Below are 230,686 nucleotides of genomic sequence, written 5' to 3'. Positions count from 1 at the left end.
TTGCTGTTATAAACATCCGCTATTTTTACAGCTAAATCATTAAGCTCCATCCTAGTGTCCCCCTTGCCTCCGTTCCAGCTCCATCACATACTTATACCGGTCCCCGCGATAAATGGTTTTAGTATATTCCACAGGCTGATGGTCTGCCGTAAAGCTTGTCCGCTGGATTTTCAAAACAGGTGCCCCTTCTGCAAGCTTCAAAGCCTCTGCCGCTTTTTTGCCTGCTTCCGCTGCCTCGAGCTCCTGCTTCCCGTATTGGATCGGCATGCAGCAGTCACTTTCAATGTAGTGATAAATGGAGCCCTCGGCATGCTTTTTCGTCATATCAGGAAAGAGATGAACCGGCATGTAGAGAGTTTCGTAAGCCATCGCTTCCCCATCTGCCAGCCGGATCCTTTTCACTTTGTACATCTCCTCATTCTGTGTGAGACCAAGTTCTTTTGCGGCCTGTTTTGAGGCTGCTGTTCGTTCAAAGCTAATAATCATCGTTTCCGGTTTTTTTCCCTGCTCTGCCATTTGCTCTGTAAAACTCGTAATTCCTGTGAGCTCCTGATTGAGCTTTGGAGCGGAAACAAAGGTTCCCCGCCCTCTTTTGCGCTCCAAAATGCCTTCATTAACCAGATTGCTGATGGCCTGCCGGACCGTCATCCGGCTAATCGAATACTGCTCGCAAAATTGTCTCTCAGAAGGGATCGCTTCCCCGCTTTTCCATTCACCCGAACTGATTTTATCTTTAATGTTTTCTTCCACCTGAAAATAGATGGGAACCGGAGAATCTTTTTTTATCATTGGCTAAGCTCCCCTTTCCCCTCCATCCGAACACCAGAAAGTGCCTCCTCATCTGCAATGATCGTTGCGTCAGGATGAAGTTTCAGTACGGATGCCGGGAAATCCTCTGTCACTTTTCCGTACCATAGCTGCTCAATCGCAGCTGCCTTCTTCCCTCCTGAAGCAAGGAGGACGATTTTGCGGCTTTTCATAATGGTGCCGATTCCCATTGTGATGGCTTCTTTTGGTACCTGTTCCATCACTTCAAAGTACCTTGCATTCGCCTGTCTCGTTGATTCCGTCAGCCCTACGAGATGGGTGCCAATCTCAAAAGACGTGCCAGGTTCGTTAAACCCAATATGACCATTTTCTCCAATGCCAAGCAGCTGCAGATCGACTCCGCCTGATTGTTCAATCAATCGATCATAACGGCTGCACTCATCTATAGGATCAGCAGCTGTTCCATCGGGAATGTAATTGCTTTCTCCAGCAAAATCCGTATGACTGAAAAATTGCTCCTGCATGTAGCTGAAGTAGCTGTTCGGATCCTCTTTTTTCATTCCAAAATATTCATCCAGATTAAAGGAAGCCGCCTCTGCAAAAGAGATTTTCCCTTCGAGGAATAATTCAACCAGTTCAGAATAAACCCCTTTAACCGTCCCGCCTGTTGCCAGACCCAGAACCGACTGCCTTTTTTGTTCCATCTGCTTTAAAAAAATACCGGCTGCTTTTTTACTCATATCCCGATAATCCGCTGCTGCAATTAATTTCATGCCCATCCCCCTTTTTGGTAAGCGATTTTCCCGCGGCAAATCGTCAGCACCACATCTCCATCCTTTGATAAAGCCGTCAAATCTGCATCCTTTCCAGGCTTAATGCTGCCTTTCCGGTCAAATATATTCAGCTGCTTTGCAGGATTCACAGATGCCATTTGCACGATATCCTCCATAGAGCAGCCTGTGAATCTCTTCATGTTCTGCACCGCTTCATTCATTTTCAATACACTTCCGGCAAGTGATCCGTTTTCAAGCTCTGCTTTTCCATCTTTCACATACACGTCCTGGCCGCCAAGATCGTACACTCCATTTTCCAGCCCCTTGGCTCTCATGGAATCCGTAATCATTATCATCCCTTCCGGACCTTTGAGACGGTATGCAAGAAGGATCATTTCAGGTGCAACGTGAACCCCGTCAGCGATAATCTCGCACTTGATTCGCGGATCCAGCAGCGCAAAACCGGCTGTTCCTGCCTCCCTGTGATGCAGCCCCCTCATTCCATTGAATAAATGGGTTGCCTGGCGCACCCCATGATTTGCCGCCCTTTCCCCTTCAGAAAATAGCGCATCGGAATGCCCGATGGATGGAATAACTCCTGTATTCGTGAGATGATCCGCAAGTTCCATACCGCCTTCAAGCTCTGGAGCCATTGTAACTAATTTAATCGCACCGGCTGCTTTTTCCTGCCAATGTTTAAAAAGAGCGACATCCGGTTTTAAGAAATGAGTCGGCAGCTGTGCTCCTGCCCGCTTTGGTGACAAAAATGGCCCTTCTACATGGACTCCGAGAATTTCCGCACCTTCAGAAGGTCTAGACATGCAGACAGCTATATTAGTTAGGGCTTTTTCAATGGATTGAGTTTCGGAAGTCATCGTTGTTGGCAAAAAGGCTGTAGTTCCTTCTTGAACAAGCTGGTTTGCCATCGCTGTAAGTGCTTCCTCTTCTGAATCCATCGCATCAGCCCCGCCGGCTCCGTGAATGTGCATATCGATCATCCCGGGAATCAGCTCGATTGTTTGGCTAAGTTTCAGCTCGACAAAGCCTGAATGCATTTGAAACTTTTCCATCGGTCCGACTTCTGCCACTTTCCCCTCTTTAACAAGTACATATCCAGGCCGGAATGTTTCAAACTCTGCATAAACCGTTGCGTGAGTGATTGCAAGCATTGATCAGGCACCTCTTCTTTCTGAATTTACAAAAATTTTATCATCACGAAAGCTAGTTGTCTATACCAGTTATAAAAATTCTCCTTATGTTTTTCCTTTACGCTCTTCTCATAGCAATCATTTGTATATACTAACCGAACGTTTTTCTTATGTAGCAATATCGCTCTGCACCATTCTACAATTTCTGCAAAAGCTGTGCATAAGTTATTCACACCCCTGTTGATATTGTGGAAAAATGTGTGGATCACTCTAAGGACAACAACCCTTTATCCACAATATGATCGATATCACGTCGTTTCAGGTGTGGATAACGTTGATAACTCTTGAATTATTCTATATTGTGCGAATTTTGTGTGGATAACCATTTTGTCGAATCCTCGGAACGTTGTTTTCCCAGAAACATAAACTAGCTATATATAGACATGGAGAGTGAGAGAGTGAAATATCCTATACAGCGTTCCTACATTCGTACCGGGAATTCTCGTTCCGGCCGGAAAATAGGGACAGTCCTGTTCATTGTCAGCCACGACACTGGAAACCCTGGGACAAGTGCGGCTCAGAACCGTGAATATTTTAACAATCAGCAGCCATCAGCTTCTGCCCACACCTTCATTGATGATAAAACGATTTTGGAAATCATCCCTTTGGATGAGGTGGCTTTTCACGTTCAATATGGGTTAAAGGAAGACAACCGCAGGTTTGGCGAAGATGCAAATGATGCAGCCATAGGTGTAGAATTTTGCTTTGGGGGAAGCATTAATTTTCAGCAGGCATACAATCGATATGTCTGGTATCACGCCTACCTTTGTGACCGCTTCGGACTGAATCCCGACAAACATATTATTGGCCACTATACTCTGGATCCTTCAAGGCGAACGGATCCTCTCAATGCCTTTCAGCGATATGGTGTATCATGGACTCAGTTTATCAGCAGCGTAAAACGCTCCCTCGCAAATGACTTTGGCAAGGCACCCGCTGCACCTCCAGCTTCCGAAAATCTGCCGGTAAAAAGAGGCGACACGGGAGATCTGGTTAAAGATGTCCAGAGGAAATTGATTGCCGCTGGATACAGCTTGACAGCGGACGGGATTTTTGGAGCAGGTACCGAAGCAGCGGTCATTGCTTTTCAAAAGAAAAACAAACTTACCGCTGACGGCATCGTCGGCAGTCAGACATATGCCGCACTCAGCAAAGTCAAGCCGCCCTCTGCCAGTTATCCGTTGCCTTCAGGAGTATACAGAGACGGATCATCAGGCGAACCTGTTAAACAAATTCAGCGCGCCCTGCAAAAACTCGGGCTCTACAGCGGTTCCATCGACGGACAATACGGTCCCCAGACAACCGCTGCCGTACGCCGCTTCCAAAACCGCTATGCTTCCCTGGCAGATGACGGTGTGTACGGACCGGGTACTCGAACTTACATGCTTAATGCATTGAAATAGGAAAAAGGATGCCTCATTTTTTTGGGGGCATCCTTTTTGGGTTGGGTTGGAGGGGTTTGGGCTTCTTAAATAATTGGCGGTCATAACGGCCGGCGGAATTTGTCATTCCATGTCGAAAAGTCGATATATCAAAAAAATAGCCGATATAATTTTATTTTAGTCGATATATTTAAATTTTGGTCGATATAATTTTATTTCAGTCGATATATTTAAATTTCGGTCGATATCCAAGGAATCAGCGGTCAAAAGACTTTAAAAAATGGTCCATTTGCTAATACAATCGTTTCTTATAGCTTTCTTCCAGAGCTGCAGCTACACTATTAGCATCAAATTCATCAAATTTTGCATGAGCGGCCAGCATTTCATTTGCTTTAGGCAATTCGTCCACTGCCGGCCATTTCTCGCTATCCCATAGCTGGGATCGCTTCAAAGCCTTTCCGCAATGTATAAAACACTCTTCTGCCTCTATTGCAATTCCTGCAATCGGCGTTTTTCCCCTTGCCTGCATTTGCTCCAGAATATCCTGGTCTCTGATAACAGAAGCTTTCCCCGTTATTCTTAGCGATTCATCCAAACCGGGAATCAGGCATAACAGACTTGCATGAGGGTTTTCTAATAGGTTGCGAATGGAGTCTAAGCGTTTGTTTCCTGGCCTTTCCGGAATGACAAGCTGCTTTTCATTCAGTATCAGGATAAAACCAGGATGATCTCCCCGTGGAGATACATCACATTCTCCATTAGAATTGGAAGTACCGATCAATGCAATTGGGGAGAGAGACAGAAAGTTTATACAGTGTTGATCCAAGTGGTCAATGACCTTGTTTGAAGCGAGTTTACCCGGTTTTCCCCATATCTCATTCAGCTGTTCCGCTGATTCTATCACATTTTGAAATTGTATCATCGGCTTTTTATCCTCCTGCAGGTTATGAAAAAGCACTCCCTCCAAAGGAAGAGCCACATCTATCATTTCAAGCTGAAGCTAACTACTGATCTGCCATCAGCTACTTTACCTTTTCCCCAAATAAACTCCAAAGCATACGACTGCTTTTGCGAAGTAAGGGGGATGCTGAAGCCTGTAATTTTTGGATCTATTACTTCTGTTCTTTCCACTGAAGCCGGGTATTCTGGATCCTTAGCTTGAAGCAGTGAGTGAAGGGAAACCTCACTAGGCTGAGGATTCATTTTTCCCCAGTCTAAAAAAACCGATTTCACTTCAGGCGGCATGTATCCCGGATTCATGATAGAAAAATTGTGTTGAACCCCTTCACACTTAATCCAGCATACTTCTTCGTATAAATGATCAATGGTTCCCGTTAGTTTCATTCTATCTCCATTTAATAGTGAGAACTCCGGGATGGACATAGTGGAGAATGGGGGTAGGGGGCTTTTCAAAGATGATTCCTTTTTAACTTCCCGCTGGACAGGTACAGAATCTGATACGATCATATCTTGCTGGGCGCACCCTCCCAATAAAAAGCATGAAATCAAAAACATAAAGACTTCCTTCATTCAAATACCTCTTTTTTCCAAAATTATAACATAAAAACAAATGGGTAAATATGTATTATAATAACTTAGAAGGACTAAATTCAGGAGGCAGCATGAAAAAAACAAGTATGATTTTGATGAGCTCTATGTGCGGAGCCGCTGGAGGGTTTGGCACCTATTTTTTGTTTGATTACTTTCATTTGGAGATGTCCTGGAGTACGCTGCTCTGGATGGTTTTCTATGTACTGGCAGGCCATTACCTGACTGTTCTTTTTCATGAGGCTGGTCATTTAGCAGGTGGAGCGGCGGCAGGTATGAATTTTCACAGTATGCTGGTGGGACCGGTTCTATTAATTAAAGAACGGGATAAGACGGCTCTTAAATGGGAAAAACATGGTCTAAGCATTGGCGGCAAAGCTACTATGTATGCTGACATTCAGGAAAAGAAAGTTTCAATTGAAAAACAGCTTTATTGGCACATATTGAGCGGTCCCCTTGCCAGTCTTCTAGCAGGAACAGCGGCATTGGCTCTCTCTTTCGCGACAACTCAAGTGTGGCTCTTCATTTTCTCTATGCTCAGTCTTTTAGCGGGGATAACCAATCTAGTGATAGGTGAAACCCAAGACGCAATTCCTGATGGAGCTGCTCTTAAAAACTTAAAGAACCCTCAACTAAAAGAGATATTTATTGCAGCTTATGTAATCTTCGGGAACGTTAAGAATAATTGGAATGAGCTTCCTTCCGCCATTGCTGAAAAGGCAAGACGAGCTGTTCTGGAAAAGCCCGATAACCTTATGTCAGTGTCTGTTGCATCTTCAATCGGCCAGTATGATATGAGCCGGGGTGCTCAGGAAGAAGCTGTCACGCTGCTAGGTTTCTTTACGGAACGTTCCCCTGCTGTGAAGCGGGGCTATAGCTGGGATCAGCTGGACGCGAACTATTTGCTCGCATGCTACATGGCAGGAGCCATAACAGATAAGGAAGATATTCACAGAATAGCAGACAGAGTAAAAAAACGTGACATGCTTTCATATGAGAAGGCCCAATTTGTTTTGGCAGCAGCAAAGGGAGATGAAAAACAAGCGGATGAAGCATTGAGAAGAGCTATAGATTGCACTTCCAAATTTTCTTTAATTTATGGAGATGGAGAATTGGAACGGACACTATTGCAGATGGTGGATCGTTTAAAGGTATCGTCGATTGCATAAACCATTACAAAAACGCTTGGGTAAAGCCTCCAAGCGTTTTCATTTCTTACTTATTTTAGAATACGTTCTAAAATCTTTCCAATCCACCCGTCCCTTTGATGGAAACCCGTATCCGTATTCGTCATGATGACTGCCCCAGTGCCAAGGCGGGGATAAATGACCGCCATACTTTGAAACCCTTTGCCCCAGCCAAGCGAGGAAATTTCCTCTCCGTTTACAAAAACCCCTAATCCTGTCCACGGTGAACATCCCTGTGCACGAATCATCTCTTCAGCAATATTTTGGGATATACTCAATTTGCTTTTTGCATTCACGGCATCAAGCAATTCAGTAAATAGCTTTCCAAGATTATCCGCGCTCGCCCATAAACCGGCAGCTGCAGGGTATGGGTATACTGGATACTTTTCCTCCAGTACACTGCCTTCCCGATTATGGCCCGCTGCCGCATGAGCATCTAAAACATTTAACGTACTGCAATCCATACCGAGTGGTTTCAGCACCTTGCTTTTTAGCAATTCCTCATACGCTACCCCTGTCACATCTTGGATCAACTGCTCCAGCACACAGTATCCGGCATCTGAATAATGAAACTCAGTACCAGGTTCATACTGGAGGTGTACAGGCTCCGGGCAATAACGTGTTGTCCCTTTAAGAATCTCTATAATAGATGGAGCTGACCTGAAAAAATCCAATTCCATAAAACTTCCGCCTGGATCCTTTATGCCTGATTGGTGGCTTAAAAGCAGACGGAGCGTTACAGGCTGTGTGAAACCATTTGCCGGAACTCTCCATGATTTCAGCCTTCTGTTGACATCCTCATCCAAAGCAAGAACATCTTCACTTACGAGTCTCATGGCAAGCATCGCTGCCGCAAATTTGCTAATGGAACAAGCATTAAACACGGTATCAGCCGTAACTCTCTCCTCCTGCCCTCTTTCAAGCACTCCAAACCCTGCTTTCCGGCTGATTCGGCCGTCCTGAATTAAGGCAATACCTGCACCCGCGATAAAGGACTTCTTCATACTTTCAGCAATATCAAAGTTTTCCATCTCAGTTCCTCCCTATCGAAGGGAATTTCACCTTTAGCGTAAAAACATGCTCCTTGTATGTAAAATCAAGAAAACCGCCATATTGTTTGACTGTATCTGCAATCACTTTTGTCCCAAGGCCCTCCTGCCCTTTGGTTGAGCGGCCTGATTTTTCAAATAGAGAATCCAGTACGTCGTTTGGAGGCTGAACACTTGAGTTGCGGCAAACAAGGAGATAAACCCCGCTTCTTTTTTCAAAGCGTACGGTCAGCATCGGATCTTTCAGCCCCACACGAATCGATTCCTCGCAAGCCTCGATTGCGTTGGAGAGCATGTTTCCAAGCAATCCGACCAGATCAATCGGGTGCATAGGCAAGGAGGAGATCGGCAAATCGAATTCATAGGCGATCTGAATTCCGAGACTGTCTGCTCGCTGGTAGACATCATGAAGAATTCCCGCCGCTACCCCGTCCTCGCCTTTTATAGAGATATTCGTCTCTTCATAGGTGCGTACAAGGCTGTTCATATACTCCTTCGCTTCACTATATTTCCCCTTTTCCAATAGATAGTGAACGGCTGAAATATGCTTCAAATAATCATGCCGCTGGCTTCGGACCACCCGGAACGTTTCGTTGACCGCGTTCTGCGCATCGAGAAGCTGAGTCATTTTCCGGTCTGCAGCCTTTGCCTGTTTTCCTAGTGAAAAGCGGAAATATTCCAAACCCGAAAATGTAAGGAAAAGCAGGCAGCGAACCGGAATAGGAGCGGGCCAAGCGCTGACCGCAAGCAGCAGCTGAATGCCAGTCAGCGTTCCATTCATAGAATGCTGGACATACCCGATATTCCTAAACCAATGCTTCACCCCTGCGTAAATAAAAACAACCCCAGCTATGGCAGCCGCCCATAAAGGCAGGACATCCAGCATTAAAATAAAGAAATAAACTCCGATTCCCGCAGACGCCGCGTAAATCATTCCTTTCATTCATCATCTCCGCCTTAAAAGTAATGAGATTGAATAAAATCAATCTGTTCTTTTGTAATCATCGCTTTTTCTTCAATGCCCTCAAAGGAAACCATGTACGTCGTTTTCGTATAAATCGAAAAGTTTTTCACAAAATGAATGTTGATAATAAATGAACGGTGAGAGCGGATAAAATCCCGTTCCCTCAGCTCCCCTTCCAGTTCATTCAGCGTCTGATACGTTTTGACCTGGCCGGACTTTGTATATATGGTTGTCGATCGGCCCGTCCGTTCAATAAAGAGAATCTCTTTCTTTTGAACAATATGAATCTCTGATTTTTGCTTTAAAAACAGTCTTCCCGCAATTTCAGAAGAGTGGCTTTTTTCTATGTAGCGCTGAATCGATTTTTCCAGCCTGTCTTTCGAATATGGCTTCATAATGTAATCATGCACATTCAGTTCAAACGCATGCACGGCGTAGCCGCTAGTCGCTGTAACAAAAATAACCGCAATACTGAGGGCATGGGTATGGATGATATCGGCAAGCTCATAACCTGACAGCTCTGGCATTTCAATGTCGGCGATCAGCAGATCCACTTCTTCCCTTTTTACATACTCATACGCTTCTTCTGCAGATTGGGTCGCAAAAACGATCTTGATTTCATCCATTTTGGACACAATGCCCTTCAGTTTATCCAGATCAATCATCCGGTCATCTACTAATCCTACTTTGATCATCGCTCTGCTCCTAGTAAACAAATTCCACCATTATTGTAACATTTAAAATTCCCTTTTTGACCCATTCGCGACAGGAAAAGGCGTTTTCGCGACAACTTCGCAGATTCGCTGGATTCCACCATGTATGATAACGATAGAAACCAGCAGAAAGGGAGACGAGAGCATGATTCAGATAAAAGAAGTAACAAAGCAGTTTAAAGATCGAAAAGCATACGTAACGGCACTCAAGCACATTTCATTCGATGTGAAAAAGGGAGAAGTGGTCGGGCTGCTCGGTGAAAACGGGGCCGGCAAAACAACCCTTCTCCGCTCAATCGCCACACTTATTACCCCAACAGACGGATCGATCAGTGTAGCGGGATTCGATACCGTCAAAAAATCCTTTGATGTCAAAAAACGAATTGGCGTACTTTTCGGAGGAGAAACCGGTTTGTATGACAGGCTGACTGCTAAAGAAAACCTTGAGTATTTTGCTGCTCTTTACGGGTTGAGCAAGCATGAAACAAAGGTACGGATTGATGAGCTCGCCGTGATGTTCGGGATGAAGGATTACCTTGACCGCAAAGTCGGCGGCTTTTCAAAGGGGATGCGCCAAAAGGTTGCGATTGCAAGAACACTAATCCATGATCCGGACATCATCCTGTTTGATGAACCGACAACCGGACTTGATATTACGTCGTCGAACATCTTCCGCCAGCTGATTCACCAGCTGAAGTCAAAGGGGAAAACGATTGTCTTTTCAAGCCACATCATGGAAGAGGTTCAGATGCTTTGCGATTCCGTTGTCATGATTCATAAAGGGGAAGTCGTTTACAAGGGGAACCTTGAGCACCTTTATCAAGAGGAAGCGAGCAAGGATTTGAACTATATATTCATGTCAAAATTAGTAAGGGGGAAAAGCCATGTTTCTTAACATTTATCTAAAGGAAATGAAGGATTCGCTCCGGGACCGGAGAACGCTGCTGATGGGAGTGTTTATTCCGATACTGGTTCTTACGGGACTCACTCTGTTTTACGAAAACATCATGGCGGATTCGAAGCAAACTTTTACCCTAGCCGTATCCTCCAGCATTGCAAACGATGAAGAACAGCTGGTGAGCGGATTGAAAAATGTGAACACAAAAAGCTTTACGGATCCTGAAAAAGCCGTAAGAGATGGAGATGCTCAGGCGGCCGTTACATTCGACAGCGGATTTGTGCAGAAAATTAACAGCGGACAGCAGGCAAATGCCACTCTATATGGTGATTCCTTCAGCAAAAATTCGTCTGTATTAATGGAGATGATGGATGCACAGCTAACCGCATTTGAGGATGGGGTAGTCAAAAACCGCCTTCAGGCAGCGAATATTGATCCAATGGTCATTCAGCCCCTTGAAGTCAAGACGAAAGAAATGAACAGTGAGGATGACAGTGCTGCCGCCTTAAGTATTTTTTCAAATTTTCTGCCTATGATTATCGCAATGGCTATCGTCTCAGGCGCTTACCCTTCTGCAACCGATTTATTTGCAGGCGAAAAAGATCGTAAAACAATGGAAGCCCTCCTGATTACACCGGTAAGCCGTACGAAAATGCTTTTGGCTAAATGGCTGACTGTCTCGACCATTGCTGTTTTTTCTGGCTTTGCAGCAGTTGCCGTTGTCAGCTTAGAAATTATCTTTTTGACGGAAAAGTTGAAAGAAGCGCTCCAATTTGGAGACCATGTTTGGATTTTCATAGGAATTACACTGATGACATCCGTCATGTTCGCCCTCTTTATGTCATCCGTGCAAATGCTCGCGAGTCTTATCTCAAAATCAGTAAAAGAGGCCCAAAGCTATCAAACTCCGATCATGATGCTGCCTATTCTGCCGATCTTTACCCTAACAAGCACGGGTGTAAATGAAACGAGCTTTCACCATTTCATCATTCCCGCAATCAATATGTTTGCTCTGATAAAAGAAATGCTCTACGGCATTATTAATGTCCAGAACATTCTTTTGACTGTCGGAAGTACCGCTTTGTTCATGGTCATCGTACTTGCCATTACGGTTTCTCTGTTTAAGAAGGACCAGTGGGTAATGGGGAAATAACGAAAAAAGCAGGCACATCCCCAAAATGGATGGCCTGCTTTTTTCATTGCGTTTGAGACTCTTCTTCCCACTCCCTCAGCTTCTGATCCGATGGCAAGAACACCGTCAAAATCCCAATCACCGGGAGCACACTGCACAAAGTCATCGTGGCATACAAGCCCCATACATCCGCAAGCATTCCGAGAAACGCAGACCCGATTGCCCCCATACCGAAGGCCAGGCCCACGATAAGTCCGGAAACTGTTCCAATCTTTCCTGGAATGAGCTCCTGCGCATAAACCACCGTGACGGAAAAGCTTGATAGAATAATCACTCCAATAATAAAGAATAACGGGTAAACCCATATCAGACTGACATGTGGAAGAATGAGCGCAAATGGAGCCGATCCGACCATCGAAAACAAAATGACATTCCGTTTGCCGAACCGGTCGGCAAGCGGTCCGCCGAGGAATGTTCCAATCACACCGGAAGCCAGGAATAGAAAAATAAAGTATTGTGCTTCCCTAATGGAGATTCCATAATCCTCAATTAAGTAAAACTGAAAATAGTTTGAGATTCCGGCAGAATACCAGGAACGGGCAAACACGAGGAAAACGAGCAGCGTAATCGCAAAGCCTACCTGCTTCGTCCTTTTTCTGGTCGTCGTTTTTACCGTCGCTTTTACTGTTTTCGGAAACCGGATCAGCTGGTTCGAGTACCATTTGGATACAAACAGGAGGACGAATACCGCTAAGGCCGCCACAAGCGTAAACCAGATTGAACCGAATTGCCCTAACGGAATAAAAATCAGGATTGTCATAAGCGGTGCAAGCGACTGTCCAAAATTCCCGCCAACCTGATAGATGGACTGGGCAAGCCCGCGCTTTCCTCCCGCTGCCATGTATGCAACCCGTGACCCTTCCGGATGGAACGCCGCCGAACCAAGCCCGATGAAAATAACCGAAAGCAGCACGAAGCCGAAGCTTGGTGCAAATGCCAGCCCAAGCATTCCGATCATCGACAGCCCCATTCCGAACGGAAGCACATACGGCGCACTCTTTTTATCTGTCAGCCATCCCACAACCGGCTGCATAATGGAAGACGTCATACTAAGCGCAAATCCAATCCACCCCAATTGGCCATAAGATAGGTTCATGCTTCTCTCCAAAATCGGAAACACAGCCGGAACGACAGATTGCATCGTATCATTTAGTAAATGTACAAATCCGATCGCAAAAAGAATCGGATACACCGTCGGATTGACCGATGGCCTTCTTTCAGCAGCTTGCATGTTGGTTTCTCCCCTTTATGTAGGTAAGCTCTGCTTTTAAGTTTACCACTAATTGGGTTGTTTAGGGGCTGGTGGCGGAGCGGGGGCCTGTCCCCACAAATTTTACCGTACTAAAGCTCCGGCACCTTGTTTGCCAGCCCTTGTGTGAGTAGATTTCAACGATCTTTGTCTCTGTCCCCCGATGCGGTGAAGCATAGCACTGGCACCTGCAATTTGCCTGCGCCTATGCCAAGAAATGAAAAATACCCTAAGTCACTTCAGGGTAATGGTTTCTTCGTATTCTTTTTCATTCTGCAGCCAATGGACCTGTACCTGATAGCTATGATTATCTTCAGGTGCATCTGCCAGTATATTTGTCGTTACGTAATATTTACCGTTGCTATCTTTCATCCATTCCTCACGGCTGAAGCCTGAGAATTCAGAGGTTTCTCCATTATCAATGCAGATTACCTTAGTTATTTCAATATCAGCTTCACTTAGCTTAGTAATTTTTGTTTCCCAGTACACATCATTCTCGTAATATTCAGCCGCCCAGTTTCCGCTTTGAGATTGTCCCTGCAGAGGTGGTGAACGGAAAAAAGTTTGATAGAATAGGTAAGAGATGAATGCTATGAATATCGTGAGCATTCCAATTTTCATCTGTTTTATTGACACGCGATCATTCTCCTGTTTCCAATATAAAAAACAAATCGATTATACTATTTTTCAATAAATTAGGAAAGTTGGAGTTTAATGTACTTACAAAACGGGATTACCGGTTTTACGAATTCAGCACAACGAATGGATAAATCCCAGTTTCCATGCTGCCAGGGCGTGTCAGGCAAGTCTCGAGCAATTCAAAGAACCAGGGTATCCCTTCAACTTTTATCATGCAAAAATAAAAACCAGAACAAATCAGTTCCATCTTCTTCTGAATGAGCATTATCCATATCTCGCTTTTGCTTCCGCAGCTGAGTATGGGAACATACGGTTTATTGATCCACCGGAACTTGCTGACGCATTTCTCCCTTTCTATAGGATTCTAAGCAAAGAGAAATTAAATGAGCGAGTGATTTGGAGAAAGAATCTGCTCGAAAATGAAAATGAGCTGAACGAGGCGGAGTTGCGAGAATTATCCTTTTGGAAGCCTGAAAGAGTTGGTGACATCATTTTTAATCATTGGGACTGATGGGGTGCCAGTCCCCACAATCTTTACAGCATTAAAGCTCTGGCACTCTGTCCCGCCAGCCCTTGTGCCCGTTGGGTTCAGCGTTCCTTGCCTCTGTCCCCCGATGCGGTGAAGCAAAGCGGGACTGGCACCGTGCCAGTCCCCACAAATTTTACTGTGTGAAAGCTCTGGCACCCTGTTCCGCCAGCCCTTGTGCCCGTTGGGTTCAGCGTTCCTTGCCTCTGTCCCCCGATGCGGTGAAGCAACGCGGGTCAGGCACCAACATCCACGGTGAAGAAAAGCCTCCACCGCCACCCCCAAAAAACAAAGTCCCTGCATAAGACGCAGGGACTTTGTCCTTATTTCCTTGTGTATTCTCCTCTTACCGGCTCTTTCCCGTTTTCAAACTGAATCCTAATCGATTTCCCTGTCATGATATCCGGACTGCTGCTCACCTGAAAGTGGATGTGTGCCTCCGTCGAATTGCCTGAGTTTCCGCACTTGCCAAGGATTTGTCCCGTTTTTACTTTTTCTCCTTCACGTACTTTAATGGAGTTTTTCATGAAGTGAGCGAGGATGCTGTATTCTCCGTTCTTATGCTTGATTACCACGTAATTTCCTTCCGGATGATCCGGATTCAATTCACCGGGGACGTTATCTTTCAATCCATCGACTGTTTTTATGACGGTCCCTTCTAATGGAGCAGCTACCGGCTGGCCAAAAGCATAATAGCTTTCATTTTTTAAAGGATTCCCTTTGTATGTTTGTCCTTTTTTCATTTGAAGGAGGTCATATGCGTACCTCTGGCTTTCATATGCGTAATGGTAATCAAGTAGGACATTCGTCCCACCCTAGTAAACAAGCCATCGATTTTTGACCGGCATGGTGTATTTGTTTCTAGTATAGTTTTTATCGGTTTGAGAATGTAGCTCAAGTGGTAATAAGTTTAAGCCTGCTATTGTCCTGTCTGCCTGTGCAATGACTGAGATCCCTTTGGTTTTTGACTGATCCGTCCATATATACTGCTTGTTTCCGCTCAAGAGTATGGTGGATTCCAAGCGGTATTTGCTTACACCCTTGTTAAATTCTCCGCTTACATGCATGAAGTCGTCCAGCGGAACTTGTGCTTTAAATTCATCGTTTGTCTGATTGTATATTTTTTCGTATTCACCTTTTAGAAATAGATTGCCGAATTCAGTGGGCCGGAAACGAGTCTCATTCGGGGTCTGTTCAAAACCGGCGGCTATAATGAGAAGACTTCCAGCGAGCAATATTGCCATTATTTTTTTCATTTTTTTGGCTCCTTTTCATACCCTTTCGACATGTATGATTATTCCCCTTCAAATTTTTGGGTTTTCCGACTAAATCACCTTAAATTTGCAGAAGATAGAATAGGCAAACCATTGAATAACAGGAAAATATTATACAAAAATAAAAATCCCTCTCAAAACTTTTTACGTTTTTTTTTTGAAAGGGATGTCATTGCCTGCATGGCAACGATGACGAAAGGTTCAATCCAAACGGTTTTGGGTCAATATCAAGGGGCTGCACTGGACATAGCCAAAAGTTACCGTTAGACTACACGGTGGCATAGTTCGGGCGGAATACCAATAAAATGGAAGGAGAGAAGAACTAGAAATTATGAAGAATTTTAGCTTTTCAAAGCATAGTGTATTTTTTATATCCGTTCTTTTAACACTGATTTTCATTATCTGGGGAGGCTTCTTCACAGCCAGCTTCAACAAAATAACGACCACAGCTTATGACTTTGTTATAGAGTATTTAGGCTGGGTTTATATCGGTACTGCATTTTTTCTCGTGGTGTATGCGATTTACCTGCTATTCTCTAAATTTGGGCACATTAAACTCGGGAAAGAGACGGACAAACCTGAATTTAAAACAGGCTCCTGGCTTGCGATGCTATTTGGTGCAGGAATGGGAGTGGGGATTGTTTACTGGGGGGTTGCTGAACCTGTTACCCATTACACGAATCCGCCATACGGAGAAGGCTACACCGCCCAAGCAGCGAATACAGCCATGAAGTATTCCTTTTTTCACTGGGGATTGCAGCCCTGGGGAATTTATACGGTCATAAGCCTGGCACTTGCTTATTTCCAATTTAAAAAAGGGCTTCCTGCAGCCGTAAGCTCTGCTTTTTACCCTCTTTTAAAAGAAAAAATCTACGGTCCAATTGGAAAGACGATTGATATTCTTTCCGTATTCGCCACTGTTTTCGGTATTGCTACCTCTCTCGGACTGGGAGCCATGCAAATTTCCGCAGGTATGCACGCTCTTATGGGGGTACCGGATAATGTATCGGTCCAATTAATCGTAATCGGAGTGGCTACCCTGCTCTTTATTGTCTCCATCAGCACCGGATTGGAGAAAGGAATTCAGTACCTGTCCAACGCAGCGATTATCCTGTCATTCCTGATCATGCTGCTTGTGCTGATCCTTGGGCCTACACTGACTATTTTTGAAGTGTTCTTCAGCTCACTCGGAAGCTACGCAAGTGACTTTGTCAACATGAGTCTGCGGATCAGACCATTTGGGGACAACACTTGGATTGGAGATTGGACGCTATTCTATTGGGCATGGTGGATTGCCTGGTGTCCGTTTGTCGGTATGTTCATCGCCCGTATTTCAAAAGGGCGGACGGTTCGTGAATTCGTCATCGGCGTTCTGTTTGTACCAGCGCTTGGGACATGTGTATGGTTCGCCATCTTCGGAGGAGCCGCTCTTGATATCATCCAGAACATGGGTCACCCAGAGCTTGCTAAACAAATTGCGGACAACGTTTCACTTTCCATATTCAACTTCTTTGATTACCTGCCGGCTAGCTCCTTGCTGAGTGTAATCGGATTTGCAGTAGTAGCCATCTATTATATTACGGTTGCTGACACATCTTCTTACGTTCTTGGTATGCTTAGCGAAAGAGGAAACTTGAACCCGAGCATCAAGATCAAAGTAACATGGGGAGTCATTCAATCTGCTTCTGCAGCTGTGCTTCTACTGGCAGGCGGACTTGAAGTTCTGCAAACCGCTTCGCTTGTAGCCGCCTTCCCATTTGCCATCGTCCTTCTTCTTATGTGCTGGTCATTACAAAAAGCAATGAAGAGTGAAGTGGAAGAAGAGAGAAAGTTAAAGGCTAAAATGGGTAAAGATCCTATAGAAACACGATAACCTGAAAAGGGATGCTGAAAATGAGCATCCCTTTTTCCTTTCTTAAAAACCTAAAAATCCTCACAGCACTTTAATAACCTTGGTACAATCTCAGGTACTTTATAGGGCATAAAAATATCCTCAATAGGCAGCACCGCGTACCAGGAAAGTTCAGCGGATCCTGCCAGCAGCGGTTTATCATATGTCAAATCAATTCGTAAGCGTTTGTTAACCTTTAATGAAGCAGCCAGCTCTTTATAAACTTCATTCATTGTATATTCGTCAAACACTTTCTCGATGGCAATCCTTCCATAAATCCCATTCCACCAGGCTAAAAACGATTTGACGCTCTCAGCATAGCCGAAAGCCCCTATTTCGCCGTTCTCAAATAGTTTTTGATATAAGGCTTTATCTCTGTCAAATACACCATAGTGGTCATATAAACGATCCCGTGAGTTCTTATTAACCGCCTCTTCCCAAACCTCTGTGTAAAATTGTCCAAAATCCTCTCTCACGATCCCCCACGCCGAACTATCGACGTATGGAAACAAAGGATTTTCTTTATCTGGATTCTTCCTATTAAGGTGTATGTTTTGGATAAATATTAAATAATTCAAAGAGTAAGGCGCATTTGTTTCCATTTCAAATCCCGTTTCCATTCCTGCACAATCACCCCTCTCTGTATTTATAAAAATTTTACAACATAATCGGCATTCTTCACCAAACGTCCTTGTACTATATGGAAATATGATACAATAAATTTGTTTGAAAATTCTACATATAAGGGGAGCGAAAAATGAACCACGCATAGCTTTGGAAAGATGTAGACCATTATTTCAGTACGAAACTTCACCCGGCTGATCCAATTATGGACGCGGTCTTAAAAGCAAACACCGATGCCAATTTGCCCTCAATTGATGTCTCTCCAAACCAGGGCAAGCTTCTTTACCTTCTCGCAAAAATTAAAGGGGCTAAAAACATCTTGGAAGTTGGAACACTTGGTGGATACAGCAGCATTTGGCTTGCACGCGCCTTGCCTGATGACGGGCATCTCACGACTCTGGAATATGATCCAAGACACGCAGAGGTCGCGGAGGAGAATATCCGGAATGCTGGCTTAGAGAAGAAAATTGATGTTGTGGTAGGAGCGGCACTTGATACATTGCCGTCTTTAAAAGGAAAAGAATTCGACTTCATCTTTATCGATGCAGATAAACCGAATAACCCTCATTACCTGAAATGGGCGCTGGAGCTTTCCAAACCTGGAGCGGTCATCATTGGAGATAACGTCGTCCGCGAAGGGCATGTGACGGATGAAAATCATGATGACCCAAGTGTACAGGGCGTACGCCAATTTATTGATCTTTTGTCAGAGGATCCAAGAATTGACTCAACCGCCATTCAAACGGTCGGAGCAAAGGGATATGACGGATTTGCACTTGGAATTGTAAAGGAGTAAAAAAAAGAATCGGATTTTCTTCTTCTTTTTCATTGGACATATATACAAGCCACTTTTCACCGGATTGAATAAGATACTGTACATCCTAATGGTGGTGAACCCGTTATGCCTGATGTTGGCATTGTTATGCCCGTTTATTATCAAAATCCTTCTTTTTTAACAGCAGCCATTCAGTCCATTCTTTCGCAAACGTACCGGGAATTTAAGTTTGTCATTGTCATAGATGGAGCACCCGAAATGAAGACGATTGCCGAATCGCTGACCTCCTATGACCCGAGGGTGACCATCCTTGATAATGGGATTAACCAGGGAGTTACCTATTCTCTGAATCACGGCTTTGATCAATTTTTTGCAGATCCCGAAATCCGTTATTTAACTTGGGTATCAAGCGATAACGTTTACTATCCTCATTTCATTGAGACGCTTCGAAACTTAATGGAATTCTCTCCAGAGCAAATCGGACTTGTGCACAGCTCCTTCCGGATGTTCAATGATGACGGCCAATTTCTTCAGACCGAAGAGGACCTGGTCCACTTTCGCAATTATTTAAACCAGCCGAAGGAAAATCTTCTGAACGCATGCACCATTGGCATCTGCTTTCTATATAAAAGAGAAATCGCAGCGAAAATTGACGGTTACGGTTCTGAACCTGTAGAGGACTATGAATATTGGCTGAGGCTGACTGAACACTGTGACATCATGTATGTTCCGGTTGAACTCGCCAGTTACCGCGTCAACTCCAAACAAAGTATTTCAGCCAAGCTGCAAAGTCCAGAGCAGCACCGGCGCTGGAGATATACATTTCATTTAGTGCGCCATCAGGCAAGGCAAAGACGAAATATCCCGCTTGAACTAACCTTGCTTTTCCCCTTGTATTACGCAGATGAAAGCACGATTGTAAGACTTGAGAATGTGTATGAACAAACTTACAGCAACTACCTAGTTGTCATTCTTGACCTCTCATCCGACCAGCACGTCACCCAAAAACTGCTGTCTGTATCCCATCCGCTTACCACTGCGGTATCGTATGCTAATCAAACGGCTGAAGAAGCGGTAAAATCCTATATGCCTGAAGTCAAAACCCAATATGTGATGGTTCTTGATCAGCGGCCTTTCTCCCAGCACAGTATCCTTCAGACGCTAGTCACCAATTTTAACAATTACTCTAATCATTCCATCGTTTCATTTGGCTATAATCTAAATGAATCGGCAGTCATTCCTAACTATGACATTCCTGTCCAATTGCATACCAATGAACTATACAAGATAAACATGCTCAGGAAATAAGCAAGACCCCTTTGCTTTTAGGTTTATAGAGGTAATTAGACTCAGGACTAAACTATTATTCCCGTCACCCGATATAGTTATTGTAAGAAACAAATATCGGAGGAGAGAACACAGCATGCATTTCGAATCAATTAGCACTATTTTATCCGCCAACTCCTGGACTCTTGTGATGATCATAGCCATTGGACTATATGTATTTGGGAAAAATAAAAAAACGAAGGAATCACCTAATATTCTTATCGAAAGTATAATTAGCAATAATGTAACAAGTCTCGCTGCTGCCTTGGAAGCGAACTGCACTCCCCACACCAAATCCCAGTCCGGCCACTCCGCACTTGAACTCGCCATTGCCAAAAATAATAAATATATGGTCGCCTACCTTATGAAGTATGGAGCAGCTCCAAATTCAAAGGAAGTAAATGCTGCCATCAAAAATAATAATGAAGAAATCATCAGCCTGGTTACGACAGGTGAACACGCAGCCATTCTGAATGAATACAGCTTAGCCGGCTGCAGATAAACAAATAAGAGGCAGTTTTAAAGTCCCGCTTGCTATAACAGCCTGACTCAGACTGCAAACGAAAACAGGGAACCGCTTAGAATGCGTCTCCCTATTTTTGTTTAGCAGCATTGCAGACAGTCCCTTTTTATTGAAGAAAAGGGAAAGTTCAAACCAAAACATCCGTAACCTTCAATCTCCAAATCATATGATCCAATCCCTCTCCCCAGTAATCCCGCAGCCAATACTCCGGCTCACCAAATCTTTTACTCCAGATTTGCTGTGCCTGACCGTAGCCGCTGTCCAGGCAAAACTCCTCAAATCCCTGATTCCTCAATTCGGAAACAATAGCCTGCAGCATCCGGCTGCCAATTCCATTCTTCTGATAATCCGGATCTACAAACACCGTGCCGACCTCCATCAGACCTTTGTAAGTGCCGTTTGTACATTTACAAATGAGTTCACTTGCAGGACCGAATTCAATTGTGCCGATAACCTTGCCATCCTCTAAAGCAGCTAAGAAAAACCGCTTTTCTCCATTCGTTTCAAAATCACTTTGAAGGTAATGTACTTTTTCAGCTATCTCGTCTCTTAAGTCCTCCTGCCGGTCGCCAATTCCTTCTTTAATGAAGGTATCCGTGATGACGCGGCTGAAGAATTGGTGCAGCTCGTTTGTTTGGACTGGTACGGGTCTTTGGATGATGATATTTTTCATGGTTTGCCTCCTTAATCTATTTATTCACTTCTTGATCTGCCAAAGTAACCGTCGCGATCTAATAAAGCAGATACCAACTCTTCGTTAAAATATTTTGTCAAAGAACCAAACTCCAAGGATCGTAAGCTGAACAGGAACCATGATCAGAATCATACAGCCGTCGGACCCGCCGCATCCGCATCCTGATGGCACACAGCCCTCCATGCAGCCTTCTCCTAAATCACTTAAACATCCATCTTTTTCTTCCTTCTTCACATTTTTCGGATTTTCACGCTTATTGTAATCTTTACGATAATTTTTTAAATCAGGGAATTGTCCGTTCATTTCTGCTCCATTTCCCCCATGGCAGAAAGGCTTCTGCAGCTATTTGTGTTAGGGATGATATAGTTGGAAAAAATCGGTTTATGTATATCTTTTGATCGTGTCTCAGAACAATTTTATTTACCCGGTCTTCTGTATGAAAAGAAAACCCTTAAATTCCATTTTAATACAAAAATCAAAAGAAGAGGCAAGTAAATTAATAGAAAATAGACTATTTCAATAATAATGCCGTTTTTGTCTTTATACTAAAAGGATTACTGGTTGGGTTATTTGTTCTTATAGCTTGAATGATTTCATGAGGATAATCTCCTGACCAATTTAGCGCTGAGAGTACAAATCCATCTACAGAAAGCATGAAAAATCACCTATCCATTCCAATACGGATAGGTGATGATCGTTTTTATTTATACATTAGCCTCTTCTATGTCTGCCTTCAATTCTTCAAACCATTTTAAGTTCACTAAATGGTGAGAACGGGAATTTTCGTTCATGCGGCGAAAATAATCCATTTTACCAGGCAATTCCTTCGCATTAGCTAAGTATTCATCGAGAAGAGCAATTCTGGCTTCCGTTTGATCCATTTGGGATTGGATTAATTCTGCTAATTTATTTTTATCAAATACATCTGCAAAGAGTAATGCCCCATAAAATGATAGGTTTACATACTCGGATTTTGTTCCATATTTGGACATTAATTGATCAAATTCTTCTAATCCTAAAGAGGTGATTTTGAAGGGGTGAATTTCACGATTGTTGTTTGGACGTATTTGCTGTGTTTCTTCAATCAAACCTTTATCTTTAAGTTGCTGCAAATTGTAATAAAATGAACCTTTAGTAAAGTTAACGATATATTTATAATGCCGTTTTTCCATTAAACTTAAGAGTTCGTATCCATGTGCGCCGGGGTTTTGAATAAGCAAGCCAAGAATGAGTAAGGGAATCATGGCTGCATCACCTTTGCCATTTGTGCTTCAAATTCAGCATATGTGATTTTACCCAGAGCCAAATTCAGACTGTGAAGATAGATTTGTTCAGTCTTCGAATAGGTACGGTTTGTGTTTAGTGATTGATTTTCATCCGAAAGAGGCTCTAGGATATTCCGTTTTTCGGAAAATGCCTTGAAGTAGCGATAACCGAATTTCCGTTGGGAAACGGCGTTCAAATGAATACCATCCGGATTGGAAGTTAGACCTTCTGCCGATACAAAATAACAATTTTGCTGCTCATGGGCGAATCGACGTAATTGTTCATTGATTTCTTGAAACTCTGATGAGTACTTTCCGAAACCTGTTTTTCCTAAGAAATCACCCAGCTCACCAATGATTAATGGGACATTTTGAAGGTTTAATTCTTTACGTAAAGTTTCAATGATAAGAGATAACTTTTGGTAATACGTTTCATGCAGAGAATTATGGCTGTCACTTTCACCCTGATGCCAAAGGATGCCGCAAATTTGACTCGTTTCAAGAGCAAATCGAGCTTCAGACAAAGCATGTCGGAAAAGAGTACCTTGCGGATGCCAATCGTTCAAGGAACTGCCGCCTTCCGCACAGGGAATCAAACCAATTTCTTCATCCGGGTTCGCTTTCGAACACGCCTCTGCAAAAGATGCTGCCAGACTTATCCCGGCAACAGGGCGGTCATAATTAATTGGTTCTATCATCATTTGCCACTGTCCGTTGCGAAGCATTTTTATTTTTTCATTATAGATCGGTTCTACCTCATGCAAGAATCCCCGGCCTGCCATATTTGATTGGCCTAACATTAAAAAAGATTTTATCATTTAATTTTCATTCCTTTACATAATAGTCTGGTTAGACTAAACTAGTATAGAGTCTAATTAGACTATCGTCAACTCACTATGGAATTGTAAGCGTTCTACTGACTGCTTAATGCTGTAAAGGAACTGTTGGGGTCATTCTAGATCTATAGAACTTAATCAAAATTACGAATGATAGATACGGAAAAGTATGAACACTGCACCGTTCATCCGTGTTTATTATGTGATTAAGTGGATTGACTCAGAATGGGATTGAACCAACAATATCAACTCATGGGAGGACGGATCATTGTGAAAAGTGTGAGCATGTTAAAAATATGGATGAGTGTTGGGTTATTAAGTTTAAGTCTTGTAAGTTTAAGCCTTTTTGGAGAAGGATTAAAGCAGACCGAGGCAAAAGAAGTAGGAGAACAAACAAAAAGTACAAGTCATGCAACTGGGCAAAAGTTCGGGCAGCTTGAGAAACAGTTTAATGCCCGGCTCGGCGTCTATGCGATCGACACCGGTACAAATCGCACGGTGGTCTATCAGCCTGATGAACGATTCGCCTATGCATCTACCTTTAAAGCTTTGGCCGCAGGGGTATTGCTAAGGCAAAACCCGATTGACAAACTTGATGAAGTCATCACCTACACCAAAGATGACCTCGTCACGTATTCTCCAATCACAGAGCAGCACGTGGATACCGGGATGACTCTTAGAGAAATTTGCGATGCTGCGATCCGATACAGCGATAATACCGCTGCGAACCTTTTATTGCAGAAACTTGGTGGACCTAACGGCTTCGAAAAAGGACTGAGAGAAATTGGCGACCATGTCACCGAACCTGACCGCTTCGAGACTGATTTAAACACCGCCATCCCAGGAGACATCCGTGATACAAGTACAGCAAGAGCACTTGCCACCAGCCTGAAGGCTTTCACGGTCGATGGCGTTTTACCGAATGACAAGCAAGCAATCCTAACAGATTGGATGAAGAGGAATACGACTGGAGACGAGCTGATCCGCGCGGCTGTTCCTAAAGGATGGGAAGTCGGCGATAAAACCGGAGCAGGCGACTACGGAACGCGAAATGATATTGCAGTCATCTGGCCGCCGAACAGAGCTCCCATCATCATCGCGATTCTATCCACCCGTGATACTAAGGATGCCACCTATGATAATGAACTTATAGCAAAAGCGGCCAAGGTCTCACTGAATGCATTTAAGTGATTTTTCTTTAAGAAAAAGACGCTATTACTTAAGGGCAAAGGTTAAAAACAATCAAACTTTTTTTATTAAAACGAAATTCAAAAATTAAATTAAGTGATAATATCATCGTTTCTAAAGGTGTATTAGAAGTTTTAGCTCTGTTTAACTTGGCTGTTGATTTCCGCTGCAGGCGTTCGCTTTCCGCGGGGCGGGCGGTGAGCCTCCTCCTCGCTTCGCGACTGCGGGGTCTCACCTGTCCCGCTGCTCCCGCAGGAGTCTCACGCCTTCCACTCCAATCAACAGATGTTTAAAATCAACACCAGGCATTAACAGAGCAAAATTCCCAAAAAAGTGCCAATCACTTCCCGAATTCAATATATGTTCAGGTGGTCACGGGTGGTGACAGGCACTTTTTTCTTTTTTATGAAAATATGGGACCTGACGAATAAAAGAGAAACGTAAATACAAATTATCTCCTCATTATAAAGGGTTCTTTGAGATATCTTATCTCTTCACCAGTAAATATACACCCGATTGATCAATCCAATATTTGAATTCAGGCAGTATTTCTCCAGTAAAATCAAAATACTGTGAACTCCATCCATCTGGCACATAGTCTTCGAAGGAGGCAGGTTCAGGAAATAAGGAGTAAAATTCTCTACAATCAAAATTAACTAAGAGGGCGGGAGAAAAGTCCAATAAATCCTCAGAGTCCTTGTAATCTATTAATAATTGAGTAAGCGCTGCGGAATCTAATTCTTTAATTCTATTCAGGAAAAACAATGCGTTTGTTTTATCTAATACCGGAATATTATTTCTTTCATTGTTAAAATCTCCATAAGAGAAACCAGTATCTTTATCGGCTGCATTAAATTTTTGGTAATCTAGAAACCATAGTTCCCTATATGTCACATACCAATTAAAATGCTGATTGAAGATAAACCCAACAATAATATTTTGACCGTATACCGGTTCAAGCAATATGATCACTCCAAGTACAGTCTTATTTAGTATCCTACTTTATCTCAGGTCAGCTTTTGATAGAACCACTATTAATGAGCCTCTAACCTTGCTGATTAGAGAATAAATAAGAATTAGTCTTTACCTTTAATAACATTTAAAACATAGCTTGCAGTCATCTTAAATTTCCGCGGGTTTTTATGTTTGATTTCATTCAGCTGTTTTTCTATAATTTCTATTGTATTTTGGTTTCCGATATCTTTAATGACATTTGCATACACACGCTTAGGCTCTTCATGATTTAATATTCTTTTATGTAAAATCTCCAGCCATACATATGCATGCGGAATCATGGCCGGGATAGCATAAGCCAATCTTTTCAGGACAGCTTCTAGAGGATATTCCTGGTCATACGATTCTATTGCATGGATTACTCCGAACATTACTTCATCCTTCTCGGTCTCATCGTAAAATCCCCGACATAAAACTTCAATATGACTGATGTCTTTTTTATTTATTATTTCAGTCAGTACTGCTTCGAATTTTTCAGCTTCTTCATTAGTTTTTAGAAGTCTATTGTCTGTTAGCTCTTTAGTAAGTTCATCTAGATTAATAGAATCGCTCAAATCCTATTCCCCCTGGGAAAATCCGTTCAGTATATACAACGCTTTTGGAATTATTATAATCGTTCTTCCGTAATGGATTTTCGAGAATGATTTAACTGTAAAAGACTATCGTTCATTAAAAACCATCTATCATCTTCTTTGTTCAATGCACGTGGATCGATCTCAAGAAAATGATTATAATTAACTGTCCATCCTTCTGGTATTCTTAAAGGATGAATATTCAGTTCTGGAGCATTTAATTTCAAATACGCTTTCATTGATTCATAGCCTCACTTATTATCATTTCTATAAAGATCAGCTTTGTTAAACTTGGCCGCTGATTCGTTTTGCAGGCGTTCGCAGGGCGGGCACACCTTCCGCTTCATTCAATAGATTCCCCAGCTGCTTTCCTTCAACTTATTGTTTTCCGAATCATACCTTCATCGTACTAAAAACTGCAAAATGATGCGCCGAAATACATTCAATACCGCAAATATTTATAGCGTTTCACAACACAACCTTAAACGTTTTCTCCATAATAAAAACCCTATACCAATAGAGATAGGGAGTTAAGAAATATTATGAATTATATGGATTTTTTATTTTATGTTCAGATAGGAGGATGAGTTTCCCATTTTGTATTTTAAACTTCCTTGCATATTGTTTTGACTCTATTTCAGTTCTATAAAGATGCTTTAAATATGGCAGAGAACTACTATATAACTTTTCAAAAATGGCTGAACTGCTTCTGTTTATTTCTATTAGAAGAGGACAATCCATATGGTCTTCCTCCTGCCAATCGCCATCTGCAAAATTTTGCAATATTTTAATATTCATCGAATCTGGCAATCTTGCAAGGTAATACATGCCTAAATAGTCACTCTCATGCAATTCGAACTCCACGTTTAACAACTGCCCTATATGGATCTTAACTTGATCTATATGGTCGTTTGTAACACCAAAGGTTTCATAAGTTTTTATGTTTGAAATGTTGTTAGTGCCAGTATTTCCAACACACATTGAGATCCCTCGCTTTTTTTATCTTATCAGGCCTTCTCAAATTTTTTAGATTAAAACTGTTATTAACACCTTTAAATTCTATGTAAAGGTATTTCATTCCTCCATACAACCATTTATAAAAGTCTTTATTAAATTTCTATCCACGTGCTTACTAGTACCCTTCGGATAGTTTTCCTCAAGGAAGTGCAGTAATTTAACTGGTAAACTTTTATTCTCAAATACTTCATTAAAATTTGTTACAAAGCTCTCAACTGTTTCAAAATCAACACTTTCAATAGTCTGAGGAAGGTATTTCTCTTCTTCATATTGATAAGCTTCCCAAATTATATACGCTAGTGCATTCCCATAACATATCCATACTTTCTCGCGTTGATTATCATTTTCAAATTGCATATATGTCATAATACTAGCATCATCCATGTTTTCTAAGTATAAATAAAGGCTGGATGCCTCAATATTTCTATACTTCACCCATTGCCAGCCCCGTTCTAATGACTCAACAACCAATCCATAACCTTTAGATTGTGAAATCTTCCCGATTATTAATTCAGAAAGGGATAATAGATACACCACTTTAGCATCCACCGACAAATTTTCAAATTGATTCAATTTGTGAATGTCCCCTTTCTAATTATTCATTTATTTGTCATTCATTTATGAGGGCATAAATTAAAGCTTCTGTCTCCAGTCTTTTGCCGAGTCTTTCCAATTTATTTATAATTGTTAATTCCTATTTAACGGGTTGTTTATTTTTTGTTCTGAAATAAATACAAGATTACACCATTAGCTTCCGCACTATACACACGGACCGCTTTTGGAACCTTAATATCTAATACTTTCTGTTTAATATGGTTGACGGTCTCTTTGGCTCTTGTGCCCAGTTTGTTTGCGGCGCTTAGGGTATTTCTGAAGGCATCCTCCGTTCTGGATCCTACCCGGCTTCCGATCTGCCTTAGCGTATTGTTTGCGTTGGCAAGCTTGTCCTTCACATAGTTCGTGCTGTATGGGAATTTGCTGCCGAGCTTTTGGAGTCCGCCCTTATAAATAATATGAGCTCCACCCCCAACAAGCCCCATCGTCAGCCCATTCCAAAGCGCGTTCTGCCTTTGCTCCTCCGTCAGCTTCTTCCCGAACAGGTCCATTCCGCTGCCGAATTCCCAGGCGCTATTGGCGGTGTAGAGGCCGTAGATTCCTTTTTCGGTCTTGTTTAGAATGTCAATGGCTTTTGTGCTTTTGTAGGCATCGAGCATGTGGTTGGCGGCGTTCATGCCTTTGGCGGTTTTGATAACGTCAGGATCATTTGGTTCGGTGACTCTGCCTTAGACGATTTTAATACTCCAAATTGGTCTGTACCTGGGTTGTTCCTAAAAAAAACTCCCTTTAGCCATAGCTGAAGGGGAGTTCTTTTTTTAAAAATATGGTTATCTCGCTTAGTTACAGCCACTAAAGTTAAAAATATTACTCTGCTGAAGGATTATAATCAACTTCTGCTTTTCTTAATCCTGCTAGTACATTATTAATTCTTCTCGATAAATCCTTTATTTCTTCTGATGTTAATTCTCCTTCTGCTTCTTTTGGGTTAAACATATTTAAGTTTGTTGTAATACCTTCAACGTAACCAACGAAAACTTTATCATTAGTAATTAGAATTTCACCTATAGCTACATCTACAATAATATCCTCTACCTTACCTAAGTTACTGAAATCATCTACTATTCTTGCTATTGCATGTCTGTATCCTCTACCTTGAGCTAAGAATTCTTGATATATTTCTTGAATTGTTTCAAATAACTCATTATATGTCCAGTCTTCCATAGAAATCTCTCCATACCTATTAATTTGGTTTTAATCTTTCTCCGTTATTATGAATAACCTCTATTTCAATATTTTTATATTTGTTTGAAAACTCCGCTATTACTTGGCTGCAACTATTACATGTATCTAGTTCTGTAAATAACTTAATTCTTCCTCTCGCCTCAGTATTATTTCCGAGCTGAGAAGCAACATCATTTAATATCTTATACTCTGTGTCTGAATCCCTTAAATACTACTGCCTTTTTTGTCAGGCGCTTCCGTAGCTTTAAACATAGGATTTCTGGGTTGCAAAGAAATATTGGGCACTCTTTCTTTTAGACTCTCTGTTAATTCATCTATGCTACTTTGAGCATAAAACTCTGATTTATCAATGCCATTAACATGCACTTCTGCCATAGCAAAGTTTCCAGATTTTTTATAACCGCTAGTTAAATTCCCTCTAAGTTCTTTCACTCTCTCAATTATATGAGCCTCATCCACCGGATCTATGGGTCTAGTAGGGTATACTTTACCCGGACTCTTACCAGCCCCTTTTACTCCCTCACCATCCATCCTCTGAATCATATCCCCAAGCCGCTGCTTCTCCCACTCAACCATCGGCATATTCGGGCCGCCTGCTGTGCTGTATACACGAGGTGTTGGAACTTCTATATCCAGCACTCTCTTTTTAACCTGATTCACAGCGTCCTTAGCTCTGTTCCCGATGTTGTTAGCGCCGTTTCTCATACTACGGAAGGCATCCTCTGTTCTGGATCCTACCCGGCTGCCGATCTGCCTTAAGGCGTTGTTTGCCTTGACGATTTTGTCCTTCACATAGTTCGTGCTGTATGGGAATTTGCTGCCGAGCTTTTGGAGTCCGCCCTTATCAATAATATGAGCTCCACCCCCAACAAGCCCCATCGTCAACCCATTCCAAAGCGCATTCTGCCTCTGCTCCTCCGTCAACTCGTTCCCAAACATATCCCGGCCGCTTCCTAATTCCCAGGCACTGTTGGCGGTGTAGAGGCCGTAGATTCCTTTTTCGGTCTTGTTTAGAATGTCCATGGCTTTTGTGCTTTTGTAGGCGTCGAGCATATGGTTGGCGGCGTTCATGCCTTTGGCGGTTTTGACGATGGCACTTCCGCCTTTGATGGCGCGGCCTGCCCAGCCGACGACGGGGATAAAGCCTGCGGCTGCCATGGCGCCTGCGGCTACGCGTTCGGCGCTCGATAGGTTGCGGCCGGTGACGGGGTCGACGCCTGTGCTTGCGCGGACGGAGTCGTAATAGCCGCTGAATTCGCCTGTGAAGGTTTTGATGCTATCACATGGTTTGTTTGTACCATGGATTGTTTGTTTCTTCCACATGAAGATAAAGCCCCCTTTGGCAGTAGCAAAGGGGGCTCCATAATATATTTAATTCGGAAAAGTACGTTTTACTTAGGGTGAAAAAAGTCATTACTGTTGTTAATTTTTCATTTTCACTAAAAAGTCTTCAAGTATTTTCTGTACTACTGGTCCTGAAGTTGGGATAAGCTCATTTACTCGTTTTATTACTAATGGATTCTCAACAATTAAAGTTTTACTATCATGTGTTGTAAAACTCCTTAAAGTGTCAACACATATTACAGACAATTCTTTATCTGGAACTGTCAGCAGAATTAGTAAAATATTTAGTTCATGCATATTACATTCATTATCTAAGCAATATGCTAATTTCTTTTGCCAATCTAGTGGTTTAGCATATACGTTTTTTGTAAGTTCATCCCAATCATTTAAATTAAATTCTGCTAGAATTTCCCCTGCAATGACTGAACCATCATCGTACCAGGAATCAATTGTTGTTTCAGAAGATAATAGCATATCTAATTGTTTATACATACTTATCACCCTTTATACAATATAAAATTTAAAATCCTGACGGACGAGGGGCATTTATTTTCCCTGTAGGATAACCACTTGTCACATTTTCCCCTACTTTAATCACATCAATTTCCACACCCTCAACCTTCGTCCTATGCCAAGTTGCCATGTCCCTTAATCTAGACGCTATAGCAGGTGTATCCCCAACATCAGCTATACTGCTAATTATTTGCTGCTCACTCCAAGAATCTGGGAACAACGTACTTCTTTTTAACTTAGATATGTTACCATCAGGAAATTGCTTCGTAAATACAATATTCTTTGTTCCATCGCTATTGGTAGAAAGCACTTCTACTGCATACTTAATATTGTCATTATTTATTATAGGAGAGTGGCCACCAATTACATCATTTTTCGGGACTTTTCTTTTACCCTCCAATATTTTCTCTTCCATTTCTCGAGTAATAACTGTTTTAGATGTCTTTAAAGGAGAGCTACCTTGAGTGACCTCTCTAACCCCGCCATCCATCCTCTGAATCATATCCCCAAGGCGCTGCTTCTCCCAATCAACGATTGGCATACCTGGACCGCCTGCTGTGCTATATACACGAGGTGTTGGAACTTCTATATCCAGCACTCTCTTTTTAACCTGATCCACAGCGTCCTTAACTCTGGTCCCGATGTTGCCAGCGCCGTTTCGCATACTGCGGAAGGCATCCTCTGTTCTAGATCCTACCCGGCTGCCGATCTGCCTTAGGGTGTTGTTGGCGTTGGCGAGTTTGTCCTTCACATAGTTCGTGCTGTATGGGAATTTGCTGCCGAGCTTTTGGAGTCCGCCCTTATCAATAATATGAGCTCCACCCCCAACAAGCCCCATCGTCAACCCATTCCAAAGCGCATTCTGCCTCTGCTCCTCCGTCAGCTTGTTCCCAAACATATCCCGGCCGCTTCCGAATTCCCAGGCGCTGTTTGCGGTGTAGAGGCCGTAGATTCCTTTTTCGGTTTTGTTTAGTATGTCCATGGCTTTTGTGCTTTTGTAGGCGTCGAGCATATGGTTGGCGGCGTTCATGCCTTTGGCGGTTTTGACGATGGCACTTCCGCCTTTGATGGCGCGGCCTGCCCAGCCGACGACGGGGATAAAGCCTGCGGCTGCCATGGCGCCTGCGGCTACGCGTTCGGCGTTGGATAGCTTGCGTCCGGTGACGGGATCGACGCCTGTGGTTGCCCGGACGGAGTCATAGTATCCGCTGAATTCCCCGGCAAATGTTTTGACGCCGTCCCATGTTTTTTCGTACCACGGTTTGTTCTTTTCGGCTTCGATGCGGGCCTTTTCTGCTTCAATTCTCGCTTTTTCCGCGGCAATTTGGTCGCGGATTTTCTGGGCTTCCTCTTGCTGCTTTTGGTAGGCTTCGATGGATTCCTGTACGTTTTTCCGGACCACGTGGATGGGGTCGGCCTGATAGGTTTTGACGTTGAAATTCATGGGCTGGACTGAACCGCTTTTGGCGGTTGCGTTCATGATGGCCATATAGCCTTGCTGGACGACTCCGATCGTACTGGACTGAGCCGTGTAGGTTTCCTCATAGGAGGTATCAAGATTCTCTACAGCCGTAACCGTTTCACTTCTTTTCGTGTCCGCTTTTTTCATGTTGGTGTCGAAGGATTCTGTGGAGAAAGCGGTGAGGGAAATCAGATCATGAATGGTTTTTAAAATCCCCTCGAGATCGCTGTGCTGCGTTTCGACCATCGTTTTACTGTTTTTCGAACCTGTTTCGAGTCCTTCCTTAAGAAAGGGAACGGCAACTTTAGTGGATTCGGCAAGGTTGTAATCCTCTGCCCATTTCGGAACGTCGCTGTAAAAATCAGTAACGGCCTGGATAAATTTTTTCCAGTCCGTGACCAGGTCGATTTGGGCCTGGTAAAAACTTTTAATGTTGTCGGCGCCTTTGCCCTTAAATTCGGTATTATCGACAAGTGCTTGAAACGTTTTTTCCAGGGCAATCAGCTTATCCTCGAGGTCTCTATACTCCTTTGTCCGTGCTTCAATGGCCGTGGCTAACGAGTCTGATTCATAAATTTTGGTCATCCGTCACGCTGCCTCTCTTTACTTATTTCATTGTGATCGCTTCATCCTGCTCTCTCAAATAATTCACGTTGTCTTCGGTGTCTTCAATATTTTTCAGGACCGCTTTTACGTATTCACCGGCGAACTTATGGATTTGCTCCTCTTTTTCAAGCCACAGCTTCGTAAACTTAAGTTCATTTTCTCCAAGGGACTCAGCGGAAGGAGGATCGATTTTGATTTCGCACAGCGCTTTTTTCATATCAGCCAGCTGGTTCATAACCTCAGCATGGTCAAGCTTAATGTCCGTCATGAGAACACCTTCTTCGTCAGGCTTTCAATATCATTTCCGATTGAAGCCAATTTCTTTTGGGCACTTTCAAGCGTGTCATCAACGGCTTTTAGACCATCTTCAATCGAAGACGCAAAGGCCATCGCCATCTTTAAATCATTCAGCTGACTTTGCAATCTCTGTATTTCACTGCTGATTTTTTCTTGATATTCATCGTAATCCTTGCTGAAGACACTCTCCATGTCCTTATAGGCCGCTTCACGTGACTGATCAAAATCGTTCGCACGCGGACCCTTCCACTCATTGGCAAGATCCGGCTGCTGGATGATCTTAATCTCCCTTTGCCCCTGATCCTGCTCTTTGGAAAGGTCACTGTTTGCTTTTTGAAGCTTTCTGATTTTCTCCTCTAAGCCTTCAATTCCGCCGCTGATGTACGATTGGGCGCTATTGAGCGCTCCCCATAAATCCATCTCATTCACCTCAAAAACTAGTTATTTTCGCCAAAATACCACATTCATCTACTCTTAATTTTATCATTTTTTACCATATACCCCAATTGGAAGAAAGTCCTCATCTTATTTCCAGTTAATTTTACAAATGAGTGATATGAACTAGTTCCAACAGGCTCATTACTGCAACCTGCATGAATAATAACCTATAAAAAAACAGCCCCGGAACGAAATCCGACGCTGCTTCCATTTATCCTTTATAATCACAAAGTTCGATAATCTGTCCGTGTGTGTGGGCGGGATTCATATATATGAGTCTTCTTCCGAACGGATTGGTTCGGTATGTATCCTTTAAAAAAGTCATTCCGCGTGCTTCATATTCTTCGATGGCTTTATCCAAATCGTCTACTTCGTACGCCAAATGATGGACACCCTTTCCCTTCTGTCTGATAAACCGGTCGATGGGCGAGGTTTTGCTGGTCGGTTCGAGAAGTTCGATGACCTGGTTATCGAGGTGGATGACCGCAATGTGGGTTTCCACCCCAGGTTTTTCGCTTGTATATCGTTCGACGAGTTTGCCCCCGAGGAATTCAGTGTAAAAATCAATCGCTTCATCTATTCTTCTAACGGCAATCCCGGTATGATCAAGTTTCAAAATTTATGACCTCCTTACGCTGCTATATCTGCTGTTCCATGTAAAGATATTTTCTTTTCCTTCATTTAAAATGGCCTGCCGCTGGCCGCTGAGCTTCGATAAATTTCATTACCTTCTCCCTGCCAGGTGCCGCTTCAATGGCTCCTTTGACAGATGCGGCAAGTGCTCCGCTTGCATTGGAAAAAGTAAGCAGCTGTTCATGATGGGTTTGCAGCGTTTGAATGAGACTGTCCGGTTTTGCCTCAAGGCTCAGCAACTCGCTTAACAATCCGCCGATAAACGCATCTCCCGCACCGGTCGTGTCTTCGACGGTTACTTTAAAGCCTGGATCTTTGAAAACCTGGCCCTCTTTTAAATAGATTGCCGCTCCATCGCCTCCTTTTGTATAGACGACGGCTTTGACGTGGCCGCAGAGCAGGGATTGAATGGCTTTGTTTTCATCCGGAATCGCCGTGACAAATTCTAGCTCTTCACTCGATACTTTAATAAGATCTGCGAGAGGAACAAAATCCAGAATCGTTTCCCGGCAGCTTGCTTCGTCAGGCCAGAGCGGGATTCGGACATTCAAGTCAAAGCAGACGGTGCCGTTTGCCTTTCGAATAGCTTCGATCACGTTCAAATGGGTCTGCTTAATTGGACTTTCCACCAAATCAACGGAACAGAAGTGCAGAAAGTCGCCCTCCTGAAACTGAACGCCGGCAACCTCTTCAGGCTCCAGCAGCAAATCCGCCGCATTTTTCCGGTAAAAAGTAAAGCTTCGTTCCCCGTCCTTGTCGACGGATACGAAGGCAAGACCGGTCTCCCCTTCGTCGGTCCTAACAATATGGGAGACGTCGACTCCGTTGGCACACATCACATCCATCAGGAAATCGCCGAAATGGTCATTCGCCATTTTGGTCAGCATTACGGATTGCCCGCCGTATTTCGCAACCGCTATGGCAGCATTCATCGGCGCACCGCCGGCTGCTTTTTCAAAGCCTCCGACTTCTTTTAACGCTTTGTTTTTTTGAAGAGGGATAAAATCAATCAGTGTTTCGCCGATACAGTACACTTTTTTCATCGTGTCACCCGTTCTTTTGCTTTTACCCCATCATATCCTAATTCCATTTCGGTGAACACGAAAAACCCCTCATGCCAAGCAAAAGGGGCTTTTTTCATTAAAGATTACCGCTGTTCAAATACAGAAGAAGAGCTGAAAGCAGCAGGAGCACAACCGGCACTGTATACTTCGATCCCGCATCCTTTACTTTCAAGTGGGTCACAACCGCTCCGAGCATCGTTAATGTCGCAAGCAGCGAGCCCCATGCCGTCAGCTGATCGTTCCAGTAACCCGCGAGCAGAAAAGCCCCGCTCACAAGCTCGACAATCCCAGTTACAATTTTGAACCATTGCGGATAGCCGTAGCGGGTAAACTCCTCGTTCATCTTTGAACCAAATTTGTTAAAGCCGAAGAAAAGGAACGCTAAACCTAATAAAATTTGAAGAATAAAGGCAACTGTACCCATCTTTACTTCCTCCTCGCTTTGTGATGAACCTCATGTATGTCAGGAAGACTGAGTTACAGTATTATATATTCCTGGTATTTTGCTTTTAGTCTTGTTTCAAAAGATAAATATTCCAAGTTTACTTTTATATTACAAATTGTAAATTTTGTAATTTATTAAATACTCCGGATTATATTTTGGTATTATTATCCTATCATTATTCTAGGAGGAAAGGTTTATGAGCATTTATGGAATCATTGTTCTTATTCATGTAATTGCCGCCGTGTGCGGACTCGGGGCTACCTTCGCCCTTCCAATTCTGATGAACAGGCCTAAGACAGCTGCACAAGCACATTTTGCCATTCATGTGAATGCAGGAATTGAAAAACTCGCCAAAATCGGAAGCATCACCCTTCTTGTCACTGGATTAGTACTCGGCATCCTCAATCCCGATCTATTCACTAAAATATGGTTCATTGCCTCTCTCATTATTTATGTAGCCGTGCAGCCAATTGCTGCCGGTATTCTTCCAAAGCGGATTGCCGAGCAAAAAGCCATTCTTGATGGCCATACGGGTGAAGATCTGCCGGAATCCTATCATCAAATCGGGAAAAGCATGGCCCCTTATAATGGATTTCTTCACTCCGCTGCCATCATCTTAATCGCACTGATGGTGCTGAAGCCGTTTTAACTTCTCTCATCAAAAAACTTAGTTTATTTTCCCCCTCAAGTGGCGTATAGTCAATTTTAACAAGCAAAAAAGGGGAAGACAGATGCGGTACAGTTTCAGATTGATGATTTTTCTCATTGGATTAACAATTTTCAGCTATGGAATCGCAATGGCTATTCAGGTTCAATATTTAGGTGTGAGTCCTTGGGATATGCTGAATATTGCATTGAAGGACCGATTTGGTTTAACCATCGGAACATGGACGATCCTCGTCGGACTTTTTCTCATTGGCTGTTCCCTGTTCATCGGCAGGAAGTACATAAACATCGGTACCCTGTTGAATGCTGTCCTGGTGGGAGTGATGGTGGATGCCTTTTTATTTCTCGGCTTCCTCCCCCGCCCGTCCAGCCTTCCTGCAGATATAGGAATTCTGCTTCTGGCCATTATCACGATGGGAATCGGCGGCGGCATGTATTCCGCTGCCGGTATTGGTGCCGGTCCAAGAGATGGATTCATGCTTTCCCTGTCTGATAAAACGGGTATTTCCATTAGCCGGGTCAGAATTCTGATTGAATGTCTTGTGGTGGTGATCGGATTAGTCATCGGAGGACCGGTTTTTATCTTCACGTTCATCTATCCGTTTATCCAAAGTCCGATCTATCAGCGATCCTACGTTCTCTGTTCTAAATGGATTACGCAGAGGGCGGGAACCATGAAGGAAACGAAAGAAATGACGGGATAAGAAGAGACTCCTTTTAGGGGTCTTTATTTCTTCATAAGAAAAAGTGCGGGTTTCAATGAAAAATAAAAAGGTGTATACGTGTTATATGACGATAGATACCATCTTCACTTAGGTTATTACAAAAATGGTTTTGATTTAGAAGCAATTGCTTATAAAAGGCAGTCACAAGAAATCTGGGACATCTTCTTTGATTTTGAACAATACGATTTAAAAAACCCCGTTCAAGATAGCGAATTATCGTTCGAACACTTCGGCACTAGAATTTTTTCAGTTGAAATGAAGGAACTTGATTATGATTACGGTGCAAAGCAATTTGAACAGTGGTTATACAGCCAAAAAATAGTTCCAAATTAAAGGAGTCATATCAACTTCAATCGTTAAATTTTTAGTAAGATAGCCTATTTCTTAAGGAAAAGGGTATAAGGGTACGATAACCCCCAGTCTGAAAGGATTGAGTACTCTTGTTTCCACGTATCCATATGCACAAAACCTGGACAGGGTTTCTCCTGTTTGCGGTTATCTACTTAGTTTCCATTATCCTTTTTGCGGCAATATACTTAGGCTTGGAATTAAGCGGGGCTGGTCATCTGAAGGAACACTACTTGGACGAAAAAGGTTTGACTCTTTACGCTCTTATTTTAAAATGCCTGTATTTCAGCCTCGTCACCAATTTATCAGTCGGATTCGGAGATATTACACCGTTTGAATTATCCAGATTGTTTGCATCGATCCAGGCTTTTATCGGTTATTTATTGCCTGTTGCCCTGGTAATCAATTTATTTCCGAATGAAGTGAAGGAGAAGCTTAAGGAAGAAGAGAAAAAGCATGGGGAAGGAAATTGATTTCTTCGTGCTTTTTTCAGTTCTTTTGTTTGCGGGTTGCCAGTCTAACCAAGTAATTTAAATCTGAATAAAGCGCACAGTCCCGGCATATCCATGCCAGAGGATTTGCAGAATCATAACAGTCCGCGATAGACAAGAAAAACGACGAAAGAGGGATCGATATGGCCACCATCACAGTAATAGGAAGTTCTTCTATGGACCTTGTTGTCACAGCAGCAAAGCGTCCGGAAGCAGGAGAAACGATTCTGGGGGAGGATTTTAAAAGCGTCCCTGGAGGAAAAGGGGCGAACCAGGCGGTAGCGGCGGCGCGATTGGGAGCAGATGTATACATGGTAGGATGTGTGGGAGATGATCCGTATGGGGAAGCGATTGTAAGCAACTTACATAAGAACGGGGTTCGTACCGATTATGTGAAATCCGTTAGTGATACGTCCAGCGGTACGGCCCATATCATTCTGGCGGAAGGTGACAACAGCATCATTGTTGTCCAAGGTGCCAATAAACTTGTGACACCTGCCCTTGTTGATGATGCGCTTCCAGTCATCCGCGAATCTTCGATGGTTCTGATTCAGCAGGAAATTCCGGAAGACACAGTGGAGCATGTAAGCGAGCTTTGCCGGCAGTATCGCATTCCTCTTCTTTTGAACCCGGCACCAGCGAGAAATGCGGCAGAAAGCATATTGGCTAATGCATCTTACCTGACACCAAACGAAACAGAAGCAAGGCTGATCTTTGGCGAAACCTCCATTAAGCAAGCACTTGAAGATAATCCGAATAAGCTGCTTGTGACGGAAGGAAAAAACGGTGTCCGCTATCATGACGGGAAAAAAGAAACCGTCATTCCCTCATTTAAGGTTGAAGCATTGGATACGACAGGTGCAGGCGATACCTTTAATGCAGCATTCGCGGTAGCTCTATCAGAAGGAAAAAGCCTCCCAGAAAGTATCCGTTTCGCCAACAAAGCAGCCTCGATTTCAGTGACGAAATTCGGTGCGCAGGGCGGGATGCCATCAAGAGATGAGGTCGAACGAGAGCTTCTGGATGAGGAAACACGAAATTCTTAACAACTTTTGATAGTGCTGGCAGATCTTGAGCCACACCGATACCAACAAAAAAGACGTACGGAACTCCGTGCGTCTTTTTTTGTATGGTTGGAGGCAGGGATTGTCGTTTTGCCCGTAATCGACATGGTTTTGCCCGTTATCGACACGGTTTTGCCCGTTATCGACACGGAACTGCCCGTAATCAATTATTTCGTCCGCTTCATCGGTGGCGAATAGACTCTCAATGGGGCCAGTCCCCTCAAATTTTACCGTACTAAAGCTTGGGCACCATCCCCCGCAAACCCTTGACCCATAAGGACTCCAGGATATTAGCCTCTGTCCCCTTATGCGGTGAAGGAGGACGGGACTGGCACCGTGCCAGTCCCGCAAAATGTTACCGCACTAAAGCTCTGGCACCTCGCTCGCAAACCCTTGTCCCATAAGGCCTTCCTGATAAAGGTCTCTGTCCCCCTTTGCGGTGAAGCATCGCGGGACTGACCCCGCTTCAGCATCCGCCGATTCAGCATCCACACCTTCAACACCAGCCGCACGCCCCACAAAAAGAGAGCCGGCCTTTTGGCCAGCTCTTCTCATCTATCTCCCTGCTTCCACTTCACCTTTTGGCTTGGATAAAAACCAGCCTACGACAGCAATCAAAATCAAAACAGACCAGAAAATCACTTTCCACGTGACACTTTTCCCAAATCCTTCAGAAATAATGGCCAGCTGCGGATGAGAAAGGGCGTATACAGCAAGCTTTACCCCTACCCAGGCAACGATTGCAAACGCAGCCGTTTCAAGACCCGGTCTCTTCTCAAGCAAGACGACAAAGTAGCTGGCCGCGAATCTCATGATGACCAGCCCGATAATTCCGCCAGTGAGGATGACCGCGAAGTGGCCCCCGTCAAGTCCTCCGATATTAGGAAGGCTCGTTTCCGGTAAGGTTACTGCGAGCGCAACCGCTGCAAGAATGGCGTCTACCGCAAATGCGATATCCGCTACCTCAACCTTGATGACCGTCATCCAGAAGCCGGATCCCTCTTTTTCCGGCTTGGCATTTTCCTTCACCTTAGGCTTCAGGACATGCTTCTTCAGGATATGGTAAAACGCAATTCCCAATAAATACAGGGCTCCGATTGCCTGCACCTGCCAAATATCTACCAGATAGGAAATAATAAATAGCGATCCAAAGCGGAAAATAAAAGCCCCGGCCAAACCGTAAAATAATGCTTTTTTCCGCTTTTCTTCAGGAAGATGTTTAACCATCGTCGCAATAACAAGAGCATTATCCGCAGCAAGGATTCCTTCCAACCCGATCAGGATGAGCAGAACCCATCCATATTCCAGCAATAATCCAGCGTCCAAATTATGTCCCCCTTCTCATTCTTATTCTTATTTAGTAATGCCCCGAACTTTATGACTTTGCTCATTCTGAAGTTTCCCTAAAACTTTGTCGTCCATTCATTTAAATGCGAACATTTAGTGAACGTATTTTCATTTATGGTTAAGCAAAAGCCGCGGCTGATCCGTTTGGCTCTGCTGGGATTGCAGGGAGAGACTTCTCGGCGGGTTGTAAATTTCAAGTGTCATAATTGCTACAGCGTACAGCTTAAACGTGACAAGCATCGTCACAAACAAAAGAAGATTCTTTTGCGGTTTCAACAGGTATCCATTTCTCCTTCATCCATTTAGATTTCTGAAGGGTTTTTGTGTAAACAAAAAACCTCCACCATTGGCCGGTGAAGGTTAGAATTATCCGTAATTATCCCTTCACCATAATGGCAAAGGTCTCGCAAACAACATTGCTGTTGCCAGTCAGGCCGGCGATGCATGCATCACGTATTGTCGACATAACTGTAAGCTACTCCCCTTTGGAGTATATGAGCTCTGTAATCGAGCGCAGCCTTTACTCTTCAGCTGTTAAAAAAAGCATAATGGATACCCGGGCTGTCTGTCAAGAATTTTTACATCTTCGGTTCTTCCATACCTGCCAGTGCCTATTCTTCCTTTGAAGGTAAATAGATGCCCGGAACCTTAAGCCCTGCCTGGCGCATTAAGATCGTCATCTGGCCCCGGTGGTGAATCTGATGCTGGATTAGGAAGAAAAGGAGGGATTCTTTCGATATGTTCCTTCCTGCTACAGGATGCTCTTCGGAAAGATTTGCATCGGTCCATTGCTCTTAAAATGCCTCAACCAGCATGTTGCTCGCTTTTTCATATTCTTTTTTAATGAACTCCGCTGATTCCGGAACCGGAAAATCCTCTGCCGGACCATCGTATTCCAATTGGCTCTGGGAAGCAATGTTTCCAATCGCTGCAACGATGTGCCAGGAAATCCTTCCCTACGTCCAATTCTGAGGGCCGGATTCCTGGGCAAGTGATTCGTCTGTAAGCTGATTCAGAACTCGTTGAGTGGCATCTGCTTCAAACGCCCATAGCTGACAAAATCCATCCAAGGTTAAGAACAATGTCATTCGCCTCCTATCGTTTTATCGACTATACCTTCTGACTGCGACTCTTATCTCCTGCCTATTTTATAAAAGAAGTTTGTTTGGAATGCCAGGGAACGCCTCCCCATATCTATATAAGAGACTATAGGAGCGAGGCGGTGCTAGCTGCATGTTTGGACTGGATTTGAATGGGTTAACCGGAGAAGTCGTTACAAGGAAAAATGCGGAATATGAAGAGGCACGGCAGGAATGGAACCGGGCCATTCAAAAATTCCCGCTTGTCATCGTGTACGCATCATCCGTTCAGGATGTCTCCAATGCCGTCAGATGGGCCGTTAAGCACCGGATTGATCTGCGAATCCGGTCAGGAAGCCACCATTATGAGGGATATTCCACAGGCAATCATGTGCTCGTTCTGGATGTCAGCCGGTTGAGTTCCATTAAATTGGATGCAACAGCCAACACCCTTACTGCTGGCGGAGGCGTGAAAAATGAACAAATTTACGAGTTTGCCGGTAAAAGGGGCTATCCTTTTCCAGGGGGCACCTGTCCGACCGTCGGAGTGAGCGGATATGTCCTTGGCGGCGGCTGGGGATACTCGAGCCGCTATTTCGGACTTGGCTGCGACAGTTTGATTGGGCTTGAGCTGATTAACGCTGAAGGAGATCTCATAAAAGCAAGTAAAAGAGAAAACAAAGACCTTTTCTGGGCTTGCAAAGGAGCCGGCGGCGGCAACTTCGGAGTCGTCGTTTCCATGACGTTCCGATTGCCTCCCAAAATCCGTACAGTCACGCTTGTCCAGCTTTACCGCCCTGATGCCTCCCCCGCAATCATGGAACAGTTTCTACTCACATGGCAAAAATGGCTGCCGCGGGCTGACCGGAAAATCACGATCAGCACCACATTGTATGACTCTGCCGCAGAAGGAATGGCCATTTTCGGCCGGGGATTTTACTATGGTGCGGCCGATGAAGCGAAAAGAATCCTTAGCCCATTTGCAAAGATCAGCGGGATGGAACTTTCCGCTGAAGAGAAGCCCTTTTTAGAGGCGGTCAGAGAGGTGGAGAAATCCTATCCGTCCTCTGAAAAATTCAAATCAACCGGCCGGTTCGTTTTTAAAACCTATACGTCTGATGAAATCAGAACTCTTGTGGAATTGATCCAAAACAAGCCTCCCGGTTCAATTTTTGCGGGACTGACGGTTTATGCCCTTGGCGGAAAGGTGCAGGAGGTAAAACCAAATGAAACGGCCTTTTATTACCGAAATGCCCGCTATATCGCAGGCATTCAGTCCGTTTGGGAGGAAGACAGATATGCTTCCGTCAACCAGCGGTGGGTCGTCCAGCGCTTCCGGATTCTTGAGTCGCTCACAGAAGGTTCGTTTGTCAATTTTCCGATAAGTGAACTGCCAAACTATGAAACGGCCTATTATGGTGCCAATGCAGAGAGGCTCAGGGAAGTAAATGACCGTTATGATCCGTCTCGAGTATTTCAATTCCCGCAGGCAATCAGGTAAGCTCCGGAGCACCATTCCCCATGTCCATTCCTTCCTTTGGTACAATAAGGGAAAGACTGGAATGGGGGGATTTTTATGGGGAAACGAAAAATGATTATAGGGCAAAATCTGGCTGATTCGTACATACAGCAGCTGCAGGATGCCATTCCGGACTGGAAACTGATTGTCGGAAGGGACTCATCGATTTGGGAGCAGGACATCGGCGAAGCAGAAATCATCGCCGGCTGGAGAAAGGGAATGGAAGAACACCTTCCACATGCAGCCGGACTTAAATGGATTCAATCATGGAGTGCAGGCGTTAACGATATGCCGCTTGAAACACTTAAGGAAAAATCGATTGCATTGACAAGTGCAAACGGGGTGCACGCCTACCCGATTGCCGAAACCATTTTCGCGATGATGCTCGGTCTCACCCGGAATATCCATGCTTACGTCCGCAATCAGCAAGCCAAAACGTGGCACCATGCAAACCTCAAACTTGAGATCCATAATAAAACAGTTGGAATATTAGGGATTGGTGCGATTGGAAAAGAAACAGCAAAAATCGCGAAAGCCTTTAATATGAAGGTTCTGGGATTGAGGCATTCCGGCAAGGATGCGGATTATGTGGACGAAATGTACACACCGGATCAGCTGAATGACATGCTGCCGGAATGCGATTATGTTGTCGTCACCCTCCCGCTCACAAAAGATACACACAAGATGATTGGAAAAGAACAATTCTCCCTAATGAAGAATTCCGCATTCTTCATCAACATCGGCCGCGGTGATATTGTGGAAGAAAAAGACATGATCGCAGCTCTTCAATCCGGCGAAATTGCCGGTGCGGGTCTCGATGTATTTGAAAATGAGCCGCTTGAAAACAGCAGTCCTCTGTGGGACATGGAAAATGTGATTGTGACTCCTCATACAGCCGGCTCCACGGAATATTATGATGAACGGGTCATCGGAGAGATTCTGATTCCGAATCTGAAAAGATATTTGGATGGAGAACAGCCGGATGTGAACCGGGTGGATTTTGATAAAGGTTATTAAGAAGGAGGCCTGGTCCAGGGCCTCTTTGTTTTTCGTTTGACATGAAACCTTTTGGTGTTATATTATTTTTTTATAACCAAAAGGTGTTATTTCACAATAAAGGAGAATTTATATGAGCCTACCGGATATTATCCAAACTGTAACCCTTAAAGCACCCATTAATAAGGTTTGGGAAACGGTGTCCACTTCAGAAGGGATTGCAAAATGGTTTATGCCCAACAGCTTCGAGCCAGAGGAAGGATTCGAATTTCATATACAGTCTCCATTCGGTCCCTCTCCTTGCAGAGTTCTGGAAATTGATCCACCTGTAAAACTTTCTTTTTCCTGGGATACGGACGGCTGGATTGTTTCATTCCTGCTGAAGGATTTAGGAGATTCAACAGAGTTTACGCTCATTCACAGCGGATGGAAAAAGCCGGATGACCTCCTGACAAAAGCTAACGAAAAAAGCTCCATTGTTCGGGACCGTATGAGCCGCGGCTGGAATGGAATTGTTCAGGAGCGCCTGAAAAAGGCTGTTGAAGGTGAATGACTTCAAGTGCTGAGAAACATGATGTATTCCAGGCAATTGCAGACCCTACAAGACGAAAGGTTCTTCAATTACTGAGTGAAAAAGAGCTTCCGATCTCCGAAATTACATCCCATTTTCCCATCAGCCGGACCGCAATCGTCAAGCATCTTCACATTCTCTCTGAAGCGAAGCTTGTTAAAGGAAGAAAAGCAGGCCGGGAAAAGCTTTACAGCCTGCAGCCAGAACCGCTTGCCGAGGTAAAAGACTGGCTCTCCTACTACGAGCGTTTCTGGAAAAACAAATTGTCGATGCTGAAATACTTAGTTGAAGAGGAATAAGAAAAACCGCCTGAATAAAGGCGGTTCTTTACAAGATTGATCAATCGGCTTCATATCGCGTACAGCTATTTTGGGTTTTCATTCCAGCAAACTGTGGAAGTTCAATAAAACGCTTATCTATTCAGCCCCCCTGTAAGCCATGACCGTTTCCGGTAAGGGCCGACTGGGATCTGGATCAGGCACGTTTCTCCCCTCCCATCCATCCCGTAAAGGGCGTCACATTTATTTACATCGTAGCCAAGCAGCGGATGACCGCCCCAGCCGATAGCCGCTGCGGTGAGCAGGAGACGCTGTGTGAGCATGCCTGCTTCCATTTGCTGAATTCGGTACCCTCTGTACCCGAGCTCAGACAGCAGGTGGTCCCGGGTTCCGGCTATATGAATGACCAACGGGACTTGATACAGATTGACGTTGTCAAGCGACATGGCCTCCTGCAGGAAAAAACGGTGATCCCCGGGTCTGATTTCCTCTAGCTCCTGCTCGGCTTCGTGATACTGATACGCCCCGTCCGGAATGCCGTCCACCCTGTAGAAGCACCCATACACGGAAACGCGCGGTCTGTTTTTTCCTAACCCGTCGAGATCGTTCCGGCTGGCATATGAACGGAACGACTCTTTCAGCAGATCCCCCACTTGGGCCATGCTGATTTTTCCCTGCGTAAAATCCATTTCCGGGGAAAACCGGTTTCGGCACGCCTCGGCCAGGTCATAGGAAAATCCTTTTCCAGGCAGCTTTAGCCTTCGTCCTTGTTCAGCTGATTTTTCGACTGGTCTCATTCGTTTGAATGATTCAGAGAAATCAAGATAGGATGCCTCATTGGCATATAATAAAGCAGGAAACTCCATAATCCTCTTCGAGCCGGTCTCGTAGCTTGTTTTTATGGCGGGAATGGTTCTGCTCAGTTCCTCCGCGGACAACTCTGTCCGGTTCCCGCCTGCACACCACCTCGTTGCACCGGTGGAAAGCGGAATGACGGCATACACACTTTCCTCGTCGTCTCTCAAACCAAGCAGATGATTGACAGCCCTGTCGAGGAACTGAAAATACACACCTGCTGCAAAACCAAACCGCTTCGCTGTCTCCTCCAGCTGCCCGATCAAGACTCCTGCATCAAGCCCCTGCAAACGGTAGGAAAACTGATTGTATTTGAAGAAATTTTTCCAAAATCTCGCTGAAATCAGCACCGTTCCAAAACAGGAGGCAACGTCGCAGCGGTCCCCAAGTGCTTTCCCCAGATAATCATCGGCATTTCCTTCCCGTAATAGGACCAGCCCATGACGGGCAACATCGTAATGATAGACACCGGCAGGAATATCCTCAAGCTTCAAATAGACATACAATTCGTTTGGATACAAACCGCCGCCTGAAGGGGCAAATCTTCTTAAGGATTGCGAAAGTTCTTCGGATTCCTCCTCGGGGTAGACCGTTTGGGAAATTTGCGCCAATCCATATGTGTACCAGAGAAAATGCCCCAGCCTTCTCAAGTCAGGCTGACAAGGGGACTCAGGCGCAGCCAGCGAAAGAGGGATATCTGCATCAAGCGGGATGCGCGGAAGATTCCGGTACAGCTTATAAGGGAACGGTGCATCCTCCCAATCCGGCTGCCAATCCGGAGGACTCGCCTGATCCATATCAAAATGAATCGTATATAGAAATTTCTCGAGATTCAAGCGAACACTCCTCCCTATGGAAACGGATGAGGATATGGATTAAGCTCCTCCGGTGCCAGCGGTCCATTTCTGTAACCAAGCTCAGCCGGCACCTTCAGCACCCGCTCAAGACCCGTTACGCGGGTTAAATGATGGCCAAACGTCATCGGGAGCATTCCCGGAATCAGCACCTTTACACAGTGCAGTCCATTTTGTTTCAGCTCCGGAGCCGTCTGATCCACGACAATGACATCCATATTCCGTTTCTTGAACCGTAAAATTACGTCTTCGAGATCATCCTTTATATCCGTTCTGATCGGAGCGCGCTCGAAGGCCTCCTCGAAACTCAAAAGCGGTCGGTCATCCTGAAGCAGAAAGTTCAATCGTTCCTCAGCTTCCGGCAAGCCATACAGCATCCCATGATCCTCCATCTGCCTTACCAATGAACCATCCTCGAGCATCCTCGCATATTTCTCCCGATTATCATCCAGCCGCTCACCAAGGGCTCCCATCATTCCCGCAAGTTCAAAAACGGCACTTTTCACAGCCCTGACCGGATCGAGGTGGGCGCCTGCTGCACACATCAAATTCATGCCGCTGTCCCTGCGGTTCTTTACCACAGCCCAAATACTCGGAATCCCATGCTCCATCGTAGACTGGAACAAATAAAGATCATACCCGTTCAGCGTCTCCATCCGGTCAAGCATCAAATTCAATTCGGTATCTCCGGATGACCGCGGATCGATTCGTCTCAAGCCAAGCCTTGCATACCATGTAATCAGGAAGGAATCGCGTTCCGCCACCTCCATAATTCCATGGAAAATGGCCTCCTCCAAGCTTCCTCCGACCGCACAGCCGTTGGATGTTTCATATACAAATCCGCCTTTATGCCCGCACCCCATGCTGTAATAAGCAAGCAATTCTGGAACGAGAACCGGCCGCTCCTGCAGAAATGAGTATCCCCACACCCAGTTGAGCTTCCGGTCCGGATGGAACGGCTGAAAAGGAAAATCCGGATCTGCATATTTTTCAGGTGCATGAACCCCTACTGTAAGCGGATTTATTGCCTGCCCCGTTAAGTTGCGGTATCTCTCGCGTATGACTGTATTTTTCCCGCGCGCCGTGTAGCCGCAGTACCGTTCCAGGCCTTCAAGGATGGCAGTCATTTCACTTGCCTCATAGGAAAGTGTCCGGCCGGCCGTTCCTTCATTCCCTCCGAATAGAGGCAGGTTCACCATCGTATCTGCAAAAGGCGTACTAAGATCTACTACTTTTTCATTGAAAAGTCCGGTGCTTGAGTCCAGGTAATCCTTTGACAGGAATTTAGACAGCTCCCCCATTGATCGGCATCTGTAGCTGTTCTTATCTGTTTTTAGACTTGATTTCAATTCAATCCGCGCCAATTCCGCACAATCATCAGGTACGGACCCGCATACGTCACAGAATGGATCGGGAAGAAACGAATGTCGGGAGCCTTCTAGGGTCCTCATATTCAGTAAAAAAATGCTTCCATCTGAGCGCACTGGCCTATCATCCAGCAATAATCGGACTTCACTCTCCAGGATGTGAACAATTTGCGCAAGCCCCGTCCTGGTGGCCCATACATCGCTTGTTCCTGAGGACTCTGCCATTCTCTCTGTCAGGTCCCACATCTCTTTCCGGTCCCGTCCGGCCATCAGCTTCCTGACCGAAGCACAATGTACACAGCCGATTGATCCTTTTATTTCAAGCGGTCCAATAATCCCCTCTCCAAAAGTGACATACCCATACAGTCTTGGAATCCTCCCAATCCTTTCCCTCGTTTCATGAAAAAAAGATGGGTTCCAGCGATCCTGCAAAATCAATGCGGCTTCCGCAATCTTTTCATCAGCATGAACCGTATGGATGACATCATACCTTTCGGAAAGCTTTTGGCGCGCCAGCTCAGCTAGAGCCCCTTCGCCAATCACAGCGATTGTTTTCAATCGGATTCCCCCTCTCGGAGAGCTACCCCAAAGACCCCGGCAATCCCTTCTTTTATTAGCGGATCCACCTCAAGCTCTTTGATTTCAATAAAAAACCCTTCCCTCTCTAAAACATCTTCTGCATAGCTGTACAGAGCTTTTTCCTCCAGTTCATAGGCTGGAATCATCAGCCTTATGGCATTCTCCAATAGCACCGGAGAATTCGCTGTTTGGTTTACGTTCGAGGACTGCACCTGCTGAATCGCCTGCTTCAGGGCACTTCTCACCGCAAGGGTCAAATTCAGCCCCGTACGATTCGTCCAGCCTTTGGCTGTACCGACCCACACGGACGGGAAGCCCGCTACTTCCTTTCCAATTCCAATGACGGGAGGTCCCTGCAGCGTATTAAGTACCTGCCAGTAGTACCGGCACTCTTCATCCTCTGCATGCAGCTGAACAGGATAGATCGGAGCGTTTTCCTTTCCTCTTTTGCCAAGCTCCCTTTCAAGTGCCTTATGAAGCGCCCGGCAAATCGCCTCCGCTACCGTTTCTCCCGCGCCGATTCCGTCTGTCTCCATCAGGCAGGAGGCATACGCTTCAATCCCCGCAAGTCCCGCTTCTCTTCTGGCCTCTTCGTGATGAATACCTGCGCAGACAATCTCCGGAAGAATTTCACCTGTTTCCGGATGAACAGCCTGCACCCTGCACTGCGAAAGCGGAAGCTGTGTCAGTTCTCCTTCCTCCCACGCATGAAAAATGCCTGTTTGTGGTGAGGTCAGTTCACTGAAGCTTATGAGCCAATATCCAAGCTTCCGATCCGGTTCCCCATCAATTCGCTCTCTAATATGGACTGCCGGCGTGACCGATGCTTTTTTTTTCAAATGCGGGGTAACGGAATGCCAGCTTCCCTCGAGCGTTTCCAGGTTCAGCAGATAGAATTGCCGATCCTCTGCAGCCTTTAGCCCCGTCGCTTCCTTCAGCCATTCGAAGGCAATCAAGTTCGCAAGCATCGCAGCAGCTGTTGAAGATGGAGATGTGCTTTTTTCCCCCGGAGCTGTATGAACACTCCTGATCACCGACTCCACATCGTTCTTCATCTCCGGATGCAGAACCGGTCCTGCAATCCCCTCATGCCCAAGAAAAATCGCTGGAATCAGAATTTTCCCTTCACTTTCGCAAATTTGCTGAAGAGCCGTCAGTTCTCTGCGATCCTCAGAGATATACAAAATCGTTTGAAAGGGCTGAACAGCGTCCTGCCAGCTTTGAGACGAAATTTCCTCAACTGCCGTCTCATGGCCATACTTGCGTGCTTCCTCCACAAGCTCTCTGATCCGTTCCCTATCGATTGGGGTCATGTCCGTCATTCGCAAATGAAACTTCGTCAAACCTGAATCAAGCAGTGCAGATACAAGCGAAACAAAACAAGGACCTGAGCCCGCTGCTAACACCTTCGTTTTCCGGAAATCTTCAAATTTTGCCGCACCCGATCCCCCGAATGTATCAAGAAACTCAATTTGAGAGCCGAAATACTTAAGCACCTGTTTAGGCAATTGATGAGGCCGTTCCTCGCTGACATCACGTAAGTATCCGTTGTTGTAAAGAACACCGGCAATTTCATATACCCGGTCGCGGTAAGCAGGCGTCAAGCCTGCAGTCAATTCATCAAGCGTGCGATCACCCGTAAACATCGGCAGCAGCTTTTCAATCCACTGGGAAATCGTGCTTCCCTCCATTTGGAATGAGCTCCTATTATTCCGGAAATAGACTTGGCCTGATGGATCCGGGATGAACACCGTATCACGATTCACTTTCAGCCGCATAGAAGGATCCAAATTATGCATTCTGCCCCTCCTTATTCATCTTTATCATTTAAAGATATGTAACAGAAATTGTCCGTTATGCGTAAGAAAAAAACCTCTGCATAAACTTGCGCAGAGGTTTTACTATCACTATCCCCGGAAGCATCCTCCACAGCGTGCACAGCCTCCGCAGCGTGCGCAGCCTCCGCAACGTGCACAGCCTCCGCATCCTCCACACCCGCCGCATCCGCCGCAACCCGCACAGCCAGCACAGCCCACACAGCCCACACAGCCGAAACATCGGAAAATGCCAAATCCTACGCAACCGAAAATCCGGCTTGAATCGCCATATTGCGCATCACGAGTGTCCCAAGGAATCGCCTGCCCTGCATGATAGTCGCCAAGCTGCAAAGCCTGTAAATCGTTTTGAATTGGGTACATCAACATAACCTCCACATTTTTATATTCGCAAAAACCTTAACATCTCAAACGGCGATAGGTGAATTCACCAATCTTCTGGCCCATTCTCTCTTCACTTTATGAATGATGGCGGATTTGGGTTCTAATTGGGCGAGCCCATCTTTGCAAATTAAAAAGGTTTTTTCTCCACAATCAAGAATAAAGAGATTGGAAAGGAAGGTGTCTGATGGCAAACACTGGCTCTGAACAAGTTGAAGAATTCATGATTAATCTGGAACATCCATTAAAAAATGAAATAACAGAGGTCAGATCCATCATTCTTGCTTCTTGCGGGAAGCTGACCGAACACGTTAAATGGAATGCACCGAGCTTTTGCATAAACGGAGAAGATCGAATTACGTTTAACCTGAGGGGCCAAAAATCGTTCCGCCTGATTTTCCATCGCGGAGCGAAAGGTAAATCAGGTACCGGCAAGGAGCCGCTCTTTAATGATGAAACAGGATTGCTTAATTGGGCGGCTCCTGACAGAGCCATTGCAGTCTTTACTGATATGGAAGATATCAACAAAAAAAGAGGACATTTAGAGAAAATCGTGGAAACTTGGATAGAATTGACGGAATAATTCCGAGGTCTATGAATCTCCCATCCTTCTAAACTATAATGGAGTCATACTATAGAAAGCAGGTACATCACGTGATACATATTTTATGGGTCATCTACTTAGGAATTTTAGGAACGGCAGCCATAGGTTTTTTGATAAAAGGCGGGTATAAAACAAACCTGATGCGCGTGGATTTCGTCATCTCCATCATCACCTGGATCGGGTTAATGGGCTATGTGACAAACTCAAGCTTCTTTAGTCCGCTAGTCTGGAAATTCGTATTTTTCGGGGGACTGCTATGGGATATAATTTTCAGCATCAAATTGAAGGATGTAAACGGAGAACCCCTCTACGAAGAGATTCCAAAATCGGCACGGCCGATCGTCATTGCCGGGAGTTTTATTGTTTTTCTCGGGCCGCTATACTACGGATTATTTAGGTATGCCTTTACTTAATAGGAGGTTTCTATGACCATTCAATTAAAACCTGTTACGAGAGATAACTGGGAGGACGCGTTGGAACTCAGCGTTCAATCGGCTCAACTCCATTTAGTCCCTTCACCGGCCATATCTCTTGCAAAAATCGGCATAAAGCCGGATGGAGACAGCATTGAATATCTCCCATTCGGAATCTATCACAATCATATAATGGTAGGCTTTATCATGCATGCACGTGATGAATCGACGTCCAATATGTACTGGATCAACGGCTTTTTGATTGATAGCAAGCATCAGGGAAACGGGTATGGCCGCGACGCCCTCGCTGAAATGATCCGCTGGATAAAGGAGCACAATCCGAACTGCCAGGAAATCCGCCTAACCGTTCGCATCGATAACGAAGGAGCAAGGAAGCTCTATGAAAGTATGGGGTTTCAAGGCACAGGGGTTATGTATGGGGATGAGGAGGTATGGATTTTGGGGGTTGTTTGAGTGAAGGGGATAGAGTTGGAGGGTGGATTGTTTTGGTCTTTTATTGCGCGGTTTGCACTGACCCCCGCTCCGCTAAAGGATTAAACCTCCGTCCCCATTACTCACAAACCGTTAGGTAACAGGGGTTCAGAGCGTAGGTGCTTGTTCCCCTGTTCGTTTAAAGTGGTGGGGGTCAGTGCTATGCTCTGACCCCCGCTCCGCTAAAGGACTAAACCTCCGTCCCCATCACTCCAAAACCGTTAGGTGACAAGGGTTCAGAGCGTAGGTGCTTGTTCCCCTGTTCGTTTAAAGTGGTGGGGGTCAGTGCACCACCAAATAATCATCCTTCCACCGGCTCCACACCGAGTGCCTGACCCGCACTCTGCTACCGAACTAAAGCTCCGGCACCATCTTTCCGAACCATTGATGCATAAGGGCTCACAGACTGAGGTCTCTGTCCCCCGTTGCGGTGAAGGATAGCGGAACTGGCACCCCAGCTAGACTGGATTCCCCCACCTCTCTGCTACCCCCGCTGTACTTCCTTCCTCAGGATCTCACCAAGAGCCGACTTCATATCCGGATACTTAAACGTAAACCCTTCCCTCTCCAGCCGCTCCGGAATCACCCATCTGCTTTTCAGAACGAGCTCGGTTTCCGTCCGGATAAACACCGCCCCCATCTCCAGCATCCATTTTGGAGACGGCAGTCCGAACTTGATGTTCATCGCTTTTCGTACCTCGCTCATAAATTCCTGATTGGAAATAGGCTTGGGCGCAGCGGTGTTGAATACGCCGCGTAAGTGTTCGTTCTCACGGATAAATTGAATGATCCGGTACACATCCTCGACGTGGATCCAGCTGAACATTTGCCTCCCGGATCCCTGTACGCCGCCGAGTCCGAATTTGGCGAGATTTCTATACGGAGTCATGACGCCTCCGTCTCCAAGGACAATAGCAATCCTTAATGCTGCCTGGCGGGTATTCGGCAAATCAAAACTGAAGAACGATTTTTCCCAGGCCTTGGCGACGTCTACCGAAAAACCAGATCCAATCTCCCCGTTCTCCTCTGTCATCGCCCGGTCCTCCGCATGGCGGTAAATCGTCGCTGTACTCGAATTGATCCAAAGAGAAGGCGGATTTGCACATTGCAGAATCGCTTTACCCAGCATTTCGGTCGTATCTGTCCTAGAGCTGAAAATCTCCGCTTTATTCTTCTCATTATAGCGGCAATTTACGGATTTCCCTGCCAAATTGATCAGCATATCTGAGCCCTCAATTGCTTCAACAATTGAATCAAACCGGTCCCATGAATGAATCTTGGAACCTCTTGAGATAACCTTCACATCATAACCAGCTTCAGCAAACCGATCATTCAAATATTGTCCGATAAACCCTGTACCGCCGGCTAGCACAACCTTCTTTTTCATTCCATCAGCTCTCTTCATTTCTTTTATCCTCATTCTACCATTCCTGCACCAGGCATATCTTTCACCCATTTCAGATAGTTCGTCATATTCGTATCCTCATCCATGTTATAGGTAAATGAAAAATTCCCCGCGACGTCTTTCGCTAAAGTCCGGAACAGTTCACATGCTGCAAATACGGATTGCCACATGTTTTCCGGATACCCGTCCGAGTAGGTTTCCTTATACAGATTCCAGTGGGATTCAGGCAAGTACTTCTTAAAATACTTTCCCATTTTCCCTGATGAAACTTCGAAGCCATGCTTTGTTCCAATCCACCATGAAACCATTTCATTAAGAACCGTTCGAACGGGTGCCTCAAAGAATTGCTTTGCATAGGGAAGCTCGTCTCTCCAAATCCCCTTCACCACGCTCTGAAGACACCACCAAAATTCATTGCAGGCGTTCAGGAACAGCGGTTCAGAAGGTTTTTTTATATGATAATCAGCATCAGATGGCTCTGGGAGTTCCCGCAGAATCCCGTCTTTATCCAATAACGGAACCGTCAGCTTCTCTGAGATATATCCGTTTTCCATCATCGCTTCCTGTGTTTCAATATGCAGATCGATGCGATTTCCATCCGTGAAAAGCATTAAATACCCGTAGGATTGATCAAAATCGGTCTTCTTTCCAGCCAGCAGATCCATTTTGTCCGGCTCCTGAAGGATAATCAGATCCCCAAACACGCCAATCCAGCCCTCATCTGCAATAAAGGAAGCGGTCTCTGTCACTACATAGACAATATCATAATCCTGAAAAATATCCTTCGGGGCATTCGGGTTTGTCCTGGATCCATTCATATAGGCCGCCCGAATTCGCTCATCCTGTTCTGCAATGCCTATAATTAAATCAAACATTTCCTTTTCCGTTCTCAAGCGCAGTTCACCCATTCCTTAAGGTTTTCTCTTTAGGTACTTCTTGAAAAATAGCGGAATTCCTCCAATGTTATTCTCCTAAAGTTTCCAATTCTTACTCGCAGGGTAAAGTAGGCTGGTACAGAATATACATCTAGAGAAAAACAAAAGAATAATTTGGAAAAAAATGCGTTTCTTTTCGTTTTCTTATATAATTGAGTGTCTAAACTTTTATTAATTAGGCAATTGCGACATGAAGCGCGATTGCTTTCGAAAAAGGAGTGTTCCAGTTTGCCGGATTCCAAATATTTCAGACTTGGTTATACCATCATCATTCTTTTGGTCATCATTATGCTTGCTGTGAAGGTTCAGTTCATTTTCACACCGCTCGTCATCATTTTTCAAACGTTATTCTTTCCGTTTTTGATTTCAGGGGTCATTTTCTATTTATTTCGGCCGATCGTACTTTACCTGGATCACAAAAAAGTTCCAAAAACGTTATCAATAGTTGTACTTTACATCCTATTTATCGGGATTGGAACGCTGCTATTTTTCCTTATTGGGCCTGAAATTCAGAAGCAGTTCAAAACACTGATTGATAATGCGCCCGGCATTATTGAAACGCTGCAGTCGAAAGCAAATGAAATCAGACAGAGTTCATGGATGTCCCGTTTCGAGGAAAACAGCAATATGACGGTGGAACAGGCAACCGCCAAAATCTCAGATTATTTTAAAAGCAACGTAAGCAACATCGGAAATGGCATAACCGGTTTAATTGGAATCCTCTCAAGCCTAGCCACCATCATTGTCACGGTTCCGTTTATTGTGTTCTATCTATTGAAAGACAGCGAAGGCCTGTCAACAAAGATTGCCCGCTTCTTCCCGTTAAAAGCAAACGAATCAAAAAAAATTCTAAAGGACATGGACTCCGCTCTGAGTTCCTACATTCAGGGACAGGCAATCATCTGTCTTATAGTCGGCATCATGATGTACATAGGCTACCTGATTATCGGCGTCAACTATTCTTTGATCCTGGCGATTGTGGCCATGTTTACAAATGTGATCCCGTTTATCGGACCGTTCTTAGCCATCATTCCGGCGCTAATCATCGGTTTCATTGACTCTCCATTTATGGCAGTCAAAGTCCTGATCGTTGCGATTATTGTCCAGCAAATTGATGGAAATGTAAGCTCCCCGCTAATTATGGGAAGAAAACTTGATATCCATCCATTAACCATCATCCTGCTATTACTCGTCGCAGGAAGCATGGGCGGCTTGCTCTTCATGATTCTCGCTGTGCCGGTATATGCCGTGCTGAAAGTGATCGTGAGCCATATTTACCGTTTGTATCAGCTTCATAAGATTGAGAAGAAACAGGTTTTGAAGATTGAGGAAGATTGAGAAAAAATTGCAGATTTATAAAAAGAAGCAGAGATTGGCTGCAATCTCTGCTTCTTTTTTATGGGTTATTAAAGTTTTTTAATGTAAGCGGATGAAATATATCCCTTTATCTTTTGATCGGCCGTTCTTACTGGGTACCAAACAAATTGATTAGCAGAATTTTTGCTATAAACAAAATTTCCCCTAACTAATAAAACGGTGTTTTTCCCCACATTTTTTGCCGATTTTGTAGTATCTGGATGAACCCTTACCTTGACGCTATCTACTGTCACCATCACTCGATTTCCTGCTTTAAATTGATAAACAGTTGGATGCAGATCTTTTATAGAGTATTCCATCTTTCGAAAAACGATATTCTGATTGCTTGTGGGATCATATTCAAAATCTGCTGTTGTGAAAGGAAATTGCGCTAGATTTGCAGACTTTAATAAGCTATCTTTCACTATTTTGCTGAACACTTCTTCCTGATACGCTTTTATATTTTTCTTACCGGTTGCTTTTATAAGCGGACTGTTCACAGGCTTGATCCCATTATAAGCCATTACAGGAAAATACCAGTTTTCAATAATATTCCGGCCTGCCCCTTTTATCTTCGGAACATTACTATCATATTTTTTTGAAAGAATACTAATACCAGCGTCAATGTTATAGATAACATCATTTTTTAATTTTTCCTTGGAGTAACCAGGGTAGTTAGTGACCTGCATAAGACCGATACCGCTATCAGCAGGCTTAATTCCAAATTGCTGCCACTTGCCATTTTCCTGTGTAGCTACAGCTTTCACTACTTCTGGCGGTATATCAGCTGCCAATGCAGCATTTGTTAACAAGCAATTCATATGCTGAAAAGAAGGATTTACATTAGGTTTTAATACACCGTACTTTGTACAGTTAGACGAAAAATCCGTTCCTGTAGCTTCTGCAGATACTCCTGGCTGAAGCAACCCTAATGTCAAAACCGCAGTTAAACACAATTTCCCCATTAATTTCATTCAATTATTCTCCATTCTCCAACGTTATTAATCTATGTAAATATTACCACACAAAAGAGAATAATTGGAAAATAAAAAGCAGACCGTAAACGGACTGCTTCCCCTTTATACCTTCTCCAGCTCCTCCACCATCGCCGGCCGATAGTGATATTCCTTCTTCAGGTCTTCCGCGAGCTCACGTGCGCTTTCTTCCCCGCATGCTTTTCTATAAGGCTCAAAAAGCTTGGTTACTTTCTTGTACTGGCTGCGGTTGGAAGCATGGGATGATTCGTTGCGGATGAACCGGGTAAAAATGTCGCTGATTTTCCCTGGGTACTCCTCCTGAATATAAGGATGCAGCCCCACGATTTCGCTTGGCGAGGCACGGCAGTACTCCAGTATTTTGTCTTTCCGGTTCTCGATTTTAATAATTTCCAGGTAAGGAGAATACGGACTTGATGAGTGGAGTTCAGTTAAAAGCTCCTCCAGAACAGCCGGCCACTCTTCAGGATCATACAGCTCTTTCAGCTTGAGATAGTACTGAATTCCTTCTTGACCGCTGATCATTTTGCGGCCCAGCTCCTTTTGCTTTCCACGATCGCCAAGCAGCTCATAGGCCTGAGATTCAAGCTTTCTCCAGGTGCCTGTATTTCCATGCCGTTCCTTATGAATTCCTTCTTCACAGAGGGAAATCGCCTGCTGATAGTCACCGCTTTCCAAACAGCGATTAACCGCTTTTTCCCTGAATGACGGGTAGCTGAGGTTTGCTTTCAGAAATGCCTCGGCTTCTTCCAGGTCTGCCGATTCGTATAGTTCAAGCAAAAAGCCCATGATGCTTTCTTTCTCATAGAAACCCCCATAATCTTCGCCATCCAGTTCTTTCAGGCGTTTCAAAAGCGGCTTTTCCAGTTCTTTTCGGAGTCCCGGATCATCGGCGAACTGGACACATGCCCCAAGCAGATCAACCCGGTGATCGCTCCAATCATCGTATCTGGCATGCATGGCTTCTTTTAAAATGGCTTTCATTAATTCTTTCTTTTTCGCTTCCGGCCACTGCTCCAAACCATCTTCAATGGCTTCATCGATGAGATTCACGGCTGTAAACAAGACATCGCCGATGGAACCGCTGGAGTCATCTGTGTAATGCAGCATCTCAATGACGATCGACATGACGGCAAGGCTCAGCAGCACCGTACTCTCCGGCTGGCCGGCATCCCTTTTTGTCCGTGCTTTTTCAATAGTCAGCATCGCTCCATAGAGGGCCTGGTCAACTCTGCCATATGAAATGAAACCATGCTCTTTAGCCTTGCGTATGTACTCGCGGATCATTTTTTTGCTCGCTGCCACCTCGTCTTCAATTGGCGCAAATTCAAACAGCAGTTTTTTCTCAATTTCCGGATAGGTATCAGAAAGGTCAATCAGTACACGGACGAGGTCCTCTTTTTTCATTTGAGGAAGCAGGTCCTCGATCGCTGTCTCTTTCCTTTTTGATTTGCTCTCCACGGGTTCCCGTTCCACCATGCCATCCCTCATAGCAAAAAGCACAGCCGCTTCATGCTTGCAGTAAACCCCGTCGAACGGACAATCGCAATACGTTTCAAGAACCGTGTCGCCGGCCATCTTCACAGAAACACGATAAGGATAGCTGCTGCCCTCTACAACCGCCTTATGTATACCATCCGCTTCCCGAAGCTTCAAAATCTGTCCTTTTTTATAATAATCTTTTCCGCGCTTCAGGATCGTTTCATTGATAAAATCTTCTAAATCAGTTAAATACATCGGGCACCCCGTCAGTTTGTCTTATCATTAATGTACCAGGTTAGCGCCGGTTATTTCAATCGTGTCAGGAATTTTTCACTTCGCGATCACCGGCACCCACAATTCATGCCTCGGCTTGCGGCCCGGTCCGTAATAGCACTCGATGCACGGCAGATTCGCCAGCTCATAGCCGGATGTAGGGACCCACTCGGAATAGAGGCGCTTCCATGCTTCAGGGATATTCGGAAATACCGCCCATGTGGCCGGTGGAATCGTGAGGGTTTCCAGACCTTCAGGAGAGTCGCCTGCATACCGCACTCCCATGAAGTAATCAAATTCTTCATCTTTAATAGCCGCTTCTTTGCCGCACACACCTAATATGCCTTCAATCTTGCATTTTGGATCTTCCCATGACAGATCGATTAATTGCTGGGTAAATCCATCTTTCTTCGCCTGGCTCCAGAGTTTAGGAATGGTCTTAAATGCGCGGCTCGTTTTTACTTTCTCCTTTTTCCCCGTCAGCTTCCATTCAAAATCAAGATGCTCGATTCGATAATCCATTTCCATATCCCCTTTTTCAAAGATTTGTCTCTTTTAAATATTTTAGCATTTTTTTACATTTGTTAGGTGGGATTTTGGATACAAAAAGGGATCCCATGCATTAAGCGTGGGATCCCTTTTTAACCGGAAATATGTATTTCAGCAATTAGCAGGAAAAAGTCCGCAATTATTCGGGAAACGTCAGCAATTATTACAAAAAGTCAGCAATTAATGTGCGAATGTCTGCAATTACTTAAACAGGCCTGCTATTTTGTGAGCGATGCCCATTTAAAGGCAGGAAGTCACCCTGATTAGCTGTCCATCCCGGGCGGTTCCTCCATCCATCCTTTTTCCATCATTAATTTGGCCCCTGCCATCGTGAATTCGTACGTATCTTTTGCAAATATGGCTGATTTTGCACTCAAATCATTTCGCAGAATAAAGACGGAGCTGAAGCCTTGGCCTCCAAGACCGAATCCACCTAACAAGTAGGTACAGTACAGCATCAGGTATTCTGAAAAAGGTGCTGCCGTCGAGCCTGTCAAGATTCCTCCAGATGCAGTAGGAGGCTGTATATCATCCGTTAGAAGAATCTCGTTCGTTTCTTTTAATATTTCCTTTGCCAAATCATGTCCCTTGATAAAATACTTTTTCACTTCATTGTCCTCACTGCACTGGGCAAAGGCTTTCATTAACTGAACTGCAAAAACGTTTGTCTCGATTGAATGGTAAAGCATCCCGAATTCAATCGCATTAATCGGCCTCTTTTCTCCAAAAAAATTCGTGCCTTTGGTGTAGGATTTATCTGTTATGTATCCCCCTGACTTCGGAATGCTTCCATAGTTTGGATGAGGAAGCAGGTCCTTTTTCAGCAGATAATGAGTGAATTTATCATAATACGTTTGTGTTAAATCTGTCAGCTGCTTATAGTAGTCAATTACGTCTTCACGGTAAGATACGGTCATATGAAGGACATACATACCCATGCTGATTTGCTTCAGCACCCGGCAAAACATAATATCAAATCCATTATCGAATAATTTCGGTGAATCGAGGCGGATATCCTTACTCGTAAAACCTGCAGGTACAGCAGCCCCTTCATTTTCAATCATAATCCTCATTTCAAGAACCTTTTTATTCAGCTTCCTATGCAAATCAGACATCAAATTCTTCGCTTCGGCCTCATCCGATTTCTCAATTAAGACCTCCAGTATTCTAAGAATCATCGTCTTTTTATGATACGTTGTCCATATAGCCCCGAACTCTGCCGAACTCATTTTCCTGGTTTTAGACATGATGAAGCATTCCCTTCCTTTTTATCCATTTCCTATAGTATGCGGTGTTTTCCCTGCTTCTATCCTAATCTGTGAACAGGGTAAGCTTTGTATATGAAAAAAAGTATGACTGATTGAGTCACCCTCTCGTCTATTATTCCTCTGCCATTATTTTCATTTGCCGGTATTATTCGGCCTCCTGAAAATTACGTTTACCCAATCCTAAATCATCACAAGCGTATTCAAGATGTTCAAGCCAGGTTTTATCATTCCGTTTGAGAGTTTTTTTTACCTCTGTCTCAATATAAGGAGAACTGATTTCTTTCCAAAACCTCTAAAGAAAGACTGTTACTATAACTGACTTTATGGCCAAAGGGAATTTAACACAAAATATGGAAACGCATGATACACTAAGGTTACCTAAACTCACAATATAAACATATTTTTCATTCAACTAATGAACTAATTTATTCCCACGATATAAATAAAAGTATATGGAGGTTAGTAATGTTATTTATTATGTTTGGGGTTATTGCAATAGTGGCTACTTTTATTAATCTATATATGTATAAAGCAGGAAAGGATTATAAGCTTGCTATGGCGATAGGTTTATCATTTACAGCATTAACACTTTGTTCAGAATATAGTCTTGTATCTCGGTGGGTAAAAATGGAAGATTGGTCAGCTCTAGGGGATGTAGTACCTGGTATGGAAAGGGCATTATGGTTTTTGACAATTGTTTCGATCTTACTAAATATAGCACCTATACTTTTAGAACTAAAAGGCAAGAAATAATTGCTTATTGTCACATCATTTATTTAGTAGGCTAATATTGTGTAGGTCTATATGTATAACTAACGGGTAGCGTTAGTTATACAAGCCAATATTAAAAACGGAACTTTCTAATTTTTGGAGGTTCCGTTTTTATAATTAATATCAAAAATAAACTTTAACAGAGCCAAAAAATAAAAAGAAACCTAAAAAAGATGACCCCTGTTTCTCACAGAGATCACCTTCCTATGTGTCCTTGAAAAGGGAAGCCGTTTACTTTCTTGTTTCTTATGCTAAATTAATTCGCAGGCCCATTATCCACTTTTGCCTCAATCGCGTCTTGGACGCTTGTTGGCACTGAAGACATGAAATTGAAGCCCGTCATCGTTTCAATACTGTCAACACTTACCCGGTAGGAAGACCATGGTTTGCTGGAAGCTGTCTGGTCGTTCGGTACGACAACTGCGATCACTCTTGTTGCAGTGGATACACGGCTCGCATCATTGTCGCCTTTAGGCAGGACAACGATGACCTTCCATGTTTGGGCAGGTACGACAACGCCATTTCCGACTGTCGTTCTATATCCGTTGGAACCAGTGCCTCCCATTCCATAGCCCCCAGAGATAATGTACAATTCGTTGCCTGCAGCAGCAAGTTCACGGCTGTAGGATTCTAGATCCGCCCATGTAATCTGGTTGTTGTTCGGTGCTTGAGGAATCATATTTGTCATGAAGAATGTTGCTGAATTATCAGCAATTGAAGAGGTACGGTCAGCGGAAGGACACATATGGCCTCTGTCAAATCCTGATCCTGAGAATTCACTTGCTGTTACTTCATACCAGCCTGTCGGAAGGGACGTATCCGCGCGGAAGTCATCCTGACGCGGAGTGCTTCCGCTATCATCCGCATCCAAATGCCAGCTCACCCAGTTTGGCGTACGTTTTGAATCATTGTAAGAAAGATCATATTGAGGCTTTGTCATTAAATAGTTTGTGGAATTGGATGTACTTGTTGTTGCACCGCTTGGATTTCCAAGGGCCAAATGATCATCTTCTGTAACTGTTGGCTCGGATCCAGTTCCTGATGAAGTTGAGCTTTGAGGGTCCAGGCTCGCTGTAACTGTAATATCAGCAGAATTATTGTTCGTGTCCCAGCCATTGCCCAGTCCGTTAGCTGTTCCGCCGTTATCGTTTTTACGTTCAGCACTTGTAGTCGCTGAAGTCGTCCCTGCAGAAGCTGCTTCGTAATCATTGGCAGAACCATAGCCAATAAAATCGATCACATTCAAATCTCTGGAACCAGATACGGAAGAAGTCACTTTCGCGAGCGCAACTTTTCCGCTGCTTGCACTTAAGTTAATGGTGCCAGTTGCATTAGGAGATGGCAGATTAGCTGTTCCGCCGGTGCCGCTAGCTTGTTTAATTAGATAGTACTGATGAGCACCAATGCTTCCAGTTAAATTCGTTATGTTTGTGAATGAACCGCTTGCAGAAGCATATTGAACAGACCAGCCTGACAAATTAACAGCACTATCTGTAGGATTGTAGAGTTCAATATAATCATTTTTATAGAAAGCACCGCTGTTTCCGCCTCCGCCATAAACCTCACTAATGACAACATGAGATGCCCCTGCAGCATGTGCAGGTGTACTAAAAAAGTTCCCCGTAGAAAAGAAAAGCACTAAACTCAAAAATAATAATGAGAGCTTCTTGTTACTAATTTTTCTGGCCACTATGTATAACCTCCTATTCAATCTAAGAATAGTATAGGGTTCAACCCATCCCAATTGAAGATAGCGAACGTCACGCTGAGGTCACTCCTTTTTTTCCCTTTTTGTGATTTTGGCACGCTTCCTGACCCGAAGTTCCTAATTTTTTTAACTAAAAATTAACATTCATAACGTTAAATAATAAAACAAGATTGCTATGATATAGTTGATTTTCTATAAGGAAGTGCATGGGCGAATGGTAAATGTACTAATTGTTAATGGACCAGGGCTTTTAAGGGAAAGCATCGTATATCTGATTGAAAAAGACAGTGAACTGAATGTCATCGGAAGCGCCGAAAACGGAATGCAGGCTGTAGATTTATGCAGCGCCCTTGCTCCTGATGTCATATTAATAGATATAGAAATGCCTGAGTGCGATGGCTTTGAGGCTGCAAAACGGATTAAACATCAATTCCCTCATATGAAAGTTATCTTTCTAGCCAATCAAACAGATAAAAAGAGTGGTTTCTTTGCCCTTAAATCCGGTGCTGACGGCTACTTATTAAAAAATATAAAAGGTTCCGAGCTTATCCTCGCTATCAAATGTGCGGCAAATAATATGAAAATCTTTCATCCAAATGCACTTGATGGGATGGACATATTTATGGAACACGAGTGGAGGGACGGTTCTGTACCGCATCCAGCGGATAACCTGACGATAAGAGAAATTGAACTAGTCAAATACATAGCGCAAGGCAAAAGCAATAAGGAAATCGCCAATATCCTTTTTTTAAGCGAAGGCCGAATAAAAAACATCGTCACAGGAATCCTGAAAAAAAGCGCTTTGCAGCATAGAACCCAGCTTGCGGTGTATGCGATTAAGAAGCGGTATATATGAATCGATACAAAAAATACGCTATAGGTCAAGATTTATCCTATAGCGTATTTTTGTATTACGGGAGCCGAGCTTAAGTCGTGTCCCTCAATCCAAGTATGATGACCACAGTGGCCTTTGGAATAAAAACAGATGACCCCTATCCAACCAGAGATCATCTCCAGCGTTCATTCCCAGCAGCATTTCTTCCCCTTATTCCTTCACAAACTCCCTCGTGCTCCTCACCGTATCAATCGCTCTTACCAATCCTTCAGTCTCCTTACGCTTCTGCTCTAGGAATGGAGAGAGCGATAATTTCTCGCCGAGTGATTCATACGATCGTCCCCCATAAAACCAGGTCCGGCTGTTGCAAATTCGAACATGATTTGCGGAGCGACTCTTGCATACAGGGATTTAAAGAAATGACGGTTCACATAACCGGAGTTTGGAAGGCGGAAGCTTGAAAGCCTGTCTATCCATTCATCCAGGACAGTGCGGTATTCCACGCGGAACGCAGCAAGGTGAACGGTCAAACCTTTGAACCGCTTCCGGAAGGTCCGGGTTTCCTCAACGATGACCTGATCTCCGTCACCGCCCTTTCCAACTTCAAACGTTTTGAACGAATAAAAAGCCGGCCCTTATTGTTCAGGGCCGGCTTTTTGGCGGCTCGATTAGCTCACCGCTTATTTATTTTTCATTTGTTACTTCACAGAAGGTGCTGGAAGAATCGTTCCATTTGAATGATAGAATTTAACTTTAGTAAGATCAATCCCTTCAGCTGCCGTCCATTGTGTAACTTTTTCGGCACCATATACGGCAGAGACATGCTGATTGCCGATAACTGCTTCTTTTATCTCAGAGCCCATAAAGTCAAATGCCGTTTCATTAGCTGATGGCAGCAGAGTAACCTTTGTATTCTTCAGGCCCTCTCCTTTAATAGCGGCTTTTGCCTTTAGCACAATTCCATTTTCGATAACAGATGATGCATCCATTTCTACATACGAATTAGCTGCCTCGATTGTAAGCTTTTTCGTTTTAAAGCCTTTAAGCTTGTAAATTTTTGAGTAAATAGGTTTCCCTTTTAATTGTGTCTGGATCATCAAAGGGTCATGGTCACTTGCTCTTCCATGCTGTTCCATGAAAGAAGAGTTGATATGCACGATTTCCGCTTTAGTAGAGTCTGCCAGATTGTTTGAAACAAGGATGTGATCAAGTACTTGCGAGTTTCCTTGGTATACATAGGAGAATCTCTTTTCTTCAGAAATCTTCTCTACCATGTTGCTCATTTCAGATCCCTTCAGAATTTCAAAAGTTTTTGAAAACTCGAAATCGTTGAAGTCTCCTAATAGAATCAGGTTTGCATTTGGATCCTTTGCTTTTACTTCCTTGACGAAACTGTTAAGAATTCCTGCAATTTTATGGCGCTGCACTTCACTTCCAAGGACAGGAGGCTGATTTTTACCGAATAGCGGCTGGTCTCCGCCTTTGGAGTTGAAGTGGTTGGCAACAAGAATGACTTTTTTGCCTTGGAATTCAAACTGTGCTGCCAGCGGTTTACGGCTGTTTGTAAAAGCTTCGTTTGTTGGATCGATCCGGCCGGGGTTAACGGTAAGACTTCCATTTTCGAATCCAACAGCCTGCGTGGATGTTCCTTTTGTTCCTGCCGCCAGGGATACCCGGTCTTTATTATAAAGGAAGGCTACACGGATATTTCCGCCAGGCTGACCGCCGTCTTTATTATTTTCAGGTGCAATATCAACGTACGTATATTCCGGACCGCCAAGCGCCTTGATTTTGTCAATCAGCTTCTGGGCACTTTCGTTTGAAGCGGTTTGTCCGCTGTCAGCTGGTCCGTCATTATCCTGCATTTCCGTCAATCCGATAACATCCGGCTGCTTTAGATTTTCAACAACGGCATTTGCCACTTTCGTTACTTTTTCGTCTGCATCCTTGGCAGAGAAGTTCTCCACGTTATAGGAAGCAACGGTTAATTGGTCTTCAATTTTCTCAAATGAAACGACTTCTCTTTTTGTCGTTCCTTCCACTAAATTAGGAAGGCTTGTTTTATTCGTCAATACTTTGTAGTTGCTGAAGCTGTAGCTTACGACACCTGTGATTAACCCTTTAAAAGAGTCACCTGATTTCGCTACATACTTTTCATCATTGATGTCGATGAAAATACGCTCCGGATTAGAGTCTTCTTTCGTTGCACGCAGTCCGCCGTTAGCGGTATTGGTTGCAACCGTTCCAGGTACAACAACGAGTTCGCCGTAGCTTTGAGGAGCAACAAGCTTCGCGTCTTCAACCCCAACGCGCATTCCTTCAAGGCTCTCATAGAAGTCCAATCCGTCCTGCTCAGGATCAAACTCTTTCATTCCATCGTTATCAATAATCTGTTGGGGTGCAATGCGGTCTTTCCCGATTACAACAGGTGCAGGCAGTTCGGCTCCTGCAGAAACTTTTATTATAGCAGAAGCGCTGATTTCCGTAACAGGGGCATCCGTTGCCGCTTTTTCAGCATATCCTTCTAAATGATATTCCTTAACCTGACCGCTTACTTTTACAAGATCACCTTGAATCATTCCATGATTGGATTTGTATACAAGGATTCCTTCAGATGTTTTTACATCCGCATCAGGATTCGGATCCTGCATGAAGAAATTGTTATTGTCTACAACGTGTGTTACGACACCCTGAACGTCCACGACATTTTTGCCATCAAGCGGGGAAGTGTGGCTTGCTCCCTGGATATGATGAATTTGAATCGGGCCATCTAGGATTTCATAGTCAAATGCTGCTGCTTCACTGTCTGTCATTCCAGCTTTGATGGCCACAGCTTTAATGACGCTGTCTTTCGTAATGGACAGAGGACCTGTATATTTTTTGCTTGAAGCGGTCGGCTCGCTTCCGTCTTCCGTGTAATGAATCTCAGCATCTTTCGTTGTCGTGCTTAAAGTGATTTCCGTTCCTGTTTTCACATAGCCTGCAGCTGGATTAGCTGTTACGGCTTGAACCTTGGATGAGTCTTCAATTATATCAGACGCATCTCTTGGTACGATTTTGTATTCGTTAAAATCGTAGTTCACTACACCTGTAATGGAATCGTACGTTTTGCCCGCTTCCAGCAGAGAGGAATCCATTGGCTTTAGCTTCGCTGTGCCAGCTGCATCTGTTGCTGGAAAGTTTCCGCTTGTATCTTTCGTTCCCACTGTTACATCCTTGATTGTAACGAGTTCACCCTCTGTCTCCTCTTTCAGGTCAGTCGATACAACCGTTTGAGGATCTGGTACACCTGCGTTAGCCTGTACCATCTCAAGTGCTGAATTGCCGGATACTTCAAGCTGAGCCATACCGTAATAATCGTTCATCTTTCCAGCAGCTTTCATTTTGTCGCCAATTTTCACTTTTGAATCAAGAGCCGATCCGCGGACAATGATTCCTGCCGTACCGTCTTGAATATACACATTGTTCATACCGCCTGATGAGAAAATGGCTGTTACCGTTCCAATAATGGCAGCAGTCGTTCCTTTCGCCAGGACTTTTACATCTGCAATATCTTTAACAGCAGGAACCGCGTATGTGAAGGAAGCTTCCTGACTCGCATCTTTTCCTGCAGCAACCGCGATTGCTTTAATTGCAGTATCCGAATCTACTTTAATTGGAGCTGTATATAGTGCGCTTGATGCTGTCGGTGCAGAACCATCTGTTGTGTAATAGATGGCAGCCCCTGCATCAGCCGTGTTCAGGCTGATTTCTGTTCCTGCTAAAACTCCACCTGAAGGGAGGCTTGCCGTAACTGGTGATGTTTGGTTTGCTGGTGCAACAAATTGAAGGGCTGTAACAGGGTTCATACCAGGCACAGAAAAATAAGCCTTCAAAGTTCCTGTTACACGGATTTTCTTACCTAAGTTACTTGGATTATTCACCAGGTTAACGGTATCTCTAATTGTTCCTATAGGCAATGCAACCGGCATAATTTTCGCCTTATCAGTTTCAGCAGGTGAATCTGCTATAGCTATATTTGTGTTAACTGTAAAGGTTGGTCCAGGGGAATACACCGGTCCGCTTGCTGTAGTACCAACAATGTAACCCTCTACCTCAGCTGCCGGTCCGGTAGTGCCAATGTTATTCAAAGCAATCGCCTCAGCAACCGTCAATGCAGCAGCAGCTTTTCCTACAGGTGCCGCTGGTGCCAGCATAGACAGCACCAGGGCAAAGATCATTGCGAATTGAAAAGGAATTTTCCAGGTTTGCTTTTTCAAATGGGTATCCTCCGTTGATAACTATTATTAGTCAATAAAAATCGTTTCGCCGGCTACATTCACAGATTCCGCTGCGATTTCAGTTCCGCCCTTGATGATCAGGTTTCCTGAGATATTGGCATACTTAAGCTCGGCCAGATCAGCCGCTTCCACCATTACGTTTCCAGGAAAAACTTGCGGTTTTGCCTCTGTTCCATTGAATTCGGAAGCTATAACAGATTGAATGATGCGGGCATCCGGATAGGCAGTGATTACCGGTTTTGCTTTAAGATAATCAGAGAAAATCTCCCAATCTGTGAATCCAGGTTCGCTCACGCGGCCTTCTTCATAGGCCTTTGCAAACATTGTATATCCGTCTCCGCCTTTAGCTGTAAAGACGTTTGTTGCGACAAAATAGTTCTTGTCCATTTCAATCGCGTTAAAGGAGCCGTCTTTCTGTTTCACTTCAATTGTTGTTACCCTTGAACCTGCAGGCTGGGCTGCATTGAAGACATACTTGATTCCGGAAGCCTGAAGGAAAGCACCGTTCACCGTCGGGTATATGCTCACACTGTGCTCAAGTGCTGCTTTAATTTCTGAACCTTTAAGTTCCATGATACCGAGCGTATTTCCGAACGGAAGGACAGTTAGGACTTGTGACAAAGTGATATCCCCGGCGTCTAGTGTAGTGCGGACACCCCCACCATTTTGAAGCGCAATCAAAGTATCAGGGTTAACGGATTGTGCCTTTTTCAGCATTCCGTCCGTAATAAGGTCACCCAGGTTCGTTTCACCAGTTCTTGCAGCCGGATTACCGCCAATCAGCTGAACATCCGTTTGTCCAACAACGGTTTTTTGCTTTTCTACTACGCTTGGCTTGTATTTCTCATTCAGAATTTGCAGTGCTTCCGCATCATCCTGGTATTTATACTCATCCGCATCTGCTTTCTTATTTACGTTCTTATCTTCGTATGCAAACAGATCGAGAAGCTTGCCGTTGTGGGACTCGATTTTTCCTTTTGCATCAAAGGTTACATTCAAAGTACCCAAAAACTTGCTGTACTCATTTGCTTGTGTAATAACAGTCATTTCTTCGCCTGTCGTATCCACATATGGGGCATCAATCTTGTTATGGGAATGGCCCCCGACAATGATATCAATACCTTCTACTTCTTTTGCCAGGGTAACGTCGTTATCTCCGCCGCCATCCTGGAAGCCGATATGAGTCAGGGCAATAATCTTGTTGACTCCCTGCTTTTTCAACTCAGCTACTTGAGTTTTCGCCTCGTTGATGTAATTTTCAAATGCAACATCTTTACCAGGACTGGAAATGCTTACAGTCTCAGCAGTAGTTAAACCGAAGATTCCTACTTTTTCTCCATCGATTTCTTTAATGATGCCGTTGTAAATCTGGCCCTTTTTTGCATCCGCTGTAACGGAATCATGGAACATTCCTTTCAAATTAGCATCCTTTGAAAGGTCCACATTCGCACTGACGAATGGAAAGCTTGCTTTTTCAACGAACTTGGCAAGAGGTTCCGTTCCAAGGTCGAATTCATGGTTACCGAATGTCATAGCATCGTATTTCATTAGATTCATAAACTCAAGGTCAGCCTGTCCCAAGTATTCATTGAAATATAGAGTACCCGAGAACACATCTCCTGCATCAAGCAAAAGGGCGTTCGGGTGTTCATTTCTGAATTCTTTGACCGCTGCAGCTCTTTTCGGAGCATTTTCCACATTCGCATGGGTGTCATTTGAGTGCATAAGAGAAAGAGTAATCGCTTTTCCCGGTTTCTCTGGGGTTTCAGGCTTTGGTTTGATTTGTTCCAAAGCGTCCTCGAATTTTTCCTTTATCTCTTGAAGGGCTTCCTTCATGTTTTTTTCTATTATTTGAATGCTTTCTTTAAGAAATTGATTGCCAGGGAATAGCTTTACAAGATCTGCTTTCTGCTTTGCTCCTCTTTCTTCCACTCTTTTAAGGAGAGCAAGCAAGGCCTCTGCTTCTTTTTCATTCTTTGCATCAATGGCAGACTGAAGCTTTTTTTGAATGTCATATTGAGTCATTTCGTATTCTGTCATTTCAATGGAAATTTTAGCAGGGAGCGTAAATTTACCATTGAATGCATTACGCACTTCAGAACCGCTAACTTTTCCGATCTTTCGTTCAAAGGCTTTTCTCAATTCATTTAATTTGCTGAAAGACATCCTGGAATCTTCTGTTACTTCCATACTGAAATACCTGCTGTAATCCGATTGCATGTCAGACAGCTGCTTCCCAAGCTTTACGGCATCGATATAATGGGCAGCTTTCGTATTTGTTTGCTCTGAATACTGAATGCGGTTGAGCATTTGTGTCTTAGAAGAGGAACGCGGCATGGATTGTACTGCTGATTTCGCAGCGGCGAGGGATTTTTTTGCGTCATTGTAAGCTTTCAAAAACCCTGGGGAAGTCTCCAGTTTTTTTGATGAGTAAAATGGTGCAAGTGCTTTCACCTTGGCTTCTGCCGTTTTAACTGCCTGCTCTGCCTTGGTGATGACTGCTCCTTGAGCAGGATTTGCTGCAGCAACAGTGCTTAAAGCAATTGTACCGGCAGCTGCGAGTTGAACGATCTTTCTCTTACGCATAGTCTAGCCCCTTTAAATGAATTGATCCAAAAATCTCCTAATACAAAAATCTTCATAATTCGACATTGAATCTGATTAAAATATACTTTTTTAATTCAGGCCGTTCTACTCACAGTTTGTAAATTTTATATAAGTTTTTTGTAAATTGATATAATATTTTCCAAAGATAAACATAGATTTTACCTATCAAACTTAGATTCTCAAAGTAAAAATCGCCGAATTTATATAATTTTTATCACTGTCCGGAAAAGGTTTCACCGATTTATCCTGTCCGCATTCAGGAATGGGAGCGGACAGGATTCGACATTTTCCCATGTCAAAGCATCACTGTATCATCCTTCTTCTGTCATCAATCTTTTGTCCAAGGAACAAAAAAAAGATGGCTAATTGCACCATCCTTTCATCAGATTAAACCTATTCCTTCACAAACTCTCTCGTACTCCTAACCGTATCAATCGGTCTTACCAATCCTTCAATCTCCTCACGCTTCGGCTCAAGGAATGGAGGGAGCGACAATTTCTCACCGAGTGTTTCATACGGTTCGTCCCCCATAAAACCAGGTCCGTCTGTCGCGAATTCAAACAGGATTTGCGGAGCGACTCTTGCATAAAGCGATTCAAAGAAGTGGCGGTTCACGTAGCCGGAGTTTGGAAGACGGAAGCTTGAGAGCCTGTCTGTCCATTCATCCAGGACAGTGCGGTCTTCCACGCGGAACGCGGCATGATGAACCGTTCCAAACCCTTGGACCGCTTCCGGAAGATCCGGGTTATCCTCAACGATGACCTGAGCTCCGTTTCCGCCCTTTCCGACTTCAAACAGGTGGAACGACTCTTCCTGTGCCGTTTCTTTAAATAGAAGAACTTTCTCAAGCATCTGCTTGAAGAAATCAAAATTCGCGATCCGGACGAAAATCGGTCCGAGCCCGGTGATCGCATATTCCAGTGGAACCGGCCCTTTTTGCCAAGGTGTACCGGATTCGATTCCTTCGTTATGCTCATCAGAAATGAGCTGATACTTTTGATCATCAAAATCAGCAAATGAGAGCGTCTTTTTCCCGAATTGCTCCGTAATCCCCTCATGCTGTACGTCCAAACGGTCAAATCGCTTCACCCAGTAGTCAAGCGCTGCATCGGTCGGCACGCGGAACGACGTCTTGGAGATCTCGTTCGTTCCGTGCACTCCCTTCTGGATGCCCGGAAAATCAAAGAACGTCATATCTGTTCCCGCACTTCCCTTATCATCCGCGAAAAACAGATGATACGTCTGGATATCATCCTGATTCACCGTCTTCTTAATCAGTCTCATTCCCAATACATATGTGAAAAACTCATAGTTCTTTTCAGCGCTGCTCGTAATTGCGGTTACGTGGTGGATGCCTTTAAGGTGGTTCATGGTCCACAGCTCCTTTAGATAATTATCTCGATTTCAAGATAAATTTAACATGGGGAGATTGATAAGTCAAGAATGTGCTTTGTGCGGTCTGTCCGTTTAGTCTGTGATGTCCGAGATTCATGTCCGGCATCCCCACGATTCTCAGCGATGTCCGGGATTTATGTCCGGCATCAGCATGTTCGGGTGAGACGATAAAACCGCTATAATTAAAAATAGTCTCTGTTAAAGCCTGATGTTGATTATTAACATCAGTTGATTGGAGTGGAAGGCGCGAGACTCCTGCGGGAGCAGCGGGACAGGTGAGACCCCGCAGGCGCAAAGCGGCGAGGAGGCTCACCGCCCGCCCCGCGGAAAGCGAGCGCCTGCAACGGAAATCAACAGCTAAGTTTAACAGTGTTTTAAAATAAAAAGACTTGCTATGCAACCAATCAATCCACTCCCCTATCTAATCTATTGAAAAACAAAACAACGAGTAAGGGGGTGCCTGTATGGGATCACTGAAAGACTTGGTTAAAAAGGCGAAAAAGGGAGACGGAGAAGCGTTTGTTTCACTGGTGAAGCAATACGAAGATGTGCTGTACCGGACAGCGAGCCGATTGCTGCGCAATGATGAGGATGTAGCGGATGCGGTGCAGGATGCAATTATTTCGGCTTATGAAAAATTACATACGTTAAAAAAGAATGAGTACTTCAATACGTGGATTTGCAAAATCCTCATTAATAAGTGCAACAGTATGCTTAGCAAAAATAAAAACTTATCGGTTATCCATGAACACTTGCTTCCCGAGAAAAGAAACGATGAATATCACAAATTGGAATTAGAGGATGCGCTCAATAGTTTGAATGAAGTCTATCGGCTGGCTCTTATTTTGTACTATATCGTGGGATTAAACGTGAAGGAAATCAGTGAATTTCTGAAGGAGCCTGAAGGAACGATTAAATCCAGACTTTCCCGGGCTAAAACAATTTTGAGGACGACCTATTATAAGAGCGAGGGAGTGATGGCTTGTGAAAAATGATTTCGAAAAAGATCTTGGCCAAATCATGAATAAAGAAAAAGAAATTCCAGTTACTGTAAGACAGGCATTCGATCAATCCTATGAGTCGATCCGGGCGAAAACGAAAAAGAAAAAAGTCCAGTTCATCTGGAAAAGGGCCGCAGCAGCTGCTTGTGCGCTGATCGCTACAGGCGTGGTCCTGTCGAATGAGCATGTGATGGCCGGGATAAACGGATTCCTGCACTTTGGAGATAAAGGGATTGAACAAGCGGTGAATAACGGTTTTACACAAGAAGATCATAGCACGGCAGCCGATCAGAATATTACCATCACACTGGACAGGCATTTTTCGGATCACAACAAAATAGGGTTGTATTTCAAGCTATCCTTTGAAGATGCTTCCATCCTAAAGAATGTAAAAGCAGTAAGCATGGATTATCGATTGAAAAACGGAGATGGCGAATACATTGATGAAAATATTCCAGATACAAAGCCATTAAAGGGGAACAATCAATATCTATCCAGCTCTGAGCATCAAAATTCACTACAAGATGTAAAATCAGGGAACATTCAGTATGAGGTACTGGCTACTTCTAATGACGGAATGCTGCCTGATTTAAAAGGGGCTGTAGTAGAGGTGGAAAGCGTCAATGTTTTCTACGATAAAGAAAAACTCAAGAAGATTAATGGCAGCTGGGACCTTCAAGTAACCGAAAAAAATAAGGAAACATCAGGTAAAACGGTTCAATATGTTATGAAAGATGCTGTGTCAAACATTCTCGTTTCCAAAGCTGAAGCAAACCCAACCTCCTTAAATCTTATATTTTCATTGAACAAGGTCTATGAAGACGAGAACGTTATTGCAGATCATATTAAAGTCATTGATGAAGATGGGGATGAATTTGCTTCGGACGGAAGCTTTAGTATGGATAGAAAGAAAAACAAAACCATTATTTATGCAAACCTCCCATTCACTTCTTACAACGATTCCAGCAAGCTAACACTGGTTATTGAAGGAATTGGCGAAGTCGAACTGGTAAAAAAGTAAACACATACAAATCCCGAATCCTATTACTGGTTCGGGGTTTTTTATATATCACATCTGCTGACCAAGCGGTTCTTTCTCCCACCGGTTTTGGTTGCTTCATAGGTTTATTTAGTAATAATTTTTGGGATGAACCAACTCATATTACTTGAGGTAGTTTACCCTTCCCCGAACCATTTTCTTCATAATTTGTCACAGATGATTATCCTTCTTCGTCTTGTTTGTAAAAACAGAAAGAGGGAATATCTGATGAAAAAATATGAAGCAGCAATCATTGGCGGAGGAATTTCCGGTTTGACGGCGGCGGTTTATTTGACAAAGGCCGGTATATCAACGGTGGTGATTGAAAAAGGTAAAACACTTGGGGGCCGGGCAAAAACCGTCAAGAAGAATGGCGCCTATTTCAATATCGGAGCCCATGCTCTCTATAAAGGGGGAGCAGCGGAAGCGGTATTAGATGAACTGGGGATTGAACTGTCGGGCGGTGTACCTGATACGAAGGGGAGAGCTATTTGGAACGGGTCGCTCTTCTCGCTTCCAGCAAGCCTTCCCTCCCTCCTATCCACAAAACTTTTATCGCTATCAGGGAAGATCGAGCTCGGAAAGGTGATGAGAAAGCTGAAGAATCTACAGCCTGCATCAATTGGAGAGAGGAGCTTACGGGATTGGGCTGAGTCAGAGATGACCGATCCAATGGTCCGGCATGCTTTTTACGCACTATGCAGAACTTCAACGTATTGCATCGGACCCGAAAATCAGCAGGCGGCGATTGTGCTCGATCAAGTGCAGAGGGGGATGAATGGGGTATTCTATATCGACGGCGGCTGGCAATCCATGATCGATCCGTTAAAACAAAGAGCCAAAGATTTCGGCGCAGACATCGTTCATCAATCTGCTGTTTCGATTAAGAAAGAATCAGGGTTTGTGATTAGTTTAAAAAACGGGGACATAATCCAAGTGCCAATGGTTCTTTCAACAGCAAGCCCTGAACAAACCTTCTCTCTGGTAGAAGGAGCGGCTGGAACCTCATTAGATACATGGAGGCAGCGCGTCAAACCGATTTATGCCGCCTGTCTCGACGTTTCACTCCGCCAGCTCCCAAAACCGAACGAGCAATTTGCCATCGGCATCGACCAGCCGATCCTTTTCACCAATCAATCAAGGGCCTCAAAATTAAGCGATAATGGTTCCTCCGTGATCAGCCTCATCAAGTACTTGGGGACGGACTCAGCCTCAAACGCCCAGGCTGATCAAAGAGAGCTTGAGAACTTCTTGGAATTGATGCAGCCAGGCTGGAGAAAGGAATTGGAATGCTATCAGTACCTGCCTCACATGACGGTCTCGAACGGTTCCTGTGCACTGAACGGCTATCTTCCCATCGGTCCAGCGGTTCCGGATATCCCAGGCCTTTACATTGCAGGAGATGGAGCCGGCCGCAGCGAATTACTTGCAGATGCTGCATTCGCAAGCGCGAAAAGAGCGTCAGCCTTGATGATTCAAAAGTGTGCAAACCCTGGAATGTTAAAGGAGGCATAATGTGAGTCCGACTGAATCCGAACTGCTTTTCACCTCTCACCACCCCCTGCTTTTCTCTTTGGCATACCGAATGCTTGGCAGTGTACAGGATACAGAGGATCTGCTTCAGAATGTGTATATCACATTCAGTGAAACAGAGACAGGGGATATTCAAAATAAGAAAGCCTATCTATGCAAAATGGTGACAAACCGGTGTATCGACCGTCTAAAATCTGCTTCTAAGAAACGGGAACAATATACAGGAACGTGGCTGCCTGAACCGCTGATTACCGAAAACCGTCCGAACGGCGACCCGGCCGGCCACATCTTTCTAAAAGAATCGGTATCCATGGCCTACCTGCTGCTGCTTCAGCAATTATCCGAAACAGAGCGTGCGGTCTTCATCCTAAAAGAAGTGCTGCAATACAGCTATGAGGAAATCGCGGAAATCGTCGGCAAGAGCAGCACCAACTGCCGTCAAATATTCTCGCGGGCAAAAAGGAGCATCGTCCCTCCTAAGGAAGAACCACAAATGACCGAAAAGGGAAAATGGCTCGCCGAACAGTTTTTTGGAGCCCTCGCTTCAGGAGATACAAGCAAAATGCTCAGCCTCCTGTCTGCAGACGCTTCCCTCTTAACGGACGGCGGAGGAAAAGTGAAAGCAGCCATCTTCCCAATCCTTGGAGCGGAACGCATCGTCCGCTTTTACATGGGGATTCTGTCAAAGTTCCCACAGGACATGACCTATTCCATCACTTACGTAAACGGAGATCCAGGACTCATTCTATACGCCGGGAAGCACGCGTACGCGGTCCTCTCTCTTCACATCGAGGACAACAAAATCAAAACGATTTACTCCGTCTTGAACCCGGAGAAGCTCACTCATATTACTTAATCATAGAGCAGCCGCTTGGCTGCTCTATTTCGTCCGGTTAAACTTATAAACTCCCTGTTCTCCCTACCAAATCAATCCACCATCTTATACAAAAGCAAATCATCCACATACTTCCCATCCAGAAAGAATTCCTCGTGGAGCCGCCCTTCCTCTTTGAACCCGATTGCTTTATAAAAAGCGATGGCCTTTTCATTTGTAGAAAGGACTCTTAGCGAAATTTTCCGGACGCCCTGTTCGCGGGCGGTCTGCCTCAAGTGCTCCATAAGCTGGCTGCCCACTTTCTTGCCTTGGAAATCCGGATGAATCCCGATCGCCACGTCGAATACGTGCCGATTTGACGGCACATCAAAAGGATGCTTGAAGCTTATGTATCCTGCAATCCGGTCGCCCTCTGCCGCTACCATCTGATTTCCCTCCGGATACGATTTTTCATAATCCTCTACAGAGTCCCAATGGAGCAGAGCGGGCGTATTCGTGCTGTTCCAGATCAGCCGATCCAGCTCCATCAGCTGCTGCATGTCTTTCTTTTGTGAAGGCCGAATGATGAGATGCATATGTATTTCCCCCTTTTTACCTTATTATACAAAAAGGACAGACCCTCTGGCCTGTCCTTTTCCACTGTATGTTCGTTACACTGTTATTACAGTACTTATCCACTTATTACTGAGAGCAAATATTCTATGCGTTCTTCTGCAATTTTAGTTTATTCTTTTGAAATAACAGTAAACATCCCTGTCATATTTGGTGAGTAATCCTTAAATTTATATTTTTCATAGAACGACTCATTACCTTGTGATGCAAACAAACCGACAAACGCCTTATTGGGGGCATTCCGATTTAGGAAATTAATCAGACTATTCATTATTTCGTTGCCAATACCATTATTCTGATAATCTGGATGAACCACAATATCTTGAATATAAAAATAAATAGACCCATCGCCAACAATTCTTCCCATACCTACAATTTGGTTATGATCAGTGACAGTGATGCAGTAAATAGAATTTTTTAGTGATGTTTCTGCCACTTCAAAATTCATATAATGAGTCCATCCCACAGACTCGCACAGATATTTGTATTCTTCCAATGTTGGAATGTTATTTTTAAACTCGTAATTCTTCACAATGTATCCCCCAAGACTTCGATTTCAACAGGTATGTTACTTCTGCATCTCTTGGCTATTTCTGTTAATCAAGTACTCCGCCAAAACATCTTTACATATCATACCATATAAAGTAAATTGAACCTTTTCATATCGAAAAACAGCGAGATTTTTCTTCCCATTCACGTCGCCAGTAATGAGTCATTCATGAAATTAAGAATATATATCTGAGCATATTGTTCTTTCGGTACCTTCTTCTCCGGCTCAGGCACTCGCAGTCTCTCATTCCATCGGTTCTTTTATAAGCCTCTTCGAAAGCCTCTCAGCCCCTGCCGCCCCAAGAACAGGAGAAACAGCATGGTAGCTGGTGCTCTTCCAGCGGTTATCTTTTTCAATTGAAAGATCCGCCAGCTCATCTAAATCATGAGTCCTGTCGGAAGCGTCGCTGGCCACACCGTTCGCCGATAGATTATTGTTAGGGTTCCCATCCGGTGCGGATCTGATAGATCCCTCTACTTGAACGAGGTTACTTGCATTCGGTGCCTGTTTACCCGGACCTTCATAGGAAAGATTGTTATACGGATTGCCATCAGGTGCGGTTCGAACATGCGCTTCAACATGCTGAAGCTTTGTCCCATTATAGACGGCTGGTTCAGTGGCTGCTACCAGTTTTCCCTCCGCCATATAAGGTTCGCCGCTTGGGGTTTTATGCCCATCGGTGAAGCTTGCTTCCGGCATATAAACATCTCCGCCTACATGCATTTTCAGGAAAGGCAGGATGAACGAGATAACAATTAGCGGCACACTGCCCATGATTCCCAATGCCGCATAACTGCTGTAGCCATATTGATAGAGCCAGTTTAATAGTGTGCGAATCAAAAAATAACTGATAACCGACACGATTCCCGCTTCCCATAATCCGCCAAAACTGAAATACTGGCTCAGCAGAACGTCTGGATTCGACGCCGTTCTAACCAGCACAAAGGCTGCAGACCCATAGAGGATAAGCCCCGCAGTGAACGGTCTCCAATTCTTAATCACATAACCAATCCTCATAAAAAAGAGGACAATCATAACAATGAGAATAATGGGAGCAAGCGGCGGAAAAATGGCGGATATCACCCCTAAAATCAGCATGTAAAAGAGCATCGTCTTCAGCATCTTAAAAGAAGTGACAAGGAAAAAAACGATGAGGCCGATTCCAAATAGCCAAGGATGTATGTACCCGAGAAAAGTGACGATCGGAAAGAATGTTAAGGCTAAACGATGCTGTCTGGATTGAGCTTGATCTTGTACCCACTGATTCATAATGGTTACCCCTTCTATCCTAATAATAGTTCGATAGACTCAGGATAATATTACCTTTAATTTACATTCTTGAAAAGACCAATTCTGTAAAAAAGAAGGGATGATTTCACCCCTTCCTCTACTTCTATTGGTTACCTTTTCGTTTTCCCCTTGAAATAGTTTTCCAGATTGCTTAAGCTTTCAGCAAAACCGCTCATAACATCCCGAAGGCCCGGTTCGGTTTCGGCCTCCCCCTCCTTCACCCAAACCTCACAGCCCTGAAACGGATTAGCCGTTCCGAGATACAGGCTTCCATCCACGGAAGGGAAAAGATTGCGCACTCCATAGTTCTTCGGATTGCCGAGGCCGTTGAATGTAATCGGTGTCCAGACCTTGGCGTTGTTCGATTTCCAAAGGTCAAATCCGAAGAACGGATTTGGAATCAATTCCTTCGCCTTGAGGAAGGAAAGTACCATGTCTTCCATCATTCCAGGCTCGAGAAGCAGCGGGGTTTCCTGTCCGCCGAATAGCGCTTCCAGCAAAGACTGAATCGCAGGAGGAATAACCACTGTCCAGTCGAAGGAGCCCGCGTAAATCATCCCTTCATAGCTCTGGATTTGCCAGCAGTATGCGTTGAACGGGTTGCCGAATCCGGACGGATAAAGAGCGAGGTTCCGGTTGCCCGTGACAGGATCGGTCGGTTCCTTCGCAATCCCTCCGACAATTACTCTCCAGCTGTCATCTGCTTCAATCCGGATGATGTCAAAGCCCTTCGTGATGACCGTTGAACCATTGAGAAGCGGGAGGAACGGAATCATGCCTGTGCCAAGATAGATGGCTCCATCGTAAAGCGTCATATCAAAAGCAACGACGTTAATCGCATCACCGGCTCCCTGATCGACGACAAGCTGCCAGCCGGAAGACGGATTGGAACCAACCGTCCTCCACACATCAAACCCGCCCTGCTTGGACAATCCGAGATAAAGACGGCCATTGAAGCTGATCATACTCGTGATTTCACCGGTAATTTCTGGCGGCAGGGAAATCCGCTCAAACCCCGATTCACTCTCATTCAAAAGAAACAATCTCGGAATCTCATCAGTAGACGTAAGCGGAACCGTCGCCACATAAAGACGGCCCAAATGCTCCTCCATCGACCGGGACGTCCCGCCTTCCAGACCCGCAAACGCCACCCACGACGTCTCTTCCGTCCTTTTATAAATGACAGCCAGACTTCCGTCAGGCGAAGTCGCCGCCGTATAAAGCTTCGCATCCGCCGCTCCCCTCGGATACTGAATCATGAACCGGAACCCAAACGACGTCTCAGCCGTCTTAAAATCAAACTCCCAATCCGACGTCCCATCCTTCCGAATCCGCCAGATCTTCGCCCGGTAATCATCATTCGGCAAAAACGCCTTCGGAATCGGCAGCCCCAGACCCTCAAACGCCAAATTTGGGATATTCCGCCCCGTCCCTACATACAAATACTCCCCCAGCTCATCCACCGCCCAGGCATAATCATTCTGCCTCGCATCCGAAACCTCCGGTGAAAACCCATTGATTGGAGTAATCTTCCGAAACCCGCCTGTAAACAAATGCATTCTCCCTTTCCCATGTGACCGAACCGGCCATATCATTCTTTTGCTATGGTTAGCTTATGAATGGATGGTGGAAGGGACAGGGCTTGTTGTCGGGGGGATTGGCGGAAGTTTTGACCTCACCAAACTAACTTACTGCCTATTCATTCTTCACTTCTTACAACTGTAATCTGAAACGATTTTGTTATCCCGCTTGTTAAAATTACAAACACTAATCACGCTATCTTTGTAGTCTTTTTCAAAAACATTATAATTGCCATCGCTGCTTAAGATTCGTTCAATTTCTGTCTTATTAAATTCTTCATTTAAGATTATTAGGTTGATTTCATAGGACATTAAATTTTCGTTGGCATATTCCCTTATTAGTTTCTGTACATTATTTTGTATATTTTTTGGATTATCATGATACAAACTGGTTACTAAATATATGGTGAACGGCCAACTAGAGAAGTCTTTATTTTGATCGTATTCTTCAAACTTCTCCTCATCAATACCCGCTATCCTTAATTGGGAAATGAATTTGGACTTAGAGATTACAGCTTGCACTTTATTATATAAAAGCTTTTTAAAATCATAGTTTTCAATAAAACTGTTTTCGCCATCCTTCTGTAATAAATCAAATGTGACTGATTTATTCATCTTAGGAGAAATACTAAAGGTGTAAGCATCCTCCGCTATATTAAAACTTGCCGATTCAATTACAAACTCTTCGTTGTATTTCTGAAGAAGATCTTTTTTTATATTCTGAGACACCTTCTCAATATTAGACTCCTTTTCTGAATAGGTATGGCTAAATATCGCCCCTACGAAAAATTGACTCAATATTGGATAACTTACTATCACAATAATGGCAACCATCCCAACTAACGTGACTTTATTCCTGATAAAAAAAACACCCCCATAGACTCATAAAGATAAATATACCATCTAAGAATCTCTCTAAGGATATTTTTGTAAAACATTTATTCAAATGCAAAATCATATCTTTCAAAACGATAAAAAAAACCACTTATTAAAAAGTGGCTTTTCACTGCTGACGGAAGAGCAGCATCTTATAAAGTTTAATCGTATTAAAGTGCATTCCCTCATGATACAAGCTGAAGGTGAGGAATTGTTCGACCGTCTCAAGCGTCATTCCGGCAGAAGTCGTATACGGAGCAGGAACCTTTTCCTCCAGGCGGCCAGCCAGCGCTTCCCGAATCCTGGATTGCTGCACTTCCATGAGATCCTTCAGCTCATCAAGCGTCGGGACCGGAAAAGAATGCCCGTTTAACGGGGTGGATCCGTACTCAAACTGCTCTTTAAACCCATCCGGCAATACTTGCGGAATACCTGTGGATGAAAAAGCAAACCGCTCTAATACAACATACACATGTCCCGCATTCCAGCGGATTGAGTTCCTGAACCCATCCGGAATACGATCGGCCATATCCTCTGTCACGCCTTCCAGCTGCTTCAGGGTTTGGTTTCTCACAAACGCCAGCTGGTTAAATAGGAAGTGTTCCATGGTGATCAGCTCCTGCCCTTTTTGGTTATTTTACCAAAAGGAACAGCATGATGGTAGATTCATAGTTAAACCATAGAATTTGCTTTGCAGAAGTCTTTTTAAAGTACTTATTCCTTTTTCTTTTTCCTTGCATAAAATTCTGCTGCTTTTTGGCGATTTCCGCATAATTCCATACTACACCAGCGCCTTTTTCCTGATTTTGAAGTATCGACAAAATAGAGCTGACATTCCTGGTGTTCGCATTTCCTAACTCGATGTGCAGGAGTTGAATTTAGTGTTTGAATAATTGATTGGATGATTAAATATTGCACTTGTTCTCTGGTCGTTAATCCTTCATAGACCATGTTAAACTCTGAATCAATAGATAGGCTTACCTTAATTTGTTTGGTAAGCCTTTTTAATTGCTCCGTGAGATTTAGAGAAAGTTTTCCTTGTTTTTCTAAATCACCTAAAATCATTTTGCTAAGGTCACGTAGTGATTTGAGGTCCTCTATAAGAGAATTAAAAATTTCTCCATTTTTTAAAGCCAGAAAATCTGACTTCCGTAATAATTTATTATCTTCAAGCCACTGAAGAGTTTTGGATGGATCGATCAGGATATCAATGGTTTGGTTTTCGGAGATATACTGCGTATTCACCAGGTTTATCCATGCTGTTCCACCTAATAAAAATAGTGATTTGTTCAATATGTTTCACCTCCATTTAATTATAACCTTTAAAAAATACGTTTACAAGTTAGGAAACGAGTAGTAACATAGAGTTACATAACCGCTAAATTTCATTTTTAGAGGTTATAATAAATCGTTCTTCTGGAGTGATAATAAAAAATTTAAAGGAGATGTAAAAATTGAAAATCAGTTATCATAAACAAAAAGTCGGGGATGTTGAAGTTTTTTATCGTGAAGCTGGTCCTAAGAACGGTCAAGTAATTTTATTATTACACGGATTCCCATCTTCAAGTCATATGTTTCGAGACCTTATTCCTAAGCTGGCAGAACAATATCGTGTCATTGCCCCTGATCTTCCTGGGTTCGGCCAAACAATAACTCCACCGCGCAGTCAATTTAAATTTACATTTGAAAATCTGTTCAGAGTAGTTGAAAGTTTTACTGAAGTATTAGCTCTAAAGCATTATATCCTTTATGTGTTTGATTACGGTGCACCTGTTGGCTATCGTTTGGCAGTAGCTTACCCCGAAAGAGTTCAAGCAATTATCAGTCAGAATGGCAACGCTTATATGGAGGGATTTAGTGACGCATGGGGACCATGGGAGAATTATTGGTACTCTCCAACACCTGAAAACCGTGAAGCCTGCCGAGATTCTTTGACCCCCGAAACCATTAAAAATTTTCAGTATCTACATGGAACTGAAGCCAGTCTTGTTTCACCAGACGGGTATTCCTTGGACATCGCTTACATGTCTCGCCCAGAAGCTGAAGACATCCAACTGGACTTAATTCTTGACTATAGATCAAATGTTGAACGTTATCCTGACTTTCAGGCTTATTTTCGTAAGTTCCAACCTAAACTTTTAGCCGTATGGGGTAAAAATGATCCTGCTTTTCTTTCTGCTGGAGCCGAGGCTTATAAGCGCGACATTCCATCTGCAGAAGTTCATTTACTTGATACTGGACATTTTGCACTTGAAACACATGCTGCAGAGATCAGTGAGCTAATTCACAAATTTCTAAAAAAAGTAAAATTAATAACGGGTTGAGTACAAAGAGAATGGTCCATGCACAGAAAAAAGACAGTCCAGCAAACCGAAAAACGGAGTGCTTATACTGTCTTTTTTTCATTCGGTCAGTCTATTTTTAGGGGGCTTATTCCACCTCGCCGCCACCACCAAAAATGATTTAAATTTCCGCATCAGCCGTTCGCATCAAAATAAACACTGCGCTTCAACACAGCTATAAGAAAAAGAGTACGTTGCAATGACGGGACATGATAATGGTAAAATAAGAGAAACAACCAAAACGGAGGAATCACTCTATGCCTGTATACAACAAACTCGTTCGCGACAACATCCCCCAAATCATCCAAGCAACCGGCAAGTCTTTCGAAACGCGGATACTGGAAAACGAGGAATACATCAATGAGCTGAAAAAAAAGAGCTTCGAAGAACTAGATGAGTACATGACTGCAGAAACAAACGCAGAGGCGATTGAAGAACTGGCAGACCTGATGGAAATCATTAAGGCCTTTGCAGAGGCGCACGGTTCAAGTCTTGCCGAAGTCGAGAAGATCCGCCGGGAAAAAGCGGAAAAGCGCGGCGGGTTTGAGGAGAAGATTTTTTTGGTGCAGGTTGAGGATTAAATGCAGGTATCCTTATATACAGAGAAGCTGCTGATTCCGGTTCTTGACCGGATTCAGCAGTCCAGCACGATCTATATTTTGACTGCCTTTGCAATGAAGTCAGGAGTCTCTTTGCTTAAGTCAGCATTGGCAGAAGCCGCTGAACGGGGAGCTGATATTAAGCTTCTGACCGGAGACTACTTATATGTCACCCAGCCGGATGCGTTAAATGAATTGGCTTCCATTCATGAAAACATTGAAGTCCGGTTATGGAGGAGCAGTGGAATCAGCTTTCATCCGAAGGCTTATTTGTTTGAATCCGAAGCGCAGGGCCATTCCATTATTGGCTCTTCCAATCTATCAAAATCCGCTTTAACCAATGGAGTGGAATGGAGTGTCGGCATTCTTGAACACGAGGAAAAGCTTCTATTTGAAGAAGCAAGCCGAAAATTCATTAATCTGTTTCAAGCTGAAAACACCATTGCGGTTAACCTGGAAACCGCCAAACGGTACGAAGAAGAATACATAGATTTTCATCAGCAGCATCCTGACTTAGCAAGAACGTGGACCAAGCAGGAAGAGCAGGAGCTCATGCTGCCGGATGAGGAGAAGCCTGATCCCGATTCGATGGTAATGGAGACAGAGGAAAGCTACTCTGTTCTGGCCCCCCGCTTCGCTCAGATAGAAGCACTTGAACAACTGCACAGTACGGTGGAAGAAGGCTACAAAAAAGCCATGGTTGTGATGGCTACCGGTCTTGGGAAAACCTATCTGGCCGGGTTTTTTGCTCAGAATTTCGGCAAGGTTTTGTTCATTGCACATTTAGAAGAGATCCTGCACCAGTCCGCTGAATCGTTTTTGAAAGTGATGCCTAATAAAACCGCCGGCATTTATAACGGCCGTCAAAAAAATCAGGATGCGGAGCTGCTGTTTGCTTCGATTCAAACGTTAAGCATGAAACGACATTTAGAGGTATTTGATCCAGAGGAATTCGATTTAATTGTAGTCGATGAGTTTCATCATGCGGCGGCGGCATCCTACAAGAAGGTACTGGATTATTTCAAGCCCTCCTTCCTGCTCGGCATTACAGCTACACCTGACCGTGCCGATAACAGGGATGTATACGCACTATGCGAAGGGAATGTCGCCTACAAAATTGATTTTCTCGAGGCCATTCAAAGAACATGGCTCTCTCCTTTTCACTATTATGGTGTTTACGATGAAACAGACTACTCAAAGCTGACCTGGCGCGGAACGCAATATGACCAGGAAGAGCTGATAGCGGCCCAGCTAAGGACGGAGCAGGCAGCTCATATCTTCCAGTCATGGGAAACCTACAGGAAAACCAGAACACTCGTCTTTTGCTCCTCCATCCGCCAGGCTGATTTCCTGTCTTCTTATTTTGCAGACAAAGGCTATCGGACCGTCTCTCTTCACTCCAGGCAAAAGCAAGTCAATCGTAAGGACGCCGCCCGCGCATTAGCTGATGGCGAACTGGACGCCATATTCGTCGTGGACCTTTTCAATGAAGGAGTAGATATTCCAACAGTAGATACTCTTCTATTCGTAAGACCGACCGAGTCCCTCACCATCTTCACCCAGCAAATCGGACGGGGATTGCGATTGCATCCTGACAAAGACCACTGTGTCATCATCGATCTTATCGGGAACTATCGGAATGCCGACATTAAGCTGAGCCTGTTTGATACAACTACTCCCACTGCTAAAAAAGAAAAGGTCATTCAGCCGGTTGTCCCGCTATCCTGTAACGTGGACCTTGATATTCAAGTTATTAATCTTTTAAAAGAACTAACAAAGAAACGCCAGCCGCGCAGAGAAAAGCTGTTTAGCAACTATCTAATGGTGAAAGAAGTGCTGGGCAGGAGACCTAGTTATCTTGAGCTACATTTATATGGTGAGATGTCTGCAAATGAATATAAGGCAGAGTTTAAGACTCTTTTCAGCTTTTTACATTGGGCAAATGAATTAACTGCCAATGAACAAGAGGTATTTCTCTCTCATGAAAACTGGCTGCGGGAAGTAGAGCGCACCGGGATGAATAAAAGCTATAAAATGATTGTCCTGCTGGCAATGCTGGAACGGGGAATAGACAATTGGTATAAACCGATAACTGCCCTCGAAGCAGCTCCGTTTTTCCATACCTACCTCACATCTAAGGAATACAGAAAGAGAATAGACTTTTCGGATGGACAGGGGAAAAAGCTGTGGGACTATGACCAGGAGAAGGTAGCTGGATTAATTGAGAGAATGCCGATGAGTAAGTGGAGCGGGAGTTCTGATGGATTGGTGAGGTTTAGTGATGGGGAGTTTTCTTTTCAGATAGAACCTGACAATAGTGCGAAAAAAACTCTTTATCTTTGGACGAAGGAGATATGTGAGTATCGGCTTCATCAGTATTTTAAGAGGAGAGAAAACTGATAGCCATCCCTCAAAATCTAGTATTATATACAAAAAGACAACCTTCAGATTAGTGGGTTGTCTTTTTGTATGTTTTATTCAATTCGCCCTCCCCAAAATCCCCCGCCGATACTCCTTCGGCGAAACCCTGCAAACCTTCTTAAACACCTTACTGAAATAATTCGGGTCATGATACCCGACCTCATACGTAATTTCCTTGATGCTCTTCTCAGGATTCCCCAGCAGCTTCTTCGCCTTTTCAATCCGGCATTCAGTTAATAGGTCGATGTAGTTGATGCCAAGTTTTTCTTTGAACATTTTGCTGATGTAGATTGGGCTTAGGCCCACTTTGGTGGCCAGGGTGTCTAGGGACATGTCTTCGTTTGAGTGGTCGATGATGTATTGTTTGATTTGGTGGATGGTGTCGGCTTCGGTTCGTTTGTTGTGGCTGGCATAGGTTTGCTTCATCCGGTCGAGCAGGGCGTCGGTTTCGGAGCGCAGCTGGCGGTACTGGTACGTTTGGTAGGAATAGAGGGGGGTGATGGTTTCGATGCCCATTTCCCTCATGACGCGGGATCCGATCCAGAGTACTTCGAGCATGCGCTGCTGGCTTTGGAGAAGGTCGGTCCCTTTGTTTTCGTAGTGCTGGATGAGATTCATCAGCCTTGTCCGGACCTGCTGCCACTCGCCGTGGCGCACCTGGTCGGATAGTTCTTTTTCCTGCTGGTCGGCGAATGGTTCTTCGCTTAAGTCTCCCGTGACCGGTACATCGGAATAGAAGCGGAATTTGGACGGGATCGCTGTATCCATGGCCGCCATTAGCGCTTCCTTGTAGGACTGCCTGATTTGATCAAGGGATTCGTACACGCTCCCGATCCCGACGAACCAGTTCTCCTGCTCTCCGGATTTTGCGATGGAGAGAATTTCCCGGGCGAGGGTGGAGGCTTGGCCACGGAAAGATTGGCCCGGTTTCCGGAAGAGGATTACCGGGAGCTGGTTGCCAGTTAATGCACCGACCCAGCCGTTTCCGGTCTGCCTTACTTTTTCTTTGACGAGCGGATAGAAATGGTCCTCTCCATCCGGAAGCAGGACGAGCATCGTGAACATCTCGTCCGCTGACTGGATGTCGAGGATTTCAATTAATTGGTCCACGCGTACATCATGGACGTGATGGAACAGCAGCTGGGTGACGGCATCCGTTTCGACGAGTGACCGGGTGCTTTGCATCTCCTGCCGGCTGCTTTCAAGCGTTCTTTTTTCTTCTTCGATTTCCTTCAGGACTTTGCCGATCGTCATGACGATGTCGGCCGCCTTGCTCGGCTTCAGCAGGTAGTCCTTCACCCCGAATTTAATGGCCTGGCGCATGAAGTCAAACGTATCGTAGGCGGTAACCATGATGAATTTAATGCCGGGATCGTCCGCTGCAATTTGTTCTACAGCCTCCAGCCCGTTCATCCCCGGCATTTTGATATCCATTAGGATCAGATCCGGCTTAAACTCTTTCGCCATCTGAGCGGCCATGTTCCCGTTTCTTGCCTGCTCAATGATGAGCTCTGGAAAGTTCTTTGTTAAGATGAGCTGCATCCCATCCCGCTCAATCTGTTCATCATCCGTAATCAGGAGCCTGATCATCCCCATCCACTCCCTGTTGTTTATTTTATATATGTTAGCGTTATCTAAATAATCGATTCGGTTTTCCGTCTTAAGTCCTGTTTCCCCTTTTATGAAAGCGTTACCGTCTTCCTAATCATATACCATCCCTCATCCAGCCATCTACAAAAACAAGAAAAAAGAGGGACTATTTTCAGTCCCTCCTGCGGTTTCTTATCGTTTTTTCCTTGTCATGACATCGAAGATTACCGCTCCGGCAAGTACGCCGCCGCGGATCATGTACTGGTAGGAGATTCCGACACCAAGCAGGTTCATCCCGCTTGTGAGGGAGGCCATAACGATTGCCCCGATGATTGCACCCGTTACTTTTCCGACTCCCCCTGCAGAGGAGACACCGCCGACATAGGCTGCCGCGATGGCATCAAGCTCAAACAGTGTTCCGGCTGTCGTTGTCGCGGATTGAAGACGGGAGGTGAACAGGATTCCGGACAGGGCAGCGAGCATTCCCATGGAACCGAAAACGATGTATGTGATTTTCTTGACGTTCATCCCGCTTAAATGCGCCGCTTCCGGGTTGCTTCCGACCGCATAGATGTGGCGGCCAAGCACGGTTTTCGTTGTCAGGAAGTGATACACAATGACGACGAGCAGCATGATAATGACTGTCCAGGAGAAACCGTTGTAGCCTGCAAGGATCCAGGTAATATAGGCAACAATGGCGGAAATGAAGACGAGTTTCAGGATAAAGATTCCGAATGACGTCACTTCGAATCCGTATTTCACTTTGTTCCGGCGTGTTTTGATTTCACTGTAGATCAGGTACAGGATGCCGAGGAGACCTACTAACAGGGAAAGCACATGCAGGCCGCCTACTTCCAGCAGGGATGGAATGTATCCGTTCCCGATGGCATTGAATGCATCATCCTGGATGATGATCGTGCCGGTTTTCTCCGTTACCTGAAGGAGCGCTCCCCTGAATATCAGCATTCCGGCAAGCGTTGCGACGAATGACGGGATTCCGATTTGGGCAACAAGCAGACCATTAAATAGTCCGACAACGATCCCGAGGATCAGGATAAGCGGAATGACGATCAGCATCGGCATTCCTGCCTTTGTCAGCATGATTGCGACGATGGCGCCGAGGAAACCGGCGACGAATCCGACCGATAAGTCGATGTGGCGAATGACGATGACGAGGGTCATCCCGACGGCAAGCACCGCGATATAACCTGCGGAGTCAATCAGATTACTGATATTCCGGGAGGACATGAAAAGTCCATCCGTCATGACGGAGAATGTAAGAATAATAGCGAATAAGGCGATGTACATGCCGTAGTCACGAATGTTTTCACTGATTAGTGTTCTGGCTTCACGAAAAAAGTTCATTGAATAGTACCTCCTATTGCGTCGCAAGCTGCATAATTTTTTCTTGATCGGCTTCTTCGATGGCGAGCTCGCCTTTGATGGCGCCTTGAGCCATAACATACACCCGGTCGCTCATCCCAAGCACTTCACCGAGCTCGGATGAGATCATGATGATGCTCATGCCTTCATTGATGAGTTCGTTCATGACCGAATAAATTTCAAACTTCGCTCCGACATCGATTCCACGCGTTGGTTCGTCGAGAATGAGCAGCTTCGGTCCGACAAACAGCCATTTGCCGAGAGACACCTTCTGCTGGTTCCCCCCGCTCAGGTTGCCGGCCAATTGCTCGAGTGAAGACGTTTTAATATGAAGCGATTTTTTATAATGGTCGGCGATCTTGATCTCTTCGTTGTTGTTCAGCACCCCTTTTGAGGAGATGCCTTTCAGGTTGGCGGCAGTGATGTTGTTTTTGATATCCTGGATCAGGAACAGGCCGTCCCCTTTCCGGTCCTCGGTTACATAGGCGATCCCTTCGCGAATGGCGTCACTCGTATGCTTCAGGTTCGCAGGCTTTCCGTTGAGCTTCAGGTTTCCTTCTAATTTATAGGACTTGGCGTTCCCGAAAATACTGAGGGCAAGCTCGGTCCTTCCTGATCCCATCAATCCTGCAAGTCCGACGATTTCGCCTTTCTTTACATGCAGGTCCACATCCTTGATTACCTTTCGGCCCAATTTCGGATCATAGGCGGACCAATTCGATAATTCGAGGATCGTTTCACCCGGTGCTTTCTTTGGACGCTTCGGATAAATATCATCAATGGCCCGGCCGACCATGTTTTTGATAATCGCGGCTTCGGTAATCTGTCCTGAAGGGCCGTCCAATGTACAAATCGTTTGGCCGTCACGGAGAACCGTAGCCTGGTCGGCAATGGAAATCACTTCTTTTAACTTGTGCGAAATCATGATACACGTAATGCCCTGCTTTTTCAGTTCACACAGAAGCTCGAGAAGGTTTTCACTATCATCTTCATTCAGTGCCGCGGTCGGTTCATCGAGAATGAGCAATTTGACATCCTTGCTCAGTGCCTTCGCAATTTCCACAAGCTGCCGTTTTCCGACGCCCAGATCCTTGATCAAGGTATCAGGTGTTACATCAAGCTTGACCTTCGCAAGCATTTTCTTCGCTTCGACGATCGTCTCGTTCCAGTCGATGACTCCGCCTTTTTTAACTTCGTTCCCTGCAAAGATATTTTCATAGACCGTGAGATCCGGAAACAGCGCAAGCTCCTGATAGATGATGGCGATGCCTGCGTTCACACTGTCATTGATTTTATTAAACTGCTGCACACTGTCTTCATAGACGATGTCTCCATCATATGTTCCATATGGATACACACCGCTGAGCACCTTCATCAGCGTGGATTTCCCCGCGCCGTTTTCACCGACGAGGAAGTGAATCTCGCCTTTTCTCACCTTGAAGTTGACATTGTCGAGTGCTTTGACGCCTGTAAAATGCTTGGAGATCTGTCTCATCTCCAGAATGTGTTCACTCATCATGTGATCCCCCTTAACAAAACAGCTGATACAATCACGAAATAGTGATAGAAAGCTCTACCACTATTCCGCCTGGTGTTTAAGTTTTTACAGACCTGAGAATTCTTTCTCTTCGTAGTACTTGGAATCAATCAATTCCTTTTTCACGTTTTCTTTATCTACGACAATGACATCGGTTTGCTTAGCGTTTACTTTTTTCTTGCCGTTATCGTAGTCACCTGTTGTTTCAGGTTTTTTGCCGTCAAGGATTTCAACTGCCATACCCATCGCATCTTTCACGAGTGTACGAACATCCTTGAATACGGTCATGGATTGCTTGCCGTCAATTACGTATTGGATGGAAGCTTTCTCTGCATCCTGACCCGTGATTACAAAGCTTTTCACGTCTCCGTCAGAACCGAATACATCTGCGATGGAACGAGCTGTTCCGTCGTTTGGAGCAAGTACCGCAACGTCGCCCTTCATGTCAGCTTTAGCTGCAGTCAAGTGAGTTTGCGCTTTGTTTTTCGCTTCGCTTGGATCCCAGTTCGTTGTTACCTGGCCAAGAATTTTGCTCAATTGGTCACGGGAAAGCTCAGCTGTATCCTTGAGGCCTTCTGCTTCGCTTGAGTTTGCCACCTTGAATGTTCCGTCAGCGATTTTCGGCTGAAGAACGCTCCATGCACCTTGGAAGAATAGGAATGCGTTGTTGTCAGACGCTGCTCCGGCATACAGGTACAATGGAGTTCCTTTGCCTTTTGCATGGTCGATTAAGTATTGTCCCTGAGCTGCACCAACAGCTAAGCTGTCGAATGTTACGTAGTAGTCTACTGCATCCGTGTTCGTGATCAGACGATCGTAGGAGATAACTGTTACATCATCTTTCTTAGCCGCTTCTACAGCAGCTGCAGCCGCGTCGCCATCCTGCGGGCTGATGATTAGAACTTTGATTCCTTTGTTCAGCAATGTTTCAACGTTTTCTTTTTCCTTAGCGGAAGAACCTTGGCTGAAAAGAATTTCTGTTGTATATTTCGAATCTTTTAGAGCTTCCTTAAATCTTTGCTCATCCTGTACCCATCTTGGCTCATCTTTTGTAGGCAATACGATTCCTACGTCGACTCCCTTGCCACCGCCGCCACCGCCAGTGCTTTTACTGTTGCACGCTGCAAGCATCCCGACAAACAGCATAAGAACCATCAGCGATGAAAACGCTTTAAAAAATTTGTTCATTTGTAAACCCCCTGAACTGATTTTGTATGATTACAGCTCAATTATATGCTGAAGGTCCCGGTTTGAAAGCGTTAACAACTAGTATTCTTTTAATATTGTCTGGACTTTTTTAATATTTTGGATGGAAAGAAGTGAGGACGGCGGGGTCAGCGGGGTCAGTCCCCACAAATTTTACAAAACTAAAGCTCTGGCACCTTCTCCGCTCACCGTTGGGGCAGAAAGGCTCATGGCAGGTGGCCTCTGTCCCCTTTTGCGATGAAGGATCGCGGGACTGGCACCGTGCCAGTCCCCGAAGATTTTACCGTACGAAAGCTCCGGCACCTCCTCCGCAAACCGTTGGGGCATAAGGGATTATGGACCACATCCTCTGTCCCCTGCTGCGGTGAAGCACAGCGGGTCAGGCGCCACAACAGAAACCGCATCCTACACAAAAAAAGGAACCCGCTAAACCACGAGTTCCTCCCAAAACACCATTACAATTTCACATTTTCCAGCTTCATCCTAATCTTCCTCATCAATTCTGTCTCTTCTTTAACCGCCTTGCTCAATTCTGCTTCCTGTTCCGCTTTTACCTTCTTTAATTCAGCAATCTCTTTAGTGTAATCACCATTTGTGTTCTCTTTTACAGAAGAAATCACATTATAAAGATCTACATTTTTCACGTATTTCCCCGCTCCCCAGAACAAGCGGTCATCCGGCTGATGGAGGGCTGAGTCGGTGACTTGGTCAATCACTTTTTTATCAAAGTGGTAGCTGTACCATTCATCCTCAATAGAAAGCAAATACTCGTCGAGTGCTTCCTGTCCTTTCCCCTGCTGGAGGGCAGCGATGCTTTGGTCAAGCAGGCTGATTGTTTTCTGATGCTCTTTATGAGCAAAGGTTGGAGCAATCGACCAGTTCAGTTTCATCAGCTCGCCCTGTGTCAGCTGGAATACTTGGAGCAGTTCTTTTTCTGCTTTTGCCAGGGCTGCTTTTTGCTGCGGTGAAGTAGCAGCTTCTCTTTGCTTTTCGTTGATATCGAGCATTTTTTTATATAGTGAATCCGCAAGTTTTTTCGCTTCCCCGGTTTCCGTTCTGAGCGTGGCTGGATCAATATCCGCACTTTTCAGGATGTCATCATCGATGGTTTGCTGGAATCCCTCCAGCTTCTTCCCGAAGTCGAAAGGCATGATGGCAATCTGATCGGCGTGAATCATCAGGGAACCGTAAAGTTTGACATGATCAGCAAGGACTTCTTTGTTCCCGTATCTCGCCGTGTCATATTGGGTGTGGTAAAGGGTTGTGAAGAAGTCCGAGCCGGAGCGGTCGTTTGCCACGGTCGGGACGCCGGCAATGGAATAGCTGTAATCATCCGAGCCTGTACTGTTGTTCCCCGTTACTTTGTAGCCATTCGGATAGGTCGCTGTATTCACTGCAGGTGCCTTACTGTCGATATAATCCTGCACAAAGCCCATCAGTTCATCGTTTGTATTGACTTCATCCGAGTCCTTTAATTTGATAGCTGCAAACTCCGTGTTTACGAAAAGACGGGAATTGCCGCGCCATTCCGGATGGAGCTTGTTGATCATGTTCCAGCTGCCGATCTGCCAGTCGAAGTAGGAATTGATGGCACCATATTCCTCGGCGGCATGTCCAACAAAATAAATGGGATGTTCAGGCTTGTAGTTTGAATCCTTCATCGCCTTTGCCACACCAAGCATCAAGCCGATCGATGCTGCGTTATCATTGAAGCCTTCGAAGTATCCGTCGAGATGCCCGCCGACGATGATGCCTCCCGTATTCGTTTTTCCGGGAATTTTTCCAACCACGTTGTAGCTTGTCCCTTTTGGGGTAACCTTATTGTCAGTTTTTAAATTGACAGAAAGGGACTTTTTCTTTTTTAAAAGATTCTTCAGCTTGCTTCCATCCTTCACCGAAATGTTGACGGTCGGAATCGTGACGGGTCCTGTGAAATCAAAGGTATTCAGCGTGTCCCTGCTAATCGTTCCATATGTATCCCGGACGATCGCGATGACACCTGCCGCTCCCTGAAGCTCCGCCTGAAGGGCTGGATAGTTGATCCACCAGTCATTCTTTAAATCGATATCTAAAAGAACGATTTTCCCTTTGGCATCGATGTTCTTGTAATCATCCTGTGTTCCTTTGCCAACGTAAATGAGGTCCGCCTTTAATCCGGACTTCGGCGTGCCTTTCGTTGCATAGGAGGCTACCGGCATGGAAATGCGCGGATAATCCTTAAATGTGAGATTCCCCCCCTTGAACTCCCAGCTGTCCACTTCGAAACTCTCTTTCTTTACATCCTGCAAACCAAGCTTTCGCATTTCTTTTTCAACATATAAAGAGGCCTGATGCTCTGCCTGGCTGCCTGCGGTTCTCCATTTGTATTTGCTGAGCTCATACGCTTTGCTGAAGGCATACTCTTGATCCACCTTGTTCATGAAGGCATTCATGGCGGTTTTTTCCGCCTGTTCTTGTGCAGCATTCTTTTCTTCCGCATGTGCTGTCTGGCCGGCAAAAGGCAGGGCAATGACTGCGGCAAGAACTAGTTTCATATACTTATTTGATTTCAATCCTGTTTCCTCCCCGATATTATTTTTCCTAATCTTCAGATTTTATCGTATCCAATCGCTACCATTGGTGCAACGGTTATGGTTTTGATCCGCAACAAAGCCACAATGAAACCTTCATTGTGGCTGGCAGCTTTAAATTTCAGGCAGCAATACCCGGACATCTTGAAATGCTCCATTCGAATCTACTCTGAACATTACCGTGCTGTTTCTGCGGTCGACTCCAACGGAATACCCGCCATCGCTCGAGTTAATCGTCTTCACGCCAATGCTGTAAAGTCCTTGAGGAAGGACTCCGCCTTTCTCATAATCTTTCACAAGATTCTCCGCACTGGGAATGGCATCACTCCGGTTTTGAGTATTATAGTAGAATGCGAAGTTTACTCGTATGCTGTCTGGCTCTTCATCGATATTTTCACTGCTTTTCATATATGCAGGCAATAGTTGTTCCGTCTGGATTTTCTGGGTCTTCTTGAAATCTTCGGCAAGCTTGTTTTTTATATTTTCCCCTACATTTACGTTTAGATAGTAATAAAAGTTATCCTTCATTTCATGGTACCCAGTAGGTGATTTTTTTAGAAAACCATATTGATCAATCATTTTCTCTGACAGGGTGAGTACCTCTGGATGCTGATTGATAAAAGCTCCCTTTACCAGTTCAGGATATACGCGCTCTGATTCAACCTTATATGTATCACGCTCCATACTGATATAAACCGTGGTCACGTAAGGCTTTTCAATCTCAATCGCTGTTTGGTGTTCGATCCCTTCAAACCAGTTGTTGTCCCATGTTAGAAAATGATAGTCTTCGCTTTTTATTCCATAGGACTCTTTCAAATACTGATCGAGAGGTCTTTTTAAATCTCCCTCATTCATGCACCCGCTCATAACAACAGTTAGGAGTGCAATCAGGAGTCCTGCATAAATCGGCTTCATTCTGTTCATGCTGCACCTCTATTTTTCTCCATTCTTTACCTGGCTGCCGGCTCATTCACTTCCACAGTCGAAATCAGCGGCGAACTCCCCACCATTCTCCCATTCTTCCAAACCGTCACCTCACCGAATGGCTGTCCAATGGCAATCGATGTAATCGGCGTTCTCGGGAAACTATTTTTTATGGTAATCGGCAGACTTGAATCCTTTTTGGTGGAAAAGGATATGCCGTTTTGAACAACTAACGGCACTTGGGTGTTACGGACATTAATGGTTGCCGCTGTTTGTCCGGCCGCGACTGGCTGAATTGTCTCCATCATGGAGAAGGAGTAGTTCGTCATGGCGGCGATATCCTTTACCGCATAGGATTTAGTCGATTTCATGACGACGCCGATCAGGGTGGTGTTGCCTTTCTTTACGATCTCAACGAGGGAATTGCGGGCTGCATTTGTGTAGCCTGTTTTACCTCCGATCACATTTGGAATGTTATGGAAGGTGGCCTTGCTTGTCAATTTTACGGTTCTCTTCGAGGTACGGACGACCGCAGATTTTGTTCCCATCGCTTTAAGGACTTCCGGATATTTCAGGTATGCTTCCCTTGTAATCAGCGCCATATCCTGAGTGGTGGTATAGTGTTTGCTGCTGTGCAATCCGTTTGGGGTGACGAAATGGCTGTTTTCCGCTCCGATTTCCTTTGCCTTCTTATTCATTAATGCACTGAAATTGGATTCGCTTCCCGCTATATGCTCGGCAATCATCGCCGCCACATCGTTGCAGCTCAGGATCAGCAGGGCATTGAGCGCATCCTCCCGGCTCATTTTTTCGCCGGCCTTTAAGCGGAAATAAGAGTTGCTTGCGTCCTTTTTCACCGCGTTCTTGCTTGCCGTCATCATCGCACCAGAGGATACTTTATCCATTAAGATCATCGCGGTCAGCACCTTTGTCATGCTTGCCGGATACCATCTTTTGTCCTGATTCTTCGTATAAATGAGTTCCCCTGAATTTGCGTCCATGACTACAGCGTACTGGCTATAGATTTTTGGAACTGCCGCAGCTGCATGAACTGGGGTAACCTGAACTGCGATAAAAAAGAAAAGAAGAAAATAGAAAACTAGCTTTCTGTTAAACATGGAAATCCTCCTGGAAATAGAAATGGTATAACTTACCCAATGGCAGAACGAATCGACAAACTCCTTCTACATTTTACAGGAGGATTGGGTATTTGTGTCCTAAAATATGTATTTTCTTATAAAAATAGAAGGAAAAGGCAGGTTGCGGGGTATTTTGATCTAATAATTTATTTGTTTAACCTTCTAGGAAATAGGGTAAATGACATTTTAGGCCATTTAAATAAATCTTTGGTATAATATGTCGCATATAAACCAGAAGAAAATAAACGACAGTATATAGATTGAGAAACAACTACATAAATCGTGGGCAGAAGGGGGAGGAATTGCATGATTCATTCCATTAAGAATTTCGACGAGGCAGCAGAAAAGATTTTAAGTTTTATGAGCACGATTGTTCCGATTAACACTCTTTTCATTGCTAAAAATGATCAAAAATCCAATAAAATCGAAAAAGTGATAAACCGGGATTATGCCTTGCTGAATAGCGGGGATACCCTGCCCTTTCAAGATACATTTTGCAAGCTAAGTGTGGATTATGGGAATCGCGTTCTGATGATTGAGGATTTGAACGATAATGATTGGACGAAGGATATGACCGTTACCAGGAATTTGTCAGGTGGAAGCTTCATTGGCATCCCAATCAATTTCAGTACAGGAGAAAACTACGGAACCATCTGCGGTCTGGACAATAAAAAGGTAGAATTTGAAGAAGAGCACGTTGAGCTGTTTACTACCATGGCCTCCCTCTTAAGCTATGTCCTTGATCTTGATCGAGTCAATCGTGAGGTAGAGGAATTATCCGCTCCGATGGTGCCGCTCACAGATGACATAGCCGTTCTCCCTGTAATTGGAGACATCAGTCAAAAAAGGGCTGAAATCATCATCAAGTCAACCCTTAAGCAAAGCTCAGACCGCTGCCTTCAATATCTCATACTGGATCTATCAGGAATCAGCCGAATCAACAAAGAGGTCATCCATCACCTGCTCCAGCTGGTCAACATGCTGGAGTTAATCGGAGTAACCCCAATCCTAACCGGCATCCTTCCTGAACATGCACAGCATATGGTTCAAAGCAATCTGATTGTAGACGGGATTTTAGTGAAGAAATCTCTTGCAGCGGCGTTATCGCATATTGGGTTTGCGTTGGTGGAGAAAGAGATAGCAGGAACGGAAGAACGTCCTTAAGGGCGTCGACCTAAAACAACCGTCAGCTGAATTTCCTCTATAAATGTATCGTTTGGATGAATGTTTAGAAGCGCTTCTCTCAATTCGGTTTCATACGCTTCCCGCTGTTCCCCTATCCACCGCCTTGACCCATAGGACGTTGAATACACATTTCCAATGATTGAATCAGCTGAACAAACATACTGATAGGCAGGAAGTTTCACGACTTCTGCCTTGAATCTGGACCGGGAGACTCTTTCTTCATAGCTCATATCAGGGTGCGAATACGTTGTGCTCCCCGCCTTCCGCTCTTCTCCGTACCAATTCCGAACGATTCGATTCAGTTCCAGTTGCCACGGTTCAGACTTCTGATTTGGATGATAAGCATCTATGATTGCAATTCCTCCACCCTCATCGATAAGCGTGTAAAGACCTTCGAGGATGGCTTCCTGATCCATCCAATGAAACGATTTCCCCATCATAACCAGACGGAATGTTTCATTATTTATGCCATTTAAGTAATGCTCCGCTTTTCCAGCTAACCATTCACAATGATCCACCCTAGCTGCAATGCGGTTCCTTTCTGCTTCGACAAGCATTTCCTCTTCAGGATCTACTCCGATAAGTTTCTCAAACCAGTCGGAAAGCCTGAGAGTGAGCTGCCCGGTTCCGCAGCCTAGATCAACCATCTTTCCCTTCCCATCTAATTCAAACCGGTCTATCAGCAGTCTGATTAAGGAAGAAGGATAGATGGGTCGGTATTGAGAGTAAAAGCCGGCGGTGCCTTTAAACAGATCCTTATCATAGCTTGTCATATCCATACTCCCTCCTAATCTTAGGTAATAATCATACTAAAAGTGGAAGTGGCCGGATACCTCTCCCTAAAATTTCATATACATCGAGATGAATAAACCGTAAAGTGATGCTGTAATTTTCCATTTTCAGCATCCTTTAGTTTGCAATCCATTGGTACAGAAAATAGCTGATGACGATGATGATATCAATCACGCCCCCAATGGTCGGACTTCCTTATACTGTTCTATTCCAGCTATCATAAGATCTGATCTTACTTTTTTCTTGATCCTTTTTCATTGAGCACCTCCCAATTTTTTTTAACTACAATAACCAAAAATCAAATATTAATAGAAAAGTATGATTATCCCAACTAAAAATGCCTCTGCTTTTTATGTTTGAAGCCTTTCTTTTGTAAACTATTTGATTTTTTCCTCCACCGATTAAATAGATATATTCCCTTGAAATTTTTTACCATTTTTTTCTTGATGATCCTTTATAATAGAAAGAACTAACCCAGTATTACCAGATATAAGATAGATAGGAGAATGGCTCTTGTATTTATTTAGAAAGCTTTATTTAAAGGCGATCAAAATCAAATTCATCACCCTCATGGCAGTCACTCTCTTATTCCTGATCCTCAACGCCTGGATCATGAAGGCACTTGAGCCGCAGACCTTCGAAAGCTACCTGCATGTGATCTGGTGGCTGATGACGACGATGACAACGGTTGGATATGGAGATGTTTCTCCGGTTACTCCAGCTGGCAGACTGTGGACAATGCTTGTTATTTATCCTTTTGGGATCGGAATTTTTGGAATCGTCATCGGAATGATTGTCGATTCTTTTTCAAAGCATAAGCAAATGAAGGAAGAAGGGAAACTCATGTACAAAGGACAGAATCATTATGTCATCATCGGCTGGAGTCTTAAATCGAAAGAGGCCGTTAAAGAGTTGCTTTTCGAGGAGCCGGATACAGACCTTGTCTTAATCGATGAGCTTGAAAAATCCCCGGTTACCCATGAACGGTTCCATTACATAAACGGAAGTGCCACCGATTCTTCTACACTGGATTCAGCCGGTATTTCCAGATCCAAAGCAGTTCTCATTTTTGCACCCGCTCACATCGAAGATATGGATTTGGCTGACGGGAAAACACTGCTTATTGCTTCAAGCATTGAAGAATATGACACAGGCACGGAGAAGAACATTTACACGATTGCTGAGATTCTGAATAAGCAGCACGTAAAAATGTTCAAGCATGCCAATATCGATGAATTCGTTTTATCCCAGCACTCCGCTTCCCATCTAATGGCGAAATCCGCTCGGCATCACGGGACGAGTACCGTCTTTGACAAGCTATTAAACAATGGAAACCGTGACGCGGAACTGCGGGAAATCCGCTCGATTCCGGAATGGAAAACGTACCGGGATGCCTTTGACCGATTACGCCAAAAGAACGTGCTGCTGCTGTCGGATCAGAAGGATATGAATGTTTTGCAGAAGCTTGATGAGCCGCTTGCTCCGGGAACGAAGCTTTATGTGGTTTGTGATGAGGAGAGTTTGGGGAGGATTTGGGGGAAATAATGTGTGGCGGACGGGGTCAGTCCCCTCAAATTTTACTGTACTAAAGCTCTGGCGCCTTCTTTACAAAGCCTTGATGCATAAGGGATGGATGAACATTGCCTCTGTCCCCCCGATACGGTGAAGCAAAACGGGACTGGCACCGTGCCAGTCCCTACAAATTGTACTGAACTAAAGCTCCGGCACCCACACTTCAAAACCTTGGTGCACAAGGGCTCGCTGTACATTGCTTCTGTCCCCCGATGCGATGAAACAGAACGGGACTGGCACCCAGCAAGTAGAATGAAGCTTGATTGACCTCCGAGAATCGTTGAGTATTCCTGCTGACGATATCGTGCCCGCACGATTAATTCAGATTAAATTTCGCTACCACATTCTGCAGATTTTCTGCCATATTTGCAAGCATCGCTGCCGAAGAAGTGATTTCCTCCAAGGCTGCCAGCTGTTCTTCAGATGAAACAGCAGCCATTTGAACTCCGGCAGAGGATTCTTTAGCTACCCGAGAAATTTCTTTTGTTGATTGGGTTACCTTTTCTGTATTCTCAGCCAGCTGATTCACACTGTCTGATATCCCTTCAATTTCTATCTCGACTCCTTTTGTAGAAGAGATGATTTCTTCAAAGGAATCACCCGCTGTTTGGACAATGGTAATGCCAGCGGTAACCTCTTGTGTTGTTTCTTCCATTCCGTTCACAGCTCGATTGGTAGAATCCTGAATGAGATGGATTAAAGCAAAAATCTGTTTTGCAGAAGCTGCGGATTGTTCCGCCAGCTTTCGAACTTCATCTGCTACAACAGCAAATCCTTTTCCCTGCTCACCCGCTCTCGCTGCTTCAATTGCTGCGTTGAGAGCCAGCAGGTTTGTCTGGTCGGCTATTCCTGTAATGACATCAACGATTTTGCCAATTTCATACGAGCGATTTCCAAGCTCCTTGATGACGGTTGATAAATCTAATACATTCGTCTGAATCGAGTTCATTTGCTGAATGGATGTCGTAATCGCTTCATTCCCAATAATCGCTTTATTGGATGTGCTCCTTGCTGAATCAGAAGCTGATTTAGCTTTACCTAAAATCTCTCCCACGCTCTCATACATCTGATTAAAATATCTGTTGCTTTCACTGACAGTTTGAAGCTGCTTTTCTGAACCGGATGCAAGCTCTTGGGTTAATCCGGTGATTCCTTCTGCCGCATTACTGCCAAGCTCTGCACTGGCTGTCAGTTCTTCGGCATTTGATGCGACTTGCTCAGATGCTTGACTGACCTCTAAGATCAGTGTCCTTAAACTATCCACCATTGTATTAATGGATTGAGCAAGAACACCTACTTCATCTTTGGAGTTCTCCTTCACCCGTTCCGCCGCAAGATTTCCACCTGCTACGCTCTGTGCAATCGCAGTCATCTCTTTAAGCGGATTGATTTTTTTCATAAAAATAACTAAACTAAAGATGATGACAAGCATTAGAACCAATATGCTAATTCCTGTTACTATTAAATAGACATTCATTTGTCTGCTTAAATCCTCTGATTGTGTATTCGCCCAATGAGCCAGGTCCTTTTGAAATTTATCGATTGGAATCAGAATTTGTGATTTGCCCTGCTCATACTCTTTTCCGAATACAAGCAATCTTGCCTGGTCAAAGTCCTTTTCCTTTACCGCACTCATCGCAGCATCCTCAAGTTGGATCAAGGTGTCCGATTTTTGCTTGGCTTCTTCTACAAGTGAAAGCAAATGTTTCGGCGTATTCAATTCTTTCAGCCTTGAAACCACCTTATCCCGGGTCTTCGTTTTATTAACCTCTTCCCAATAGTTATCATAATGTTTTTGTTCACCGAACTGAACATAGCTTCTGACCTCATTGGTTAAATAATCGGATGCTCCTTTTAATTCAACCGCCAGATTCTTATACTCAAGCTCTCGATCAAAAGCTTCACCGCGATTGATCTGAGATGTCACCAAAAGAGTCAAACTGATGATAGTAATCCCAGACAAAACCACTACTGAAGTCAGGATCACCTTTAGCATCGTTGTTAATTTCACTTTGTCATTCCCCCACTATTAATCTTTACTCATCTTGTATCGGTCTGGATCAGTAGATTTATAAGGGGCTTCGCCTAAAAACACTTAAATGCTGTAATGTTTCTTGTTTTTTTACAGAAAGGGGAAAAACTTGATCGGGTCACCTCTGAATACTTAAAATGGGCCATTAATTCCTCATAAGACCCGCATTCCGGCAACGCCGTCTCAGCAAATACCTCCTGTTTTACTGAGTGCTCGTATAGATTCGGAGATTTATTTCAGCCTCCCGGTCGCATAAAATGATTTTAGCAGAGTATATAAAGATGTTCAAAAGCATTACATTTTTTCAGTTTGATGAAAACGTACTCTGCCATCATCATTGAGTTGAAACTGTGCTCTTCATATGTAGTTGGAGTTCGAATCAAGCTGCGAACCTTGGCTTGAATGCTGCATGTCATAGCGGAAAACGACTTGTGCCGCGGTTTTCTTATTGACGTTTTAAACCTAGACTAAAGATAAGGGATTAGAGCCATAATTCCTGCAAATTCGACTGAATATACAGTCCCCATTTGATAAATTCGGGGTCCATCATCTGTTTAAAAGTGCCGACACGAAAAAAGGATCGCACCAAAAGAAACAACCTTGTTTCCTTTTGCGCCTTCCTTTTTTCTGGTTATTTCACTATCCAATAAACCCGCAGTGACGATTCTCGGTCACGGTGACCATCCGGTTCTTTTGATCGTCTTCTTTAAAATTATCCTATGCCATAACCCGGTCTATCCATGTACGGCCGAAAATCCCGGTATTCCGTCAAACAGGTATAGATTTTCCGTTTTAATGCAGTCAAATCCATGTTGGATAAGCTTTACATACAGTTCTGCTGCCTGTTCAGGTGTAATGCCGTCTCCAAGGAAACGGCAGCGCCAATGGTCCGTGCAAAATGTTTCCGGTAGCCCATCGGGATAAACCTTTACTCCGCGATTTGTAATGACGGACAGACCTAGATTCTCTGACTTGATAGCTGACACCTTACGGCCAAGCTCATCTGGGTTTCCACCTTTCCAGTGTAGAAAAATATCGATTCCTGCGAGTTCTTTTTTTGCCGGTTTGGTTTCTGCTGCCGCAATCTTCCATGAAGATCCTGTGCTGTATGAGACAGGTTTAAGTGCTGTGGGAATCTGACCAATCCGGGCGATGACTGCATCCGCGAATTCCTGGGTGCCGGCTTTTTGTTTGCTTACGCCTTCTTTGTATAAATCATACGTATGGATTCCATCTTCGATCGTCCTCAGCCAGGCATTATGGACGGCTGCGGCTGCTTCCGTCTGTCCGATATGGACGAGCATCATGATTGCTCCATGCAGCAAGCCGGATGGGTTTGCGAGATTTTGGCCGGCACGTCTTGGTGCAGAGCCGTGTATCGCCTCAAACATCGCACAGTGTTCTCCAATATTCGCAGATCCCGCCATCCCGACCGATCCTGCGATCTGGGCCGCAACATCAGATAAGATGTCTCCGTATAGATTTGGCATGACGATGACATCGAACATTTCCGGTGTATCTGCAAGTTTTGCTGCTCCAATATCAACAATCCAGTTTTCCTTCTCGATTTCGGGATATTCCTCGCCAATCTCTTGAAAAATTTTGCTGAACAATCCGTCTGTAAGCTTCATTATGTTGTCTTTCACAAAGCATGTTACCTTTTTCCGGTTATGATGCCGGGCATATTCAAATGCATAGCGGACAATTTTCTCTGTGCCCGGCCGCGAAATGAGTTTTAGACATTGATATACATCATCTGTTTGCCTATGCTCAATCCCAGCATATAAATCCTCTTCATTCTCTCGTATTATCACGACATCCATGTCCGGATGAAGTGTGTCCACAAATGGGGAAAAGGATGGGCAAGGCCGTACGTTTGCATATAGTCCAAGTGCCTTGCGAGTTGTTACATTCAAGCTTTTGTAGCCTCCGCCCTGCGGAGTGGTAATCGGCGCCTTCAAAAACACTTTTGTCCGGCGAATTGAATCCCATGCCGTCCTGTCCATCCCAGCAGTAACTCCTCGTTCGTAAACCTTTTCACCGATTTCTACTTCTTCAATCTCAAGCTCAGCACCTGCAGCTTTGATCATGCGGAGTACCGCTGTCATTATTTCCGGACCAATTCCATCCCCGTGAGCTACTGTAATTTGCTTTTTCACCTTCATCCCCCATTATTCTCCAGTTTCCAAATAACCGCTTCCGTTGCATGTATGGCAAACCATGTAACCATGGCTATGGCACTTGGCACAGTCCTGTCTGAAGTTCTCACTTTCCATTTGCCCAGCCTGCAAACACATACAAACTACTTCTCCATGCCCGTCGCAGTATACACAATTCATCTCCATCTCTCCTATTCTTATGGATTGCAAATAACACAATACATCGCACCTGCTTCTGTCTTTCCATCACTCCGTTTTTCCGTCCTGCTATATGTGCAGGCTTTGCAGCTAAAAATCTCCTCTTTCACCATCGCAGTCGGAATATGGCACAGTTCACAGGGAAGCCCTGCTACCGTTTTGCTGACCCCCCAGCCGGGACATCCGCATTCAGGACATAGAGAACCCATCCGTTTCACAAGTTTTCTCGCTGCCTCATGGATGACCTTCTGCCTCATAGGATTATGATGGGCCCTCATATCCGTTTGAATCATTGCGAGCTGATCTTTTGAGATCGCTGTGCATTCTGCAATCGCTTCATCCAGTTCTTTTCTTCCGCAGATTCCTTTGTAGAAAACAGGCTCAGTCATTTGATTTGGCCTTATAATTAAGGAATGGGATGGAAAGTCCGCTTTTTTTAGAAAGGTCTCGGCTGTTTCCAGGGACGAGACAGTCGCTGAACTGAAATTGGTTGCGGTGCTGATGACCTGTTCATGTATTTCGATTCCAAGAATTTCGTCGATCCACAAAAAAATTTCACAATCCTCCCCGACAAAAGGAAAGAACCGGCATGGACCAAAACTTCCTTCACTGGCTAGACCGTAAGGAAGGCCAAGCCGCTTCATTCCAAGCTTTGCTTTTAAACGCGCTGTTTCCAATGGAGGCTGCTTTCTTTCTGTTTCCCCTGTAAATGTCCCCAATTCATCTGTGTTGATATTCTGAGGGACACGAAGGGAAATTTGCAGCTCAGCGAACACTGGAACAGCTATTTCTTCCTTTCTATGCATCGTAGCAAATGCGGCCTCTTTACCGGAATAGGGATGCTTCATCCACTAAGCTCCTTTAAGGAAATCAGCTGCTTTCTTTCTTTCATTAAGAGGTAGCCTTTGACCATTATGTTTTTAGGGAGAAGCGGATGCTGCTGCAATAATGTCACCGTATCCCTGACATCTTCCAGAGCAGACTGCTCTCCAAACCATCGTGAAGGATCCAATCCATGTAAATACTTCAATAAATAATTTGAATCGTTTAGACATTCCTCTGAAATCCCATGTTTTCGCATTAACTCCTTCCATTGTTCAAGACCGCTTTTTCCATCCGTCCAGATCACCTCAATCTGATCTATTTTCAGCTTATACACGAGTATTAAAACACCCCGTATAAATGAACCGTATCCATCCCAAATCTGCCTGCTGGGGCAGCGGATCACATAAGCTCCGTCTTCTTGAAACGCAGCATCCATATCTGCAAGGATTAATACACGCGGTTTCTGATTCTCTTTTATCCCAACCATAGAACAACCTCCCTTTTTAGTAAGAACAAAAGCGCAAGTGCATTAAAGCAAAGAAATTCTGCCTAGCGGGCAACATCCTGTTGCAGCGAAGAACTTATCCGCATCAGTACGCCAATAAGAACTGGAAAGAAATCGGGTACAGTCTGGTTTTAACTTGAGGGGATTTTCTGAAATGACCTCAAGAGGCCGAACGCTGGGGTTAGCTAAAGATTTCTTATTTAGCAACTTATCAGCACTAAGGAGCATTCAGATTATTCCCTTAAAACAAAAAACCGGTAAAGAGCAAGGTGGATGTGCCCACTCTTACACTCTTTACCGGTCTGCATTAAACCGCCCTCTTCAGGGCTTTTTAAATGTCTCCCGTTTTTTAATATACCCCTACCTCATGAGAAACACCATGACCCGCTCCCCTGTGCGCGTACTGATATCTGTATGAAAGCTCATGATTTCCATTCCTGTCGCGCTGCTAACAATTTGCTTTAATTCATCTGCACCCGATTCCACTAGTTCTGCCCGGATTTTCTTTACTGACAGCAGACCGCTTTCCGTTTCAGAAATCTTCTGTTCAGCCGGTGTTAAAACCCCCTTCAACACCACCAGAACTGCATGGTCCAAGATGCTTGTTTTCACTTGGAGAGGACCTCTTCCCAAGTACTCCTTCTCCCACTTTGTAATAAGCCTGCTGATGATATCTTCCATTTCTCCCTTGCTCATCCGATCCCCCCTATAAAAAAAGAGCATCCTCTTTTTGTATGCACAAAAAAGAGGTATGCCCGATTTATTATGAACAGCATATATGTCTAGTTCGCTCCCCTTCAGAACGGCCCATACCGTTGCTGTCTGGAAGAAGTTTTACCATACATGCTATCGAGTAATCTTCCGGTTTCATTTCCTATATTACGATGCCGAAACATAAAATGTCAATTATTTTGAGAAGGCTTTCACTCTGCATTTTTTTCTTCTGTTTAACGTACGTTGACCCGTTCCTGTTCCATTGTTTCATCTACGGCCGAAGCTGCACAAATTAACCTTACATTTCGCTATCATCAGCTGTACATTTACTACTAGTATACAGGACGATGAAGTGATTTGTTACATAATTAGGAGCTTCTTTTGTTCTGTAAAAAAACCCTTTCATGATTTATCCGTATTTTCGAAGTGGTAGCTGGTGTGCCAGTCCCCACAAATTTTACCGTACGAAAGCTCCGGCACCACCGCTGCAAAGTACTGATACTCAAGAGCTGACCGTCCGTAGCCTCTGTCCCCTGATACGGTGAAGGAAAGCGGGACTGGCACCGTGCCAGTCCACACAAATTGTACTGAACTAAAGCCCCGGCACCCAAACTTCAAAACATTGGTGCACAAGGTCTGGCTAGACATTGCCTCTGTCCCCCGATGCGGTGAAGCAGAACGGGACTGGCACCACACAAAAAAAGCTGACCAAAAGGAGTCCATCATCCTTCCAGGTCAGCTTTTTTTCAGTCAAGTCCCGCAATACGTCTCATAAGGACCGCACTCCGGCCCCGGCGGCTCAGCGTATGCCGTCTGTTTTTCCGAGTGCTCATATGGATTTGATAGAACATCCAATAGTTCCTCCATCGCAGTCAGATCTCCGTTTACCGCAGCATCAAGCGCCGCTTCCACCCGATGATTCCTTGGAATGATGGCAGGATTGCTGTTCCGCATCAGCTGATGAACGGCTGCTTCCGATTCTTCCTGTCTTGACAATCTTTCCTGCCAACTCCCTTTCCAACGGGCGTAATCCGGATTGACCGAGAGCGCATGTTCCTTGTCAAAGGTCAAGGCCACAAACGTATTCGTATAGTCTGCCTTTTCCTTCTGCATCATAGCGAGGAAATGCTGAATCAGCGTTTCATCCTCTTTTTCCTCATTAAATATTCCGAGCTTTGCCCTCATGCCCTTATACCATTGCCGCTTGTACAGCTCAGGATAGCCAGAGATTGTCTCCTGGGCGATTTTCACCGCTTCCTCCTGTTCTTTATGCAGCAGCGGCAGAAGGCTTTCCGCAAATCTTGCCAAGTTCCAGCCGCCAATTCCCGGCTGATTCAGAAAGGCATAGCGGCCTTGTACATCAATTGAGCTGAAGACGGTTTCCGGATCATACGTATCCATAAAAGCACATGGACCGTAATCAATCGTTTCCCCGCTGATCGTCATGTTGTCCGTGTTCATAACTCCGTGGATAAATCCAACAAGCATCCATTTGGAAATCAGTTCGGCCTGTCGCTTCATGACTTCCTGAAGCAGGGACAGGTACCGGTTATCATTATTTTTGATTTCCGAATAATGACGGTCGATCGCATAGTCAGCAAGCGCCCGCAGTTCTTCCTCGGATGTCCAGTTGGCTGCATATTGAAAGGTGCCGACGCGCAGATGGCTCACGGCCACTCTTGTTAAAATGGCACCAGGCAATTCGGTGTCGCGGTAAATCGGCTCCCCCGTTGCTACAACCGCGAGGCTGCGGGTTGTCGGGATCCCTAGACCATGCATCGCTTCACTGATGATGTATTCACGCAGCATCGGTCCAAGGGCAGCCCGGCCGTCCCCGCGGCGTGAAAAAGGTGTCGGTCCTGAGCCTTTCAGCTGGATATCCATCCGTTCGCCTGAAGGAGTGATCTGTTCTCCAATCAGCATCGCACGTCCGTCTCCAAGCATCGTAAAGTTTCCGAATTGGTGGCCAGCGTAGGCTTGGGCTAAAGGAATGGAGCCATCTGGAATTTCGTTTCCGGAAAGGATCGCTGCATCGTTTTGAAGCTCATCCGCACCCAAGCCAAGATTTGCAGCAAGCTGTTTATTAAAAATGACCATCTTCGGATGATTCACTGGATTTGGTTCAATTACTGTGTAAAAGGAGGATGGCAGACTGGTGTAGCTGCTGTCCAGGTTCCATCCTGTTTTCGCTGATCCGGTTCCCATTGTATCTTCCTTTCTTTTTCCTTGTGGATTAATTTTGTTCTTTTGACTTTATATTATTATACTTTTAAAAGAGTCTAGTCTGCCTCAGATATGCGCATCTGCAAAGCGATAAATCAACAAACTGGTATAGTAGCCGTAACGAAAGGTCTGGAGTGAAATCTATGCAGAATTTGATGGAAGTGAAATTCTATACAACAGGCAAGGTTGCCTATTCTATAGATGATAACATACTCATGAATGCCGAAATGCTCGCTCTCAGTATGTACGCTAAACTTAATGAAGAACGATCGGATATTCTTAGCAACTTAGAGGAAAGCAGGACGAGTTATGAAGAATGATGTGATCTTAAATAAAATAAGTGTGATTGAACGATGTAAAAAACGTGTCTTGGAGGTGTATGAAAATCAGCCTGGAAAATGGCCATGCATATAGTGGCTGAAAAAAAACTCCGATATACTCCAGGAAAAATTCATTATTGACCAGGATATTTCCTCCAAAATGAAAGCCATGGTTGCCTTTCGCAACATTGCGGTGCATGATGATCAATCCATTAATTTAGATATCCTCGAGCAAATCATTTCAAAGCATTTAGACGACTTTATGGAATATAAAAAACAAATTCTTGCGTATTAATTTTATTGACTAACCGGACCTCTTTATGAGAACAAAAAAAGCACTGCCTCTTGCTGTGCTCATATACTCGGATTAAAATGCGCTTAATTATTATTGTACCTCTTTTACATTCATTAGCTTTGCAATACTTTGTATATCTTCTTCATTAAGTAAAAAAACGGATCCAGTGTAGTTTTCTTTTTGGAATCTCCCTATATGATCTTTAGGATAAAGCCACAAAAGGATTGTGTCAGAGGAATCGTCTTTATAAGATATACTCACCTTAAAGTTTTCACCGTCAACAGTCGTTGCACCCGAATAGGATGGGGATTTCTTTAATGCTTTTATCATCACTTCAATATCTTCGGGTTGTTCCAAAACAATTTCTCTATCCTCTATGTGCTCATTAGTTTCTGAAAAGAGGCTCAATCCGTTACCTGTTATTGTTACCTTTACAATATCCTTTGGCTCTTCTCCAGTTGAACAAGCAGCTAAAATGATTATTGCGATCAACATAATGATGCTCAGCTTTTTCATTCTATCCCCCCTCGTTAAGTTTGACGGGGTGTCGAAATAAAAGTTTCAATATTTCCAATTTCTTACTTATTTTATTGAGTAAAGCGCTAAAAATGGAATTTCCTAATTCTCAATAAAAAAAGCCAACTAATTCATGTGCGAACTAGTTGGCTTTTTGCCTTACATCTTTCTGTTTTTGCTCCTAAAAAATAATTACATCCCCTGCTTCATTTCCTGCTTAACAGAGGATTTCCTCATAATCGGCACAAGCACAAGCACGCCAATAACGAGGAGTACGGCGGATATTTCGTACAAGTACACGATGGAAAGGTTCTTTTTCAGCACGCCTGAAGCGGACATCGTGATGACCATCGCTCCCATAAAGAGCGGATTCAGGATGCCGTTGACCCGTCCGATAAAGTTTGCTTCCGTATTTTGCAGGATCATTGTATTGATTCCAATGTGAATACATGGCATGAACAGCCCGGCAAAAAATTGAGCCGTCAGCGTGAGCCATAATTCTGTCGACAGACCCATCCCGACCATTCCAATCGCGCTTGCTGTCATTCCGATTGCAAGAAGCATTTGAGGCATGACCTTCTTGGAAATGGCGATTGTAATTCCGCCCCCGAGAATCATGCCGATTCCAAATGCCGCCATAAGCCATTGCAGCTCTTCTTTCGGAAGCCCGAGTCTTTCCGTTATCAGAAACACTCCAAGCGGCTGCGTTAATCCAATCGCAAGGCCGGCCGCTGCAAAACACGCTCCAAGAAGAGTGAGTGCCTTGCTATTTAATACATAGCGGAACCCTTCCTTCATTTCCTCCATCAGGCTCGTCTTCGGTTTTTCTTTTTCCGGCTCAGGATCCGGAGGAAGCATGAGGAGAACTGCTGCTGAAATTAAGAAGGCAACACCCATGATTCCAACAGCCGCAAGAATCCCATACCGCTGGAAAACGAAGGTTCCAAGAATCGGACCTAAAATCATAAACAGGGCAAAAACGGTCTGGTACATCGACATCCCCATTTGAACAAGCTCTGCCGGAACATGCAGCTTGAACAGCTTCATCCCCGCCGGCTGGGAAAACTGGGAAAGTATCGAGGAAACGAGAGTCGCGAAGAAGATGATTTTCCAGTCTCCAAAGAACAAAGTAAGCAGAACGACAAACACGGAAACGGCGCTTAATAGATCACACCATACCATCGTCCTCTTCGGGCGCCATCTGTCCGCGAACGTCCCGCCTATAAATGAGAATAAAAAGATCGGAGCAAATTCAGCAACAGAAATCAGTGATACCGCCACCGGATTTTCATTCGTCTTTTCGATTACATAGAGCAGGATCGAATAATTTCTCACCCAAATTCCAATCTGAAGGAAAAACACCGATATTAAAATCGTGCGAATGACTCGATTTTGAAACAAAGCCCCCATCCCTGCTTTTTTGGGGCTCGCCATTTCTGACATAAAAAAACCTCCTTTTCCATTCCTGGACAAGAGGTTTTGCTTTGATCACAGGTAGAAGACAAAACATCCCCATAGCTAGCGGGCATACGTGTCTTGCATATCAGCGCTCAAAAGGCAAAACTAATCCAATCCAGAAAAATAGCTCGTATTTGGCATGATTACGACTGTTTTTCTAATCAGGAATTAGTAGATCATCGCCTCTTGGTCACCCTTCCGAAAATACTTCATTGATATTTCCAACATTACCCTAATTCTTTCCGGAATTCAATAGATCATTTTAAATTTCAGACTTCTTCTGCTTTTTACCCTGTATGCCTCTTGATTTATCTTCATCTTAACTCTCTGTGGATCCTTCGCATGAATTCCTTTACCTTTAGGGAGGGAACCTTGTCCTTTCTCCTGATTAAGGCAAGATGAAGCGCCTCCTTATCGGCACCATCAATCTCAATCGGAATGACCGTCTCGTTCGGATAGGGGGATCGGCTGCGGAAGGAATAATCCATTCCTAGAGTTACGGCTACCCCGCTTTGTACAGCCCGCTTGATTGCTTCCGTGTTATTCGTGGTAAACAGAACATCGATTGGGCCATAAGGCGATAAGGTATCGTAAGCAAACTTTTTGATGTAGTCATCGTTATACAGGACGAGCGTCTCCTTAAAAAGCTGCTCCGGAGAGATCCGGTCCAGTTTGGCAAGCGGGGATTGTTTATGAACACCCGCAACCATCTTCCCCTCCAAGATCTTTTCGGCAATCAGCTCGTGATTTTGAACAGCGAATGAATGGGAGGTTAAAACCAGCCCGATATCCAGATCATTGTTCAGAATGCCTTCAGCGATTTTCACCGGTCCCATTTCATAGATTTCCACTTTAACATTGGGATAATCGGTTTTATATGCTGAAACCATATCGATTAGAAGGTTAATAGGACCCGGAATCATGCCGATTTTCAAATCACCGGTAAGCGTATCGGAGCAGCGGTTGGCTTCTTCCTTCAATTCTCCGATGGCAGTGAGAACTTTTTCCGCCTTCTCCATGATTCGTATTCCCTCCGCCGTTAAAGCTGTGCCTTGGCGATTGCGGATAAAAAGCTGGACTCCCAGTTCTTTTTCCAGCTTGCTTATCGACTGGCTGATAGCTGACAGGCTTACATGCAAATGATCAGCTGCCTTCGTAAGCGAGCCTGCTTTTGCCGCTTCTGCCACATGCTCCAATTGCTCAATATTCAACGCTCATCCCTCCTTAAGCTGCACTTAACTAAACGACACTTTTATTAAATTATAATTAATTGAAGAGAATGATAAAATCAAAATATGCTAGAAACAGGGAGGAAATAGAAAATGACGAAAAGAGTAGCCGTTATTACAGGCGGAGCAAGCGGAATTGGAAGAGAAACCTGCCTTAAGTTTGCCAGAAAAGGAGACCGGGTTGTCGTTGCTGATTTTAATGAAGCAGCCGGAAATGAAACAGCCGAAATGATCCGCTCAAATAACGGGGAAGCCATCTTCATTAAAACGGACGTTTCCAAGTATGAGGATGTTACCCGCTTAATCGAGAAAACCGTTGAAGAATACGGAAGAATTGATATTATGTTCAATAATGCCGGAATTGGCTCATCCACACCGGTTCTGGATATGAATATGGAAACCTACCATAAAATCATCGATATTAACCAGCACGGTGTAGCATACGGAATTATCGAAGCAGGCAAAAAAATGAAAGAGCTGAACATAAAAGGAGTCATTATTAATACAACTTCGGTTTATGGAATTCTTGCATCTCCAAGCACATTTGCATACCACGCAACAAAAGGCGCCGTAAACATGATGACTAAATCAGCTGCACTTGAACTGGCTCCTTACGGAATCCGGGTAGTAGGCATTGCACCTGGGGTTGTGGATACAGCCATTATCCAAAGCTACAGAGACCACGGCATCATTGATTCAATGAAAGCCAAAGTCATGGGCAACAAACTTACCCAGCCTGAACAGCTGGCAAATGCCGTCTACCTTCTTTCACTGGAAGAAGCCGACGCCATCAACGGCAGTGTAGTTATGGCTGATGAAGGATACGCTTCCTTCAAATAAAACTTTAGCCCGGAGAATCCTTCTCCGGGCTTTTTTGCACGATTGAAATTGGCTGATTGGGCCGTTGAACCGCTTATTCTGTCCGTTGCCACGCCGGATCTGCCCGTTCCATTTTATCTGTCCGTTCGCCACCATTTATTGGCCGTCCTCCGAACGATTCTGGCCGTCGAACCGCCTATTCTGTCCGTTGTCCCATCGAATCTGTCCGTCTGATTTTATCTGTCCGTTCGCCACGATTTATTGGCCGTTCCCCGCCGGATTCTGTCCGTTTAACCACATAATCTGGCCGTTCCTCCACGTAATCTGTCCGTCCGAGTTTATCTGTCCGTTCGCCACCCTTTATTGGCCGTTCCCCTCCGGATTTTGTCCGTCGAACCACGTAATCTGGCCGTTCCTCGACATAATCTGTCCGTCCGAGTTTATCTGTCCGTTCGCCACCCTTTATTGGCCGTTCCTCGCCGGATTCTGCCCGTTGAACCACATAATCTGTCCGTTGTCCCATCGAATCTGTCCGTCTGATTTTATCTGTCCGTTCGCCACCATTTATTGGCCGTTCCCCTCCGGATTTTGTCCGTTGAACCACGTAATCTGGCCGTTCCTCGACATAATCTGTCCGTCCGAGTTTATCTGTCCGTTCCCCACCCTTTATTGGCCGTTCCTCGCCGGATTCTGCCCGTTGAACCACATAATCTGTCCGTTGTCCCATCGAATCTGTCCGTCTGATTTTATCTGTCCGTTCGCCACCATTTATTGGCCGTTCCCCTCCGGATTTTGTCCGTCGAACCACGTAATCTGGCCGTTCCTCGACATAATCTGTCCGTCCGAGTTTATCTGTCCGTTCGCCACCCTTTATTGGCCGTTCCTCGCCGGATTCTGCCCGTTGAACCACATAATCTGTCCGTTGTCCCATCGAATCTGTCCGTCCGAGTTTATCTGTCCGTTCGTCACCATTTATTGGCCGTTCCCCTCCGGATTCTGTCCGTTTAACCACATAATCTGGCCGTTCCTCCACGTAATCTGTCCGTCCGAGTTTATCTGTCCGTTCGCCCCCCTTTATTGGCCGTTCACCGCCGGATTTTGTCCGTTGAACCGCTAATTCTCTCCGTTCCGCCAAACAAATTTCCCTGCCCTACTCCCCCGTCTCGCTCAGCTGCTGATTAAGCAAAAACTTCCTCAAGTGAAGCAGGTCTTTTTCACTGATTGCGGTAATCTGCGATCCGTATCGGTAGAGGGAGGTTGGGAGTTCCCGCTGGTTTCGCACGGTGATTTGGGTGCGGAGGGTTTCAGCGGGTTCATCCATTTTAAGTTCCAGTTCATAGAGCTGCTCCTTCCCCAAGGAGTTCCCTGTTATAAATCCAAATCCGTTGAGGCTGATGTCGACGATGGTAACCTTGGACGGTTCTTGCCCTTTTATGGACAGGGATGCGCTTATTTGGCAGGAGTGGCGGTAAAATCTTCTCCGTTCATTAGGTGCTTGCCGCTCTTGAATGGGCAAGTATAGGTACAGATTGAAGTTTTCCTGTTTCAAGACGTAGGCGTGAAAGGATTTCATTTCGAATTTGCATGTTAAGCGGTCGCCTAATTGGATTCCCGACAGATCCTTTACCACAACGTTCATGAGCTCTCCCTCGATATGATGAAGTCCGGCTGTGATCGTTTTGTGATCTTTTGTGATAATTGTCATGTATTCCATGTTTTCCCCTTACTGTTCAGCTCTCTGAAAAAATGAAGGTTTCTTTTTGATCCATATGATAGATTAGCGGTGTAATGTTTCTCGTTATCGTATCGATCAGCAGAATTTCCTCTTCTTTCAGATTTTCGGCTGTCTGTGTGACAATGAGGTATCCATACGGTCTATGAACCTGTCCATTGTAGTTGTACTCGGGGTTCATCTGAATGGGAGCTATGACAATGCCGGTGGATTCGCCCAGCTTTTCGCAGAAGCTTTCGTCCGCAAAGCAGGTGTTCAGCCGATTTGCAAAATAGTCATAGTAGATTTCATCCTGAATGTTCTGCCCCACGTGGTCTTCAAATACGAAGGTTTCGCCCGCTAGATCCGCTCCTGTACACTCCGCGACCTCATAGGCTTTCCCGTTGTCAAAAGCAAAAAATGCCTTGCTGACTCCAAAGCCGAGCTCAAGGGTGCTGATGGATAGCTTCAGCAATTCCTCTCTTGTTCTGCAGGAATTAATCGTCCGGATCAAACGGTTATACATCTGCAGAACATTCAGCTTGGATTCAGCCTCCCGCTTCTGCTTTTCCTGCTTTTCAAACAGCTGGGCATTGTTTAATGCGATGTAGGTAGATGAGGCCAACGTTTCGATCAGTTCAATCGTACCGCTGTCATAATGTGTGTTCTGCCGGGAATCGCTCAGGGTAACGAGCCCTATTAATCTCTCTTTTTGAATTAGAATAATGTACTCCGCTTCCAGCTCAAGCAGCGCAGATGTATCCTCAAAAAGCTGATCCAGCAAGTCACTGTCTTCTTTCATGCTGATGACGATGCGATTTGGACAGCTCTGGATTTCCTTCATTTTCAATTCCGCATACAGGCGATGAAAGGAGTGGACATTCCGATATCCCTTCAGCTTAATGCGATGTGTGAGCGGGTCATAGATTCCGAAGCTCGTGACGCGGCTTCCGGAAATTTCGCTGAATACATCTGTCGCCATCTCATACAGCTTGCGGACATTGAGTTCCGAAAGAAGCGCCTTTATACTTTGGTTTAAGACAAACAGGCTGAATACTTTCCGGTCCAATTCCTGATTGATCGATTGGAAGTCAAGAAACCGCTGGTTGTTCTCAAGGGAAGAATTCACGAGACTCATCATAATCGTCGAACTAATCTCGTCATCCTTTGAAAACTCCCCGGCCGATTTGCCATCTGTCACAATCAAACCGACCAGATGCGTATCGTTAATCAGGGGAATGACATGTGCCGCCGAAAAATCCCGAATAAATTCTTCAGAAAAGTATGTGTTCAGCTGATGGGAGGAGATCGGTCTTCCGTGGTAAAGAGGAAGACGGTTTAACTTTTCTGTTACTGGGATGTGATAGTCTTGAATGTCATAATTCCTCGTATGTATCAAGGTCAATCGATCATCTTCTCTTATAAAAAGAGCCGACTGTCCGAGGGTCAGTAGCTGATTGGCAAAATCAAACGCAAACTCAAATAGTGCGCTTTTGTCATACCTTTGAGTGAAAACTTCAATTGCCTGCAGCAGGATTTCGTATCGATATGATTTTTCAAGACTCATTCTGGATGCTCCTTATTCATATTTCAACTCTCGGCCGGATGCGTAAAAGGTACCCTTCGTTAAAGAATCGACCTTTTTCTTCATGTTTTTGATTTCGATATAGGTTTCGGGATAAGCCTTCTCAAAGATGGAGATTTCTCCATCCCCTTTCGTTTCAAGCATTTTCATCAAAGACGTGCGCTTCTGTTCAAATACGGAGATTTCCTTAAGCTTGCCATCATGGGCAATTTTAAGCTTTTCCAGCTGGGTTTGCTGGCTTGCATTCAAATTATGGGCAAAATTTTCATAGATTTCGAGATGACGCTGTATTTCTTCTATGCTTTGTATAGCCTGTTTATATTCGTTTAGAAGGGTCATATACTCTTCCTTGAGCTTGCTCCGTTCAAAGCCCTCTACCTGAATCAAGGTTTTCAGCTCAATTTTATTGCCAATCTCACTCGCATAAACCTTGCCCTTCGCGATAATGTGCCCGCCGAAAATTTTTCCTTTATGCTGCTCTGTGATTACATTTTTCGCCTGGAGGCTGCTGCCTTTTGCGTAAAAACCGATATGAATGTCTTCCCCGGCTGTCAGCGTACATTCGTTGGCATGCTTCACGAAAATGTTTTTAGCGGCTTTGATGGTGCCGTGTCCGAAAACTCCTCCTTTGATAAAAATATCTCCATTCAGTGATTCAATCAGTCCGACTTGCCTTACACCGAGTTCCGACATGACCGCAATGTCGATGCCCGCCTTAACCGAGAATCCCTCCTGAACGGTTCCTTTCACCGTCACGGAGCCTTCAAATTCTATATTTCCAGTCCCGATTCCCACGTCTCCTTCAATTAAGAGGTGGTTAGCGATTGAAATCTTGCCGAGTGTCTTCGAAACAATCCCTCGTATTCCTGCCCTCAAAACCGATCTTCCATCTTCTTCGGACAGCCGGACAGAATTTGGATCATACTGAAGCCGTTTATCCTTGCCTTTTCTTGCTTTCAGCTCTTCTCCAAGGACATTCATGCCATTTGTTCCGTCTGTCGGCGAAATTTTTTCACCGAGCCAATCTCCTTCCTCCACTTCATCTATAAAATTCATATTGTAAAAATTGGCTCTGCCGGTTTCTTCGATGACCGGCCTTCTCTCGGAAAGATCATAGGTCCGGATCACGGCGTCTATTCCATGGACAGGCTCAATCCCCTTTGCAGCCTCTATCCATTTCAGAGGCTTCAGGTTTTCCTTGTGACTATCCAGTAAAAAGCCTTCTGTAACACCTTTTTCACTTAGAACATCCATGATCATACGAGGTAAATCTTTAACGATTTCATTGAATTCTTCACCCGCTGCAAGGATCTTGACACTCGCTGTCATCTTATCCTGACTGATGGTGTGTGTAATGAGGGGGAGATATTGAGCGATGGGTGTCCTTTGACCGGACGCTTCTTCCATCCCTTTTTTTAGATTTTGAAAGGAGGTAATCGAAATTCTGGGGTGTTTTTCAAGAAGCTGATTAAAATTAGAAAGCATATAGCCCTCTTTCATTACGGTAAGATAAATCGTGCCGTTCTCTTCTTCCAGATGAAAAAATTCATTATTTGTTAAAACCATGATGAATCCTCTTCCCTTGTCTTTGACATATCATCATTTTTAGGTATAATGTCATGATATTTTCATTATCTTTATAAAATATACCATAAAAAAGGGAGTTTTTGACCACATTTTACATATTTTTAATATATTCACGTGTATCGAATAGATATTTTGAACCACAAAAAAAAGAGCAGTACACCTGCTCCTTTCACTTCATTCATTTTCTTTCCCAAAAAATTAAAAACGGATAGGGGTTAACCGCTTGGAAGCTTTGATTGTAGACGCCGATATGCAAATGCGGAGCAAACTTTCCTTTTGTTCCGGTCTTTCCATACCCGCTATCCCCGACTGTACCGAGGTACTGGCCTTTCTTAACAGTTCCACCTTGCATCATGCCCGCTGCATATTGATCCAGATGGGCGTAATAAATTCGGAAGTTTTCTTTGGTTTTAATGGTTAATCTCCATCCGCCCAATTCGTTCCAGCCGTATTTCTCAATGACTCCATCGGTTACGGAAGTGATAGGCGTTCCCTTTTTCGCCATAATGTCGATTCCTTCATGGGTCCTTGAACCGCCATAGCTTCTGGAATTGCCCCATGAATCAGGGTAGGCCTGATAGGTTCCAGGTTTTAAAGGAAAGGTTCCATCGGCAAGTACAGGCAATACACCCTCTGTCATTTTTAACTTTTGCCCTACAAGCAATTTGTCACTCTTTAAACCATTTAATCTCTTGATCTCCTGGACCGGCGTATTAAATAGTTTGGCAATGGCAGAGAGGGTATTTCCCGGTTTTACGATATAGTAGGTTACTTTAGCCGGCGAAGCTGCTTTCGCTGGTGCCGGTTTCTTAGCCGTGGTAGCTGGTTTTACAGGAGCTGCTTTAGGGATAATCAAGGTTTGTCCTGTTTTTATGACCGCAGACTTTAACCGGTTGGCTTCTTTAATTTTATCAATCGATACAGCATACTTTTTTGAGATGGAAGATAAGGTTTCTCCTGATCGGACGATGTGTTTACTTGAACTGGAGGCAGTGGCTTGAGTGGCGGGTTTCTTCACATATAATGTTTTCCCTGTGTGAATCACGTCGGTTTTAAGGTGATTCCATTGTTTCAGCTGGCTGACTGATACTTTGTTAACATGTGCGATTTTGGACAGGCTGTCTCCCGATTTTACCCGGTACGTCTGTGATGCCGCTTCTGCATCCGAAGCTGCAGCGAAACTGATTGCTCCTGCCAAAGCCATCCCTAAGAATAGGCTTTTTCTCATGATGAAAGTTGTCCCCCTCGGTATGTTACCTTACTTTATGACCGCTACCATAGTACCACGAAAGTCGACAATTGGTAACGATTGAAAAATACCTATTTAATAATAGGTATTTAGACTCTTAAAACTCGAGTTAACAATCTTAATAGGTTGAACGAATCAAAATGATCTTTACGCTTCAAAAAAAGAAGAATCCCTCAATCAGGATTCTTCTCTGGTAATCAGTTAAGTCCAGCCTTACGGACGCTCCATATCACTCTCATTAATCGGCCGCAGCTCTTCAATCGCTTCATAGCTGGTTGAGTAACTGGGGCCATCAAACATGACATTCGATTCTTTCCCCGCTTTGTCATAGGGAATCCAGCCAATGAACATGGATGCTTCAGGGAACAGATCCATGGTAAGCATATCAGAGTTTTTGGCTGATTCTGCTTGTGATAATACTTGAATGGCTGCTGTCCATTGTTTAGTAAGCTTAACCGCGCCATAGGATTTCTCACGAAGGGAAATTTTCTCTTTCATTTGGACTCTTGGCTGATAATCCTCGATTCCTCCTGAAATATGGTATCCTCTTTCTCCAATGAGGTAAAAGTCTATAGAATTTAACGGATGTTCAGGCTTTAGATTCCAAATCAGATAATAAGAGGATGGATCGGCAGGATTGATCTTCCATATCGACGGCTTTCCATTTGTATCAACACTCACGACATTCCATTTATGATTTCTCCACACCCAATAGCTCAACCCGTAATTCTTAACCTTTGAAATAAACGGAAGTACCATGTGGCGGTCGTCAAGTTTAATAGCCTCCTGAATGGTTCGCGAGTAGGCCTTCGGGAATGTGCGGTTAATCTCAGCGACTGCCTGCTCATTCACCGGAAACGCAGTGGGCTTTGAAAAAAAGAACCAATAGGCGAAGAAGGCTGCCGCTAAAACAACTGCTGCCAGTGGAAGTAGCATTTTTCTCTTCATCATTTGACCGCCCCCTCAAGCAATGATTCTTCAGAGCGGAAATAGACCTGCTCTTTCTTAGTGGACAGCAGAATTCCCTTTCCATCCGCTTCAATAAAAATGAGCGGATTCATCCCGCTGCCCCATTTCGGAGACGTGCCTCCAAGGAGATAGGGAAACCGTTCATCTCGTTCTTTCGCTTCTTTATCCTTGACCATCTCGTAGTACCACACATCACTATGGATTGGGCGCTGCTTCAGCAAAGCCAGCTGTTTCTTCAGGCTCTCAATATGTAAATTGGATTCCTCGGCAGTGGGATGGATGGCAATAATCGATGCATCCTCCACATTTGCCAGATAGGTAGATGGCTCATTTACCGGATAAAGCACGTGATGGACCGGGACGGCCAGCAAAGCAAATAAGAGAAAAATAAAATTCGCCAAGAATCCTAACCAGGCAAACGCCCGGTACTTCTGCCACTTTTCTTTATCTTTGTTTAACACTAAGAAGAGAATCCCTACTCCAAGAGGCAAAACAGCCAGCTTAAATGGTGTGCCGAATATCTGTCCATCAAAGGATAAAGCAGAAAACCCGATCAACAGGACGGCAGCAATCTTCCAAACTTTCGGTTTTACCCTTTGTTTTTTATAGATTCGATAGGCAAAAAAGATAAGGACTCCCCACGCAAGTAAGGCGGCTGCAGCTGATGGGAAATTTAACTGGGGAAAATTTATCGTAAAATTCATAGGAAACTCTTCCTCATTCCATCTATATGTTTTTCATATTTTACCATATTCAAGGTTTAATAGACGAAAAAAAAGACAACCATAGGTTGCCTTCAGCCTCCTTAATAAAACCGGAACGTGTCCTTCCCTTGTGTTTTTGCCCGGTATAAAGCATGATCTGCATTTTTTAGAAGGGTGTTTAAAGGTTTGCTGTCACCAGGCAGGTAGGACGCAATCCCAATGCTGACTGACAAACGGAAATCAGCTAGCTGCGTATCCGTCGAGGATAGGTGTACAAGCAGGTTTTCGGCAAGATTATGTAAATCCTCCGAGTCAAAAAGACCGACGAAGTTAAGAATAAACTCATCTCCACCGAGGCGGGTGGCGAAACCGCTGTACCGTTTCATGTACTCCTCCAGTTTCCGTGCCGTTTCTTTCAGCACTTCATCGCCTTTATCATGTCCATACAAATCGTTCACTTTCTTAAAGCCATCGAGATCAAGAAAAAACAAGGCTCCTCCGCTGGCTGAAAAATCATGAAAATGCTTCGATAAAAACTCACGATTATACAAACCGGTTAAAGAATCTCTGTACGCTCTCCGCTCCAGATCCAGATAAAAAGAAAACATCTTTGCAATCCTTTGAAACATTTGAATGCTTTTTGTGCTGAATGCGGCGGCAGATGCTTCAACCGCGCACAGCGTCCCAAAGGCTTCTCCATTGTGAAGGATAATCGGAACGCCAATATATGAATTTATGTTGGCATCCAACAGTATTCTCTGAACCCCATTAAGATGGTTCTCTTTTCGAACGTCTTCAAATATCAAAGGCGCATTCCGGTCGAAATCAATCCGGTTGCAAGCGGTATCAAGAAGGTCCATACGCATTCCTTCCCATACTTGAATGTTCGTATTGTTATCACGCACTTTAAGGATAATTTGCTCGGAATCGGTCAGCGCACTTAAAAAAATCAGCTTATCCGGCATAAACTCATTGGCCATTTCAAGAATATCAGATGCCATTTCTTCAAAATTTTTATACATATTCCATTCATTCAAAGGTATCTCCATCGTTCCACCCCCATTTTCCTCATCCGTTGTCATTATACGAAGAACTGATGAAAATTTAAAGAGGACAAACGGCAGCATTTTGAAATAAAACAGGCATCTTCACTTTTCATGGACTTCACACAGAAATGACCACTTTTCCCTGAGCGTGTCCTTCTTCAAAATACCTGAATGCTTCAGGAACTTCACTAAGTTTAAAACCCAGGTCAATCACAGGTTTTACTTTGCCGGTTTCAATAAGTTCTTTCAGGAAAACCAAGTCCTTTTGGTTTGCCTTATGGAGAACATTTCCCATTTTCTTTCTTCCGCACATCGACAGCAATGGGCCGAGAGCCATGGCTTGGAACATTTGAGCACCGGAGCCGCCAGCCATTACATACGTTCCATTCGAAGTTAGTGCACGCCTGTAAACTGAAATCGGCTGATACCCGTTAACGGCCAGAATCAAATCATATCGCTCCGTCTGCCTGCTAAAATCATCCCTTCTATAATCTATTACATGATCCGCACCTATTGATTTCGCAATGCTTACATTTCTCGAACTGCATACAGCCGTTACCTCCGCTCCGAACGCTTTCGCAATCTGCACTGCAAACGTCCCTACGCCGCCAGATGCTCCATAAATTAAAACCCTTTGTCCTGACTGGATCTTCCCTTTATCACGGAGAGCCTGTAACGCGGTAACGCCAGCCATCGGGACAGCAGCTGCTTCCTCAAAGGAAAGGCTGGCTGGTTTACGAACGAGTGCACGCTCAGGAACCGATACATATTCAGCAAAACTGCCCCACCCGCTGAGGGACAAATCGCCGAACACCTCATCACCAGGCTGAAACTGCTTAACATCTTTGCCAACAGCTTCAACCGTCCCTGATATGTCTCCCCCAGGTATAGAGTATTTAGGTTTTAGCAGACCGAAGGCAAATCGGGCCAGAAACGGTTTTCCTCTAAGAAGAACCACGTTGCCATAATTCAGGGAGGCTGCATGGACTTTAACAAGTACTTGAGCGTCATTAATAATCGGTGTTGGGATTTCTTTTAATTGAAGAACATCAGGCGGACCATATTTTTCAGAAACGATGGCTTTCATTTTTATTCCTCCAATCTACTTGTTTATAGATATTCAAAAGAACTGATCTTCAAGACACGATCCTTAAAAATTCCCGCACAAACGAAAGAGGCATTGCTTTAGGCCTTAACCAAAGCAGGATTTCCTCCGAATGATGCATAGTATATTGCTAGATTCGAAGCATTTTTCTTGTAAGAATAATCATCTATACTGTATAGGAGCAGGACTTTTCTGCTCTTTACTGTATCAGGAGGACCCGTATGAGTATTTATATGGTCTCACTAGCTATTCTCATTGTAACGACCCTGTTATTCTTCCTATTTATCCACACTTTTCAAAAGAAGGAAGATCCGATTCAGCGTTTATGGATCACCCTCGTTTCGTCGGTTGCATTGGGGTTAATTGTGTCCATCATCATGATGGTTATGTATTTTTTTGTGACAGAATCATTGGGTGTCTTAACCTCTGTTTTCAAATTGGAATTGAACCCCTTGAAGGAGATTGGAATACTCGCATTGGTTTTAGTCGGTTACTCGCTTTTCCTCGAGAATTTCTTTGAAGCGATGGGGAAGCATGCAATTGGAGAAAATGTTGGATTGCACCTATTTCTTGCAGGTGTGAGGTTTACCGTTCTTTATGGAGCTGGAATCATGCTGAATATCGGGAGCCTGGAGAATTTCATTACAGCTGCCGGCCTGACGCTTGTCGTGCTGGCAATGGAGTTTCTTCTGCCGTTGCTTTTCAGGAAAAAGAAGGCTGGGGGGCTATAGGGAAAAGCACCCCCATGGTTATCTCTGTGTTGACTGCGCTCCAAAAATCGCGACATACTGATTCTGCAGCACAAACCGGTCCGTTTTCCATGCCAGCGTATTCTGGACATATCCTAACGCATCCGCATTGTATCTCCCCGCTGCCTTTTGATACGCCAGCAATTCATACACTCCATTCGAATCGAAATCCACTGGATACAAGCCGCTCAGTGGATTAACAAATCCTTCGATAGGCATTTTCAGCTTTCCGTTTCGATCATAGATTTCATTCAAGTACTCCGGATCCCTTAGAGAAATATCAATGAGATAGGTTAGATTATTCGCCTTGCTCACCAATTTCACTTTGTAGTTGTCCTGATACGTGACCTCATATTCATATTGCCCATTATACTTCTCGGAATCAAAAAGCAGCCTGGGTTTATTTTGGAGAAACGAATAAAGGTAGTCATACGTAAAAGCCCCGCTTCCCCCCGATTCAATTCTGATTAAAATATCGGCAATGCCATCCCCTGTAAAGTCCTCCAAAAATAAAGTCGGACTATAGCCCGCATTTTCCCGCAGCTGAACCCTTGTAGCTGTGCCTGTTCTCCCATCCTGCACAAGAAGCGTAATGTTTTGAATAAATGGACTGTCTGCCGTTTTAATCCCGGTTAAATACACATTGTCCGGGACGCGGTCCCCCGTGACATCTTTCCTCGCAAATGCGACAACCTGCGGCTGATTGGCTCTGGGATCATACGTGTACATAGCTTCCCCCCATAAACGCTGATATGTATTCTATGGGCGGATGGAGAAAAGGGTGATTTTCCAATCCAACAAAAAAAAGCCCCAAAGAGGCATTTTTATTGCTTAAACAACAAATTCGCATCTACATAAAACTCTTCAAACAAACTCGATTGAATAACCCCTATTTCTTTCACTACATCTGTTTGCTCATATTGCTTATTATCAGAAAGGGTGTAAACCTGAATCGTATGAATGAGCGGATTCACAATCCAGTATTCCTGGACCCCGTACTGCATATACAGATTTAACTTCGTTACCAAGTCATGCGATTGGTTGGAGGGACTAATAATTTCTATAATTAAGGCAGGAACGCCCGTATATCTACTCTCACTTAATCCGGATTTGTCACAGATTACCGAAAGATCGGGAATAACCACTTTGTTTTCTGATATATCCTCTTTCGTTAACTCAACATCAAATGGAGCATGAAAGACTTCACACTCTTGTCCTTCTAAAAGCTGGTACAGCTGCACAAATAAGCGGCCTGAAATTCGCTGGTGAATGGTTGATGGAGAAGGAGTCATGTATACCACGCCATTTATATATTCCATCAGCGTGTCACTTTTTTCGCGTCTTTTATAATACTCTTCAATGGATACATGGTTTTCTTTAGGCATACTCACGCTAAAACCATCTCCCTTTTTAATGAATTCTACTCTTACCTATTATATCAGGATTGTAGATCATTTATAAACTGAGCTTGGCAGTCCTTTTATGCTAACTGTTAATAAGCTGTGGAAAAGTTCGCAAGGAAAATCAATTGCAGAAAGTAACATAATAAAGATAGGATCTATTTATTCACCTCCCATCCAAAACAGGCAGGTTCATTCAATGAAGTGTCATTTTATAACAAGGCTTTGTTAAAGCATGGTGTTGATTTTTAACACCTGTTGATTGGAGTGGAAGGCGCGAGACTCCTGCGGGAGCAGCGGGGCAGGTGAGACCCCGCAGTCGCACAGCGAGGAGGAGGCTCACCGCACGCCCCGCGGAAAGCGAACGCCTGCAGCGGAAATCAACAGCCAAGTTTAACAGAGCTTATACCAAATTAAATATGTTAAATTCTTCAATATAAATGACAAAACTAGTTAAGGAGTTACTAATGGTTACCTATTCTAAAAATCATCTTAAGCTACATATTTTCGGTGAGAATGATATTGAAGGGTTAATATCTTTATCGCAGTCCGTAGGGTGGGATTATGACGGCAGCGATATTCAGACAATTTTATCTTGCGGAAAAATTTTTGGACATAAAAATGAGTTTGACCAAATTGTATCAAGCGCAGCAATCATTCCTTATGACACTGATTTAGCTTCGATAGGGATGGTCATTGTAAATCCGGGATATAGAGGACAAGGCCTTGGAAAAGACACGACTAAGGCGTGTATAAATTCTGTATCTAATCAAACATCGATCATGTTAATCGCTACACCTGAAGGAAAGCCAATGTATGAAAAGATGGGATTTAAAGTCGTCGGTGATGTACATAAGTTCATTTGTAATAATTATGTACCTTCAAATGGGTTTCCTGATGAAGGATTAAAAGCAGAGGCTTTACAGGAAGCTGATTTAGATAAGGTTTTTGAATTAGACAAAAACGCTTTTGGTGATTTCCGGCGAAAGTTCCTCACAAATAGAATAAAACAGTCACATCAATCTCTTGTTTTGAGAAATGAAATGGGAAGCGTGCTCGGTTTCGGTCTTTCTGTCTTAGGTCCATGCCATTTAATTTTAGGTCCGATTGTTGCGCCAAATGACAGTGCAGCTGCCTACCTGCTTAATCAATTGGCTCTTAATCACAAAGGAAAGCTAAGAATTGACCTTCCACCCCGGGATGAAACGTTTATGAATCATTTGAGAAATAGCGGTTTTGAAAAAGTCAGTCAGCCTCCAATCATGATCATCAATTCTGAGCGCATGCCTACCAGAAACAACCATTTATACGGGATTGCTGCACAAGTTTTTGGATAAAAGATTATTTTATCAACAGTGGCGATAAATCCATTTCATTAAACCTTTTAAGTTACTATTACACTTTTTGTGATTAAACTGTGGAAAAGTGCTGCTCAGCAATACTTTTCCACAGTCATCAGACAAGTGACTTAACCAAAATAAAATCCGTTTGCTTTTCATCTCCCATATAAAAAGAGTGAGCTCCCGTATGAACAAACCCCATCTTCTTATAAAAGGCGATGGCGTTCTCGTTCTTTTCCCAAACACCAAGCCAGATGTTCTTTTTATCCTGTTCTGCCGCCCGTTCGACCGCTTTGTTCAAAAGAACTTTTCCAAGCCCCTGCTTTTGAAATCTTGTTCGTACATAAATCCTTTCAATCTCAAGGGACTCGTCATCCATTTTCTCCGACTGGGCGTCATTGATGTTCACCTTTAAATATCCGGCCAGCTCTTCATTAAAATAAATGAAATAAAACTCGGAGAAGGGATTCGATAATTCTTTTTCTACCTGTTTTACTTCAAAGGCTCTTTCCAAATATGTGTTCATATTTTCAGCTGTATTCTGATGTTTAAATGTATCATTAAATGTCTCAATCCCTATTTCCTGCAGCAGCTGCAAATCTTCTGGACTGCACTTGCTCATATGTACGGTCATGTTCATCCCTCGCTTTTTTATAATTTAGCCCTAAGCAAATTTAAAAAAGGAAAGCTCTTTTAACACTTTCCTCATTAGCATATTAAATTGTATTCCTCTTACCCTGGAATAGGAGGCACCGGAATTCTTATATCGGGTTCATCATTGATAAACGTAATATTGATCGACCCCATGATCTCCTTTTCCTTATCAGCTTCAACCAGATTTTCTGGAAAATCGGCAATGATTTTAAGGCTGTCTTCAAATAAAGTCATGCCGTTACTGTTAAGTAAATGGATGAGTTCCTTTACTCCCTTAACTTCCATCTCAAAATTAATCACAATGATTTTATTGGAATACATCGTATGATTTGTAACCCACCCTGAACAATTCGAAATACTTCCAGCTGCATAATCGATCATTTCATGCCTGTTTTCTCTTGTGAAACCTTTTAATCGGATTGTATCCGGCAGCATCTAATCACCTTATCTGCGTCTCTATTTAAAATGCGTTATAGAGTGATTATAGCTTTACCCATTCTCCATGTATAGGATGACCTCGTTTTAAAAATCCACCCCTATTACATAGAAGTTACCGGCTCGTTATTTAGGAGTTTTCGATCGTTTACCTTTGCCGAATAATAAGTATAAAAGAGGACCGAATGATCCTGCTGCCAAAGTAAGCAATGCCCAAGGCCAAAAAGAGCGATTTGTTTTCTTGGCATCAAACCACATCCATATAAGGATTAAGAAACTGGCAATGAGCAAATCTACAAAAATTTGAATGGTGGCGTAATTTTGGAACGCCTTGGCGAATATGCCCAAAAACCCATTTTGAACAACAGCCATTACGGTTAACGGAGTAAATAGCACAAGTACAGCAATGATAAGCTTTTTGGAAATTGGACTGTCATAAGAACTAATCTGCGTTTCGGTCTTATCCTGTAACATATTGATCCCCGTCTTTTTAAAAGTGTAGCGTTCACTACATGTAATTAATGTAGCACCTGCTACACTATTTATCAAGTACGAAAAAAGGGATAAACATGATAAAGTGAACTTAGAATCAGCCTTGAAATAGTTAATCGTAATCCTATGGTTGGTTTGCTGCACAATTAGGATGTAGCATATACTACACAAAAAGAGATGAAGGGTGTTCGTTGTGAAAAAAGGGGCAATAAGAAAACAAGAATTAATTGAAGAGATGTCTGCGTATATCCTTTCAAATGGAATCCAATCTGCCAGCCTGCGAAACCTTGCACAAGCAGCGGAAACAAGTGATAGAATGCTTCTTCATTATTTTAAAGATAAAGAAGAACTGCTCACTGTAGTCCTATCATCGATTTCAGCAAAGTTAATCCATATGTTAGACAACACAGAAATGGAGAAAAAATCATTCTCAAGCGTTGTAAAGTATCTTTATCAGATGATGAAAAATCCGGAAGTTAGCCCCTACATGAAGTTGTGGCTCGAATTAATTGCAATTGCCTCCAAAAAAGAAGATCCCTTCTATCCCATAGCAAGAGAGATTTGCGACAGTTTTTTTGAGTTTTACAAAAAGGTCATAAAAGTCGGTGAAGGACAAACGAATGAACAGGCGGCTGCCTTGGCCCTGGTAATTGTGGAAGGAATCGCTCTTCTTGAGTCACTGGACTTCGACCCCGTAATCCTGGAAGCGATTGAAGGAATTGAAAAAATCACATGATCTTGTAATGCGGCAGGCCGCTATTTTTCAGTGTGCAGAATAAGACTCTACTCAAAGTCCTTCTTTTAAACGTACACTAAGCATGGGAAGGTACTGCGTTGATAGATTAGAGGGAGGTTACGAATGGAGGAGCATGCTGTTTTATTTCATTCATTGGACGGTGAAAAAATTTACTTCAAACCGCTCAGGATCGATGATGTTCAAGAGATGCATCATTATGCGTCCGATCAAGACGTTTCACGGTTTATCGGCTGGAATTTGATGAATAGTTTGGAGGAAACTTCTGAGCATATCGAAACCATGTTAAGACGTGAATCGGAAGGTACCCACTTATATGCCTCCATTTTTGAAAAACCAACACAAAAAATGATCGGGACAGCCATGATTTTCAATTTTGACCGTGAAGCAAACCATGCTGAAATTGGTTATGTATTGCATAAAAATCATTGGGGTAAAGGGTATGGCACAGAAGCTGTTGCATTGATGAGTGATTTTGCATTCAAGTCCCTTAAGCTTCATAAACTGTATGCCAAAGTCGTGCATGCAAATGTTGGGTCTGGACGGATACTTGAGAAGAACCGGTATGAGTTAGAAGGACGATTAAAAGACCACTATTTTATAGATTGTATGTACTATGATGCATTGCTTTTCGGCAAAATTACTAATCTGGACACTTCGCTTTAAAATTAAGGCTATGTTAAAGCATGGTGTTGATATTTTACACCTGTGATTGGAGTGGAAGGCGTGAGACTCCTGCGGGAGCAGCGGGACAGGTGAGACCCCGCAGGCGCAAAGCGGCAGGAGGCTCACCGCCCGCCCAGCGGAAAGCGAACGCCTGCTAACTGCAATCAACAGCAAAGTTTAACAGAGCTAAAATTAATAGGAGTGCCTATCTAAAAAGGAAGATCCGGATCCTAAAACAATGCAGGATAATAGCAGGCCATCATCGAATTTTGTTAATTATTCGATTGAAAGATGGTGATTGAGATGCAGATTTTATTGATTCGTCACGGGGAATCGGAAGACGACTTTTTAGAGGAGAATGATAATGGTTCAACGGATCTGCCTTTAACCCCAAACGGGCTGCTGCAATCAGAGAAAATGGCGCAGCGGGTTTCTAAAGAATTCCCTCCCGATTTTGTTTGGAGCAGCACGTTAAAAAGAGCCAGCGGCACGGCAGACGTTTTATCAAAGACGATCGGCTGTCCGGTTCATTACATAGATCAATTAATCGAACAGCAGGATTCAGAGAGTAACCACGAATTTAGGATGCGGGGAGAATCCGTTCTTTCTTATATTAGAGAAAACAGCAAAGCATACTCTACCATTGCCGTCATCACCCACGGTGGAATGATAACGAAAATAATTGAAAGTTTTCTCCACTTACCGTTTGAAAACAACAATTGGTTTCATACGAACAATACGGGTATTCATTTCTTGGATTATTACAAGGATCTGCAAATAATAAAATTTGCTAATAGTACACGACATTTAGATTGACAATTCAGACTGCATTTTGCTGAAAAATGATGAAGCAAGAGAGGTGTAGATTTATGACAGGCAGGAACACAAATCCTAAGGTTGATGAATTTTTAAGTAAGGCCAAAAACTGGCGGGAAGAATTTGAGAAGCTTAGAAAGATCGTGCTGGACTGTGAGCTGACCGAAGACTTTAAGTGGATGCATCCCTGCTACACACTTGAGGGGAAAAACATTGTTTTACTCCATGGATTTAAAGAGTATTGTGCACTTTTGTTTCATAAGGGTGCCTTACTGAAGGACGCCTTTGGAATTCTAGTACAGCAAACAGAGAATGTACAGGCAGGGCGTCAAATTCGTTTCACAAACCTTCAGGAAATAGCTGAAATGGAAACCATTTTGAAAGACTATATTTATCAAGCCATTGAAGTGGAAAAAGCAGGTTTGGAAGTCAATGTCAAAAAGCATACAGAATACACCATTCCTGAAGAATTCCAGAATAAATTAGATGAGCTTCCTTCCCTGAAGACAGCTTTTGAAGCACTGACCCCCGGACGGCAAAGAGCCTATCTTCTTTACTTTGCTGCACCCAAACAGTCCAAAACCCGTGTTGCACGGATTGAAAAGTATATGCCTCAAATCTTGGATGGAAAGGGATTAAAAGATTGTACGTGCGGTCAATCTCAAAAGATGCCGTACTGTGACGGCTCGCATAAGTTCGTTCGATAGAGATCAAACGGATGGTTCATTCAAACGGTAAACAAAAGCTAAAATTGATAATTCGAAACGCTAATCCAGTTACCTCGTATGGCTTTATAAGAAAGTAATAATACTGGTAAAAAGAGATGCGATGTCTTCCCCATTCAGATATGATTCTCTAAATGGAAAGTGACAATTTCAATATGAAGGGAAGAGCCGTTATAAAAAAAGCACCAGCTAAAGCATTAAAAAAGGTAGAACAGGACATTGAAAAGAGTGATTTGGGGAAAGCAAGAGATCGATTGCATGGACTCCTGCACTCTTATCCTGATGAATTAGAGCTTCGAACTAGGCTAGGAGATATTTATTATGCGTTAAGACATCCTTCAATGGCTGGCCGGTATTGGTATTTGGAGAAGAACAAGACCCCCGAAATGGTAAGAGCCTGTCTGTTATTTGAGAAACAAATGGGGCATGACCCTTTGAACATATCGAGAGCCCTAAAATTCAAAGGAGATCATGAAACGTTAAAAAATCTGCAGCTAGAACCAGTAATTTCCGTTGCTCAAAAGAAGGTAAAAGAGAAATTAGAAGAAGAACAACATCCTGAAGATGAATGGAAGGAAAAATTCTTTACGATTGGTTGTATAACCATTTTCATCTTTATTATTTCTTTAGTTGCTATAGGTATTTATACAGTGTTCACCTGGATATTCTAGTTTTAAATTCCTTGAGCGCTGTTCGAGTCTTTCCCCCTTGTTTATTTTCAGGCATGATTCCAAGTTCAGCAAAAACTGTAATTAAAGGAGCATAACATGGAAGCTTTCACAAACTATTTAGCAGGCATCGATAACCCCGACCATCGCAGCCGAACAGAGGAAATCTTGGTGTGGGTCTCAACTAAATTCCCTAATTTGAAACCGCAGATCAAATGGAATACCCCCATGTTTACGGATCACGGCACATTCATCCTCGGCATTTCCACAGCGAAGCAGCATTTGAGCGTTTCACCGGAAGAAGCAGGCATTGCGCACTTTGCCGAAGACATAGCACAAGCCGGCTACAGCTCTACAAAAGGCTTGTTTCGCATCCCGTGGAATGAGCCGGTAAATTACGAATTGCTTGAGAAAATGATTAAATTTAATATCGAGGATAAGGCAGACTATACGAATTTTTTCCGGAAATGAGCTCTCAAGGTCTCTTCAGCATAAAGTGTTTTATCCACAAACTAAGGGTGGTGACTGGCACCGCCCTTATATTTCAAATCCAGTTCGATCGTTTTCAGTAATTTCCCGAATGACTTTACATGGAACACCCGCTGCTATTACATTTGCCGGAATGCTTTTTGTAACCACACTACCCGATCCAATGATTGTATTTTCTCCAATCGTTACACCTTGATTAATATGAACGCCTGCACCAATCCACACGTTATCCCCAATACTTACAGGCTTGGCATAACATCCTCCCGCTGCTCTTTCCTTTGGATCTATTGCATGATTCGAGGTATAAATTCCAACTCTAGGCCCAAACAGAACATGATTTCCTATATGGATCTCTGCCCCGTCCAGCATAACGCAATCGAAATTAGCGTAAAAATGATCCCCTATCGTAATATTAAACCCGAATTCACATCTGAAATTCGGTTCTAAATGAACGCCTTTTCCCATGCTTTTCAAAAGCTTTTTTAAACGCTCTTCTCTTTCATGCTGGGGTTTGCTAAAGCTATTATTGTATTCATTTGTAAGGAACACCGCATTTTCTCTTGCTTTAATTAATTCCGGGGTTAAATCGTTATACATTTGACCTGTTAAAATGAACTTTTTCTGTTCTTCTAAATTCATTGGAAATCCTCCAGATAAACGATAAGATTATGTTCTTTCTAGTACACATTATTACAAGATATCCTACAAAAAACTACGTCCTTTAAGAATTTTTTGATGATGATTGATTAGAGCATACAAAAACCCGGTGCAGCATTCACCGGGTTTTTGCCTATTTTTTAATCAGGTCCTCTTTTTTGATTGGGATTTTCAGTTCCAAATCTTTAAAAAGGACAGGGTTTATATTAGGAACGGTTAAGTAAAGATCTTTTCGATCGTCAGTGATAAACTCCGCTATCTTTTTTCTATCGTTGCTTCTCATATTTTTAAAGAAATTTTGATCAACGAATAAATCTTTTTCTCCTTTCGGCTCTTTCACTGTGAGATTTATATGGCTGCCTCTCACCTCTGGAAGATCGCCTTTTACCTCATAATAGATTTTTACGCGTTTTTTATCTTTTGATTCCTCAATTTTGTTAACCAAAATGGCCCCGTTCTGTTGCGGGAAAGTCATCGGAAGCGGATCATTGAGCTTTTTCTTTGTCATTTGGCCTTTATTAGGGTTGGTTTCGAAATCATTGTCTAAGAAAGGCTGTACAGATAAATAGGATGGTATGCCATCTGCAGGGGCGTAGGTTCTATTGCTGCGGAGAATAAATTTGCCATCCTTCTCTTCACCAGAACTTCTCATATTTCCAAAAACAGAAAGCAGATTTTCTTTATCATCCAAGAGCCTGTATTCTAATCCTCCAACCGCAGGCAATCTTCTGCCGTTCTCTTCCTTTGCAAAAGAAATTTCTGTGACGGAAGGCGCCAGGATTATCTGGTCAACACTTAATTTAGTCGAACCTTTCGTCACGCTTTCTTTCGGCTTAATGGTATAGACATTTCCCTTTTTCTCAACCGGGATTGAGTATTCCCATTTTCCCTTTGTCGTAGCAGATGCTTTAGGAGCTAATGCAGGGTTTTGATTCCCGAAAAACTGCATCTTCACCTCAAATTCTTCCGGAAGCTTCTCCTTAATAAATAAGCTCGTTACGCCTTTAAAGGAGTGTGTTCCCTTCCGAAAGACTTTTACATCTTTTTCTACTGACGTGGAAATCTCAGTAACGCTGACAACCTTCCCATTCACTGTAATCTTCGGATTATGAACTGGCCCGACGAATTTTGTTTTCGATTGAACCTCATAACCGATTGCCATTCTGTATCCGTCGAACATAATCTCTTTAATGGACACTTTGATTCCGCTGCTCTCTGAAGTCTTGTTCACCTGTTGTGGATTATTCTTTTTGCTCCAAGCCATCAGCCCCGGATCATTCGATTGGCTTAATAAGGTTGCCGGCTTCGTTAATCCCGCTTCAATCTGATCTTTTAAAGGCAATTGCATGATAAGGATAAACAAAATGGCGGCCGCTGCAATAGTGGACAAAATAACAGCCGGAATCCCGGTCCTTCGCTTCTGACCTGTGTTTTGTTTCTCTCTAATTCTTCTCATAACCGTAAGCTGATCCACCTTCTCGAATTTCATAGAACCAAATTCCGTTTGATCCATTCGCTGTTTGAACCGATTTTCTTTAGTCATAAAATAATTCCTCCTCTTTAATGAGGGGTGCGAGCTTTTTTCGTGCCCGGTCGAGTCTTGTTCTCACTGTACTTTCCGGTATATCGAGTACTTCTGCAATATCCGCAGCACTCAGTTCCTGATAATAATAGAACATAATAACCTCTCTGTATTTGACCGGAAGCTTAAAAATGCACGCCTTCAGCCATTCTGAAAGCTCTCCATCCATAAGTGCTGTCTCTGTCTGGTTCTCATTATGGAGAGATTCTTTCATTTGATGGACAGGGAAAACCCTTCTCACATAAGCACTTCTTAAATGGTCTTTGCATTTATTAGCGGTGATCCGGTAAAGCCACGTTTTTATAGACGCCTCTCCATTAAAGGATGAGAGATTCAGATAAACTGACACAAATGTACTCTGAACCAAATCCTTTGCTGTCTCCTGATTCTTCACATAAGAATAAGCCAATTTTAAAAGCTCGGTACCGTAATCCTCCATAACTTGCTTAAAATAGTCCTCACGCTCATCCGGATGGTCAACCTTTGACTGGATGGAAATCTTTTTGCCAGCATTCATTGGTTTCCCCCTTTCAATAATTAGACGGAGATGAGAAGATGGGTTTCTCATTTTTTGTGATTTTTTTGAATCTCGATATATATTTGCTGACTGAATGGTCTCACCCTTAAAGTTTTGGTAGCAAATCTCTAATTCCCTTTGATAAACTAAAATTACAATAATTTACTAATTAGTTAAACAGGAGGACACCACTATTATCAATCTGATTGGATTTTTACTGTTTATCCTTCTCTTTATTACTACCATTCTATTATCCATTTTATTTTTAGCGAAACTGTTTCTTTTCATCACCAAGAAGAAGCCCTTCCCCAAAAAATTGCTTGTTTCCGCTTTGACAGGTGCCGTTTTAGTATCTGGGTTCATTCTATATCAGACATATTTTTTCACGTTTAATAAGATTGATCGGCAGAATACGCAAAAAGGCCCCGGACCTGTATCATCCCCTTCAGAGAAATACACAGCGAATGCTTTTTATGAACTCTATGGAGGTGCCGCAGGAGGAGTGAACGTATGGGTTGAAATTACGGAGAATGATGAGGCAGGCAATATCAAAACCATTTATTATAGTAATGCAAAAGATGATTTTTCTATGAAATGGCTCGATGAAGATACCCTCTATATCCTGAATGACAATCCTGAGTATCCCGATTCGGACCGGAGTATCAGGTTGGATGTGACTAAAGAAATTTATGATGAAAACGGACGTGCTTGTCAGAGCTTGCTGATGAAGGATGAGTTTGAGAGGTGTTATCAGGATTGACGCTGCGCACAAATATTAAAAACTAAAGACCGCTTACTATTTTGATTGGACAAAGTTTATCGTTATAAAGGAAAAACTCTGAACTCAGGCTTCGGAAAGACCAACTCCTTTAAACCTAACATTGTTATACCGGGTTTGAGAGACCAATCCATGTTCTACTGGTCTAAACTATATACAGAAGACCTTAAAGCGGCTGAAAACTATTCAGATCTCAACCGGACGATTGCGATCAACATCTTGGGATACAATTTATTTAAAGAGCATCAAAATTTTCATTCCGTCTACAAAATTCAGAACATCGAAACCGGTGAACTCTTTACAAATTTGCTCGAGATACAGTGCATTGAATTGCCGAAGTTCAGTAAGACTAAACCCGATATGAATGATCCCTTGCACCGGTGGTTATTGTTTTTAACAGAACACGAGGATCAGCAAAATCTAATGGAGGTGTTTAAGTTGGATCAATTGGTATCGAAAGCTGATGAAAAACTGCGCCGTCTAAGTGCTGATGAGGAAGTCATCCGGACGTATCAGCTTAGGGAGAAATATTTATTGGATCTCAATACTCAGGTTAATGGGGCAAGGAATGCTGGAATGAATTATAAAGCTATTGAAATCGCTAAAAGTTTGCTTAAATTGCCCAGTATGTCTGTACAAGACGTCGCAACTCATACAGGTTTGACGTTAGAAAAAGTGAAAGAAATTGAAAAAGAAGTCCGGTAAGAGAAAAGGCGAAGCAGAAATACAGACGAGAATATGAATTAAATATTCACACCTCAATCTTTGATTGCGAAAAATCTCGCTTGTTGATTCATTATATCAATTGCCGGCGGTATTTATCTTTATAAATCTAGCCTTTTAAAGCTCCCTGAAGCATAAAAAAAAGAGCAAGCTAAACCTCTGCTCACTCCACTTACTCTATAACCTGCCATCATTCCAAAAATTACTCACAACATGTTGCTTCGGATTATAAGGCACCAGCACATACCCTCTTGATTTCAAATAATCAATAATCTGAGGAAGCGCCCGAACGGTTTGCGGCCGCTCATGCATGAGAATGATAATGGGCTTCTTTTGTCTTTCCACTGAAGGCACGGTAATTTTTTCGTTCCTGATAATCGTGCCGTATTGACTGCTTTTATATCTCCAATCGTTGCTGTCAACCGTCCAATCCCACATTTTAAAATGATATCGCACCAGCCAGTCTCTATAACACTTCTTCATATACGGCTTGCTCCCATAAGGCACTCTGACCAAATAATGATTAACCTTAACCACCGACTGCAGTGTTTTTCGTGTCGTTTCCATTTCCAATGCCACATTTTTAGGACTGCCTCTATACAGCTTCTTCACACTGTGAGAAACACTATGCAATCCAATGTAGTGCCCTTCCCTGTTCACTCTTACGATGCTAGTCTTGTATGCTCTAAGATTAGGCTCCACCGCCAAAAACGACGCTTTCACCTGCTTCTTTTTTAAAATATCGAGTATTTGCGAGGTATATCTGCTCGGTCCATCATCAAACGTGATGTAGGCGATCTTGGCTTTTGATGCAGGCTTAGGCGAGAGTTCCCCCTTTGCTGAGCCCATAGAATTATTTGGAGCTTTTTCAGCTGCGGTGACATGGCTGAATGACGTGGAAATCAGGAACGCAACAATCAATAAGGAAATGGAAAGCCGGACAAATTTCATTTTATTCCTCCCTTTATAGAGAAATTTCCCTGCCGATTTATTGTATTGGTGAGGGAAGAAAATTAGTCCGGCGGATTGGTGGTTTTTACCTGAAAAGAATTTTTCTCTGATTCTTAATTTCAATGCCACTTCAGCCATCATTAATGTTCTATAAATAGATGGACTTATTAACGGTGAGAATAACGCCTAAGGTGTTGCAATTTTTTACAGCACATTATTATGCATGAAGAAAGGACCAATTAAAATGAAGAAGGGTTATTATGCAGCTCTATTTTTGCTCATTCTAATGCTCACGGGTTGTACAAGTGAGGGGAAATCGGAGCCATTAACAGAAACTTCAGCAAAAACAAAAAGTGTAGTAGGTCCTCTATCCAGCTATCCTTCTAATAAAATCGAATATGCCAGAGTCTGGCTGCAGCTTGGACCAAATCAGGAGATTGATGAATTAAATGTTCACCTTCTCCCCGCCGGAACACCGCTTAATCCTGATGACAGCACCAGTGCTGCCTATCCTGAAGATGTGATCCAATTAGCAGGTTCTCGACTGGCAGATGGCTCCGTCACGTACAGTGGGAATGGTAACGGCACGATCAATGTTTACAACGTACCTTTGCGTTGGGATGGCCAATACCCTGCTGGCAAAAAATTTTACGAAGAGATCATCAACACTACAAAATTGGTATCAATCGATAAGGGCAGCCCTAATAAAATTGTAAAGCTCATTAGCAAAATGAAGATTGTGGAGGGGTTTTAAGACTATGGCTTTTAGTTAGCTCCGTTAAACGTTTCCGCTGCCATCCTTAAACCATAGGCAAATGAAAAGAATCAGGTTTCGGAAACCTGATTCTGCTTGAAATTCAATAACCTACAGTAATTCAATAAACCCTTCTGATCCATGCACACGAATTCGCTGTCCGTCTTTTATCCGTTTGGTAGCATGTTCGACACCGACTACTGCGGGTAAGCCATATTCCCGTGCGATTACAGCTCCATGGGTCATCAGGCCGCCCACCTCGGTCACCAAACCTTTTATAGATAAAAACAATGGCGTCCAGCTGGGGTCGGTAAAGGCGGTAACCAGGATATCGCCCTCTTCCAGATTGGCCTCTTCTATATTCAGGATCACACGCGCCCGGCCCTCTACAACACCAGAAGAAACAGCTAGGCCCGCTATCGCTTCGGTGGGGATATGGTCTCGTTTGTACCGGCCTGTAATGATTTCGCCGTCAGACGTGATCACACGGGGCGGAGTTAGTTTTTCGTAGTAGCTGTATTCCTCTTTTCGCTTGTCAATGACGTGTTTATCCAGTTTATTGTTGCGAACGGTTTCCTGAAATTCTTCAAAAGTGAGATAATACATATCTTCTTTTTCATGAAGTACGCCGGTTTGTACGAGTCGCTCCGCTTCCTTTAATAAAGCTTGCTTATAAACGAAATATCGGCGGACAATGTCGTACTTCGGATATTCACGATATCCGATAAAATTCCGGATCACGCCAATCATTTGTTTAGTCTCTTCGGCTTTTTGTTCACCTCCCGGCAATTGTTTCAGCCGGGCTAATAGCTCCTGCTCTTTGTTCAAAGCTTTTTGCCTGCCATGTTCAAATTTCCGTTTGCTGGCACCAGGTTCAAGGTTTTTGATGTTGCTGAGAATCATAGGTACCAGCATACTTGGTTTTTCACTCCAGCGTGTTCTCGTTATATCGATTTCTCCGGAACAACGCATTCCATATTTCCCGAGGTAAGAAGCAATGGCATCACGAACGTGTTGTCCGCCATCAAATTGAACCAATTCATCCAAAAAGCTTTCATCCTTAACCTCTTGTAAGTACCCGATGATTTCCGGATAGGGACGAATCACATCTGCCACATCCAGCAGCTCCAGCCCCATTTCAGACGTGACGTTGTCAGGCACTGATAAGGATAGGGTGTCTGCGGTGTTTTTTTCACCCAGCCATTCCTCTATCTTTTCGTTGATCCATGCCGAGGCATGGATGGCTGCCATAATGACCTTCAGATGGTTCATATCAGACGCACGCTGCCGCCGCTGCTGCATATCGTCCAAAATACAATCGAAAACATCCAATCCTGATTTCGTTTGTATCGTATGTTTTAACACTGATAACGAATCCTCGCTGCTCTTCATCAGATCAGCAACAATGGCCGGATTGGTCCCTGCCTCTTCCAGAATATCCGCAGATGACATGCCCTTATGGCTTTTAACGGATCCCTGTCCGCTTTTGGCATTGGGGTCCAATTTGATGAAATCCCGCTCTATGATGGTCAGCAGCGCATCCTTTATGAGTGGATCGGAGTGCCCCAGGACGTCCAGCAGATTCTGTCTGCCTGCCGCTGTTCCCAGTCCCATCGTGATATCCACGAACAGCCTTCCGCCGCCTGTTTTAAACATAGGAGCATTCCCCGTTAACTTCCAGACCGATATCCCGAGTGGTTTAATAGGATCGGTCATCATTTGCTGATGGCCAACAGATACATAGACATGATTCTCTTCGTCATTCGCTTCAGGAATGGGATACAACGTGGTAATCGGCCGGCTCTGGACGATATAAAATGTATCTTCAGCCAAACACCATTCAATGTCCTGAGGAGACCCGAAATATTGTTCAATCCGTTTTCCAATACGAGTGAGCTGCAAAATCTGCTGATCGGTAAGTGTTTGTGTTTTTTGCTGATCATCAGGAAGAGCCTTCGTTTCGGTTCCGCCTTCTCTCCGTCCATAAACAGCGATTTTTTTGTCTGCTATCCTCTTGTCTAAAATCCAATCTTCCTGGACTTTATAGCAATCGGCCGATACCAGCCCAGAGACAATCGCCTCGCCCAGACCGAAGCTGGCATCGATGGAGACCACCTTCCGGCTGGATGTCACCGGATCGGCCGTAAATAAAATCCCTGAAGCTTGCGGGAAAACCATCTTTTGAACGATAACAGATAGATGAACGCTACTGTGCTCAATCCCCTGCTTCATCCGGTAGATGATTGCTCGGTCCGTAAAAAGGGACGCCCAGCACTTGCTAATGTGCTGTAAAATGACCTGGATACCGATGATATTTAAATAGGTGTCCTGCTGGCCGGCAAAAGAGGCATGCGGCAAATCTTCGGCCGTCGCACTGGAACGCACTGCATACGCATGTCTGTCACCGAGCATGGAAAGATGGTCAGTCACTTCACGCACCACATCCGATGGAATATCCGCATTCATGATGATTTCACGAATACTCCTGCTCATTTCACGAATCCGTTCCCGTTCTCCTGCTTTTACTGTCGACAGCTGATTCAACAAAGTCTCCAATAATTCATTTTGTTCAATGGCTTTTCGATAGCCCCCGGTTGTCACACAGAATCCTGCAGGTACATATAATCCTTGTATGGTAAACAATCGCCCAAGATTTAATGCCTTTCCGCCAACGATCGCACGCTGGGATTTATTGATTTCCTGCAAACCGAGAACCAAAGAACTCATGCACATCTCTCCTCTTCCATACTATTCAATTGATTTTAACAGGGGAAAATGGGAATAAACAGACTATTTCATCCATTTTTTGTATGATATAATGAAGGTAGAAGGAGTAGCATCAGTGCTTTTACAATTCCCAGACGATACGATTTCCGTACATACAAAAACGGCACACCCCAAACCGGGTTGTGCCGTTTTTATTAATGCGTTTATTGTTTAAAGCTATCAAGCAATGCCCGCACTTCATCGGTTGATTTCGTGTTCATCAGCTGGCTTCGCAATTCAGCCGCCCCAGGGAATCCCTTTACATAAATTTTGAAAAAGCGGTGAAGCCCTGTTACCGAGCGGGGCACGGTTTCCGCATATTGATCCTGCAGATCCAGCTGAAGTCTTAATAGATCAAGGTATTCTTCACTGCTGTGCTCTTTCGGTTCTTTTTCAAAAGCAAACGGATTTTTGAAAATCCCCCGACCGATCATCACGCCATCGATTCCGTATTTTTCGGCAAGCTCTAATCCTTTTTGACGGTCAGGAATATCCCCATTGATGGTGAGCATCGTATCCGGAGCAATCTCGTCACGCAGTGCTTTGATTTCAGGGATAAGCTCCCAATGCGCATCCACCTGGCTCATTTCATCTCTTGTCCGCAAATGGATGGAAAGGTTCGCTATATCCTGCTTCAAAATATGCGCGAGCCACTCCTTCCACTCATCAATCTTCTTAAATCCAAGACGCGTTTTCACGCTGACAGGAAGACCGCCCGCTTTTGCTGCCTGAATGAGCTCTGCCGCCACATCCGGACGCAGAATCAGGCCGCTGCCCTTTCCTCTTTGTGCCACATTCGGAACAGGACAGCCCATATTGATGTCGATCCCCTTAAAGCCCATCTCCGCCATTCCAATACTCATCTGACGGAAATAATCGGGACGATCTCCCCAAATATGCGCCACCATCGGCTGCTCATCCTCCGTAAACGTCAAACGCCCGCGTACACTCTCAATGCCATCCGGATGACAGTAGCTATCCGAATTCGTAAACTCCGTGAAAAACACATCCGGCCGCCCCGCTGCACTCACCACATGACGAAACACTACATCCGTCACATCCTCCATCGGTGCCAGCACAAAAAACGGACGTGGCAGATCACGCCAGAAATTATTACTCATTTGTCGTTCCATTCCTCTCTATATGGGTACATCTTTAAAATTTTGGTCAAAAAAAAACTTCTTTTACACTTATATCATGGGTTGAGGGTGATTTCAATGAGGAGTGGGTGGGGATGGCTGTAAATTATGGGGAAATTGTGCGGAAATAGGGATAGGTTAATCTAAAGAAAACACGTTCTGTATGGTGATTTTTGTGCAGTCGGGGGAATAAAGTGAAATTACATACAAGCAGGAGAAAGAAAAGGTAAAAACCATTTAATGAAACAAAACGGACATTCTGGAATAATAATCCTTCCTTTCTCCTACTCCCCTCCCAAAGGAAATTCAAGCCGGAAAACAGTACCACTATGTTTTACAGAAGAAACATGAATGCTGCCGCCGTGTAGCTCGGCGATGGCGCGGGCGATGCTCATACCAAGGCCGGCTCCTTCTGTCTGTTCATCTGTGCTTGTGCCGCGGAAGTAGCGGTCAAAGAGGTGCTGGACCGTTTCTTCGTCCATTCCCGCACCATTGTCAGAGATGGTGACAATGGCGGATTCGCCCTGTCGGCTGACCGAGGCGTTAATGCTCGTGCCCTTTGGGTTATGCTTGATGCAGTTATAGATGAGGTTATCGAGCATCCGCTCAAACCAGCGTATATCCGCTTGTATATAAATTTTTGAATTTGCGCTTTTAAAATTGAAAGGAACATCCTCAAGAGTGAGGTCGTTGGCAAATTTCAGCATGATGCCCCGTACAAGTTCATTCAGTTCGGCAGGCTTCATTTGGTGGGGGAGCGACTGGTTTTGGAGCTGGAAGGCAAGGGAGAAATCCTCAATTAAGTCTGTCATATAATCCCCTTTTTCCCTGATCATCCTTCCCATGTCCTGCAGCTCTTCTTCGGTCCAGTGGTACTGTCCGCTTTCGAGCAAATGGGCGTAGCCCTGGATCGTTGAAAGGGGTGTCCTGAGATCGTGGGAAATGCCGGTCATCCACTCTTCACGCGTTTTTTCCAGCCGGTCTCTTTCCTTGTCTGCGGCAGAAAGTTTTTCGGCCATTTCGTAGAAGGCCCCTATCACTTCTTTATAAAGCTTGTACTTCAGGCGCACCTTCCCATTTTTCTTGAAGACTTTTTTGCGCTCTTTTTCTGTCAGTACTTCCCCGTAATTTCCGTAGCCCATCCTTTCAAGCCAGCTGGTGAAGAGAAGGAGGGGCTGGCTGTACCTGAATCCCTGCCAAAAGGAAATGCCTAACGTTAATGTGAGCAGAACCACTCCGAGGATAATAATGAGCCTAACAATTTCGGTAAGAATGGAGAAGGTCACTGGCTCTGCACCTTGCTTGGGTGTATGCAGAATCCAAGTAAGATTAGATTTCGGATCCATGAAAATTGCTGTATGGGTTTCGAATTTTCCTGGGGAAGTTGTCCTGACAAGCACGTCCAGCGGCTTGTAGTCTTCTTTCATCTTTTCAGAGCCGGTTGACTGGACAACTTTCCCTTCCTGGTTTATCACCTGGATGGAGCCTTCCATTTTCTCTAATTCCCTTTCCAGCTGCTTAAGGTTTTCACCAGAGATCCTGCCATTGCTTGAATACAGTGAAAACAAGTGTTGGAGGCTTTCTTGCTCATTATTTTCATATCCAAGCATATAAAAATACGGTTTTTCAAAGGTGGTATCGACTTGGGAATAGACGTAGAAGCCTTCATATTGGTTCGTTTTTTCAATCTGGAGAATCTCGCTGACTGAGTAGGAGTCAGGCAGGAATTCAGGTGTATTTTCTGATCCAATGACGTCTCCTTCCATATCAACAACCTGCACCCAGAGATTCCGTTCTTCGAGCTGGTGTTTCCACGCATCGCTGATGGTGGCCTTATTTTCCTCGATCTGCGTATCAATCGCAATGTTTTCAACGGCGCCTTCAGGGAAGTTTTGCTTCATTTCTTCTCTGTTTACATGCATCAGAAGCGCAAATAGAAGGACCAAAGAAATAATCCCAACAAACACCATGATGGAAATGAACTGAAGGGAGAAGTGGAGAGCCAGTCTCCTTCTTAGCGACATCAACCTTTTTTCCCCTTGACCAGCTTGTAGCCCAGCCCGCGCACGGTCACGAGCAGTTCAGGCTGGCTCGGGTCTATCTCAATTCTTTCCCTGATCCTTCGAATATGTACTGTAACGGTATTGTCATCCACAAAGCTGTCAAATCCCCATACGGCTTCAAGCATCTTCGTCTTAGAAATGATGGTATTCGGGTGCTGGCACAGATATTGCAGCAGGAGAAATACCTGGGCAGGCGTCTGCACAGCCTTGCCCTCGACGATCAGTTCCCCTGCCTCTTCATCCAGGATAAAGCGCCCGAAATCATGCTTCCTTCCAGTCTCTTTTAAGGAAGGGGCATAAACCTGGTTCCGCCGGAGCCTCGCCTTAATCCTCGCTGCAATTTCAAGCGGGTTAAAGGGCTTGGTAATATAATCATCCCCGCCAATCGCAAATCCTGTCAACACATCAAGGTCGGAGACGCGGGCTGTCAAAAAGAGAATATAAGCATCGGAGATTTCCCTGATTTTCGGGCAAATCGTGAAACCGCTCTGTCCTGGTAGCGTAACATCAAGCACCACGATATCAATGGGGTGCCGGGAAACGCACTCAAGCGCTTCTTCTGCAGTATAAGCTGTATGGATATGGCTGAATCCTTCTTTTTTCAGAACGGTTTCCATCAATTTGACGATTGATTTTTCATCATCCACCAATAAAATTTCTGCATTTTCCACTTTTGCCCACCTCGGTATCTATCGTAGCATACAAACCTTACCAGTATATTAACAACTCCCGGAAAAGTTTATCAGAAAGTAAACTTCTGTTTCTTCAAGGGAAATAAAGGCGGTCTATACTGAGTGATAGGATTCAAACTTTCTAAGAGATCTTTAGAAAATTACTGGAAAATAAAACATCGGAGGATGAATACTATGTCAAAAGAAAAAAGAGTTGAAGTTGAAAACGATGCAGCTGAAGGTGCATCGTTGAAGAATGTCCGTCCGGCCGTCGACAGTACCAAACCGTTTGGTGCCCACCTCCGTATGAGCTGGTGGAAGCCACTCGTAATTATCGGTGTGCCGTCGGTGATAATGGTGGTCCTGCAGATCATGCTTTACCAGGTCGCTGGTCTTATCGAGGGCAGCGCCGATCCGATGTCAGCTACCTTAACACCGTTGAAATTTCTTGCCGCCAACGTGAGCATAGCCGCCACAGGGATCTTGTCGGTCTTGCTCCTCGTCTGGATGACCAAAGTGCCGTGGCGCAGCCTTATCAGCTCACCTCGGGCATTCGACAGACGCCGCTTAGTACAGTACCTGATCGGCGCGGCACTGCTTGTGGGCGTTGGGATCGGTGTGATCGCGCTCGTCGCACCTGAGGCCCCGGGATGGACGACCTTCGGTTTCACTGGCACAACGATTGCTATGCTTGTGCTCACCCTCTTGTCCACTCCGCTACAATCCGTCGGTGAAGAACTGATGTATCGAAGCACCGTCATGCCAGCCGCCGCGTCATGGGTGCGTCCAGTCCTCCCTGCATTGGTTCTAGGAATCGTGGTCTCAAGCCTTCACTTCACGGTGATGCACGGTGCGTTCGACCCTTGGCTGTTTGGGTATCTATTCGTGATCGGCGCCTCGACAGGGCTGATGACGGTCATCAGCCGCGGCATCGAGGCGTCAATCGCGTTTCACGTCGCCAACAACGTCATGCTGTCGATCGTCAACTCGCTCATGGCGGGTGGCAAAGTATACACCTTGGACCGTTCCACTGAAACGGGAGATGCATCCCTGCTCATCCTTGCCGCCGTCAACGTCGCCATGGTCGCATTTGTCTGGATGCGCGAACGGCGGGCGGGCGTTGCCCAGCAGTTGGAATTGACAAATGATATGAAATAAATACGTAAAGTGAACGCATATTACAATCCACATACTAGGTATGGAGCAGGTATTTTTAAGAGTAACAGCCTTTACGTTTAATAGAATGCAACTTTTCAGGGGAGTGTTGCGTTTCATTCATGAAATGCTAGTACGATGATTCATGCCTCTAAAATCAATCCGTATGAAAGAATCAAAGTTTTAACATGCAATTGTTTATAGAAAAGCAGCAAACAAACATTTTCCATAAAGGGGTGACCGTCTATGTTAACTTCCAATCCGTTAAATACATCAGGAAAAACGGTAAGGAACGAAAAGGAGCCCGGATGGCCTGAAATCGGAATAATGGGCCTCGTCTATTTTGTACTTGTGCTCGGTGTTGCCCAAATTATTAATTGGACCACGGAGGATGCTTCAGTTATTAGCGGGATCAGTTTTGCTGCATTATCCGGCCTAGCCGGATTAGGTGCTTTCCTTGCTGCTTATATATTGCGTATTCGCTCCAGGGAAGCTTTCGGCATCAGGGGGACATCTGTACGATGGCTGCTGGCTGGCATCGGGTTCGGGATTGGTGTTTTGGTATTTACTCGTGTTTTTGCTCTGATTATGTACTATATAGGATTTACCGGCAGCACCCAGTCGTCTTATGAATCTGCAGCGAGCGGAGGAACACTCGCATTCATCGCTCAATTTCTGATGATTGCTGTATTGACACCGCTCGGTGAAGAATTTGCTTTCCGCGCCGTTTTAACCAATGCGCTGAAAAAATATGGTCCATGGATCAGCATTATTGGCAGTGCACTTATTTTTGCTACCGTTCACGGTTTGAATGAAGTATGGCTGTCTGCGTTCGTGACTGGTTTGGCCGCCGGCTATTTGTTTTACCGGACGGGCTCAGTGTGGCCCGGGGTGATCGTCCATGCAACCTACAATGGATCGATAACCATCCTGACTGCAGTTGTGGCTAGTTCTCTTTAAAGACTGGGCTCCTATCGTTGCAGAAATGATAAAAAAGGGGTAAGCCATGATGGAACCAACAATAAGTAAGGAACGAATGGATGTCATTGATTTAATTAGAGGGTTTGCGTTGATTGGTCTTCCTTTTGTTAATGTGCTGGCTCTTTGGAGAACAAACGTTAATTTGTCAGGAACGCAACAGGATATTTGGGTTCAGCGTTTCTTGTATTTGTTTGTTGAGGGACGCTTTTACGCTATATTTTCCTTTTTGTTCGGATTGGGGCTATGGATTTTCTTATCCAGGGCGAAAGAGAAAAGTGACCATCCATCTGTCCTTTTTATTCGGCGCATGCTGCTTTTACTTGCAGCAGGAGTCTTGCACCACCTAATATACGATGGCGAAACCTTGCTAATCTATGCCATAATGGGGCTTCCTGTTTTTTTTCTTAATAAGGCTCCAAAACAGATGAACCTATTGTTAGGTATAGCAGGAATTATTGTAGCGAGTTATCTTGAAAATAAACTGCTTGCCATTTTCCCCTTTTTTATATTGGGTCTGGCGTTCGGGCAATATCGCGTTTTTGAAAATTATATAAGTAATCGAAAGATGTGGAAGATGGCTGCTATTCTTTCATTTATAGCAACTTGTATTCTAGCCGTTTTTCTTTGGCAAGAGGCACCTGCCAATGGATCGGCTAACCGTATGACTGGTATTGAGTTATCCGAAGCACAGACCGACTCAAATGTTGCCTTTTATGCCTTTACAGAATTGTCCTTAGCATTTGCTCCGTTTTTCTCTGTATTTTACGTCAGTTTTCTTGTTTTGCTTGAACCCCATGTTCGGAAAATGTTATCCCCATTAAATGCATTCGGAAGAATGGCGTTTACCAATTACATTGGTCAATCGGTTATCCTGCTTATCATGGCAATGTTTATTCCAGCTAATACGGCAGTTTCCTACACGACTTCAGCGATAACGTGTCTCCTTGTAGTGATCGTGCAAATCATCGCTTCTTCGTATTGGCTTACGTATTTTAAATATGGCCCATTAGAATGGCTTTGGAGATGCGGAACGTATGGAAGCTGGCTTTCGATACGAAGATAAACAGATGCAAAAAATTCAAATTTAGAAACATAAAATTTGAAAGGAGAGAGTTATTTTTGCGCAATAAAAAGTGGTATTTCCCAGGAATTGCGCTGATCGTCTTGAGCTTCGCCGGAACGGCTTGCCAGCCGCTTAAGTTTGTCGACAAGTTGTCTGCGCACGAGCAAAAATGGGAGTTTACACAGGACGATCTGAGTGCGCTCACCATCGAGAGCGAATATGACGTGAACATGGAGTTCATCGCCAGCCCCGATGACACCAACTATGTGGAAGTCAGTGGCAATATGCAGCAAAACACGATCGACCAGTTGAAAGAGACGGAGATCACAGGGAATACGCTGGAACTACCACTGCAGAAGGATGTGAAATTAGCAGCACCTACCTATAAGTCTATTAAGACGAAGGTAATTGTAGCGCTGGCGGATGAAACCAAACTGCAGCAGATCAGCTATAAAGCGGACTCCGGCAACACCAGCTTTACCGGTTTGAAGGCGGAAAATATCGACTTGTCCGTTTCTTCCGGCAAACTGCGTGCGGAAGCTATCACTGCCGGACGGTTGAGTTTAACCTCAAAATCCGGGGATATTACGGCGGATCGAATCCAGGGGAATGCGGAAATCCAGCTGCACTCAGGCGAAATCAAGGTGGATGGGCTGAAGGGCGCTCTGGCGGTGCAGTCCACTTCCGGCAACGTTAATGTGACGGGGCAACGTTCGGATAACATGGATATCTCCATTCGCAGCGGAGATGTGACTTTGTCACCCGATCCGGAGTTCATAGGATTTTATGACTTGAAGACCACTTCCGGAGACATCACAGCTCCAGAATCCCCTAAAAAGACGGCAGATGTTATCAAGGTAAGGACCGTTTCGGGTGATATTCGGATCCGGTAATGTGGATCGTCAGTGAAACCACATGGTGAAAAAATTGAGGCAGGGTTTCCCATGTTGTTAATTTTATATATAGGAGTTGAGGAAATGTTCAAAGAGATACGCAGACGTAAAGCAGCGCGGCGGATCAAGGCCGGTAACGGGCGTCCGCTAAAGGATTTCCGCTGGTGGCAGCAGCTCTCCCGTGCACTGTTTTACCTCACATTGACAAACGATGATGGCCGGCAAGCAGTGTTCGCAGTTGACGTCCCGTATTGGCAGAAGTTTTTCTCTGCAGATGACGATAAAGGAACGGCACACCTATACCTCGATGGCAAACATTACGCCGAGTCTAAGCTCCCTGCCTCCTTCTCTGTTGCTGGAGGAACGATCGAGGTAGCGTCCACGGTCTTTGGCCTCAAACGCTGCCATTTCGTAACCGACGAAGGAACGGTGCACCAGCTTATCCCGGATGAAAGTTCCGCTGAAGGACGGCGTGCCCGTCTCGATCGCGAACACCCCACTTTGAGCCGCTGGATCAGTTTCATTTCCTTGATCATGCTTATTGTTCCGATGGTTTTAGCCATCCCTCAGATCATCGATGCGGTCACTCAGGTACCCGAGATCGCTCAGCGTTTCGGGACCTTCAACTCACCCATTTCTCTGCCGGCGTGGATCAACATTGGACTCGGCTTCTGCGCCGCAGCAGGGAGCGTGGAGCGCGCAACGCGACTGCATTGGAATGCATTGCTAGACGGAAACATGTAGCAGGTAGCACCCCATGTGATTCGATTTAAATACGCTTCCTTCATGGCTCAAATGCCCGCGTACACTCTCAATGCAATCCGGATGAAAATAACCATTCAAATTTGTAAACTCACACATCCGGCCGCCCCGCCGCACTCCCCGCATGACGAAACACAACATCCGTCACATCCTCAATCGGTGCCTGCACAAAAAATGGACGTGGCAGATCACATTATAGCAAGCAACGGGGACGGCTCTCAGCAGAACCGTCCCCGTGCCATACAGAATTGTTTCTTTTTCATAAGCTCCCTTTATTATTAGAGGGTTAAAATAACCGGACCGTTTTTCGTTAGAATAATCGTATGTTCCAGCTGGGCAACATAGCTCTTTTTAGTAGCAAAGGTCCAGTCATCTTCCAATTGGAACACTTCTTCTTCAGCGGTTGAGATAAATGGTTCGAAGGCAATGACCATCCCTTCCTTTAATATCTCATTATCCCATGGATCATTAAAATTTAAGATATGGTCAGGGGCTTCATGGATCGTGCGTCCAATCCCATGTCCTGTAAGGTTTTTGATAACGGTGAATCCATTCTCTCTAGCTGTTTCGAATACGGCTTTTCCGATTCTGCTCTTTTTGGAACCGGGTTTCGCTTTCTCCAAGCCTGCTTCAAATGCCTTCTTCGCAGTTTCACATAATCTCGTCAATACTTCTTCGCCTTTTCCCACTACAAACGAGATTCCTGTATCGGCAAAATAACCGTTCTTGGAAGCAGATACATCAATGTTGACGAGATCGCCTTCCTGGATCACCCGGTCACCCGGAATCCCATGTGCCACTTCTTCATTTACGCTAATGCACGTAAACCCCGGAAAATCATATTCGCCTTTTGGTGCTGAAACAGCCCCCGCTTTTTCAAAAAGCTCCCCGGCCCGATCATCGAGCTCCTTTGTCGTTATGCCAGGAACTGTTCGCTGCACCAATTCATCCCGAATGGACGCGACAATTTTGCCAATTTCCTTTAAACCGTTGAAATCTTCTTCTGTTTTCGCAATCATTTTTTGTACCTCGTTTTCTTTTTGACTTCTATACAGTCATTATTCCTTTGTTTGCTTTAAAATACCAAGCTTATGCTTCAGGATCAATCTGCCGTCTCCGCGCTTTCCTGATTTAACTCAAAATAATCTGGTAATTTAAACCTTTTATAAATAGCCCATTCTCTTTAGGTCTTCGTATACTATCCAAGAGAACTTTCTTCTCCCCTCGCTGTTTAAATGATCTGGATCGATAAAATATTCTTTTTTGTCTACGAATCTTTCATCACTCATATAATTTAATAATGGGACATCTAAATTAAGAGCTTCTAAATGCTGAAAAACGAGTCTACTCATTACTTTTTCATTGAAATAGCCTAAATAAGACTGATGTACGGGCTCCATGGTCAATACAACTTGGTAGCCTTTCCCGCTGCAAAAATCTACAATCTCTCTTAGCTGATTTACATTTCGTTCAATGTTATCGTTTTCAACTGCTTCTCGGTACTGTTCTTCTATTTTCTTTAACTTTCTCCCCGAATAATTTTTACCGTTATTTGCCCAAGGCTGATGAGAATTCCATTTTACTTTTTTCAATTTACCCGCGACCGCAGAATTAAAACTCCCACTATTTGTCCCTGGTAAGTACAAGTAACTGTAATAATCAATTAGATTAAACGGTTCAATTTCATTACGGTCTAAGACTTTATAATAATTGCCAATGTTCTTAGCCTCAGAATTGGCGAAAGTAATTTGAGAGATGGAAACGAGAACTACACCACCAGGTTTAAGATACTTGCCATACTCTTTCAACAATTTAAAGTCGTATTGAATGGTCTGAGAAGGAAGCGCTAAGTCCAGATGGGACAAACCAGTCGGCTTAAAATAATAACCATACATTGAATGAGATGCACCTAGATTGATGATATCAACAGGATATGGATGTTTCTTAAATGCCAGTATCGTATGGTCTATATTGTAATCATAAGAATCCTTCACAAAATTATTTACTGGCATAAACAGTAGGATAACAACACCCATGATAATTGTTAACTTGATGAATAATCGTCCCATAGCAAATCCTTTCAACACTGTGTTTCTTTTACCAAAATTGCTGCATGGCTAAAGTGTAAAATGCACCTAAACTTCACATGAAATTTGTATCTCGATTAAAATCCCCCATAAACAAATCCATTACCAGAAACACCAAATACAAGGACTGAAAAAATGAGAAAAATATAAAATGCAAATCTAGTGAATATTGAGTGCTTCGATAGAAATTTCCAAGTTGAAACATGGTTTCTTTCGATATACTGAAATAGTTGTAGAATACTAAAGAAAAAAATGAAAAGTAGTAAATCCAGTAACGGAAAAATTTCAAAAGCTTTAAATATTCCCACCGGGTTCCAGGAGCTAATGGTTAAGAAAAGCTTTGCATAATCAAATGCTTGTGCTAAGGAATCCGATCGAAAAAAAACTCTGGAAAAGCAGACTAGCAGGAAGGTTATTGCAATTTTCACCCACATATGGAGCACTGGAATTCTATCCAATTGAATATATGAAGTAATGCTTTGACGAAGAGACTTAGTAGCATCTCCAAACACGCGATAAAAACCATGAATTAGACCCCATAAAACAAAAGTCCAAGCGGCTCCGTGCCAAATTCCGCTCACTAAAAAAGTAATCACAATCGCTAAATAAATTTGACTTCTCTTCTTTTTCCCCTTACATAACGGGAAAAAAATATAGTCCCTAAGCCATGTTGAGAGCGTTATATGCCATCTGCTCCAAAAATCTGAAATCGAAACGGCGAAGTGCGGCTGCTTAAAGTTTTCTGTCAGTTTTATTCCCAGCATTCTTGCACAACCGATGGCAATGTCACTGCATGCTGAAAAATCAGCGAACAATTGTATCGAGAATAAAATAGTAGCTAGAACGATTTGTGAACCAGTCGGGTTAGGACTATCGTAAACACTAGAAACTATTGGAGCTATACGATCTGCAATTAAAGTCTTTTTGAAAAAACCCCATGCAATTCGCTTCATCCCATAGACTAAATTTTCATAATTTAAATGATGTTCAACTTTCAATTGTGGAATTAATTTTTTGGCACGTTCAATTGGCCCAGCAACCAATTGTGGAAAAAATGCAAAATATACCGAAAAATAACCGTAATGTCTTTCCGCTTTTTGCTTTCCATAGTAAATATCCACAAGATAACTCACTGCCTGAAATGTATAAAATGAAATAGCTAAGGGCAGGACAATCTCCTGGTAGGGTATGGTATAATTCCTATCCATGAATTCTGCCAACGCTCGAAGCGAGTCATTTACAAAATTAAAATATTTAAACCAACCGAGAAAAAACAACAATACGGAAATACCAATTAGCATGGCTTTTTTCTTCTGTTTTTTTGTCTCCTGTTTTTCAATCATGATTCCAGTAACATAAGTAAAAGCTGTGCTTCCAAGTAGCAATAGTATAAATTGAATACTTAAACTCGCGTAAAAAACGTAACTCGCGACTAATAAAAGAACCCATCTTAATCGATGGGGGATTAAATAATTCAAAAAAACGGTTATTGCGAGAAATAGAAGAAACTCAATTGATATAAAAGTCATCCAATCACCTGATAATAAATCACTTTATATTTTTTCTGATCCAAAAATAATCAAAGCTGCAGTAAATTGTACAATATGTCGACTAACGCTTACATATACTAGTGTGAATTCATGTTACTCCAATCTTTCACCTAGAAGGTGGTACACGCGGTTTTAGATCTCCGTAATTAATTCCTGATACTGGTTAAGGTGTCTATAAATTATCCATGTTTCGGAAGGTTTGAATAGAGGATTTTTCCGAAATGATTACGTGGGATTTCCTCAATTCTCATAATCTTAAAGCCCTTTAAGTTTAATTTTTCCTTGATTATTTTTTTTATCTGAACATAATCTTCTTTTAATGTGTAAATATACATTTGGTCATCTGTTCCAGCACAGATACAATCATGACCATGCTCATATAAAAATGCTTCTACTTCATCAAGGCTGATACGGTTTCCATAGACTTTAATCATTCTTTTGATGCGGCCTGTTATAAAAAAATACCCATCCTCATCAAAATAAGCCATATCTCCGGTACGCAAAATACCGTTATTCTCATCTTTTTTCGAAAGATCGAATAACGACTCAGCATACCCCAAAGAAACATTTGGACCTTTATATATCAATTCGCCCATCAAATTAGGCGCTGTAATTTTGTTTCCCTTGTCATCTTGAAGAATCAGTTCTCCACCTGGAATGGCGATGCCAATACTTCCGGCTTTTTTAAGATTATCTTCATATGGCAAATAGGTCATCCGCGCTGTAGCCTCAGTTTGACCGTACATAGTAAAAAACTGAATCCCTTTCTGATTACAGAAATGAGCAAATTTTCGCGATAGAGTTTCGCTTAATTTCCCACCTGCCTGAGTTAGTTTTTTTAAACTTGGAAGATTAAACTCTTCAAACTTCAGCCTATCAAGCATCTCATACATGAAAGGAACTCCACCAAAAGTTGTTACTCGTTGCTCCTTACATAAATCCCAAAACTTCTTTTTCATGATAGATTCATCCGTTACAATAATCGCGGCTCCGCATATTAAATGGCTGTTAATGATAGAAAGACCATAGGAGTAATTCATTGGAAGTGTTGTTATAGGTTTATCGTCTACATTGATGTCAAGATACTTTGCTATTGATTCAGCATTTTTAAAAATATTTTCATAACTTAAACGAACAAATTTGGGGCTCCCAGTACTTCCAGAGGTTGTTAAAAGGAGGGCAAGATGTTCATGAAGATCATGTTGGAAATAGGTCGGACATTTAAATAATGTGTAATCTCCATATACAAAAGAACTATCCATTATCTTTAAAAGATCTTTATTTTCGCTACTCGCCCAGATGTATGCAGGCTTATAAAGGCTAATCAGCCGAAGTAACCGATCAATATGAATGGATGCATCCAAAAGCACGGGGACAACACCACCTCTAATAAAGCCTACGTAGCCAAATAAAGACTCTTTATTATTTGAACATAAACAAAAAATGAGCGTCCTTTCACCTACTTTACCGCAGATAGCATCAGATATTTCTAACATTTCAGAGTAAGAATATTCTCGGTCAGCATATGCAGCGGTGTGGTTTCCAAACTGCTCCATTTTTTTGAAGCTATTCATTAATAAAGTCCACTCCCAAACGTTTCAATAGCTCAATTCCCGACTGGTAAGAATTGAATTCTGTCATCCATTCTGAATCTAATGAGACATCAAATACATCCTCAATCTCAGAAATGAGTGCCATATGTCCGATTGAATCCCATTCTGGCGTTGCTCCAAGTACTAAATTCTCACATACAGCATCTTCCTCTATATCCAACCCATTAATAAAAGCATTTCTATATTTCTCGATATTTCTCATTATTTACATCCTTTCAATAATTTCTGTCTCTGCATCTAGGTGAAGAAATACTTTCTATAACTAACTATTTCCAGTATCTGGAAAGTATATGATTATTCACTTGGGAATCATAAAAACTTCAGCTCGATTTCTTAAATAGTCAAAAAAGCACTCCAGCTTTCAAAAATTATTTTGGATAATCGTAGAAGATATCATGAACAATGCGCTACTGGTATATAAAATTTTCTTTGACACACCACTATTTTCACACTATCAATACCTCTTATTGATAATAGTTATCATTCCAAATTTGATTCTAGCATATCGCCTTTTTAAAAAGCAAGAACTCTAGCAGACTGGTAAAATGTGTTATCTCTTTTCGAGTCATGTATCCTTTTTTTGTTCTATACTTTTCTTGTGAATTGCTCTGAATTTTTACATCGAGTGATGAATCGAATTGAAGTAAAAAAACTCCAACAAATAGAAGCAGGTTCCCCCTTAAAGGGTGACCTGCATTCTTTTAAAACTATTTGTGCTTCTACCTCAACACGGCTTGGACTATGATAACAGATTTACTTGAGAACTAACTGAGAGACACACTTATTGGAATGAAGACGTCATCCATCGAATTAAGGGCACAGAAAATCCGCATAAAGCAAAGGATAATGAAGAAACTTTCGCAAATCCAGGAGATCCACAAGACGAAAATGGCTGGGCCCAAACCGTAAAACGCCTTAACGAAGTCATGAATGAATTAAAAACCGTTATCGCGGAACTAGATGACGAAAAGCTAAAAGCTCCGTATGCAGCGAACAGGTACTCTGTGGAGCACTTACTCAGCAGCGTCATGATGCACGATTCTTATCATATTGGGCAAATTGTTCTGCTGCGGAAGCTACAATCTTCTTGGGGTGGGATTGATTGGTCCTAAGTACATCATTAGCTGCCTTCATCGCCCAGCTGTAGATGCAGATTTTATTATTAGAAGGCTCCATTTGCAGAAGGTACCCCCTCCAATCAGATGCAGCAATAAGGAGCTGGGCTTATGCCCAGCTCCTTATTTTTTTAAAGTACAAAAGACCTTCTTGCTTAGATAAGACTCTATTATCAATAAGTATATGGCTGTTGTTCTGGTATCAGAGAAAAATCGTAACCGCAGAGTAAAGCAAAAATAAACTCATAATCAGCCGAAATGATCTGTCATATTTCACAAAAAACTTTTTAAACAGGGAGCCAAACCCGGACCATAAAAGCAAGGCTAACCATCCCAGAAAAATAGATATAAACAAGTAAATACCGATAGATTTAAGAGAATCATTAAATGGTAAAATGAACGCACTCAGCACGGTTAAGAAAAACAATATGCTTTTGATATTGATGAGCTGAAAGATAAATCCTGAAAGGAACGAGGTTTGCACCTCTCTGCCATCCTTCTTCGAACCCTTTGGCCTGCTGATCTGCCAAGTTAAGTATAAAAGATAGGCCGCTCCCGCAATCTTAAAATATGGCTCCAAAACAGGAATCCATTTGTACAGGCCTGCTGTGAAGATTCCGCTTAGTATCCCCAATACCGCAAATCCTGCCAAAATCCCGCTTATAAACCGCCATGATCCAATAAAACCAAATCTTCTCGCTTCATTCATCATTAGAATGTTACTGGGTCCAGGAGTAATGGATGTAATGATCACATATGAAAGAAACGCTACTATACTCATAAACTTCACCTTCTATGAACGAATTTACTATTCTACTGTTTTATTGTAAGATGAAACGATCAATTAATAAAATTGAAATTAAAAATTCCATTATCATTTTTTTCGATAAATGAAGCAGAAAGGAGAAAACCGATGGAAATCAGGCACATTCTAACATTTCAATCTATCGTAGAAATAGGCAGCTATACAGGTGCGGCTGCGAAACTGGGCTATACGCAATCCACCATCACTTCCCATATACAGGCACTGGAGCATGCGATAGGCGGTGAACTTTTCACCTACACGAATCGAAACCTGCAGCTTACTCATCTAGGCAGGGAATTAATCCCATTAGCAGAAGATTTACTTTCTGCTCACGATCAGATCAAGAGCATGAAGAGCACAAAAGAAGTGAAAGGCGTATTAAAAGTAGCGGCACCCGAGTCTTTAACCATCTCCAAGTTAGCGCCAATCATCAAGGAATTCTCCCTCAAATATCCCCGTGTCAAATTAATATTAACCAACGGGACATGCGGGCAAAATCAAATGAACTTGATTAGCGGACGGGTAGATGTAGCCTTCATGGTCTATCCGGAAGTGAAACATGAAAAATGCCTACACTATTCTCTGGGGGAAGAAAAAATCGTACTAGTGAGCAGCAAGGAAGGCCCGGACCATTTTAACGAATATAACGGCAGCCACTATTTCATCACCAATGAAGAAGGCTGCAGCTACCGCTCCATGTTTGAAAGATATCTGATCAAGCAAGGAATCCACCATTTTCAAACAATGGAGCTTTGGAGTATCGAAGCCATTAAACAAATTGTGATGAGCGGACTTGGATTTTCCGCCCTGCCTTACATGACAGTCAAGGAAGAAATCCAGAACGGCAAACTGAAAATCTTGCATCACTCTGGAACGTTCGATCCCTTTTATTCTCATATGCTCATAAAAAAGAAAAAGTGGCTGTCCCCGGCAGTAGAGGCGTATGTTGAGGTTGTCATGAAAACAATTGGGGATACAGAAGAAATGCACAATCTGGGGTAATAATCAGCTAGTTAAATAGAGGGACGAAGCGGCAGTACAGCGCAATCCAGTATTATACCTGAACCCAATATAGAATACTCGCGTCCTCCCATGGTCCTTTTACTTCCCCCATGCTTCATGTCAACGCGGAGGTGGGTGTATGTTTATTTTGTGGAGGATGATCCGTTAGCCATTGGCAGATACAGATACCTACCTTTTCTCGATTGCCATCCGCAAATTTGAAATAAGACCAAGAAGCAAAATGAATGAACAGACCATTTTTTCAAAAGGTGTCCCTAATAATTGAAGGATCAATCCGAAAGCCCAGATTGCCGCAAAAAACCAACAGATCACGGTTATAACTCTTTTAAACGGATTAGGAATAATTCCGCCGGCAAGCAGCGTAAAAACTCCGCCAAAAACAGCAATAAAGGCACTGATCACAGATATCGGAAGCTGAGCAGAGAAGGATTCAGACCGCCCCCCATTAACCCATGTAAAGGGAATAGTGCCGCTTATGATTAAAACATGGAGTAAGATTGTCAGAGAGTAAAAACTAATCCCTATGAATACAGCTGTATTCATGTTCATTTTTCTGAGCAGTTTTAACATATAATCACTCCGCTTTTGCTATTTTGAGCATCTTGTGAAAAATTGCTACATCCTCCTCAATGCTTATGAATGAGTCCAGCAAAAAATACTACAGGCTATCTTAAATGAATGAATAAGCACAGTTCCTAGTTTCTTATAATTTATGAAAATACAAAAACCCCGAATAAGGGGCTTCTTTAAAGATGTCCATTATTCGGGGTACAGTATAATAGTGGCCAGAAATCCTAGATCAGACTGGATATGAAAATTCCCTTATCATCCCCGAAAAACCTCAATCGAGGAACGCACAAAAAATGAAGGATTTATACTCCCGGCACCGGAGTGGCCCTGAACGCGTTTACAGTCCTGTCCATCACAACCTGGGCATCACTTCCCGAATCAAGAATCATATTTTGAAGCGATTCTTTTTCTACCAATACGGTTGTTACGGTAAGCGGCTCTGCTGCTTCGGTCGCGAGCAATGCTTCTACTTGTGCAGCGTAACAGGAGTCGCTTGTGTTTGCATGAACCTCCGTGGCCACAACATGATTCGTTGAAATATAATTTCCGTTACCCGAAGCAATTCGCATGATGACCAGTGTTGCACCTTTCGGCTTGATGTTATGAACAACTTCAGAAAAGTGATTGGCAATCACAGAATTATGATGGCCGCTTATATAAAGGAGACCATACTCATCATCCAAGCCATTGTCTACGTCCACAAAGGGAGTCCACGGTTCATGGTCACGCAAAAAGTGATTGGAAGAAACCAGGTTTTCTGAACAATCCCCCGTCAATACCACCATTCCGGGATAAAAGGAATGAAGTCGATTATTCGTGATACTGGAACGTGTCACACCGTCCAAATAGATACTGCTCGCCCCTCGCGGGAAAATGTTATTCGCTGTAATCAAAAGTCCGCCAAAGTTTTGAGCGTAAATGGAATATCCTTTAAAACCGGCTCCAATAAAGTTATCCGTAATTTTTGAAGCCTGTCCCCAGCCTCGCAGTTCGATGCAGTTCCCGCATTCCGCTATGAAATTATAATGAATAGACAGGGCATCTGCATGATAAATCGTGATGCCATGCTCTAAATACACAAACCCCATGCCTGTAATCCGGAAAGAGTCACATGCACTTGCCACATAAATGCCCGTTTTCCCGTTCGTATAGGTGTTTTCCGGATTGGCCATTCCTGAACCATCCTCCACGAAATGCAAACCATCAATACAAAAGTTCGAAAACTCCACCGAGCTGATCCGGGGATTGCCGCTTCGCTCTACATAAAAGGCTGCCCCTTTAGATTCCTCATCATTTTCTTCCAGGGGAAGATCGACAAGTATACGGCTTCCGCCCGGCCACAATTCATGCATATCCGCCCATTCCTTTTCAGAAGCATTAAAACGAATACTCGAAGAGGTAAACCCGTGCCCAGAACCCATAATTTTAAGAAAACTGATATCGATCACGACTTGACTGACAAGATGATAATCCCCCGGCGGAATATAAATAACCGCCCCCGGCTTTCCGCCTTTGTTTACATCAGTGTTCTTCTGCCTATTTTTTATATCAGTTGATTACTTCCCCAATATCCTCATACGGATTGCCGATTGGCTGGGCATCAATAAATTCTCCTATCATTATAAATTGTTTGTTGATAACGCTTACAAATGTAAACTGATTATGCGATGACTTCTGTTCCTTTTATCCCCTTAATTATAAAGCGCTCAAAAATTATTGGAAATTCCAAATTATTTTGAATTGGTTATGTATTTTCAGATTTCATCCACAAAGCACGGGAACGGTTCCCATGCTTCCGAAGCAGTAGAACCGTCCCCGTGGTTCCATGTGCAACTTGCCATAGTGCTGCACAGAATATTGTCTTCCAGAAATTAACAAAAAGGAAAAAGTGAAACTCAACATTATAGAGTTTCACTTTTCAGGAGAATTATTTGTTATTATTTATTTCTAATTCTGATAAATCAATAATAAAGATTTCCGAATCTTTAACTAGATATAAAATATCCTCTCGGCCTTTTGAGTGATCATATTCTAATATTTTTCCGTTTTCATCAATAGTCTGAAATTTTTTAATCTCTTTATTTGATAATGAGTATAGACTCACCTCGGGTTTTTTCTCATAGTCATGATTAAAAAGAACAAAATTATCGTTTATTGCGAAACCATTACTCCCTCGTATTCCTAATTCTTCATATAATTTGTACTCTCCGCTCTCGTATATACTAACCAAGGGGAATTCAGTGTAATAATAAACATTAATATTTTTACTGGTGACATTCAAAGCATAGCAATCAGTAATAAACGGGATTATTCTGTTATTTTCCTGAACGAATTCTACAAAATCAAAAGTTAAATTACCATAAATATCAAAACAGTTTAACTCATCACCATCACTTTGTTCATAATAGCTCACCCAAATTTTAGAGTCTATGGTCGTTTGAACATCTTGAATACCATTACCGATTTTAAATGTATAAAGTAATTTACCATCAGAGTCATATACGCTTGCATTATTCTCATAGATTTCATCTGAGCCACAAACAAATAACCACTTATCTTCTATAGGTTGAACATAACTAAAAAAATCTTTAACTTCTGGGAAATTTATATTGATAACACTGTTATCACTTGTAAAATGAAATACTTCATGTTTAAATTTACCATTAACCTTTTTTTCTAATAACAGTATGGGATTCCCATGATAATCAACACAAAATGTAAAATCATCACAATCCTTCACATAGTCTTTTACATTATATAAGAGTCTTGCTTTAATAGAATTCATATTTCCTCCAAAATTTTAATGGATTATAGGCATACTATAATAGTATGCCTCTTTTAAATTATTCACAAATAGTCGTACTGTACGAATTGGTGGTAATCATCATACCTAAACTTATATCTTGGAAAAGAAGTTACAAGTCCCCCGCCTTTTTCAGTGACAGCATACACATAGAAGTCTTTTCTTCCATACCGATCAACGCCTACTGCATTTTCTTTGGAAAGGTACCTACCATCTTTCCATTGCTTATTCTATCGATCCCAATCTTTAAAGGTTGTTTTGAATTTATCTTTCTCATGCTTTCCAAGCATTTGAACCGTCCCCGTGCTTTACGCTAACCTGATGAATTGTTCTAATAGCTTATAGAGTTTTCCTTCATCAATCGACCTATTTCAAAGATTGCTGCAATATCAGCATTTTTCACTTGGGATAATATAAATCCATCCTCTTTTCGATAATAATTGACCCCATCGCAATCCACATAATCATAAACAGCACTTATATCATAAATATATTCTGGCGTAATACTACCTTTCCCTTGAAGTATCCCAGTCGATATTGAGTGATTTCCTCCATGAACCCAAACGATACCCATTGGCAACCATAAGTCTACACTATGATTGTAGTCTTGCTGCCACGCTCCATCTAATCTACCTTTACCAATTCTAGCAATACAATTAACAAGTCTCGATGTCTTCCAAGGCCAAGGTAATACTAAATCATGACTTAACAAAACTGTTTTTTCTTCTTTTAACTCTATTATTACATCCTTAAATTTTTCCCCATCCAGTGCAAGCATCAATTCTTGATTGAAAAGGACCTCTTCTGGAAATAAACTAGGTAATTCTGATTCATTTTTTTCAAAGAGCAAATTAGTTAAATACTTGGTTTGAATTCTTCTCCCAACTAATCTAACGACATCAATTAATGGATGTTCTAACTCTTTGCATAACGGACCACTTTTGTTTTCTAGCTTCTTTGTCTGCTCTAAGACAGAATTAGCAAACTCCATGATGCTATCAAAATCTTTTTTATTCTTCATTTCATTTATTTTATTAAGTTTATTATTTAACTGGTGATTTGTATTTTTTTCCTTTATCTTTTTTATTCTATTGAACATTTACTGTCCCCCCTTAAGTAATGCTTATGAATGAGGTAGGTAAAAAATACTACAGGTTTTCGTAAATTAATGGATAAGCACGGGGAAATGTTTTGCTTCTGAAGCAGCAGATCTGTCCCAGTGAATTCATATACTCTTTTTGACGGATATTTTCCTTGACTTTATTTATAATTGTTAATTGTTTTCTTTATCAATTTTTATATCCTATCAAATTTATCCTTACAAAGGATTACCTTTAACCACTTTGTAATTATTTACATATAAACCACTTTATATAATAATAGAGTGAAAGATTACCACGGGGTGAAAGAATGCGAGAAGCTTTGCATGTAATTGATAATGAACTTATTAAACTGCCTTATTCTGCACCAGTTGAAGAAGTAACCAATTTCAAAAAGCTTGCAAAAAAGGAAATCTATCAGTGTCCTTATTGCCAAGCTAAGTTGATTGTAAAATATGGAGAGGAAAAAGGTCTTTATTTCTCTCATCAACACTTAGAAGCATGTGAAAAATCTAGGATTGTCGATCATGCAGAGAAAAAATACACGAAGCAGATTGAAAGGGAATCTAAATTTCACAAAGTTCTCACAGACATCATCTTAGACGAATTAATAATGAAAGCAAAAATAAATAAAGATATGTTCGTTAATGTTGGATACAGGGAAAAAACTGACTGGAAGGAGTATCCTGACATTTTTGTACAATTACCCAAGAAGGAACTGGCCGTATCCGTCATTACAAATGTAAGTCCCTTAGATGACACTAAATTGGCTCGACAGATTAAAAAAAGGCACAACTATTTTATTGATAAAGGTGTAGAGCCTATTTGGTTCATTGAGAAAAAAGAGCAAGCTATCGAAAAAGATAAAAACAGCATCATATTATGGGATGCGGAACTTTCTATTGCCTTAAAAACAAAGGAAGATGCACAGTGGGACAGACATATTTCAAGTGAAATAAAAGATCAAAACTTCTTTAAATTTTTCAATTATCCATCTAACATAGAGAACGTCGATGTTCGGAGTCTATACTACATTTTTAATAACGATGAAAATGTAGTCGTAAAGGTTCAGCGCTTTCTCAAAGATCGTGTAGAAAAACCACTAAGGGCATTCTTAATAAATGAAGGATATGAATTGGCCTTCGCTGAAGCGCTAGCTATTGAAGACGGTTTTAAACTTAGCAATCCAGATATAGAATCAGAACAAAGAAAAGCTTTCCAAGAAACAATCAATCAAAAAAAGAAAGCATTTGCCGAGCAACTAAGATATGAAGAGGAAAAGAGAAGACTACGTTTGGAAAGTGAACAAGAGGATCGTAAAAGAAAGGCAGAGGAAAGGGAGCTAAGACTAACAGAGCTTCTTGAGCAACGTGCGGATGACAAAATAACCTATGAACTTAATTATAGTGAGTTAACTCGACTATTAAAGAAAAGAATAGGTATGAATCAGACAGAGCAAATGGAGCTTTGGAATAAACACATGTCTAAAATAAAAAAGCCTAGCTTGGTTTGGAGTATAGTAATTGAAAACAATTGCACAAGTTTTAATGAATTACGAAATCTTTTGGAAAGTAAATAAGTAAAGCAGCATCCTGTTGAGGTATGCTGCTTTTATATTATTGGTTATTTAGTATGATATCTTCTTTTATTTGTTCAAATTAGCGCAAAATGCATAAATGGCAATTCGTTTAATAAGAAACTTAGTGCTATATGGTAAAATTAGCTTACTTAATATAAATTTGGCGGTGTTTATATGCAATATGAACGGTTAAGTGATTTCGCTGAAAAATGTCCTTACCTTTTGTTTGACTTTCCTTTGTATACCAAAGTGAAAATTAATACATCTGCTGAAACAACAGAAGATATGGAGATTCTAGACTACAACGAAGATGATACACCCAATATCGTTCGCCACATACATTTTTTAGAGAATAAAGACGTTAGATACCTAAAAATCTTAGCCACACAGGAAAAAAATTTCTATTACTATTGCCCTTTTTGTAAAAGAAAACTTCAAATCATTCACAAGGGTTATAAATTAGAAAATGAACTTTCAGAATCATTACTTACAACTTATTCGTATATGTTCAGCATGTCAGATGAATTTGAGGAATATGATGAAGAGGCAGCGAAGGTTTCCATTAAGAGATTTGAAGAATTTACAGAGCAACTATTTGACGAAAATAAGGTTCTGAAAATAAATTTAGAATGTACTTCAAAAGATAAACATAAATTATATGTAATATTTCAATTGACTGAGGATAATTATCTAATAAAGGTTGGACAATATCCTTCAATTCTAGATTTTGATAATTCTCTAAAAGAATATAGGCAAGTTCTAAAAGACAAGAGTGTAACTAAAGAATTAACCAATGCAGAAATTTTAAAAACACATAATATGGGTGTCGGAGCCTTTCTTTATTTGCGTAGGATTTTCGAAAAATTAATTCTTGAACAATTTGAACAAGCCAAACTGGCAAATGATATAGATGTTCAAGTATTCAATGATGCTAGTACTGAAGATAAAGTAAAAATATTACACGAAAAGGGTTATGCTCCTACTTACATGGCAGAAATAAATCCCTTTATTTACTCTATCTTAAGTAAAGGTGTTCATCGGCTAAGTGAAAAAGAATGTAATTTGCATTATGATACTCTTAAAGAATCTATATTACTAATCCTTGAAGAAAAAGTAGCGATGGCACGAAAAGAAAAATTAAAAAAACTTACAAAAAATGAGCTAAATAAAATACATACTAAATTATCTAGTAAGTCAGTAAAATTGGTTAAAGAAGTTGCCGCTACTGAGAAAATTAAGGAATTATAACGGTCAAATGCGCATTTAATTATTCCATTTTCGAGTGCAATTGTGGAAGATCAACAAGTGGTAAATCCTATAATAATCGCTGGTATATGGGTGGAAAAAGCGGTACGGTATTATGGCCGTAATCACTAGATTGGTTGGGGTTTGAGACCTCCGTAGATTGTACTATGGAAGATAGGACTGGATAAATAAAGATTAGCTACCGCACTTCGTTTGCTTACCAAACAAAAAAGTAATGAATGGTGAAGCTATTCATTACTTTTTTGTTTGGTTTAATTCTTATTATCCATTTATCAACCGAAATTCTATATTTACATTTGCTTTTTATCATTCATATTTATATCACAAGTATAGTTGCCCAGTTATTTGATTCTAACTAACAGTGAAATACACTCCACATGCGCCGTCTGCGGAAACATATCCACAGGCTGCATATACTCCACCTTATACTCCTTGGCCAAATACTCCAGATCCTTCGCAAGAGTAGACGGATTACAGCTCACATAGATAAACTTCTTCGGTTTTACCTTTTTAATCGTATCCAATAATGCACGGTCGCACCCTGTTCTTGGGGGATCGACGACGACGACGTCTGGTTTCCAGCCTTCTTTGGTCCATTTGGGGAGCCAGTGTTCGGCGGTTCCGGTTACGTAGGTGGCGTTGATGCCGTGGTTTTTGGCGTTTTTGTTGGCGTCTTCGATGGATGCTTCGATGACGTCCATGCCGCGGATTTCTTTTGCTCCGTCGGCAAGCCACAGGCCGATCGTTCCGACTCCGCAGTAGGCGTCGGCGATTTTTTCTTTGCCGGTCAGGGCTGCTGCTGTTTTCACTTCATTGTACAGTTTTTTCGTCTGCTCGGGATTGAGCTGGAAGAAGGCTCTTGGCGAGAGCTCGAAGGACAGGCCTCCCATTGTCTCGTCAATTGTTCCTTTTCCTTTCAGCTTGGTTGACTTGTCACCGAAAATCATCGACGTTTTGCCCGGATTGACGTTTTGAACGACGGACTTCACTTCCGGATGGCGCTTCATGATTTCATCGGCGATCAGGTCTTTTCTCGGCAGGTTGTTTTTCTCCGTGACTAAAACGACCTGCACTTCTCCGGTTTCGATCCCCGCCCTCGTGACGATGTTCCGGACGACGCCGGTGCGCTTCCGTTCGTCATATGGCTCGGCCTTGAAATCCTGGAGAATTTGTTTCACACCTTGTGCTACCTTATCCGTTGCCGGTGTCTGAACCATGCAGTGGTCGATCGCGACAAGCTGGTGGGAGTTCAGGCCGTACAGCCCGGCCACAAGCTTTCCGTTTTGCTGGCCGACCTGGAACTGGCTTTTGTTCCGGTAATCCCAAGGGTTGTCCATGCCAATTGTTGGACGGATGTCCAGTTTCGATACATCGAATTTCGTATGGCGCTCCAGTGCCTGAATGAGGATGTCGCGCTTTTCCCTCAGCTGCTGCTGGTAGTCGAGATGCTGAAGCTGGCAGCCTCCGCATTTTCCGAAGTACGGGCATGGCGCTTTTACCCGGTGCGGTGAAGCCTTCCGGATCTTTTTGATTTCCGCTTCCGCGAACTTTGGCTGGATCTTCGTGACTCTTGCCACGACTTCTTCCCCCGGCAATGCGCCTGCTACGAAGACGACCTGCTTTTTGAAATAGCCGACTCCCTCTCCGTTGATGCCGAGTCTTTTTATCGTTAATGGGAAGGTCTGTCCCATTTCCATGTGAATGTTGGATGGCTGCTGGGCCGGTTTTTGCTTCTGGTTTTGTTTATTCTTTTGCTGGCTGCTCATGTTAACGCTCCGTTCTTTTTTCAATGCTCCGCCATAAATACAGGGAGGCGTAGCTCAAGTATGGCTCCCACTCTTTGCTGTAGGTCAGCATGTCTTCCTTAGTCGGCTTTGCGTCCAGATTGAAATGCTGCTTCAGGGCATTTTGAATGCCGATGTCTGCAATCGGGAACAAATTCGGCCGTCCGAGTCCGAACAGAAGGATATTCTGTACCGTCCACGGTCCGATGCCTTTTATTTTAATGAGTTCATTCATAATCTCTTCATCTGTCTGGTCATGAAGCTTGTTCAAATCGAGCTCTCCGCTTGCGATCATTGCGGAAATGCCCGTAATATACTCCGCTTTCCGGCCGCTGAACTGCAGCTCCCGGAGTTCTGTCACGGGGATGTCCGCTGATTTCTCCGGATGGGGATGGAACCAAACGCCATCCACCTCTTCCCCATACGTTTTCACAAACCGCATCGTCAGGGTCATCGCAAACGCCATATTGAGCTGCTGATGGATGATGCATTTAATGAGGCTTCCGTACAGACTGAAATCCAGGACAAGCGGTGTCCCCTCATGCTCCTCGAAAATCTGCGCAATCGCCGTTGACTTGAAATGCTCGCCGATTGCCGACAGCTCCCGGTCCCACTGAAAAATCCGGCGCACTTCCTTCAGCGCCTCACTTTTAACCGCACCGGTTTTACCCGACACCGTAAAGGCCGGCGCCTGCTTGCTCCCGGTCGCCTGAACCGTGATCACATGCGGCTCAAATCCGTTCAGCCGAAGCGGAACCTTCACATACCGCTCATCCAGATCAAGCGTATTAAGCGGATCTATCGCCAGTCTTTCCAATACCCGGTCAAAATCATAAGGAGGCGTTACCTGAACCTGTTCCTGCCACATACGGAATCCCTCTTTTCGTGCCTGAAATGGTGATTGTATTATAGCATAGTTTGGGGTTGGAGCTGAAAGGGGTGGCATTGTGTTTTTTGCACTGACCCCCATCCCTTCACCGCAACGGGGGCCAGAGGAAGACCGCGGTTTTTTCTTGTCCTGAATGGGATTGGATGGTCCGGGGACGAAGGTTTAGCGCTTTATCAGAGTGGGGGTCAGTGCATTACACTGACCCCCATTCCTTCACCGCAACGGGGGCCAGAGGATGAACGCCGCTTTCTTTTGTCATTTATGGGATTGGATGGTGTGGTGACGGAGGTTTAGTGCTTTAGCAGAGCGGGGGTCAGTGCAAAACAATCTCACTCCTAATAGAAGAGTCCATTTTTCTACTAACAATCCGACCCTCTTAAAGTTACAAAATTTACAAATTTGGGAATGGAACACAAAATGGAAAGGAGTGGAAGGATGAAAAAAAAGATCGACTATGCAGCTCTTGCCTTGGTAGCACCGCTGTCTTTCCTGACCATGATATACGGTGCCAGTATCTATTCAATTTTATTAATGGCGGTATCCTCCGTTTACACTTTGATTCAGAGTATTTACATGTATAGGCACAGCGACGATAAGCCACGTGCCGTTTTAGTCGGCATTCTCGCTATAGGCATAGCCGCATGTGCGTATATGCTGTGCGATGTTCTTTATTTCTCATAAAAGAGAAGGAAGTATTACGACAAATAAAATGACGCCGGTAACATCGCATTGAATATCGCCATCGATCGCGGCCAGTACAAACTAAACCTTGGTGCCTCCTAACTGCTGCAAAACCCATATGGTAAAATGGAAGCTGTCTACAGCACTACACACCGCATTACTGCTGAAAATTTATTATCTTAAAAAGGATGGGTTGTTAATGGATTGGCTGGTACCTTTAGAAAAAGATTTCTTTATTGAAGAAGCAAGTCAAGAATACCCTCCTTTTGAAGAAACCTGGATTAAAAATATATCCTCGATCCCGCTTGAAAAAGAGTTCTCCATCCTTACTCAATTTTTTCTTATGCTCCATCGATACGAACCTGGAATGACGGCACTCTCTCTGAAAGACCGCAGTCTTGAACAGAGGTATATTAGGGAAGTTATTACTCATCATGATGGGCGGAAAATCGTGTTCCACCAATATGAGCCGATTGAGGCTATCCTTACACAGCCAAATCCAGACTCTATGGCATTCATTCAGTCTTCACCGATTAACCCAGTAATAAATGATTTACTCGGGAACCCTCACCCTCTTTACACACATCGTTCAAAAGAGCATCTCCCGTCAAAAGGCTATGAGCTGGATATTTCTCAGCTTGAACCCCTTGAAGATTCGGAGTTTGACGAAGTCTTTACTTTTTTAAAATCCCACTCTCCATGGTCTCCAACTATTCTGCTTTATCCGTATGGCTGGAAGCACGATTCTTCTTTAAAAAAATCCATTGCATTAAAGTATTTCGCACACAAATGCAATCATATTAATCTCTTGATTAATACTGCCGGGGATGTGAAACTTCTAAGTATAAGATAAATGGAGGACCCCCAATGAGAAATGGAATTATCCAATTGAAAACCTCAAGTACCTGCCTGCAGGGGCTATAACATTCCCTATGAGGACCCCTGCAGGAGGTACGCTACTCTAGGGAGGTTTTCAATTATGAAAAATCGATCACGCTCGTATTACCGTCACCAAAGAAGGCGGTCCGTAAACCGTAAGCTTATGATTATGAAAGACGTTTGGGGCTCGTCTGATAGGAATGAACCCGTTCATCCTTACCTGAAACACCCCGGCAAATTATCCAAGGCCAAATTAAACTGCTCTTGTACGATGTGTAAATATGAAAAGCACTACAACATTCCAAAATCTGCTGTTAAGTCAAAGACAGATTGATGCAGCAGGAATTAAAGGAATACTATTTATGAGTTTAAGACCCTTTTCTCTTTGAGGAAGGGTCTTTTTTGGGGATACAATCAGAAAATATCCGCCACACTATTCCTTTGCACTGACCCTCATTCCTTCACCGCAATGGGGGCCAGAGGACGACCGCCGTTTTCGATTGTACATTATGGGGTTGGATGGTGCGGGGACGGAGGTTTAGCGCTTTAGCAGAGTGAGGGTCAGTGCAATGCACTGACCCTCATCCCTTCACCGCATCGGGGGTCAGAGGAAGACCGTCGCTTTCTCTTGTCCTGTATGGGATAGGATGGGATGGGGACGGAGGTTTAGTGCTTTAGCAGAGCGGGGGTCAGTGCAGCGCCACTAATCCCAACAAAAAAAGACCCAACCCAGGCCTTTTTCCTAAAACAATATGCTTGCCGCACTATAAACAAGCAGCAAAGCCATCAGTACATTAAATTGTGTCCGGTATTGACGCAGGAACTTCTGGAACAGTGCTCCGAAAAATGCCCAGCAAATCGTTGCCGCAAATCCGACAAATGCAAGGAACAGGGAGAACATGAAGAAGCTTGATGGAGACGAGTAATATGGAAGCACAAATGTTGAAATCGCTGTAATTCCATAAAGAATCAGCTTCGGGTTGATGAACTGAAGCATCATGCCGGCTGAAAACGAAATGTTTTTATCTCCTGAGTCACTCTTGCCGTCCGGTTTGCTTTTCAGGATTCTAAAAGCGAGATACAGCATGTAGGATGCTCCAAGAATCGTCATGAAGAATTCTACTTTTGGCAGGTATGTACCGAGCAGCATGTTGAACGAGCTGCAGCCGATTAAGATTAAAAAGCAGCCGACTCCGACTCCGAGACAGAATTTCAGAGTCCTTTTAAATCCATATTGATTGGCGAATGCCATGGCCATAATATTATTGGGACCCGGGGTAAAGGATGTAACAAACGCAAAAACCAAAAAAGAAACCACTGACAAAATCTTCATCTCCCTCTAGATGTGTGTTAAAATGACTAAAACGGTCTATATAACGATTTAAGTTATATTGTACATTACGGTCGTTATATTGTACATCATTATTTAGGAGTGTTTTTGTGGAGGAGTTAAATTTAGTCCTTGCTAAAAATTTAAAGACGATTCGGGAGCAGAAAAAACTCAGCCTGGAACGTGTTGCAGAGCTAACCGGTGTCAGTAAAACGATGATCGGCCAGATTGAACGGGGCGGATCGAGCCCTACGATCACAACGGTTTGGAAGATCGCAAACGGCTTGAAGGTTTCGTTTTCTTCTTTAATTCATGAACCCCAGCCAGATACAGAAGTGGTGACGAAAAGCAGTGTGAACATGCTTTCCATCGATAACGGACGGTACCGGATTTTTCCCTACTTCCCTTTTGATGATGAACGGCGCTTTGAGGTGTATCGGGTTGAAATCGATCCGGAAGGCTATTTGGATTCTGAATCCCACAATCCGGGCACTGAAGAATTCGTTACGGTATTTGATGGAGAGTTAACGATCATGATTAAACAGCAGGAGCATACCATTAATGCCGGAGATTCCATTCGCTTCAAAGCCGACGGCCCCCACAGCTATCATAATTCCGGGGACAAACCGGTAAGGCTCAGCATGGTGATTTATTATCCGGAATAAGTGACAAGCAGTCGTTCCGTAGGGCGGCTGCTTTTTTATGTAAAAAACCCCCATTTCAACCCTTGTTCAAGTTAAAATGAAAGGTAGATTATTGAAAAGAGGCCGGATTATGAACCAGCAAACGATCCACATCGTCTTCAGTCAGGCTGCACAGGGAAGCCTGCGAATGGCGCTATCTAACCTAAATTTGCAGGAAGACCTTATATCCCTTCCTGATACCTTTTCCATCGGACCCGTTTGGAAACTAGATGAAGAAAGCGGACTGAAAAACCGCTATCAATGGATGAAAGACCACCTTTGGTTTCTTTTCCCGGAGGATCTTCCTGAGATGGAAAACCAAGTGCGGCAAGCTGTTCTGGATATCCGCGCCATTCCGGATGATAGGACCGTCGTGATTTGGACCGGCGATAATGCTCATGAGCAAACCGGGCTGCGGTTCGCTTTGCAGCTGCTTAAGGATAAGGGGAATGAAATAAAGGTGATCAACACCACTGCTGGATATCATGAGATTTTTGTCCATGATGATCTGGAGCGATTTCCACGGAAGATGGGGGAATTGGATCCGGAGCAGCTAGCCAGGATTTATACAGAACATACGGGTTCCGAAGTGCTTCATTCGAAGGAAAAAGAACGGCTCGAAAACGAGTGGGGAAAAATATCCGCGACACAGAAGGTCCTGAGAATTTGGGAAAACGACTCAGTTCGAAGTGTAGATGCGTACTACTTTGATGATTTTATCCTGGAATGCATTCAGCAAAGCCAGCGCGAGCAGAAATCAGATTTTATAATCTTAATGAGAGCCATTGGAGAGGTCGTTGGTCACCTGAAAGAATATATCGGGGACGAATATCCGGAATACCGGATCCGTCAACTTATTAAGGTCGGTCAATTGGAAATGAGGAAATCTGGAATGTTTTATGATGTAAAAATGAATACGGGGAATTCAAAATGACAACCTTTACTTTAGACTTGGGAGAAATACTTCTCCGCGAATTTTCCATAGAAGATGCGGCTGACATCTATCGGATCTCAAACGAACCGGAAGTCGCCTCCTTCCTTCCCGACTGGAAATCCACTATGGAACAGCGGTTGGATTGGGTGACAAACTACGAAATCCCGGCGAACAAAGAATTTTTATCGGCTGAAGATGCAGCAGACGGGCATCTGAAGCTAGGAATCATCCATAAAGAAAGCGGACGCTTTATTGGCTGGTGCTGCTCCGGGATAAAAGACGAACTGCCTGCACCTAACCGGGAAGTGATGTATGCAGTTTCCGAAGAATTCACTGGACGCGGTTATGCGACGCTTGCTGTAAAAAGACTGTGCCGCTATTTGTTTGAAGAAAAAAACGCGGATATCCTGAATGCCATTGCACTTGAGAACAATCCTGCCTCAAATCGGGTGATTGAGAAAAGCGGTTTTCAATTTCTTCGTTCGATTGTTTTGGAGAGCGCGAAGGATAGTCACTATGTACTCAAGAAAAGTCATTTTCTTCATTAAACCGATCTAATATGAACAAATTTTGCAACCATAGGGAAAGGCAGGGATTGAATGAAGAACTGGATTCCTTTTTCCGACAAAGATTATAACCAGGCATGGGACAGGATAGATAAAGATCTTAAATTTAAACCAAGTATTTCGGATTTCCCATCGTTTAAAATGCCTCATCCTTTTATAACCTATGATATCTCTGATTTTTTTGGGGATTCAGCAGACTTAGCTCTCTATGATGATCTTGAAGAAAAATTGTTAGATGTATTGAAAGAGAATACATTAGAGAACGAATATATAATGGCACTCGATTGGCAACACGATTGTTATTGGGTAAATCCACACTTAGAATTCGAAAAAGATGAATTTGGAGAGTGGGCAATACCAATCTTTCCGAATGGTGATTACTATTTCTTTATTCAGAAGGATTTTAAGTGGGGCTATTTAGGGCATCCATGGGAAAAAAGTATAACAGTATTTGGTAAAGAATTAATCAATGCTTTTGATAAGCACAAGCCTAGAATGTTTCGTAAGATTTTAATATAGGGCTAATACTTTGCCATGTACATGTATACAGAGCCATAGAAAAAGGGAGAACGGACTTCGTTCCCCCTTTTACTCATTCTCCAGCTTCTCAATGTACTCATTCAGCTTCTTCCGATTTTCCTCTGAGATTTCCGGAAATTGCGGATCGATTTTCTCAAGGCATTCGATCATGGTTTTCGTAATGATGTAGCGTGAATACCACTCATCATCTGCCGGAAGGATATGCCATGGTGCATATTCAGTCGAAGTGTTGTTGAGCATGTCTTCAAAAATGTGCTGGTAGCTGTCCCAGTGCTCCCGCTCTTCTACATCACTGAAGGAGAACTCCCAGTTCTTTTTCGGGTTCTTCATCCGCTCAAGCAGTCTGTTTTTCTGCTCACCTTTAGACATATTAAAGAAGAATTTAACCACTTCAAATCCGTTCTCCACCAGGTACCGTTCGAAGTCATTGATCTGCCGGTAGCGCATCTCCCAGACTTCATGCTCGTCCTTATCATCCGGAATCGTTCCCTCCTCCAGCAAATCGTGCACTCTTGGTGCAATGACATCTTCGTAATGGGAGCGATTCAGAATGCCAACCTGTCCTCTTTCGGGAAGTCCTTCGCGAATCCGCCACAGATAGTCATGATTGCGTTCTGTATCAGACGGTTTTTGAAATGAGGTTGTTTTCAAACCCTGTGCATTCAAATTCGAAAAGATGTAGCTGATTGCCTCATCCTTCCCCGCTGCATCCATCGCCTGCAACACAACAACGATTCCTTTTTTCTCATCTGCATGGAGCCTCCAGTGGAGGTCTTTCAGCTTGCTGACACTTTCGGGAATGTGATGATTAAGAAGCTCCTCTTGACTGAACCCATGGTCTTCGGATGTTGGATAATCTTTAAGTTTGATTTCTTTTTTTCCTTCTATTTTATAATCGTTAACGTTCATTGGCCCCTCCTGGTTCTTTGAACACGAAACTCCGCTAATTACCTCGTTTTACCCGGGATTAGGGATGGACAAACAAAAAAGGAATCTCACAATGAAATTCCTTTGATCCTTTAGCTACAGCGGCAGATCCAACTTTTCCATCATCAAATCATCCAGGCTCCGGAAACGGTACCCTTGCTTTTTCAAATCAATAACAGCTTGCTCCAGTGCGTCCGCATTGTCCTTTGATACCGTATGCAGCAGCATGATCGCTCCCGGATGAATCTGGTTCATCATGTTGTCATAGGCATAGCGCCAGCCGCGCTGGGCATCGGTTTTCCAGTCCACGTAGGCGAGCGACCAGAAAACGGTTTGATAGCCATAGTCATTGGCAAGTGACAGCACTCGTTCACTGAAAACACCTCTTGGCGGGCGAAGATAATGGGCATCCTGGCCGGTCAGCTTTTTCACGCGCTTGCTGACGTTATCCAGTTCCGCTTTCAGACGGGCATCTCCGACAGCCGTTAGATCCGGGTGGAACCAGGAATGATTGCCGACAATATGACCTTCTTTTGCCATGCGCTGAACCAAATCCGGCTGGTCTTCCAAATAATGTCCGGTCACAAAGAAGGTCGCCGGAACGTGATGCTTTTTCAGAACGTCAAGCACCTTTGGCGTATACCCGTTTTCATATCCGTTATCAAAAGTCAGGTAAATATCTTTTTTTTTCGGATTTCCAAGGTAGAAGGAATTGTATTTTTCCAGCAGTTGCTCCCGCTCTTTTCCGATTTGTGCCGGCTCATGGTCTTTACTTTTCGCAAAGCCCCAGTTAATCGGTGCATTGGAGACGGCCTGGGCAGCGTTTGGGAATAGAAGCATAAACACAAACACCGCACCCCACAATCTTTTTTCCATCCTGAACACTCCTTTTCGAACGCTTTGTTCTATAGGATGTGCAAACAAGCTTCAGAACATTTACATAAAAAAACATAAATGTTGTCCTTTCTTCTGCATAAAATAAAGGAGAAAAGGAAAAAACGAAGATGGAGCAAAATTAAAAGCGAGGTGCAGCATGGTGAATCTTCATTTTGACCTTCCGATTCCTTTACTTGCGGCATGCGGAATTACTGGTTTCCTTCTGATGATGGCAGGATATCGTCTGTATTCCAAACGGCATGAAACAGAATGGACAAACGCAATTCCTGTCTCCTACATCGGTCTATATTTAGCTCTCATCCCAATCCTTGACGCCGCCTCTATTGTCAAAAGGACATCAACCTTCTGGGATCTCACTCAGGTTGTGCTCCTCAGTGCAGCCGTCATGTGGCTATCGTTTTTAAAACCAAAAGAAAGAACCGGCAAGGATGCTTAAGCGGCATGCTTGCTTTTTTTATATTTTAGCGAGCAAATCAGTCAAAATCGCTTGATCCACTCCGTTGGCAAGGCTATATTTGTCACGGTACATCGCCTGGACGTATTCTGCAATTCGTTCTCTGGAGGGGGCAGTTTGCTGATAACTTTTAACGAACAAGCTTAGCGGCACTGGAATCTGCCCTTCAAAAAGGGGCGGCTGTACATAATGAACGCCTTCCGCTTCCCTGTATCCATGCCTGTTAAAAAACCGGAACCTTTTCACACAATCCGCTTTCTCTTCTTCTGTATGAACCAGCTCCGGTTTCTCCGTCTCCAAAATAATTGCCTCTATGGAATCATGTCCCGCTGAACGTGCATCCTCTTCAAGCCATTCCTCCAGTTTAAGCAAGGTTTGGCCACCTATTCCCCGGCTTCGGACAAGGGGATTCGCAAGAAGGTAGACAATGAACCCGGCATTCACTTCTTTTAAATAATGCCCGGTGGCAAAAGAAAGGACCTCCTCTCCCTCCATCCCAACCAGAAACCGGTACGAACCGGTGCGGAGGCTTTTTTGAAACACATCATGCGGCTCGCGGACATCAATCGGAAAGGCCTGATCATAGATTGCCATCGCTTCCTTGAAGGCCTCTTGGTTATGTAACGTGATTTCTTTCCATGTTACTGTCATTTTTCACCTCTATCAAAATTGAAAAAAGGCCCCGGTTTCAGGCCTTTTCCTGCCAAAACTTTATTCTTCTTCAGACAGCTTTCCTGCAGAAAACGCAGTGGCAATGGCGCCGACAAGTTCACCGATTACTATCAAAATCGCTTCCATTGTGACAGCCCCTTTCGGTTTTAGTTTACTACATTTGCAAAGATATGCCCTAATAATTCCCTACACCAAAATAGTAATTAAATTTGGCAGCCCAGCTTTATTGGAGTCCAGTTATATAAATGGTATTCAGGCGAAAAGGAAACAAAGGAAAGGGTCTTACGTCCAGTGAGCAGGCTTTTTCAACCCATCCGGCAGCTTCGTCTCCCGGTCTCCCCTTGCCGAGTTCACCTGTACCTGTGTAAGAAAAATACTCCCTCTCAAATCCGCCCCGCTCAAATCGGCATCCCGCAAGTCGGCTCCAATCACGTCCGCCAGTCTCATGTCGGCGTTCCGGAGATTGGCGGCAATGAGCAGGGCCCCTCTTAAGCTGGCTCCCCTTAGGTTGGCTCCCTTTAACTTCGCCCCGATATAATCGAGTTTCTTCGCTTTTTTAGGAGCTGTGTTTTTCCGGACAAGTTCACTTGTGCGTATAAGGAGTTCATTTACGATGCACCGGTGCGCGGGCACATTGAGGCTGATGAGTGATTCGGGATTGAGTCCGGTGAGAGCTTCCGTCTGTTCGAGAACCGTCTGGAGATCCTTAAAGATTGGTTCGGTTTCTTTTCGGTTGAGGGCTTCATGCAGGTACGCTAGCATTTCATGCAGCTGCTGCATGATCGGAAACACCTCAAACATTTCCTTCGCCGTATCCGGATGATTGCGCCAGTCTTTTCCGGCGTAGGTAACTTGAGAGACCTTTTGGCCGGCCCCGAAGCATTCGTAAACGGTACAGCCCTTGAACCCTTTTTCTCTTAAGGCCTGATGGATTCCGCAGCGGTAATCATACTGCAGGTTACGGCATGGGGTTCCGCTATCCTTATCGATTGGAAAATCAGCTGACTTTGCATAGGGCAATGCCACACAGCATAGGCCGAAGCAGTTTTCACAGTCTGCCTGCACCTGAAAGGGTGGTTTCGCTGACACGTTTTTCGCTTCCTTTCTTGTATAAAAGGCAAGAATGCGTCTGCATCCTTGCCTTTGGTTCATGATATGAGATGGGTGGTCTATGTCGAATTCTGCGAAAAATCGATATATCGTGATTTTCGGTGATATATTGAAATTTTCGTCGATATTCTGGAAAAATCGTCGATATAATAAAAATTTCGTCGATATCTCAAAATTTTCGTTGATATCCTGCTCGATAACCGTATTTCGGAATACAGACAGACCCGACAGACCCAGTTTTATTTAAAAACCGGCTCCTTAAACTGCGCCAATCGCTCAAGCGAGCTCTGTTCTACATCTTTATGAAGGCTGTTTCCGTGGGAATCCATTGTAACAACGGCTTTGAAGTCCTGTACCTTCAGATGCCACATTGCTTCCGGGATTCCGAATTGCATGAGGTCGACGCCTTCGACTGATTTGATGCAGTCTGCGTAATACTGGGCTGCGCCGCCAATGGCGTTCAGGTAGACGCCGCCGTGCTCTTCAAGTGCCTTCAGCGTTTTGGCGCCCATACCGCCTTTTCCGATGACGGCGCGGATGCCGAAGCGTTTCATAATGTCACCCTGGTAAGGCTCCTCACGAATACTTGTTGTCGGACCCGCTGCCTTCACGTGCCATTGCTCGTTTTCATCCTTCAGCATAACCGGTCCGCAGTGGTAGATGATCTGCCCGTTCAAATCGATTGGCGCATCGTTTTCAGACAGGTACTTGTGAATCGCGTCACGGCCTGTGTACATCATGCCGGTGATTTTCACGACGTCGCCCACTTTAAGGGAACGGATTTTTTCTTCCGTAATTGGTGCTTCCAGTATAATTTCTTCAGCCGGAATGATTTCTTCAGCAGCGGCTGCTACCTCTTTGGCAAAATCGATTTCTTCGCCATCCTGGTACAGCCATTCCTGAACCTCGCCGGTCTCAGGATTGATTTTCATGCCAAGGCGTCTGAAGGCCCAGCAGTTGTATGCAACGGAAACGAAGAAGCTCGCCGGAATGCGGTTGATGGCGCCGGCCTTACACCCAAGCAGCGTCGTTTCGCCGCCGAAGCCCATCGTGCCGATCCCAAGCTTGTTGGCGTTTTCCAGTACATACTCTTCCAGCTCGCGGAGTTCCGGAATCGGATTGACGTCCTCATTGCTCCGGAACAGCTGCTCCTTCGCAAGCTCATACCCGCTCGTCCGGTCGCCTCCGATGCCGACGCCGATAAATCCGGCACTGCAGCCCTGGCCTTGAGCCTGGTAAACCGAGTGCATCACACACTTGCGGATTCCGTCCAGGTCGCGTCCCGCACGTCCTAGCCCGTCCAGCTCGCAAGGCAGGCTGTACTGAATGTTTTTGTTCTCACAGCCGCCGCCTTTCAGGATGAGGCGCGCGTCAATGTAATCATTCTCCCACTGCTCGAACTTGATGACCGGTGTCCCGTCGCCAAGGTTGTCGCCGGTATTGCCGCCTGTCAAAGAGTCAACAGAGTTCGGACGGAGCTTCCCCGTCTTCGTCGCCTCGGCAATCGCCCGCTTGATGGCTTCCTTCATTTTGATCTGGTTCGCGCCAACCGGCACCTTCAATTTAAAGGTTGGAAGGCCTGTATCCTGGCAGATCGGTGATACATTTTCGTCCGCCATCGCGATATTATCGGTAATGGTGTCGAGCGACATCGCGGCGCGCGTCCCTGCGTTTTCACCTAATTTTGCTTTTTGAATCGCTCTTCTTACATCCCTTGGAAGGCGTGTGGATGTTTCCACAATCAGCTCAACCATGCTCTCATAAAATTTCTCCAACCGTACTCTCCCCTTTGTGCTTATGTATGGTAATCTCTAAATTTATTATACTCCTTCATTTTTGTAATTGTAAGGGGATACATGATTCATAGCCGCTCCCGTTTCAAAAGCTGATCAAGTTCGGTTTTTGTCTTCCTGATATAATCATCATCCACATGAATAAGCTTCATATCAAGTTTCAAAATGTAATCTCTAAAGCTGTTTTTCAGTTCTTTGAATTTTCTTTTAAACTCCCTATTTTTCTTCGTTGGGAAAAAATCGATTACTAGTTCAACAAATCCGTAACAAGCTCAAATAGATCACTCAAAATGATTCCTACTTTCTATTATTAATGATCCGTATAAACGATGAGGGTGTCGTATGCAAATTCCACATTCAATCCCTCTGCCGCCAGTAATTTTTCAACCTCTTTCAGATCGTCATGGCTCAGGCCGCTGATTTCTTCTATATGGGTCAGCATGGTTTTTTTAGCCCCAAGTGCTTTAATAATTCCGATGGTTTCTGTAAACGTACATTCTTCTTTTAATAGAGGATGATCGGCTGCAATCAGTCTTTCTCCTGTCAGCGGATGCGTCTCGAAAATACCCGCCGGCAAGATGGCAAGGTCCGCTCCCTTTACCTCTGGTCCCGGTTTCCAGTTATTCGTTTCATCCATGGCGATGACGACTTTTTGCTCGGAATTCTCGAGTAAAAAGGCATACACATAGTCTTCTGCCAGCCGGAACGGTGTAATGATCGTGTCCTTCACCCACACTGAATCGCCGTCTTTTAATTCACGAAGATCCACAAATCCCTGCTGTTCGAAAAAGGCAAAGTGATCCCCGCTGCCAAGGAAGCGCTGAAAATCCACGGCTACCTGCTTCGGCAAATACACCTTTGTTTTCGTGTGGCTTGAGGGGTGATTTTTCCAATCCGCATTCAGTGATTCTAAAATCCGTCTCCCCATCACATGATCCGGATGCCAATGGGAATAAAACACCCCATCAATCGATTGAATGGAGGACCGGTTAATCTGAAAATAAATATCTTCCGGCGTATCGAATAGCAGATTGAGCCCGTGTATAAAAAGACTCGGACCGGAACGGCTGTAAGGAACGCCAATCTCTCTTGCTTCCTCACAAACCGCGCACCGGCATAGAGGCCTCGGGATCGTCATCGCCCCGCCTGTGCCAAGGAATTCGATTTTCATTTTTTTGCCCCCTGTCAATCTCACTCTTTTATTTATATATATCATACAAGAGGTGTTAATTTATAGGAAACAAAGAGAGGATTCACCAAAAAGGCTTATTCCCAATGAATAAGCCCCTCATCCAATCTGATTCTCAAACAGCGAATTCCGATTATTAAACTTCATAATCCAGTAAAACAGAAAAACATTAAGCAGCAGGACAGCAGTTGAGATCATCAGCATGAGCTCAATTCCAAGCAGGAAAAGGCCGCTTAGCTGCCCGACTAGCATCCCAATGACGGGAAGAACAATAATTCCGCCGATGTTTTGTGCTTCCTGATAGGTTTTCACTTTTGCTGAGATGATGACATTTAATAGAATTGTCATGATCATGACGAGCGGTGACAGACAAAGGATCAGCACAAGCCATTTACCTGATGGAAAAATCAATTTTTCAAACAGGATGAAGCCGGTCGCATTGATGATGATGCCGCTTATGATGAAGCTGATGAGCGAAACGGCAACAGATGGAATAAAGGAAGCCAGCACTTTCCCTGCGAAAAGCTCCTTAATTGTGATCGGTGAAAACAGGAGGCTTTCCAGTGTCCGGCGCTCCTTTTCTCCGGCAAAGCTGTTGGCGGCGATGACGGAGGACGTGATGATTGGAATGAGTAAAAATAAAGACGGATACAGATAATTCGTAAAGATGTAGAAAAATTTCTGATTCAGTTCCGGCATTGCACCGGCTTGAAGCCCGGTTATCATTTTATCGATAAGCTGAAGCATGGCCGGGTCCATCATGCTTCCCACGTCTGCAAACAGGACGAAGCAGGACATAGCGACTGGAAACACCGTGCTGAAAATCAGCGGGATGACGATGAGCGTGACAAACAGGTTTTTCGTCCGGATCAGCTGGGTGATGTCTTTTTTAAAGATGGCTGTGATGACGGTTTTGTCCATGATGGGCCTCCCTTATTTTGAAGTAGATGGTTTCAACGGAAATGTTTTCGATGCTGACAGAATAAACGGAATGGGTTTGCAGGATTTCCTTCAAAAGATCTGAAATCCCCCTTTTTGATTTTACCCGGCAGCGGAGAAACCCACCTTTAACGATGTCCATTCCGTTCCTTCCCGGCCAATCCGTCTCAATCACGACCGATAGCTCGGTTATATATTTCTCCGTCAGTTCCGATAAAGAACCTTGTTCGGCAATCGTATGATTTTCCATAAAGGCAAACGAATCACAGATGGTTTCCAGCTGATGCAAAACGTGTGAGCAGATGATAATCGTCGTGCCTGTTTCTTCATTGTACTTTTTCAAGTAGGAGAGAACGAGGTTGATTCCGTCCGGATCGAGGCCGTTCGTTGGTTCATCCAAGAACAAAATTTCCGGCTTATGGATGAGTGCCTTCGCAAGGGCCAGTCTCTTCTTCATCCCCGTACTGTACGTTCCAGCCAGTCTATGCTGATACTCCTCCATATCAAACAGCTTCAGCAGCCGGCCGATTTCACTCTTATCCTGAACTTTATAAAGGTCAGCGAAAAACTTCAAATTATCCAGACCGCTCATCTCGTGATACAGACCGGCATTTTCCGTCACAATACCGGATATTTTCCTGATTTCATCGCCTTCTGCTACAGGGTCAAAACCCGCAACCCGGATCGTTCCCTGGTCAGGAGTGATGACCCCGTTCAGAATCCGGATCAGAGTTGTCTTCCCTGCCCCATTCGGTCCAAGCAGACCAAGGATTTCCCCTTTTTTCACGGTAAAATCCACTCCGTTCAGCACGGACTCTTTTCCAAATGATTTTGCTGCTCCTGAAACTTCAATAATATTGGACAATATAGCCGCCTCCTCTGCCTTTATTTTTCCGGATCAGGGATTGTGATCGTTCCGATATGCCTTGTTCTCCGTTCCGGTGATGGCTGCTGCTCCATGGCTTCCATCATCAGGCTGGCCATTTTCCCCATCAGTTCCATGAACTCTTCATCCGTTAAATGAACACTTGCTACCCGGTACCCGACTCCATCCTCTATCAAATTAAATGTTTCCTGGCTTAAATAGTCTTCATACATGCCGGCTAACTGATTCGTAAACGCGGCGAAAAGATCCAGATGTTCTTCCTTCGTAATCTTCTCAAGATCCTCTGGCGTCGCAGCCCCGGTTTTCTTTAGAGCATAAATCTTTTCCACCGTTCCCCGGATCGGATTTTCCTGAACGACTTCAATAATTTCCGCTTCTAAAAGCTTATTGATATGCCGGTACAAGGTGGCAGTAGGAACTCCGTCAATCCGTTCTGAAAACTGCTGGGCAGACAGCTCTCTCCCATTAATTAAAGCCTGCGCAATTTTCATTCTGACCGGATGCAGTAGGAGTTTCGCTTTGGATGTTTGATTCATTACGGCATTCACCTCTTATTATTATCACTTTTGATAATATAATATAAAACGGGAATAATCAATATAAAAAAATACCCTCATGGGGTGGAGGGTATACAATACATGTACTGGCTGATATTTTTAAGATCTAAATAAGAATCGCATAAATACATATGCTTTTTTCATGACTGAAATCTCTTTTCAAGACTATTTATTTTAGTATCGTGCTTACCTGTTTTTTCGCTTAAATAATCAACATCATAGGTAATACCATCAACTTTTTTGTTAATCAGATTAAGTGTTCCTTTAATATCCTCTTGTTGGCTTTTCTCTATACTATCTAGTCTTTGCAGCACTTCGCTAAATTGCTGATCGACTTTATCGAACCGTTCTAGAATGGCTTTCAATAACTGTTCATTTTCCATTTACACACATCCTTAAATGAAAGTAGCTATGTTCTTACTATAACATATACCCACATTCCTTTAAATTCTACAACAAGTTAGATTCTTAGCCGGCAACCCCGCAATGATTGAATGCTGCAAATTTTTCATAAACTAATCGTTCCTTCGCCAAATCCATGTGCATTCCCCGAATGGAACGATCCGTTTTCTAATAATAGCCGTTTTATATCGTTGTTAAGTAAAGAGTATCATAGCCCTTCAGGACCATTTATATTCTACTGCTCATCACTAACGTCCGCGGCGCAAATCCCATTTCTTCATAAAGCTGTATCGCTTGATTTCCTGCAAACACGCTTAAACGAACTTCTTTATGACCTTCCGATTTAAGATGGTTCATAGCCTCTTCCATCAGTTTCCTGCCAAGCCCATTTTTCCTGAAAGGCTCAAGCACGTAGAGTTCATAGACAAATCCATACGTTTGATCTGTAAGCGAATCCTTGCCCCCTCCAATCAAAACCCATCCTTGAAAGGCATCTCCATCCTTTGCAACTAAATACTTGCACCCTTTATCCAATAGTGACTGAACAAGCGGGCCCGCTTTTTTATCTGACGGGCGGGCTTCGCCAAGGGTTCCGTCACTAATTGCCTGAGAAGAGTGTGAAAGAATGATTGGGAGGTCTTGCTCAGTAAAAGGCCGAATTTGGGAACGAAGGGAACCCCGTTTATGGGCTGAAGAATTTTCTTTAACAGCTTTTTTTGCATAAACCTTAATCGATCCTCCGCCAGGTCCATATGCCTCTCCCGAATGGATCCACCCGTATTTCTCATAATAGCCGTCTATATCAGTTGTTAAATATAGAGTCTTGTACCCTTTTTCAGCCGCTTCCCGCAGCCCATGCTCAAGAAGATCCCTACCGAGTTCCTTCCCCCGGTAAGCCGGATCCACATACAGACAGGCAAGCCATGGATGTAAATCCTGGCGACTGTTTATGTCATTTCTGAGCAAGGCGTATGTACCGATGATTTCATCGTTTTGGAGTCCGATATAAAATCTCGGAAGATCGGAATCGGTTTTACACGATTGCTTCATGCAGTCTTCGTAAAACGCGCGGTTCTCATGGCTTCCCCATTCTCCCCAGAATGCCTGAAGAGCCTTTTCAAAAAGTTCAGGACGCCGGCTGATTTCTAGAATGTCCATTCTGGTTTCCCCTTTGTTCGTTTTCTATCTACAAGGCTGGTAAATCCGTAGTGTAAAAATCCAATCACAAGGGTTCCGGTAAACGGTAGCAAGAAATACGTCGCCCAGGAATACATCCCCCTGAAAAAGTAAGCGTAGGTGGTGACAAGCAGGGCAAACAAGAGCAGCCCCAAAAGCCCCTGGCGATTTCTCGATTTTAGATAGTTTCCCGCTTCATAGACAACTGTGCTCCAGCAAACTGCAGATCCGATCAGGAAAATAATGCTGCAAATGTAGTCCACTGCGTCTGGAAAAGAGTCGCTTCTTACAGGTATTGTGAATTTACATATGGCTAGTGAAACAAACATGGACAACAGAAGCCATGTACAATAAACAAAACCTCTGATTTTTCTCATTTTCATATCATTTCTTCCCTTTTAATGTTGAAGTTCCGATTCGTTCCCATTCCACAAAAGGGTCCGGATTTCCTTCTCCATCCGTCCATAAGCGGTAATGCACCCCGTCAGCCTCCACTTCCAGCACGAACTCTGCATAGAATTCTCCCCAGCTCCCAAGCGCTGCGGTTTTATTGATTCGAGTGATTTCGGGATGCAGGGAAAGGACCTTATCTTTGATGAAATTCAATTTTGATTGGGTGTATAGATAAATTGAAGCGGTAAAGATGGCAAGGATGACGACCAGGATAATCAGGACATGTTTGTATTTCAATTCTCCACTCCTGTTATATGAACCATAATATTCCATTTGAATTTTATCATAACAGACAGAGTGTCTGCTTTCTATTTATATTTAAAAATGACAAAAAAAAAGACCACCCTCAGATGATCTCCTCACTCTTCTTCCTGATCCCAATCCTTCTTAAACCGGTCAAACTTGCCTTCCAAATCATCAAGCATCTGGATCAGGCGGTCTACGTCTTCAAGATCCGTTGATTCGGGATCCATTGAATCGATAACCTCCATGAACATATTCAGGCGGTTTTTTAAATAATCTATTTGTGAGTCTTTATCTTTTGCGGCGTTTCCCATTTTTGCATTCACTCCTTTCACCGTTTTCATAGTAGCGGATTTCTTGTGAATTGACAACTTTCCTTTATGCACGGTACTGGAGATTCATGATAAGATGGAGATTGTGATTTTATTTAAGGAGTTTTGATAATGAGCACTACTCACAGTTTACCCCCTATTACCCCTTCTTACGACCCGTGGGAAGCTTATATGGACATAGAACAATATGGAAAGCCAACCTTGACGAACGTTGAGTTTACGACGACAACGCTTTGCAATATGAGGTGCGAGCATTGCGCCGTCGGCTATACGCTGACACCGAAGGATCCGAACGCGCTTCCTCTGGACCTGCTGATCCGCCGTTTGGATGAAATTCCGAATTTGCGGTCGTTCAGCATTACGGGTGGTGAGCCGATGATGTCGATGAAGTCGGTAAACAGCTATGTTGTGCCGCTTTTGAAATATGCGCATGAGCGCGGTGTCCGCACTCAGATCAATTCAAACCTGACACTTGATCTGGCCAGGTATGAGAAAATCATTCCTTACCTGGATGTTCTGCACATCTCCCATAACTGGGGCACGATGGAGGACTTTGCGGAAGGCGGCTTCGCAATGATGGAGAAAAAGCCGACCTTTGAGCAGCGCGCGAAATATTTTGACCGGATGGTGGAAAACAGCCGTGCGCTTGTCGCTGCAGGTGTAACCGTGTCCGCAGAGACAATGCTGAATAAGCGCACACTCCCATATCTTGAAAAAATCCACAAGCAGATTACAGAGGAAATGCTGTGTCAAAGGCATGAGGTGCACCCTATGTACCCGAGTGACTTTGCGAGCGCACTTGAAACTCTTTCCCTGGAGGAAACACGCCAAGCGATTCATAATCTGCTGGATGTACGAAATGAAGATGTTTGGATGCTGTTCGGCACCTTGCCGTTTTATGCATGCAGTGATTCTGATGAGGATTTGGAGCTGATGAGGAGACTGCGTGCTTCGAAAAACGTAACGGTCCGGAATGACCCGGATGGCCGTTCCCGCTTGAACGTCAATATTTTCACGGGAGAAGTCATTGTAACGGACTTCGGCGATACTCCTCCACTCGGCAACATTCAGACATCAACTCTTCAGAGCGCCTATGAAAAGTGGTCTGGTTCACCAATCGCCAAGTCATTAAGCTGCCACTGCCCGAGCGTCCAATGCCTCGGCCCAAATATTCTGGTGAAAAACAGCTACTATGCGAATGAAGATTTCACCATGAAGAAAGCGAAACTGTAAAGCCTTGGGGCTTTGCAGTTTTTTTAGTTTGGTAAGGCTGCGATTTTTGGTGGATGGTGTCTCCTGGTCGCTATTCGACAACACCGCGTTGATATTCGACAAAATCGCGTTGATATTCGACATGTAGAGGTTTCTATCCGACAAATCTCCGTTGATATTCGACACTCCGCTCCTCCATTGAACCAGCAATACCCTCACTTGCCCGTAATCGACACAATTTTGCCCACTATCGACACACCTTTGCCCGTTATTGACAAATTTCCGCCCGTAAATCCGCCCTCTGCCAAGTTAAATCCGCCCTATCCCAAGTTGAAAGCCCGCCACCCAACAAAAAACACCGTCCAGCCCCCCTGAACGGTGTTCCCCACTCATTACCTCGGGCGATCCGAGACCATGTATCCAAAGGATAGGTGGTCCTGAACCGGAATCCATGCACCGATTCCCTGGGAGGTAACGTTTTTCACGTTGATTTTTCGCTTGTTTCCTTTGAGCTCGAGGTACACTTCCCCGTATGTCACTTTTCCTTTTTCGCTGATAGCCGGTGCGTATGCGTATAGGTAGCCCATTTTTTTTACGGGTACGTTGTAGATTTGATCTTTTTTGGTGCCGGATCCTATGATGGTTTCGAAGGAGAGCGGCAGGTTGGTTTTCTTCATGGCTTTCAGCAGCATCATGTTTTTCACGTCTTCGACCATTGGGACTTCAGAGGTAAGGCCGCCTTTAATTTTTTTCTGGTCGTTTTGTTTGTAATGGATTTGGGCGGCTGCTTTTCCTCCGCGGTTGTCCGACAGGTTCGAGTTGATGCGCTGGTATTCCCAGTGTGGCGTGGTTTCACTGGATTCATAGTTCAGTGCCCATCGGCCAAGGTAGATGGTCGCACGGTATCCAACTGCAAGGGGCGAATCGGAAATCGTTGTTTCATTCAGCTGCTTGATGAGATTCGGATTTTCAATTGGAACGGTGGAGGATTCGGAAAGCTCTCTTGCAAGCTCGCTCGGCTGCAGATATGGAAGGTTCTGCGCCGGATTAGGATACGTATTTTCCTTGGATATGTCCAGTACAGATGATGGGATTTTCGTTTTCGCTTCCGTCATGTAGATGCTTGAAAAACAAACGGATAATAGCACGGCTACACAAATGGTGATTCGTTTCATTTTCATGGGTGGGTCCCCTTCCAGCTTCTTTTCCTATAGTTTTTTCAGGGGTTGAGCGGATTATCCATCTTCCGTGAAAAAATGATGATTTTCAACAATTCAACACACTTTATGCATGTTTTGACACGAAATATTGGTAAAATAAACAGTGACCTGAAAGGAGCTTTTTTATGAAAAAAATCATCGTTCTTTTTCTTTTTGCCTTATTCACCTTTCATCAGACCGGGGCTCTGGCTCATTCCACATTGGAAAGTTCGAACCCAGAGAAGGGCTCGACGGTGACGGAAAAATTGGATGAGATTCAGCTTACGTTTAATACAGAGGTTGAGGAGTCCAGTGCGTTTAAAGTGCTGAAAGACGGGAAGACAGAGGTTCCAGTCGAAAATATACAGATAAACGGCAGCACACTTACCGGGCAGCTGCCCGAGCAAGTGGAAAACGGATCTTACACGGTTAGCTGGGATATTGTTGGAGCAGACGGCCATGTGATCAAAGATTCCCTGGAGTTTACATTAAACGTTCCAGCCCCTGTCCAGGAAGAACAGCCACCTGCCGAAGACAAGAAGAAAGAGCCTGCTGCTGAGAAAAAAGAAGAACCTGCTGCGAAAGAAAAAACAGCCTCTGAAACGCCTTCCGGTGACAGCACCATGGTCATCATCGGATCCATCCTTGCTATTGCTGCAGTTGCTGCGATCTTCTTCTCGGTAAGAAAAGGCCGTCGCTAATATGGTTTGGATTATGCTTTCTGAAGTTGGGCTGTATCTCAGCTTTTCCATTCTGATGGGAGCCCTCTTTATGTCTTACATACCAGAATCCAAGAAGCCGGACATTCATGTGCCGAAACACTGGATGCAGCTCGCAACGCTTGGAGTCGCTGTTTTTTCATTTTCTCCTGTGCTCGAGCTTGCTTCCCGCTTTTATGAAACGAAAGGATTCTTCGGAGCCATTGTTCAGGTAATCAAGGATTTTCAAATTGGCCAAATGTGGGCACTCGCACTTGTCCTAATTATCATGTTTTATTTATTTATTACCTTTGCGCCGATATTTGATGACGTCCAGTATCGGTCCATTTCTTTATTTTTCGTGATATCCCTTATCTTTTCAATTAGTGTGAACAGCCATACCTCTTCACTGAGCGGATACGGGATCCTTTACCACGCCATTCACTTTTTGACGATGAGTGTATGGATCGGAATTTTGCTGCAGGTCAGCTGGTTCTCAAAAAACAGCAGGAATTGGCTGTCCTTGTTAAAATGGTTTACGCCTGTTGCAATGATTCTGGTGGTCCTTGTTATTTTCACAGGGTTTCTGCTGATGACGCTGCTGATGAACGTCGCTGAATATCCGCAAACCTGGGCACTAAATTACGGGCAGTATTTACTGATTAAGCATTTAATCATTATACCGGTTCTCGTCTTCGGATTTTTAAATGGATTTTATATGAAGAGACGGCTTAAAAAGGGCAGCGAAGGAGATCCCCGAAGATGGACGAAAACAGAGAGCCTGTTTCTGCTGATCGTCTTTCCGGTTACCGGTCTCCTTGGACAGCAGGAGCCTCCGCATAATATTGAGGTAACGAAAGTGAGCGATGGGATTTCCCCATTGTTCCAGCTCCTGTCGGCTGACAGTCAGATTGGATTTGCATTTGGGGGGCTTAGCTTTTTATTCGGACTGCTCGCCGTTCTCTTTTTAACCCTGCTAATCCTTCAGTTCCGGAAAAATGGACCGGCTATCCCCGCATTTATTTTGGGGCTGCTGTTCACAGTCTCTTCTTATCTCTTTATCATGGCAAGTATTTAAAGAGGGCAGACTTCACCCTCTTTTTTTTCAAAAAAATATTTATCTGAATATTTACAAATTTAATCTAAAATTATATGATAGCAGTAAGCAACCTAAAGTGTGATTGTGGTTTCGTCCTACAAATTTTTGGCTGACTCTGAATGGAGTCAGCCGCTTTTTTTCTATAAGGAGAATATATGATAACCAACTTTTTTAAGGCGTATTTTAAAGGCCTTTCTTTATCTCCCGGTTTATTTTATTCATGGGAACAGAGCATTCGGTTTGAACTTTGGGCGCACTCCAATTCGAATGAAGAGCCATGCTTTCAGCAAATGCATGAGCGTGCTATAACACTGTTCAACCGGGTTTTTGCTGAGGAAGATGACATCCTTTTCATTACGGATGTTTACGGCAGCAGCACTTTCCATTTAAACGTGTACCCAAAATACATAAAACAGAGACAGCAGCTATACAAACTGCAGCATTCAGTTTTAAAAAGAGGCTCAGAAGAAGATGGTGTCACTCACAGATATTTGCTTCCCTGCAAAAAATATGATATTCGGTACACAAAGCTTCTAAAAGCCATTGGCTACAAGGATTTCCGACACCCTTCTACTATTCTGAAAACCAAACCTCAGATTGGCTATGATCTTTATTTTGTTAACCTTTCTAAGAAAATGATTTTTCATATGTACGATGACCAGGGATGTGATGTTTTAGGATCCGATAAAGAAACGATCCGGTTTCTATATGAAGAATATCGCGATTGGCTTTTAGAGTATAATCGCGAAGAGATGGATCGTGTGTTTAAGCGCTGACTATTAAAAAAAGAGAACCCCCACACCCGGGAGTTCTCTCATCCTTATAGCAAATAAAACCCAATCCCCATAATAAAGTAAGCCGCGAGCAGTGTTGCTCCTTCAAACCAGTTTGTATCCCCGTCGTTAGTCAGGATAATCGTTAAAAAGACGGCTGTAACCATGGAGATGAGCTCTGGCATGGTAAAGACAAGCGTAAGGTTATTTTCAAACATTAGTGAAAGCAAAACAAGCAGAGGCGCTACAAACATGGCGATTTGCAGCGTAGATCCTACGGCAATTTCCACGGCAACGTTCATTTTGTTTTTATAGGCCATAACAATTGCGGATGCGTGCTCCGCTGCATTCCCGACGATGGCAACGATGATAATCCCGATAAACAGCTCGCTCCAGCCCAGTGTTTCTCCTACTTCTTCAAATGTGTGCACAAGATTTTCAGAAACATAAGCAACAGCGATTGTGGCAAGAAGAAGGACAAGGGTTGCTTTCTTTGCCCCCCACTCCGGTTCCTCGTGTTCACCCGCTTCATCTGTTTTATGCTTATACACCCCGCGGTGAGTCACCAGCTTGAAGAACAGGGCAAAAAGATACAGCAAAATCAGGATGATGGAAATCCCCACACTGAACGTCAGGGTCTTGCCCTCATCCATGTCCATGGAGAACACCTCCGGAATAACGAAGGCAACGATGATTGAGAAAATCAGCAGTCCTGAGTTGTGTCTCGCATCGTAGACGTTGAACTCTTGCCTCTTGTACTTTAGTCCGCCAATAAGGAAGGATAGGCCCCCGACAAGAAGAAGGTTTCCAATAACGGAACCAGTTAATGAAGCGAGAACGACTCCGTTTAAACCTGCCTGCAGGGCAAATATTGAGATAATCAGCTCAACAGCGTTCCCGAATGTCGCATTTAATAGTCCCCCAATTCTCGGACCAGCTACTATGGCCAGACTTTCGGTCGCTCTTCCCATAAAGCCCGCCAATGCGATAATCGTCAGACAGTAAACGGCGAACATGATCAAAGAAGGCCAATGAAGCAGGCTGCCAAGAACAGACAGCGGAATTCCAGCTATAACTGCAATAAGAAAAATTCGATTTACCATACCTTCACCTTACTTTCCATGATCATTAATATGTATTTCCAAATGCTGACCCTCATGTATGTTTCCCCGTTTTTGTTGCAAATTAACCTTGAAAGCAAGGAGGATTGATAAAATGTCTGCTCAGCTTGAAGAGAAAATCATGAAGCTTCTCGACAACCATCAGATCGGATCGATGGCAACGGTTCGGAACGGAAAGCCCTACTCCCGTTTTATGCTGTTTTTTCATCAGGGCTTAACCCTTTATACGGCAACGAGTAAAAAAACCCATAAAGCAGAGGATATCCGCGAAAATCCGGCTGTTCATCTATTGCTGGGGCTTGAAGGAAATGGCTTCCGGGATGAGTATGCAGAGATCGAAGCAAACGCCTCGGTTGAAGAGTCCTCATCACTCAAAGAAAAGTTTTGGAACGAGAAGTTAAAGGATTGGATCAAAAGCCCTGACGATCCTGATTTTTTGCTATTAAAGCTCGAACCTGAAAAGTTCTGCTATTTCTCAAAAGCCGGCGAAGAGCCGGAAACACTTACGATGGATTGAGGAGGACGGTCATATTTGACCGTCTTTTTCAATTTAGCCTTGAACCGTTCACTTCATACCAAAAAAAGACCGGCTCCCTGGGGAACCGGCCTCTTACTCAACAATTTCAAACGTTTCCTTAATTTCGATGCTGTCCTCCACAGACCGGACCATCGAACAGTTTTTACGGGTTAGCTCCATTGCTTTCTTCATAGACTCTTCCTTCAGGTTCTTCCCTTTAATCGTAAAGTGGACGTGGATCCTCTCAATCCGGTTCGCTTCTGCTTCATTTCTTTGTGCGTTCGCCTCAATCTGAATATCCTCTATTTCAAGCCGCTTCTTTTCAAGGATCTTCCGGAGTACTCCTCCGCTGCATACCGCAATGGAGGCAACCATCAGCTGATAGGGTCTGAAGCCATGCTGCTCATCTCCTGAAACCTGCAGATTCCCGAATTCTACTTCCGATGAAAATCCTTTTTCCGTCATTTTAAAGTTCATGGCCAATCCCTCCTTTTTCCTTATCTTATCCTTTTTCTTCAATATGCTGAAATATGTTGCCTGCTAACACTGGCGGTGATACGCTAAAATAAGTGAGAAATTTACAACAGCGGGGTTTAACATATGAATAAATTGCGTTTTGCCATTTTAATCAGCATCGTGACCGTCTCCGGTTTTTCTCAAGGCATGCTTCTCCCTGTCATCGCCATTCTTTTTGAACAGCAGGGGTACCCCTCGTCTTTAAACGGATTGCACGCGACCGGACTTTATATTGGAGTATTGCTGGCATCTCCTTTTATGGAAAAGCCTTTGCAAAAACTCGGCTATAAAAAAATGATAATTATCGGAGGCTTTCTCGTAATGGCCAGCCTTTTTGCCTTCCCGGTTCTCCAGTCATTCTGGATTTGGTTTGTCCTCAGGCTGCTCGTTGGAATTGGGGATCACATGCTCCACTTTTCAACCCAAACATGGATTACATCCATTTCTTCTGACCAAAACAGAGGGAAGAACATTTCCCTGTATGGAATCTGCTTCGGACTCGGTTTTGCCGCCGGTCCTATCCTGACCGGTGCAGCGGCAGTAAATCCAAACCTGCCTTTTATCATCAGCGGATTCATTAGTCTTGTTATTTGGGGACTTGCCTTTCTGTTAAGAAATGACTTCCCGGAGCACCAGGTTTCAGGCACTTCCGGAAGCACTGCACGCTTCAAGGATGCATGGAAGCTTTCATGGATTGCCTTTCTTCCTCCATTTATATACGGATTCCTGGAGTCATCGTTAAACGGAAACTACCCGGTTTATGCATTAAGGCAAGGGTTCTCTCCTGAAAATGTTGCCATCCTTCTTCCGGCGTTTGCAGTAGGTGGCATCATATTTCAGCTCCCGCTCGGTATTCTAAGTGATAAGTTCGGACGAAAACGGACGATTCCGATCGTTTTGTTTATCGGATTCCTGGGCTTCACAGCAGCAAGCTTCACCCAATCTTTCATCCTGCTGCTTGTTTGTTTCTTTATTGCCGGCATGGTGCTCGGATCGACGTTCTCCCTCGGCCTCACCTATATGGCAGACCTGCTTCCAAAGCATTTGCTGCCGGCAGGAAATCTACTATGCGGAATCTGTTTCAGCATTGGCAGCATCAGCGGACCCGTAATCGGAGGACTTTATATGGAGCTTATCCCGGGAAGCAACTTCTTTTACATCATCGCCATGCTGCTTCTCATCGTCATTGGGGTCTATGCGTTCCAAAAAAACAATGAACAGGAAAAAACAGCCGCCTGCAAGCAATAGGCGGCTGTTTTTTTATGAGGTTGGCGGGACAGTTCCAAGCCCGATCAGCTAAATTCCAGGCTGGAACGGATAAATTCGGGGACCGATTGGACAATTTAGGTGCGCCATCGGACAAATTAATCCGGACGGACAGATTCCTGGCCCGATCGGCTAAATTCCAGGCTCAATCGGCTAAATTCGGACGCCGCTCGGACAAATTAATCCGGATGGACAGATTCCTGGCCCGATCGGCTAAATTCCAGGCTGCAACGGCTAAATTCGGACGCCGCTCGGACAAATTACGTACGCCATCGGACAAATTACGTACGCCATCGGACAAATTAATTCGATCGGACAGATTCCAGGCTCAATCGGCTAAATTCAGAGGCCGGTTGGACAAATAAACGGCGCCATCGGACAAATTAATTCAAACGGACAGATTCCTGGCCCGATCGGCTAAATTCCAAGCTGCAACGGCTAAATTCGGACGCCGCTCGGACAAATTACGTGCGCCATCGGACAAATTAATTGGAACGGACAGATTCTATGCCCAATCGGCTAAATTGGCATGCCGGTCGGACAAATTAATTCGAACGGATAGATTCCTGGCCTGATCGGCTAAATTCCGGGCTGGAACGGCTAAATTAGTATGCCGGTCGGACAAATAAACTGCGCCATTGGACAAATTACGTGCGCCATCAGACAAATTATTTCGAACGGACAGATTCCTGTCTCCACCGGCTAAATTCCAGGCTGGAACGGCTAAATTAGTATGCCGGTCGGACAAATAAAGTGCTCCATTAGACAAATTATTTCGTACGGACAGCTTAGACTGCGATGAGTAAAGAAAAATGCCCCTTTAAAAAAAACAGTTGAACATTCTGAATTATCTGTTATATAATACAAATATAAATAATAATCTGTATCATAACAAAAAAGGAGCGGATGAGAATGAGCAGACAAGAACGGAAAAACATGGTGGAGTATATTGCAGCGATGAAAGAGATGGATCGGGAAATGTTCATGTACATGACGGATGAAGAAGTGGAACATATTTACTCGAATGTTTACAGCCGGAACATTGAAATGGGCGAATAAAAGGCAAAAAAAAAATCACCCGGCAGTTGGAGGGTGATTTTTTATGGCTTCAGAGCAACTAAGCTTTTCGTCTCATCCGACCATTCCGTTCGAGACTTCGCGATTTCGATTCGCATGCCCAGCTTTTTATACTTTTCAACGAATGCTTCAAGTCTTTTTATTCTAGTCCCTGTTTTCATTATCGATCGCCTCTCCATTTCACAAATTTCCGTGACATTTAGCGGAAGACTATGCTGATCTGACAAGGAATGCCGTTCCCGCAATGCAGGCTTGTTCATCTATCAATACCATACTTTTAAATTCCAATCTTGTCCAGCTACCTTAGGCTGAACTTTTTTCACAAAAAACGACGTTAAGATGGCCTATAAAGCAGCGGCAAGCTCCTTGTTTTTTACTCTACTCTACGTATACCCGCTTTATTTATATTTAAATACCTAAATTGCAAATTTAATGTGTTCTTTTATTATAGAACGTTTGTTCCGTTTGTGTAAAGGGCATTTTGCAGCAAAAACATAAAAAAGCCGACCCCTAAGGATCAGCTTTTCATACACTTAATGGTAACCATTCTGGCCGTTTGCACTGGAGCTCGTTTTGTTGGACGGCTTGCTTTTGGAGTTTTGCTTCGTGTGGCTTCCGCCTGATTTATTTTGCTTTGCCATTGTGAATCCCTCCTGTGCATGGTTGAAGAAGCATGGTTGCTTCTTTAATAGTCTGCCATGTCAAGCTTCACCTATTCCCGTCTCTATTTACCAAAATGGCATTCAATTCGCCGCTCATAATGATGATCATGCCGGTTAAGTAAAACCAGATCATGAAAACGATAATGCCGCCAATGCTCCCGTATGTCGCACTGTAATTGCCGAAGTTGCTCACATAATTGGAGAACAAATAGGAAACGCCAATCCACCCCACTGTTGAAAATATAGCACCCGGAAACGCCTGTCTCCACATCATTTTTTTGTTCGGAGCGAGCTTATGAAGAAGGATAAAGATGAAAAAGATGATGATGGCACTTACAGCCCAGCGAATGATATTCCAAACGGTAAAAAACAGCCCGGGTATTCCAAATGCTTTAAATATAAATAAGCCGATTTCTTGTCCAAAAACAGGAAAAAGCAAAGCAATGACAATGACCGCCATCATAACAACAGCAAGCAGAATCGCAATGGCTCTTGATTTTAAGTACGACCGGTTTTCTCTGACGTCAAAAGCCCGATTGAATGCCCTCATGATGGAATCAATTCCATTAGAGGCTGACCAGACGGCAGCCAGTATACCAAACGTAAACAGCAGTCCGCTTTCCTGGTTCAAAAGCTGATACAAGGCGCTTTCCATCACTAAAATGGTGTCAGCTGGGGCGAACTGCCGGATAAATTTCAGCAAGTCCTCTACAGACAACGGAATAAACGCAATTAGTGTAATCAAGGCGATCATGAAGGGAAATAGGGATAGCAGAAAAAAATAGGCCAGCTCTGCGGACAGTCCGGCCACCTCGTCTCTTGAGAATCTTCTGATGAGTTCAGTGATGATCGTAGGATTTTTTCTGCTTCTCACATAAATCACCTGCTTTTAGTCTGATTTACTTGAAAGAATCCGCTCCTTTGCATCCTTAATGGCTTCAATCACAACAGGAGTGGTTTCTTTCAATTCATTTACTTTTTCATTCACAAAACGCAAATCCTCACTAACACTTTGAACCATATCTTTTGCATCGTTTAATTTTGATTTCAAATCTTCAGATAAAAGGGAAGGGTTATGATAGTAATAGCTTGCCTTTTCACCAAGCTCTCTCGCCTCTTCAATTACGGCTTCCCTTGTCGGTTTGTGAAACATCGATAGCACAAAACCGGCAGCCGCCCCAATACATACGTTACGCAAAAGTATATTCTTCTCTCCCATTTAGCATGCCCCTTTTCTATTATGAAAGTTTCTCGTTCACCTTGATTTCTTCAAGCAATCCCCTGCAGCCTTTTCTGACAAGGCCGTATACCTCTTCAAAATTCCCAGTAAAATAAGGATCAGGTACATCCAGCACTTCTGCATCCTCTACATAATCAAGCAAACGACCAATATGTCCGGTTTGATCATATCCCGCCATTCTGCGAACATTTCCCAGGTTTTCGGCATCCATACAGACGATGTAATCAAAGTTGGATAAATCCTCTTTCACCACTTGTCTTGCTGCCATTCCCTCAAATGAAATGGCATTCCGTGTCAGGATGTCCTGTGTCCCTTCGTGCGGCGCCTTCCCGATATGCCAGTCTCCTGTACCGGCTGAGTCCACCGATATTCTGCTTTCCAATCCTTCTTCTTTTACCAGCCCTCTGAACACAGCCTCCGCCATTGGCGAACGGCAAATGTTTCCGAGGCAAACAAACAGAACATGTATCAATGAGCAGCCTCCTTTACAAAGTATTTCGCTACTCAAAACTTTACCTCAACTTTTGGAAAGAATCCAATTTTACTGTTAAATCCTTAGCGAATAGAAAAAACAATCTTCTGTTTTAACGAAAGAATTTATTTCATACAGCCTTTGTGCACCCTTATTTGTTATAGAGGTCTCAAGGTTCAGTGCCTTGGCTCCTGTCTCACGGCACAGCTCGACAGCCTGATCAATCAGCTTCTGCCCCACTCCCTTGCCGCGGGCATGCTCCACCACAAACAAATCATTTAATATCCAAATCCTTTGCATTCCTACAGAAGTGAAGGAGGGGTACAGCTGGACGAAGCCTGCAGCACCATATTCATCTTCCGCAATAAAGATGACGGACTCCTCTTTTTCAAGCCGGTCTTTTAGAAATTGTGCCGCACCTTCCAAATCGGAGGGCTGGCTGTAGAATATCCGGTAAGCGTTGAAAAGGGGGGCTATTGTGCCTGCATCTTTTATGGAGGCTTTTAATATCTTCATTATCATTCTCCTCGCGATAATAAGCTCTTCTTTAAAATTTAGACAAGCCATCTCCTTTTTCCTTCTCACATGGTACAATAAGAAAAACTCCGTACCCGAAAGGAAGAGACCTTTGAATTTAACTGAAAAATCAACCGAAAATGTACAATATATGATCGACCAGATCACAACAAAGCTGCGAATGATTAACATTGGCGCAATCAAACCTGATCACTTTGACGGGGAAATGTACGAAGAATTGAAAGAGCTGTATGAATATGTAATGAAAAAAGACAACTTCAGCCCAAGCGAAATGCAGTCGATTACCGAGGAGCTTGGCAAGCTGAAAAAATAGGCTTTTGGCATCAGCTACCCTTTTCCTGCATATAAGTAGGGCAAAGGGGGAATTGGTGATGATTACAAGCTGGTGGCTTCTTACAGCTGCCCTGTTTTTGTTTCTCATAGCCGCTATTTTCTTTATCTTTTTTGCCCTGAAAACCGGCATCCGTCCTGAAGATTCCGAGCATATTGACCCACTTGATGATGAGACGGATGATAAAGAAAAGGATGTACAAAAATAGGCTTCCCGTTTCATTACGGGAAGCCTTTTTTTCTATGTTATTTTAAAAGATTCAATGCCTCGCGATTAAATGCCGGCAGGTCATCAGGCGTACGGCTTGTTACTAATTGATTGCCGCACACGACTACTTCCTTGTCATGGAAGTTCACTCCCGCATACTCCATATCCACACGAATGGATTTAAAGCCTGTTGCATCGCGGCCTTCCAGTGCCTTTGCTGTAATCAGCAGCTGCGGTCCGTGGCAAATCGCAAAGACCGGTTTTTTATCATCCATAAATGATTTGGAGAATTGAACGAAACGGTCATCCGCACGAAGCTGATCCGGAGAGAATCCTCCCGGCAGCAATAACGCATCAAAGTCTTCAGGCTTCACATCATCGATGGATGCATCGGATGTAACAGTCGCTTCCCCCTGTTTGCCTTTTAGCGTTTTTCCTTTTTCCATCTCGATAACGGTTAATTCGTGTCCAGCCTCTTTAAAGGCTTTCGCAGGATCTGTGTACTCTACATCTTCAAAATCATTTGTCAATAATACAGCAACTTTTTTACCCATTGATAAAAACCTCCAAAGTTTCATTGTTTTTCTTGCTCTATAGTAAACGTACCCTTTTCATCTGCAAACAAACATGTTGATGTGCCATCAGGCATGGAATGGTAGAAAACTGGCAGGGCAGAAGGCTTGTACCAACTTCGTTAAGAATGCCTCCGGTGCAGTAGACGGAAAGGTAGATTGGTTGTTCCTGTTCCATGAAAATGAGCTCGTCCCGGCAAGTGGTGAAGGCCGTTACACGAGAACGGATCAGATTTCCGGAACATCTTCGCATCGACTAAATCACATTATAAAAAAAATCTCCTCGTCTGAATAGGTATAGTAAAACTCTACTCAAACGAGGTCAGTTTGTATACGCTTACAATTCTGTCCTCTTGAAAATTATTGAGCCGGATCCCTTTTTACATGCAAGATTTCAATTTCTTTTAGAAAATGAAAAACCCGTTCCTCGTACTTTTTCCTGTCCGTCAAAAAGGCTTGGGCATGGCCGGCTTTTGGAACCAGATACAGGTGCTTTTTCCCCTTCTTTTTTTTCCTGAAAAGATCAAGCGACATTTGAAGCGGGATGAACCGGTCTTCCTTGCCATGAATGAAGAGGATCGGCGTCTCTACCTGCTCTAGCTCACGAATCGGTGAAATCTCGCGGAATCCCCAGCCATACCGGATCTTTGTGACAAAACTCGTTAAAAGAATGAGCGGAGAAAAACGGATTTTGAAATCCAGAGCAAGCCGGAGCCGCATAAGCGCAGTCAAATCACTGAACGGACAATCCGCAATACAGAACCCCACCCGGCTGTCCTCTTTTATATATTGCAGCGAAGAGGCAGCGCCAAGCGATTCGCCAAGCAGTCCGATGAAGGCATGGCTCCCGAGCTTTTCAAATAGATGGTCCACCCATGCACACAGATCATCCTTCTCAAAAAAGCCGAATGACGTATGATTTCCGCCGCTCAGACCATGATAGCGGTGATCACATAAAAGCACGTGATACCCGCGTTTATGAAACATCTCGACATATTTGAAGCTGCCAAACAGCGACCAGGTGATGCCATGGGCAATAATCACGGCCTTTTTGCTATTTTCAACCGAAAAAAACATCCCGTGGATTTGATAGCCATGCTTTGAATCGATAAACAGCTCTTCCTTCTCAATCTGTTCAAAGTGAACCGCATTAATTTCTCCGCTTTTAACACCCATTGCAAAAGTTTCGTGATATTCCACTTTTCGGGGGAAAATGATAAGGTTGCTAAAATAAAGCGGAATCGATACCGCGGCTAAGCAAAGGACGAAAAAAGCTGATGCAACAGCAAACCACACCATGCCCCCACCCTCTTTTCACACAATTTTTATATCTTATTAACCAACAGAATTATATGTGAGGATTGTTCATCCAAATGTGAGTCTTTATTAATTTTTGATAAATTCCAAAAGAGCAGAAAGTGGATTAATAAGAAAAAGCCCCCTAAAATGCAAGTATATTGACGGGTTGGAGGCAGAAATTATGGAATGTGATGTACTTATTGCAGGCGGAGGAATAAGCGGTCTGACCGCAGCCGCCTTTTTAGCCGAAAGAGGGCTTGAAGTAACCGTGGCGGAAGCATCCAGCGAATGGGGAGGATGTGCCGGAAAATTTCAGAGAGGACCCTTTCTATTCCCGGCGGGAGCAACACTTGGAATGGGATTTGAACAAGGCGGTATCCATCAGCGTCTGTTTGAAAAACTCGGAATCTCCTTCCCGTACGCGCTGCCGCTCGAAACCGTTATGGGAATTCACACGCCTGCCGGCTACCTGGAGTACAAACAGAATCGGACACGCCATCTTGAGGAATTAGGGAACATGTTCCCGGAAGCTGCAGAACGGATTGTCTCTTTTTATCAGGAAATCTGGAAAATCGGTTCAGAGGTCAAAAAACTGCTCGGTACACTTCCCGTTTTGCCCCCTGCTTCATTGAGGGATATTGGCGATTTGCTGTTTTCACTTAAACCAAGCAGTGTTACCGTCCTCCCCTACTTTTACAAAACCGTCGGACAACTCTTGAAAAAGCACAGGCTCCATGAACTATTTGGGTTTGTCCACCTGCTGGATGCCCAGCTAATCGACTCCATGCAGACGGATTCGGCAAATTGCTCCGCCATCATGGGTGCCTATGCCCTGACGATTTACCATGAAGGAGCTTTTTATATAGAGGGAGGATTGAACAGGCTCGCTCATGTACTGAGTACTGCAGCGAAAAACTCCGGCGCCATTTTAGAAAAACGAACCTGGATCCAGTCGGTTACTCAAAACAAAGCGGGAATGTTTTTTGCGACAGATCAGAAAGGGAGAAGATGGACGGCCCCTCACTTCATCTCCACCGTGCCTGTGCAAAATTTGCTGGAGCTTATGGACGAGCCACTCAAAAAGAAAATCGGCCTCCGCTATGAGAAAAAAGCACAAAGCCGGCAATGGGGAACGATGACACTGTACTTGGCGGTAAAAGAAGACATCATACCAGACGGAACCCCGCTCTTCCAGCAGGTCCTAACCGATGAGCACGGGCAGATGGCAGAAGGAGCCCACCTCTTCCTCTCTCTATCTTCTAAAGAAGACCGGCTCCGCGCACCCGAAGGCTACCGCACCTTGAACGTCAGTACCCACACTGACTTGGCTCTGTGGGACACAAAGGAAAAATACGATGCCTATAAGAAGCAGCTCCGCCACAAGATGATCGATGGCGTAAAAAAAGCCCTGCCGCTAATCGAAAAAGGCATCGTAAAGGAAGAAATCGGAGCACCAAAAGCATGGGAACGATTCACAAAACGCAAGGACGGCATGGTAGGCGGCCTCCCGCAAACCCTCGACCACGCACTATTCAATAGTTTATCCCACCGGACAGGTGTAAAAGGCCTATGGGTTTGCGGTGACAGCATCTTTCCAGGAGCAGGGACAGCCGGAGTGTCAGTGAGCGGGTATCATGTGTACCGGTCGATCATGAGAGCGTTGGGCAGACGGTATTTGTAGGGGGCTAGTGGGAGAACGGTTTTGTCTGAAGAAACTGTGATTTTCAGCAGCTGATCATGTTTTTGTCTGACAAGTTTGTCTGAAAAACCACGTTTTTCTGCCTTCCGCATGCACTTGTCTGACTATTTTGTCTGACAAACCCTGTTTTTCCGCCTTCTGCACGCGCTTGTCTGACTATTTTGTCTGACAATCCCTGTTTTCTTCCTTCTGCATATGCTTGTATGACAACTTTGTCTGACAAACCAGCTTATCCCGCAGCCTCCCCAATTCATCCCACCAAAAAAAGCCGGCGCTGCCGCCGGCTTTTTTCTGTTTAAACCTGTCCCCTCCTCGCAAAATCAACGAACCGGAATTTGTCGAGCCGGTGGCGGGATTCTGTGAATTGGAATAGGCTTGTGTCTTCAAGGTATACATAGTTTTTCACGACGACGACGTGGGTGAAGTCGTAGAGGTCAAGGTAGGCACGGTCTTCGCTTGTGCATTCCTCGACGGTGATTTCTTTTTCGGCGTAGCCAATTTTCAGGCCTAGTTCGCCTTCCAGGTGTTCATAGATACTGTTTTTACAAATTTCTTCTGTTAGGGCCGGGACGATGCGCTTGTCGAGAAAGTCCTTGTCCAGGATGATTTTTTCACCTTTAATCTCCCTGGAACGGACGATTTTCCACACTTCATCGTCTGCTCCGCATGTCAGGTGCTTTGAAACTCGGTCGTCGGCTTTGATAAGCGCGAGCTGATGGACATTTGTTACAGTTTGGGAGCCAAATGTTTTTGATAGTTCTTTAAAGCTGACCAGGCCGGATACGGGAAAGCTCATTCGCTGGGTGTCCAGTACGACTGAACCTTTCCCTTTTATTTTCTGAATATGGCCGTTTTGGGCAAGAAGGTTTAGGGCTTTGCGGATTGTTTCCCGCGATGCTTCGTATTTGTCGGACAGGACGTTTTCGGAGGGGAGCACTTCTCCAGGTTTTAGCCTGCCCTCTTGAATGGTTTCCAGCAGTTCCTGGTACACCACTTGATATTTTGTTTTTGCCATCCTCTTCACCATTTTCTGTTATTTTACTGTTTGGTTAGATGATATACGATGGATTCGTAAGGACGCAATGAAATTTTCTCTGCTGTTTCCGGGCTGTCCTCATAGTTGCTGATCAATATTTCCACATCATAGCCGTCAAAAGAAAGATGTGCCGGCAATTCGAATTGTGTTTCTTTTGCATAAAAATTGTTCACGCTCAGCAGTTTTTCGCCTTCTCCATTACGGATATAAGCGAATATTTCAGGATGATCTTCCAGGATCAGCTGATAGTCTCCGTCTGTCACAATTTCTACTTCCTTGCGGAGCTGGTTTAGCTTTTTGTAATGATAAAATACGGAATCCTTATCTTTTACGGCGGCGTCTGCATTGATTTCCTTATAATTCGAAGCAACAGGGATCCAAGGGGTGCCGGTTGTAAATCCTGAGTGCTGATCCGTATTCCACTGAACCGGAGTCCGGGAATTATCTCTTGATTTACTCTTCAGGATTTCAAGAATCTCTTCTTCGCTTCGGCCTTCCTGCTGCAGGATCTTATACATGTTCAGCGACTCCACGTCACGGTATTGGCTGATGTGTTCGAACTTCGGATTGGTCATGCCGAATTCTTCACCCTGATAAATGTACGGGGTTCCCTGCATCATGTGGATGACGGTGGCAAGCATCTTGGCTGATTCTAACCGGTACTCTCCGTCATTTCCGTAACGCGAGACGATTCTCGGCTGATCATGGTTGCACCAGAACAGCGCGTTCCAGCCGCGGCCCTCGTTCATTTTGACCTGCCATGTAGAAAGAATGTCTTTTAGTTTTAGAAAGTCAAAGTCCGCGACGGCCCACTTTTCTCCATTCGGATAGTCAACCTTCAGATGGTGGAAGTTGAAAGTCATGCTCAGTTCTGTGCCTTCCTCGTTTGAGTAGCGGATACAGTGGTCGATCGTTGTAGATGACATTTCTCCAACCGTCATGGCGTCATACTTGGAGAAAACTTCGCGGTTCATTTCCTGCATGTATTCATGAACGCGCGGTCCGTCAGTATAAAACCTGCGGCCGTCTCCCGGTGCAATAGTGCCGTCATCATCCGGGAAATCCTGATTTTTTGAAATAAGATTGATGACATCCAGACGGAAGCCATCTACCCCCTTCTCAAACCAGAAGTTCATCATATCGTATACATCTTTTCGCAGTTTCTCGTTTTCCCAGTTAAGGTCAGCCTGTGTCACATCGAACAGATGGAGATAGTTTTCGCCTGTGGTTTGGTCAAGCTGCCATGCTGATCCGCCGAATTTAGAAACCCAGTTCGTTGGGGCGCTTCCATCTTTTTTTGATTCTCTCCAAATGTAATAATCACGGTACGGATTGTCTTTGGACTGTGCTGCCTGTTTGAACCATTCATGCTCTGTAGAAGTGTGGTTCACGACGATGTCCATAATGATTTTCAAACCGCGGTCATGTGCTTCTGCAAGCAGGCGGTCGAAATCTTCCATTGTGCCGTATTCGTGATGAATATGATAGTAGTCGCTAATATCGTAGCCGTTGTCCTTTTGAGGAGATGAATAGATTGGGGTCAGCCAAACGACATCCACTCCAAGCTCCTTCAAATAATCCAATTTTTCAATAATCCCCTGAATATCGCCCGTTCCGTTTCCTGACGTATCATTGAAGCTTTTCGGATAAATTTGGTAAACCGTTGATTTTTTCCACCATGGATGTTTCATTTTGCATGCACCACCATTTAGTAATTTTTAATTAGAAGAGTTTGTCCGGCAATTTATAAAAAGGGAAAGGGACAATTGCTTGTCCCGTCCGATTTTCCCGTATGAACGGGTGATGAGGAAACTCCTCTTTATTTTGCTTTTTTCATCTTCGCCATGATAAACGTTAACACGAATGGGACGACGAGTGCGATGAGTACACCGATCCCAAATGATAGCCAGTATTCTTTTGAAATGGATAGGAAAGCGGGAAGACCGCCGATTCCGATCGAGAATGCTTTTACTCCGCTGATGCTGATCACTAAGCCGCCGATAGCGGAGGCAATGATTGCTGCGATAAACGGATAGCGGTAACGTAAGTTCACTCCAAACATAGCCGGTTCCGTAACACCGAGATAAGCAGATAAGGCTGCGGTTCCAGCAAGTCCTTTTTGCTTTTCATCTTTAGCAACAAGCATCATGGCCAGAGCTGAAGACCCTTGTGCAATGTTTGAGAGTGCAAGCATTGGCCATAGGAAGGTTCCGCCCGCCGCAGCGAGCTGCAGGTCAACCGCAAGGAAAGTATGATGCATTCCGGTAATAACAAGCACGGCATAAAGACCGCCATACAGCAATCCGCCGACGGCTGCGAAGTTTGAGAACAGGGTTATAACTCCGTCTGTTAACAGATTTCCTAGAGCAAATGTAAGAGGTCCGATCGCAATGAACGATGCGAATCCAGTGATTAATAGCGTAACGGGCGGTACAACCAGCATTTGAATGGCGTCCGGTACCCGTTTAGTAAGAAATTTTTCAATAACGGCAAGCAGATAAGATGCGACAAGAATTGGAAGAACCTGACCTTGATACCCAATCTTTTCGATTTCCAGGCCGAATAGGTTCCAGACTGGAATATCCTTTGCAGTCCCGTATTCATAGGCACTAAGCAGAGCAGGGTTAACAAGAATCAATCCCAGCACAATACCGAGAAGAGGATTTCCGCCAAACCGCTTTACTGCCGACCAGCCAATGAGAACTGGCAGGAAGGTGAAGGCGGTACTTGCTATAAGGTTAATGATTCCCGCAAGGTCAGCCCATTGAGGGTAAACGGTAATAAGAGAATCTTTGAAAAAGATTCCTTTTCCTGTGAGAAGGTTGTTAATTCCAAGCAATAAACCAGCCGTTATGATGGCGGGAAGAATCGGGATAAAGATATCCGCAAGCATTTTGACAGCACGCTGCAGCGGATTCAGATTTTTCTCTGATGCAGATTTCACATCATCCTTTGACGCTTCACCGATTCCTGTCTGCTCAGCCATTTCGTTATAAACCTTGTTAACGGTTCCCTGTCCGATTACAACCTGGAACTGCCCGTTAGTTGAAAAAGAGCCTTTTACAACATCGATGCTTTCTAGTTTTTCTTTATCTACTTTGCTTTCATCCTTCAAAGCGAACCGGAGCCGTGTGACGCAGTGTGTAGCTGCAGAGATATTTTCTTTTCCGCCGATTGCCTCGACAATCTCTTGTGCAGATTGTTTATGATTGCTCATTTTGTTCCCTCCCGTAATCGTTTTCAATAGTACGTGTATCTATTTCTGCATAGAGTGAGCATTTTGGTACTCTCATTCTTGTTGAACGATTCTTGCTATAATGCTCACCGCTTACATCTAAATAAGCAGACCTGTATATACAAGTTACGGTTTCATTATAAACATGTATGTACACGTTTTCAAGTAAAACATTCAAAAAAAATAAACAGGGTTAGCCCCTGCTTATTTCCTCTTCTTTATTCAGCTGTTCATGTTCAGGTTCCAAATGAATCAGAACCTCCATTTTATCAAATTGCTCGTTGATGTCCGCTTCAATTTGATCACATAGCTGGTGCGCGGTTGCAATATCCATTTCAGACGAAACAACAAGATGGAAATCAACATAGTTCTCCGGCCCAGCCTGACGCGTCCGAAAATTATGGAATTCGATATAACGGTCGCTGTAAGCTTCCACAATTTCAACGATCTGCTGTTCATCGGCCGGCGAAAGTCTTGCATCAAGCAGCGGAGGAAAGGATTCCTTCATCAGCTTATACGCCTCTGACATGATGTAGACAGCTAAAATAATTCCGATAATCGGATCAAGGAAATACCAATCTGTTAAGCTGACGAGCAGCAAGCTGACTGCAACTCCAAGCGATGTGTAGACATCCGTTAAAAGGTGAAGTGCATTGGATTTCATCGCAACGGAATTTGTTTTTTTCGCTACATTCCCGACAACCCTTGAAACGGCGAAATTAATAATAGCTCCAAGCACCATAACCCCAATTCCGAGAATCGGAAGGTGAACGGGTTCAGGATGCAGCAGCTTATGCACACATTCATAAATAATCCAGATTCCTGCTACAAAAATCAGCAGTGTTTCAATGGTTCCTGAAATATTTTCAACCTTCCCATGTCCATATGGATGTTCCTTATCGGCTGGCCTGTTTGACAGCCTGACAGAAAAAAAGGCAATGAGTGATGCGAGTAAATCCAGGGATGAGTGAATCGCTTCTGATAATACCGCTACAGACCCCGTAACGATACCGACTGCAATTTTCAAAATAACAATAAATGAATTGCTTAGGACGGATAAAAAAGCAATTTTTGGTGCATTCATAGCGTGACCTCCGTTTTTAATTCTGATTTATCCTACCAGATCAAATTCGTGTGGGTCTATAGCAACCTTTTTTGAGGTTTACACGAAAATGGGAGGTGTGTAAAAAAGTTTTCTCAGGCAAAATTTCATGAATGCTCCCAAATAAGTCACCCCTCAGCACAAAAAGTCATATGGATGATGCGGCGGCTGCTTCGGGAATAAGGCCTTCGGATAAGATACAATCCAATCTCTTGCTGCCATTGCCGCAGCGATGGCGTCAATTTCATGTGGTGTCATGCTTTGCCCTTGTGGAATGCCCAATATGTTTTGGCTCTCGAACCACTGCAGTAAATAGGTTCTTGATTCTGCGGACTTTTTATACAGCCGTCCATGCTCTTTTTCCTTTTCCGAAAGCCTCGTCATCATCGCTGCTCCAGGATGGACCTCAGCAATCCTGATATCGGTCCTGACTCTTTCAAACAGAGCGGCAAGTGAAATCCCCCTCATTGTCAAGTACACCATTTTCGTCAAGGTCGGGGGCATAATTGAGCTCGATTTCAGTCCATGCTTAACCATTTCCCTCCGGAACCACCGGTCAGATGGCCTGTCCCCGCCTCCGTCATTATAGGACAGCGGAGAATCGATCCCTATCGTAAGAGGAAATCCGTTCGTTTTTTCTATTAGCTTTAAAATCCCAGCATCACTTAAGCCCGATTCCAAAGATAAAAGCTTCAGCTCCTCCCCTGCCAATTCAAAAAAAGCAGCTGCGGTGTCTTTATGATTAGAAGGTCCCGACAAATCAATTCCTATTACAAACATTTCCAACAACTCCAAATTCCGACATGTTTCCCGTGAAACATCGACACATTTTCCCTTATCTTATATGTACCACAAACAGACAAAAATAAAAGGCCAGAGAATTTCCTGGCCTTTCTTCTTTTAGGAAGGGAAAAACGGACTAACCACTCCTGTAATGAGATAATCAGTCAGTACTTTTGAGATGACGAGCACATTGTTGTTATTTAATACATTGTCCAATTCGCTTCCTCTTGCAAGAACGAATTGCACTTTGCTATAAAGGTCATTATTTGCGATGGTGAACACAGCGATTCCATTCAAAAACGGGTTTGCATCACTTCCATACTGAACCGTAAGTGTCTGGTTAGGAAGCAAGGTTACATTCAAAGCCGGCCCCTGGTTTACAGGATTGCTGCCTGCACGTGCGTACAACGTGATCTGCAAAGTTGCTGTAGTGGTATTGATAAGTGTTTTAACTCCTGCCATAGCATTCTCTCCTCTCTATCAAGATAGTAGTATCTTATTCTCGCAGAGGGAGGGGGGAGAGGGCTTGTATAATAGAAAACAATAAAAAGGCAGGTGCAATTAACGCATCCTGCCTTCTTTTCCTAATAAAGTACGCTCTACCTTCTCTTTATAAAATGCCGAGGCAGGAGAGGAAAATGCACTTCGTTTTTTTAGAATCTTCTCTAGCTCCTGTTCATTTCTCAGCCGCTTAGCTGTCAGCTCCTGCTGTTCTTCCTCACTGGTTGCGCTGCTGAGTAAATGATCGATCGTCATCCGTTCTTTTTTTAAATCGGTTTCCGTGAGCATTCCTGCATTTTTCATTACTTTATAAGCCATACGGAGGTTTTCCGGAATTCCAGATAGATCTTCAAGCTTCAGAGGTTTACCCATTCCTTGCAGATTTTCGAACTCGCCATCCTTAATCGCCTTTTTTATCTTATCCTCCGCGGCAATCGTGAAAAAATCCATCGGCTGCTTCCTCCCTATTTGATTTCATTCACGTAATCCGGATAATCCGTAACCATACCATCTACTTCCATGCTTTTCAGAAAAGCGGCAGAGGCTTTGTCTCTTACCGTATAAGGGGTAATTCTCATTCCGAGAGCATGAATTTTTTGGACAAGACCCCGGTTAACGAGCTTTTTATTCGGATTAACAAATGAAGCATAGTTCGAGATTTCCTCAAGCTGCCTGCCTGAAATGCCAAGAGGGCGGTATTTCATAAGAACACCAATTTTTACGAATGGCAGGATTGCATGCATTTTTTTCATTGAATCTTGCTCAAAAGACTGAACCACTTTATCTGCAAGCGGATATTTCACTAACTCATCCGCTACCTGCTGCTCAATACCCGGATAAAGAGAAGGGCTTTTAAGTTCAATCAGCATGCCAGCTTTCCCATTATACCGCTCAAGCACCTCCGAAAAGGTCATAATCCCCTCCCCTTTAAATTCGGGAGAAAACCAGCTGCCTGCATCTAGCTTTTTCAGGTCGGCTGCATGTAAATCTCTGACCTCGCCGGTTCCATTCGTTGTCCGGTCGACACTCGTATCGTGAATAACCACCAATTCGCCGTCCCTTGAACGCTGTACATCAAATTCAATCCAGTCTGTTCCAATTTCTATTGCTTTGTCAAAGGAAGCCTTCGTATTTTCAGGTGCATACCCGGATGCCCCGCGATGAGCAATCGTCAGCATTTTGTTTTCTGCTCCTCCCGTAACCGGCTCTCCATATGCCTGTACGGCTTGTGACATAAGGAGCCCAATGAGTAAAACGCTGCAAAGGATGAGGAAGGAATTCTTCAACATGATCTCTCCTAACCATTTTCCTTCAGCGTAACTCTTTCGTTTTAACCCATCATAAAGGGACTGTGTTGATTTTTCAATTTTTGTGTGAAGAAAAAAAGGAGCTCGGAACCAGGAAATTTACAATGGAAGCGGTGATAAAGGTCCCGAAGCAGGGAATTAACCCAACAGCCAGCCCCCATATCCAGAATATTTCTCCCCTTTCAGCCATATGAATCTATTAAATGGCAATAAAGGAGGACAAGTTAATGAGCGTGGAAGAAAAAGTCGCGAGGTACCGCACTGTTTCTTTGCATATCAAGGAACTTGAATCAGAACAGAGCCAGCTAAAAGAGGAACTGCACGCTTATTTCGACGGCCGGTTTGGGGAAAATCAAAAGGGAAAAGCAGAAATTGGGGATTACGTCGTGCAGCGGCAGATTCGTTCGATGGATTCCTATGCTGAAGAAAACCTGATTGCCAGGCTGGAGGAGCTGCAATTGGAAGACTGCATCATGACCGTAAAAAAACCGAACAAAGAAAAAATTGACGCAGCACTAACTCTAGGGATTCTCTCAGGTGATCAGCTTAAGGACTGTATTCTCCATAAGCTTTCGAAAGCACTTATTGTTAAAGAAAAATAGCATTCACACCGAATCTTCGCGGATTCGGTTTTTTTGAATTTTGAGCTAAATAGATTGTTCTGCCCTTAGTTTAAGGACTGCTTAATTACCCAATTATGATTTTAATATATATTTTCCTGGTTTGAATGTCTTCTGAATTGGTTATTTAACCAGTACACTTGCAACTAGAATTTTGATACAGAAGGAGAGAACAACATGAGTGCGGGAAATCTCTGGTTTACACTATTAACATGTGCACTATTTATGGGTGCTGTTGCCTGGATTTCATATAAGAAATCTAAAAATGACGTAGGAGATTCAGATGGATATTTTCTTGCCGGAAGAGGATTAAATGGTACGTTTATTGCCGGGTCCCTCCTGCTTACGAACTTGTCAGCTGAACAGCTTGTCGGCTTAAATGGACAAGCCTACCGCACAAACCTTACCAACATGGCTTGGGAGGTTACCGCTGCGATTCCCATCATTATCATGGCACTTTATCTTCTGCCTAAATACCTCGGCGGGAATTTTACGACACTTCCTGAATTTTTGAGTAAACGCTTTGATGAAGGCGTTCGTTTATATACAGTCATTCTTTTCATGCTCGGCTACGTATTTGTCACGAGTCCCTCTATGCTTTATTCAGGGGCCATTGCCGTTCTTAAACTGTTTGATGTTCCTTCAATATTCGGAATCAGCTATGAGCAATCCATATGGGTCGTTGTATGGGGAATTGGAATAATCGGTGCGGCATACGCAATATTTGGCGGGTTAAAAGCCGTTGCAATTTCTGATACGTTAAACGGAATCGGGTTGCTCGTAATCGGGACACTCGTTCCCATTCTTGGCTTTGTTGCTTTAGGCGGGGGAAATTTCCTTGATGGGGTTAAGGAAATTACTACGAATCATTCGGAAAAACTGAACGCAATCGGCGGACCTCAGGATTCGGTCCCGTTCGGCACCATTTTCACCGGAATGATCATTGCCAACCTGTTTTACTGGGCATCCAATCAATACGTCATCCAGCGTACCCTTGGAGCACAAAACCTTGCTGAAGGTCAAAAAGGTGTCATCATATCTGGCTTCTACAAGCTGTTGATTCCTCTATTCATGATGGTTCCGGGTGTCATTGTTTTTCATCAGTACGGCGATTCATTGAAATCAGTTGACCTTGCCTACCCGACATTAATCGCTGAAGTGCTGCCTACCTGGTTGTCCGGGATATTCCTTGCCGTTTTGCTTGGAGCAGTATTCAGCTCCTTCAACTCTCTATTAAACAGTGCAGCTACAATGTTTGCCCTGGATGTATACAAAGCCCGCTTCAATCCGAAGGTGAGCGATAAAAAACTAATCATGGTCAGCCAGTGGTTCGGAACTTTCCTTGCCCTTGTCACGCTTTTTATCGCTCCGCTGCTTATGTATGCACCAAACGGACTTTGGGATCTGATCCGCAAATTCACAGGATTCTTTAACGTTCCAATTATCGCAATCGTTCTAATCGGTGTGTTAACAAAATACGTACCTGCTATTGCTTGTAAAGTCATTATCATTTTCCACGTGATTGCTTACTACATGCTCATCTGGGGAACGGAACAGCTCTTTGGATTCAAGTGGGACATCAATTTCATTTACATTTATGCGATTCTGTTCGCTGCGGAAATTGCCATCATGCTTACTTTTGGATGGATGAAACCAAGATCCACTCCTTACCAATTTAAATCCAGAGCGGTCGTAGACATGGTGCCATGGAAATATGCCCTGTCCACTTCCATTCTATTAATTGCTTTAGTAGCCATGACCTACATCGTCTTCTCGCCAATCGGACTCGCATACGAGCAGGCAATTGTATCACCTTATTTCTGGCCAGCCATTTTCGGAGTCGCAGCTATCGCAGCCTTCTTTATGGTATGGTCCGTAAAATTTTGGAACAGACGCTACTCCCATTATGTCGCGAAGCAGCAAATGAATGAAAAAGAAATAAAAAGACGCGGCAACCTTGTACCCCATGGAGTCAGACCAAGCTTCATTAAAAACAGCAGCAAGCAAGTCTAATGATGAAAAAACCCTCCTGCTTCATGCAGGAGGGTTTTTAAGTAGGGTGGGTGTATGAAAGTTTAAAATCCCTTTTTAGGAAACTTTTCAAACCTTAGGCCGGGACGAACTGGGCTTTTTCAGGCTCTTTCAAGCCAGTTAGCTGGCGTTTCCGGCCGTTTAGATTTCTTTTCCTTCCACTTCCTCACACTTTCCGGCCATTCTCCTTTTTCCAGCGGATCCAGGCCTTTTTCCGGCCGGCCTACACTCTTTTCCGGCCGAACGGATTCCTTTTCCAGCCACTTCCTCACACTTTCCAGCCATTCTCCTTTTTCCAGCCGAACCTGGCCTTTTTCCGGCCGGCCCACACTCTTTTCCGGCCGAACGGATTCCTTTTCCAGCCACTCCCACACACTTTCCAGCCATTCTCCATTTTCCAGCCGAACCTGGTCTTTTTCCGGCCGGCCGGCCCGCCATCTTTCCAGCCAAACCCTATTTCCCCGCCAATCCACCACCCGGTCCCTCACTAAAAAACTCCATATGCTCCTTTTCGACCCTATAATAATCCAGGCGGTCCTGCAGAGTACCGGTGTGAAGTTCAAATTTATGGCCGTCAGGGTCTGTGAAATAGATCGACTTTTTGTCTTTTTCGTTCCGTTCCCGTCCAGGGAGGATATGGACGTTCAAATTTTTCAGTTTTTTGAGCCAGCTCTCAAGATTTTTTTCTTCTATTGAAAAAGCAATATGTGTATAGGAACAAGCAATTTCATTTCTTGGTATATGTGCTTCTTCATTTAACGCCACCCAGATTCCGCTGAGGTCAAAATAAGCGGTTGTTTTTCCTTTTACAAGCAGTTTTGCCCCCAGAACCTGCTCGTAAAAAGAGATCGACCGGGTTAGGCAGGAGACTGAAAAAAGCATGTGATTAAGACCCTTGATCTTCATCTGTTATATCCCCTTTCACTCCCAAATTAAGGTTTCTGCTATAATTCCATGAAACGGTTCCCGTTCCTCCTTTTTCGAGTTATGATGAAGAGGTGACTTTACAGGAATTGGGGATACAGCCATGAGAATTAAAGATTGGGATTCTAATTTAAAGGTGCGTCTTTTCGGGGAAGCGATGATGAACGTTACGTTTTGGATGTTCTTCCCGTTCCTCGCTATTTATTTTTCGGATGAATTCGGCAAGGAAGCAGCTGGACTTTTCTTGATTGCTGCGCAGGTGTTTTCTGTGTTTGCTAATTTGCTTGGAGGATATAGTGCGGATCGCTTCGGGCGGAAAAAAATGATGGTTCTTTCATCGATTGGACAGGGCCTTTCGTTTATCGTTTTTGGGATAGCCGTTTCTCCAGCGGTTGATATGCCTTCTATAGCATTTGTTTGCTTCGCGCTTGCCGGTGTGTTCGGCGCATTGTACTGGCCTGCAAGTCAGGCGATGATCGCCGATGTTGTTCCGGAAAAAGACCGGAGCGATGTATTTGCTGTTTTCTATACCTCATTGAACATTGCGGTCGTTCTTGGACCGATACTAGGGAGTATTTTCTACGTTCATTATAAGGTGGAGCTGCTTGTCGTATCTGGACTTGTCTGCATCCTTTTAGCGTTTATCTTGCTTAAATGGACAAGGGAGACGGCTCCTCTCGTCCTTTCAAATAACGCAAAAGCTGAAAATATAAAATGGTACCGTGTTGTCGGGGCACAAATGAAGGATTATGGGATCATTTTCCGCGACAAAACGTTTATGCTGTACATATTAGCGGGAGTACTCGGGGCACAGACCTTTATGCAGCTCGACTTGCTGATGCCCGTATATATTAAGGAAGTCATTAAACAGGAAACCATTTTCAGCTTTTTTAATTGGAATATGACTGTAAATGGTGAACAGTCCTTTGGAATCGTACTCTCTGAAAATGGACTTCTTGTAGCCATCTTTACGATTTCTGTCACACGTTGGATGACAAAGTACAGGGAGCGGAATGTGTTTATCTGGTCTTCCGTCTTTTATGCCATCTCCATCCTCTGGTTCAGCCAGATGTCCAGTACGGCTGGATTCCTTGGGGCGATGGCACTGTTTACTTTTGCCGAGCTAATGACGGCTGGTCTTCAGCAAAGCTTCATTTCAAAAATTGCTCCGGAGACAATGCGCGGCCAATATTTCGCTGCAGCTAGTCTTCGGTTTACAATCGGGCGGACGATTGCTCCGCTATCAATCCCTATGACCGTTTGGTTCGGATTCACCAGTACGTTTATCATTCTCAGTTTACTTGCATGCTTGAGCGCCGTTCTTTATTACATCATGTTTCAGCGCTACGATGATCCGTCTGTTAACGGCCTAAAGGTCCACGTATAGCGGCTTCAGCCCGGACACTCGCATTCTCTCCTATTCTTATATATAGTAGTACGTGAGAAGAATAAACAGGAGGCTATTCATGATGCTAAACGAATGGTTTGAAAAAGGCTGGACAAAAGAAACGTATATCAAAAAAATGAATGTTCACCAGGAGAATCTGCTTCACATCTACAACAGTTTTCAATTAAAAGAGGAAGACCGTGTTTTTCTGCAGACTCTTCAAAAGGAAAACCTTCGTGCGATTGTGCTAACAGCTGACTGGTGCGGCGATGCAATGGTGAACCTCCCAATTCTCATGAGGCTCTCAGAAGAAGCCCTTATCGAAACACGCTACTTGATCCGCGATGAAAATCTTGAATTAATGGATCAGTATTTAACAAATGGTACGGCCCGCTCTATTCCTATTATCATTTTCCTGAATGAAAATGGAGAGGAAATAGCGAGATGGGGACCGAGAACAGGATCCGTTCAGGAATGGGTCAATGGACAAAAACAAACACTTCCAGATAAAGAATCCCCTGAATACAATGATGCGTTTGGTGTCTTTGCCAAAAACGTGGCACAACGGTTTACGACTGACACGGACTTCTGGAATGACATTAAAGATGATTTAATTGAAACGGTCAAGAATCGCATTCAGTAAGGAGGCGATCATGGTGAAAACAAAACTTTTTGTACATGGACATGTTCAGGGTGTAGGTTTTCGGTATTATGCACAAACGAAAGCCATCCATCGGAATATCAAAGGCTTTGCCAAAAACATGGACAATGGTTCTGTTGAAATTGTGGCAGAGGGTGAAACCAGGCAGCTGGAAGCCTTCATTGACGATATGAAAAAAGGAAGCCCGCTAGCGAAAGTGAAGGATATTGAGCAGACCGAATGCAGTGAGGAAGAAACCTTCAGTGCTTTCGATATCCGTTATTAAAAAAGGTCCTGCCGAGAGAGAATAAATGAAATCGAAACCCCCGAGATGCTGTGTTCATTCACACTCCGGGGGTTTTGTTTATTTATAGGCATTATGAACAATTATAGGGTATGCGCGACTCCTGCTGCCCCCAATCAAACTACTTTTAAATAGAGAAAGCAACTTTAGAAACTGCTTTCTGTATGGATTTGCGGGATGTGGAATTTTCTTCTTAGTTTACTCCGCTGCAGTAAAGGGTAAAGAACCTCGGGCAGGGAAACAAAATTTACCGTTCCCTTTCCTTATTGACTAGTAAAACGAAAAGCAGTAAAGTGTTAAAGTTGGTTTCCGATGTGTGCAGTTGCATAATTTGTGTAAACAAAATGTAAGGGTTTCGTGTATTTTTTGTGTATTTTTAGTTAAGAATTGGCTGAAAGGGTTACATTCATCTGAAATTTAGATATATATTTAGAATTAAGATTTAAATTTTCTATCGTTTGGGAAATTTTAGTCTATGTTCATGTGAATGCAAATTCTTAACCGTTACCGGTAAACGATCTAAGGTAAGGTAAGAAAGAGGAGACTCATGATTAAAATAAACTTTGAAAAACTATTAGCATGGATTAAAGCTTATCATTTAGAGATCGGTGTAGGTCTTTGCTTCATCCTCCCTCCCGCAGGCATTTTATGGCTAGTGGTGATTGGCTGGAATCATCTAAATAAGGCTGTATACCGCAGAGCACCATTTACGCTCAACTTAACGACGTTTTTCTTCCTTTGCCTTCTCGTATCATCCGCAGGGGCAAGTATCGTTCAGCAAAACGGATCATACCTTCTGATTGTTGCACTGATCGCAGGGTATCTTGGATTGTATCTATACATTAAAGACACCTTAACCTTAGGATCGTTTCAGCGCTATAAGCGTATTGTAATTGCCGGAGGTTTTTATTTATTTTTATCAGGCCTGATGCTAAAGGATCATCACATGGACGGATGGATGGCATTCCTAACAGGCACTCAATTTATCGGAGGCTCCGGCGATAGTGAAGCCAGACTGTTCGGAAGCGCATATAATCCGAACTTTACAGCCTTTCTTCTGCTGCTGACCTTTGCATTTGTGCTGACGAGCATGATCGGCCATCTAAAAAATAGAGAGAATCAGCTTCTTCTATATCAAATTCCGCTGATTCTTGTCATTGCCGCAGCCATTTTCCAGACCGGTTCACGTTCGGGAGTGGCGACAATGTTTATCATGTCTCTATTCCTATTAATAAAATTAAATCCGAAGCTTGGAATTACCTGTCTTGGGATGCTATACGCTATTCGGGATCAGCTGATTGAATTGATTCCAAGAACCGAAGTCATTGACCACTCTGCCCTTGCACGTAAAGAAATCTGGCTGAACAGTTTGAGCATCTGGAAGGACAACACTTATTTCGGTACGACCCCTCTCGGTTTTTCAGAGTCATACCTGCAGCTGACAGGAAAAGCTGTTCCGCATGCTCATAACATGTTCCTTGCCTTTTTCGCTGAATACGGCACAATTGGCGGACTTGCCTTCTTGCTCCTTGCAGGCGGCATTGCCTTTAAATTTTGCTGCCTGTATTTTATGGAATCAAAGCGGAAACAGCTTCTGAATCTGTTTATGATTTCCATTCCGATTATTTTCCTGACCGGAATTCTTGATCACCCGCTCGTCTCACCGCAAACAGCCTTAATTACTGTCATCCTGCTCGCGAGCTGGGACCGATATACAGAGCCGGTTCACGTTGTCCAAAAATCGGCAGCCTATATAAAAAGAGCCTATTTGAGAATCAGTCTTCAGACAGAGAAACCGCATCACGTTTCGAAGTCTCAGAAGAATAAAGGGAAATACTAACGAGTTCTATTTGAAAAGAAAATTGAATACTCTAGGATAGGAAATGACGTGTGTATATTCACACGTCATTTTCGTTTTTTAAAATAGGCTTATCTGAAAAAGAGAGGTGCTTTTTCTTGGATAAAAGAGCGACTGATCAAGGGGTCCAAAAGCTTCCTCAGCCAATCCGGAGTGATGGAGCCGGGACAATCGATGCGGGCCCCCGAAATGTAATTAGGGACCTCCAAAATCCCGATATGCTCGTTCCGCCTAAAACGGATGCAGGGCTTGTACCTAATTTAAAATTCTCTTTTTCTGACACGAGCATGAAGTTAAACCACGGAGGATGGTCAAGAGAGATTACGGTGAGGGAATTGCCGGTCTCGACCACCATCGCGGGGGTAAATATGAGCTTAACAGCTGGCGGAGTTCGTGAGCTCCATTGGCATCAGGAAGCGGAATGGTCTTATATGATACTGGGACGCGCACGGATTACTGCCGTTGATCAAAATGGGAGGAATTTCATTGCCGATGTCGGCCCGGGCGACCTGTGGTATTTCCCCCCTGGAATTCCGCATTCCATTCAAGGGCTCGAGCAGTGTGAATTTCTCCTCGTGTTCGATGACGGCAACTTTACTGATTTAAGTACTCTATCCATTTCCGACTGGTTTGCCCATACGCCAAAGGATGTTTTATCTGCCAATTTCGGCGTACCGGAAAGCGCCTTTGACTCAATTCCTAAAGATCAGGTCTACATTTATCAAGGGGAGGTTCCTGGTCCTTTAGAGAGCCAGAAAATTCAGTCTCCATATGGAGAGGTTCCCCTTACCTTCAAACACGAACTGCTTAAACAAAAACCGCTTATCACGCCAGGGGGAAGCGTCCGCATTGTAGACTCCTCTAATTTTCCGATTTCAAAAACGATAGCGGCAGCGATTGTTGAGGTGGAGCCGGGAGCCATGAGGGAGCTTCACTGGCATCCGAACAATGCGGAGTGGCAATATTACCTTACAGGAAAAGGACGCATGACTGTCTTTACTGGAAACGGCACGGCACGTACTTTTGATTATCAGGCAGGAGATGTCGGATATGTTCCTTTTGCAGCGGGCCACTATATCCAAAACACCGGCAGTGAGACTCTCTGGTATTTGGAGATATTCAAAAGCGACCGATTTGCCGATTTGTCACTGAACCAGTGGATGGCCTTGACTCCTGAACAAATTGTTCAATCCAATTTAAATGCGACGCGTGAGCTGATGAATTCTCTCCGCAAAGAAAAATGGCCGGTAGTTAAGTATCCCGGATTTTCCTATTACCCTAAAAACAACTGAACATAAAAAAACTCGACCGGCAGCAGGGCGAGTTTTTTGATTTGGAATCTAATAGGGTTTTTTCTGATAGAAGTAGTTCGGTGTTTTTATCTCATTGTTATAATTTTTATGAAAAATATGCGTTGCGGCTGGCGAGATGGGCGGAATAAGCCATGCCCAGTCTCCGGTAACATCTCTCCCGCTGCTCTCTTCTCTTTCCTCAAATCTTTTAAATTGAGCGGCGGCGGTGTGATGGTCGACAATGCTTACGCCTGCTTCCTTGAAGGAATAGAGGACTGCCGCATTGAGCTCGACCAATGCTCGGTCTTTCCATAAGGATGAGTTCAAATCCGTTTTCAGTCCCATAATGGAAGCGACCTTAGGAAGCATATTATACCGTTCTTCATCCGCTAGGTTTCTGGCACCGATTTCTGTCCCCATGTACCACCCGTTAAATGGGGCAGCTCCATAAACAATCCCCCCAATTTCAAGGCTCATGTCTGAAATGATCGGGACGCCATACCATTTTAAGAAAAGATCCTGAAAGGCTGGGATTTCCGGATGAACGATCGGAACTTCGATGATTCTGTCCTCTGGAATCGGGAACCACTTCGGCCGATTCTCGCCTGCAGAAACAACGAGCGGAAGCATATCATAATCGGTATACGGCCCCTCCCATCCGAGTTCCCGGCATACTTCCGTAAATTCGATGGAGGCAGGATCTCCTCTATACCCTTCATCAAATTTATATCCTGCATATCGGAGCAGCTGGTGGTTCCAAATACGAATCCTGTGCTTCTCCTTGTCCTTCGACTTAAAAATGGTGATGGACGGCCGGATTTTCCCTCCGTTGGACGCATATTCAATATGGCGGATAAGAGCTTCCGCGACTTCCTCTTCCGTCTCTGCCCCTCGCTCATCCATGACATGGAGAGACTGCCAGAACAGCCTTCCTATACAGCGATTACTGTTGCGCCACGCAAGCTTTGCACCATATTCAAGTTCAATCCCCGTATGCACATATTGTCCGCTTTCTTCAATTTCCTGCTTAATGCTGAGCAAACGCTCTTCTATTTCCTCTTCTTTTCCTAGCTCATGGTAACTGATTTGAATGAATTCTTTCGCCTTCAGGAACAGGTCATATGTATCTGTCACTACTGTCCTCCTATATGTCGTACTAGACTTTCAACCATCTTAACAATAGTAGAAATGGTTCACAATGTCCAATCTTACAATAGAGGAAATATCATCCAATATCCAGTTCTGACGGCGCATTCTCTTGTTTTCGCCTCTATTTGAAAGGGAATTTCCCATAAACGAAAATAGATAGAGGCATATTGAACCAGCACTGGCCAAATGACATATAAGAGGAAATAGCTTTTTTTAAAAGCTCTGTTTTTCTTGGCTGTTGATTTCTGATGCAGGCGTTCGGCTTCCAATCCAATTAACAGGTGCAGCATGATTTAACGCAGCCATCAAAAAAAAAGAAACGCCGGGTTACAACCCTGCGCTTCTCTCTTTTATGACAAACAAACGATTGTTTAAGTCATTTATCCCGTGTTTTTGCTCTTTCATACAGCTCCTCGCCTGCATCCATACCCGACAGAAAGGCACTTTCAAATCTCGTCCTTCCCGCAGGATCATCTTCCCTTAAGAAGGCATCCCCTGCAGCCAAAAGGGGATGCTCCGTCCTGAGGTCCAAAAATGGCCGATGGTAAGGCTGCACCGCTTCTGCATAGCGCCAGCGCTTAAGCTGCACCGAATTTACATTCTCCATTGGTACATATTCCTTCACTTTGTCCAGTATTATGGACGTAATTTCCTCATCCTGCTTTTCAAAATGCTCCGCAGACCATTCTCCAGTCATATAGATGCTTACGATCGGCTCAATGGATATCCCTTTTTCCGATTGGCAGGCAATCCTTTCCAAACCTTCCGGAAGGCCCGAATCAAGATGCCCTTCACTGCCAATACTCAAATCCTTTTTTAGGGATGCCATGGCAACAAAGCATGGATTGAACCGGATTCCTGCGAGTTCATGTCCGGCCCTGATGCGGCTTGCGGTCAGAAGATCAACCGCTTGAGGAGCAGGAATGGTTATTAGGATGGCTTCAGCTTGAAAGCTTTCTCCCGATTCAGCAAAAAGCTCAAATCCATGCTCTTTTTCCTCGATTTGAACGATTCTGGTATTTGTCTTCACATCCAGTTCCTCTGCGAGATGCTTAGCAAGGCTGTTCATTCCCTCCGCCCCTGCGTAACGCGGGTACGGATCGCCGAACCATTTTTGAATCCAGCCTTTTTCAAGCCATTGATCTGCTTCTTTTTTTAACTCCTCTGTGCGGACCGTAAAAAACTGAGCACCATGATCCGCCCTCCCTTCCCCAATTCTTCTGGTTGCAAGCCGGCCTCCCGGACTTTTTCCTTTATCAAAAAGCGTGATACTCGATACCCCTTTTTCCTTCAGAACTGCAGCCGCCGTTAAACCGGTAAGCCCGGCTCCAATAATCGCTATTTTCACATTGATCCCTCCCATCTTTACTTTACCTTTAATGGATCATTCAAGCGAAAACGAATATGCCGTTTTCAAGGTGTATTCTTTGAACAAGCTTGCGCATGATGATAGGGTAAATATAGTCATATAAGAACTCAAGGAGGAATAGATGATGGAAAGCACAACTCAAAAACAAATCCAGCTTGCACAGCGCCCGAACGGAATGCCAACTGCGGAAACATTCCGCTTTACTAACACAAGCGTCCCGGAACCGAAAGATGGAGAGGTGCTTGTACGCACATTATATTTATCTGTAGATCCCTATATGAGAGGCCGTATGCAGGATACGAAATCGTATGTTGAACCGTTCCCTCTTGATGAAGTTATTCATGGAGGCGTAGTCGGTGAAATCGTTCAATCGAACTCTCCTGACTTTAAACGCGGAGATACGATTGTAGGAATGCTCGGCTGGCAGGAATATTCTGCTGTCCCGGCAAAAGCAGTACGAAAAATTGATCCGGATGTAGCGCCGATCACAACAGCTCTTGGTGTTCTTGGAATGCCCGGTCTGACCGCTTACTTCGGACTTCTTCACATCGGTCAGCCTCAGGAAGGCGAAACCGTCGTTGTATCCGGTGCTGCCGGAGCTGTAGGATCACTTGTTGGACAGATCGCGAAGATTAAAGGAGCACGTGTTGTCGGAATCGCCGGAACAGAGGATAAAATCCAATACTTAAAAGAGATTGGTTTTGATGAAACCATCAACTATAAAACGGACGACGTTCAAAAGGCACTAGAAAAAGCCTGTCCGAATGGCGTGGACGTCTATTTTGACAATGTAGGGGGAGAAATTTCCGATGCTGTCTACAGCCTGTTGAACAAATTTGCCCGCGTACCGATTTGTGGAGCCATCTCCTCTTACAACAAAGCCGGAGAAGATTTGGGACCGCGTGTCCAAATGAAGCTCATCAAGTCCAGTGCTCTGATGAAAGGCTTTGTCGTAGGAGACTATGCTGACCGCTTTGAAGAAGGATCCCGCCAGCTTGGTGCATGGGTAAAAAACGGAAGCCTGAAATATGAAGAAACAATCGTAGAAGGATTTGAGAACATCCCGGATGCGTTCCTTGGACTGTTCAGTGGTTCAAATCTTGGGAAGCAGCTCGTGAAAGTAACAGATCCGCTTTATGCCAAAATCTAATGACAGAAAGAATCCCCTTTAAGCAGGACTTAAAGGGGATTTTTTTTGCTTATGAAATCTTTTATTTCCTGAAGCACCGGCATGGCTTCCATATCTTCCTCCGTCACCCTGCCCCAGACAATTCCCTTCGGCTTCGGAACGCAGGATCCCGTTTTCATCAGCCCTTCTTCTGTCGCGATCCAATCAGCCGTTAAATCAAATTCCTCTACCGGAATATCATCCTCTACAAGCTGCCGGCTGTTAACAGTCGTAATGACGGGAATCTCAGGATTGCCAAGCTCTCTGATGATCGCGTATTCCCGGTCAGCATAGCCTTCTCCTTTTCCAAGACGCCTACCGTCCGCAGTCATCGCCACAGAGCCGATGACGATTAGATCAATTTTTGGAAGTTCAGATAACGGCAGAAGCTGTCCGTACTCCTTAATATGGCTTAAACTGGCTGCCCTTCTCTCTTCTCCCGCCGGCACCCATTCAGGCTTCACCTGAATGAAGCCTGCTTTTAATCTTGGTGTTGGAACAAGAAGCGTTTTCCCATCCTTTAACACTTGTGCCCTAAGCGGAAGCTGCGGGGCATCAGGATTTACCTTAATAACATTCGCGAGCTTATATTCGGGCATCTCAAAAACAAAAGCCGCTGCTTTTTCCGCTCCTTTAAAATTTGGAATTCTGCCTTTTAAAGGAAAGGGAAATCTCCCAAGCCTCTCTTCCTCAAGCAACTGCCACACTTTTTCGCGGATTTCATGTTTGTCCGACATCTTTTGTCCCCTTTCAGGCTTTTTATCTAAATGTATCAGGAAATAGAAGGAGGAGGTACTATTACCGGCTCAATATCTTCTTGAATCCCCTAATTATGCGTTCAGATCTGGGTTTTTGACACAATTTTTCCCGGGAAATAATCAAAATAACCCAGTATTCCCTTTTATTCTTTGCGGAAATTCTCATGCTTTTCTTCCTCCTCTCCCTTTCCCTAACCGGGCTTGTTCGATATAATCGGGGGGTGAGCTTAAATGAAAAACCATTTATATATAAAAGGAAAAGGTGTATACGATGAGCGTATTATCAGTAAAAGATCTCAGCCACGGTTTTGGTGACCGGGCCATATTCAATGACGTATCCTTCCGTCTTTTAAAAGGCGAGCATATCGGTCTGATTGGTGCGAACGGTGAAGGAAAATCAACATTCATGAACATCATCACCGGCAAGCTTGAACCGGATGAAGGAAAAGTGGAATGGTCTAAAAAAGTCCGCGTTGGCTATTTGGACCAGCATACGAATTTGGCACAGGGCCAGACGATGCGCCAGGTACTCCAAGGGGCATTTCAGTATCTATTTGATGTTGAAGCAGAAATGAACGGTATTTATGACAAAATGGGAAGCGCCTCTCCTGAGGAATTGGAAAAGCTTCTTGAAGAAGTCGGCGTTCTTCAGGATACTCTGACAAACAACGACTTTTATGTCATTGATTCAAAGGTAGAAGAAGTCGCCCGCGGTCTTGGACTGACAGATATCGGTCTTGAGCGCGAGGTTCAGGATTTGAGCGGCGGACAGCGCACTAAGGTCCTTCTGGCCAAGCTTCTATTAGAAAAGCCTGACATCCTCTTACTGGACGAGCCTACGAACTATTTGGATGAGCAGCACATTGAGTGGCTGAAGCGATATTTACAGGAATATGAAAATGCGTTTATTTTAATTTCGCATGATATTCCTTTCTTAAATAGCGTCATCAACCTGATCTATCATATGGAAAATCAGCAATTAAACCGCTATGTAGGCGATTATGATAACTTCATGAAAATTCATGAAGTTAAAAAACAGCAGCTGGAATCTGCTTTCAAAAAGCAGCAGGCTGAGATTGCGGATCTGAAAGACTTTGTCGCCCGTAATAAAGCACGCGTCTCGACCCGCAACATGGCGATGTCCCGCCAGAAAAAGCTGGATAAGATGGACGTTATTGAGCTTGCCGCAGAAAAGCCTAAGCCGCAATTTAACTTTAAAGAATCACGTGCAGCAGGCAGAGTGATTTTCGAAACGAAAAACCTTGTAATTGGCTATAATGAACCGCTGTCGAGACCGCTTGACCTCCGTATGGAACGCGGTCAGAAAATTGCGCTTGTCGGAGCAAACGGCATCGGGAAAACAACGCTTCTGCGCAGTATCCTCGGAGAAATCAAACCGATCTCAGGAGAAGTGGAGCGAGGCGATTACCTGAACATCGGCTATTTTGAGCAAGAAGTAAAAACAAGCAACTACAATACTTGTATCGAGGAAGTCTGGAACGAATTCCCTTCCCTTACTCAAGCCGAGGTTCGCGCGGCCCTCGCCAAATGCGGCCTGACAACGAAGCACATCGAAAGCAAAATTGAAGTGCTTAGCGGAGGCGAGAAAGCAAAGGTGCGCTTCTGCAAATTAATGAACAATGAAAGCAATCTGCTCGTTCTCGATGAGCCGACAAACCACCTGGACGTCGATGCTAAAGAAGAATTAAAACGTGCATTGAATGCTTATAAAGGCAGCATCCTCATGATTTCCCATGAACCTGAATTCTATCAGGGCCTTGCTACCGAAGTATGGAATTGTGAGAGCTGGACAACGAAGGTATTTTAAACGTGAAAAGAACCGGGAGGCGAAATGTTTCCCGGTTTTTTGCTTAATAAATATTTACTAAAGGAGGAAGACAACTGGATGAGAAGCGTCAGAAAAACAATTTGCACCATTATTTTATTCACATTAATGGCAGGCTGCAGTCAAACGGACAATGATTACTCTGTTTTTGCAAACCACGAAAACAACAGCGATGAATTGAGGAAATCTCTTTTGGAATGTTTAAATAGCGAAAAAATCGACTATAAGGTCGACAATAATAAAAATGTATTAATAAGAGAGAAGGATATGAAACAAGCGGTTGCAAGCTGTTCCTAGGGTGAAACCGCTCCTCCATACAAGCAAACCCCATTGGCATAAAGCCCATGGGGTTTCTACTTTACAGAAAAGTATGACTGAATGGCTCTTGGCAAGGTACTGACAGACTGAACATCCAGAGCTGCTCCTGATTGGTTCATCGCCTTTACATGGGCGGGGGTGAGTCCTGTAAATACAGCCTCCACGCCCATAAGTCTGAATTCGGCTATAAGTTTTCCAAGCTCCATCAATCCATCTCCATTTAATACTCCAATTCCGTGGAAATCGAAAATCGCATGCTCATAGTCTTGTTCATGCATGCTGTTCAATAGCCTTGTCCGATTCCTGTTTATGAGATTTTCGTCCAGGTTACCAAAGAGCGGCACGAGCACAAGCTTAGACGTAAGAGTGATAGCCGGGCCTGATAACTCAGTAATTTTATCCAATAATTGTTCGAGTGCTTCTTTTTGAAAAAGCAGTTCCAAATCGGTTTCCGCCAAACGCCTTTGCTGGTGGCTGATTTTTGAAAGAAGCTCTTCCATATGACGGTCCTGGCCTGTACAGATGAGATGTCCCGCCTCGCCAGCCCACTTTACGGAAATCTTAAAGGTTGCAGCAGACTCCCGCTTCGTCATCAACGCAAGCTCTGTCTCCATCTTCCCTTCCCCCGAAAGGAATTTTTCAGCCTTTGTCCGGCTCCCGCTATCGGTAAGTTCCAGAAACGATGAGCCTTCCCGGAATGAAAAAAGATCCCTTGCTTCCTCAGAAAATTCAAGGATCTCAAACTGCCGATTTATTTTGAAATAAGGTATGGGCATGTGTCGGCTATTTGACAAATCGGGTTCCTCCGGAGCGCTCTAAATCGAACCATTCAGCAAGCTGGGTCAAGGTAGGAATAAACCTCGTTTTCTCAGAGCCAAATTGGGTAAAGTCATGGGTAAGGAGAAGCCTGCCCCCAAGAAGGACAATCGGATTGGTTTCAATAGACTCAAGCCTGCTGATATACTCCTTCAGCTGACCGGCTCGGTAATTTAAGCTGAAAGATAGCCCAATGACTTCCGGCTTCCATTTTTCCGCAGCAGATAACGCAAATTCAAGAGGAAGATTCGGACCCATGAATTTCGTCTGCCAGCCGTTTTCCTCAAAAAGAATATGAACCATTTTCAAGCCAATATAATGATCTTCATCCTGTACGCATAAAAACATGGCCTTCTTACCGGTTTCCGGAACCGGCTTGTTTTCTCTCATATAATGCTGATATTTTGAAAGGATATAATCACAGGTTGAAGTAGCGAGATGCTCATCTGCTACAGTAATCTCATTATTCTCCCAAAGTACTCCTACATGCTGCATCGATTTGGTTAAAACGTCCTCAAACAGAGCCAGTGTAGTCGCTCCTTCACGAATGTGAATCTGCACCGTTTCCCATGAGGATTCATGGTCTCCTTCAAGCAGAAACCGTGCCAATTTTTCAGGAGGATTCATCGTTTCACCCCTAACTGGTAGATTCTCTGAATACTACCCTACCACCTTTCCCAAGAAATAACGAACGAAAGGGGCTGGTAAATTTATCTTTGACGTTTTAAAATGATACCATTTTTTCGTGAGAAACTGAATTAAAACGATGAAAAAACCGCCGTAACGGGAACGGCGGCCTATCTTTTCTTATGATTTAGCCTGTTCAATTTCTTCAAGAATGAGAGAGAGCTCTTCCCAGCGCTGCATAGAGTATTCGAGCCTCTCTTCTGCTGCCTTCTGCTCCTCCATAAGCTTTTGAATTTTGCCAAAATCACTTCCAGCCCCATCAATGTTTGCCTGAAGTTCTGAAAGCTTTTCTTCAAGAGCTGCGATTTGATCTTCAAGCCCATTCCATTCCTGCTGCTCTTTATAGGAGAGTTTTTTTCTTGTCTCTTTCACAGCCTGAGGAGGTTCAGCGGCTTTTAACTCTTTCTTTGCGGCCGTCTGCTTTTTACGCTCCTCCATATATTCAGTGTAATTGCCATAGAAACGCTCAATATTCCCCTGACCTTTAAAGACAAACAGCTGATCGATGACACGATCCAGGAAGTACCGGTCATGGGATACGGTGATGACAACTCCAGGGAAATGATCAAGATACTCCTCCAGCACACTGAGTGTCTGTGTATCCAGATCATTCGTCGGTTCATCCAGGAATAAAACATTCGGTTCCTGCATCAGTACATTCAATAGGTAAAGACGCCGGCGTTCTCCTCCTGAGAGCTTGCGGATGTAGGTAAACTGCATCGATCGCGGAAATAAAAAGCGTTCAAGCATCTGTTCCGCTGTAATGGATGTTCCGTCTATCGTATGAACAATTTCAGCTGTTTCCTTGATATAATCAATCATCCTCAAGTTCTCGTCCATATCGGAATGATCCTGTGTGTAATACCCAATTTTGACGGTTTCCCCAACCTCTATCGTTCCGCTATCTGGCTCGATTCTGCCTGCAAGCATATTCAGCAGGGTTGTTTTCCCGCTTCCATTCGGTCCAATCAGGCCAAGGCGATCACCTGGTACAACAAGATAACTGAAATCCTGAACAAGCTGCAGATCGGCAAACCGTTTGCTGACATCGGTCAGTTCCATCACCTTTTTGCCGAGCCTTACGCTGCCTAAAGCAAATTGCAGATCATGCTTCGTGTTGTCGAATTTCTGCTCTTTCATATCTTCGACACGCTGAATGCGCGCTTTTTGCTTCGTCGTTCGCGCCTTTGCACCGCGGCGCAGCCAGGCAAGCTCGCGTCTTAATGTATTGTGATGCTTTGCCTCGCTCTGGACAGCAAGCTCTTCACGCTCCGCCTTTTTCTCAAGGAACATTTCATAGTTCCCTTCATACGTATAAAGCTGACCTTTATCAAGCTCGAAAATTTGATTCGTGACCCGGTTAAGGAAGTACCGGTCATGGGTTACGACAATAAACGCTCCTTTATACTGCGCAAGAAAAGCCTCCAGCCATTCAATCGTATCCTGATCAAGATGGTTCGTCGGTTCATCCAAAATAAGAAGATTTGCAGGCTGAATGAGTGCCTTTGCAATGGCTACCCGTTTTTTCTGGCCGCCGGAAAGCTCGCTGATTTTTTTCGTAAAGCTTGTAACGCCAAGACGGGTCAGAACCGTTTTGGCCGTTGTAATCGCATCCCAGGCATTCAGTTCATCCACCTTTTGCTGCATAGCCATGAGAGCTGCCTGCTTCTTTTCATCTGCCGGATTCTCTTCAAGAGAAGCGAGGGCTTTTTCGTAGTCCCTCATCCCTTTCATGATCGCTGCCTCTCCGTAATAAATCTGGTCGAGAACAGTTAATTCCTCGTTCAAATCCGATTGCTGCGGCAAATATTCTATATGAAATTGATTCGCGTGCGTCATGGTACCGGACTCAGCCGTCTCTAAACCTGCCAAATATTTAAGCAGTGTTGATTTACCTGTTCCATTTACACCAATCAGACCGATGCGGTGCTTTTCAGATATAGAGAAAGAAAGGTGATCAAAGAGCACCTTTTCCCCATATGTTTTATATAAATTTTCAACCGATAACATACTCATACATGATCAACCTTTGGATTTTATTTGAGCTTCAGCTTTGCCAGTGCATCCGCTAAAGCATTGTTGGAAAAATCATCATCCTGCTTTTTCATATAATTCGCCACTTCTTTTTTGGATACCTTCTGATTCTTCTCTTTGCCTTTGCGCTCATTGAAGGCAGAGAGTTTTTCACGGTGTCCGCATGAACACGTAAACATCTGTCCTTCCCCTTCACCGCGGAGTTCAAGGCGTTTGTGGCATTTCGGGCAGCGGGCATTTGTCGTCTTGGAAATGTTTTTCCTGTTTCCGCACTCACGGTCCTGACATACAAGCATTTTGCCTTTTTTGCCCTTCACTTCAAGCATCAGCTTGCCGCAATCCGGGCATTTAGTTCCCGTTACGTTATCATGCTTAAACTTTTGCTCGCTGTTTTTTATATCCGAAACAACCTGGCCTGCGTATGTTTTCATTTCTAAAATGAATGTATCCTTAGGAAGCTTGCCCTTGGCGATGGCTGCGAGCTTCTGTTCCCACTCAGCCGTCAGAACCGGAGACTTCAATTCTTCCGGAACGAGTCCGAGAAGCTGCTTGCCCTTCGATGTAACCGCCAGATCCTTGCCGCGCTTTTCAATGACGAAAGAACTGAACAGCTTTTCGATAATATCAGCACGGGTCGCCACCGTACCCAGCCCGCCTGTCTCACCAATCGTTTTAATCAGGTCTTTGTCTTCACCAGCCATAAATTTCG

232 protein-coding genes and 11 pseudogenes (2 of these 243 running past the window's edge) are annotated in these 230,686 nt (G+C 43.9%); 85 read left to right on the top strand and 158 right to left on the bottom strand.

Annotation, left to right across the window (positions count from 1 at the left end; genetic code table 11):
• The 4 genes in view from WCV65_RS04305 to nagA are tightly spaced (at most 1 nt apart) and all read right to left on the bottom strand, a layout consistent with a single transcriptional unit that may run on beyond the window.
• Positions 1–50: the 5' portion of a DUF4037 domain-containing protein gene (locus WCV65_RS04305; protein ID WP_338780367.1), read on the bottom strand. Its footprint begins 790 nt before the window's first position; only the first 50 of its 840 coding nucleotides appear in the window; it begins with the start codon at positions 48–50; its stop codon lies beyond the left edge, outside the window.
• A 1-nt stretch (position 51) separates the two neighbouring features.
• A complete protein-coding gene (gene phnF / locus WCV65_RS04300) occupies positions 52–789 on the bottom strand; it encodes a phosphonate metabolism transcriptional regulator PhnF (protein WP_338780365.1) in 738 nt (245 codons plus the stop codon).
• Positions 786–1,541, bottom strand: a complete 756-nt coding sequence (nagB, locus tag WCV65_RS04295) for a glucosamine-6-phosphate deaminase (protein ID WP_035405937.1) — start codon at positions 1,539–1,541, stop codon at positions 786–788. The genes phnF and nagB overlap by 4 nt, the downstream gene beginning before the upstream one ends.
• Complete coding sequence (nagA, locus tag WCV65_RS04290; protein WP_338780364.1) at positions 1,538–2,710, bottom strand: N-acetylglucosamine-6-phosphate deacetylase; 1,173 nt, start codon at positions 2,708–2,710, stop codon at positions 1,538–1,540. The genes nagB and nagA overlap by 4 nt, the downstream gene beginning before the upstream one ends.
• 422 nt (positions 2,711–3,132) lie before the next feature.
• On the opposite strand from nagA, the pseudogene WCV65_RS04285 reads away from it, so the two are divergent.
• Positions 3,133–3,654 (top strand): annotated as a pseudogene (locus WCV65_RS04285) (peptidoglycan recognition family protein); the annotation flags it as partial.
• Complete coding sequence (locus tag WCV65_RS04280) at positions 3,637–4,152, top strand: peptidoglycan-binding protein (RefSeq protein ID WP_338782152.1); 516 nt, start codon at positions 3,637–3,639, stop codon at positions 4,150–4,152. The pseudogene WCV65_RS04285 and the gene WCV65_RS04280, both read left to right, overlap by 18 nt.
• Positions 4,153–4,423: 271 nt before the next feature.
• Here WCV65_RS04280 and WCV65_RS04275 read toward each other — a convergent pair whose 3' ends face one another.
• Together WCV65_RS04275 and WCV65_RS04270 are read right to left on the bottom strand one after the other, a co-directional pair.
• Positions 4,424–5,053, bottom strand: coding sequence for an MSMEG_1061 family FMN-dependent PPOX-type flavoprotein (locus WCV65_RS04275; RefSeq protein WP_338780363.1), 630 nt, complete (start codon positions 5,051–5,053; stop codon positions 4,424–4,426).
• Positions 5,054–5,115: 62 nt separating this feature from the next.
• Complete coding sequence (locus WCV65_RS04270) at positions 5,116–5,475, bottom strand: hypothetical protein (RefSeq protein WP_338780361.1); 360 nt, start codon at positions 5,473–5,475, stop codon at positions 5,116–5,118.
• A gap of 278 nt (positions 5,476–5,753) precedes the next feature.
• Between WCV65_RS04270 and WCV65_RS04265 the strand changes: the two genes are divergently transcribed.
• A complete protein-coding gene (locus WCV65_RS04265) occupies positions 5,754–6,848 on the top strand; it encodes a site-2 protease family protein (RefSeq protein ID WP_338780359.1) in 1,095 nt (364 codons plus the stop codon).
• Positions 6,849–6,898: 50 nt separating this feature from the next.
• On the opposite strand, the gene WCV65_RS04260 is transcribed toward WCV65_RS04265, so the two are convergent.
• From WCV65_RS04260 to WCV65_RS04250, 3 genes are read right to left on the bottom strand one after another with little or no spacing between them, the layout of a single operon-like run.
• On the bottom strand, positions 6,899–7,897 hold the full coding sequence (locus tag WCV65_RS04260; protein ID WP_338780357.1) for a serine hydrolase domain-containing protein: 999 nt from the start codon (positions 7,895–7,897) through the stop codon (positions 6,899–6,901).
• A gap of 1 nt (position 7,898) precedes the next feature.
• Positions 7,899–8,858 carry a GHKL domain-containing protein gene (locus WCV65_RS04255; protein ID WP_338780355.1) on the bottom strand — a complete coding sequence of 320 codons (960 nt, stop codon included), beginning with the start codon at positions 8,856–8,858 and terminating at the stop codon, positions 7,899–7,901.
• Between the two features lie 14 nt (positions 8,859–8,872).
• A complete protein-coding gene (locus WCV65_RS04250; protein WP_338780353.1) occupies positions 8,873–9,574 on the bottom strand; it encodes a LytTR family DNA-binding domain-containing protein in 702 nt (233 codons plus the stop codon).
• 163 nt (positions 9,575–9,737) lie between these two features.
• Between WCV65_RS04250 and WCV65_RS04245 the strand changes: the two genes are divergently transcribed.
• Entirely contained in the window at positions 9,738–10,487 is a 750-nt protein-coding gene (locus tag WCV65_RS04245) for an ATP-binding cassette domain-containing protein (RefSeq protein WP_338780350.1), read from the top strand.
• Positions 10,477–11,643, top strand: a complete 1,167-nt coding sequence (locus tag WCV65_RS04240) for an ABC transporter permease (protein WP_338780348.1) — start codon at positions 10,477–10,479, stop codon at positions 11,641–11,643. Before WCV65_RS04245 ends, WCV65_RS04240 begins: the two co-directional genes overlap by 11 nt.
• Positions 11,644–11,686: 43 nt before the next feature.
• Here the strand turns inward: WCV65_RS04240 and WCV65_RS04235 are convergent, their stop codons facing one another.
• The 4 genes from WCV65_RS04235 to WCV65_RS04220 form a co-directional block, all read right to left on the bottom strand.
• The gene (locus WCV65_RS04235; RefSeq protein ID WP_338780346.1) at positions 11,687–12,913 is read right to left on the bottom strand and encodes an MFS transporter; all 1,227 of its coding nucleotides are present in this window, start codon (positions 12,911–12,913) and stop codon (positions 11,687–11,689) included.
• Positions 12,914–13,165: 252 nt separating this feature from the next.
• On the bottom strand, positions 13,166–13,567 hold the full coding sequence (locus WCV65_RS04230; protein ID WP_338780344.1) for a hypothetical protein: 402 nt from the start codon (positions 13,565–13,567) through the stop codon (positions 13,166–13,168).
• An 852-nt stretch (positions 13,568–14,419) separates the two neighbouring features.
• On the bottom strand, positions 14,420–14,839 hold the full coding sequence (locus WCV65_RS04225; protein WP_338780342.1) for a M23 family metallopeptidase: 420 nt from the start codon (positions 14,837–14,839) through the stop codon (positions 14,420–14,422).
• 72 nt (positions 14,840–14,911) lie between these two features.
• A complete protein-coding gene (locus WCV65_RS04220; RefSeq protein ID WP_338780341.1) occupies positions 14,912–15,352 on the bottom strand; it encodes a hypothetical protein in 441 nt (146 codons plus the stop codon).
• Between the two features lie 349 nt (positions 15,353–15,701).
• On the opposite strand from WCV65_RS04220, the gene WCV65_RS04215 reads away from it, so the two are divergent.
• A complete protein-coding gene (locus tag WCV65_RS04215) occupies positions 15,702–17,243 on the top strand; it encodes a BCCT family transporter (protein ID WP_338780339.1) in 1,542 nt (513 codons plus the stop codon).
• Positions 17,244–17,293: 50 nt separating this feature from the next.
• On the opposite strand, the gene WCV65_RS04210 is transcribed toward WCV65_RS04215, so the two are convergent.
• Positions 17,294–17,881 carry a group-specific protein gene (locus WCV65_RS04210; RefSeq protein WP_338780337.1) on the bottom strand — a complete coding sequence of 196 codons (588 nt, stop codon included), beginning with the start codon at positions 17,879–17,881 and terminating at the stop codon, positions 17,294–17,296.
• 137 nt (positions 17,882–18,018) lie between these two features.
• On the opposite strand from WCV65_RS04210, the pseudogene WCV65_RS04205 reads away from it, so the two are divergent.
• From WCV65_RS04205 to WCV65_RS04195, 3 genes and pseudogenes are all read left to right on the top strand, one after another.
• Positions 18,019–18,681 (top strand): annotated as a pseudogene (locus tag WCV65_RS04205) (O-methyltransferase).
• Between the two features lie 105 nt (positions 18,682–18,786).
• Positions 18,787–19,968: a glycosyltransferase family 2 protein gene (locus WCV65_RS04200; protein WP_338780335.1), complete on the top strand. Its 1,182-nt coding sequence runs from the start codon at positions 18,787–18,789 to the stop codon at positions 19,966–19,968.
• Positions 19,969–20,083: 115 nt separating this feature from the next.
• Positions 20,084–20,488 carry a hypothetical protein gene (locus WCV65_RS04195; RefSeq protein WP_338780333.1) on the top strand — a complete coding sequence of 135 codons (405 nt, stop codon included), beginning with the start codon at positions 20,084–20,086 and terminating at the stop codon, positions 20,486–20,488.
• A 148-nt stretch (positions 20,489–20,636) separates the two neighbouring features.
• On the opposite strand, the gene WCV65_RS04190 is transcribed toward WCV65_RS04195, so the two are convergent.
• The 4 genes from WCV65_RS04190 to WCV65_RS04175 form a co-directional block, all read right to left on the bottom strand.
• The gene (locus WCV65_RS04190) at positions 20,637–21,182 is read right to left on the bottom strand and encodes a GNAT family N-acetyltransferase (RefSeq protein WP_338780331.1); all 546 of its coding nucleotides are present in this window, start codon (positions 21,180–21,182) and stop codon (positions 20,637–20,639) included.
• Positions 21,183–21,266: 84 nt separating this feature from the next.
• Positions 21,267–21,506, bottom strand: a complete 240-nt coding sequence (locus WCV65_RS04185) for a hypothetical protein (RefSeq protein ID WP_338780329.1) — start codon at positions 21,504–21,506, stop codon at positions 21,267–21,269.
• A gap of 401 nt (positions 21,507–21,907) precedes the next feature.
• Complete coding sequence (locus tag WCV65_RS04180) at positions 21,908–22,447, bottom strand: helix-turn-helix transcriptional regulator (protein WP_338780327.1); 540 nt, start codon at positions 22,445–22,447, stop codon at positions 21,908–21,910.
• A complete protein-coding gene (locus WCV65_RS04175; RefSeq protein WP_338780325.1) occupies positions 22,444–23,286 on the bottom strand; it encodes a sialate O-acetylesterase in 843 nt (280 codons plus the stop codon). Before WCV65_RS04175 ends, WCV65_RS04180 begins: the two co-directional genes overlap by 4 nt.
• Positions 23,287–23,556: 270 nt before the next feature.
• On the opposite strand from WCV65_RS04175, the gene bla reads away from it, so the two are divergent.
• On the top strand, positions 23,557–24,495 hold the full coding sequence (gene bla, locus WCV65_RS04170) for a class A beta-lactamase (RefSeq protein WP_338782150.1): 939 nt from the start codon (positions 23,557–23,559) through the stop codon (positions 24,493–24,495).
• 483 nt (positions 24,496–24,978) lie between these two features.
• Here the strand turns inward: bla and WCV65_RS04165 are convergent, their stop codons facing one another.
• The 17 genes and pseudogenes from WCV65_RS04165 to WCV65_RS04085 all read right to left on the bottom strand — a co-directional run bounded on the left by WCV65_RS04165 (position 24,979) and on the right by WCV65_RS04085 (position 35,676).
• Positions 24,979–25,458: a hypothetical protein gene (locus WCV65_RS04165; protein ID WP_338782148.1), complete on the bottom strand. Its 480-nt coding sequence runs from the start codon at positions 25,456–25,458 to the stop codon at positions 24,979–24,981.
• Between the two features lie 110 nt (positions 25,459–25,568).
• On the bottom strand, positions 25,569–26,060 hold the full coding sequence (locus WCV65_RS04160; RefSeq protein ID WP_338780323.1) for an Imm30 family immunity protein: 492 nt from the start codon (positions 26,058–26,060) through the stop codon (positions 25,569–25,571).
• Positions 26,061–26,113: 53 nt separating this feature from the next.
• Positions 26,114–26,317 carry a hypothetical protein gene (locus WCV65_RS04155; RefSeq protein WP_338780321.1) on the bottom strand — a complete coding sequence of 68 codons (204 nt, stop codon included), beginning with the start codon at positions 26,315–26,317 and terminating at the stop codon, positions 26,114–26,116.
• 301 nt (positions 26,318–26,618) lie between these two features.
• The gene (locus WCV65_RS04150) at positions 26,619–27,059 is read right to left on the bottom strand and encodes a hypothetical protein (RefSeq protein ID WP_338780319.1); all 441 of its coding nucleotides are present in this window, start codon (positions 27,057–27,059) and stop codon (positions 26,619–26,621) included.
• Between the two features lie 93 nt (positions 27,060–27,152).
• On the bottom strand, positions 27,153–27,668 hold the full coding sequence (locus WCV65_RS04145) for an Imm6 family immunity protein (RefSeq protein ID WP_338780317.1): 516 nt from the start codon (positions 27,666–27,668) through the stop codon (positions 27,153–27,155).
• Positions 27,669–27,805: 137 nt separating this feature from the next.
• Entirely contained in the window at positions 27,806–28,327 is a 522-nt protein-coding gene (locus WCV65_RS04140; RefSeq protein ID WP_338780316.1) for a hypothetical protein, read from the bottom strand.
• Between the two features lie 190 nt (positions 28,328–28,517).
• The gene (locus tag WCV65_RS04135; protein WP_338780314.1) at positions 28,518–28,874 is read right to left on the bottom strand and encodes an Imm3 family immunity protein; all 357 of its coding nucleotides are present in this window, start codon (positions 28,872–28,874) and stop codon (positions 28,518–28,520) included.
• A 19-nt stretch (positions 28,875–28,893) separates the two neighbouring features.
• Positions 28,894–29,076, bottom strand: a complete 183-nt coding sequence (locus WCV65_RS04130; RefSeq protein ID WP_338782146.1) for a deaminase domain-containing protein — start codon at positions 29,074–29,076, stop codon at positions 28,894–28,896.
• 23 nt (positions 29,077–29,099) lie between these two features.
• Positions 29,100–29,267: pseudogene (locus tag WCV65_RS04125) on the bottom strand (deaminase domain-containing protein); the annotation flags it as partial.
• A gap of 504 nt (positions 29,268–29,771) precedes the next feature.
• Positions 29,772–30,213 (bottom strand): annotated as a pseudogene (locus WCV65_RS04120) (pre-toxin TG domain-containing protein); the annotation flags it as partial.
• Positions 30,214–30,317: 104 nt separating this feature from the next.
• Positions 30,318–30,731, bottom strand: coding sequence for a hypothetical protein (locus WCV65_RS04115; protein ID WP_338780312.1), 414 nt, complete (start codon positions 30,729–30,731; stop codon positions 30,318–30,320).
• Between the two features lie 28 nt (positions 30,732–30,759).
• Positions 30,760–32,799, bottom strand: coding sequence for a T7SS effector LXG polymorphic toxin (locus WCV65_RS04110; RefSeq protein WP_338780310.1), 2,040 nt, complete (start codon positions 32,797–32,799; stop codon positions 30,760–30,762).
• Positions 32,800–32,821: 22 nt separating this feature from the next.
• Positions 32,822–33,088 carry a YwqI/YxiC family protein gene (locus WCV65_RS04105; protein ID WP_338780308.1) on the bottom strand — a complete coding sequence of 89 codons (267 nt, stop codon included), beginning with the start codon at positions 33,086–33,088 and terminating at the stop codon, positions 32,822–32,824.
• Positions 33,085–33,537, bottom strand: a complete 453-nt coding sequence (locus WCV65_RS04100; RefSeq protein WP_035405894.1) for a DUF5082 family protein — start codon at positions 33,535–33,537, stop codon at positions 33,085–33,087. Before WCV65_RS04100 ends, WCV65_RS04105 begins: the two co-directional genes overlap by 4 nt.
• 229 nt (positions 33,538–33,766) lie before the next feature.
• Positions 33,767–34,171 carry a VOC family protein gene (locus tag WCV65_RS04095; RefSeq protein ID WP_338780305.1) on the bottom strand — a complete coding sequence of 135 codons (405 nt, stop codon included), beginning with the start codon at positions 34,169–34,171 and terminating at the stop codon, positions 33,767–33,769.
• A 61-nt stretch (positions 34,172–34,232) separates the two neighbouring features.
• A complete protein-coding gene (locus WCV65_RS04090) occupies positions 34,233–35,231 on the bottom strand; it encodes a carbohydrate kinase (RefSeq protein ID WP_338780303.1) in 999 nt (332 codons plus the stop codon).
• A gap of 97 nt (positions 35,232–35,328) precedes the next feature.
• Entirely contained in the window at positions 35,329–35,676 is a 348-nt protein-coding gene (locus WCV65_RS04085) for a DoxX family protein (protein WP_035405888.1), read from the bottom strand.
• Between the two features lie 217 nt (positions 35,677–35,893).
• On the opposite strand from WCV65_RS04085, the gene WCV65_RS04080 reads away from it, so the two are divergent.
• The 5 genes from WCV65_RS04080 (at position 35,894) to rbsK (ending at position 38,973) form a co-directional block, all read left to right on the top strand.
• On the top strand, positions 35,894–36,346 hold the full coding sequence (locus WCV65_RS04080) for a DUF2269 family protein (RefSeq protein WP_035405886.1): 453 nt from the start codon (positions 35,894–35,896) through the stop codon (positions 36,344–36,346).
• 82 nt (positions 36,347–36,428) lie between these two features.
• Complete coding sequence (locus WCV65_RS04075; protein ID WP_338780300.1) at positions 36,429–37,067, top strand: hypothetical protein; 639 nt, start codon at positions 36,429–36,431, stop codon at positions 37,065–37,067.
• A gap of 78 nt (positions 37,068–37,145) precedes the next feature.
• Positions 37,146–37,421, top strand: coding sequence for a DUF3986 family protein (locus tag WCV65_RS04070; RefSeq protein ID WP_035405882.1), 276 nt, complete (start codon positions 37,146–37,148; stop codon positions 37,419–37,421).
• Between the two features lie 107 nt (positions 37,422–37,528).
• Entirely contained in the window at positions 37,529–37,909 is a 381-nt protein-coding gene (locus WCV65_RS04065; RefSeq protein WP_051860602.1) for an ion channel, read from the top strand.
• 161 nt (positions 37,910–38,070) lie between these two features.
• Positions 38,071–38,973: a ribokinase gene (gene rbsK / locus WCV65_RS04060; RefSeq protein ID WP_338780296.1), complete on the top strand. Its 903-nt coding sequence runs from the start codon at positions 38,071–38,073 to the stop codon at positions 38,971–38,973.
• Positions 38,974–39,354: 381 nt separating this feature from the next.
• Here the strand turns inward: rbsK and WCV65_RS04055 are convergent, their stop codons facing one another.
• From WCV65_RS04055 to WCV65_RS04040, 4 genes and pseudogenes are all read right to left on the bottom strand, one after another.
• On the bottom strand, positions 39,355–39,546 hold the full coding sequence (locus tag WCV65_RS04055) for a hypothetical protein (RefSeq protein ID WP_338780294.1): 192 nt from the start codon (positions 39,544–39,546) through the stop codon (positions 39,355–39,357).
• Positions 39,547–40,317 (bottom strand): TerC family protein, encoded by a 771-nt coding sequence (locus WCV65_RS04050; RefSeq protein ID WP_338780291.1) that lies wholly within the window; start codon positions 40,315–40,317, stop codon positions 39,547–39,549.
• Between the two features lie 129 nt (positions 40,318–40,446).
• Positions 40,447–40,614, bottom strand: coding sequence for a hypothetical protein (locus WCV65_RS04045; RefSeq protein ID WP_156505938.1), 168 nt, complete (start codon positions 40,612–40,614; stop codon positions 40,447–40,449).
• Between the two features lie 335 nt (positions 40,615–40,949).
• Positions 40,950–41,420, bottom strand: a pseudogene (locus WCV65_RS04040) (DinB family protein).
• Between the two features lie 151 nt (positions 41,421–41,571).
• Between WCV65_RS04040 and WCV65_RS04035 the strand changes: the two are divergent.
• The 4 genes from WCV65_RS04035 to WCV65_RS04020 all read left to right on the top strand — a co-directional run bounded on the left by WCV65_RS04035 (position 41,572) and on the right by WCV65_RS04020 (position 44,802).
• The gene (locus WCV65_RS04035; RefSeq protein ID WP_338780288.1) at positions 41,572–42,918 is read left to right on the top strand and encodes an FAD-dependent oxidoreductase; all 1,347 of its coding nucleotides are present in this window, start codon (positions 41,572–41,574) and stop codon (positions 42,916–42,918) included.
• Positions 42,919–42,993: 75 nt separating this feature from the next.
• Complete coding sequence (locus WCV65_RS04030) at positions 42,994–43,953, top strand: D-2-hydroxyacid dehydrogenase (protein ID WP_338780286.1); 960 nt, start codon at positions 42,994–42,996, stop codon at positions 43,951–43,953.
• A gap of 112 nt (positions 43,954–44,065) precedes the next feature.
• Entirely contained in the window at positions 44,066–44,485 is a 420-nt protein-coding gene (locus WCV65_RS04025) for an SRPBCC domain-containing protein (protein ID WP_338780284.1), read from the top strand.
• The gene (locus WCV65_RS04020) at positions 44,482–44,802 is read left to right on the top strand and encodes a metalloregulator ArsR/SmtB family transcription factor (protein ID WP_338780282.1); all 321 of its coding nucleotides are present in this window, start codon (positions 44,482–44,484) and stop codon (positions 44,800–44,802) included. Before WCV65_RS04025 ends, WCV65_RS04020 begins: the two co-directional genes overlap by 4 nt.
• Positions 44,803–44,915: 113 nt before the next feature.
• On the opposite strand, the gene WCV65_RS04015 is transcribed toward WCV65_RS04020, so the two are convergent.
• From WCV65_RS04015 to WCV65_RS04005, 3 genes are read right to left on the bottom strand one after another with little or no spacing between them, the layout of a single operon-like run.
• Entirely contained in the window at positions 44,916–46,472 is a 1,557-nt protein-coding gene (locus WCV65_RS04015) for a SagB family peptide dehydrogenase (protein WP_338780280.1), read from the bottom strand.
• 14 nt (positions 46,473–46,486) lie between these two features.
• Positions 46,487–48,415: a TOMM precursor leader peptide-binding protein gene (locus WCV65_RS04010; RefSeq protein WP_338780278.1), complete on the bottom strand. Its 1,929-nt coding sequence runs from the start codon at positions 48,413–48,415 to the stop codon at positions 46,487–46,489.
• Complete coding sequence (locus WCV65_RS04005) at positions 48,412–50,235, bottom strand: bacteriocin maturation protein (protein WP_338780276.1); 1,824 nt, start codon at positions 50,233–50,235, stop codon at positions 48,412–48,414. Before WCV65_RS04005 ends, WCV65_RS04010 begins: the two co-directional genes overlap by 4 nt.
• A 604-nt stretch (positions 50,236–50,839) precedes the next feature.
• Here WCV65_RS04005 and WCV65_RS04000 point away from each other — a divergent pair.
• From WCV65_RS04000 to WCV65_RS03990, 3 genes are all read left to right on the top strand, one after another.
• Complete coding sequence (locus WCV65_RS04000) at positions 50,840–51,235, top strand: DUF1801 domain-containing protein (RefSeq protein WP_338780271.1); 396 nt, start codon at positions 50,840–50,842, stop codon at positions 51,233–51,235.
• Positions 51,236–51,306: 71 nt separating this feature from the next.
• The gene (locus WCV65_RS03995) at positions 51,307–51,669 is read left to right on the top strand and encodes a hypothetical protein (protein WP_338780269.1); all 363 of its coding nucleotides are present in this window, start codon (positions 51,307–51,309) and stop codon (positions 51,667–51,669) included.
• Between the two features lie 12 nt (positions 51,670–51,681).
• The gene (locus WCV65_RS03990; RefSeq protein WP_338780267.1) at positions 51,682–52,143 is read left to right on the top strand and encodes a GNAT family N-acetyltransferase; all 462 of its coding nucleotides are present in this window, start codon (positions 51,682–51,684) and stop codon (positions 52,141–52,143) included.
• A gap of 502 nt (positions 52,144–52,645) precedes the next feature.
• On the opposite strand, the gene WCV65_RS03985 is transcribed toward WCV65_RS03990, so the two are convergent.
• Entirely contained in the window at positions 52,646–53,548 is a 903-nt protein-coding gene (locus WCV65_RS03985; RefSeq protein WP_338782144.1) for a TIGR01777 family oxidoreductase, read from the bottom strand.
• A 29-nt stretch (positions 53,549–53,577) separates the two neighbouring features.
• Positions 53,578–54,459: an aminoglycoside 6-adenylyltransferase gene (locus WCV65_RS03980; RefSeq protein ID WP_338780265.1), complete on the bottom strand. Its 882-nt coding sequence runs from the start codon at positions 54,457–54,459 to the stop codon at positions 53,578–53,580.
• A 270-nt stretch (positions 54,460–54,729) separates the two neighbouring features.
• Between WCV65_RS03980 and WCV65_RS03975 the strand changes: the two genes are divergently transcribed.
• Positions 54,730–55,839, top strand: coding sequence for an AI-2E family transporter (locus WCV65_RS03975; protein ID WP_035405854.1), 1,110 nt, complete (start codon positions 54,730–54,732; stop codon positions 55,837–55,839).
• Positions 55,840–55,907: 68 nt separating this feature from the next.
• Here WCV65_RS03975 and WCV65_RS03970 read toward each other — a convergent pair whose 3' ends face one another.
• The 4 genes and pseudogenes from WCV65_RS03970 to WCV65_RS03955 all read right to left on the bottom strand — a co-directional run bounded on the left by WCV65_RS03970 (position 55,908) and on the right by WCV65_RS03955 (position 60,403).
• Positions 55,908–56,831 carry a transglycosylase SLT domain-containing protein gene (locus tag WCV65_RS03970; RefSeq protein WP_338780262.1) on the bottom strand — a complete coding sequence of 308 codons (924 nt, stop codon included), beginning with the start codon at positions 56,829–56,831 and terminating at the stop codon, positions 55,908–55,910.
• A gap of 105 nt (positions 56,832–56,936) precedes the next feature.
• Complete coding sequence (locus WCV65_RS03965; protein WP_338780260.1) at positions 56,937–58,589, bottom strand: SWIM zinc finger family protein; 1,653 nt, start codon at positions 58,587–58,589, stop codon at positions 56,937–56,939.
• A 75-nt stretch (positions 58,590–58,664) separates the two neighbouring features.
• Positions 58,665–59,156: pseudogene (locus WCV65_RS03960) on the bottom strand (GyrI-like domain-containing protein); the annotation flags it as partial.
• A 263-nt stretch (positions 59,157–59,419) separates the two neighbouring features.
• Positions 59,420–60,403, bottom strand: a complete 984-nt coding sequence (locus WCV65_RS03955) for a DUF3231 family protein (RefSeq protein WP_338780258.1) — start codon at positions 60,401–60,403, stop codon at positions 59,420–59,422.
• A gap of 486 nt (positions 60,404–60,889) precedes the next feature.
• Here WCV65_RS03955 and WCV65_RS03950 point away from each other — a divergent pair, with 486 nt between their 5' ends.
• Positions 60,890–61,177 (top strand): hypothetical protein, encoded by a 288-nt coding sequence (locus WCV65_RS03950; RefSeq protein ID WP_035405848.1) that lies wholly within the window; start codon positions 60,890–60,892, stop codon positions 61,175–61,177.
• Positions 61,178–61,451: 274 nt separating this feature from the next.
• On the opposite strand, the gene WCV65_RS03945 is transcribed toward WCV65_RS03950, so the two are convergent.
• Complete coding sequence (locus WCV65_RS03945) at positions 61,452–62,885, bottom strand: DNA/RNA non-specific endonuclease (RefSeq protein WP_051860600.1); 1,434 nt, start codon at positions 62,883–62,885, stop codon at positions 61,452–61,454.
• Between the two features lie 232 nt (positions 62,886–63,117).
• Here WCV65_RS03945 and WCV65_RS03940 point away from each other — a divergent pair, with 232 nt between their 5' ends.
• A complete protein-coding gene (locus tag WCV65_RS03940; protein ID WP_035405846.1) occupies positions 63,118–63,759 on the top strand; it encodes a response regulator transcription factor in 642 nt (213 codons plus the stop codon).
• A gap of 189 nt (positions 63,760–63,948) precedes the next feature.
• Here WCV65_RS03940 and WCV65_RS03935 read toward each other — a convergent pair.
• The 4 genes and pseudogenes from WCV65_RS03935 to WCV65_RS03920 form a co-directional block, all read right to left on the bottom strand.
• Positions 63,949–64,346, bottom strand: a pseudogene (locus WCV65_RS03935) (ring-cleaving dioxygenase); the annotation flags it as partial.
• Positions 64,347–64,436: 90 nt separating this feature from the next.
• Positions 64,437–67,997 carry a chitobiase/beta-hexosaminidase C-terminal domain-containing protein gene (locus tag WCV65_RS03930; RefSeq protein ID WP_338780251.1) on the bottom strand — a complete coding sequence of 1,187 codons (3,561 nt, stop codon included), beginning with the start codon at positions 67,995–67,997 and terminating at the stop codon, positions 64,437–64,439.
• A 27-nt stretch (positions 67,998–68,024) separates the two neighbouring features.
• Positions 68,025–70,604 carry a 5'-nucleotidase C-terminal domain-containing protein gene (locus tag WCV65_RS03925; RefSeq protein ID WP_338780249.1) on the bottom strand — a complete coding sequence of 860 codons (2,580 nt, stop codon included), beginning with the start codon at positions 70,602–70,604 and terminating at the stop codon, positions 68,025–68,027.
• A 414-nt stretch (positions 70,605–71,018) separates the two neighbouring features.
• A complete protein-coding gene (locus WCV65_RS03920; protein WP_338780247.1) occupies positions 71,019–71,996 on the bottom strand; it encodes a ring-cleaving dioxygenase in 978 nt (325 codons plus the stop codon).
• A gap of 488 nt (positions 71,997–72,484) precedes the next feature.
• Here WCV65_RS03920 and WCV65_RS03915 point away from each other — a divergent pair, with 488 nt between their 5' ends.
• The 4 genes from WCV65_RS03915 (at position 72,485) to WCV65_RS03900 (ending at position 76,449) form a co-directional block, all read left to right on the top strand.
• Complete coding sequence (locus tag WCV65_RS03915) at positions 72,485–73,015, top strand: sigma-70 family RNA polymerase sigma factor (RefSeq protein WP_338780245.1); 531 nt, start codon at positions 72,485–72,487, stop codon at positions 73,013–73,015.
• Positions 73,005–74,042 (top strand): DUF4179 domain-containing protein, encoded by a 1,038-nt coding sequence (locus tag WCV65_RS03910; protein ID WP_338780243.1) that lies wholly within the window; start codon positions 73,005–73,007, stop codon positions 74,040–74,042. The genes WCV65_RS03915 and WCV65_RS03910 overlap by 11 nt, the downstream gene beginning before the upstream one ends.
• Before the next feature lie 246 nt (positions 74,043–74,288).
• Positions 74,289–75,575 carry an FAD-dependent oxidoreductase gene (locus WCV65_RS03905; RefSeq protein ID WP_338780242.1) on the top strand — a complete coding sequence of 429 codons (1,287 nt, stop codon included), beginning with the start codon at positions 74,289–74,291 and terminating at the stop codon, positions 75,573–75,575.
• Position 75,576: 1 nt separating this feature from the next.
• Positions 75,577–76,449, top strand: coding sequence for an RNA polymerase sigma-70 factor (locus WCV65_RS03900; protein ID WP_338780241.1), 873 nt, complete (start codon positions 75,577–75,579; stop codon positions 76,447–76,449).
• Positions 76,450–76,520: 71 nt separating this feature from the next.
• On the opposite strand, the gene WCV65_RS03895 is transcribed toward WCV65_RS03900, so the two are convergent.
• From WCV65_RS03895 to WCV65_RS03865, 7 genes are all read right to left on the bottom strand, one after another.
• Positions 76,521–77,003 carry a GNAT family N-acetyltransferase gene (locus WCV65_RS03895; RefSeq protein WP_338780240.1) on the bottom strand — a complete coding sequence of 161 codons (483 nt, stop codon included), beginning with the start codon at positions 77,001–77,003 and terminating at the stop codon, positions 76,521–76,523.
• Positions 77,004–77,152: 149 nt separating this feature from the next.
• On the bottom strand, positions 77,153–77,572 hold the full coding sequence (locus WCV65_RS03890) for a GNAT family N-acetyltransferase (RefSeq protein WP_338780239.1): 420 nt from the start codon (positions 77,570–77,572) through the stop codon (positions 77,153–77,155).
• 261 nt (positions 77,573–77,833) lie between these two features.
• A complete protein-coding gene (locus WCV65_RS03885; protein WP_338780238.1) occupies positions 77,834–78,859 on the bottom strand; it encodes a hypothetical protein in 1,026 nt (341 codons plus the stop codon).
• A 131-nt stretch (positions 78,860–78,990) separates the two neighbouring features.
• The gene (locus tag WCV65_RS03880; RefSeq protein ID WP_338780237.1) at positions 78,991–80,439 is read right to left on the bottom strand and encodes a hypothetical protein; all 1,449 of its coding nucleotides are present in this window, start codon (positions 80,437–80,439) and stop codon (positions 78,991–78,993) included.
• A gap of 147 nt (positions 80,440–80,586) precedes the next feature.
• Positions 80,587–81,279 (bottom strand): hypothetical protein, encoded by a 693-nt coding sequence (locus WCV65_RS03875; protein WP_338780236.1) that lies wholly within the window; start codon positions 81,277–81,279, stop codon positions 80,587–80,589.
• A 184-nt stretch (positions 81,280–81,463) separates the two neighbouring features.
• Entirely contained in the window at positions 81,464–81,943 is a 480-nt protein-coding gene (locus tag WCV65_RS03870; protein ID WP_338780235.1) for a DinB family protein, read from the bottom strand.
• A gap of 107 nt (positions 81,944–82,050) precedes the next feature.
• Positions 82,051–82,629 carry a CGNR zinc finger domain-containing protein gene (locus WCV65_RS03865; protein ID WP_338780234.1) on the bottom strand — a complete coding sequence of 193 codons (579 nt, stop codon included), beginning with the start codon at positions 82,627–82,629 and terminating at the stop codon, positions 82,051–82,053.
• A gap of 161 nt (positions 82,630–82,790) precedes the next feature.
• Between WCV65_RS03865 and WCV65_RS03860 the strand changes: the two genes are divergently transcribed.
• From WCV65_RS03860 to WCV65_RS03850, 3 genes are all read left to right on the top strand, one after another.
• Entirely contained in the window at positions 82,791–83,660 is an 870-nt protein-coding gene (locus WCV65_RS03860) for an alpha/beta hydrolase (RefSeq protein ID WP_338780233.1), read from the top strand.
• Between the two features lie 275 nt (positions 83,661–83,935).
• Positions 83,936–84,259: a nucleoside triphosphate pyrophosphohydrolase gene (locus tag WCV65_RS03855; RefSeq protein ID WP_338780232.1), complete on the top strand. Its 324-nt coding sequence runs from the start codon at positions 83,936–83,938 to the stop codon at positions 84,257–84,259.
• Positions 84,260–86,677 (top strand): DEAD/DEAH box helicase family protein, encoded by a 2,418-nt coding sequence (locus WCV65_RS03850; RefSeq protein ID WP_338780231.1) that lies wholly within the window; start codon positions 84,260–84,262, stop codon positions 86,675–86,677.
• Between the two features lie 78 nt (positions 86,678–86,755).
• Here the strand turns inward: WCV65_RS03850 and WCV65_RS03845 are convergent, their stop codons facing one another.
• From WCV65_RS03845 to WCV65_RS03815, 7 genes are all read right to left on the bottom strand, one after another.
• Positions 86,756–88,288 (bottom strand): response regulator, encoded by a 1,533-nt coding sequence (locus tag WCV65_RS03845; protein WP_338780230.1) that lies wholly within the window; start codon positions 88,286–88,288, stop codon positions 86,756–86,758.
• Between the two features lie 192 nt (positions 88,289–88,480).
• Positions 88,481–89,653, bottom strand: coding sequence for a sugar ABC transporter permease (locus WCV65_RS03840; protein WP_035405806.1), 1,173 nt, complete (start codon positions 89,651–89,653; stop codon positions 88,481–88,483).
• 13 nt (positions 89,654–89,666) lie between these two features.
• A complete protein-coding gene (locus WCV65_RS03835) occupies positions 89,667–91,187 on the bottom strand; it encodes a sugar ABC transporter ATP-binding protein (RefSeq protein ID WP_211556516.1) in 1,521 nt (506 codons plus the stop codon).
• Between the two features lie 87 nt (positions 91,188–91,274).
• Positions 91,275–92,396: a sugar-binding protein gene (locus WCV65_RS03830; RefSeq protein ID WP_338780225.1), complete on the bottom strand. Its 1,122-nt coding sequence runs from the start codon at positions 92,394–92,396 to the stop codon at positions 91,275–91,277.
• 473 nt (positions 92,397–92,869) lie between these two features.
• Entirely contained in the window at positions 92,870–94,966 is a 2,097-nt protein-coding gene (locus WCV65_RS03825) for a M28 family peptidase (RefSeq protein WP_338780223.1), read from the bottom strand.
• A 132-nt stretch (positions 94,967–95,098) separates the two neighbouring features.
• Positions 95,099–95,908 (bottom strand): hypothetical protein, encoded by an 810-nt coding sequence (locus tag WCV65_RS03820; RefSeq protein WP_338780221.1) that lies wholly within the window; start codon positions 95,906–95,908, stop codon positions 95,099–95,101.
• Between the two features lie 26 nt (positions 95,909–95,934).
• Positions 95,935–97,026 carry a D-alanyl-D-alanine carboxypeptidase family protein gene (locus tag WCV65_RS03815; protein ID WP_338780219.1) on the bottom strand — a complete coding sequence of 364 codons (1,092 nt, stop codon included), beginning with the start codon at positions 97,024–97,026 and terminating at the stop codon, positions 95,935–95,937.
• A gap of 327 nt (positions 97,027–97,353) precedes the next feature.
• Between WCV65_RS03815 and WCV65_RS03810 the strand changes: the two genes are divergently transcribed.
• On the top strand, positions 97,354–98,211 hold the full coding sequence (locus tag WCV65_RS03810) for an STAS domain-containing protein (protein ID WP_338780217.1): 858 nt from the start codon (positions 97,354–97,356) through the stop codon (positions 98,209–98,211).
• Here WCV65_RS03810 and WCV65_RS03805 read toward each other — a convergent pair.
• Positions 98,208–99,005: a methyltransferase domain-containing protein gene (locus WCV65_RS03805; RefSeq protein WP_338780215.1), complete on the bottom strand. Its 798-nt coding sequence runs from the start codon at positions 99,003–99,005 to the stop codon at positions 98,208–98,210. The two genes, WCV65_RS03810 and WCV65_RS03805, sit on opposite strands and share 4 nt — an antisense overlap.
• A 532-nt stretch (positions 99,006–99,537) precedes the next feature.
• Between WCV65_RS03805 and WCV65_RS03800 the strand changes: the two genes are divergently transcribed.
• Positions 99,538–100,569 (top strand): ion channel, encoded by a 1,032-nt coding sequence (locus tag WCV65_RS03800; protein ID WP_338780213.1) that lies wholly within the window; start codon positions 99,538–99,540, stop codon positions 100,567–100,569.
• Positions 100,570–100,912: 343 nt separating this feature from the next.
• Here WCV65_RS03800 and WCV65_RS03795 read toward each other — a convergent pair whose 3' ends face one another.
• The 6 genes from WCV65_RS03795 to WCV65_RS03770 all read right to left on the bottom strand — a co-directional run bounded on the left by WCV65_RS03795 (position 100,913) and on the right by WCV65_RS03770 (position 109,234).
• Positions 100,913–102,607, bottom strand: coding sequence for a methyl-accepting chemotaxis protein (locus tag WCV65_RS03795; RefSeq protein ID WP_338780211.1), 1,695 nt, complete (start codon positions 102,605–102,607; stop codon positions 100,913–100,915).
• Positions 102,608–103,362: 755 nt separating this feature from the next.
• Positions 103,363–104,793, bottom strand: coding sequence for an NADP-dependent isocitrate dehydrogenase (locus tag WCV65_RS03790; RefSeq protein WP_338780209.1), 1,431 nt, complete (start codon positions 104,791–104,793; stop codon positions 103,363–103,365).
• Positions 104,794–104,984: 191 nt separating this feature from the next.
• On the bottom strand, positions 104,985–105,833 hold the full coding sequence (locus tag WCV65_RS03785; RefSeq protein ID WP_338780207.1) for a DUF6671 family protein: 849 nt from the start codon (positions 105,831–105,833) through the stop codon (positions 104,985–104,987).
• The gene (locus tag WCV65_RS03780) at positions 105,830–106,297 is read right to left on the bottom strand and encodes a hypothetical protein (protein ID WP_338780205.1); all 468 of its coding nucleotides are present in this window, start codon (positions 106,295–106,297) and stop codon (positions 105,830–105,832) included. The genes WCV65_RS03785 and WCV65_RS03780 overlap by 4 nt, the downstream gene beginning before the upstream one ends.
• Before the next feature lie 378 nt (positions 106,298–106,675).
• Complete coding sequence (locus tag WCV65_RS03775; RefSeq protein ID WP_338780203.1) at positions 106,676–107,011, bottom strand: DUF2294 domain-containing protein; 336 nt, start codon at positions 107,009–107,011, stop codon at positions 106,676–106,678.
• A 768-nt stretch (positions 107,012–107,779) separates the two neighbouring features.
• Positions 107,780–109,234 carry a YdiU family protein gene (locus tag WCV65_RS03770; RefSeq protein WP_338780201.1) on the bottom strand — a complete coding sequence of 485 codons (1,455 nt, stop codon included), beginning with the start codon at positions 109,232–109,234 and terminating at the stop codon, positions 107,780–107,782.
• Between the two features lie 161 nt (positions 109,235–109,395).
• Between WCV65_RS03770 and WCV65_RS03765 the strand changes: the two genes are divergently transcribed.
• Positions 109,396–109,572 carry a hypothetical protein gene (locus WCV65_RS03765; RefSeq protein WP_156505932.1) on the top strand — a complete coding sequence of 59 codons (177 nt, stop codon included), beginning with the start codon at positions 109,396–109,398 and terminating at the stop codon, positions 109,570–109,572.
• A pseudogene (locus tag WCV65_RS03760) lies at positions 109,562–109,867 on the top strand (HepT-like ribonuclease domain-containing protein). Before WCV65_RS03765 ends, WCV65_RS03760 begins: the two are co-directional and overlap by 11 nt.
• Before the next feature lie 90 nt (positions 109,868–109,957).
• On the opposite strand, the gene WCV65_RS03755 reads toward WCV65_RS03760, so the two are convergent.
• The 3 genes from WCV65_RS03755 to WCV65_RS03745 form a co-directional block, all read right to left on the bottom strand.
• A complete protein-coding gene (locus WCV65_RS03755; RefSeq protein WP_338780198.1) occupies positions 109,958–110,383 on the bottom strand; it encodes a hypothetical protein in 426 nt (141 codons plus the stop codon).
• 192 nt (positions 110,384–110,575) lie between these two features.
• Positions 110,576–111,826: an MFS transporter gene (locus WCV65_RS03750; protein ID WP_338780195.1), complete on the bottom strand. Its 1,251-nt coding sequence runs from the start codon at positions 111,824–111,826 to the stop codon at positions 110,576–110,578.
• A 329-nt stretch (positions 111,827–112,155) separates the two neighbouring features.
• On the bottom strand, positions 112,156–113,052 hold the full coding sequence (locus tag WCV65_RS03745) for a LysR family transcriptional regulator (RefSeq protein ID WP_338780193.1): 897 nt from the start codon (positions 113,050–113,052) through the stop codon (positions 112,156–112,158).
• Positions 113,053–113,163: 111 nt separating this feature from the next.
• Here WCV65_RS03745 and WCV65_RS03740 point away from each other — a divergent pair, with 111 nt between their 5' ends.
• The gene (locus WCV65_RS03740) at positions 113,164–113,910 is read left to right on the top strand and encodes an SDR family oxidoreductase (protein WP_035405786.1); all 747 of its coding nucleotides are present in this window, start codon (positions 113,164–113,166) and stop codon (positions 113,908–113,910) included.
• Between the two features lie 175 nt (positions 113,911–114,085).
• On the opposite strand, the gene WCV65_RS03735 is transcribed toward WCV65_RS03740, so the two are convergent.
• The 9 genes from WCV65_RS03735 to WCV65_RS03695 form a co-directional block, all read right to left on the bottom strand.
• On the bottom strand, positions 114,086–115,024 hold the full coding sequence (locus tag WCV65_RS03735) for a hypothetical protein (protein WP_338780187.1): 939 nt from the start codon (positions 115,022–115,024) through the stop codon (positions 114,086–114,088).
• Between the two features lie 15 nt (positions 115,025–115,039).
• On the bottom strand, positions 115,040–115,603 hold the full coding sequence (locus tag WCV65_RS03730; protein ID WP_338780185.1) for a PilZ domain-containing protein: 564 nt from the start codon (positions 115,601–115,603) through the stop codon (positions 115,040–115,042).
• A 16-nt stretch (positions 115,604–115,619) separates the two neighbouring features.
• Positions 115,620–117,167, bottom strand: a complete 1,548-nt coding sequence (locus WCV65_RS03725; protein WP_338780183.1) for a GAF domain-containing protein — start codon at positions 117,165–117,167, stop codon at positions 115,620–115,622.
• 12 nt (positions 117,168–117,179) lie between these two features.
• Entirely contained in the window at positions 117,180–118,751 is a 1,572-nt protein-coding gene (locus tag WCV65_RS03720; protein WP_338780181.1) for a FapA family protein, read from the bottom strand.
• A 199-nt stretch (positions 118,752–118,950) separates the two neighbouring features.
• Entirely contained in the window at positions 118,951–120,000 is a 1,050-nt protein-coding gene (locus tag WCV65_RS03715; RefSeq protein WP_338780179.1) for a LysM peptidoglycan-binding domain-containing protein, read from the bottom strand.
• A 234-nt stretch (positions 120,001–120,234) separates the two neighbouring features.
• Positions 120,235–120,972 (bottom strand): hypothetical protein, encoded by a 738-nt coding sequence (locus tag WCV65_RS03710; protein ID WP_338780177.1) that lies wholly within the window; start codon positions 120,970–120,972, stop codon positions 120,235–120,237.
• Entirely contained in the window at positions 120,969–121,694 is a 726-nt protein-coding gene (locus WCV65_RS03705) for a hypothetical protein (RefSeq protein ID WP_338780175.1), read from the bottom strand. Before WCV65_RS03705 ends, WCV65_RS03710 begins: the two co-directional genes overlap by 4 nt.
• A gap of 101 nt (positions 121,695–121,795) precedes the next feature.
• Complete coding sequence (locus tag WCV65_RS03700; protein WP_338780174.1) at positions 121,796–122,743, bottom strand: sensor domain-containing diguanylate cyclase; 948 nt, start codon at positions 122,741–122,743, stop codon at positions 121,796–121,798.
• A gap of 115 nt (positions 122,744–122,858) precedes the next feature.
• Positions 122,859–123,827 carry an NAD(P)-dependent alcohol dehydrogenase gene (locus tag WCV65_RS03695; RefSeq protein WP_338780172.1) on the bottom strand — a complete coding sequence of 323 codons (969 nt, stop codon included), beginning with the start codon at positions 123,825–123,827 and terminating at the stop codon, positions 122,859–122,861.
• Between the two features lie 239 nt (positions 123,828–124,066).
• Between WCV65_RS03695 and WCV65_RS03690 the strand changes: the two genes are divergently transcribed.
• Entirely contained in the window at positions 124,067–124,576 is a 510-nt protein-coding gene (locus WCV65_RS03690; protein WP_338780170.1) for a hypothetical protein, read from the top strand.
• An 18-nt stretch (positions 124,577–124,594) separates the two neighbouring features.
• On the opposite strand, the gene WCV65_RS03685 is transcribed toward WCV65_RS03690, so the two are convergent.
• A complete protein-coding gene (locus WCV65_RS03685; protein WP_338780168.1) occupies positions 124,595–125,323 on the bottom strand; it encodes a VCBS repeat-containing protein in 729 nt (242 codons plus the stop codon).
• 95 nt (positions 125,324–125,418) lie between these two features.
• Positions 125,419–125,985 carry a Uma2 family endonuclease gene (locus WCV65_RS03680; RefSeq protein WP_338780166.1) on the bottom strand — a complete coding sequence of 189 codons (567 nt, stop codon included), beginning with the start codon at positions 125,983–125,985 and terminating at the stop codon, positions 125,419–125,421.
• Positions 125,986–126,461: 476 nt separating this feature from the next.
• Here WCV65_RS03680 and WCV65_RS03675 point away from each other — a divergent pair, with 476 nt between their 5' ends.
• Complete coding sequence (locus tag WCV65_RS03675; RefSeq protein ID WP_338780164.1) at positions 126,462–127,331, top strand: GNAT family N-acetyltransferase; 870 nt, start codon at positions 126,462–126,464, stop codon at positions 127,329–127,331.
• A gap of 118 nt (positions 127,332–127,449) precedes the next feature.
• On the opposite strand, the gene WCV65_RS03670 is transcribed toward WCV65_RS03675, so the two are convergent.
• From WCV65_RS03670 to WCV65_RS03660, 3 genes are all read right to left on the bottom strand, one after another.
• A complete protein-coding gene (locus tag WCV65_RS03670; protein WP_338780162.1) occupies positions 127,450–127,968 on the bottom strand; it encodes a GNAT family N-acetyltransferase in 519 nt (172 codons plus the stop codon).
• 98 nt (positions 127,969–128,066) lie between these two features.
• The gene (locus WCV65_RS03665) at positions 128,067–128,423 is read right to left on the bottom strand and encodes a hypothetical protein (protein WP_338780160.1); all 357 of its coding nucleotides are present in this window, start codon (positions 128,421–128,423) and stop codon (positions 128,067–128,069) included.
• A 126-nt stretch (positions 128,424–128,549) separates the two neighbouring features.
• Positions 128,550–128,897, bottom strand: a complete 348-nt coding sequence (locus tag WCV65_RS03660) for a DUF2834 domain-containing protein (RefSeq protein WP_338780158.1) — start codon at positions 128,895–128,897, stop codon at positions 128,550–128,552.
• 211 nt (positions 128,898–129,108) lie between these two features.
• On the opposite strand from WCV65_RS03660, the gene WCV65_RS03655 reads away from it, so the two are divergent.
• From WCV65_RS03655 to WCV65_RS03630, 6 genes are all read left to right on the top strand, one after another.
• On the top strand, positions 129,109–129,651 hold the full coding sequence (locus WCV65_RS03655; RefSeq protein ID WP_338780156.1) for a TetR/AcrR family transcriptional regulator: 543 nt from the start codon (positions 129,109–129,111) through the stop codon (positions 129,649–129,651).
• 123 nt (positions 129,652–129,774) lie between these two features.
• Entirely contained in the window at positions 129,775–130,335 is a 561-nt protein-coding gene (locus tag WCV65_RS03650; protein WP_338780154.1) for a GNAT family N-acetyltransferase, read from the top strand.
• Positions 130,336–130,638: 303 nt separating this feature from the next.
• Positions 130,639–131,151, top strand: a complete 513-nt coding sequence (locus WCV65_RS03645; RefSeq protein WP_338780152.1) for a histidine phosphatase family protein — start codon at positions 130,639–130,641, stop codon at positions 131,149–131,151.
• Between the two features lie 53 nt (positions 131,152–131,204).
• Positions 131,205–131,858, top strand: a complete 654-nt coding sequence (locus tag WCV65_RS03640; RefSeq protein WP_338780150.1) for a DUF1801 domain-containing protein — start codon at positions 131,205–131,207, stop codon at positions 131,856–131,858.
• A 152-nt stretch (positions 131,859–132,010) separates the two neighbouring features.
• Entirely contained in the window at positions 132,011–132,547 is a 537-nt protein-coding gene (locus WCV65_RS03635; RefSeq protein WP_338780148.1) for a DUF6584 family protein, read from the top strand.
• A gap of 96 nt (positions 132,548–132,643) precedes the next feature.
• Entirely contained in the window at positions 132,644–133,015 is a 372-nt protein-coding gene (locus WCV65_RS03630) for an iron chaperone (RefSeq protein WP_338780146.1), read from the top strand.
• Between the two features lie 66 nt (positions 133,016–133,081).
• Here the strand turns inward: WCV65_RS03630 and WCV65_RS03625 are convergent, their stop codons facing one another.
• From WCV65_RS03625 to WCV65_RS03615, 3 genes are all read right to left on the bottom strand, one after another.
• Positions 133,082–133,672, bottom strand: a complete 591-nt coding sequence (locus WCV65_RS03625; protein WP_338780145.1) for a sugar O-acetyltransferase — start codon at positions 133,670–133,672, stop codon at positions 133,082–133,084.
• Between the two features lie 151 nt (positions 133,673–133,823).
• Positions 133,824–135,233, bottom strand: coding sequence for a DUF4179 domain-containing protein (locus tag WCV65_RS03620; protein WP_338780144.1), 1,410 nt, complete (start codon positions 135,231–135,233; stop codon positions 133,824–133,826).
• On the bottom strand, positions 135,226–135,789 hold the full coding sequence (locus tag WCV65_RS03615; protein WP_338780142.1) for a sigma-70 family RNA polymerase sigma factor: 564 nt from the start codon (positions 135,787–135,789) through the stop codon (positions 135,226–135,228). The genes WCV65_RS03620 and WCV65_RS03615 overlap by 8 nt, the downstream gene beginning before the upstream one ends.
• A 316-nt stretch (positions 135,790–136,105) precedes the next feature.
• Here WCV65_RS03615 and WCV65_RS03610 point away from each other — a divergent pair, with 316 nt between their 5' ends.
• Together WCV65_RS03610 and WCV65_RS03605 are read left to right on the top strand one after the other, a co-directional pair.
• The gene (locus tag WCV65_RS03610) at positions 136,106–136,549 is read left to right on the top strand and encodes a DUF5412 family protein (RefSeq protein ID WP_338780140.1); all 444 of its coding nucleotides are present in this window, start codon (positions 136,106–136,108) and stop codon (positions 136,547–136,549) included.
• 150 nt (positions 136,550–136,699) lie between these two features.
• Positions 136,700–137,272 carry an Rpn family recombination-promoting nuclease/putative transposase gene (locus tag WCV65_RS03605; protein ID WP_338780138.1) on the top strand — a complete coding sequence of 191 codons (573 nt, stop codon included), beginning with the start codon at positions 136,700–136,702 and terminating at the stop codon, positions 137,270–137,272.
• A gap of 195 nt (positions 137,273–137,467) precedes the next feature.
• On the opposite strand, the gene WCV65_RS03600 is transcribed toward WCV65_RS03605, so the two are convergent.
• Positions 137,468–138,241: a polysaccharide deacetylase family protein gene (locus tag WCV65_RS03600; protein WP_338780136.1), complete on the bottom strand. Its 774-nt coding sequence runs from the start codon at positions 138,239–138,241 to the stop codon at positions 137,468–137,470.
• 223 nt (positions 138,242–138,464) lie between these two features.
• Here WCV65_RS03600 and WCV65_RS03595 point away from each other — a divergent pair, with 223 nt between their 5' ends.
• On the top strand, positions 138,465–138,995 hold the full coding sequence (locus WCV65_RS03595) for a hypothetical protein (RefSeq protein WP_338780134.1): 531 nt from the start codon (positions 138,465–138,467) through the stop codon (positions 138,993–138,995).
• A gap of 111 nt (positions 138,996–139,106) precedes the next feature.
• Here the strand turns inward: WCV65_RS03595 and ppsA are convergent, their stop codons facing one another.
• The 4 genes from ppsA to WCV65_RS03575 form a co-directional block, all read right to left on the bottom strand.
• Positions 139,107–141,722: a phosphoenolpyruvate synthase gene (gene ppsA, locus WCV65_RS03590; protein ID WP_338780132.1), complete on the bottom strand. Its 2,616-nt coding sequence runs from the start codon at positions 141,720–141,722 to the stop codon at positions 139,107–139,109.
• 203 nt (positions 141,723–141,925) lie between these two features.
• Positions 141,926–142,882, bottom strand: coding sequence for a tRNA-dihydrouridine synthase (locus WCV65_RS03585; protein ID WP_338780131.1), 957 nt, complete (start codon positions 142,880–142,882; stop codon positions 141,926–141,928).
• Positions 142,883–143,184: 302 nt separating this feature from the next.
• Entirely contained in the window at positions 143,185–144,924 is a 1,740-nt protein-coding gene (locus WCV65_RS03580) for a HAMP domain-containing sensor histidine kinase (RefSeq protein WP_338780129.1), read from the bottom strand.
• The gene (locus WCV65_RS03575) at positions 144,924–145,634 is read right to left on the bottom strand and encodes a response regulator transcription factor (protein ID WP_338780127.1); all 711 of its coding nucleotides are present in this window, start codon (positions 145,632–145,634) and stop codon (positions 144,924–144,926) included. Before WCV65_RS03575 ends, WCV65_RS03580 begins: the two co-directional genes overlap by 1 nt.
• Positions 145,635–145,829: 195 nt before the next feature.
• Between WCV65_RS03575 and WCV65_RS03570 the strand changes: the two genes are divergently transcribed.
• The 5 genes from WCV65_RS03570 (at position 145,830) to WCV65_RS03550 (ending at position 150,470) form a co-directional block, all read left to right on the top strand.
• Positions 145,830–146,792 (top strand): type II CAAX endopeptidase family protein, encoded by a 963-nt coding sequence (locus tag WCV65_RS03570; protein ID WP_338780125.1) that lies wholly within the window; start codon positions 145,830–145,832, stop codon positions 146,790–146,792.
• Between the two features lie 243 nt (positions 146,793–147,035).
• Entirely contained in the window at positions 147,036–147,749 is a 714-nt protein-coding gene (locus WCV65_RS03565) for a type II CAAX endopeptidase family protein (protein ID WP_338780123.1), read from the top strand.
• Positions 147,750–147,798: 49 nt separating this feature from the next.
• Positions 147,799–148,833 (top strand): DUF418 domain-containing protein, encoded by a 1,035-nt coding sequence (locus WCV65_RS03560; RefSeq protein WP_338780121.1) that lies wholly within the window; start codon positions 147,799–147,801, stop codon positions 148,831–148,833.
• Between the two features lie 56 nt (positions 148,834–148,889).
• Positions 148,890–149,726 carry a DUF4097 family beta strand repeat-containing protein gene (locus WCV65_RS03555; protein ID WP_338780119.1) on the top strand — a complete coding sequence of 279 codons (837 nt, stop codon included), beginning with the start codon at positions 148,890–148,892 and terminating at the stop codon, positions 149,724–149,726.
• Between the two features lie 12 nt (positions 149,727–149,738).
• Complete coding sequence (locus WCV65_RS03550) at positions 149,739–150,470, top strand: hypothetical protein (RefSeq protein WP_338780117.1); 732 nt, start codon at positions 149,739–149,741, stop codon at positions 150,468–150,470.
• Between the two features lie 48 nt (positions 150,471–150,518).
• Here the strand turns inward: WCV65_RS03550 and WCV65_RS03545 are convergent.
• The 6 genes and pseudogenes from WCV65_RS03545 to WCV65_RS03520 form a co-directional block, all read right to left on the bottom strand.
• Positions 150,519–150,675: pseudogene (locus WCV65_RS03545) on the bottom strand (tRNA-dihydrouridine synthase); the annotation flags it as partial.
• A 91-nt stretch (positions 150,676–150,766) separates the two neighbouring features.
• Complete coding sequence (map, locus tag WCV65_RS03540) at positions 150,767–151,507, bottom strand: type I methionyl aminopeptidase (protein WP_338780115.1); 741 nt, start codon at positions 151,505–151,507, stop codon at positions 150,767–150,769.
• 144 nt (positions 151,508–151,651) lie between these two features.
• Positions 151,652–152,572 carry a hypothetical protein gene (locus WCV65_RS03535; RefSeq protein ID WP_338780113.1) on the bottom strand — a complete coding sequence of 307 codons (921 nt, stop codon included), beginning with the start codon at positions 152,570–152,572 and terminating at the stop codon, positions 151,652–151,654.
• Positions 152,573–152,652: 80 nt separating this feature from the next.
• Positions 152,653–153,918: an MBOAT family O-acyltransferase gene (locus tag WCV65_RS03530; protein ID WP_338780111.1), complete on the bottom strand. Its 1,266-nt coding sequence runs from the start codon at positions 153,916–153,918 to the stop codon at positions 152,653–152,655.
• A gap of 386 nt (positions 153,919–154,304) precedes the next feature.
• Positions 154,305–155,699 (bottom strand): AMP-binding protein, encoded by a 1,395-nt coding sequence (locus tag WCV65_RS03525; protein ID WP_338780110.1) that lies wholly within the window; start codon positions 155,697–155,699, stop codon positions 154,305–154,307.
• Entirely contained in the window at positions 155,692–155,940 is a 249-nt protein-coding gene (locus WCV65_RS03520; RefSeq protein WP_338780108.1) for an acyl carrier protein, read from the bottom strand. The genes WCV65_RS03525 and WCV65_RS03520 overlap by 8 nt, the downstream gene beginning before the upstream one ends.
• A gap of 598 nt (positions 155,941–156,538) precedes the next feature.
• Here WCV65_RS03520 and WCV65_RS03515 point away from each other — a divergent pair.
• Positions 156,539–156,739 (top strand): annotated as a pseudogene (locus tag WCV65_RS03515) (DinB family protein); the annotation flags it as partial.
• Between the two features lie 25 nt (positions 156,740–156,764).
• Here the strand turns inward: WCV65_RS03515 and WCV65_RS03510 are convergent.
• Positions 156,765–156,914, bottom strand: coding sequence for a hypothetical protein (locus WCV65_RS03510; RefSeq protein ID WP_338780106.1), 150 nt, complete (start codon positions 156,912–156,914; stop codon positions 156,765–156,767).
• 141 nt (positions 156,915–157,055) lie between these two features.
• Positions 157,056–157,634 carry a LysE family transporter gene (locus tag WCV65_RS03505; RefSeq protein WP_338780104.1) on the bottom strand — a complete coding sequence of 193 codons (579 nt, stop codon included), beginning with the start codon at positions 157,632–157,634 and terminating at the stop codon, positions 157,056–157,058.
• A gap of 132 nt (positions 157,635–157,766) precedes the next feature.
• Between WCV65_RS03505 and WCV65_RS03500 the strand changes: the two genes are divergently transcribed.
• A complete protein-coding gene (locus WCV65_RS03500; RefSeq protein WP_338780102.1) occupies positions 157,767–158,660 on the top strand; it encodes a LysR family transcriptional regulator in 894 nt (297 codons plus the stop codon).
• Positions 158,661–158,849: 189 nt separating this feature from the next.
• On the opposite strand, the gene WCV65_RS03495 is transcribed toward WCV65_RS03500, so the two are convergent.
• The 4 genes from WCV65_RS03495 to WCV65_RS03480 all read right to left on the bottom strand — a co-directional run bounded on the left by WCV65_RS03495 (position 158,850) and on the right by WCV65_RS03480 (position 163,153).
• Positions 158,850–159,251 (bottom strand): hypothetical protein, encoded by a 402-nt coding sequence (locus tag WCV65_RS03495; RefSeq protein ID WP_338780100.1) that lies wholly within the window; start codon positions 159,249–159,251, stop codon positions 158,850–158,852.
• A 302-nt stretch (positions 159,252–159,553) separates the two neighbouring features.
• Complete coding sequence (locus WCV65_RS03490; protein WP_338780098.1) at positions 159,554–160,603, bottom strand: NosD domain-containing protein; 1,050 nt, start codon at positions 160,601–160,603, stop codon at positions 159,554–159,556.
• A 575-nt stretch (positions 160,604–161,178) separates the two neighbouring features.
• Entirely contained in the window at positions 161,179–162,036 is an 858-nt protein-coding gene (locus WCV65_RS03485) for a hypothetical protein (RefSeq protein ID WP_338780096.1), read from the bottom strand.
• Positions 162,037–162,385: 349 nt separating this feature from the next.
• Entirely contained in the window at positions 162,386–163,153 is a 768-nt protein-coding gene (locus tag WCV65_RS03480; RefSeq protein WP_338780094.1) for a DUF6710 family protein, read from the bottom strand.
• Positions 163,154–163,464: 311 nt separating this feature from the next.
• Between WCV65_RS03480 and WCV65_RS03475 the strand changes: the two genes are divergently transcribed.
• Positions 163,465–164,733 (top strand): competence protein CoiA family protein, encoded by a 1,269-nt coding sequence (locus WCV65_RS03475; protein ID WP_338780092.1) that lies wholly within the window; start codon positions 163,465–163,467, stop codon positions 164,731–164,733.
• 174 nt (positions 164,734–164,907) lie between these two features.
• Complete coding sequence (locus tag WCV65_RS03470) at positions 164,908–165,981, top strand: hypothetical protein (RefSeq protein ID WP_338780091.1); 1,074 nt, start codon at positions 164,908–164,910, stop codon at positions 165,979–165,981.
• Positions 165,982–166,340: 359 nt separating this feature from the next.
• On the opposite strand, the gene rlmD is transcribed toward WCV65_RS03470, so the two are convergent.
• Both rlmD and WCV65_RS03460 read right to left on the bottom strand, forming a co-directional pair.
• Positions 166,341–167,765 (bottom strand): 23S rRNA (uracil(1939)-C(5))-methyltransferase RlmD, encoded by a 1,425-nt coding sequence (gene rlmD / locus WCV65_RS03465; RefSeq protein WP_338782141.1) that lies wholly within the window; start codon positions 167,763–167,765, stop codon positions 166,341–166,343.
• Position 167,766: 1 nt separating this feature from the next.
• Positions 167,767–168,651 (bottom strand): DNA-3-methyladenine glycosylase, encoded by an 885-nt coding sequence (locus WCV65_RS03460; protein ID WP_338780089.1) that lies wholly within the window; start codon positions 168,649–168,651, stop codon positions 167,767–167,769.
• Positions 168,652–169,107: 456 nt separating this feature from the next.
• Here WCV65_RS03460 and WCV65_RS03455 point away from each other — a divergent pair, with 456 nt between their 5' ends.
• Both WCV65_RS03455 and WCV65_RS03450 read left to right on the top strand, forming a co-directional pair.
• The gene (locus WCV65_RS03455; protein WP_338780087.1) at positions 169,108–169,353 is read left to right on the top strand and encodes a hypothetical protein; all 246 of its coding nucleotides are present in this window, start codon (positions 169,108–169,110) and stop codon (positions 169,351–169,353) included.
• A gap of 199 nt (positions 169,354–169,552) precedes the next feature.
• Entirely contained in the window at positions 169,553–170,206 is a 654-nt protein-coding gene (locus tag WCV65_RS03450) for a hypothetical protein (RefSeq protein ID WP_338780085.1), read from the top strand.
• A 768-nt stretch (positions 170,207–170,974) separates the two neighbouring features.
• Here WCV65_RS03450 and WCV65_RS03445 read toward each other — a convergent pair.
• On the bottom strand, positions 170,975–171,556 hold the full coding sequence (locus tag WCV65_RS03445; protein ID WP_338780083.1) for a LysE family transporter: 582 nt from the start codon (positions 171,554–171,556) through the stop codon (positions 170,975–170,977).
• Positions 171,557–171,672: 116 nt separating this feature from the next.
• Here WCV65_RS03445 and WCV65_RS03440 point away from each other — a divergent pair, with 116 nt between their 5' ends.
• The 4 genes from WCV65_RS03440 to WCV65_RS03425 all read left to right on the top strand — a co-directional run bounded on the left by WCV65_RS03440 (position 171,673) and on the right by WCV65_RS03425 (position 174,264).
• Positions 171,673–172,227: a helix-turn-helix domain-containing protein gene (locus WCV65_RS03440; RefSeq protein WP_035407167.1), complete on the top strand. Its 555-nt coding sequence runs from the start codon at positions 171,673–171,675 to the stop codon at positions 172,225–172,227.
• Positions 172,228–172,336: 109 nt separating this feature from the next.
• Positions 172,337–173,179: a DUF1835 domain-containing protein gene (locus tag WCV65_RS03435; protein ID WP_338780081.1), complete on the top strand. Its 843-nt coding sequence runs from the start codon at positions 172,337–172,339 to the stop codon at positions 173,177–173,179.
• Complete coding sequence (locus tag WCV65_RS03430; protein ID WP_338780079.1) at positions 173,176–173,727, top strand: GNAT family N-acetyltransferase; 552 nt, start codon at positions 173,176–173,178, stop codon at positions 173,725–173,727. The genes WCV65_RS03435 and WCV65_RS03430 overlap by 4 nt, the downstream gene beginning before the upstream one ends.
• A 51-nt stretch (positions 173,728–173,778) precedes the next feature.
• Complete coding sequence (locus tag WCV65_RS03425) at positions 173,779–174,264, top strand: DUF2716 domain-containing protein (RefSeq protein WP_338780077.1); 486 nt, start codon at positions 173,779–173,781, stop codon at positions 174,262–174,264.
• Positions 174,265–174,333: 69 nt separating this feature from the next.
• On the opposite strand, the gene WCV65_RS03420 is transcribed toward WCV65_RS03425, so the two are convergent.
• Together WCV65_RS03420 and pdaA are read right to left on the bottom strand one after the other, a co-directional pair.
• The gene (locus WCV65_RS03420) at positions 174,334–175,194 is read right to left on the bottom strand and encodes a PPK2 family polyphosphate kinase (RefSeq protein WP_338780075.1); all 861 of its coding nucleotides are present in this window, start codon (positions 175,192–175,194) and stop codon (positions 174,334–174,336) included.
• Positions 175,195–175,308: 114 nt separating this feature from the next.
• A complete protein-coding gene (gene pdaA / locus WCV65_RS03415) occupies positions 175,309–176,088 on the bottom strand; it encodes a delta-lactam-biosynthetic de-N-acetylase (RefSeq protein ID WP_338780072.1) in 780 nt (259 codons plus the stop codon).
• 157 nt (positions 176,089–176,245) lie between these two features.
• On the opposite strand from pdaA, the gene WCV65_RS03410 reads away from it, so the two are divergent.
• The gene (locus WCV65_RS03410; protein ID WP_035407180.1) at positions 176,246–176,545 is read left to right on the top strand and encodes a hypothetical protein; all 300 of its coding nucleotides are present in this window, start codon (positions 176,246–176,248) and stop codon (positions 176,543–176,545) included.
• A gap of 18 nt (positions 176,546–176,563) precedes the next feature.
• Here the strand turns inward: WCV65_RS03410 and WCV65_RS03405 are convergent, their stop codons facing one another.
• From WCV65_RS03405 to WCV65_RS03345, 13 genes and pseudogenes are all read right to left on the bottom strand, one after another.
• Positions 176,564–177,214 (bottom strand): GNAT family N-acetyltransferase, encoded by a 651-nt coding sequence (locus WCV65_RS03405; RefSeq protein ID WP_338780068.1) that lies wholly within the window; start codon positions 177,212–177,214, stop codon positions 176,564–176,566.
• 303 nt (positions 177,215–177,517) lie between these two features.
• Positions 177,518–178,324, bottom strand: coding sequence for a pentapeptide repeat-containing protein (locus WCV65_RS03400; RefSeq protein ID WP_338780066.1), 807 nt, complete (start codon positions 178,322–178,324; stop codon positions 177,518–177,520).
• Positions 178,325–178,584: 260 nt separating this feature from the next.
• Entirely contained in the window at positions 178,585–180,120 is a 1,536-nt protein-coding gene (locus WCV65_RS03395) for a fumarate hydratase (RefSeq protein ID WP_338780064.1), read from the bottom strand.
• 328 nt (positions 180,121–180,448) lie between these two features.
• The gene (locus WCV65_RS03390) at positions 180,449–181,309 is read right to left on the bottom strand and encodes an MBL fold metallo-hydrolase (protein ID WP_338780063.1); all 861 of its coding nucleotides are present in this window, start codon (positions 181,307–181,309) and stop codon (positions 180,449–180,451) included.
• Positions 181,310–181,426: 117 nt separating this feature from the next.
• Positions 181,427–182,248, bottom strand: coding sequence for an ABC transporter permease subunit (locus tag WCV65_RS03385; protein ID WP_338780062.1), 822 nt, complete (start codon positions 182,246–182,248; stop codon positions 181,427–181,429).
• The gene (locus WCV65_RS03380) at positions 182,217–183,131 is read right to left on the bottom strand and encodes an ABC transporter ATP-binding protein (RefSeq protein ID WP_338780060.1); all 915 of its coding nucleotides are present in this window, start codon (positions 183,129–183,131) and stop codon (positions 182,217–182,219) included. The genes WCV65_RS03385 and WCV65_RS03380 overlap by 32 nt, the downstream gene beginning before the upstream one ends.
• A 20-nt stretch (positions 183,132–183,151) precedes the next feature.
• Positions 183,152–183,688, bottom strand: a complete 537-nt coding sequence (locus WCV65_RS03375; protein ID WP_338780058.1) for a helix-turn-helix domain-containing protein — start codon at positions 183,686–183,688, stop codon at positions 183,152–183,154.
• 161 nt (positions 183,689–183,849) lie between these two features.
• The gene (locus tag WCV65_RS03370; protein ID WP_338780056.1) at positions 183,850–184,092 is read right to left on the bottom strand and encodes a hypothetical protein; all 243 of its coding nucleotides are present in this window, start codon (positions 184,090–184,092) and stop codon (positions 183,850–183,852) included.
• 247 nt (positions 184,093–184,339) lie between these two features.
• Positions 184,340–184,645, bottom strand: coding sequence for a GNAT family N-acetyltransferase (locus WCV65_RS03365; protein WP_338782139.1), 306 nt, complete (start codon positions 184,643–184,645; stop codon positions 184,340–184,342).
• 180 nt (positions 184,646–184,825) lie between these two features.
• Positions 184,826–185,269, bottom strand: a pseudogene (locus tag WCV65_RS03360) (GNAT family N-acetyltransferase); the annotation flags it as partial.
• Positions 185,257–185,670, bottom strand: coding sequence for a hypothetical protein (locus WCV65_RS03355; RefSeq protein WP_338780054.1), 414 nt, complete (start codon positions 185,668–185,670; stop codon positions 185,257–185,259). The gene WCV65_RS03355 and the pseudogene WCV65_RS03360, both read right to left, overlap by 13 nt.
• Position 185,671: 1 nt before the next feature.
• A complete protein-coding gene (locus WCV65_RS03350) occupies positions 185,672–185,977 on the bottom strand; it encodes a hypothetical protein (protein ID WP_338780052.1) in 306 nt (101 codons plus the stop codon).
• A 122-nt stretch (positions 185,978–186,099) separates the two neighbouring features.
• The gene (locus WCV65_RS03345; RefSeq protein ID WP_035407202.1) at positions 186,100–186,297 is read right to left on the bottom strand and encodes an SE1561 family protein; all 198 of its coding nucleotides are present in this window, start codon (positions 186,295–186,297) and stop codon (positions 186,100–186,102) included.
• Positions 186,298–186,426: 129 nt separating this feature from the next.
• Between WCV65_RS03345 and yfkAB the strand changes: the two genes are divergently transcribed.
• The gene (gene yfkAB, locus WCV65_RS03340) at positions 186,427–187,548 is read left to right on the top strand and encodes a radical SAM/CxCxxxxC motif protein YfkAB (RefSeq protein WP_338780050.1); all 1,122 of its coding nucleotides are present in this window, start codon (positions 186,427–186,429) and stop codon (positions 187,546–187,548) included.
• A gap of 371 nt (positions 187,549–187,919) precedes the next feature.
• Here the strand turns inward: yfkAB and WCV65_RS03335 are convergent, their stop codons facing one another.
• Entirely contained in the window at positions 187,920–188,642 is a 723-nt protein-coding gene (locus WCV65_RS03335; RefSeq protein WP_231889941.1) for a YfkD famly protein, read from the bottom strand.
• A gap of 230 nt (positions 188,643–188,872) precedes the next feature.
• Between WCV65_RS03335 and WCV65_RS03330 the strand changes: the two genes are divergently transcribed.
• The 3 genes from WCV65_RS03330 to WCV65_RS03320 all read left to right on the top strand — a co-directional run bounded on the left by WCV65_RS03330 (position 188,873) and on the right by WCV65_RS03320 (position 191,299).
• Entirely contained in the window at positions 188,873–189,427 is a 555-nt protein-coding gene (locus tag WCV65_RS03330) for a copper resistance CopC family protein (RefSeq protein WP_338780048.1), read from the top strand.
• 70 nt (positions 189,428–189,497) lie between these two features.
• On the top strand, positions 189,498–190,502 hold the full coding sequence (locus WCV65_RS03325) for a CopD family protein (protein WP_338780046.1): 1,005 nt from the start codon (positions 189,498–189,500) through the stop codon (positions 190,500–190,502).
• A gap of 176 nt (positions 190,503–190,678) precedes the next feature.
• Positions 190,679–191,299, top strand: coding sequence for a DUF3885 domain-containing protein (locus tag WCV65_RS03320; protein ID WP_338780044.1), 621 nt, complete (start codon positions 190,679–190,681; stop codon positions 191,297–191,299).
• 44 nt (positions 191,300–191,343) lie between these two features.
• Here WCV65_RS03320 and cax read toward each other — a convergent pair whose 3' ends face one another.
• Positions 191,344–192,399, bottom strand: a complete 1,056-nt coding sequence (gene cax / locus WCV65_RS03315) for a calcium/proton exchanger (protein WP_338780042.1) — start codon at positions 192,397–192,399, stop codon at positions 191,344–191,346.
• A gap of 112 nt (positions 192,400–192,511) precedes the next feature.
• Here cax and WCV65_RS03310 point away from each other — a divergent pair, with 112 nt between their 5' ends.
• Positions 192,512–192,934: a pyridoxamine 5'-phosphate oxidase family protein gene (locus WCV65_RS03310; RefSeq protein ID WP_338780040.1), complete on the top strand. Its 423-nt coding sequence runs from the start codon at positions 192,512–192,514 to the stop codon at positions 192,932–192,934.
• A gap of 93 nt (positions 192,935–193,027) precedes the next feature.
• Here the strand turns inward: WCV65_RS03310 and WCV65_RS03305 are convergent, their stop codons facing one another.
• Positions 193,028–193,411 (bottom strand): OsmC family protein, encoded by a 384-nt coding sequence (locus WCV65_RS03305; protein ID WP_338780038.1) that lies wholly within the window; start codon positions 193,409–193,411, stop codon positions 193,028–193,030.
• Between the two features lie 123 nt (positions 193,412–193,534).
• On the opposite strand from WCV65_RS03305, the gene WCV65_RS03300 reads away from it, so the two are divergent.
• Complete coding sequence (locus WCV65_RS03300; protein ID WP_338780036.1) at positions 193,535–194,698, top strand: MFS transporter; 1,164 nt, start codon at positions 193,535–193,537, stop codon at positions 194,696–194,698.
• A 14-nt stretch (positions 194,699–194,712) separates the two neighbouring features.
• Positions 194,713–195,081: a hypothetical protein gene (locus tag WCV65_RS03295; protein ID WP_338780034.1), complete on the top strand. Its 369-nt coding sequence runs from the start codon at positions 194,713–194,715 to the stop codon at positions 195,079–195,081.
• Positions 195,082–195,221: 140 nt separating this feature from the next.
• Here the strand turns inward: WCV65_RS03295 and WCV65_RS03290 are convergent, their stop codons facing one another.
• Positions 195,222–195,464, bottom strand: coding sequence for a hypothetical protein (locus tag WCV65_RS03290; RefSeq protein ID WP_338780032.1), 243 nt, complete (start codon positions 195,462–195,464; stop codon positions 195,222–195,224).
• Positions 195,465–195,628: 164 nt separating this feature from the next.
• Between WCV65_RS03290 and WCV65_RS03285 the strand changes: the two genes are divergently transcribed.
• Positions 195,629–195,775, top strand: coding sequence for a BH0509 family protein (locus WCV65_RS03285; protein ID WP_035407227.1), 147 nt, complete (start codon positions 195,629–195,631; stop codon positions 195,773–195,775).
• Positions 195,776–195,816: 41 nt separating this feature from the next.
• Here WCV65_RS03285 and WCV65_RS03280 read toward each other — a convergent pair whose 3' ends face one another.
• From WCV65_RS03280 to WCV65_RS03260, 5 genes are all read right to left on the bottom strand, one after another.
• Positions 195,817–195,954 carry a hypothetical protein gene (locus WCV65_RS03280; protein WP_338780030.1) on the bottom strand — a complete coding sequence of 46 codons (138 nt, stop codon included), beginning with the start codon at positions 195,952–195,954 and terminating at the stop codon, positions 195,817–195,819.
• A gap of 547 nt (positions 195,955–196,501) precedes the next feature.
• Positions 196,502–197,329, bottom strand: coding sequence for a YihY/virulence factor BrkB family protein (locus tag WCV65_RS03275; RefSeq protein ID WP_338780028.1), 828 nt, complete (start codon positions 197,327–197,329; stop codon positions 196,502–196,504).
• Positions 197,330–197,344: 15 nt separating this feature from the next.
• Positions 197,345–197,674 (bottom strand): YtxH domain-containing protein, encoded by a 330-nt coding sequence (locus WCV65_RS03270; RefSeq protein WP_338780026.1) that lies wholly within the window; start codon positions 197,672–197,674, stop codon positions 197,345–197,347.
• A 19-nt stretch (positions 197,675–197,693) separates the two neighbouring features.
• A complete protein-coding gene (locus WCV65_RS03265) occupies positions 197,694–198,167 on the bottom strand; it encodes a low molecular weight protein-tyrosine-phosphatase (protein ID WP_035407234.1) in 474 nt (157 codons plus the stop codon).
• A 75-nt stretch (positions 198,168–198,242) separates the two neighbouring features.
• On the bottom strand, positions 198,243–198,683 hold the full coding sequence (locus tag WCV65_RS03260; RefSeq protein ID WP_338780023.1) for a GNAT family N-acetyltransferase: 441 nt from the start codon (positions 198,681–198,683) through the stop codon (positions 198,243–198,245).
• Positions 198,684–198,795: 112 nt separating this feature from the next.
• Between WCV65_RS03260 and WCV65_RS03255 the strand changes: the two genes are divergently transcribed.
• Complete coding sequence (locus WCV65_RS03255; RefSeq protein WP_035407236.1) at positions 198,796–199,017, top strand: DUF1128 domain-containing protein; 222 nt, start codon at positions 198,796–198,798, stop codon at positions 199,015–199,017.
• A 58-nt stretch (positions 199,018–199,075) separates the two neighbouring features.
• Complete coding sequence (locus tag WCV65_RS03250) at positions 199,076–199,243, top strand: hypothetical protein (protein ID WP_156505947.1); 168 nt, start codon at positions 199,076–199,078, stop codon at positions 199,241–199,243.
• A gap of 37 nt (positions 199,244–199,280) precedes the next feature.
• Here the strand turns inward: WCV65_RS03250 and WCV65_RS03245 are convergent, their stop codons facing one another.
• Both WCV65_RS03245 and WCV65_RS03240 read right to left on the bottom strand, forming a co-directional pair.
• The gene (locus tag WCV65_RS03245; protein WP_338780021.1) at positions 199,281–199,796 is read right to left on the bottom strand and encodes a type 1 glutamine amidotransferase domain-containing protein; all 516 of its coding nucleotides are present in this window, start codon (positions 199,794–199,796) and stop codon (positions 199,281–199,283) included.
• A gap of 378 nt (positions 199,797–200,174) precedes the next feature.
• Positions 200,175–201,113, bottom strand: coding sequence for an alpha/beta fold hydrolase (locus WCV65_RS03240; protein ID WP_338780019.1), 939 nt, complete (start codon positions 201,111–201,113; stop codon positions 200,175–200,177).
• A gap of 181 nt (positions 201,114–201,294) precedes the next feature.
• Here WCV65_RS03240 and WCV65_RS03235 point away from each other — a divergent pair, with 181 nt between their 5' ends.
• Entirely contained in the window at positions 201,295–202,794 is a 1,500-nt protein-coding gene (locus tag WCV65_RS03235; RefSeq protein WP_338780017.1) for an FAD-dependent oxidoreductase, read from the top strand.
• Positions 202,795–202,837: 43 nt separating this feature from the next.
• Here WCV65_RS03235 and WCV65_RS03230 read toward each other — a convergent pair whose 3' ends face one another.
• The 9 genes from WCV65_RS03230 to WCV65_RS03190 all read right to left on the bottom strand — a co-directional run bounded on the left by WCV65_RS03230 (position 202,838) and on the right by WCV65_RS03190 (position 210,755).
• A complete protein-coding gene (locus tag WCV65_RS03230; protein WP_338780015.1) occupies positions 202,838–203,035 on the bottom strand; it encodes a hypothetical protein in 198 nt (65 codons plus the stop codon).
• A gap of 72 nt (positions 203,036–203,107) precedes the next feature.
• Positions 203,108–203,827 (bottom strand): trehalose operon repressor, encoded by a 720-nt coding sequence (gene treR / locus WCV65_RS03225; protein ID WP_338780013.1) that lies wholly within the window; start codon positions 203,825–203,827, stop codon positions 203,108–203,110.
• 23 nt (positions 203,828–203,850) lie between these two features.
• Positions 203,851–205,539: an alpha,alpha-phosphotrehalase gene (gene treC, locus WCV65_RS03220; protein WP_338780012.1), complete on the bottom strand. Its 1,689-nt coding sequence runs from the start codon at positions 205,537–205,539 to the stop codon at positions 203,851–203,853.
• 128 nt (positions 205,540–205,667) lie between these two features.
• Positions 205,668–207,065 (bottom strand): PTS system trehalose-specific EIIBC component, encoded by a 1,398-nt coding sequence (treP, locus tag WCV65_RS03215; protein WP_338780010.1) that lies wholly within the window; start codon positions 207,063–207,065, stop codon positions 205,668–205,670.
• A gap of 211 nt (positions 207,066–207,276) precedes the next feature.
• Positions 207,277–208,167, bottom strand: coding sequence for a cation diffusion facilitator family transporter (locus WCV65_RS03210; RefSeq protein WP_035407257.1), 891 nt, complete (start codon positions 208,165–208,167; stop codon positions 207,277–207,279).
• A gap of 153 nt (positions 208,168–208,320) precedes the next feature.
• Positions 208,321–208,965 (bottom strand): DUF429 domain-containing protein, encoded by a 645-nt coding sequence (locus tag WCV65_RS03205; protein WP_338780007.1) that lies wholly within the window; start codon positions 208,963–208,965, stop codon positions 208,321–208,323.
• Between the two features lie 120 nt (positions 208,966–209,085).
• On the bottom strand, positions 209,086–209,430 hold the full coding sequence (locus WCV65_RS03200; protein ID WP_035407262.1) for a hypothetical protein: 345 nt from the start codon (positions 209,428–209,430) through the stop codon (positions 209,086–209,088).
• Positions 209,431–209,529: 99 nt separating this feature from the next.
• Positions 209,530–209,919, bottom strand: a complete 390-nt coding sequence (locus tag WCV65_RS03195) for a DUF1992 domain-containing protein (RefSeq protein ID WP_035407265.1) — start codon at positions 209,917–209,919, stop codon at positions 209,530–209,532.
• 14 nt (positions 209,920–209,933) lie between these two features.
• Entirely contained in the window at positions 209,934–210,755 is an 822-nt protein-coding gene (locus WCV65_RS03190; protein ID WP_338780004.1) for a glycerophosphodiester phosphodiesterase family protein, read from the bottom strand.
• A 248-nt stretch (positions 210,756–211,003) separates the two neighbouring features.
• On the opposite strand from WCV65_RS03190, the gene WCV65_RS03185 reads away from it, so the two are divergent.
• The gene (locus WCV65_RS03185; RefSeq protein WP_338780003.1) at positions 211,004–211,378 is read left to right on the top strand and encodes a hypothetical protein; all 375 of its coding nucleotides are present in this window, start codon (positions 211,004–211,006) and stop codon (positions 211,376–211,378) included.
• Between the two features lie 195 nt (positions 211,379–211,573).
• A complete protein-coding gene (locus WCV65_RS03180) occupies positions 211,574–213,409 on the top strand; it encodes a solute:sodium symporter family transporter (protein ID WP_338780002.1) in 1,836 nt (611 codons plus the stop codon).
• A 119-nt stretch (positions 213,410–213,528) separates the two neighbouring features.
• Here the strand turns inward: WCV65_RS03180 and WCV65_RS03175 are convergent, their stop codons facing one another.
• Together WCV65_RS03175 and fosB are read right to left on the bottom strand one after the other, a co-directional pair.
• The gene (locus WCV65_RS03175) at positions 213,529–213,900 is read right to left on the bottom strand and encodes a hypothetical protein (RefSeq protein WP_338780001.1); all 372 of its coding nucleotides are present in this window, start codon (positions 213,898–213,900) and stop codon (positions 213,529–213,531) included.
• Positions 213,881–214,333 carry a metallothiol transferase FosB gene (gene fosB, locus WCV65_RS03170; protein ID WP_338779999.1) on the bottom strand — a complete coding sequence of 151 codons (453 nt, stop codon included), beginning with the start codon at positions 214,331–214,333 and terminating at the stop codon, positions 213,881–213,883. Before fosB ends, WCV65_RS03175 begins: the two co-directional genes overlap by 20 nt.
• Positions 214,334–214,454: 121 nt before the next feature.
• Here fosB and WCV65_RS03165 point away from each other — a divergent pair, with 121 nt between their 5' ends.
• The 5 genes from WCV65_RS03165 to WCV65_RS03145 all read left to right on the top strand — a co-directional run bounded on the left by WCV65_RS03165 (position 214,455) and on the right by WCV65_RS03145 (position 219,832).
• Positions 214,455–215,738 (top strand): MFS transporter, encoded by a 1,284-nt coding sequence (locus WCV65_RS03165; RefSeq protein WP_338779997.1) that lies wholly within the window; start codon positions 214,455–214,457, stop codon positions 215,736–215,738.
• 79 nt (positions 215,739–215,817) lie between these two features.
• Positions 215,818–216,381 (top strand): thioredoxin family protein, encoded by a 564-nt coding sequence (locus WCV65_RS03160; RefSeq protein ID WP_338779995.1) that lies wholly within the window; start codon positions 215,818–215,820, stop codon positions 216,379–216,381.
• A 10-nt stretch (positions 216,382–216,391) separates the two neighbouring features.
• Positions 216,392–216,664 carry an acylphosphatase gene (locus WCV65_RS03155; RefSeq protein ID WP_035407285.1) on the top strand — a complete coding sequence of 91 codons (273 nt, stop codon included), beginning with the start codon at positions 216,392–216,394 and terminating at the stop codon, positions 216,662–216,664.
• A 565-nt stretch (positions 216,665–217,229) separates the two neighbouring features.
• The gene (locus WCV65_RS03150) at positions 217,230–218,522 is read left to right on the top strand and encodes an O-antigen ligase family protein (protein WP_051860660.1); all 1,293 of its coding nucleotides are present in this window, start codon (positions 217,230–217,232) and stop codon (positions 218,520–218,522) included.
• A gap of 116 nt (positions 218,523–218,638) precedes the next feature.
• On the top strand, positions 218,639–219,832 hold the full coding sequence (locus WCV65_RS03145) for an oxalate decarboxylase family bicupin (protein WP_338779991.1): 1,194 nt from the start codon (positions 218,639–218,641) through the stop codon (positions 219,830–219,832).
• Between the two features lie 48 nt (positions 219,833–219,880).
• On the opposite strand, the gene WCV65_RS03140 is transcribed toward WCV65_RS03145, so the two are convergent.
• Together WCV65_RS03140 and WCV65_RS03135 are read right to left on the bottom strand one after the other, a co-directional pair.
• The gene (locus WCV65_RS03140; protein ID WP_338779989.1) at positions 219,881–220,966 is read right to left on the bottom strand and encodes a nitric oxide synthase oxygenase; all 1,086 of its coding nucleotides are present in this window, start codon (positions 220,964–220,966) and stop codon (positions 219,881–219,883) included.
• Positions 220,967–221,357: 391 nt separating this feature from the next.
• Positions 221,358–222,329: an FAD-dependent oxidoreductase gene (locus WCV65_RS03135; RefSeq protein ID WP_338779987.1), complete on the bottom strand. Its 972-nt coding sequence runs from the start codon at positions 222,327–222,329 to the stop codon at positions 221,358–221,360.
• Positions 222,330–222,471: 142 nt separating this feature from the next.
• Here WCV65_RS03135 and WCV65_RS03130 point away from each other — a divergent pair, with 142 nt between their 5' ends.
• Entirely contained in the window at positions 222,472–223,500 is a 1,029-nt protein-coding gene (locus WCV65_RS03130) for an NADP-dependent oxidoreductase (RefSeq protein WP_082883841.1), read from the top strand.
• Positions 223,501–223,529: 29 nt separating this feature from the next.
• On the opposite strand, the gene WCV65_RS03125 is transcribed toward WCV65_RS03130, so the two are convergent.
• Entirely contained in the window at positions 223,530–224,255 is a 726-nt protein-coding gene (locus WCV65_RS03125) for a 5-formyltetrahydrofolate cyclo-ligase (RefSeq protein WP_338779983.1), read from the bottom strand.
• Between the two features lie 292 nt (positions 224,256–224,547).
• Here WCV65_RS03125 and WCV65_RS03120 point away from each other — a divergent pair, with 292 nt between their 5' ends.
• Positions 224,548–226,104: an ABC-F family ATP-binding cassette domain-containing protein gene (locus WCV65_RS03120; protein ID WP_035407306.1), complete on the top strand. Its 1,557-nt coding sequence runs from the start codon at positions 224,548–224,550 to the stop codon at positions 226,102–226,104.
• A 78-nt stretch (positions 226,105–226,182) separates the two neighbouring features.
• Positions 226,183–226,419, top strand: coding sequence for a hypothetical protein (locus tag WCV65_RS03115; protein WP_156505948.1), 237 nt, complete (start codon positions 226,183–226,185; stop codon positions 226,417–226,419).
• 56 nt (positions 226,420–226,475) lie between these two features.
• On the opposite strand, the gene WCV65_RS03110 is transcribed toward WCV65_RS03115, so the two are convergent.
• From WCV65_RS03110 to WCV65_RS03095, 4 genes are all read right to left on the bottom strand, one after another.
• Positions 226,476–227,234: an STAS domain-containing protein gene (locus tag WCV65_RS03110; RefSeq protein ID WP_035407312.1), complete on the bottom strand. Its 759-nt coding sequence runs from the start codon at positions 227,232–227,234 to the stop codon at positions 226,476–226,478.
• Positions 227,224–227,883 (bottom strand): B12-binding domain-containing protein, encoded by a 660-nt coding sequence (locus tag WCV65_RS03105; RefSeq protein ID WP_338779977.1) that lies wholly within the window; start codon positions 227,881–227,883, stop codon positions 227,224–227,226. The genes WCV65_RS03110 and WCV65_RS03105 overlap by 11 nt, the downstream gene beginning before the upstream one ends.
• A 180-nt stretch (positions 227,884–228,063) precedes the next feature.
• Entirely contained in the window at positions 228,064–229,959 is a 1,896-nt protein-coding gene (locus WCV65_RS03100; RefSeq protein ID WP_338779975.1) for an ABC-F family ATP-binding cassette domain-containing protein, read from the bottom strand.
• 20 nt (positions 229,960–229,979) lie between these two features.
• A protein-coding gene (locus WCV65_RS03095) for a DNA topoisomerase III (protein ID WP_338779973.1) crosses the window boundary here: on the bottom strand, positions 229,980–230,686 show its 3' portion. 1,459 nt of this gene lie beyond the right edge of the window; the window shows 707 of its 2,166 coding nt (coding positions 1,460–2,166); the start codon falls outside the window, past its right edge; its stop codon occupies positions 229,980–229,982.

This window comes from Metabacillus sp. FJAT-52054 (assembly GCF_037201815.1).
GTDB lineage: Bacteria > Bacillota > Bacilli > Bacillales > Bacillaceae > Metabacillus_B > Metabacillus_B sediminis.
Note: the sequence above shows the minus strand (reverse complement) of the source record. Positions and strands in the feature narration are given on the sequence as shown.

Coding starts and splice junctions, on each gene's coding strand:
- WCV65_RS03855 (WP_338780232.1), top strand. CDS start 83,936: ATGCCTGTATACAACAAACTCGTTCGCGACAACATCCCCCAAATCATC.
- WCV65_RS03965 (WP_338780260.1), bottom strand. CDS start 58,589: ATGTATTTAACTGATTTAGAAGATTTTATCAATGAAACGATCCTGAAG.
- WCV65_RS03355 (WP_338780054.1), bottom strand. CDS start 185,670: ATGAAAATGAGAAAAATCAGAGGTTTTGTTTATTGTACATGGCTTCTG.
- WCV65_RS03475 (WP_338780092.1), top strand. CDS start 163,465: ATGCGAGAAGCTTTGCATGTAATTGATAATGAACTTATTAAACTGCCT.
- WCV65_RS03985 (WP_338782144.1), bottom strand. CDS start 53,548: ATGAAAAAGAAGGTTGTGCTAGCCGGCGGTACAGGGTTTATCGGACAA.
- WCV65_RS03920 (WP_338780247.1), bottom strand. CDS start 71,996: ATGAACCACCTTAAAGGCATCCACCACGTAACCGCAATTACGAGCAGC.
- treC (WP_338780012.1), bottom strand. CDS start 205,539: ATGAAACATCCATGGTGGAAAAAATCAACGGTTTACCAAATTTATCCG.
- WCV65_RS03525 (WP_338780110.1), bottom strand. CDS start 155,699: ATGAATAGCTTCAAAAAAATGGAGCAGTTTGGAAACCACACCGCTGCA.
- WCV65_RS04005 (WP_338780276.1), bottom strand. CDS start 50,235: ATGCATAATTTGGATCCTTCTATGCGGCTGAAAGTGAATCGTGATACG.
- map (WP_338780115.1), bottom strand. CDS start 151,507: ATGATTGCGAAAACAGAAGAAGATTTCAACGGTTTAAAGGAAATTGGC.
- WCV65_RS03885 (WP_338780238.1), bottom strand. CDS start 78,859: ATGAATCAGTGGGTACAAGATCAAGCTCAATCCAGACAGCATCGTTTA.
- WCV65_RS03780 (WP_338780205.1), bottom strand. CDS start 106,297: ATGGTTGGGATAAAAGAGAATCAGAAACCGCGTGTATTAATCCTTGCA.
- WCV65_RS03715 (WP_338780179.1), bottom strand. CDS start 120,000: ATGAGAAAAAGCCTATTCTTAGGGATGGCTTTGGCAGGAGCAATCAGT.
- WCV65_RS03425 (WP_338780077.1), top strand. CDS start 173,779: ATGAAGAACTGGATTCCTTTTTCCGACAAAGATTATAACCAGGCATGG.
- WCV65_RS03235 (WP_338780017.1), top strand. CDS start 201,295: ATGGAATGTGATGTACTTATTGCAGGCGGAGGAATAAGCGGTCTGACC.
- WCV65_RS03390 (WP_338780063.1), bottom strand. CDS start 181,309: ATGAAAATCGAATTCCTTGGCACAGGCGGGGCGATGACGATCCCGAGG.
- WCV65_RS03790 (WP_338780209.1), bottom strand. CDS start 104,793: ATGAAGGTGAAAAAGCAAATTACAGTAGCTCACGGGGATGGAATTGGT.
- WCV65_RS03245 (WP_338780021.1), bottom strand. CDS start 199,796: ATGGGTAAAAAAGTTGCTGTATTATTGACAAATGATTTTGAAGATGTA.
- WCV65_RS03300 (WP_338780036.1), top strand. CDS start 193,535: ATGAATAAATTGCGTTTTGCCATTTTAATCAGCATCGTGACCGTCTCC.
- WCV65_RS03345 (WP_035407202.1), bottom strand. CDS start 186,297: ATGGGAAACGCCGCAAAAGATAAAGACTCACAAATAGATTATTTAAAA.
- WCV65_RS04240 (WP_338780348.1), top strand. CDS start 10,477: ATGTTTCTTAACATTTATCTAAAGGAAATGAAGGATTCGCTCCGGGAC.
- WCV65_RS03325 (WP_338780046.1), top strand. CDS start 189,498: ATGTCTTACATACCAGAATCCAAGAAGCCGGACATTCATGTGCCGAAA.
- WCV65_RS03240 (WP_338780019.1), bottom strand. CDS start 201,113: ATGGTGTGGTTTGCTGTTGCATCAGCTTTTTTCGTCCTTTGCTTAGCC.
- WCV65_RS03815 (WP_338780219.1), bottom strand. CDS start 97,026: ATGTTTAACAGAAAGCTAGTTTTCTATTTTCTTCTTTTCTTTTTTATC.
- WCV65_RS04215 (WP_338780339.1), top strand. CDS start 15,702: ATGAAGAATTTTAGCTTTTCAAAGCATAGTGTATTTTTTATATCCGTT.
- WCV65_RS03250 (WP_156505947.1), top strand. CDS start 199,076: ATGATTACAAGCTGGTGGCTTCTTACAGCTGCCCTGTTTTTGTTTCTC.
- WCV65_RS04220 (WP_338780341.1), bottom strand. CDS start 15,352: ATGAAAAAAATAATGGCAATATTGCTCGCTGGAAGTCTTCTCATTATA.
- treR (WP_338780013.1), bottom strand. CDS start 203,827: ATGGCAAAAACAAAATATCAAGTGGTGTACCAGGAACTGCTGGAAACC.
- WCV65_RS03150 (WP_051860660.1), top strand. CDS start 217,230: ATGATTAAAATAAACTTTGAAAAACTATTAGCATGGATTAAAGCTTAT.
- WCV65_RS03895 (WP_338780240.1), bottom strand. CDS start 77,003: ATGCATCTCATCATTCGGCCTTCACAAAAGAAAGACATGCAGCAGCTG.
- WCV65_RS03690 (WP_338780170.1), top strand. CDS start 124,067: ATGAGTATTTATATGGTCTCACTAGCTATTCTCATTGTAACGACCCTG.
- WCV65_RS04175 (WP_338780325.1), bottom strand. CDS start 23,286: ATGATAAAATCTTTTTTAATGTTAGGCCAATCAAATATGGCAGGCCGG.
- WCV65_RS03420 (WP_338780075.1), bottom strand. CDS start 175,194: ATGAACGTTAACGATTATAAAATAGAAGGAAAAAAAGAAATCAAACTT.
- bla (WP_338782150.1), top strand. CDS start 23,557: ATGGGAGGACGGATCATTGTGAAAAGTGTGAGCATGTTAAAAATATGG.
- WCV65_RS03755 (WP_338780198.1), bottom strand. CDS start 110,383: ATGAAAAAGCTGAGCATCATTATGTTGATCGCAATAATCATTTTAGCT.
- WCV65_RS03320 (WP_338780044.1), top strand. CDS start 190,679: ATGATAACCAACTTTTTTAAGGCGTATTTTAAAGGCCTTTCTTTATCT.
- WCV65_RS03100 (WP_338779975.1), bottom strand. CDS start 229,959: ATGAGTATGTTATCGGTTGAAAATTTATATAAAACATATGGGGAAAAG.
- WCV65_RS03370 (WP_338780056.1), bottom strand. CDS start 184,092: ATGGAAAATGAACAGTTATTGAAAGCCATTCTAGAACGGTTCGATAAA.
- WCV65_RS03490 (WP_338780098.1), bottom strand. CDS start 160,603: ATGCATGAATTGTGGCCGGGCGGAAGCCGTATACTTGTCGATCTTCCC.
- WCV65_RS03970 (WP_338780262.1), bottom strand. CDS start 56,831: ATGAAATTAATGGGGAAATTGTGTTTAACTGCGGTTTTGACATTAGGG.
- WCV65_RS03430 (WP_338780079.1), top strand. CDS start 173,176: ATGACAACCTTTACTTTAGACTTGGGAGAAATACTTCTCCGCGAATTT.
- WCV65_RS03750 (WP_338780195.1), bottom strand. CDS start 111,826: ATGTCAGAAATGGCGAGCCCCAAAAAAGCAGGGATGGGGGCTTTGTTT.
- WCV65_RS03840 (WP_035405806.1), bottom strand. CDS start 89,653: ATGAACTTTTTTCGTGAAGCCAGAACACTAATCAGTGAAAACATTCGT.
- WCV65_RS03925 (WP_338780249.1), bottom strand. CDS start 70,604: ATGCGTAAGAGAAAGATCGTTCAACTCGCAGCTGCCGGTACAATTGCT.
- WCV65_RS03635 (WP_338780148.1), top strand. CDS start 132,011: ATGGAAAGTGACAATTTCAATATGAAGGGAAGAGCCGTTATAAAAAAA.
- treP (WP_338780010.1), bottom strand. CDS start 207,065: ATGAGCAATCATAAACAATCTGCACAAGAGATTGTCGAGGCAATCGGC.
- phnF (WP_338780365.1), bottom strand. CDS start 789: ATGATAAAAAAAGATTCTCCGGTTCCCATCTATTTTCAGGTGGAAGAA.
- cax (WP_338780042.1), bottom strand. CDS start 192,399: ATGGTAAATCGAATTTTTCTTATTGCAGTTATAGCTGGAATTCCGCTG.
- WCV65_RS04180 (WP_338780327.1), bottom strand. CDS start 22,447: ATGATTCCCTTACTCATTCTTGGCTTGCTTATTCAAAACCCCGGCGCA.
- WCV65_RS03640 (WP_338780150.1), top strand. CDS start 131,205: ATGACAGGCAGGAACACAAATCCTAAGGTTGATGAATTTTTAAGTAAG.
- WCV65_RS03670 (WP_338780162.1), bottom strand. CDS start 127,968: ATGACCGTACATATGAGCAAGTGCAGTCCAGAAGATTTGCAGCTGCTG.
- WCV65_RS03570 (WP_338780125.1), top strand. CDS start 145,830: ATGTCAAAAGAAAAAAGAGTTGAAGTTGAAAACGATGCAGCTGAAGGT.
- WCV65_RS03530 (WP_338780111.1), bottom strand. CDS start 153,918: ATGATTGAAAAACAGGAGACAAAAAAACAGAAGAAAAAAGCCATGCTA.
- WCV65_RS04235 (WP_338780346.1), bottom strand. CDS start 12,913: ATGCAAGCTGCTGAAAGAAGGCCATCGGTCAATCCGACGGTGTATCCG.
- WCV65_RS03285 (WP_035407227.1), top strand. CDS start 195,629: ATGAGCAGACAAGAACGGAAAAACATGGTGGAGTATATTGCAGCGATG.
- WCV65_RS04195 (WP_338780333.1), top strand. CDS start 20,084: ATGCATTTCGAATCAATTAGCACTATTTTATCCGCCAACTCCTGGACT.
- WCV65_RS03950 (WP_035405848.1), top strand. CDS start 60,890: ATGTTATTTATTATGTTTGGGGTTATTGCAATAGTGGCTACTTTTATT.
- WCV65_RS04190 (WP_338780331.1), bottom strand. CDS start 21,182: ATGAAAAATATCATCATCCAAAGACCCGTACCAGTCCAAACAAACGAG.
- WCV65_RS04225 (WP_338780342.1), bottom strand. CDS start 14,839: ATGAAAAAAGGACAAACATACAAAGGGAATCCTTTAAAAAATGAAAGC.
- WCV65_RS03185 (WP_338780003.1), top strand. CDS start 211,004: ATGAGCGTGGAAGAAAAAGTCGCGAGGTACCGCACTGTTTCTTTGCAT.
- WCV65_RS03160 (WP_338779995.1), top strand. CDS start 215,818: ATGATGCTAAACGAATGGTTTGAAAAAGGCTGGACAAAAGAAACGTAT.
- WCV65_RS04105 (WP_338780308.1), bottom strand. CDS start 33,088: ATGACGGACATTAAGCTTGACCATGCTGAGGTTATGAACCAGCTGGCT.
- WCV65_RS03880 (WP_338780237.1), bottom strand. CDS start 80,439: ATGCATTTGTTTACAGGCGGGTTTCGGAAGATTACTCCAATCAATGGG.
- WCV65_RS04080 (WP_035405886.1), top strand. CDS start 35,894: ATGAGCATTTATGGAATCATTGTTCTTATTCATGTAATTGCCGCCGTG.
- WCV65_RS03205 (WP_338780007.1), bottom strand. CDS start 208,965: ATGTTTGTAATAGGAATTGATTTGTCGGGACCTTCTAATCATAAAGAC.
- WCV65_RS03510 (WP_338780106.1), bottom strand. CDS start 156,914: ATGGAGCCTTCTAATAATAAAATCTGCATCTACAGCTGGGCGATGAAG.
- WCV65_RS03485 (WP_338780096.1), bottom strand. CDS start 162,036: ATGAATTCTATTAAAGCAAGACTCTTATATAATGTAAAAGACTATGTG.
- WCV65_RS03130 (WP_082883841.1), top strand. CDS start 222,472: ATGATGGAAAGCACAACTCAAAAACAAATCCAGCTTGCACAGCGCCCG.
- WCV65_RS03820 (WP_338780221.1), bottom strand. CDS start 95,908: ATGAACAGAATGAAGCCGATTTATGCAGGACTCCTGATTGCACTCCTA.
- WCV65_RS03505 (WP_338780104.1), bottom strand. CDS start 157,634: ATGAGTATAGTAGCGTTTCTTTCATATGTGATCATTACATCCATTACT.
- yfkAB (WP_338780050.1), top strand. CDS start 186,427: ATGAGCACTACTCACAGTTTACCCCCTATTACCCCTTCTTACGACCCG.
- WCV65_RS03645 (WP_338780152.1), top strand. CDS start 130,639: ATGCAGATTTTATTGATTCGTCACGGGGAATCGGAAGACGACTTTTTA.
- WCV65_RS04200 (WP_338780335.1), top strand. CDS start 18,787: ATGCCTGATGTTGGCATTGTTATGCCCGTTTATTATCAAAATCCTTCT.
- WCV65_RS04110 (WP_338780310.1), bottom strand. CDS start 32,799: ATGACCAAAATTTATGAATCAGACTCGTTAGCCACGGCCATTGAAGCA.
- WCV65_RS03495 (WP_338780100.1), bottom strand. CDS start 159,251: ATGTTAAAACTGCTCAGAAAAATGAACATGAATACAGCTGTATTCATA.
- WCV65_RS04275 (WP_338780363.1), bottom strand. CDS start 5,053: ATGATACAATTTCAAAATGTGATAGAATCAGCGGAACAGCTGAATGAG.
- WCV65_RS03470 (WP_338780091.1), top strand. CDS start 164,908: ATGCAATATGAACGGTTAAGTGATTTCGCTGAAAAATGTCCTTACCTT.
- WCV65_RS03115 (WP_156505948.1), top strand. CDS start 226,183: ATGAGAAGCGTCAGAAAAACAATTTGCACCATTATTTTATTCACATTA.
- WCV65_RS03775 (WP_338780203.1), bottom strand. CDS start 107,011: ATGAGCAAGGGAGAAATGGAAGATATCATCAGCAGGCTTATTACAAAG.
- fosB (WP_338779999.1), bottom strand. CDS start 214,333: ATGAAGATCAAGGGTCTTAATCACATGCTTTTTTCAGTCTCCTGCCTA.
- WCV65_RS04020 (WP_338780282.1), top strand. CDS start 44,482: ATGACTTCAAGTGCTGAGAAACATGATGTATTCCAGGCAATTGCAGAC.
- WCV65_RS03835 (WP_211556516.1), bottom strand. CDS start 91,187: ATGAGTGAACACATTCTGGAGATGAGACAGATCTCCAAGCATTTTACA.
- WCV65_RS03730 (WP_338780185.1), bottom strand. CDS start 115,603: ATGGAATACATGACAATTATCACAAAAGATCACAAAACGATCACAGCC.
- WCV65_RS03630 (WP_338780146.1), top strand. CDS start 132,644: ATGGAAGCTTTCACAAACTATTTAGCAGGCATCGATAACCCCGACCAT.
- WCV65_RS03705 (WP_338780175.1), bottom strand. CDS start 121,694: ATGAATTTTACGATAAATTTTCCCCAGTTAAATTTCCCATCAGCTGCA.
- WCV65_RS04090 (WP_338780303.1), bottom strand. CDS start 35,231: ATGAAAAAAGTGTACTGTATCGGCGAAACACTGATTGATTTTATCCCT.
- WCV65_RS03500 (WP_338780102.1), top strand. CDS start 157,767: ATGGAAATCAGGCACATTCTAACATTTCAATCTATCGTAGAAATAGGC.
- WCV65_RS03155 (WP_035407285.1), top strand. CDS start 216,392: ATGGTGAAAACAAAACTTTTTGTACATGGACATGTTCAGGGTGTAGGT.
- WCV65_RS03410 (WP_035407180.1), top strand. CDS start 176,246: ATGGTGAATCTTCATTTTGACCTTCCGATTCCTTTACTTGCGGCATGC.
- WCV65_RS03710 (WP_338780177.1), bottom strand. CDS start 120,972: ATGATGAAGAGAAAAATGCTACTTCCACTGGCAGCAGTTGTTTTAGCG.
- WCV65_RS03625 (WP_338780145.1), bottom strand. CDS start 133,672: ATGAATTTAGAAGAACAGAAAAAGTTCATTTTAACAGGTCAAATGTAT.
- WCV65_RS04075 (WP_338780300.1), top strand. CDS start 36,429: ATGCGGTACAGTTTCAGATTGATGATTTTTCTCATTGGATTAACAATT.
- WCV65_RS03270 (WP_338780026.1), bottom strand. CDS start 197,674: ATGGGAGAGAAGAATATACTTTTGCGTAACGTATGTATTGGGGCGGCT.
- WCV65_RS03330 (WP_338780048.1), top strand. CDS start 188,873: ATGAAAAAAATCATCGTTCTTTTTCTTTTTGCCTTATTCACCTTTCAT.
- WCV65_RS03740 (WP_035405786.1), top strand. CDS start 113,164: ATGACGAAAAGAGTAGCCGTTATTACAGGCGGAGCAAGCGGAATTGGA.
- WCV65_RS04255 (WP_338780355.1), bottom strand. CDS start 8,858: ATGAAAGGAATGATTTACGCGGCGTCTGCGGGAATCGGAGTTTATTTC.
- WCV65_RS03595 (WP_338780134.1), top strand. CDS start 138,465: ATGAAGAAAGGACCAATTAAAATGAAGAAGGGTTATTATGCAGCTCTA.
- WCV65_RS03455 (WP_338780087.1), top strand. CDS start 169,108: ATGAAAAAAAAGATCGACTATGCAGCTCTTGCCTTGGTAGCACCGCTG.
- WCV65_RS03520 (WP_338780108.1), bottom strand. CDS start 155,940: ATGAGAAATATCGAGAAATATAGAAATGCTTTTATTAATGGGTTGGAT.
- WCV65_RS04155 (WP_338780321.1), bottom strand. CDS start 26,317: ATGAAAGCGTATTTGAAATTAAATGCTCCAGAACTGAATATTCATCCT.
- WCV65_RS03810 (WP_338780217.1), top strand. CDS start 97,354: ATGATTCATTCCATTAAGAATTTCGACGAGGCAGCAGAAAAGATTTTA.
- WCV65_RS03580 (WP_338780129.1), bottom strand. CDS start 144,924: ATGTCGCTAAGAAGGAGACTGGCTCTCCACTTCTCCCTTCAGTTCATT.
- WCV65_RS03695 (WP_338780172.1), bottom strand. CDS start 123,827: ATGAAAGCCATCGTTTCTGAAAAATATGGTCCGCCTGATGTTCTTCAA.
- WCV65_RS04030 (WP_338780286.1), top strand. CDS start 42,994: ATGGGGAAACGAAAAATGATTATAGGGCAAAATCTGGCTGATTCGTAC.
- WCV65_RS04025 (WP_338780284.1), top strand. CDS start 44,066: ATGAGCCTACCGGATATTATCCAAACTGTAACCCTTAAAGCACCCATT.
- WCV65_RS04000 (WP_338780271.1), top strand. CDS start 50,840: ATGGCAAACACTGGCTCTGAACAAGTTGAAGAATTCATGATTAATCTG.
- WCV65_RS04100 (WP_035405894.1), bottom strand. CDS start 33,537: ATGGATTTATGGGGAGCGCTCAATAGCGCCCAATCGTACATCAGCGGC.
- WCV65_RS04115 (WP_338780312.1), bottom strand. CDS start 30,731: ATGTATAAACAATTAGATATGCTATTATCTTCTGAAACAACAATTGAT.
- WCV65_RS03650 (WP_338780154.1), top strand. CDS start 129,775: ATGGAGGAGCATGCTGTTTTATTTCATTCATTGGACGGTGAAAAAATT.
- WCV65_RS03830 (WP_338780225.1), bottom strand. CDS start 92,396: ATGAACAAATTTTTTAAAGCGTTTTCATCGCTGATGGTTCTTATGCTG.
- WCV65_RS04150 (WP_338780319.1), bottom strand. CDS start 27,059: ATGTGTGTTGGAAATACTGGCACTAACAACATTTCAAACATAAAAACT.
- WCV65_RS03605 (WP_338780138.1), top strand. CDS start 136,700: ATGTTCTACTGGTCTAAACTATATACAGAAGACCTTAAAGCGGCTGAA.
- WCV65_RS03310 (WP_338780040.1), top strand. CDS start 192,512: ATGTCTGCTCAGCTTGAAGAGAAAATCATGAAGCTTCTCGACAACCAT.
- WCV65_RS03700 (WP_338780174.1), bottom strand. CDS start 122,743: ATGGAGATACCTTTGAATGAATGGAATATGTATAAAAATTTTGAAGAA.
- WCV65_RS03385 (WP_338780062.1), bottom strand. CDS start 182,248: ATGGACAAAACCGTCATCACAGCCATCTTTAAAAAAGACATCACCCAG.
- WCV65_RS03460 (WP_338780089.1), bottom strand. CDS start 168,651: ATGTGGCAGGAACAGGTTCAGGTAACGCCTCCTTATGATTTTGACCGG.
- WCV65_RS03620 (WP_338780144.1), bottom strand. CDS start 135,233: ATGACTAAAGAAAATCGGTTCAAACAGCGAATGGATCAAACGGAATTT.
- WCV65_RS03565 (WP_338780123.1), top strand. CDS start 147,036: ATGTTAACTTCCAATCCGTTAAATACATCAGGAAAAACGGTAAGGAAC.
- WCV65_RS03600 (WP_338780136.1), bottom strand. CDS start 138,241: ATGAAATTTGTCCGGCTTTCCATTTCCTTATTGATTGTTGCGTTCCTG.
- WCV65_RS03450 (WP_338780085.1), top strand. CDS start 169,553: ATGGATTGGCTGGTACCTTTAGAAAAAGATTTCTTTATTGAAGAAGCA.
- WCV65_RS03905 (WP_338780242.1), top strand. CDS start 74,289: ATGAAAAAATATGAAGCAGCAATCATTGGCGGAGGAATTTCCGGTTTG.
- WCV65_RS03615 (WP_338780142.1), bottom strand. CDS start 135,789: ATGAATGCTGGCAAAAAGATTTCCATCCAGTCAAAGGTTGACCATCCG.
- WCV65_RS03955 (WP_338780258.1), bottom strand. CDS start 60,403: ATGTCTAAAACCAGGAAAATGAGTTCGGCAGAGTTCGGGGCTATATGG.
- WCV65_RS04210 (WP_338780337.1), bottom strand. CDS start 17,881: ATGGAAACGGGATTTGAAATGGAAACAAATGCGCCTTACTCTTTGAAT.
- WCV65_RS03200 (WP_035407262.1), bottom strand. CDS start 209,430: ATGGCAGGAGTTAAAACACTTATCAATACCACTACAGCAACTTTGCAG.
- WCV65_RS04250 (WP_338780353.1), bottom strand. CDS start 9,574: ATGATCAAAGTAGGATTAGTAGATGACCGGATGATTGATCTGGATAAA.
- WCV65_RS03765 (WP_156505932.1), top strand. CDS start 109,396: ATGCAGAATTTGATGGAAGTGAAATTCTATACAACAGGCAAGGTTGCC.
- WCV65_RS03665 (WP_338780160.1), bottom strand. CDS start 128,423: ATGCTGCCGGATACAATCCGATTAAAAGGTTTCACAAGAGAAAACAGG.
- WCV65_RS03725 (WP_338780183.1), bottom strand. CDS start 117,167: ATGAGTCTTGAAAAATCATATCGATACGAAATCCTGCTGCAGGCAATT.
- WCV65_RS04260 (WP_338780357.1), bottom strand. CDS start 7,897: ATGGAAAACTTTGATATTGCTGAAAGTATGAAGAAGTCCTTTATCGCG.
- WCV65_RS03195 (WP_035407265.1), bottom strand. CDS start 209,919: ATGGATTTTTTCACGATTGCCGCGGAGGATAAGATAAAAAAGGCGATT.
- WCV65_RS03335 (WP_231889941.1), bottom strand. CDS start 188,642: ATGACGGAAGCGAAAACGAAAATCCCATCATCTGTACTGGACATATCC.
- WCV65_RS03685 (WP_338780168.1), bottom strand. CDS start 125,323: ATGTACACGTATGATCCCAGAGCCAATCAGCCGCAGGTTGTCGCATTT.
- WCV65_RS03210 (WP_035407257.1), bottom strand. CDS start 208,167: ATGAATGCACCAAAAATTGCTTTTTTATCCGTCCTAAGCAATTCATTT.
- WCV65_RS04270 (WP_338780361.1), bottom strand. CDS start 5,475: ATGAAACTAACGGGAACCATTGATCATTTATACGAAGAAGTATGCTGG.
- WCV65_RS04265 (WP_338780359.1), top strand. CDS start 5,754: ATGAAAAAAACAAGTATGATTTTGATGAGCTCTATGTGCGGAGCCGCT.
- WCV65_RS04135 (WP_338780314.1), bottom strand. CDS start 28,874: ATGGAAGACTGGACATATAATGAGTTATTTGAAACAATTCAAGAAATA.
- WCV65_RS03915 (WP_338780245.1), top strand. CDS start 72,485: ATGGGATCACTGAAAGACTTGGTTAAAAAGGCGAAAAAGGGAGACGGA.
- WCV65_RS03560 (WP_338780121.1), top strand. CDS start 147,799: ATGGAACCAACAATAAGTAAGGAACGAATGGATGTCATTGATTTAATT.
- WCV65_RS03870 (WP_338780235.1), bottom strand. CDS start 81,943: ATGGAACACTTCCTATTTAACCAGCTGGCGTTTGTGAGAAACCAAACC.
- WCV65_RS03720 (WP_338780181.1), bottom strand. CDS start 118,751: ATGGTTTTAACAAATAATGAATTTTTTCATCTGGAAGAAGAGAACGGC.
- WCV65_RS03120 (WP_035407306.1), top strand. CDS start 224,548: ATGAGCGTATTATCAGTAAAAGATCTCAGCCACGGTTTTGGTGACCGG.
- WCV65_RS03165 (WP_338779997.1), top strand. CDS start 214,455: ATGAGAATTAAAGATTGGGATTCTAATTTAAAGGTGCGTCTTTTCGGG.
- WCV65_RS04245 (WP_338780350.1), top strand. CDS start 9,738: ATGATTCAGATAAAAGAAGTAACAAAGCAGTTTAAAGATCGAAAAGCA.
- WCV65_RS03845 (WP_338780230.1), bottom strand. CDS start 88,288: ATGATCAGGCTCCTGATTACGGATGATGAACAGATTGAGCGGGATGGG.
- WCV65_RS04035 (WP_338780288.1), top strand. CDS start 41,572: ATGTTTGGACTGGATTTGAATGGGTTAACCGGAGAAGTCGTTACAAGG.
- WCV65_RS04140 (WP_338780316.1), bottom strand. CDS start 28,327: ATGAACGCCGCCAACCACATGCTCGATGCCTACAAAAGCACAAAAGCC.
- WCV65_RS03675 (WP_338780164.1), top strand. CDS start 126,462: ATGGTTACCTATTCTAAAAATCATCTTAAGCTACATATTTTCGGTGAG.
- WCV65_RS03770 (WP_338780201.1), bottom strand. CDS start 109,234: ATGGGAACCGGATCAGCGAAAACAGGATGGAACCTGGACAGCAGCTAC.
- pdaA (WP_338780072.1), bottom strand. CDS start 176,088: ATGGAAAAAAGATTGTGGGGTGCGGTGTTTGTGTTTATGCTTCTATTC.
- WCV65_RS03785 (WP_338780207.1), bottom strand. CDS start 105,833: ATGAAGCATCCCTATTCCGGTAAAGAGGCCGCATTTGCTACGATGCAT.
- WCV65_RS04185 (WP_338780329.1), bottom strand. CDS start 21,506: ATGAACGGACAATTCCCTGATTTAAAAAATTATCGTAAAGATTACAAT.
- rbsK (WP_338780296.1), top strand. CDS start 38,071: ATGGCCACCATCACAGTAATAGGAAGTTCTTCTATGGACCTTGTTGTC.
- WCV65_RS04085 (WP_035405888.1), bottom strand. CDS start 35,676: ATGGGTACAGTTGCCTTTATTCTTCAAATTTTATTAGGTTTAGCGTTC.
- WCV65_RS03585 (WP_338780131.1), bottom strand. CDS start 142,882: ATGAGTAATAATTTCTGGCGTGATCTGCCACGTCCGTTTTTTGTGCTG.
- WCV65_RS03105 (WP_338779977.1), bottom strand. CDS start 227,883: ATGAATCCTCCTGAAAAATTGGCACGGTTTCTGCTTGAAGGAGACCAT.
- WCV65_RS03280 (WP_338780030.1), bottom strand. CDS start 195,954: ATGAAAACAGGGACTAGAATAAAAAGACTTGAAGCATTCGTTGAAAAG.
- WCV65_RS03990 (WP_338780267.1), top strand. CDS start 51,682: ATGACCATTCAATTAAAACCTGTTACGAGAGATAACTGGGAGGACGCG.
- WCV65_RS03940 (WP_035405846.1), top strand. CDS start 63,118: ATGGTAAATGTACTAATTGTTAATGGACCAGGGCTTTTAAGGGAAAGC.
- WCV65_RS03260 (WP_338780023.1), bottom strand. CDS start 198,683: ATGAAGATATTAAAAGCCTCCATAAAAGATGCAGGCACAATAGCCCCC.
- rlmD (WP_338782141.1), bottom strand. CDS start 167,765: ATGAGCAGCCAGCAAAAGAATAAACAAAACCAGAAGCAAAAACCGGCC.
- ppsA (WP_338780132.1), bottom strand. CDS start 141,722: ATGAGTTCTTTGGTTCTCGGTTTGCAGGAAATCAATAAATCCCAGCGT.
- WCV65_RS03180 (WP_338780002.1), top strand. CDS start 211,574: ATGAGTGCGGGAAATCTCTGGTTTACACTATTAACATGTGCACTATTT.
- WCV65_RS03480 (WP_338780094.1), bottom strand. CDS start 163,153: ATGTTCAATAGAATAAAAAAGATAAAGGAAAAAAATACAAATCACCAG.
- nagA (WP_338780364.1), bottom strand. CDS start 2,710: ATGCTTGCAATCACTCACGCAACGGTTTATGCAGAGTTTGAAACATTC.
- nagB (WP_035405937.1), bottom strand. CDS start 1,541: ATGAAATTAATTGCAGCAGCGGATTATCGGGATATGAGTAAAAAAGCA.
- WCV65_RS04055 (WP_338780294.1), bottom strand. CDS start 39,546: ATGAGAAGAGCTGGCCAAAAGGCCGGCTCTCTTTTTGTGGGGCGTGCG.
- WCV65_RS03295 (WP_338780034.1), top strand. CDS start 194,713: ATGAGGTTGGCGGGACAGTTCCAAGCCCGATCAGCTAAATTCCAGGCT.
- WCV65_RS03805 (WP_338780215.1), bottom strand. CDS start 99,005: ATGACAAGCTATGATAAGGATCTGTTTAAAGGCACCGCCGGCTTTTAC.
- WCV65_RS03660 (WP_338780158.1), bottom strand. CDS start 128,897: ATGTTACAGGATAAGACCGAAACGCAGATTAGTTCTTATGACAGTCCA.
- WCV65_RS03435 (WP_338780081.1), top strand. CDS start 172,337: ATGAACCAGCAAACGATCCACATCGTCTTCAGTCAGGCTGCACAGGGA.
- WCV65_RS03125 (WP_338779983.1), bottom strand. CDS start 224,255: ATGTCGGACAAACATGAAATCCGCGAAAAAGTGTGGCAGTTGCTTGAG.
- WCV65_RS03375 (WP_338780058.1), bottom strand. CDS start 183,688: ATGAATCAAACATCCAAAGCGAAACTCCTACTGCATCCGGTCAGAATG.
- WCV65_RS03305 (WP_338780038.1), bottom strand. CDS start 193,411: ATGAACTTTAAAATGACGGAAAAAGGATTTTCATCGGAAGTAGAATTC.
- WCV65_RS03405 (WP_338780068.1), bottom strand. CDS start 177,214: ATGACAGTAACATGGAAAGAAATCACGTTACATAACCAAGAGGCCTTC.
- WCV65_RS03850 (WP_338780231.1), top strand. CDS start 84,260: ATGCAGGTATCCTTATATACAGAGAAGCTGCTGATTCCGGTTCTTGAC.